The following is a 229,452-nucleotide window of genomic DNA, read 5'->3' as shown; positions in this document are numbered from 1 at the left end:
CCGCAGGAATCCAGGACGCCCCCGCCGACAACACGCCCACCGAGGCCGTCGCCGCGACCGCAGCCCCCACCGACGACGACGCCTTCACACCGGTCGCCCCGGCTCCGGCCGCAGCACCCGACACGGTCGCCGCTGCACCGATGGAGCGCACGCCGGATCTGACCAAGGTCGCCCGGTCCCGACCGCGTCGACTCGCCGGACGGACCCGCAAACAATCGCTGAGCCGCAACGCCACCATGACCGGGCGCATCCTGGTCTCGGTCGCCTGCATCATGGCGCTGGTCGGCACCGGATTCGTGTGGGGCTATCTGAAGTCGTGGAACGGTAACTGGCGCAACATCATCGCCGTCGACCCGAACGACGGCAACATCCGCGACAAGAACGCCCAGTACGGCGACGAGAACTACCTGATCGTCGGCACCGACACCCGCAGCGGCCAGAACGGCGACGTCGGCGCCGGCACCACCGCCGACGCCGAGGGCGCCCGCTCGGACACCGTGATCCTGGTGAACATCCCGGCCGACCGCAGCCGCGTCGTGGCCGTCTCGTTCCCGCGTGACCTGCAGGTCGATCAGCCCGAATGCCAGCAGTGGGACAACGACAACGGCACCTACGGCGATCCGTTGCCCGCACAGACCGAGGTCAAGCTGAACAGCGTCTACGCCCTCGGCGGGCCGCAATGCCTGGTGCGTGTGATCACCCAGATGAGCGGTCTGAACATCAACCACTTCATCGCGATGGACTTCTACGGCTTCGAGAAGGTCGTCAACGCCGTCGGCGGTGTCGAGGTGTGCTCCACGCAGCCGCTCTACGACTACGAACTCGGTCAGATCCTGCGCAAGCCCGGCAAGCAGAAACTGACCGGCCGACGCGCACTGAACTACGTGCGGGCACGAACCGTGTCCACCGAGGGCAACGGTGACTACGGCCGCATCAAACGCCAGCAGCTGTTCATGTCGTCGCTGCTGCGATCGACACTGTCGGGCAATGTGCTGACCAATCCGAGCAAACTCAACTCGATCGTCAACACGTTCATCGACTACAGCTACGTCGACAACGTCAACACCGAGTCGTTGCTGAAGCTCGCCGAGTCGATGCAGGGCATCGAGGCCGGACGGGTCTCATTCATCACGATCCCGACGACCGGCACCGCCACCGACGGCAGCAACAACGAGCTACCCAACACCGAGGCCATCGACGCGATCTTCAACGCGATCATCGATGACCGACCACTGCCCGGCGAGCAGGCCGAACGGACGTCCAGCTCGAGCTCGTCGACGTCGACAACGACCACCACGGCCGCACCCACGAATGTGTCGGCCACCGCCCAGAACCCGGGCAACGTCGAGGTCCGGGTGCTCAACGGCACCGGACGCGACGGAATCGCCAGCGAGGTCTCCGATCAGCTCTACGCGCAGGGTTTCAACGTGCAGGGCGTGGCCGACGCGTCGGAGAACCGCACCGACACCGTGATCCGCTACGGCACCGGTTCCCAGGACTCCGCGGCGACCCTGGCCGAGATGTTCCCGGGTGCCTCGATCCAACTCGATCGCACCGTCCGCTCCGGTGTCGAGGTGATCCTGGGATCGGAGTTCGACGGTACGGTCGGCACCGTGCCGTCGGTGGGCACCACGCTGTCGGTGTCATCGTTGCCGCCGGCCGCCAACACCGGCGACCTGCCCAACGATCTGGCGATCACCAACGCCGGCGACACCACGTGCTCCTGAGGCGTTCACTGGGAGTTCACCGCCCAGAAGAGGGCCTGGGCACCCCGGACCCAGTAGCCTTGATACATGCGTACCGCCTACCAGGAACAACTGCGCGTTCTGAACGCCATTCTGGGTGAGATGTGCGACCTCGCCGGCTCGGCGATGGAACGTGCCACCCAGTCCCTTCTTCAGGCCGATCTCTCGATCGCCGAAGACGTCATCAGTGAAGACGAGCGGATGAGTGAGCTCACCGCGCAGGCGGAGGAGCAGGCCTTCGCGTTGCTGGCGCTGCAGAATCCGGTCGCAGGTGATCTGCGCGGTATCGTCAGCGCCCTGCAGATCGTCTCCGACGCCGACCGTATGTGCGCCCTGGCGCTGCACGTCGCCAAGGTGGCCCGCCGTCGCCATCCCGCCAAGGCCCTCCCCGAAGAGGTCGCCGGGTACTTCGCCGAGATGGGTCGGCTGGCGGTGATCCTCGCGCACAACGCCCGTGAGGCGCTGGAAACCCTGGATCCGCAGGCCGCCGCGCGCCTCGAAGAGGACGACGACGCGATGGACGATCTGCACCGTCACCTGTTCACGGTGATGATGGATCGCGAATGGAATCACGGCGTCGCCGCCGCCGTCGACATCACCCTGCTGGGTCGTTACTATGAGCGCTTCGCCGACCACGCCGTCCTCATCGGCCGGCGGGTGGTCTTCCAGGCGACCGGCAAGACCCTCGAGGACCTCGAGGTCTGATCCTCGCCGGGTTCCGACCGCTGATCGGCGTCGACGTCTCGTGCGTCGGCGCCGATCGCCGTCTGCGCCCACTACCGTCTGCGCCCACCGTGACCCAGACATCGTGACCCCGACCACTCATACGCCGCGTGGGGTACATCGTCTCAGAATGTGCGACGCACATCGGCGAGCGATTAGGGTAACTGCCCATGGGCCTGCGCTACCCCGCCGAACCGGACTTCAACGCCGTGTCCGACGACGATGACACCGGACACCATCACCTCGGTGCCCGACAGCTCGTCATCTATGGGGGCGTGATCGCGTCGCTGCTCGCACTGCTGGTGATCCTCTACCTCAACATGTGAGAAATCCCCGACCGCCGTGGGCGATCGGGGATTTCTGTGTCGTAGGGGCGCCGAAGGTGGGCGGTCCGGCCTATCCGAAACGGCCCGAGATGTAGTCCTCGGTCTCCCGCTTGGTGGGGTTGGAGAACATCGTCTCGGTGTCGTTGATCTCCACGAGCTGACCGGGCTTGCCGACGCCGTCGAGGTTGAAGAACGCGGTCTGGTCACTCACGCGGGCGGCCTGCTGCATGTTGTGGGTGACGATGACGATGGTGTAGTCCTTCTTGAGTTCACCCATCAGGTCTTCGATGGCCAGCGTCGAGATCGGGTCGAGCGCCGAGCACGGCTCGTCCATCAGCAACACGTCCGGCGACACCGCGATGGCGCGGGCGATGCACAGACGCTGCTGCTGACCACCGGACAGGCCGCCACCGGGCTTGTCGAGACGATCCTTGACCTCATCCCACAGGTTGGCACCCTTGAGGCTGCGTTCGCACACCTCGTTCAGTTCGGACTTGTTGCGGATGCCCTGCAGTTTCAGACCCGCCACCACGTTGTCGCGAATCGACATCGTGGGGAACGGATTCGGGCGCTGGAACACCATGCCGATGGTGGTGCGCACCGCAGTCGGATTGACCTCTTTGGCGTAGATGTCCTCGCCGTCGAGGAGCACACCGCCGACCGCGTAGGCGCCGGGAATCTCCTCGTGCATGCGGTTGAGGGTGCGCAGCACGGTGGACTTGCCGCAGCCGGACGGTCCGATGAATGCGGTGATGCTGCGCGGCGGCACCGACAGCGTCACGTCCTTCACGGCATGGAACTTGCCGTAGTAGATGTTCAGATCTTTGATGTCGAGGCGCTTGGCCATGGCACTACCTTTGGGAAGTCTGGGTGAACTGGTGGATGAGACCCGGTGGGTGCGCGCCGGGCGGCGCGCACCGCGGGTCTATTTGGTCTTGGGCGCCAGGTACTTCGCCAGCAACGCGGCGATGACGTTGAGAACGGCGATGATGATGATCAGCGTCAGTGCCGCGCCCCAGTAGTAGAAAGACGACGCCGGCTGGCTGGCCGACCACATGTCCTTGATGAACAGCGGCAGCGAATTCATGCCGCCCTCAAAGGGATTGGTCTTCACCAGCGAGCTGGCCGGCCCGGCGAGGATGAGCACCGGGGCGGTCTCACCCATGATGCGGGCGATCGCGAGGAAGATACCCGAGAGCATTCCCGACAGCGCCGTCGGAATAACTACGCGCACAATGGTTTTCCACTTGGAAATACCGAGGGCGTAGGACGCCTCGCGCAACTCGTCGGGGACGAGTTTGAGCATCTCCTCGGTGGATCGCACCACGATCGGGATCATCAGCAGGATCAGCGCCAGGCTCACCATGAAGGCGCTCTGCCCCATAGACAGTCCGATGACGAACACCGTGAAGATGAACAGCGTCGCGACGATCGACGGCACACCGGCGAGGATGTCGACCATGAAGCTGACCGGTTTGACGAGCTTCGACGTCGGGTACTCGACCAGCATGATGGCCGTGAGGACGGCGATGGGCACCGAGATGATGGCCGCGATCAACGCCTGGATGATCGACCCCACGATCGCCGGTGCCACACCGGCGCCGTACTGGGTGGTGGTGTCGATGCCGTAGGCGTCGCCGAACCACCAGTTGGGATCGGTGATCGCCTGTGCACCCTGCGAGATGACGGTCCACAGCAACCACACCAGCGGGATCACCCCGAGCGCGAAGCAGGCGATGAAGGCGATCTTGGCCGCGTTGTTCTTCGCCTTGCGGCTCAGCGAGACCTCACGGAATGCGCTGGGAGCCTGCTTGACGGGACCCCCACCGGAGGCCGCTTCGTCGGCTGTGATGGTCATCCGTTCACCTTTCCGCCGGCGACCGCACGGGCGACCGCGTTGACCACGAACGTGAGGACGAAGAGCACCAGGCCGGCGGCGATGTAGGCGCTCTGGGTGTCGCGGCTGCCGACGAATTCGCCGACGTCGCGGGCGATCTTCGAGGCGAAGGTGTCACCACCCTCGAACAGCGACCACTTGAGGCGTCCGACCGCCGCGCTCAAGATGATCATCACCGCGATCGTCTCGCCGAGCGCACGCCCGAGGGCCAGCATCGCGGCGGCGATCATGCCGGACCGGCCGTACGGGAACGAGGTCATCCGGATGACCTCCCACTTGGTGGCGCCGAGCGCCAGGGCCGCTTCCTTCTGGCCACTCGGCGTCTGCCGCAACACCTCTCGGGTGATGGAGGTGATGATCGGCAGCATCATGATGGCCAGGACGATGCCGGCGGTGAAGATGGTGCCGCCACCGGCGATCGACGTGCTACCGGTCCCGAACAGGAAGAACCAGCCGAGGCTGCTGTTCAGCCATTCGGCGAACGGTGCGATGAACGGCGCCAGGATGTAGATACCCCAGAGACCGAAGATGATCGAGGGCACCGCGGCCAGCAGGTCGATGACCGCGCCGAGCGGACGGGAGATCTGCCGCGGCGCGTACTCGACGAGGAAGACCGCGATGCCGATCGCGATCGGGGTGGCGATGACGAGCGCGAAGAACGACGTCAGGACGGTGGCGCGGAACAGTTCCCACACACCGAATCTGACGGTGCCGTCGTCGAAGTTGCTCTGGGCGACATTCCATTCCGAGGAGAACAGGAACGTCGTGGTGTTCGCGGTGATCGACGGGATCGCGTCGATCACGAGCGTGATGCCGATTCCCGCGATCAGCACGATCACGAAGAAACCGGTCCCACGCGCGAGGTAGGAGAAGACGCGGTCGCCGACCGCGCCCCGGTGGCTCTTCAGGCCGGGGTGGAGCTGTTCCTGCAGTTCCTGCTCTTGCTCGGGCGGTAACTGGTTGGGCTCGTCCGGCGTGGAGCCGGACTCCGACGGTTTGCCCGCCGAAGTCCGGCCCAGTCCGGTGGTGTCATCCACAGACATAACTCTTATCTCGCATCGTGGTGGTTGTTACTGCTACTGGATCGCGTTGATCGATGCCTGCAGCTTCTGCTGGAACTCGGTCGGCAGCGGGATGTAGCCGGCGTTGACCAGTTCCTGTCCCTGGTTCTGCGGCGCGGCGGCCACCGACAGGAAGGTCTTCACACCCTGACCGACGGAGGCGTCAGAGTACTTGGAGCACACGATCGAGTATGTTGCCAGAACGATCGGGTAGGCACCGGCCTGAGTGGGCTTGTAGAAGGACGAGGTGTCGATCACCATGTTGTGGTTGTCCGGACCGTTGGCCAGGGTCGCCGACTCGATGGTCTTGCCACCGGTCTCCGCGGTCAGGGCCACACCGGTGGGATCCTGGTCGGTGATGATCTTGGCCATCGACAGCTGGTTCGACTGTGCGTAGGCCCATTCCACGTAGGCGATCGAACCGGGGGTCGGCTTCACGGCCGAACCCACGCCCGGGTTGCCCTGCTTGCCCTCACCGACACCGCCGTTGAAGGTCTTGCCGGTACCCTTGGTCCAGCCGCCGGCCGCGGTCAGGTACTTCTGGAAGTTGTCGGTGGTGCCCGAGGAGTCGGCGCGGTAGATCACATTGATCGGGGTCGACGGGAGGGTGACGCCGGGGTTGTCGGCGGCGATCGCCGGATCGTTCCAGGCCTTGGCCTCACCGCTGAAGATCTTCGACAGGGTCGCACCCGACAGGGCCAGGTTGTCGACGCCCTCGACGTTGTAGGCGACCGCGATCGGACCGAACACGAGCGGCAGCTGCCAGGCCTCGGAGCTGCAGCGCTGGGCCGCGGCCGAGATCTCGTCACCCTTCAGCGGGGAGTCGGAACCGCCGAAGTCGGTGAGGCCCTGGTTGAAGTCGGAGACGCCCTGGCCCGAGCCGCCGCCGCCGTAGGAGAGTTCGTACCCCGGGCACGTCTTGGCGAACGAGGTCGAGAAGATCTTCATGGCGTTGGCCTGGGCGGTGGAGCCGCTGGCCTTCAGCGACTGCTTGCCCTGGCACTGGATGTCGGCCACGGCCGAGGCCGGCGCGGCACTCGTGTCGTCCTTGTCGGCGTTGCTGCTACACGCACCGAGGACGAGGGCGGAGCTGGCCGCCATCGCGGCGACGACTGCACCCGTACGACTCAATTTCACTTTCAGGTTCCTCCAGCATCAGAACACGACAACCCCCCGCGGGGCGCCCGGTCGGGACAACCCTAGGGTCCGCCGATGGACGGCCCGCGCACCGAAGGTGAACGGAAGATGAATTGGACATCCCCGACACCTGGATCCGGGTAGATGGCCGTCGGGACCGTCGCCGCCGCGGCCCGGCGAGAACGGGTGGCGGGCGGCCGTCGAGCTTCACTTAGGTAAGCCTTGGTAAAGTCTTTCTGATTCTCATGGGCAGACCACGTTCCGACACCGACCGCGCGGCCATCCGCGCGTCGCCGATCGACCGGCACCACAGCCGTCGCCGATCGGCCCTGGTGTTCGGTCCGGTGGCGACGCCCGCGGTGCCCGACGCGGCCGATCGTCTCGCGGCGCTGGCCGCCCGCGGCGCGTGGTCCCGGATCGGCCTGCGACCTTCTCCGGAGTCGAGCAGGTGGCCCTTGGACCCCGCGGCCGAGGGTCACGTCGTGCGTACCGCGGTCGATCCCGGCGACGATCCGTTGCGCCTGCTCGACGAGGTGCGCACCCGCGGTGACGAACCGTTGCGGGTCGCGATCGGCGGCGATCACGTGGCCATCGACTTCGATCACGGGCTGGGCGATGCCCGACTCATGCACACCGTCGTCGATGTCGCTCTGGGCGTTGCCGATCCCACCGACGATCGACTGTGGCATCGCTATCGCCACCGGCTCCCTCCCCTCGCCGTGGCCTCGGCGCGGATCGCCGCCGATCCGAGACGTCTCGTCGCGCTCGCCCGGCTGACCCGCCGACCCGATCGCACACCGCCCAGACCGCTCTCGTCATCGACGAGAACTGTTGTGCAGCCGGATGTTTCCGTGTCGCGACGCCCCCGCGCCCACGCCCTGCGCATCCCGTCGGACACCATCGCCGCGGTGCGGTCCGCACGGGACGAGCACCGCCCGGGGGTCACCCTGTATGCGCTGACCACCGCCGCCCTCGTCGACGTCCTCGACACCGCCGGGTTGGCACTCGATCCCGTCGTCACCGCACCGTTCGACGCCCGCGCCTACCTGCCGGAGGACCGGTCGACCCTGGCGAACTTCTCCGCGGGGCTCGCCTTCGAGGTTGCCCCCGGCACCGATCCGACTCGGCTGCATCACGAGCTCACCGAGGCCGCCCGGATCGGTCGTCCGGTGGCCAATCTCGTTGCCACCGAGGCGAAGACGCGGCTCGCGGCGATGTTTCCGAGCCACCGTCCCGCAGCCCCGACATCCCCGTCGTCGGTGCACCTGCTGCACTCGAGCGTCGGTCACATCCCCGGCTCGGAGGATCGGTGGCGGTGGCTCGACGACGAGCGCGCGCAGGTGCTCGCGGTCGCCGATCCACCGACGCCGTATGGAATCACCGTGACCACCGCCATGGTGGGTGGTGGGATGTCGGTCGCGACAGCATATTTCGACGCGGTCGTGCCCGGCGACGCTGTCGACACGGCGATGAACCTTCTTCCCCTGCGCATGCTCGAGCTGGCGTCGATGACCTGAGCACCGCGTCATCTCAACACTTTTCGCCCAAAACTCACGCCGACCGCGTGCCACGCCAGGAGGTTTCCACGCCATGTCCGCACCATCTCAACGCTGCCAGGTGGCCATCATCGGCGCCGGACCCGCGGGGCTCGCACTCGGTCAGATGCTCGCCCCCCAGGGCATCGACGCCGTGGTTCTCGAGGCTCGTTCCGAGGAGTACGTTCGCGCCCGCGTCCGGGCCGGCGTCATCGAGAACACCACCGTCGACATCCTCACCGAACTCGGTGTGGCCGATCGGCTGCATCGGGAGGCGCTGGTGCACAACGGATTCTATCTGCGTTTCGACCGCACCACCCATCGTCTCGACTTCCACCGCTTCGACGGCCGACATGCCTACGTCTACGGGCAGGCCGAGATCGTGGCCGACCTCATCGACGCCCGCACGGCGGCGGGATTACCTCTGGTGTTCGAGGCGCAGGATGTGCAGATCGACGGAATCGATTCTGCAACAAGCGAGATCACCTATGTCGTCGACGGCGAACCGCAACGCCTCGTCGCCGACATCGTCGCCGGCTGCGACGGCTTCCACGGCGTCACCCGCACCTACCTTCCCGCAGACCGTTCGCACCCTGGAACGGGTGTATCCGTTCGCCTGGCTCGGCATCCTGGCCCGCACCACGCCGGTGACCGAGGAGGGGATGTACTGTGCGCATCCCGACGGACTGTCGGTGCACAGCATGCGCGGCACTCACATCACGCGGCAGTACCTCCAGGTTCCGGCCGACACCGACCTCGCCGACTGGCCCGACGACCGCATCTGGTCGGAGCTGAAGCGGCGCAGCGCTTCCGACGATCATCCGGAACTCGAGACCGGCGAGATCTTCGATCGCAGCCTGGCACCGCTGCGCAGCGTCGTCACCGAACGCATGCAGACCGGGTCGCTGTTCCTGCTCGGCGATGCCGCCCACATCGTGCCGCCGACCGGGGCGAAGGGACTCAATCTCGCGGTGTCGGATGCGTGCGTTCTCTCCCACGCCCTCGGACTGTTCTACCGCACCGGCGATCGGTCCGGGCTGGAGGCCTATACCGACACCGCGCTGCCACGAATCTGGCAGGCACAGAACTTCTCCTGGACACTGACCTCGATTCTGCACCGCTTCACCGACGACCCCTTCGACTGGGAGTTGCGTCGGGCGCGACTGCAGCGGTGGGCCGAGTCCGACGCCGAACAGCACGGCCTCGGTGAGGTGTATCTGGGCCTGCCGTTCCCTACTCCGTGGCGGGCCGCGTAGCGAACTGCGCGACGCCGAGCGGCATCTCGGCCAGATCGACGCCGAAGTCGCGGAGACACACGTGCCGCGCCGCGGCCGGATCGAGAATCGACTCAGTGCGGTGCTCACCATTGGTGATGATCAGCCGGAAGCGCCCGGGCACGTCGGTGTCGGTGAGTGTCCGGCGTCCGTCGCCGTCGGGCAGTGTGCAGATCAGTGAGCGGGTGAACCGCGAGCGTGGAGAGGTACTGTGCCACCACGCCATCGCCTCGAAATCGGCGAGGGGACGAGGGTGCGACTCGAGAACGTAAGCAGCAGAACCGACGTCGACGCGGCGGTCGCGCTCCGATGCGAGGTCGACCGGGCGGCAGACGCGCTCGCCACCGAAGCCCACGTCGACCAGCAGGGTAGCGCCGTCGACGGTGACGACGACGGCCATATGCCCCAGGGGCGGACCCGGTTGCCCACCGGCGTCCACGCGCGCGCCGATCACCCGCGCCTGCAGGCCCAGCGCCCGCAAGGCCATGGCCAAAAGCCCGTTCAGCTCGTAGCAGATCCCGCCGCGCCGGCCGTCGACGAGTCGTGCCACGATCGCCGACTCCTCGGACTCGACGGGAATACCGCGGTGGATGTCGAGATTCTCGAAGGGGACTCGTGCGTGTTGCGCGGCGGCCACCTGCGCAACCAACTCAGCACCGCGCGAGGTGGGGGCGTCGATTCCGATCCGGTCGAGATACGCGGGCAGCGAGAACACCGCGCGAGTTGTCTCGGGTCGCGTTACATCCACCTCAACAGGGTAGGCTACCCTCACTAACCATGGGTCCTGAGGTCTTCTGGTACATCAATCCGACCGACGGCGACGTGCCGTGGGAACCGTCGCTGCGCGTCGAGCCGACCCTCGAGGTGATTCGGCACCAGGCCCAGACCCTGGACCGCCTGGGCTTTTCCGGCGCACTCACCACCGCCCGCGAACCGATCGCGCTGGTGCCCGGCACCGACAACCTGCGATTCCTCATCCCGGTGTACCCGGGCGTCAAGCCGCCGGCGCAACTCGCCGAGGAGGCCCAGGTCTTCGACCAGTACTCGGGCGGGCGACTGATCTTCAACCAGGTCAACGGCGCCGACCCGGTGCTCGCGCGGTACGGGCGCCGCGAGTCCAAGGCGGAGCGGTATCGGCTGTCGGCGGAGTACTGGCGGCAGGTCAAACGGCTCTACGCCGACGAGACCGAGGCCTACGACGGCGAGTTCTTCTCCTACGGCCCGCGGTACAAACCGGCCATCCCCGGTCCGCGGCAGCCCGGCGGCATCGAGGTGTGGGGCACGGGCGCCTCCCCGGAGGGCATTTGGCACGCCGCGGAGGTGCTCGACGTCTACCTGTCGTTCATGGCTCCCCCGTCGGAGTTGACGGGACTGTTCGACCGGGTCCGGGCCGCCGCATCCGAGCGTGGCCGCACGCTGCGGTTCGGCGTGCTCGCCAGCGTCATCGTCCGGGAGACCGACGACGAGGCGTGGGAACGGTTCGAATCCCAGTTGAGCAGGACCCGACCCGAAACCGTCCTGGCCACCGCCGACCGCAACCTGCGCAGCTTCGGCTTCCCCGGGCTCGGCGAGATCTCCAGCGACGACCCACAGGTGCAGGGCCGCATTGACGCCCTGCGCGCCGGACGCATCCCCGGCCGAGAGCTCCTGGAGTACGCACCGAATATGGCTGCCGGTCTGACCACCTGGACCGCCGCCGAACCACCATTCGACATCGCGGGCAAGGGCACCGGAACCTACTTCGTCGGCAGCGCCGGGAACGTCGCGGCCACCATGAATTCACTCGCCGAACAAGCAGGGATCGACATCTGGATTCTGTCCGGCTGGCCGCTGGCCGCCGAGGCCGAGATCGCCGCCGACCTCCTGCTCCCGCTGTTGAGAAACCCGGCGACCACCGCGGTGGCCTGAGCGTCCCCGCCTGCCGGCCGAGCCACCCATTCGCCGGTCGAAGCGCGAGGAGCCCCCAGGGCGACGAGCCTCGAGACCACCGCAACCCGACAACCCAACCAGCCCAACACCTCCCAGCCCCACCCCACCAGGCCTCGACACGACCTCCGTTTCGACGGAGCTCAACGCGGCGGCTAACGCTCCGGTCGGCTCGACCAACAAAGTAACCTCACCGGCGCTTCGGCTCGACCAACGAAAAGCCCACCTCGATCAACGAAAAACGCTGCGAACCTGCGCAACCCGCCGATCGAGCCCTACCGCACCGTCGCCACCACACCGCGGTGATCGGAGCCCACCAAGGTCACCGTGTGCATGGACGTGGGTTGCAGACCGCCGCGCGTCAGCACGTGATCGATGGTCAGTAGCGGCGGAATCGCCTTGTCCGCCGGGTAGGTCGGCACAAAACCGGCACCCACCACCTCGGCGGCGTCGAGCAGATCCGGCGACGTGTCGGGTCCGTATCCGGCGAGCATCCTACGGAACGGCCGATGATCCCAGGTGGAGTTCATGTCAGCACCGACGATCGTCGGAAGTGCCTCGGCCGCAAGGATGTCGGATAGTCGACTCATCTCGAGATCCCATCGCCACGCGGCCTCCGGCCAGGGCGGCAGCGGATGCAGCGCGTACACCGCAGTGCGGCCGTGGCCGGGAAGGTCGGTTTCCGCGCGCACATTCCCGAGGCGGAAACCGTCGAGTACGCGCCCGTCGACGAGTGGATACTTCGAGAAGATCCCGACACCCCGGCCGTCGGGCAACGCATGGGTGAACGAATACGGCAGCGCCACAGCGAGATCCGACACTTCGATGCGATTCAACGCACCCTCGGTGAGTTCGACGATGGTCAGGAGGTCGACGTCCTCGGCCCGTACCGTCGAGGCCAGCGACACGATGTCGGCCTGACCGAGGTAGATATTCGCCTGCATGACAACCAGATCGGAGTCCGCCGCGGACGACGCTCCCACATAGAGCGGCGCCTGCGTCACCACGCCGGCCGCCACCACGAGCGCCGCAATGCCCGCGACGATCCACCGCCGCGCAAGCAGCAGCACGACGAGTCCGACGACGCCGACGACCACCAACACCGGAGTGAAGGCGGCGACGCGGCTCGCCGTCGAACTGACGAACCCGGAGTAGTGCGCGAACACTCCTGCCGCGCAGGCGAATACCGCCGACATCCCCACGACGGTGGCCGCAGCTCGCACCAACCTCCGACCCCGCGGTCCCGGTGTCCCCCGACCCGGCGGCGCGCCACCGACGCCCACGACCGGTCAGCCATAGGCGACGTCGATGGCGTGCCGCCCGAATCCCAGCCGCTCATAGGTACGTAAGGCCGCGGTGTTGTCGCCCTCGACGTAGAGCATCACGTCGTCGATGCCCCGGTCGGCGAAGTAGTGCAGTCCGGCCAGCGTCAGCAACCGGCCCAGCCCACGACCCTGCGCGGCCGGATCGACACCGACGATGTACACCTCGCCGAGTGTCGGGCTCTGCGTCTTGGTCCAGTGAAATCCCAGAAGGGTGTCGGGAGCGGCGGTGTCGAACGCCAGGAACAGGCCGGCCGGGTCGAACCAGTCGGCCTGCACCCGCTCGGTGATCTGTTCGGGCGCCCAGCCGCCCTGTTCCGGATGCCAGGCGAAGGCGGCGTTGTTGACCCGCAGGATCTCCGGGTCGTCGGCCGGCCCGGCGTAGGTGCGCAGCTCGATATCGGCAGGCACGACGAGCGGATCAAGTCTCGAGGCGCCCGAGACATCCGGCCCGCTCACTCCGTACCCGGCGCCGCCGGTACGCAACAGTTGCAGCAGCTCACGGCGTCGGGAAAGACCCATGGCCTCGGCCAGCGCCTGCGCGCCGGGAAGATCGCCGTGGGCCCACGCCCGGGGTGCTCCGTCGGCATCGAGTTCGCGTGCCGCGGCGAACGCCACCTCGAGTAGCGCCCGACCGTGTCCCCGACGCCGGAGCTCCGGATCGATGACCGCCTCGATCATCGCGGGCTCGTCGTCGCGTCCGGGCGTGATGTTCGCGTACCCGGCCGCCGACACGACGTGGCGCACGCCGGGGGTGCCGTCGATCGCGTGCACAGCCTGTTCGGACAGCGGCGCCACCCCGTCGACCTCCGCTGCGGCGGCCACCAGACGACGCGCATGCGCCGCGACCTGCGGGGACACCACCTCGCTGACGGTCGGCTCATCCGGAATCGTCGTATCGCCGAACGGTGATGTCACTGGTGGTCAGCCTCCCGTGGCACTGATTTCCTCGTCTGCGGGTTCAACGGGTTCGTCCTCGAGCAGGTCCGGACCGAGGTCGTCGTCGAGGTCGTCGACCGTGGTGTCCGGGCCGCCGGCGCGTCCACGGCTGGGCCGCACCGCCTTGTAGCCGACGTTGCGGACGGTACCGATGAGCGATTCGTGGTCGCTGCCGAGCTTGGCCCGAAGCCGCCGCACGTGGACGTCGACGGTGCGGGTGCCGCCGAAGAAGTCATAACCCCACACCTCCTGCAACAGTTGCGCCCGGGTGAAGACCCGGCCCGCGTTCTGCGCGAGGTACTTCAGGAGTTCGAATTCCTTGTAGGTCAGATCCAGTGGCCGCCCACGCAGCCGCGCGGTGTAGGTGCCCTCATCGATCACCAGCTCACCCAGCGTCACCTTGCCCGACGCCTCTTCGGCGGTCACCCCGCGGGTGCGCATGACCAGCAATCGCAGTCGCGCGTCGAGTTCGGCCGGTCCGGTTGCCGGCAACAGGAACTCGTCGAGCCCCCAGTCGGCATTCACCGCCACCAGCCCACCCTCGGTCAGCACGGCCGCCACCGGCACCGCCGAACCGGTGCTGCCCAGCAGCCGGCACAGGCCCCGGGCCGCGGCCAGATCCGTCCTGGCATCCACGATGGCAACGTCGGCGTTGCTCGCCTCCATCAACGACGACACCTCTGTCGGAGCAACCCGTACCGTGTGCGCGAGCAGCGCCAACGACGGCAGAACCGACTCCGGATTGGGATCGGCGGTCAACAGTAGGAGATCCACGCAATACTCCGATCTTCCTCAGTCGCGCCCGAAGCACCTCTCGTCCCCGCGGCGAGTGACCCCGGGGGCATTCTCCCCCGTTCGGCCACCTCGACACTGAGGCGAACGATCGGTCGCGCCGACGGCTCGGCATGTTTACTCCGCCTTACCAACATGTGCGCGACAGGTGACAGAATAGCCGCAATGTCGCGCTCTGCTGTTAACAAGGCCGACGCGGACGCCGTGAACTCGGACGATTCGCCCGCCGGGACGCCGGCTCGTCGGCTGCGGCGCACCGTGATCGTCGCCGTCATCGTGGCGCTGGTGATCGTCGTCGGCGCCTTCGTCACCGACACCGTGGCCGCGAGCCGCGCCGAGCATCGGCTGTCGACGTCGCTGGCCACCGCACCGGGCATCGAGTACCGCCCCGAGGTCACCCTCGGCGGGTTCCCGTTCCTACGCCACGCCACCGACGGCGAGTTCACCGGCATCGTCATCACCGCACGCGGAGTACCCGTGTCCGGGTGCACGTATCCGCAGGCACCGGACTGTTTCGCCGAACTCGGCGCCACCCTCGGCCCGGTCACCGTCGACGACGGCTTCGACATCGGCCCGACCGAGGTGATGCGGACGTCGTCGGTGACCGCGTATTCGCTGCTGAACTCGGTGAACCTGGGCCGGATGCTGGGCATCCTCGACCTGAGCGTCAACACCCCCGCGACCCCCGACCGCGTCGGCGGGGGCGGTCCGCAGTTCGGGAATCTGGAACGCAGCACGGGCGTCGTGCTCACCGGCACGGTCGCGCTGCCGCCGTCGTCGGCACCCGAGCCCGGCGGCGTACCCGACCCGACGCGGGCCCCGTCGGCGTCGGAGTACCCCGGTGCGCACACCAGGGTCAGCGTCACCGTCGACCTGTCGGTCGTCGACGGCAGACTCCATCTGCAGGCCACCGGCTTCTACACCGGCCCCGAGGAACACGTGGTGTCCGCGGAACTGTCCGGCGATGGGGCACAACAGATGCGTGACGCCGTGCTCGACAGATTCACCCGGACCCTGCCGCCGCTGCCGATGCCGTGGGATCTGCCCGCCACCGGCGCGCACAGCGCCGGCAGCGACATCATGCTCACCGCCGAGTCCGGCCCCCGTGACCTGCGGCCCGACCGGTTCTGATCACCGCGACCGCAGACCACCGACGCGATTGCGGTGCGGCCGGGGCGCTGTTGTACCCTCGTGGGCATGCAACAGCGCCGTGAGTTCTTGCTCACCCGCCGCCGGGCGATCGACTTCTGTCGCGTCGCCGACTGTTGCTGTCGCTGTACACGGTGATCGTGGCGCATCGCGCCGGCACGCTCACCTATCGATGACGGTCGGCACGGCGCACATTCTGTGAGCTCTGGGCGACCAACGCGCATCGAGCGTTGTGACCGTCATCGTCCGCCGAAGTCTTCGGCAATCCGACGCCGACGCCTTCATCTTCATTTCCCCTATCCCACACCCATGTATCCGGGAGGAAAATCCATGGCACGTTCCGACGTCCTGGTCAGCGCCGATTGGGCTGAGCAGAACCTGCACACCGACAAGGTCGTCTTCGTCGAGGTCGACGAGGACACCAGCGCCTACGACGGCGGCCACATCGAGGGCGCGGTCAAGATCGACTGGAAGACCGATCTGCAGGATCCGGTCCGTCGTGACTTCGTCGACCGCGAGCAGTTCTCCAAGCTGCTCTCCGAGCGCGGTATCGCGGGCGACGACACCGTCGTGCTCTACGGCGGCAACAACAACTGGTTCGCCGCCTACGCCTACTGGTACTTCAAGCTCTACGGCCACCAGGACGTGAAGCTGCTCGACGGAGGCCGCAAGAAGTGGGAACTCGACGGCCGTCCGCTGTCGACCGACGCCGTGAGCCGTCCGGTCACCGAGTACAAGGCCGCCGACCCGGACAACACCATCCGCGCCTTCCGCGACGAGGTCGTCGAGGCCATCGACGTGAAGAACCTGGTCGACGTCCGTAGCCCCGACGAGTTCTCCGGCAAGATCCTGGCGCCGGCCCACCTCCCGCAGGAGCAGAGCCAGCGTCCCGGCCACATCCCCGGCGCCATCAACGTGCCGTGGAGCAAGGCCGCCAACGAAGACGGCACCTTCAAGTCCGACGAGGACCTCGCCACGCTGTACGCCGAGGCCGGCCTCGACGGCGAGAAGGAGACCATCGCCTACTGCCGCATCGGCGAGCGTTCCAGCCACACCTGGTTCGTGCTGCAGGAGCTGCTGGGCCACAAGAATGTGAAGAACTACGACGGCAGCTGGACCGAATACGGTTCGCTGGTCGGCGTTCCGGTTGAACTGGGAGAAGGAAAGTAAGTATGTGTGCTGCACCCAAACAGGGACAGAAGCTGCCCGCGGGCGTCGACGTCGAGAAGGAGACCGTCCTGACCGGACAGGTCACCGACGGCTCCGGTAGCCCGGTGGCCGGCGCCTTCGTGCGGTTGCTGGATTCGACCGGCGAGTTCACCGCCGAGGTCGTCGCCAGCCCCACCGGCGATTTCCGTTTCTTCGCCGCCCCCGGCACCTGGACGCTGCGTGCGCTCAGCTCGGTCGGCAACGGTGACGTCACCGTGAGCCCGGAGGGCCCGGGCGTGCACAGCCACGACATCACCGTCGCCAAGTAAGGCTGTCCCGCAAGACAATCGAGGCCCGGTCACCCTGGTGGTGACCGGGCCTCCGTCGTTTCCGGGGGCCGTCGTCACCCGCCCCGCCGCCCGAGGAGAAAGTGGGGGAAGAGATCTCTTCCCCCACTTTCTGCTGTTTCCGGCAGAACTTTCTGGGGGAACATCGCGCACCCGGGGGAGGAAGATTCCTCCCCCACTTCTGGTGTCCCCCATTCGTGCGGCACCCGTTGGTCCGATCGGACGATTCTTGCGCCCGCCCCCACGTCCGCGGCCGCCAATTCCCCTTGCGCCCGTGTTAGCTTCACCTTCCATACGTGAAGAATCCGGCCGTTCGCCGGCACTGGAAGGTTATCGGTTCGATGGTACAACTCTGGCCGAATTCTGTTCGCACACACAATGATCCGACATCCGACCGGATCACCGGCCGACTCGCGACCCGCGCCCTGCGTCGAGTCGCGGCCGTCCTGGCCCTGGTATTCGCCGCGGCCGCAACACAGATCGCGCCGCCCGCGCACGCCGCACCACCGACCTTCGCGCAGTTCGCGAGCCGCGACGTCCTCGTCGGCACCTTCTTCTCCAGTGACGCCGACCTGACCGACACCATGTATTACTCCACCGATGGCAAGAAGTTCACGTACCTGTCGACGCCGTACCGTCGCGGTCAGAACCCGATGAGCGACCCGTCGATCATCTATCACAACGGCTACTTCTGGATGCTGTCGAACTGGCCGCGCAAGGACGGCCGCTTCTGGCCGATGATCGGGGTGTCGCGGGATGGCAAGAACTGGGCGAGACCCGAAGGGCGACAGTTAATCAACGGCCTCTACGCCGGCATTCCGCTGACCTCGGCGCCCGGCGGCCGCGACATCGTCGCACCGGATTGGTACCGCGCCGCCGACGGCAGCATCTACATCGTGTTCACCGCCGGATACTTCGGGCACTTCCGCGGCCAGGTCGGCGCCGACCGCATGACGCCGTATGTGGTGCGCGTCAACCAACTCGACGTCAACGCCGCCGGCCGCGGCCGTGGCGTTCCGCTTGGGAAGAACATCGTCTTCAACGCCGGGCCGGCCAATCGCATCGCCCTCAATCCGGGCGCCAAGGACCGGATCGACGGCTCGTTCTTCGAGCGCGGCGGCACCAAGTACCTGACGATCAAACGCGACGGCACCTGTAACGAGGTGTGGCGTTCGGGATCGTTCACCGGGCCGTGGCATCGCGACGTGGCGTGCGCGGCGAATGTGCAGGAGGGGCCGAGCATGACTCGCCTCGGCGGCACCTACTACCTCTACACCGACAAGATCTACGGTGGTCGCGCGATCTACTACTCGACGGCGCCGTCGCCGAGTGGGCCGTGGTCGAATCCGACGCCCATCACCACCGCGGGCGGCCCGGGCCGCACCCGGCACGGCACCGTCATCCGCCTCGACGACCGCAACGCCAAGTGCGCGGTCTACCGGATGGCGTACGGCCCCGGCTGCACGTTGACGACCGGCGTTCCCGGCATCGGTGGGCTGTTCGGCAGCTGACGGGTCGGCCGACGACGACATCGGACCGAGGAGAAAGTGGGGGAAGAGATCTCTTCCCCCACTTTCTGCTGTTTCCGGCAGAACTTTCTGGGGGAAGATCGCGCACCCGGGGGAGGAAGATTCCTCCCCCACTTCCGCACACACCCGACGCCACCCGCCGCGCACAAACCCGGCGAGTGATCCACGTTGCACTCGGTCGGTCCGAGGACGGTGCGCAACACCGCGAGAGGTAGACTCCGACCCGTGGTCCTCTTCTTCGAAATCCTCCTGGGTCTGGCCTCGCTGCTGATCGTCTGGTTCGCGCTGTACGTCATCTACCGCCTGGTCAACGACGAGTCGTGACCCTCCCTCCCGAGGAGTCACAGCCCGACGGCACCGGCGCCGACGCGCCTCGCCGGTCGGGTGACGAGGCGATCAGTCAGGCCGAGGCGCGGGCCGTCGAATCCGGCAGCCGCGAGCGCAACGTCCCCACCTGGGATGACCTGCCCCTGCCGATCGACACCTCCAACCTCCGCGCGGGCCCCGATCTGCATCCGGGTCTGCTCGGACTGCTGCCGCTGGTCGGCGTCTGGCGTGGGGAGGGCGAGGCCCGCAACCCGCACACCGGCGACGAGTACCACTTCTCACAGCAGATCGTCGTCAGCCACGACGGGCAGAACTTCCTCAACTGGGAATCACGCTCGTGGGTCATCGACGAGGACGCCCACTACGTGCGCCCCGACCTCCGGGAGACCGGTTACTGGCGGATCGGCGACGACGACACCATCGAACTCCTCCTGGCCCACGCCGAGGGCTGGGTCGAGGTCTTCTACGGTCAACCGCTCAATCAGACGTCGTGGAATCTGACCACCGACGTCGTCATCAAGTCGGCGACCGGACCGCATGCCGGCGGTGCACGCCGACTCTACGGTCTCGTCCCCGACGGTGACCTCGCCTACGTCGAGGAGCGCGTCGACGCCGACGGCGACTTCGTCCCGCGCCTGTCCGCCAAGTTGCGACGTCACGTCGGATAACCACCGACGATGGTCCGCGACCACACCGGCGCACCGCGATCCCTGCCCGTCTATCTGGCATTGATGTGGCTGCCGGTGCTCGCCGATCTCGTCTTCGGCGAGACCTCACCGACCCTGTTCGCATCGGTCGTGGCAGCGGTCGTCCTCGCCGGTGGCGCCCTGTCACCGCAGACCCGGCGGCTGATGGCCGTCGTCCTCGCCGCCCTGCGGGTGCGGCTGCAACGGATACCGGCACCCCTCGACGCCAATCAACCCCGACGACGTCGGGGCACCACCATCCCTCGGGAGCTGATTCTTGTTCTGCGCGTAGGCGATCCACGCGCACCGACGCTCGCGGCCTGATCCCCCGCCACCGTCGAACACCATCTAAAGGATCTTCCCCATGCTCTCCATTCGCGGAGCGCGCCGTTCACACGGCGCGCAAACCCTGTTCACCGACCTCGATCTCGACCTACCCGCCGGCCACTGCGCGGCGATCATCGGCCCAACGGGTGCGGCAAATCCACCCTGTTGCGCTGCGTCATCGACGACGACCGGCTCGACGCCGGCACCATCGACATCGCCGGGATGCGCCCCGACGAACGGTCGCCCCGCTTCCGGGAACTCGTGTCCGCCGACACCGGTGAACAGGCGGCGTTCTTCGACGTCACCCTCACCGAACATCTCGAACTGCTGGCCCGCGCACATCGCCTCGAGGATGCCGACGTCGAGAACGCCCTCGCCGACGCCGGACTCGCCGACCTCGCCGATCGCTTTCCACACACGCTCTCCTCGGGTCAGCAGCAACGCTTCGCGCTGGCCGCGGCGCTGTTACGACCGGCGTCGCTGCTCGTCCTCGACGAACCGGAACGTGCACTCGACCTCGCCGGACAGGAGTGGGTGGCCGAGCGGATCGTCGAGGCGAAGAACGACGGGAAGGCCGTTCTGGTGGCCACCCACAGCCCGACCCTGGTGCAGCGGTGCGCCGACGACGTGGTGGACCTCGGCCGATGAGGATTCCCGACCTGCGCCTGGGGTGGATGCGCCGGTATGACTTCTCCTGGTTCGAGCTCATCTTCTGTCTGGCCGTACTCGGCGGTTTCGCGAGCTGGCTCCTGACCCCGGCACGAGTGTCCCACGTCGCGACCCTGACCGGCGTCGCAGCGACCCACCCGACCATCACCCTGTGCGTCATCGTCGCGGCGATCGCGGTGGGTGCCTACCGCTGGACGGTGGTGTGGGGTCCGGTCCGGGTCGAGGGTGCGATGGTGCGCTGGCATTTATCGGGGCCGGGGCCCCGCGGGCCCGAACTGGCCGGCCGGCTGGGCGGCATCGTCATCACCGTCGTCGCCGGATGTACCGCGGCGGGAGCGCTGCTCGGGCTGCTCGCACCCGATTCCCTGGTCACCGTGGTCGGCGTCGCGGCCGGACTCGGGCTCGTCGCGGCCATCGGCGCGTACGGCACCCAGGTCGTCGCCGACCGGCGCCACGGTTGCGCACCTCCCCCGATCTGGCAGTGGTCGCCGAATCGGTTGCACCGCAGCACGATCGCACCGGCCGACGGCTACGCCGGTGCGCTCGGACTGGCCGCGAGCATGATGGACTTCACCTGGATCACCGACGCCCGGATCGTGCGGTGGCAACGGGGTGCGACGTCGACGAGGACCCGGCGCCTGCACCGAAACCCCTATGTTGCTTTGGCGCAGATCGACTTTCGACGACTGCGACGTCACCCCGACGGCGTGCTGCGCGCGCTGATCTGCATCGCGGTGCTGGTCGTTGCGCCCCAGGTGGTGAGCATCGCGCACGCCGCGACCGCCGTCATCGCGGTGCTCATCTTCTGCGCGGGCAACGCGGTGGCAACAGGTCTGCGCAACGCCTCCGAGAGTGTCGCGACCCGGCGCGCACTGGCGCTGGATGACCGTGGAATCACACTGGCGCACATGGCCGTTCCCGGATCGGCGATACTCATCGCCGCCGCCGCGGCCGCCGTTGCCTGGTCACTGACACCGGCCTCGGCGGTGATCTGCTTCGTGGGATGCGGAGTCGCCGTCCTGCGGCGGGGCACCCGACCACCGCTGCCGTACGACGCGCCGGTGGTCACCGAGTCGGTGGTCACCGGCGCGGCGACGCAGCCGCTGCTGATCGCCGCCCAGGCGCGCGGGATGGTTGCGCTGATCGTCACGGCCGTCGCCGCATCGGTGGTGTGACTCCCTCCCGCAGCATGGGCGGCGGTCATTCGGCCAGACGACCCGGCCCACTGGCCGGGTCGGCACCGGCTGGGTAAGGTGTCGCCGATGACCGAATCGGGGAGTCACCACGCCAATCCGTACGCGCCGCCGTAGCCGCAGGCCGGGCAGTACCCGGCGAATCCTGCCCATCCCTACCCCGCCTACGGCGCCCCCGGTCCCTATCCGGGCCAACCGCCCTACGGACCGCCCGCCACCAAGCCACCACTACGGCATGTGGCACTGACCCGTTCGTTGGCCGGCGCATCGATCGTCGTCTACCTCATGATCGCGGTGTTCGGCTTCCTGACCTTCGCCACGGTGACCCGCAACGGTGAATCCGAGGGGTCGACGTTCAACGGGTGGGCGCACTGGACATCGCAGGGTGAGGGCCTCCCGCTCACCGACGGCTCCCATGCGGTCATCTTTCCGGGAGTCCTGTTGCCCCTACTGATCCTGTTCCCGACGGCGCTGTCGTCGATTCTGATCATGTGCAACGTCGGACGACGCCCCTTCGCGGCGGTCACCATCCTGTTCGGGGTGATCGCCACCGCGGTGGCCACCCTCGCCGTGGTCAACCCGTCGGTGGTCGTGGGGACATTCGACGACAGTTCGGCGACCTTCATCGACGCCAATTACAGCTTCTCCCCCGGACCGTCGGCGATCCTGAACGTGGTGATCGGCATCGTGATCGTGATGCTGGCGATCGGCGTGATCGCCTTCGGGGGTAAGGCCCGCACCTGAGGGATGACGGTGCACATCCGGAAGGATGTTCGGCGACCGGCCCGTCGAGATCAGCGCCCGCCCACCAGGTGGATCACATCGACGACGACGGGTCGTCCGTGCCGCCGCGCCGCCTGCACATAGTGGATGCCCGGGCCCGGCGGCAGCGGGATCGACTCACCCGGATGGGCGACCACCAGGTCGTAGGCCCCGCCGAGTCCGGTCATCAGCACCGCGATGCGCCGGTCGCCACGATTGTGCACCACAGTGAGCCCGCCGGTGTGCGTGCACTCGACGCCGGCATCGGCGGCCTGCACCGGCTCGCCGACATCCCACTCCCCTGTCGCGGTCCCGTCCACGGCCGGCGATGTCCGGGGCGTCCAGAACTCGTCGACCCCGTGGATCACCGACCAGTCCACGTCACCCGGGGATGGCGAGTGCAGCAGGACGCACGGCTCGTCGTCGTCGATGATCTGCCCGACCAGCACCGGCCGGCCGTCGCGACGCTCACCCTGCAGGATGTGGAATTCGACGTCGGGCAACGCGGCGGAGGAACCGCTGGGCAGCATCGTGAATCGGGTGCCGGTGGTGCCGGCGAATCCCGGGGTCGAGAGCACCGCGAGATTGCGGCAGCCGCGGTTGTGCACGGTGAGGTGGGAGTCGCGGTTCGCGGGTTCGGCCACCGAGTAGCTCAATCCGCCGGCGTGGCCGGTGAGCCAGGTGCCGGCGCCGTCGTCGGTCCATTCACCGTCGCCGGGGGTGAGGAACCGCGACGTGGTGGTGCGTCGAGGCGGCTCCGTCAGCATCGTGGTCATGACCGGCCTCCTGTGTCGAGCGAAGAATGTGTGCATTCAGTGCACCGCGCCCCGGTCGGCGTGCACATGAGTAGCCGACTACCCGAAATGTCGGATCCACTTCCCCCGAACATGAAACGGCCCCCGCACCGCCCGAGTCGTCGGGTACCTCGAGCAGGACCTGCTCGGGTGCGGGGGCCGGGTGACCACCTGGTATTCGCCAGTGCGAGTGCGTGATCTGACGATCACATCAGCGGATATCAGATGGGACTCCGCGCTAGCGGATGGTCACCTCACATGTCCGTAAATCACTCAACGTCGGACCACCTCCTTCCTTGTGTACCGACGAACCTACGCCGGGTCTGCCGACGCGGCAACGCATTTACTCACACCGGCGCCGGATGCGCCGCGAAGAACCGCCAGATGGTGGCGGTGGCGTCGAGGGCATCGGACGGCGGGTCGGTGCCCAGGGTGCGTTCGAGTACCGGAGCGCCCGGCGCGCCCGGCCACTGATGACCGGCCCCGGCCACGCTGATCAGTTCGACGGCCCGCCCCGACGGACAGGCGGCGGTCTCGCGGGTCACCGGTCCCTCGACGGTCGACGTCGGCGCGGCACATCCGTCGATGCGGCGCCACGTCGCGCTGACCTCGGGTACCGGCGGACCGTCGACCCGCGCGGTCCCGTCGAGATTGAACGCCTCACCCGGCCCACCGGTGTACGGGACCCGACCGTCGGCGGTGCCATGGATCTGGAGCACCGATGTCGGTGCGGCCGAGCCGCATCCGGTCAGCAGGGTTCCGGCCACCGGCGCCACCGCCGCGAAGAGCGTTGTCTGACAGGCCAATCGGAGGGCCATCATCGCGCCATTGGACATTCCGGTGACGTAGATCCGGCGTGGATCGATCGGGCCGCGTCGGGTGATGTCGGCGACCACCGCACCGATGAAGGCGACATCGTCGACGTTGCGGGATTGTGCAGGCCCGCAGCAGCTTCCGGCGTTCCACGATCGGGCGACGCCGTCCGGGTAGGCGACGATGAACCCACCGCGATCGGCCTGGGCATCCCAACTGTAGCTGCGTTGTGCCTGTGCCGCGCTTCCGTAGCCGCCGTGCAACATGATCACCAACGGCATCGCCTGCCCGGTGGTGCCCGGTCGGTGGATGCGGTAATCGCGGGCGAGGCCACCGACGCTCAGCGACTGCGCAGAGTCGCCGATGGGGATCTCGTTCGACGGCGCCCCGGAGGCGTCGCCCGGACGGACCGCACACCCGGCGACGATCACCACCACCACGAGCAGCGACGCGACGATCCCCGCGGTTGCCGCTGCCGCCCGTGTGCGCACGCCCATGGGTACGAGTGTGGCCGACATCGACACAATTGACAAGCTTATTGACAAAATGCGGTTCGGTCCCCGGGGACGCCCCCGACGTTTGGCACACTCGGGCCATGCCCCCACCCGCCGCCGGTGTGACGCCCACGGTTCCGGCGCTCGTCCAGATCCTGTCCACATCCGCCGGCCCGCGGCTGACGCGGGCGTTCGCCGACGCCGGACTCGACAACCTCCGTCCGGGGCAGGCGCTGGCCCTGACCGCACTCGTCGGCGGTCCGGTACACGCCAGTGACATCGCCGGACGCCTCGGGATCAGCCGTCAGGCGGTGGCTCAGGCGGTCGCCGCCCTGGATCGGCATGGTTATCTGACCCGCAGTACCGACCCGGCCGACGCCCGCGCCAAACTCGTCACGCTGACCGACCGCGGATGGGCGGCACTGCGCGTGATGCGGTCGAGTGCACTGGCCCTCGAACAGCAGTGGCGTTCCCTACTCGGCGACGAACGCCTCGCCGACTTCGCCGACACCCTGACGACGCTGATCTCGCACAGCGGCCGCAGCGGATCCGACGGCAGCGGGTCAGACGGCAGCGAGATCCAGGACCAGTGAGGACGACGCCGCGGCGCGCTCCGGCAACTGATGGGTGATCACCACGACGGTGCGCCCGGGACCGAACATGCCCGAGGTGGGGTCGAGAATGCGGTCGAGGAGACGCTGCGCGTCGGTGGCATCGAGGTGTTCGGTGGGTTCGTCGAGGACGACGATCGGCGCACGGTGGATCAACGCCCGGGCCAGCAGCAGGCGCCGTCGCTGTCCTCCCGAGATCGACTCGGCCCCACCGGTCAGCATGGTGTCCAGCCCCTCCGGCAGCTCGGCGACCCAGTCGTCGAGGCCGACCTCGTCGAGTGCGGCGTGCATCTCCTCGACGGTGACATCGCCGCGCGCGACCCGCAGGTTCTCGGCCACCGACGTCGAGAACAGATGCGCCTCCTCGGCGAAATAGCATGTCGCCGAACGCACCTCGATCCCCTGCCCGGAGGCCTCGCGCGCGTCGACGTGGCCGCCCTGCGGCGCCAGGAGTCCGGTCATCGTCAGCGCCAACGTCGACTTGCCGATGCCACTCGGGCCGACGACGGCCATCCGCGATCCCGGGGTCAGCGTCACGGTGAGCCCGGCGTCGGGACCGAGCAGGGCCTCCGGCGACCAGCCCCAGCGCAGATCCTGCAGGTGCAGCGTCGCGGGTCCGTCGTGTACGGGCACGTCATCGATCTCCGAGTCGGCACCCGACGTACCCGACCGGGCGCCGTCGACGAGCGCCATCACCCGCGCGGCGCTCTGCCGGCTGCGTTCGAGCTGGATGCCGGCCTCGGTCAGGGGTGCCGTCGATTCGAATGCCGACAGCGGCAGCAGGATCAGCACGCCGAGCACCATCGGGGTCAGTTGCCCGGTGACGCTCGAGACGTCGGCGAACGATCCGGACACTCCGGACGCCAGCCCGATGCCGATGAGGCATGCGGCGAGCAGAGATGCCCCCAGCGACAGTGGGGTTGCGGCCGCGGCCGCGGCCTCGATCCGTTCGCCACGATCGGTGGCGACGATCGCGTCGGCGTCGGCGGCAGCCCCCGCCGCGAGCACCGCATCCCGGCGCCGTGCGACCACCAGTTCCGGTGCGTGCCACAGCGCGGTCGTCACCGCCTGTGCGGACCGGCCGGTGGCGTCGGCGCCGTCGGCGATCGCCCGAGTCGATCCGCGGGCGGCCAGCCATGGGGCGATCACCCCGGAGACGATCAGCGCGATCGCCAGGATCAGTGCCGCCCAGCCCGACACCATCGCCATGATCGCGACCGCCGCGACCGACGTGGTCAGACCCACCCCGATCGGGACCAGTCCGCGGATCAGCGCGTTGCCGATCTCGTCGACATCATCGCCGGTGCGGGTCAGCAGTTCCCCACGACGCAGGGTCACCGAGTAGGCCGGCGAGCCGGACGCCAACGCCACGTACAGGCGTTCGCGCGCCGTGGCCATCGCCCCCAGCGCCAGGTCGTGGGTTGCCAGCCGCTCGAGATAACGGAACAGGCCGCGCGAGATACCGAGGGCGCGGACCGCGGTGATGGCCAGCGACAGATAGAGCACCGGCGGCATCTGCCAGGCCCGGGTGATCAGCCACGCCGACAACGCCGCCAGCCCGAGGGCCGAGAGGGCGCCGGCGACCCCGAGCAGGACCGACCACAGCACCGGGCGCCACCGCAGACCGAGGAAACCCAGCGCCCGGATCAGCGGATCACCGCGCCATCCGGTCGGCGACGGTGTGGCGACGGGCTGCAGGGTTGACTCAACCGACACCGATGGCCTCCGGGAAGTCGATGACGGCCCCGGCGAACTCCCGGGCCACCGGGCGGTGGGCCACGACGATGACGGTGTCGCCGGCCGCCGCCCGGGCGGCCAACGCCGCCAGGACCCCACGTTCGGCGTCGGCATCCAGATGGGCGGTCGGCTCGTCGAGGATGAGCAGCGGTGAGGGTGAGGCCAGGACGCGGGTGAGGGCGAGCCGTTGACGCTGTCCGGCCGACAGACCCGTGCCCCCGGCACCCAGGACCGTCCGGTCGCCGTCCGGCAGCGACGCCACCACCGCATCGAATCCCGTTGTGGCGGAGGCATGTCGGAGCGCCACCGGATCGAGCGCACCGAACATCGCCAGGTTGTCGGCGACGGTGCCGGGAACCACCACCGGTTGTTGCGGCAGCCACGCCACCTGCTCGTGGAACGCGGTGGGTTCGAGTTCGGCCACGGGTACCGAACCGATCAGCACCGAGCCCTCGTCCGGCGACAGCAAACCGAGGATCACCGCGATCGTCGTGGTCTTCCCGGAGCCGTTGGGCCCCGAGAACACCGTCAGCGCACCGGGTTCGGCGGTCGCCGTCAGCTCGTAGGGTGCCCAGCCGTCCCGGCCGTGCACACCCACGTCGAGCAACCGGATCGGCGCGCCGGCCACGGTGACCGTGCGGGTGCGCGTCGAAGTGGTTGTCGCCGTTCCCGATTCGATGAGGTCGGCGACCTCTCCGGCGGCGGCGACCCCGTCGGCCGAGTTGTGGAACTGTGCGCCGACCTGCCGCAGCGGCAGATACGCCTCCGGTGCCAGGATCAGCGCCAGCACACCGGCATACAGGCTCATGTCGCCGTACACCAGACGCAATCCGATCCCGACCGCGACCAACGCCACACACAGGGTGGCGAGCAGTTCGAGCACCCCGCCGGAGAGGAAGGCGATCCGCAGCGACGACATGGTGCTGCGCCGATGCGACCGACCGAGTTCGGCGACCTGCCGGGCCGGGGTGCGGGCACGGCCGAGGGCCCGCAGCGTCGGCAACCCGGTGATCAGGTCGAGCAGCTGCGCCGACAACCGGCTCATCGTCGCGAGCTTGCGCTCGGTACGGTCCCGCGTCATCACCCCGATCAGGATCATGAACAGCGGGATCAGCGGCAGCGTCACCAGGATGATCACCGCAGACGGCCAGTCGACCACGGCGATGACCGCGACGACGGTCGGGGTCACCAGCACCGTGACGATCAGCGCGGGCAGATAGGCCGACAGATACGGCCGCAACGCGTCGAGTCCGCGGAGCAACACGGTGGTGGCATGTTCCCTGCGCTGCAACAGCTCTCGCGGCGACACCCGGTCCGGGTCGGTGAGCACCCCGAGCGCGCGGGCGCGCAGCTCGGCGATCGCGGTCGCCGACGCCCGGTGCGCATACCGGTCATGGGCGAACGAGGTGATCACCCGCACCACCAGCGCCGCGACGAGCACCCACAGGTGCACCGCCTGCGCCCCGAGCGACCGCGCCGACGGGTCGGTGACGAGTTCGGCGAGGATCGACGCCGTCATCGCCGCGGTGACGATGACACTGATCACCGTGATCGCGGCCAGAACCGCGGTGACCACCACATAGACGCGGGTGGCGGGCGAATACCGCAGCAGGCGCGGGTCCAGCGGTGGCCGGGCCCGGCGCCGTGCCGCGGCCGGCTCGGCTACCGACACAACGTCACTGCCACGCCTTCAACGAGGGCAACCCGATCGGATCCGGGATCTCGTCGACGCTGATCCGCTTCCGGAACACCCAGTACGTCCAGGCCTGGTAGGCGATGACGATCGGCGTCATGATGAGCGCCGCGATGGTCATCACGGTCAGGGTGTAGTGGCTCGACGCGGTGTTGGCGATGGTCAGGCTGTAGTCCGCGTTGGTGCTCGACGGCAGGACATCCGGGAACAGCACCGAGAACAGCGTGGCCACGGTCCCGGCGATCGCGATCGATGTGGCCAGGAAGGCGATGCCCTCCCGATTGACCTGGGTGGCAGCGACCATCACCAGTGCGGCCACCGCGGCGATGAGGACCGGAATCCAGGTCCAGCCGTTGCCGTAGGCGAACTGCGTCCACAGCAGGAAGGCCGCGGCGACGACGAGCGTCGGAATGGCCAGTGTCTTCGCGTATTTCATCGCGTCCTGTTGCAGCACACCACCGGTCTTGAGGCCGAGGAAGACCGCACCGTGGGTGAGGAAGGCCAGCAGTGTGGTGACCCCACCGAGCAGGGCGTACGGGTTGAGGAGATTGAAGAATCCTCCGGTGTACTGCGCGTCGGCGTCGATCGGCAGACCACGGATCACGTTGGCGAAGGCCACACCCCACAGGAGCGCGGGAATCCAGGAACCGAGACCGATGCCGACGTCACACCAGGTGCGCCACTTGGGGTCGTTGATCTTGCCGCGCCACTCGATGGCGACGACGCGGGTGATCAACCCGATCAGGATCAGGAACAGCGGGAGGTAGAACGCGGTGAACATCGTTGCGTACCAACCACCGAACGCCGCGAACAGTGCGCCGCCGGCGGTGAGCAGCCACACCTCGTTGCCGTCCCACACGGGACCGATGGTGTTGAGCAGGGCGCGTCGGCGCTTGTCCGGGTCGGCGACGTCGGACTCGGGCGACACCTTGTCGTCGCCGCCGGTGTGGCTCGACCCGAGGAAGGGCATGAGCATGCCGACACCGAAGTCGAATCCCTCGAGGACGAAGTACCCGATGAACAGGACCGCGACGAGGATGAACCAGAGGTTTTCCAGAGACATCTACTTCACCCTTTCAGTACGCGAACGAGAGTTGTTTGGGTTCATCGGAATCGGAGTCGTCGGTCTCGACCTCCGGTGCGACGTTGTCGTGCGCGCCCGGCCCCTCGATGGCGTAGCGGCGTTGCAGCATGAACCACACCACACCGAGTCCGCCGTAGATGAGGGTGAACCCGATCATGGTGACCCACAGGATCGGCGGCGTGTGATTGGAGACGCCGTCCTGCACGAGCATGCTGATGTTGGTGGGGTCGAGATCGTCGACCCAGTTGGGGGCGACCACCCACGGCTGACGACCCATCTCGGTGAAGATCCAGCCGGAGGCATTGGCCAGGAACGGCGTCGGGATCAACCAGAGCGCGAGTATGCCGAACCGTCTGGATTCGACCACCCGCTTTTTCCGCGTGAACCACAGGCCGCCCAGTGCGATGATGACCGATCCGAGCGCCCAGGTGATCATCGCGCGGAAGGCCCAGTAGGTGACGAACAGGTTCGGCGCGAAGTTCTGCCCCGGCATGTTCATCTTCTGCTGGTACTCCTGCTGGAGCTGATTGACGCCCTCGACCTCACTGGTGAAGCTGTGATCGGCCAGGAACGACAACATCTTCGGGATCTCGATGAGGTGATCGATGGAGCTGCAGTTGTTCTGCCGTCCCACGGCCAGCACGGAGAACCCGGCACCGTCCTCGGTGTTGCACAACGATTCCGCCGCGGCCATCTTCATCGGTTGCTGCTTGAACATGATCTGCGCCTGCAGATCTCCGGTGACGAAGAGCAGCAGACCCGACACGATCGTCACCCATAGCGCGAACCGGGTCACCGGCCGCCACAGGTCGCGGGCGTCACGCTCGAGATCCTCCGGCGTCGCGTCGATCTGACTGGGCGAGGTGGTCTTGGGCATCCCCGAGGTGTCACCGGTCTCGATGGCGTGGCGAAGCTTCTTGGCGCGCCACATGTTCCGGCTCATCCACCAGATACCGATGCCCGCGACGAAGGTGCCCGCGGTGAGCCAGGCACCGGTGATCACGTGTGGGAACGCGACCAGCGTCGTGTTGTTGGTGATGACCGCCCAGAAGTTGTTCATCGCCGGACGCTCGCGCGCCTCATCCCACGCCACCCCGACCGGGTGCTGCATGAACGAGTTGGCGGCGATGATGAAGTACGCCGATGCGGTCACACCGACCGCGGCCAGCCAGATGGTGGCCAGATGCACCCGCCGCGGCAGGCGCGACCAGCCGAAGATCCACAGGCCCAGGAACGTCGACTCCAGGAAGAAGGCGATCAAACCCTCGAGGGCCAGCGGCGCTCCGAAGACGTCGGCGACGAATCGGCTGTATTCGCTCCAGTTCATGCCGAACTGGAACTCCTGCACGATGCCGGTCGCCACACCCAGTGCGAAGTTGATCAGGAACAGCTTGCCGAAGAACTTTGTGGCCCGTAGCCACTGTTCGTTCCCGGTCTTGTGCCACACCGTCTGCATGATCGCGACCATCGGCGCGAGGCCGATGGTCAGCGGAACGAAGATGAAGTGGTAGACGGTGGTGATACCGAATTGCCACCGGGACAAATCCAGAGCGTTCAACGTCGCCTCGAATCGCGTAGCCGCGCTCGGGCTGCGAGACACGGACTGGAACGAAAGCCGAGTACTACCGGTAGTAGTACTCGTGGTTGTGACGCTACGCCTGGCCACACCCGTCGACAACCGACCAAGGTCCCGTCACCGAACATTCAGTTGTGGGCTGGGTCTCGTTTATGTTAGGGATCACCGGCCGCGAACGTTGCGAAATGTCCGATCCCGTGAATCAACCCTATTCTCGATCAACCGAAATCGCTCGGTCGACCAGATCGACGAATTTCTTCGCGTCCTCCGGCACCGACAGCGGGTGCCCGTTGAGTTTGGTGACCCGGGCGGCGAGGGTCACACTGCTGATCAGCCAGACCGAATCGGCCTCAATGAGGTCCGCCGGGCGGAGGACCCGGGTCTCGGTGCGCCAGCCCTCCTCGGCCGCGAGCGCGAACGTCGCGACCTGCGTGGTTCCCGGCAGGATGCCGATCTCGGCCGGCGGGGTGACCAGTGTCTCTCCGATCACCGCGACGACCGTCGACCGAGGACCCTCGAGGACCGCACCCTCGCTGCTGACGTAGATGACGTCGTCGTAGCCGAGTTCGGCTGCGTGCCGCAGCGCCCCCATGTTGGTGGCGTAGCTGAGGGTCTTGGCCCCCAGGAGTTGCCACGGCGCCGTCGCGGCCAGATCGATCGAATACCCGCGTTCGAGGGTGATCACCGAGACACCGTGCTCGCGCACCGCGGTCGCGCGTTCGGCGACCGGACCGACGGTCAGATACGCCGTCGGCTCCGGCTTGGGCCCGGCGCTCTCCCGCCCCCGCGAATACACCAGGCGCACAAGCCCCTCGGTGCCCGAACCGCGACGCTCCGACCAGGTCCGGGCGGCCACGTCGATCGCAGTGCGCCACGCGTCGACGTCGGGCTCCGGCAGATCGAGCATGGCCGCGCTGCGGGCCAGCCGCTGCAGATGCAGTCCGACGGCGCGGGCGCGGCCGCCACGGATCAGCAGGGTCTCGAAGATCCCGTCCCCGCGCACGGCGGCGAGGTCATCGGCGTAGAGGAACGGGGCGTCGGGATCAAGGACCGTTCCGTCGAGGGCAACCAGAAGCGACTGCGACATGCCGAACAGCTTAGGGCGCGGGGCCGCGCAGCCGAGGACGACGGTCGGCGCACCGTCGGCGGGTAGACTCGACGCGTGACCCGCTCACCCATCCTGACCAGGTATTCCGGCGACGGCGCAGTGGGCGCACCCGATGATTCATCGTCGGTCGCCTGGCATTACGGCGACCCGCTCGGCGAACAGCGCGCGGCCATCAGCGGGGCGATCATCGTCGACCGCAGCGACCGCACGGTCATCGAACTGCCCGGCCCGGAACGCCTGACGTGGCTCAACACCATCTGTTCTCAGCGTCTCGACGATCTCGGCGACCGGCGATCCGCCGAAGCACTGTCGCTCGACGCCAACGGACGCGTCGAGGACCACTTCGTCATCACCGACGTCGACGAGGTGACCTGGATCGACACCGAACCCGCACGCGGTGAGGCCCTGCTGACGTTCCTCACCCGGATGGTGTTCTGGGCCAAGGTCTCCCCCGCGGCCCGCCCCGACATGAAAGTGCTGACCCTCATCGGTCCCGGCGCGTTCACCGGCCCGATCGCCGAGCTTCTCGAGATCGACCCGGATGCGGCGCCGTATCAGGTGGGCGATCTGCCCGAGTCCCATCACGAGGACGAACCACTCGGCTTCTGGCGGATCATGCCACCGCTGTCCGAAGGGCCGCATTCGACCACGATGCTGCCCGTCGTCGACCTCGTCGTGCCGGAATTCCTGCTGCCGACATGGTGGGACGAACTCGTCGAGGCGGGCGCACGGATGGCCGGGAGCTGGGCGTACGACGCGCTGCGCGTCGCCGGGGCCCGCCCCCGGCTCGGCGTCGACACCGACGACCGCACCATCCCCCATGAGACCGGCTGGATCGGCGGCCCCGAGCAGGCGGGAGCGGTGCACCTGGACAAGGGCTGCTACCGCGGGCAGGAGACGGTGGCCCGGGTGCACAACCTCGGCAAGTCACCGCGGCAACTGGTGCTGCTGCATCTGGACGGCAGCTCGGATCATCGGCCCTCACCTGGCGAGGCGATCACCGCGGGCGGTCGGACCGTCGGGCGTCTCGGTACCGTCGTCGACCACTTCGATCTGGGTCCCATCGCCCTGGGATTGGTCAAACGGAGCATCGGCGCCAACGTCGATCTCACCGTGGGCGATGAGAACCCCGTCGCGGCACGCATCGATCCGGATTCGATCGCCTCCGACGATCACGTTCAGGCCGGTCGCGCGGCCGTGGACCGGCTCCGCGGCCGGGCGTGACCGGCGGCCGGGGGTGACGGGCATGAGTGATCACGGCGTCGTGCTGGCGGTGTGTTCCGTGGTGGCCGACATCGACCTCGGCAAGGCCGGCGTCAGCGCCATCGACAAGCGACCCCAGCAGGGCCGGATCGTGGTCGGCGAACTGGGCCTGACCACCGACCACGTCTGCGACCGCAAACATCACGGCGGGCTGGATCAGGCTGTGTACGCCTACGACGATGCCGAGGCCGCCCGGTGGGCCGACGAACTCGACCGTGATCTGCCTTACGGCTGGTTCGGGGAGAACCTGCGCACCACCGGCATCGCGGTGACCGACGCGATCGTCGGCGAACGCTGGGCGATCGGCGACGACGACGTCGTCCTGGAGACCACGATCCCCCGGATCCCGTGCCGCACCTTCGCCGCATGGGCCGAGGAGGACCGGTGGGTCAAACGCTTCATGCAACGCGGCGACAGCGGCTCCTACCTGCGGGTTGTCCACCGCGGGACCATCGGCGCGGGCGATGCCGTCACCGTCGTGCATCGACCGGACCACGGTGTGCGGGTGCGCGACCTGCTGACCGGCACCGACGCCGACGCACTGGAACGTCTCCTCGCCCAACCGGACCTGGCCCCCAAGGTCGCGCGGGAGGCCTCGCGGCACCTCGCCCGGTCCTGACGAGGGTGCCGAACCGCTGCTCGGCGTGGCGTGACCGGGGCAGTCCGCGTAATCGGAGAACGCGCGCTAAACTGGTCCCCACGACATACTCAACTACCTAGAGAACGGGGCCGCCACACGTTTGGCCGCCCCGTCATTGTGCGAGGGGGTCCCATATGGGCCGCGGCCGGGCTAAAGCAAAGCAGACGAAAGTTGCTCGTCAGCTGAAGTACTCCACTCCGAACACCGACTTCGAGAGCTTGCAGCGCGAGCTCTCGGGGACAACGGCGGACTCACCAGACCGCCCGGATCCGGTGGACGAGTGGGCCGAAGAAGACGAGTGGCGCCGCGCCTGAGCGCGCGGATTCCTCCTTCGTAGTTCTTATCTGACGTCACTGCCCAGACGTCGACTCGGTGACGTCCACCAGCCACCGATCTCACGAACCCCACCGTCGGGACCTTCTCCAGGAGAATTCCGCCGGTGGGTTTCGTTGTCCCTCGGCCCCGTCGAGTGGGCGCCCTTTCCCGTTGACTGGGCGCACATCTCCATCGAGTGGGCGCGATATCGCGTCGAGTGGGCGCCATATCCCGTCGAGTGGGCGCCATATCCCGTCGAGTGGGCGCCATATCCCGTCGAGTGGGCGTCCCTGCGCGTCAACACGGTCAGAACCGCGGGTGATCTCCCCGAAGCGTCGCAGCGCCGTGCGATTCGGAACTGCGCTTGATGGTGCCGAGCACCCAGTTGTCGACGTGGCGTGCGGTCAGCACCGCCTGCGCGCGATCGGTGTCCTCCGGGGCCACCACGGCGACCATGCCGACACCCATGTTGAAGGTGCGTTCCATCTCCAACTGCTCGACCCGACCGCGCTGGGCGATCATCGCGAAAATCGGTGCGGGACTCCAGGTATTGCGCTCGAGTTCGGCGACCAGACCCGCCGGGATGACGCGTGCCAGGTTCTCGGCGAGGCCACCACCGGTGATGTGGGCGAAGGTGCGCACGTCGGCCTCGGCGGCCAGCGCGAGGCAATCGCGGGCATAGATGCGGGTGGGTTCGAGCAGTTCCTCACCGAGCGTGCGGCCGAACTCCTCGACGTGCCCACCGAGATCCATGTGGCCGTAGTCCAGCAGGACCTTGCGGGCCAGTGAATAGCCGTTGGAATGCAAGCCGGACGACCCCATCGCGATCACCACGTCGCCGGCGCGGACCTTGTCCGGCGAGAGCACCTGATCGGCCTCGACGACGCCGACCGCGGTGGCCGACAGGTCGTAATGATCATCACGCATCAGTCCGGGGTGTTCGGCCGTCTCACCACCGAGCAACGCACATCCGGCGATGACGCAGCCGTCGGCGATGCCGCCCACGATCTCGGCGACGGTCTCGGGGACGACCTTGCCGATGGCGATGTAATCCTGCAGGAACAGCGGTTCGGCACCACAGACGACGAGGTCGTCGACACACATGGCGACGAGATCCTGACCGACGGTGTCATGCTTGCCGACCGCCTGTGCCACAGCGAGTTTGGTGCCGACGCCATCGCTGGCCGCGGCGAGTACCGGCTCACGGTAGTTGCCCTTGAGGGCGAAGAGTCCGGAAAAACCACCGAGGCCACCGAGGACCTCGGGCCGGGTCGCGCGCTTGGCGTGCGACCCGATCAGTTCGACGGCCCGTTCACCGGCGTCGATGTCGACCCCGGCCGCCGCGTAGGACAGTCCCTCGGAAGAGTTCGTATTCTCGGCAGCCGAATCAGCGTCACTCACGGATGACACGGTACCCGAGCACCTCAGGGACGCATCACGGCACTGACGTTGTCATTGGACGCGACCAGCGGATCCGTCCTGACATCGCCGGCGGCGTTGGCGAGCATCTGCTCGAGGACCGCCTTGCCCATCGAGGTCTCCTTGGGCAGTTCGATCGGATAGTTCCCGTCGAAGCAGGCCGCACACAGCGCAGATGCCGGCTGATGGGTGGCCGCGATCATCTCGTCGGTGCTGATGTACCCCAGTGAATCCGCGCCGATCGCCTGCCGCACACCGTCGACCATGTGCTCCTCGGACTCCATGCCGTTGGCGATGAGTTCGGCCGGCGACGCGAAGTCGATGCCGTAGAAGCAGGGCCAGCGCACCGGACTCGACGCGATCCGGACATGTACCTCGGCGGCACCGGCTTCGCGCAGCATCCGGATCAGTGCCCGCTGGGTGTTGCCACGAACGATCGAATCATCCACGACGACAAGCTTTTTGCCGCGGATGACCTCTTTGAGCGGGTTCAGCTTGAGCCGGATACCCAGTTGGCGGATCGTCTGCGACGGCTGGATGAAGGTGCGCCCGACGTAGGCGTTCTTCATCAGGCCCTGACCGTAGGGAATGCCCGATTCCTGCGCGAACCCGACGGCGGCCGGGGTGCCCGACTCGGGCACCGGGATCACCAGATCGCCCTCGGCCGGGTGCTCACGCGCCAGCCGACGGCCGATGTCGACGCGCGCGGAGTGCACGGACCGGCCGTGGATGACGCTGTCGGGGCGGGCGAGGTAGACGTATTCGAAGACACAGCCGCGCGGCGTCGCATCGGCGAATCGGGTGCTGCGCACCCCGTCGGCGTCGATGGCGAGGAGTTCACCGGGTTCGATGTCGCGGACGAAGGAGGCGCCGACGATGTCGAGGGCCGCGGTCTCCGAGGCGACGACCCACCCGCGGTCGAGGCGACCGAGTGACAGCGGCCGCACACCGTGCGGGTCACGCGCCGCGTACAGCGTGTGCTCGTCCATGAAGGTGAGGCAGAACGCACCGCGCAGCGTCGGCAGCAGTTCCATCGCCGCCTGCTCGAGGCTGCTGTCGGCGGCGCCGTGGGCCAGCAGCGCTCCGACGATGTCGGAGTCGGAGGTGGCCGCGGTGCTCTTGATGCCCAGTTCGCGGGCCCGGCTGGCGAGCTCGGCGGTGTTCACCAGGTTGCCGTTGTGGCCCAGCGCCACACCGGTCCCGGCGTCGGTGGTGCGGAAGATCGGCTGTGAGTTCTCCCACGTCGTCGATCCGGTGGTCGAGTACCGGCAGTGGCCGATCGCGACGTGGCCGACCATCGAGCCCAGCGTCTGCTCGTCGAAGACCTGACTGACCAGGCCGAGGTCCTTGAAGACCAGCACCTGCGAGCCGTCGCCGACGGCGATACCGGCGGCTTCCTGACCTCGGTGTTGGAGCGCATAGAGCCCGTAGTAGGAGAGCTTGGCGACGTCCTCACCGGGGGCCCAGACACCGAAAACGCCGCACTCCTCGCGCGGCTCGTTCTCCGGTTCGTCGACCGGTGCACCCGCTGCGCAGGCGTGCGGCGTGGGCGCCAGCAGATTTCTGCCGGCTATGGACTGCTCGGTCATCGACGAACTCCCTGGGGATGGGCGGGTCTACTCATCGGTCGGCATGCACGCGTCACGATGGACGACCACTGGACGATCCAACGCGACATCGGGCTGGGAGACCCTCACGAGTCTACCGGCCGGTAGACCCCGATTTCCAACCGTGCAGCGCCGCGTCGCCCGGCAGTATTCCCGGCTCGGATGCTCCCCGCTCGGATGCTCCAGGCTCAGATCCTCCCGGCTCAGATGCTCGAGGTGCGATGCCTCACAACCTCACCGCCGCCGATTCGCTCGACCACCGACAGCCCGGCCCCAGGACCGAACTGCACAGGACCGAACTGATCGACGGCTCGGCGCAGGCGGTCCGGTGAGAATGCCGAACCCCGAATCCGTACCCGATAGGGCAGGTCGGTGAGCACCTCGTCGGCCCGGATCGGCATCGGTCCCGTGGTGAGCACCGTGCCGGGATGCAGACTCAACCCGATCTCCACCACGTCCGATCGTTCATCCCGGGTGTAGACGACGGCCGCGACCGCCGACCATCGCACGGTGTGCCAGCGCATCGTGATCGCCTTGTCCGTCATCGCGAACAGCGTGCACATGTTGAGGGGGATCCAGATCCCGGCCATCACCGGGAGGGCGAGCACGGTGCCGGTGGCCCGCAGCGAGTCCGACTCCAGCGGGCCGACCGCCATCAGCACCGCATACAGCAACAGATAACCCGCAACCGCGGCCACCACCAGCCAGATCGCGCTGCTCCGCAAGGCGACGCGGTAACGCACCCGCGACATCGCCGCACGGGCGACGACCGCGAGCAGCCCACAGACGACCACCAGGACGACCAGGGCCAGCTGCGCCACCGGGGAGTTCGTCTTCGGATCCGCCACGAACAGGGCGGCGATGATCGCCCAGATCCCGGTGAACATCGCGCAGAACAGTGCGACCTTGGCCCACCGTTGAGCTGCAAGGTGGGCGGGCCGTCGAGCGGCGGGGGTCGTCACTCCTACTGGGCGCTGCTGGTACGACATCTCGTGACTGTGACACGTCCGCGCGTCGGAGTTCACATCCCGGTCATTCGGCCGACCGCGCGGCGGGTCACGGCTGCATCGGGATGAGCGGCAGCCACCCGGCCACCTCGGCGGCCCGACTTCCCGACGCACTCACCGCACCGGAGTCGACGAGGTCGTCGAAGGCGGCGTCACCGATCACCAGCAGCAGCCATGATCGCGGATCGGTCTCGACGACGTTGGGTGGGGTGCCGCGGGTATGCCGGGGTCCGGCGATGCATTGCACCGCGACGAACGGCGGCACCCGGACCTCGACGGAGTTTCCCGGCGCGATGTCCTCCAGGGTCCGCGCGGTGAGCCGGACGGCTGCGGCCAGATCGGCGCGTGCCGGGGTGGGCAGCGTCGTGTCGCGTAGCCACGGCGTCACGGCCACCACCGCGGCTCGCGCCGCGACGGGATCGATGGGTTTACGAGCGGGCACGCCTGACATGATGCCCCCTGCGCGTGGCGACGCCCGATTCGTCCCCGCCACGCCGCTCGCTCCGGCAGGATATTTGCCATGGGGACCGACGTCACCGCCCAACATTTCACCGGCGCGGATCGCGTGCGTTTCCGACGGCAGGTCAGCCGCGGGACCGAGGCGATCGCGCGCATGCTGTCCGACGGTCTGTTCACCGACCACGGGCAGCCACCGGAGCCGCTGCTGGGCATGGAGGTGGAACTCAATCTCGTCGACGACGAGATGAATCCGGCGATGGCCAATGCGGAGGTCCTCGACGCCATCGCCGACGAGGACTACCAGACCGAACTCGGCCAGTTCAATATCGAGATCAACGTCTCGCCACGGCCGTTCACCCACGACGACACCCTGTCGTTGGAGCAGGGACTGCGCAGTTCGCTCAATCGGGCCGAACAACAGGCGGCCCAGGTTTCCAGCCATCTGGTGATGGTCGGCATGCTGCCCACATTGCACACCGAACACTTTGCCCACCAATGGATTTCGGCGAACCCCCGGTATGATCTGCTCAATCAGCAGATCTTCGCCGCCCGCGGCGAGGACATCGAACTCGACATCACCGGCATCCCCGTCGCCGATCATCACAGCAGCGAACGCCTGCACCTGACCACCGATTCGATCCTGCCGGAGGCGGCGTGTACCTCGCTGCAGCTCCACTTACGGGTCGCGCCAGAGGATTTCGCCGCCCACTGGAACGCCGCGCAGGCGGTCGCCGGGGTTCAGGTCGCACTCGCCGGCAACTCGCCGTTCCTCGCCGGGACCGCCCTGTGGCACGAGAGCCGCATCCCGGTCTTCGAGCAGGCCACCGACACCCGGCCGTTGGAGCTGAAGAATCAAGGCGTCCGCCCGCGGGTCTGGTTCGGCGAGCGCTGGATCAACACGATCTTCGACCTGTTCGAGGAGAACACCCGCTACTTCCCGGCGCTGCTGCCGGTCTCCACCGATGTCGACCCGCTCGCCGAACTCGACGCCGGCCGTATTCCCACGCTCGACGAACTGCGGCTGCACAACGGCACCGTCTACCGCTGGAACCGTCCCGTCTACGACGTCGTCGACGGTCAGGCGCATCTGCGCGTCGAGAACCGGGTGCTGCCGGCCGGCCCCACCGTCGTCGACACGATGGCGAATGCGGCGTTCTATTACGGCGTGGTGCGTGGCCTCGTCGAGGCCGACCGGCCGTTGTGGTCACAGATGTCGTTCAATGCGGCCGCGGAGAACCTGCATTCCGGCGCGCGCGCCGGACTCGATTCCCAGCTCTATTGGCCCGACGTGGGATGGGTTCGCCCCGCCGAGCTGACGCTGCGCAGGCTCCTCCCCCTCGCCGACGACGGGTTACGTGCGTTCGGCGTCTCCGGTCGCGCGCGCAACCGCTACCTGTCGGTGATCGAGGGCCGGTGCCTCACCGGCCAGACCGGGTCGGTGTGGCAGCGGCGCGCGGTGGCCGCCCGCGAGGATGCCGGCGAGAGCCGTTTCGACGCGCTACGCGGAATGCTGCGTGACTATGTCGCGCTCATGCACGAGGGCGAACCGGTGCATTCGTGGTCTGACTGATCACCGCATCGTTCGGGTTGGCGGGTCGCACCCGGTGACGGCCGTGCCCCTGCGCCACCACCCGGCGCTCGACGTGCATCGACGCGGCGGTGTAGACACGGCGACCGTCTCGATGACTCACCCAGGCGCTCAACGCAATCGGAGTATCGAGCGGCACCGGACGAATGTAGTCGACGTCGATTCCGCAGCGGTCGGCGACCAGCCCGAGTGGCATCAGCGCGGCGGTCACGAGTTCGTCGAGCAGGGACAGGACAGCACCGGCCGAAGCGAACCCGGCGGACGCCGCGGGAGAGTCGTGGAGCGCAACCCAGCCCCGCAGACCGCCGGGCACACGATCCATCGCAATGCCCGATGCCGTCCGGATGGCCGGTTGCGTAGCGCCCGCCGGCACGTCACCACGATGACGGTTCCCCGGTACCACCGGACACCGGAAGTCGAGGGTCTGCGCGACACCTTCTCGCACCGTGTGCGGCTGCTCGAGCACGCGATCGATCATGCCCTCACCTCTCCAGGGAATAGCGGCGCCACCGAGAATACGATGATTGCATTCCGCGTATTGGCGAAATGGCTTTTCCCGCCGGTCGAAATGGCATCGCGAAATCGGATTCCGGAAATCGCCCCGAGAATCCCGACCGTGTCATGTCAGGTCTCAGACGCCCGGCACCGCCGTCAGCCACACCGATTCGGTACGCCAGCACACGAAGGCCAGCAGCGCCAGGACCACCGCCCGCACCAGCGACGCACTCCGCGGCCCGAGATGTCCGGTGGCCGGCACCGCCACGGCGGCCAACCCGAGCGCGGTGGCGGCGTATCCGGCGAACACCCCCGGCCGCGCGGGAAGCTGATTACCGATGAGCCACAGGAACATTCCGCCGGCGATCCACGCCGTCACGGCCACCGCGACGATGGTGGTCACCGTGGGGCGCCACCGCAGGTGCGCAACGCCGGTGACGCCGAGGACCGACGCGACCGCGGCCAGTGCGCATGCGGCCGTGATGATCAGCGCCACCGAGGGATTCATCGCTGCGTGATGACCACTCAGACGCCGACCGGCTCGGCTGCGGAGCCGGCACCCGGGGTCTCCGGGCGATCGGTGCCCGCCGACCTGCGCGCGCGGGCGGCTAGCCGTCGACGACGGTTGGTGCGGTTGCGGATCTGCCAGGTGCTCAGGCCGGTCAGCAGCAACAGCAGCGGGGTGAGTCCGAAGCCGAACCACAGTGCGCGCCACCATCCGTTGACCGCATGCCCGTAATGCAGCATGGGTTGCGCCCACTGGTCGGCGATCCGGTTGGACAGACTCCGGGGCGCTCCGGAGAACTCCTTGATGATGGTCGGGTCGTGCCCGTCGATGCCGAGTTCGCGGTTGCCGTGGTAGGTCGGGTTGGCGGCCCACAGATCGGTGTCACCCGCGAGGACATCGATGGAGTAGTACTCGGCACCGTCGGAGGGCATTCCCACCCAGGTCGCATGCGATCCCGGATAGTGGGCCTGGGCGGCGGCGAGCGCGGTGTCGAGCGAGATGAGCGGGCCGGTGGCCTCCGAGGTCGGCATGTCGTAGGCGTCGTCGGCCGGTGCCACCCCACCGGTCGCCGAGTACCAGACCTTGCCGACGCCGGGGATCTCGAAGTTCATGCCGGTGAGTCCCCAGATCAGCAGTGGGATGGCGGCGACGATACCGATCACATTGTGCAGATCCGTGTCGCGGGCGAACCGGCCCTTCCCGATTCGGACACGGAATCCGTTGCGCCACTTGCGTAATCCGGGATACCAGATGACGATGCCGGAGATCGCGAGGAACACCAGCAAGAGACCCATGGCGCCCAGGATCACCGCACCCCAGGTCATGTCGGCGGTGAACCAGCCCCACTCGGCGATCACCGACGGCTGGGCGAGCCACGCGACGTACCCGGGATACCCCTCGCAGGTCAGCCCGCAGTCGTGGAGATTGACCATGAATCCCCAGAAACCGCCGTCGATGTCGCCGTGCCCGTTGACCTTTCCGGTGCCGGCGTCGACGAACCAGGTACCCGCACCCGCGTCGTCACCGGTCAGGAAGTACACGCCGCCCTTGGACGAGATGTAGGCGGCGTCGAAATCCGGGTCGGCGGCGTGCACGGCCGCGATGGCCTCGGTGAAACCCACCTCGTGGCCGGTGTCGGTGGTGGCGAACAGTTCCGAGTTGGCGGCGCGGACGAGTTCGGGCTGGTACACCAGGATGGCCCCGCTCGTACACACGATCACCAGCAGCAACCCCAGCACGATCGACGTCCACCGGTGCGTCACGATCAAAGCGCGGCGAACGGGCTTTCGCTTCACTCGACGCCGCACACGCTGCCGACGATTGGTCACTGCGGGCGACTCGACTAGCTGCTCCGTGGCCATGGCGCCTGAGGCTAGCATAACCAAACCACCGAAGCGACGAGCTTCGGTTATGTCCGATTAGACCGAAATGCGTTGTGGAGCAGGAGAATAGTGCTCCCCCACCTCACCTACCGGCAGGTGCCGAGGTGCGCGTCACCAGGCCGGCACCGGTGATCAGTGGCAGATCGAGTGCGGTGATCAACCCGGGCTCGGCGTCCACCACCGCCGCGACCGCATTGACCAGTCGCTGCGCGGTCACGATCATCCCGGAGACGTTGTGATCGCCGAACTCACCGTGATGGGTGAACTCGACCTCCATCGCGGGTTCCCCCGCGATCAGGATGCGGTACGCCCCATCGCCTTTGGCCGGGGTCGGCCAGTCCGGACACTGATCGGGATGGGTGCGTGTGTAATGCTCGAGAACGATCCGATCGATCCCATCGACCTGGCCGACCACCTCGAAATGCAGTGCGGCCATGGACCCTTCCGGAATCTCCACCGACACCGTCGAGTAGTCGCGATCGGCGGCAACGCGTTCGACGCGCTCGACGAGCGGTTCGTCGAGGTGCACGCCCAGACCGGCGGCGAGTTGTCGTACGACACTCCCCCACGCCATCGAGAGGACACCGGGTGCCAGCAGCAGCGGGGTGGAGTCCATCGGCTGTCCGAAGCCGAAGATGTCGCGCATCACCACCGGCTGGTAGTACGTCGAATAGTCGGCGATCTCCAGACACCGGACCTCGTCGATCCGCTGCGACAGACTCGTCATCGCCAGCGGCAGAGCATCATTGGCGAATCCGGGGTCGATGCCGTTCACGTGCAGACTGGCGCCACCGGCGCGCGCCGCGGACTCGATGTTCTCGACCATCTCCGGCGGGAGAATGCCGTGCGGGAACTGCAGGACCACCGGACCCGACGAGACGACGTTGATGCCGGCACGGACGAACTCGGTGAGGTCCCCGATCGCCTCGACCACCCGGTCGTCGGTCATGGCGGTGTGCACGATCGCGTCGGGTTGCAACGCGAGTAACGCGGCCCGGTCGTCGGTGGCGATCACGCCGAGCTCACGACCGAGACCGGCGAGGTCACCGGCGTCACGACCCACCTTCGCCGGATCGGACACCCACACCCCCACCAACTCGAGATCCGGATGCGCGTCGATGCCCGCGATCGCATGCCGTCCGACGGTTCCCGTCGACCACTCCACCACTCGCAATGCCATGAGAGTCAAACTAGAACACGTTGCAGTTCTGTGCCGGGCTTTCGTCGAGCCGGTGGGCGTAGAGTGCTCAAGCGATGTCCGCGTCAGCACCCATCGCCCTGCGCCGAGATGGCCACACCACCCGCCTGAAATGGCATCGTGCGCGTCGGCGGGCCAGTGATCCGCCCTTCACCGCGCGCCGGATCGTCGAGGGAATGCGGGCCGGGGCGAGCGTGGAGATCGACCTGGTGCTGAACGCGGACCGCGGCTGCACCGTCCTGCACGACCGCTTCTTGAACACCGCCACCACCGGAACCGGCGCCATCGCCGACACCCCCGCGACCACCCTGCGCACTCTCTGTCTCCGCGACAACGACGCAGGGGTCCTCGAGGACCAGCACGTGCTACTGCTCGATGACCTGGCCGGTCTGCTCACCGACATGCACCCCGATGCGATGCTGCAGTTGGACTTCAAGGAGTCCGCGGCCGATCTCGATGACGTCGCGGTGGCGGCCTTCGCCGAGGCCGTCACGCCGTTCGCCGGCAACGCGCTGCTGTCGTGTGGCGACGCCGAGGCCGTGCGCATCCTCACCGACGCGGTCCCGGCACTACACGTCGGCTACGACCCGTGCCACCACGGCGCGGTCGACCGCGTCCTGCGGTGGCGCACCTATCGACGGTTCGTCGACGCCGCGATCGAGGCGTCACCCCGCGCGGAGGTGATCTACCTCGATCGCCGACTCGTCTTCACCTGTGCGGACCGGGGATTCGACCTGATCGCCGCGTTCCACGCCCGCGACCGCGAGATCGACGTGTACACCTTCGGCCGAGCCGACGATCCCGACATCGACCGGGCCATCGAGTTACGCGCGGATCAGATCACCACCGATGACGCCGACGGCGTCATCGCGGCGCGGCGTTGAGCCACTTCGTCGTCGGCGGGATCAGCGCGAGCACGATGGTGACGATCGGGAAGATCAGAATGAAGAGCCCGACGATGCCCGCTCCCGCCGCATAGCCGGCGCCGTAGGCACCCCCGGCACCGATCCCGGCGCCCACGGTGACGATGACGTTGAGCATCTGGAACGCGACCACAAGTCCCGCGCCGATCACCACCAGCAACCGCCCGATCTTCTTCTGACGCAGGAGCAGGACGCCGCCGGTGAGCAGCAATGCCAGCACGGCGAGGTAGATGATGATGCCGATCGCCAACAACACAATGGTGGCATCCGTTTGGTAGTAGTCATCGGAGGCAAATACCCCGATGACAGTGACGAGTGACACCAGCATGTGCAGCGCGCCCAAGAACGCCAGCACCGACGCCGCGATTGCCGTTCCGCGGGACACCGGCTGGACGTAGGGATCACCGAACGGATTCTGCGGATACGCACCCGGGTAGGCCGCCGGCTGCTGCTGTCCCCACGCCGGTTGTTGACCGTACCCGGGCTGGCCGTAGGCGGGCTGGCCGTAGGCAGGTTGCTGACCATAGGGCGAGGCCGGCGGCTGCTGGCCGTATGCGCCCGGCGCGGGTGGTTGCTGCCCGTATCCCGGATACGACTGGGCACCCGGATAGGACTGGGCGCCCGGCTGACCGTAGGTGGTCGGCTGATCCCAGGGTGATTGCGCTCCCGAATCGCTTCCCGACGGAGGTGTTGTCATCTGTTGTGCCTCTCAGCGATGTCGTCAGGACTGTAGCCATCACGACAGTGCAGCCCCGGTTCATGTCGTCTCATCGAATCACACGGATCGGACAGCGTCACACTCCGCGCAACCACCGCCCCGTCGACGGCACCAGCGCCAAAGCGATCGTGGCGATGGGAAAGATCAGGAAGATCACGGGGAGTAGCAGCACGAAGACCACCGACTGGCCCGGCCACCCGATATCCGCCAGCAACGAGACGTCATGGACGAGGGAGCCGACTGTGACCAGGAGAACCACCGTGGCACCCGCGACAACCAGCCACCGTCCGATCGACCGGCGTGCCAGCAACAACGCGGCCCCGACCGCAATGATCACAAAAGTCAGGGCGGACAGCCCCACCGACAGCCACGGGCCCGCGTAGTGAATGGCAAGACTCCGAGCGAACGTCAGCGGGTAGATCTCAATCCCCCGAATCGGGAAGCCGGCAACGATCCCCGCAATCAGCAGACGAAGACAACCGAGAAACGCCAAGATCGCCGCACCGACCGCCGTGACCTTCGACGGCGACACCACCGGTGGTTGTCCGAACGGGTTCGGCGAGTACGGCGTCATCGGCGGTTGGCCCCACGCCGACGACTGCCCGAACTGACCCGACGCCGGGTATCCCCCGACGTACGGATGACCGCCCTCCGGATGTGGTCCACTCACGATTCCGTCCCCCTACGCATCGCTTCAGATTCGACCGAGCTTCCCGCTCACTCGTTTCCTTCCCGCGTAACGATATCGGTGCGCGGGAAGTAAATGAGTGCGCGGGAAGGGAACGTCGTCAGCCGAACAGCCCCGGCAGCGTGCCCTCGTAGACCTGGCGCAGTTCGTCGAGGGTGACCTCGAAGTGGTCCTGCACGCTCACCGCGTCGCTGCCCTGGTCGACGACGCCGATGCGGGTCCACGGCATGCCGCGGGCGTCGAGCATCGCCGAGAATCGCGACTCCTCGGTGCGCGGTACGGCGACGATGACACGTCCGGTCGACTCGGAGAACAGCCACACGAACGGATCCGCACCTTCGGGAAGCAGGATGCGGCAACCGGTTTCGCCGGCCAACGACGATTCGACGACGGCCTGGATGAGACCACCCTCGCTGAGGTCGTGGGCGGCGGAGATCAAGCCGTCACGCGAAGCCGCGGTGAGAATCGCCGACAGCAGCTTCTCGTGGTCGAGATCCACCGACGGCGCGGTTCCGCCGAGGTGATCGTGGGCGACCTGCGCCCAGATCGACCCGTCGAACTCGTCGCGCGTCGCACCGAGCAGGATCAGCGTCTCCCCCGGCTCTGTGCCGAATCCGGTCGGGATGCGGCGGGTGACATCGTCGATGACACCGAGCACGCCGACCACCGGGGTCGGCAGGATCGCGGTGGAACCGGTCTGGTTGTAGAAGCTGACGTTGCCTCCGGTCACCGGGATGCCGAGCTGCGCACAGCCGTCGGCGAGGCCACGGACGGCCTGCTGGAACTGCCACATCACGGCCGGGTCCTCCGGCGATCCGAAGTTGAGGCAGTTGGTGACGGCCTTGGGGCTCGCGCCCGACGCCGACACGTTGCGGTACGCCTCGGCCAGTGCCAGCTGCGCTCCGCGGTACGGGTCGAGGAAGGTGTAGCGGCCCGACGCGTCGGTGGCCAACGCGATTCCGCGGCCGGTCTTCTCGTCGATGCGGATGACCCCGGAGTCGGCGTTCTCGGCCAGCACGGTGTTGCCGCGGACGTAGCGGTCGTACTGCTCGGTGATGAACTTGCGGCTGCACAACGCCGGCGAGGCGAGCATCTGCAGCAGGGTTGCGCGCAGTTCGTCGTCGGTGGACGGCCGGGCCAGCGACGCCGTCGACGACGCCGTCACCTCGTCCTGCCAGTCCGGGCGGGCGACGGGACGCTCGTACACCGGACCCTCGTGGGCGACGGTGCGCGGCGGCACGTCCACCACGGTGTCGCCGTGCCAGGTGATGACGAGGTTGTCGCCGTCGGTGACCTCACCGATGACGGTGGCGAGCACATCCCACTTGCGGCACACCGCGAGGAAGGCGTCGACGTTCTCGGGGGTGACGACCGCGCACATGCGTTCCTGCGACTCGCTGGAGAGCACCTCGGCGGGGGTCATGCCGACCGCCCGCATCGGCACCTTCTCCAGCTCGATGTGCATGCCGCCGTCACCGGCGGACGCCAATTCCGATGTGGCACATGACAATCCGGCGCCGCCGAGATCCTGGATGCCCACCACGAGTCCGGCGTGGTAGAGCTCCAGGCAGCATTCGATGAGCACCTTCTCGGTGAACGGGTCGCCCACCTGCACGCTCGGCAGCTTCTTGCGGGAAGGTCGGCGCACCGCGGGATCATCGGACCCGCTCGCTTCGCTCCCGGCGTCCGCGTCGAAGGTCTCCGACGCCAGCACCGACACGCCGCCGATGCCGTCGAGGCCGGTACGCGCACCGAACAGGATGATCTTGTTGCCGGTGCCCGACGCGAACGCCAACTGCAGGTCCTCGGTGCGCAGAACGCCCGCGCACAGCGCGTTCACCAAAGGATTGCCCGCATAACTCGCGTCGAAGACGGTCTCGCCGCCGACGTTGGGCAGGCCGAGCGAGTTTCCGTAACCGCCGACACCGCGGACCACGCCGTCGAGGACGCGACGGGTGTCGGGGGCGTCGGCCGGGCCGAAACGTAGCTGATCCATCACCGCGATCGGACGGGCACCCATCGCCATGATGTCGCGGACGATGCCGCCGACACCGGTCGCCGCACCCTGATAGGGCTCGACATAACTCGGATGATTGTGCGATTCGACCTTGAAGGTGACCGCCCAACCGTCGCCGACGTCGACGACGCCCGCGTTCTCACCGATGCCGGCCAGCATCCCGGCCTTCATCTCGTCGGTGGTGGTCTCGCCGAAGTAGCGCAGATGCACCTTCGACGACTTGTAGCTGCAGTGCTCCGACCACATCACCGAGTACATGGCCAGTTCGGCGTCGGTGGGGCGACGGCCGAGGATCTCGCGGATGCGCTCGTATTCGTCGTCCTTGAGGCCGAGCTCACGGAACGGCTGGGGCAGATCGGGGCTCTCGGAGGCGGTCGAAACGGTGTCCACGGGATGCGGCGCGGCGCCGGTCTGATCACTCACCAGGCCATTCTAGACAGTGCGCCAAACCGGCGCCGTTCACCGATAAGCTGTCCCGACACTGCGCGAGCAGACACGGGTGGGGGGATCGCATGGTCGACGTCGGCAGGGCACGGCAATTGTTCGAACTCGGCGTTCTGTCGCTGGGCATTCGGGTCGAGGGCACCGAGCCCGTCGACAATCCCGACCAGGCGGCCAAGGCGTTCGCGCGGGCCAGCGAATGGGATCCCCGGATGGCCGACGCGTGGATCGGTCGGCTGGCCTGTACCACCGGCACCCACAGCGACACCGCCGACGAGACACTGCTGGCCATCTACCGCCACCGCGACGCCATCGGCGTCGAGCAGCGGCGTCTGGGGCTGCCGCCCGGCACGCTCGTCGGCCGCTGGTACACCGGCATGTTCATCGACTATCCGCTCGTCGACGCCGCCCACGCCGCGTGCGCCTACGCCGCCACCCTGATCCGGGGCCGCGACCTGGCCGGGGCGTCCGACGTCCTCGACGCGATACCCGCCACCGCCCCGATCGTCGAGTTCATGCGCGGGGTGCTGCACTTCTCGGCGCAACGCTGGCCGGATGTGCTCACGGCGGTGTCGGGCGCCGAACGGTGGACCGATGAGTACCTGCGCACCGCCGCCGACTACATGGCCGGAAGCGCCTGCGTCCAACTGGGCATGTTCGGTGAGGGCGCACGCCGCCTCCAGCACGCCATCGAGGGGCCGATCCCCGCGTGCGCGACGCGCGCGCTCTATGCGCTCGGGCTCGCACTGCGGGAAACCGGCCAGGAGGACAAGGCCCGGTCGATGTTCGAGCAGGCCGTCGCCCGCGATCCCGGCTTCACCGCCGCGGCCACCGCGATGCGCAGTCCCGGCATCCGCGTCACCGTCACCACCGCCGACGAGATCGACGCCCGCAGCGATCGATGGGACCCGGCCTCCGCGCAGCAGTCAATCGCGCCCGATGACGAACATGGCAGCGCTGGTGAGGATCTCGTGGCCGATGCGCAACGCGAACTCGACGCCCAGATCGGCCTGGCCACGGTCAAGGAACAGGTCGCCAAGCTGAAATCGGCTGCGACACTGGCAAAGGTGCGTGCCGACCGCGGCCTGTCCACCTCCGCCCGAAGCCTGCACCTGGCGTTCACCGGACCTCCGGGCACCGGCAAGACCACCGTCGCCCGGGTGATCGCGAAACTGTATTGCGGACTGGGATTCATCGCCACCGACAAGGTCGTCGAGGCCACCCGTCGCGACCTCGTCGGCGAACATCTCGGCAGCACCGCCATCAAGACGTCGGCGCTCATCGACTCCGCGATGGACGGCGTGTTGTTCATCGACGAGGCGTATACCCTGATCCAGCAAGGACTTTCCGGCGGCGATGCGTTCGGTCGCGAGGCCGTCGACACCCTGCTGGCCCGGATGGAGGACGATCGCGATCGCCTGGTCGTGATCATCGCCGGGTATGACTCCGAGATCGACCGGTTCCTCGCCGCCAACGACGGCCTCGCCTCGCGGTTCGGCCGGCGCGTCCGCTTCGAGTCCTACACCCCCGCCGAGCTCGCGCAGATCGGCGAGTACCTGGCCGCACGTCGCGACTCGGTCCTCACCGCGGACGCCATGGCCGAGCTCGAGCTCGCTTGTACTCCCCTTTATCACGATGTGCAACAAAATCATTCGGGATTCCACCGGGCGACCGACCTGGCCGGTAATGGGCGCTTCATCCGCAATATCATCGAGGCCGCCGAGGAAGAACGTGAGTTTCGCCTGTCCGCGTCGGGCGATCTCGAGAATCTATCCCAAGATGATCTGATGCGTATCGAGACAACGGATCTCCGTGCGGCCATCGCATCGGTTCTCTCGGGTCTGCTACCCACGAGGAGTCAGGTGTGAAGCTTGCCCAACGAGTCTCGCCGGCGGTGGCCGCGGCGGTCATCATCGTCGCCGGGTTCGCCGCGTGCACCGTCGACGGCGATCCGGTCGCCGACCCCGACGCCACCAGCATCACCACCACCGACACGACGACCACCACCGACACGACGACCACCACCGATGATTGGGACGAAACAACGACGGAGACAACATCGTCCAGTTCAGAAGCGCCCATCAGTGACGTACCCGCACCGGCGAACGCGACGACGATGACCTGCCGGGAATTTGTCACACTGGATCGTTCGACGCAGGTCGCCGTGCTGCGAGCCAACGGTGCCACCGCCGACCCGTCCCGGCTCGGGGTCGTCGTCGACCTGATGTCGGCAAGCTGTCCGGCATTTCCCGACACCACGATCGCCGACATTCTCGCCGGCAACCTCCCGACGAACTGATCCCTCCCGCCGCATGCCCCCAGAAGTGGGGGCATGTGCCGACCCCCGGCCGCCCCTACCATCGAACTCGGGTCCGGGGAGGGAACCGATCAAGGGGTGGATGACACGGTGACGATGTCACGACAGTGGACCGGTGGGCGTCCTACGACGGATGGGCCGCGGATCATCCCGACCGGATGCGGCCCCTTCGGCGTGGCGATCGGTGCCGATGGCCGTGCGTACGTCACCGATCATCGTGACCACGCGGTCTCCGTGGTGGACACCACGTCCGGGAGCGTGTCGGCCACCATCTCGGTCGGCACCAATCCGACGGTCATCGCCATTGCCGGCAACTCGGGCTATGTGACCAACGCCGGTTCGGGCACCGTCTCCGTCATCGACATCGGATCGGCGAGGGTCGCCGACACCATCGTGCTCGGCGCTCATCCGCATTCGGTGACGGCCAGTCCCGGCGGCGAGGCAGTGGCGGTGAGCACCGACGCCGGCACCGTCATGGTCGTCGACACCGCGTCGGCAACGGTCCTTTCCACGATCGCCGTCGGCGCCAACCCGCGCGGCATGGCGATCGGCCACGACGGACACGCCTACATCGCCAACGCCGACTCGAACAGCGTCTCGGTGATCGACATCATGTCCGGCACCACCGATGACACCATTTCCGTTGGTGCGCACCCGTACTCGGTGGCGATCACCCCCGATGGCCGCACCGTCTTGGTCACCAATGCCGACTCTCGAACGGTCTCGGTCATCGACACGCGTCGGCACGTCGTGGTCGAGACCATCTTCGTCGACGTCGCTCCGTACTTCGTGGCAATCGCACCCGACGGTGCCACGGCCGTCGTCACCGATCCGAGCGCGGACACCGTCACGATCATCGACGTGGAATCGATGCGAGTGGACGACGCCGTGCGTGTCGGTGCCGGACCCACCGGTGTGACCATCGGATCGACGGGCGTCGCGCATGTCACCAACTACTGCGGGAACTCGCTGTCGTTGATCGACCTTGCCACCAGCCCGCGTCAGGTCAACCCTGTTGCCCGGGAAGGGTATCGGTGATCGGCGTGTTCTGGCCCGCCGCCACCCACCACTGCCCATCGCGTTCGGCGAGGACGTACATCGCCATTTCGGAGAACCCGCCGTCGACGGCGTGGCGTCCGATCTGGGCGATCACCACACCGGGGGCGGGAGCGAGCACCTGAGCCACCTCGAATCGTGACGACGGGGCGACGCGCGCGGGCATCATCGTCCGATGAATCCTGTTCAGATTCGCGAAACCTTGCAGCACCTGACCTTTGGGGGTTCCCCAGAGGATGTCGTCGGCGAACATGGCGTCGTAGGTGTCGGCCTCGGCGTCATCGAGTCCGCGCTGCAGATGGTCGAGCAACGCGTCGACCGCGTCGTCGATGCCCGCCTGCCCGTGATGCAGCGACGGTCGTGTCAGAGAACTGCGCGATGAGGTCATGAATCCCGACGGTAGAACCTCAACCGCGCTTGAGGTCAAGGCGGCAGCGACGGACTCGGGACGGGTATGCCCCCCAAAGAGGGGGCTTTCCGGACTCTCAGCCACATCTTAGGTTCACACCAAGGGCCGGCGACCACGCCGCCACGACGAGAGGATCGGCGATGACCCGCCATCGTGTCACCGGACGTGCACAGCGAACCCGCCGAGCCGCCGCCGGGGTCGGCATCGGAGCCGCCCTGCTCTTCGGCACACCCGCCCTGATCGACCTCGGAGCCGTCGTCTATGCCGACACCGATACCGGCACAACGCAACCCGACTCGACGGGATCGGCCGAGACCGGCACGTCCTCGGATGCCGCGAGCATCCCGGAGCCGACGAACAGCTCCGAACCAGCCACTGGCGCGGAGCCGGCACCTGCCGCCGAGGACTCCGTACCTGCCACCGAGTCCGCACCGACGACCGACTCCGCACCCGTCACGCCGTCCGCTCCCGAAACCCCTGAGGCCACTGAACCGACCCCGGAAACCTCAGCCGCCGAGGCCGACTCGTCAACAGCATCGTCGTCGGCCGCGATCATTCCGCCCGAGGCAACCCCATCGATCGAGACACCACCCGAACCGTCGGACACATCGCCGACAGTGCCGACAATGCCCGGCACCGACAGCGACGCCGACAACCCTGCCGCCGAAAGTGCTACCGAAACACCGACTCCCGCAGTCGCCGAACGCACCGCCGTGGCATTCGCGGCCACCTCGGCCGCCGACGTCACCGCAGTCACCGACACCGCACCCGTTGTCGCCACCGGCCCGGCGCCCTACACCGTCGACGAGGGCGGCAACCGCGTCGTCAACACCCCCACCGCCGTCGTCGCCGCCGTCCTCGGTCTGTTCGGCTGGAACCCCCTGGCCACCGGAGAGCCGAACACCCCCGCACCCACACCGACCCTCGGATTCCTCTGGGCCGCATGGCAGTCGGTCAACCGACGCTACCTCAACTCCCACCCCGCACTCGCACCCACCGGGCAGACCACCACCGACGGCATCACGACCGGCAGCCTCGGCGCCACCGACCCCGACGGCGACACCCTCACCTACACCCTGACCACCGCACCCACCCGCGGCACCGTCACCATCCACCCCGACGGCACCTACACCTACATCCCCGACGCGGTCTACACCCACGACCTCGCAGCCGACCCCACCCTGCCGGTCACCGACACCTTCACCATCACCGCCACCGACGGTGCCGATCAGCACTTGTTCTCCGCCACAACGCAATCCGGTTCCGTTGCCACCGTTACCGTGCACATCGGCGCGACCAACACCGCACCAACCACGACGGTCGAGGTCACGGGGATCTCCACCGGCAGCAACATCATCCTCCCGACCGGCGCCCACACCGTGGTGATGAACTCCGACGGCACCCGCGCCTACGTCACGACACCGACGACCAACAGTCTGCAGATCATCGACACCGCGACCGGCCAGGTCCTGATGACCGTGCCGGTGGGCACAACCCCGCAGAGCGTCATCCTCGCACCCGACGGCCTCACCGCCTACGCGGTCAACCAGGACTCGGACTCGGTGTCCGTGATCGACACGTCGAGCGGCACCCTCACCTCGGCCATCCCGGTCGGCGACGGCCCACTCGACATCGCATTGTCCGCCGACGGATCGTATGCCTATGTGACGAACCAGGGTTCGGGAACCGTCTCGGTCATCGACACCTCTGCGGCGACGGTGACCGACACAATCGTCGTCGGCGGGGCGCCCCGCCAGATTGCGGTGAGCGCCGACGGTTCGCGCGCCTACATCACGTCGTATGGGTCTTCTCGGATCACCGTGGTCGACACACTCACCAAGACGATCATCGGCACCACCGCCGTCGGCCCCCACCCGACCGATGTCGCCCTGAGCAGCGACGGATCGACCCTGTATGTGACCTCGAACAACGGGTACCTGACCACCATCGACACCGCCACGATGGGAATCGTCGACGCCAACGAACTGGGTGGATACTTACTGGGCGTCACCCTCAACCAGGATGGGTCGCGCGCCTTCGTGACCGACTACACCGGCGGCAAGGTCATCGTCGTCGACACCGCAACCGGGACCGTCGTCGGCGATCTCTTCACCTCGGCGAGACCGGTCACCTCCGCAGTCAGCCCGGATGGATCATCGGTGTACGTCGCCAACAGCGCCTCGAACGCGCTGTCGGTCCTCCGCCAGAATGTCGCCGGCACCGTTACCGGCTCCGATGCGGACGGCGACTCCCTCACCTACGCAATTACCACCGCCCCGACGCATGGCACCGCCACCGTCGACCCCGCCACCGGCGCCTGGACCTACACCAGCAACGACCCCCTCGCGATCACCGACGACACCTTCACCGTCACCGTCACCGACGGTCACGGCGGCACCACACCGCAGATCGTCACCATCAGCAACGACGCACCGGACGTCACCACCCACAGCGAAACCCAAGGCGCATCAACCACATACACACTCGCCGCCACCGACCCCGAAGGCGACACCACCACGACGACACTGACCACCGCACCCGCCCACGGCACCGTCACCCGCAACGGCGACACCTGGACCTACACCCCTAACACTGCCTACGCGCACGCCCTCGCCGCCGACCCCACCCTGCCGGGCACCGACACCTTTGTGCTGACCACCGCTGACGGACGCGGCGGCAGCACCGCCACCACCCTCACGCCGACCATTGCCGCGGTCAACAACGCACCGGTCGTCGCGGTCAGTTCGGGAGCCGCGTCCACGATGGACACCATCGCCGTCGGTAACAACCCCTTCGCGGTGGCCATCACCCCCGACGGCAGCACGGCCTACGTCACCAACTATTCCGCTGGCACGATCTCGGTCATCGACACTGCCACCGGCCAGGTCACCGACACCATCCCCGTAGGCGGCAATCCCGATGATGTGGTGATCAGCCCCGACGGCACCACCGCCTACGTCACCGACCCTCTCTCTGATGCCGTGATCGTCATCGACACCCGCACCAACCAGGTCATCCACACCCTCCCCGCCGGCACCTCGCCGGGCAGTGTCGTGATCAGCCCAGACGGCACCACCGCCTACGTCACCGACCGTCTCTCCGGCACCGTCACCGTCATCGACACCCGCACCAACGAGATCATCCACACCTTCCCCGCCGGCAGCTTGCCGAGCGATGCAGCGATCAGCCCCGACGGCACCACCATCTTCGTCACCAACACCTACTCGAACACCGTCACTGCCATCGACACCACCACCAACCAGATCACACAAACGATTCCGGTCAGCGAGAATCCGTACGCGATAACGATCAGCCCCAACGGCACCACCGCCTACGTCACCGGCCCCAACAAGGTCACCGTGATCGACACCACCACTGGCCACGTCACCGCCACCATCCCCGTAAGCGGCTACCCCCGCGAGATTGCGATCAGCCCCGACGGCGCCACCGCATACGTCACCAACTACTACTCGAACACCGTCACCGTCATCGACACCACCACCAACCAGATCACCGACACCATCGCCGTCGGTGACGGTCCATTGGCAGTGACGATCAGCCCCGACGGCACCACCGTCTACGTCATCAATCCCGGCTCGAACACGATCACCTTTGTCCACAATCAGTTCACCGGAACGATCGATGCGACCGACGCCGACCGCGACACCCTCACCTACGCGATCACCACCGCCCCGACGCATGGCACCGCCACCGTCGACCCCGCCACCGGCGCCTGGACCTACACCAGCAACGACCCCCTCGCGATCACCGACGACACGTTCACCGTCACCGTCTCCGACGGCCACGGTGGCACCACGCAGCAGGTGATCACCATCGGCGATACCCCCGCCGCCGGCGACGAGGTCTGAGCCTGACGAATTGACGGCAGTGCACCACTCTGGCAATGTCCGGTCAAGACCTCATCGCGGATGTTGACAGGAGTACGTCATCATTTCACTCGACGCGCAGATCACCGACGTGACCCACGACCCGCAGGCGCAACCGTTCGCCGCGTTGGAATCCCAGCTCCGTGACGCACAGCTCTTCGTGCGACTGACCCCGGAATCGGCGACATCCGGTCGGATCGCCCTCATGACCTCCGCTGCCGGTGGCATCGAGAACCTGGTGCAGGCCTACACGAGCAGGGTCCGTCCCGGATATGTCTACGGAGAAATGGATTGGCAGGCCATCGTCGACATGGTCGACAACGCCCCGGTCCTGGCCGGAATCCACATCATCAACGACCGGGATGACTGGGTGATCATCCGTCGCTCCGACCTCGGGCTGGTATAGCCAACACGATCTCAGCCTGCCGACGTCACCGCAATGATCTTGTCCCGCAACTCCGGTCGGCAGATGACGAGATCCGGAAGGTAGGTGTCGTCACGGTTGTACACCAGCGGCGACCCATCGATCCGTCCGCACCACAGGCCTTTTGCCTCTGCGACGGCGACGGGCGCCGCCGAATCCCACTCGTATTGACCGCCGGCGTGCACGTAGGCGTCGGCCTCACCGCGCACGACGGCCATCGCCTTGGCGCCGGCCGAACCCATCTGCAGTACCGTGCCGCCGATCGCGTCGGCGACGGGTTGCGAAAAGGCCGGTGGCCGTGAGCCACTCACCACCACACGGGGCCGCTCACCTCTGGGCGACGACGCCAACCCGTCGGTCGGTTCGATCACCGAGTCGTCGTCGACGTAGGTGATTCCCAACGCCGGCAGTGCCACCGCGCCGGCGATCAGCGTGCCACCGCCCTCGGCCGACCACAACGCCACGTGCACTGCCCAGTCGGTACGCCCGGGCACCCCATATTCGCGGGTGCCGTCGACGGGATCGACGATCCACACCCGATCGGCGTGCAGCCGCGACTTGTCGTCGGCGGATTCCTCCGACAGCACCGCGTCGTCGGGACGTCGATTGGCCAACTGCGCCATCAGGAACTCGTTGGAGCGCATGTCGCCCTCCTTGCCGAGTTGTTTGCCCGCCAGTCCGCCGACGCGGATCTGCAGCAGCAGTTCGCCTGCCGCGGTGGCGAGGTCACCCGCGAGTGCGCGGTCGTCCATCACATCTCCTCCAGATCGGTTTCAGAGTCCCAGGTTGCGCAGCACCGCGTCGGCGGCCTCGGCCGGGGCACCGTCGTCGGGGGTGACGACGATGTCGGCGTGTTCGGGCCGCTCATACGGTGAGTCGATTCCGGTGAACTGACTGATCTCACCGCGTCGCGCCTTCGCATACAACCCTTTCGGGTCGCGTCGTTCGCATTCTTCCAGCGCGGTGTCGACGAAGACCTCGAAGAACGGCAGGCCACGTTCGGTGTGGATCTCGCGGGCCCGGGTGCGTTCGTCGGTGAACGGCGAGATCAGCGAGACGATGGCCACCGCCCCGGAGTCGGCGAACAGTGCCGCCACCTCCGCGGTACGGCGAATGTTCTCGCGTCGGTCGTCGTCGCCGAACCCGAGGTCGGAGTTGAGCCCGTGCCGCAGATTGTCGCCGTCCATCAGGTACGCGGGGCGTCCCTCGGCGACGAAGCGTCGCTCGAGTTCGGACGCGAGAGACGACTTGCCCGAACCGGACAGGCCGGTCAGCCAGATCGTCGCACCGGCGTGCGGTCGGTGCTCGCGGGTGACCTTGGTGGTCTGCCAGACGATGTGACTGTCGTGGCTCACCGGTGCGGTGATCATGCCCGCGCCGACGGTCTTGTTGTTCGCGGTGTCGATGAGGATGAAGCTGCCGGTCTCCCGGTTGCGCCGGTACGAATCGAACATCACCGGCTGCTGCGTGCGCAGGGTGAGACGAGCGATCTCGTTGAGCCGCAGCGATGTTGCCGACTCATCGCGGTGCAGGGTGTTGACGTCGAGCCGGTAGGTCAGTCCGGTGATCTCCACGCGCGTCGAGCGGGTGCCGATCTGCATCTCGAACCGGCTGTGCTCACCCAGGGTGGTGTCGTCGGCGAACCAGCACACCATCGCGTCGATGTCGCGGCCGACGTACGGCCGGTTGTTGGGACGCGCCAACATGTCCCCGCGGACGATGTCGATCTCGTCGGCGAGCTCGATCGAACACGCCATGGACGCGAAGGCCTCGTCGACCTTGGTGCCGCCGGGTCCCCAGATATCGGTGATGGTGGTGGTGAAACCTCCTGGCAGCACCACGATCTCGTCGCCGCGCGCGAAGACGCCACCGGCGACCGTCCCCGCGTAGGCGCGGTGGTCGGCACCGTCGGCACGCTGCGGACGGATCACATACTGCACCGGCATCCGCGCGTCGATGAGGTTGCGGTCCGACGCGATGTGCACATTCTCCAAGTGCGACAGCAGTGTTCGGCCCCCATACCAGTCCATCTCCGACGACGGATCCACCACGTTGTCGCCGCGCAGCGCCGAAATCGGGATGAAGGTCAGATCACCGACGTTCAGCTTCGCGGCGAAATCGACGAAATCCGAACAGATCTCGTTGAACCGATCACGTGACCAGTCGACGAGATCCATCTTGTTCACGCAGATCGTCAGGTGCGGGATGCCGAGCAACGACGACAGGAAGGCGTGCCGGCGGGTCTGCTCCAGCACCCCCTTGCGGGCGTCGATCAGGATGATCGCGAGGTCCGCGGTCGAGGCGCCGGTCACCATGTTGCGGGTGTACTGCACGTGCCCGGGAGTGTCGGCGATGATGAATTTCCTTCGCGGAGTTGAGAAGTACCGGTAGGCGACGTCGATGGTGATGCCCTGTTCCCGCTCGGCACGCAGGCCGTCGGTGAGCAAGGCGAGGTTCGCGTACTCGTCGCCACGTTCGGCGCTGGTGCGTTCGATGGACTCCAGCTGGTCAGTGAAGATCGATTTGGCGTCGTAGAGCAGCCGGCCGATCAGCGTGGACTTGCCGTCGTCGACCGAGCCCGCGGTGGCCAGACGCAGGAGTTCGCCTGAGGCGCCGATGATCTCAACGCCGCCGGTGGGCGCATCCGTACTCATCAGAAGTAGCCTTCCTTCTTGCGATCCTCCATGCCGGCCTCGGAGATCCGGTCGTCGGCGCGGGTGGCACCGCGTTCGGTGACCCGGGTGGCGGCCACCTCGTCGATCACCTTGGCCACGGTGTCGGCGTCGGAGAGCACACATCCGGTGCACGTCGCGTCACCGACCGTGCGGAACCGGACGCGTTCGGTGTTGGCCTGTTCGCCCGGCAACCGTTCGAGAAAACGGGTGTCCGCCAACAGCATTCCGTCACGCGGGATCACCTGCCGGTCGTGCGCGTAGTAGATCGAGGGCAGCTCGATGTGCTGTTCGGCGATGTACTGCCAGATGTCGAGTTCGGTCCAGTTGCTCAGCGGGAAGACCCGGATGTGTTCGCCCTTGTGGTGGCGTCCGTTGTACAGGTGCCACAGCTCCGGACGCTGGGCTCGCGGGTCCCAGGCGCCGAACTCGTCACGGAAACTGAAGACCCGTTCCTTGGCGCGCGCCTTCTCCTCGTCACGGCGCGCGCCGCCGAACACGGCATCGAAGCGGTTCTCCGCGATCCCCCGCAACAGAGCCGTGGTCTGCAATCGGTTGCGGCTGGCACCCGGTCCGGTCTGCTCCACCACCCGCCCGGAGTCGATGTCGTCCTGCACCGAACTGACGATCAACCGCACGCCGGTCTGCTCGACCACCTGGTCTCGATACTCGATGACCTCGTCGAAGTTGTGTCCGGTGTCGACGTGCATCAGTGGGAACGGGATGGGCGCCGGCCAGAAGGCCCGGCGCGCGAGGTGGAACATCACCACCGAGTCCTTGCCGCCGGAGAAGAGCAGCACCGGCCGCTCGAACGTGGCCGCCACCTCGCGGAAGATGTACACCGACTCCGCCTCGAGGGCATCGAGGTGACTCAGTTCGTAATGAATCCGGCCCGCTGACGCCGACGACCCTGCCACTCCAGACTCCCTTGACACATCGAATATTCGACACCCAGTATTGACTATGTGACGGACACGCTAGGCGAGCGACGTTCCGACGGTCAACCGCCGGACCGCAGGTCCCCATCGCCACCCACCGGACGCACCGTCGAGATCGTGACGGTGATCGCGGACGACGGCCCACTGACCCTCGCCGACATTGTCCGCCGAACCGGGCACTCGCGTGCGACAGCACACGCGGTCGTCAGCGAATTGGCAGCCCGCGGCTGGGTGAACCGATCGGGCGACGGCCACTTCACCGTCGGCCCCGCCCTCGGAGACCTCGCGATGTCGATCGCGCACGCCGATCCCGTGAGCCGGTTCGCACGGCCGGTTCTCGAAGACCTCGCCGCGGAGCTGGCCATGGATTGCTTCGTCGCCCGCCGCACCGGCGGCGAGGTGACCATCGTCGAGAGCGTCTCCACCACCGCGCCATCCCGGCATCACGAGTGGCCTGCCACGGGTGCGACGATGCCGCTGCGCCCACCCGTCTGCCGCGAGTTCGTCGCCTGGGAGACCCCCGAGGCACGCGCCGCCTGGATCGCCCGCGCCCCCGCCGCCCTCCGGACGCGGCTCGGCCTGGCCCTCGACGCGGTCCGCGCCCGGGGCGTCGCCATCGAGCGGATGACCGACGAGCACGTCACGCTGCTGACCGCACTCGATTCCCTCGACTCGACCGATCTACCTGCCGGAATGCGTCGTCAGATGGGCGAGATCCTGTCGCACCTCACCGCGATCGACTACCTGTCCGACGAGCTACTCGATGGCGCGGACGCGACGATCTCCGCGGTGACCGTGGGCGCCCCGGTCACCGACGCGGCCGGTTCGGTGATCGCGTCGGTCGTCGTCTGCCCCTCGGGGAACCTGACACCGCCCGAACTCCAGCGCGTCGTCGACGCGGCACAGGCCGCGGCCGGTCGATTGTCGGCACCCCGGGGTTGACCGCGGCTCGCGCATCGAACTACCAACCAAGCACTTGCTAGGTTACGCTCGTGGACATGAGCGATGCCGTCATCCCCGCGCCGTTGAGCCCGAACGATCTCGGACCGGACACCTCCCCCGTCGCCTACGAAACGGGAGGGCCCGACGACGCCGTCGCGTATGTGACGCTCAACCGGCCGGAGTACCGCAACGCGCAGAACTCGGTGATGACGTACTCGCTCGACGCGGCGTTCCGTAAGGCCGTCGACGACCCGTCGGTCAAGGTCATCGTGCTGCGGGCCAACGGCAAGCACTTCTCGGCCGGTCACGACATCGGCACCCCCGAACGCGACTTCGACACGTTCTACGAGAACGCGGCGGTCCTGCATTGGGACCACACCGACAAGACCGGGGCCGATCAGCGCCTGGCCCGGGAGATGGAGGTGTACATGGGGATGTGCCGCCGGTGGCGTGACATCCCCAAACCGATGATCGCCCAGGTGCACGGTGCCTGCATCGCCGGTGGCCTGATGCTCGCCTGGGTCTGCGATTTCATCGTCGCCTCCGACGATGCGTTCTTCTCCGATCCGGTGGCCCGCATGGGTATTCCCGGCGTCGAGTACTTCGCCCACGCATACGTCCTCGGCGCGCGTCGCGCCAAGGAGATCCTGTTCACCGGTGAACGGTTCACCGCCACCCAGGCCGCCGACTGGGGCATGGTGAATCACGTCGTCGAGCGGGATGGCCTGGCCGGCAAGGTGAACGGCATCGCCGAGAGGATCGTCGAGATGCCGATGCAGGGCCTGTTCCTGTCGAAGAAGGCCGTCAACATCTGCGAGGACCAGATGGGCATGCGCAATGCGATGGACTCGGTCTTCGGCTGGCATCACTTCGCCCATTCCGCGAATGCCGAGTCCTCCGGCGGGGATTCGCTGGGCGGCATGGACGCCAAGTCGATGAAGACCGCCGCCTCCCCCAACGGCAGCGGAGCCTGACATGGATTTCCTCTTCGACGACGCCGCCGACGCCTTTCGCGCCGAGGTGCGCGCCTGGCTGACCGATCACGTTCCCGCACAGCCCCTTCCGTCGATGGACACCGCCGAGGGTTTCGAGGCGCATCGGCAGTGGGAGGCGACGATGGCCGCCGACCGGATGTCGGTGGTCAGCTGGCCGGAGGAGTTCGGTGGCCGTGACGAACCGCTGCTGCACTGGCTGATCTTCGAGGAGGAGTACTACCGCTCCGGGGCGCCGGGCCGGGTCAGCCAGAACGGCATCTTCCTGTTGGCGCCCACCCTCTTCGAGCATGCGCATCCGGACCAGTTGGCGCGGATCATGCCGCGGATGGCCCGCGCCGACGACATCTGGGGACAGGCGTGGAGTGAGCCGGAGGCCGGGAGCGACCTGGCTTCGCTCCGGTCGACCGCCACCCGCACCGACGGCGGATGGTTGCTCAACGGGCAGAAGACGTGGAGTTCCCGATCGAGCTTCGCCGACTGGGCGTTCGGCCTGTTCCGCAGCGACAAGGCCGCGCAACGCCATAAAGGGTTGACCTACTTCATGTTCGATCTGCGCAGCCCCGGCGTCACGGTTCGTCCGATCGCGCAGCTCGACGGCGAACCCGGATTCGCCGAACTCTTCCTCGAGGATGTCTTCGTCCCCGACGACCCCGGCGCACCAGCCGAGTCCGGGGTGATCGGCGAGGTCGACAACGGATGGCGGGTGGCGATGAGCACCGCCGCCAACGAACGCGGCCTGTCGCTGCGGTCGCCGGGGAGATTCCTGGCCACCACCGACCGCCTGGTCGAGCTGTGGAAGACCCACCGCGACGAGGTCCCGTCCACCGCGGCCACCGACAAGGCGGTCGCCGACGCCTGGATCGGTTCCCGCGCATACGAACTCTCGACGTATCAGACGGTCAGTCGTCTCGCCGCCGGCGGGCAGCTCGGCATGGAGTCGTCGATCAACAAGGTGTTCTGGTCGCAGTGGGACATCGCCGCGCACGAGACCGCACTCGACCTGCAGGGCCCACTCGCCGAGGTCGACGACCCGTGGATCGACGGCTACCTGTTCTCCCTATCGGGTCCGATCTACGCCGGCACCAACGAGATTCAGCGCAATGTGATCGCGGAGCGGCTTCTCGGCCTACCGCGGGGAGATCGGTGAGACATGGACTTCCTGTTGTCCGACATCCATGACGACCTCGCGTCGAGCATCGACGGCCTGCTGACCAAGGCCGACAGTCCCGCGGTCGCGCGGGCCTGGGCCGCCGGGGATCGCGAACCGGCGAGGGCGGCATTCGGCCACCTCGCCGACGCCGGGGTGTTCGGCCTGATGATCGACGAGGGCAGCGGGGGTGCTGGTGCCGGCGCCGTCGAAATGGTCGTCGCTGCAGAGCAATTGGGACGTCACGCCGTCCCCGGCCCCCTGGCCGAAACCCTCGCCGTCGTCCCGACGTTGCTCGCCGGGATCGACGACGTCGAGATGCTCTCCGGGATCGCCGAAGGCCGCCTGGTGACCGTGGCGGCCGCACCGTGGGCGCCGATGGCCGCCGACGCGGACGCCGCACACACGATCTATCTGCTGGCCGACGCGACGTTCTCGACCGCCAAGACCGTCAGCACCCATCGGTCCGTGGACCCGGCGCGCACGGTCTCCGAAGTCCGCGCCCGCGACACCATCCAGAGCGGGGTGGCAGGCGCACGGGCAGTCGATCTCGGCGCGCTCGCCACCGCCGCCCAGCTACTCGGTCTGGGGCAGCGCATGCTGGCCATCGCATCGGAGTATGCGTTGGCCCGCAAGCAATTCGGCCGCACCATCGGTTCCTTCCAGGCGGTCAAACATCACCTGGCCGACGTGGCGATCGCCGTGGAGATGGCCCGGCCGCTGGTCTACGGCGCCGCCGTGGGCATCGACGGTGGCGCACCCGAGCACACCGACGTCTCCCGCGACGTCTCGGCCGCCAAGGTGGCCGCCTCCGACGCCGCATACCTCGCCTCGCGCAACGCATTACAGGTGCTCGGTGCGATCGGCTACACCGTCGAACACGATCTCTCGATCTGCCTGACCAAGACCCGCGCCCTCGTCGGCGCGTGGGGTACGCCGGCACAACACCGGTCCCGCATCCTGGAGACGCTATGAGCACCACCGTCGACCAACCCGCTGTCAACAATCCTGCTGGAGCGGAGCCGATCTCCGCCGAGGATCGTGAGGCGCTACGCGAGTCGGTCGCCTCCCTGCTCGCGCAGCGCTCCGATTCCGCGGCGGTGCGACGGGCGATGACGCGGACACCGCGAATCGACCAGACACTCTGGCAGACACTGAGTTCCGAGATCGGTGTGGCCGCCCTACCGATCGCGGAGAACGTCGGTGGCGCCGGTGCCACCTTCGTCGAGACCGGTATCGTCCTCGAGGAACTCGGTGCGACACTGGCGATGGTCCCGGTGTTCACCGCGGCGCTGGCCACCGCCGTCCTACACGCCACCGGCGATGATGATGCGGCACAACGACTGCTGCCCGGGATCGCCTCCGGCGAGCAGATCGTCGCCACCTGCTGGGCCGGGCCGTCCGGCTGGTCGGGATCGCCGGGCGTGCGCGCCGAGGCCGGATTGCTTTCGGGCACCGCCCACTACGTCATCGACGGTGAGTGCGCCGATCACTTCCTGGTATTGGCCTCCACCGACTCGGGTATCACCGTCCACGACGTCGACGCGCACGCCGAGGGCGTCACCGTCGCCGCCTTGCCGACCGTCGACCCCACCCGGCCGCTGGCGTCGGTCACATTCGACGAGGTGCCGGCGACCACGATTTCGGCCGGCTCGGGCACCGTCGACCGGGTACGTGCGGCCGCGCGGGCATTGCTGTCCGCCGAGCAGGTCGGCGGCGCCGCGCGGGCGCTTGCGATGACCGTCGACTACAGCCGGGAACGATCCCAGTTCGGTCGGGTCATCGGGTCCTTCCAGGCCCTCAAGCATCGGATGGCCGACATGTACATGCTGGTGGAGACGGCTCTGTCGATGTCGCGGGCGGCGATCGACGCGGTGGCCGCCGACGCTCCGGACGCCCCCGATCTGGCCGCCGCCGCACATGTCTACTGTTCGGAGGCGTTCTCGTCGGTGACCGGTGAGGCGATCCAACTGCACGGCGGCATCGGCATCACCTGGGAGCACGACATCGGCCTGTACTTCAAACGCGCCCACGGTAGTTCGCAATTGTTCGGGCGGCCCCACGAGGTGGTGGGCGAGTTGGTGGCCGAGCTGCGTCGCTGAGCGGGATGATCGGACGACGTCACCCAGACGATCACGCAAGCCCGAGCCCGAGAACACTACCGCCGCGCGTGCGCCACCCGCGTCGTCACCGCGTTCGCGGGTCCGGCGAGGAACAACAGCAGCAATGACCACAGGCCCACGTTCGGAACGAGTGCGGTGACCGCGAATGCCACCGTCAGCATCACGATCGTCCCGAGGTCCGGTGGCGCCGAACGCCACGCATCTCCCTCCGGTGAGGTCTCCATCAACCGCGGGTGCCGTCGACCCCACAGCGACATCGCGATGAGGGTGGCGATCGACACCCACAGCACCACGATGTACATGAGATTCGCACCCTTCAGCTCATGTCCGCTGATCAGCGCCGTCGCGAAGGGCAACACCACGATGGTGAACATCCACACGAAGTGCAGGTCGAAGATCACCCGGTCATAGGCCCGGAAGTACTCCATCATCCGGTGGTGGTTGCGCCACAGTACCCAGATCACCGCGAAACTGATGAGGAATCCGACCACCTCGTCGGAGTGGTCGCGGTACACCTGCCCGACCGTCTCCCCCGCGGTGAGATCGCCGACGACGTCGACCAGTGGGAGGATCAGCAGCGTCAACGCGATCGCGACGACGGCGTCGGTGAACGCGATCAGGCGACGGAAACCCTCCTCGGTCCGTCGCTCCGGAGATTCGGCCATGTGCTCACCGTAGGCGCCCGACGCCTGTTCCTCACGCCGTGTCCGACCCGGCGCGGCGGGACAGGAACTCACGTGTGTGTGCGTCAGCGGGATGAAAGGTCTCGACGGTGAGCTCGGAGATGGTGACATCACGTGCGGAGGTCAGCGCCGCGGCGGTCGAGAAGAAGCGCAGTTCCCCATCGCGGTGCGTCAGGCGCAGCGGCAGGACCACCGCGTCGTCGGCAACCCCGGGTTGCGCATCGGCGTCACCGGTGCCGCCGTAGGTCGACAGTTCGCCGACGAGGCCGTCGAGGGCCGGGTCACCGGTCCGGTCGGCACGACGCCGGACCTGCCCGATCAGATGCGCGCGCACCTCGGCGAGATTGACGATCCGGGGTGCCATCCCTTGCGGATGCAGCGCCAGGCGAATCACATTGACCGGGGCCGCGAGCAGATCGGCGGCGCACCCGTCGAGCAGCACACCGATGGCACCATTGGCCTCCACCATGTTCCAGTGTCTGTCGAGGATCACGGCGGGCGCGGGTTCGACGGCTCGCACCATCTGCGAGAGCTGCCCGCGGACCGCGGCCAGTGCGTCATCGTCGAGGTCGTGATGTGAATATAGCGGCGCGTGTCCGGCGGCCACGAGTATCCGATTGCGTTCGCGCAGTGGGATATCGAGATGATCACTCAGGTGCACCACCATCGCGGTGCTCGGCGTCGAACGCCCGGTCTCGAGGAAACTCAGGTGCCGCGCGCTGACACCTGTCAGCGTCGACAGCGCCAGTTGTGACAGCCCGCTGCGATGTCGCCAGTCGCGCAGTATCTCTCCGGGCCGACCAGAGGTGTTCATGACCTCCAAGGTAATTGACCGCACGCGGCTCCGAGGGGTGCAATGGGCATGGCGAGAGGAGGCCCGATGGACACACCGTCACCGCCGTGGGAACCCGACGTCGCGGTCCCGCGCTGGCTCCGGATCACGATGCGTTCCGACCGGGCGTGGTCGTCGTGGTACATCGTGGCGAGTCTGTTCTTCGCGCCGATCCTGCTCTGGCTGGACACGTGGCCGGTGTTGCGCACCGTCGCGGTGATGGTGATCGCGCTGGCCGGTCTGTGGCTGGGCCTTCTCGGCATCGCGATGGCCACCGGCCTGGCCATCGTGCTGCACTCGGGTGCAGAGTTGCCGGAACACTACTGGCGCACCGTGTTCCACGATCTTCCGCCGACGGGTCAGTCGGCGAATGCCGCCGCCACCGACTCCTCGTCGAGTCCGTAATCGGCGAGCCGATAGGTGTGCCGGGGTGCCCGCGCACCCGAGCGGCTCTCCTCGTCGAGGGCGACCATCGCCGCACGCGCCGGCTCGGAGAAGTCGGCGCCCACCGCGTCATACACCTGTTCCACGACACCGAACGGATCTGATCGCAGGTCGGCGAAGTCGATGTCGAGGAACTGGCCTGGGTCGTATCGCTCGCGCGCGGAGGAGAATTCGCGCAGTCCCCGCGACCACAGTTCCAACTGTGACTGACCGATCCGGTCGCCGACGAAGGTCGTCGACCATCCCGGGGTGGCGTGTTCGGCGAGGCTGCACATGGACGCGATGATGGTCTCGGGTGCGCGGTGGGTCTGGATCACCAACGCGTCGGGGTAGGTGGCCATCAGCGCATCGAGGGCGAAGAGATGGCTCGGATTCTTGAGTACCCACCGCTTGTCGCGATCGTTGCTGCCGATCAGCTGCAGGTTGCGCTTGTGTCGCGCGTACGCGGGTGTCCAGTCCTGACCGGCCAGCCAGCGTGAGTAGCTCGGCAGGTAGGCCAGCGACTCATAGGAGATCGACATGATGCTCTGCCGCAACAGTTGCCAGCATTCCTCGACCTCGCCGGCGTCCATGTAGTGCAGTCCGAGGAACTCGGGGTTCTCGACGTGGTGTTGTGCGAAACCGGCGTTGATCTTTTCGTACACCGGGTTGTCGGCCCAGGTGTCGCGTGGCGGTCGGGGCTGGGGGAACTCGCACAGCCACATCTCGAGGCCCTGATGCGCGGGGTCGGCGGTGAGCAGACGATGCAGCGCGGTCGTTCCGGTGCGCGGCAGGCCGGTGACGAAGATCGGGCGGGTGATCTCGACGCCGGCATGGCCCGGATTCGCCTTCCACGACGCCTCGCTGAGCAGGCGCGCCACCAGCGCACCTTTGAGGAAGAACCGGAACATCTTGCTGCCCAGTTCGGTCAGCCCGGCCTCCTCGGCATAGGAGTCGAGCAGGATCTGTAGTGGTTCGCTGTAGGCGCCGTCACCGAAGTCGTCGAGACCCGTTGCCCGGATGGCCGATTCGTGGAGATCGTCGACGGTGCCGACCGAGGTCAGGGTCGATCTAGTCATGGTATTCCCCGCAGTTGACGTCGAGGGTGTGGCCGGTGATGGCGGCAGCCATCGGCGAGGCGAGAAAGACGACGGCGTCGGCGATCTCGTCGGGTTCGGGGAGCCGCTTGAGGTCGGATTTCGCGGCGGTCTGCTCGTACACCTGTTCCGGGGTGATGCCGTACTTGGTGGCGATCTCGCCGAAGTACCACTTGAGCTGATCGTCCCAGATGTAGCCGGGCGCGACGGAGTTGACGCGAATCCCCTTCTCACCGAGTTCGGTGGCGAGGGTCTGCGACATCGCGAGCATCGCCGACTTCGCGAGTTTGTAACTGCCGTAACGCGGTTCGGAGTGCCGGATCACCATCGAGTTGATGTTCACGACGGCGCCCGACCGCTTGGCGAGGGAGCCGGTGAACGCCTTGATCACCCGGAGGGTACCCAGCACCGTCAGGTCGAGACTCGCGGTGATCTGGTCGAAGTCGGTGCGCGACAAGGGTTTCATCGACGGCAGGGCGAACGCGTTGTTGACCAGCACGTCGACGCCACCGAACTCGTCGGTGACCGCGCCGGCGAGCGAGGTCACGGCGTCCTCGTCGGTGATGTCGGTGGGGACCACGAGGCTCGGGCCGTCGATCTCGGCGGCGACCTCCTTGAGCCGGGATTCGGTGCGGGCCGCGAGCACCACCGTCGCTCCGGCCGCGGCCGCGCGCAGGCAGATCGATCGGCCCAGTCCGGGACCCACGCCGGACACCACGACGACCTTGCCGGCGAGCAGTCCGGTGGCCGGCGTGGTGACGGTCATGCGAGCATCCTTTCGGCGAACTGCCGTTGCCGCTGTGCGATTCGCTCCGACCATCCGTGGTCGTCGATGCGGTTCTGTTCGAGGTGGGGCAGGTGATAGTCGAGGTCGCCGATGTCGATGACCTGTGCGCTCGGGCCGAGTTCGGGCGTGATCGGCGTGTCGGTGCGTTGCCACCGGAACTGCAGGATGCCGCGGCGTCGTCCGGTGGTCTCGATCCAGTTGGTGACGCCGGGGTTGCGGTGGGACACCACCATCCGGATCATCCCGTCCGGATCGACCTGTCCCTGAGCGGAATTGAGGCTGGTCTGGTGGTGGACGTAATCCAGCGAGATGTACCAGAGACTCCCGAGCTGGAATCCCTGATACGGCGCAACGGATTTCGGGACGGTGATCACCATCGCCTCGTCGTCGGCGAGCCGATAGTGACCGACCGAGGAGAACTGGGTGGCCAGACCGCCCGGGGTGAGCCGCGGTGGGGTGAAGGTGTTCACCGGTTCGTCGAGGTAGAACCACTTCGGGAAGTTGAACCAGGTGTTGACGCGTGCGGTCAGCATCTTCGCGGCCGTGCGATATCGGCGGACCACGCGGTCGAGGTCGGGTTCGGCGGGTGCCGTCCCGGCGGTGTCGACGCGTTCGATCGCGATCTCCCCCTTGCGGGCCGACCAATCCGAGTACACCTCGCGCACCGACAGTGTCGTCGCACCCTCGGGCAGCACGAACCGGCCCGGCCCCGGTTCGGAGCCGGCCGGCGCGAAGGTGATGTCGAAGTGGCCGTCGTCGTCGATACTCAGGCGCCGATCGTCGAAGGCGTCGTCGCCGCCGGGGACAGCGTCAGGGGTGTAATCCCCGCGCAGCACTTGGAAACTCAGGTCGGCGGTGGTGCCGCGCCGACCCCACACGCGGTAGGTTCCGGTGTCCTCGATGTCGGCGTGCCGGTAGAGGGTGTCCGGGTTGTCCAGGCCCATCTTGGTGTAGGGCCCGGTCGAGGTGACGAACACCGGGTGGGTCAGGTTGCGGGTCCGCACCAGGTGCAGGATCGCCGAGATGCTGCCGGCGAGATAGTCGTAGCCTTCGGCGAGATCATGCTCGTCGACGATGAATTCCGCCGAGGCGATCAACTTCTCGGCCTCGGCGATGGCATCGGTGAAAGGTCGGGTGACGTCGGCGGGGATCGCGACGGCCGGTGACTGCGCGGGGGCGCTCATAGCCAGGTGTCTCCTCCGGTCCAGGTGAGGAAGTTCTCCAACTCGGCCTGGGCCGGTGTCACCCGCGGATGCTCGGTGGACAGGTAACCACCGCGGTAGAACAGCAACGGCTTGTCCTGCAACACATCTCCCAACGTCTGGGCGCGGCCGATGACGATGTGATGATCGCCGCCGTCGGCGACGGTCTCGATGGTGCACTCCACCCAGGTGAGGCAGTGCCGGATCACCGGAAGCCCGGACGGCGACGGATCCCAGGTGACGCCGGCGAATTTGTCGTCGCGGGGCGCACCGAAGTTCGCGCTGACGTCCTGCTGCCGGTTGGAGAGCACGTTGACGCAGAACGCGCCCCGCTCCTCGATCACGCTCCAGGTACGAGAGGTCTTCTGCGGACAGAACAGCACCAGCGGCGGGTCGAGCGACAGCGCCGCGAACGACTGGCAGGCGAAACCGGTGGGCTGATCGTCGGCGGTCAACGTCGTGATGACGGTGACGCCGGTGCAGAACTGGCCCATCGCCGTGCGGAACTGGCGGGAGTCGAAGTCGGCGGAACCGTACGGTGTCGCGCTCATCGCCGAACGCTCAGTCCCGGAATCCGACCGTGAAATCGTGGCCCCAGAGGCTGACCGCGGTCGACTCCCGGGCGATCCAGTCACCGTCGTCGACCTGTCGTCCCTCACAACCGAATTCGACATCGAATCCTCCCGGGGTCTTCATGTAGAACGACAGCATGAGGTCGTTGACGTGCCGGCCGAGGGTGGCCGACATCTTGACCTTGCGGCGCAGTGCACGGTCGAGACAGAGACCGACGTCGTCGGAATTCTCCACCTCCACCATGAGGTGCACGATGCCGGTCGAGTTGGGGATGGGCAGGAAGGCCAGCGAGTGGTGGCGCGGGTTGCAGCCGAGGAAGCGCAGCCAGGGCACCTCGTCGCCCTCCTCGCGGCCGACCACCTGCGGGGGCAGGCGCATCGAATCGCGCAGGGAGAAGCCGAGCACGTCGCGATAGAACTCGAGTGCCGCCTTGTCGTCGTCGCAGGTGAGGACGACGTGACCGAGTCCCTGATCGCCGGTGACGAATCGATGTCCGTACGGGCTGACGATGCGTCGATGCTGCAGCGCCACACCGTGAAAGGCCTCGATGGTGTTGCCGGCCGGATCGGTGAAGACGATCATCTCCACGACCTGCCGGTCGAGGAGTTCCTCGTCCTTGGCCTCACGGAAGACCACTCCGGCATCCGACAGCCGATCCCGGACATCCTGCAGGGCAGCGGCATTGGCGCATTCCCAGCCCGACGACGAGAGTCGGTCGTGCTCACCGGGCACGATCACCAGACGTGCCGGGAAGTCATCCATCCGGAGATAGAGTGCACCCTCGGTGGGACCGGCGCCCTCGACCATGCCGAGCACCTTGAGCCCGTAGTCGCGCCAGGCGCCCATGTCGGTCGCCTCGATGCGCATGTAGCCCAGCGATCGGATGGGACTCTCGGTCATCTTCTGTGTCTCCTCGGAAATGTCAGGTGATCGATGCGGCGCGGATGCCCCTCACACCATGGTGTCGCCGACCGGAATCCCGAACTCGCCATTGCCGAATGCGACGTACGCGCGTTCCGGATCGTTGGCGGCGTGCACCCGCCCGGCGTGCGCGTCCCGCCAGAACCGCTGAATCGGCGAATCGATGTTGAGCGCACCCGCGCCGGAGTTCTCGAAGAGGCTGTCGACGGCGGCGATGGCCCGTCCGGTGGCCCGCACCTGGTCACGGCGGGCGGCCAGGCGCAACTCCATCGGGATCTCCTCACCGGCGAGGATGAGGTCGTATTCGGCCTGCAGGTTGCCGGACAGCTGGCGCCACGCGGCGTCGATGTCACTGGCCGCACCGGCGATACGCACCTTGGCGAACGGATCGTCCTTGGACTTCTCACCGGCGTAGGCGGCGCGCACCCGCTTGCCCTGATGCTCCACGTGAGAGTGATACGCGCCGTACGCCATTCCGACGATGGGCGTGGAGATCGTGCTCGGATGGATGGTTCCCCAGGGCATCTTGTAGACCGGCGCGGTGTTGCGTTCGAGTCCGGGACTGCGGTACTCGGCCATGGTGCGCATGCTCAGGACCCGGTGGGTCGGCACGAAGGCGTCCTTGACCTCCAGGGTGTTGGAGCCGGTCCCCTTGAGCCCGACCACATTCCACACGTCCTTGATGGTGTAGTCCGAGCGCGGCAGCAGGAAGCTGACGAAGTCGACGGGTTTGCCGCGCTTGATCACCGGGCCACCGACGAAGGTCCAGTCGGCGATCTCACAGCCCGAGGAGAAGGCCCAGTTGCCGTTCACCTTGTAGCCGCCGTCGACCACCTCGCCCATCCCCATCGGGGCATACGACGACGAGATCCGCACCGAGGTGTCCGAACCCCAGACGTCCTCCTGGGCCTGCTGGTCGAAGAGCGCCAGATGCCAGTTGTGGATGCCGATGATGCCGGAGACCCAGCCGGTGGAACCGCACGCGGTGGACAACCGCCGCACCGCCTCGTAAAAGGTGACCGGATCGACCTGATAGCCGCCCCACTGCTCGGGTTGCATGAGTTTGAAAAAGCCCGCACCTTCGAGGCTGGAGACGGTCTCGTCGGGAATCCGTCGCAGATCCTCGGTCTGTTGCGCACGCTGCTCGATCTCCGGCAGCAGTGCGTTGATCTTCTCCAGGACCTGCTCGGCCGCCTCGCTGCGCTGGTCAGACCCGCTCGATTGTGCTGGCATCTCGCCCATTCCTGTCCTCGTCGTCCCTGTTCTCGCCGTCGCCGCCGTCGCCGAAACCCCGGCCGTTGGACGGCTCCTGCTCTCAACTTCTTCCGAGACTAGAACACGTTCTCATTTATGTCGAGTACTGGGCCTTTGGCCTCATGTCCTGCCCATATCGAGTCCGCTAGCCTCGAACCCGTCACCATTTTTGTAACATGTTCTAGTATTGGCCGTGGGGCGATTCGCCAGAGCTTTTCGCCGATCGATACGCCACCGCCACGACGATGGGAGAGCGCCGCATGACCGCGACAGCCGACACCGGCAGCAGTGTCACCAGGAGCACGGTCACCGGGAGCACGGACACCGGAATCCGGGAGATCGACACCGGGACCCCACCGACGCGTTTCGCACGGGGCTGGCACTGCCTCGGGCTGGTCGACGAATTCCGCGACGGCAAGCCCCACCCGGTGCAGGTCTTCGGCACCAAGCTCGTCGTCTGGGCCGACACCACCGGCGACATCCAGGTGCTCGACGCCTACTGCCGGCACATGGGCGGCGACCTGAGCCAGGGCACCGTCAAGGGTGACAACGTCGCCTGCCCCTTCCACGGCTGGTTGTGGAAGGGCAACGGACGATGCGGCGGCGTGCCGTACGCCAAGCGCAACCCGAAGCTCGCCAAGACGCGTGCGTGGCCGACGATGATCCGCAACGGTCAGGTGTTCGTCTACAACGATCCGGAGGGCAACCCACCGCCGGAGGACTGCATCATCCCGGAGCTCTCGGAGGTCGACTCCGACGAGTGGACCACCTGGACGTGGAATCGGCTCGTCATCGACGGCTCCAACTGCCGCGAGATCATCGACAACGTCGTCGACATGGCGCACTTCTTCTACGTGCATTACGCACTGCCGGACTACTTCAAGAACGTCTTCGAGGGCGAGACCGCCGCGCAGTACATGAACAGCCACGGCCGTCCCGACGTCGACTTCGGCAGCGGCTACGCCGAGAGCCGTCTCGAGTCGGTGGCCGCGTACTACGGCCCCTCCTACATGCTCAACCCGATGGTGCAGTACTACGGCGACTTCAAGATCGAGACGATCCTGACCAACTGCCACTACCCGATCGACGCCAACTCGTTCGTCCTGATGTACGGGGTGATGGCCAAGATCCCGGAGGGACTCAACAAGGAGCAGGCCGCCAAGATGGCCGCGAAGATCTCCGCGGGTATCGAGGTCGGATTCCTCCAGGACGTCGAGATCTGGAAGAACAAGACCCGCATCGACAATCCCCTCCTCGTCGAGGAGGACGGACCGGTGTACCAACTGCGGCGCTGGTACGAGCAGTTCTACGTCGACACGACCGACGTCGTCGACGAGATGACGCAGCGTTTCGAGTACGAGATCGACACCACCAAGGCCGTCGAGAGCTGGAACGTCGAGGTGGCCGAGAATCTGCGACGTCGGCAGGAAGAGGACGAGCAAGGCAGCCGAACAGGCTGCGGACGCCGCCGAGAGCCCGGTGTGATCCGGTGACGCGCGCGGTCGAGGAGAACACCTCGGGTTGGGCCAAGGCACCCGATTTCAGTGCCGACCCGGCCGACCTCGCACGCGTTCACGACGCGACCGCGCGCGACCGCGCCCACTATCTGCGCGGGGGCATGACCGAGATCGAATGTCGGTCATGCCACGCGTGCGTGATGGTGAAGAAGACCAGTCCGCATCACACCAGTGTGCAGTGGAACTCCGCGGCCGCCGCACGCTGCAACGAGTTGGCGACGATTCGGGAGTCCGGCGGCAATCCGGCGATGATCCGGACCTGTCCCCGCCTGTCGGCGAGTATCGATCACGGGGTGGCCGAGGGGATCATCCCGTCAGAGTCGCCGGAGTCCGATCCCGACGGGTACTGGTGAGAGCCTCTCCTTGATTTGTGGCGACTACTCTCGCACACCGCTTGTCCCACAGAGTAACTCGACGGCGTGAATCAATCTGCGCAACGATCTGCTCCGTGGCCCCGCCTGCTGCAGGTCGATGAGCGACGAGAATCGAGCTTGGTGAAGCGTCTCTCGATAACTCTCCGTCATCATGTCGCGCAGTCTGCCCTTCGCGTCGCGTGGCGACTCGGGGTCACCGAGGTATTCAGCGTCATCCCGCACGCTACTGTGCGACCTGAGCGAATCCATCGACGCCAGGAACCATGACTCATATTCCTGAATCGCGACCACGACCTCGACTCGTGCGTTCACCCCAGTGGAACTCGCGGCGCGCAAGCGATCTGCGATATCAACGCAGGTCATGTTCTTGTCGTCGCCATCGCGGAGCACGAGAACCCCGCCAACGGGACCTACCCGGGTGCTTTGAAAGGAGATCGCCCGAGCGAGTTCATCTGGCTTCATCATCTTTCCGGCGTCCAGCCGAAACGGCTTCGCGATCCTGGGGTAGACGCCTCGCTCTTGGGCGATCTTCCGGATGAGGATCGGCAGCGCGTCCTCTTCACCCTTGCCCTCGACTATCGGCGCTATCACCACAGCGGGTTCAGGCACCGAGCGCTCCTTCGTCCGGGAGCAGTTGATCTATCCGCAAGAGTTCGCCCGGGGTATAAAGCGATTCCCGAATCGCCTTCGCACCTGCAGGATCGAGACCGCTGACGATGGTTTCGCCGCCAACCGAACGAACCGCGAGTAATTCGCTCTCCTGAAACCCTCCTCGGTCCAGGAGATCTGCACTGTGGCTGGTTGCGAGCACTTGTCGGCGTTCACTTGCATCCCGCAGGGCGTCCATGAGAATGCTCGCAGCGGCGGGGTGGAGGGCACTCTCCGGTTCCTCGACACCGATCGGACTCAGCGTGTGTCCCGAACTCGCAAACAGAGCGGTCAACACCGCCAGAGCGCGCAAGGTTCCATCGGACACCGACTGGGCAGGAAATCTCCATGGGTGTTTCGCCCCTGGCACGTCCTGCGAGAATGTCACGGTTTCCCATTGCCCCAGCGGTTCTCGATCCACACTCCGCATCCCCGGCACGATCAGCCGGACATACTCCTCGATTCGATTCTTCACGGCCTTGTCGGCAGTGCTCCGATCGAGACGGTGTAGGACGCTGGCAAGGTTCGCACCGTCGCGGTGAAGAAACTCGCCGGCGTCAGGTGCCTGCGGCAGACGGATCGCGTCCGGGTTGGGGTTGTAGACGTTGATCCCACGGAATCCATCAAACACCGGTAGGAATTGGGGAAGTCCCGCGGCGGACACCAGATACAGTCGTTGACTACTCGAGGGAGGCATCACCGGCAGACTCTGCTCGACGAGCTTGCCATCGAGAACCTTGAAGAATTCTCGCGCACCCCCGTCGACAGCGATGTGGCACGCCTCGGAGGAGATGCGAAACCCACCTCCCTTCTCGGCCGCCACTCTGAATCCGTACTTTCCGGAATATTGGGCAGAATCGCGAGGGTCGCTCAGGTCGCCGGAATCACCTTCGAAACTGAGCTCGATGGAGAAATGCGTCGGATGCCCTGTCGAACGACGGCGAACCTCGGCCACTCCTCCCCGATTTCTCAGCGCCTGATCCAAGGAGGTCTCGAGAGACTCGGACACCAGTCGTAGCGAGTCGAGGAAGTTGCTCTTTCCCGACCCATTGGGTCCCACCAGAATGAGTAGCTTGCCGAGCGTCACATCCGCGGTGGCAATGCTCCGGTACTGGCGCAACGCCACGCGAGTGATCGCGAACGTGTTGCTCATGACCGCACTCCTTCAGGTGTCACGGGTGAACGCCTATCCACGGCGCACCAAGACAGTGGTGTCCCCGGTCTCTCGGCAGGGACCACGTCCACGATAAGCCACACCGGGTCGGACACAACTCCGCGACGTACGTCGCGTCGCCGTCATCGAACGGCCCGCCTCTCACACCGACAGCAACACCTTGGTGGCGCGACGTTCGTCCATCGCCCGGTAGGCCTCCGCGGCGTCGGCCAACGGCACGGTGAGGTCGAACACCTTGCCCGGGTTGATGGTTCGGTCCCAGATCTTCTCGATCAGTTCGGGCAGGAACCGACGCACCGGTGCCGGGCCACCGAGCAGGTGCACTTCGGCGAAGAAGACCTCGAGTCCTGGCAGTTCGACGCCGTGCGACACCCCGACGTAGCCGACGTGACCGCCGGGCCGGGTGGATCGGATCGCCTGCATCATCGATTCCTGAGTGCCCACCGCCTCGATGACCGAATGCGCGCCCAGACCGTCGGTGAGTTCCTTGATGCGGGCGACGCCGTCGTCGCCGCGTTCCTCGACGATGTCGGTCGCCCCGAACTCGCGGGCCAGCGCCTGCCGATCGGCGTGCCGACTCATGGCGATGATGCGCTGCGCACCAAGCTGTTTGGCGGCCATCACCGCGCACAGCCCGACCGCGCCGTCGCCGACGACGGCCACCGTCTTACCCGGTCCGGCGTCGGCGGCGACGGCACCGAACCACCCCGTCCCCAACACATCCGAGGCGGCCAACAACGACGGGATGAGGTCGGGATCGGGCTGCCCCGGGGTGGCGACGAGCGTGCCGTCGGCCAGTGGCACGCGGGCGTACTCGGCCTGGGTGCCGATGGCGCCCATGGGTTTGGCGTGCACACACCGGGATTGGTAGCCGTCGACGCAGATCTCGCAGGTGTTGTCGGAGGCGAAGAACGATCCGACGACGAAGTCGCCGACGTTGATCGTGGTGACCGCGTCGCCGATCTCGGTGACGGTGCCGACGTACTCGTGGCCCATCGGGGCGCGCTTGGTGACGTCCTCGATCCCCCGATACGGCCACAGATCCGAACCGCACACACAGGAAGCGGCGAGTTTGATGACGGCGTCGGTGGGTTCGACGATGGTCGGGTCGTCACGCTCCTCGACGCGGATGTCGCCGGGGGCATAGATCATGACTCCACGCATGCGGTGGGTCTCCTCTCGATGTGGACGTCTCGTCCTTCCACAGTGGCACGAGTTCGGCGTCGCGCACTACTGCGCAGGTGAGACGCCCTGACGCCACCGCAGCAGCGCCGCGATGACCGCACCGATCGCGGTGATCACCCCGACGACGAGGGTCGTGATCAGACCCCACCCCGGGCTCAGGATCGGGCCGGGTAGGTCGACCGCGTCGATGACGTTGGCGTCGAACAGCTTTCGGGCCGGATCGGCGACCACGACACCCGCCCAGACCGCCGTCGCCACCCCAGCGGCGACGATGATCCCGGCAGCGACCGCCACGGCGATTCGATTGGCACGGAACGGCTTCCACCAACAGAGGGTCGCGGCGAGGAAGATGACCACACCCAGGATGAGGGTGATCAGTCCCGGCCGGTGGGTCTGATCGGCGAAGAAGGCCTGGGCGTCGGCGGAATCGGCGGCAGTGGCGTCGACCCCACCGAGCCCGGTGATCCGCAACCCGATGCCCTCGTCGGAGAATCCCCAGGTGGCCTGGCTGCAGCCGACGATCACCACTCCGGCGATCACCAACGCGGGCCACAGAAACGGGCGGACTCTGTCGACGACGCTGTTCACCGCTCCAGCGTGCCACGAGCCGGTGCCGCCAGCAGCGACCCGTCGACGACGCCGGCCACGGTTCGCGCCGCCACCACCAGCCACGCCACCACCAGCGCCCCGAACGAGATCAGGGCCGCGACCGTGAACCCCACCCAGCCGTCGACCAGCGCCAGTGCCGCTGAACCGGTGACGAAGGTGCCCACCGGGAAGATGAACGACCACCAGGTCAGCGCGAACGGAAGGCCGCGTCGAGCGGTGTGGGCGGTGATGGCGGCGGACAGGACGATCCAGACCACGGCCAGAATCCACACCGGGATGGCGTAACCGAGGGCGAGGTCGTGCACCACCCGCGCGGTCGGGGCGTCGAGTACGCCGGCGGAGTTGTGTGAGAGCAGGCACGCCGCGGTGACGGACTGCCCGAGGGGACCGAGCACGATCCACCACGTCGGCACCAGCGCGGCGGGGCCGACGCCGTTCGTGAACAGGCGACGGCCGATCGCGGCGATGATCGGCGCACTCAGGGCGAGCGACAGCGTGAATGCGGCCACCCCGACGACGAGAAGGGTCTCGCGCGCACGTGTGCCGGTGACGGCCCCGGCGAGCACCGCGGCCGCCGACGCCGACACCATCGGCGGCACCACCGACATCAGCCATCCGCCGAAGGCGTCGCCGCGCCCGTCGCGTCGCAGATGACGCAGCGGGATGACGATCGCGGTGACGACTCCCCCGACGGTGCCGACGGTGAAACACACGAGATCGACGGCGAGCGCGGCGTCGTGGCCGATCAGCGACGTACCGGCGACGAGCGTCGAGGTCCCCACGGTCAGCGTCGCCATCGGCACCGCCCCATAGAAGTGGACGATCACCGGGTGGGTGTGATGGCCCCGCGCGGCCGCCGGGTGGGCCAGCCAGTGGACCGCGGTGGCCGCGACCACGGAGGTGAAGATCACGCAGGCCAGGAGCCAGAACACGATCGATACCGCCCCGAACACCGCCGCCCGATCGACCAGCGCATGGGCGGCCACCGAGATGATCCCGGTGCCCATGACCGCCGCGAACCAATTGGGCGGAACATGCGCGAAGCGGGCGGGTGCAACGATCGCGGTTCTGGTCACGGTGGTGGTCATGTCATTCACTGTCGCGGTCGCGATCGTCGCCCAGTAGAGAGCAATCTCCTGCAGGGGATACAACGACCGGTTGTACCCTGACGGGGTGTTGAGCTCCCGCATGCCCGATCTGGTGTCCCTGGAAACGCTGCTCGCGGTCGTCACCACCGGCAGCCTCAATGCCGCGGCGACCGAACTGGGGATCTCACAGCAGGCGACGTCGGCGCGGATGCGTGCCCTCGAGGCGACGCTGGGGGTCTCGTTGCTCGACCGTTCACCGACCGGCACCGTCCCCACCGAGGCGGGCACCCTGGTCGCCGAGTGGGCCGATCGACTGCTGACCCTGGCGGGCGAGTTCGACGCCGGCCTCGCCGCGCTGCGCCGGGAGCGTCGCGACCAGTTGCGGATCGCGGCAAGCCTGACGATCGCCGAACACCTCCTGCCCCGATGGCTGGTGACGTTCGCCGCGTCCGCCGACACCACACCCAAGGTCTCGTTCACCGCCACCAACTCCGAGCACGCGTGCGAACTGGTGCGCGGCGGCGACGTCGAACTCGGCTTCGTCGAAGGTCCGACCGTGGCCACCGGTGTACACAGCCGGGATGTGGCCGTCGACCGGCTGGTGCTGGTCGTCCCGCCGGATCATCGGTGGGCGCGACGGGAATCGGTGACCGCCGCCGAACTCGCCGCCACCCCACTGGTCACCCGTGAATCCGGTTCCGGCACAAGGAGGGTGCTGGAGACACGCCAGCGCACGGCGTTGGGTGACGACGTCGCGATCGCGGCACCGGTGCTCGAGTTGTCGACGACGGCGGCGGTGCGTTCGGCGGTGATCGCCGGCGCCGGGCCCGCGGTGCTCAGCGACCTGTCGGTGCGCGACGACATCACCGGCGACGGCGCGGGGCGGCGACTCGTCGTCGTCGACGTCGACGGTCTGGATCTGACCCGCATCCTGCGGGCGGTGTGGATCGGCGGCCGGGAACCGAGGGCCGGCGCGGCCCGCGACTTCCTCACGCACGTCACGAGATCGGTCGGTCCTCTCCACGGCCGATGAGTTTCGGGAAGACTGACGGTCTGTACTGCCGACACCATCGTCAGCACCGAAGGAGACACGTCATGGCCGAGTATTCCGCCCCGGTGGGCGCCCCGATCTGGTTCGACCTGATGAGCAGCGACCCCGACAAGGCCGCCGAGTTCTACGGGCAGATCTTCGGCTGGGAGGCCGAGGAGGCCCGCGAGGAGTTCGGCGGATACCGCAATTTCCGCCGGGGCGGCGCCCGGGTCGCCGGTTTGAGCCCGTATATGGAGGAGGCCGGCGGACCGGCCAACGTGTGGTCGTTCTACCTGCACACCGAGGATCCCGACGCGACCGCGAAGAATGTCGAGGCCGCCGGCGGTTCGATCATGTTCCCGCCGATGGCGGTCGGCGACGAGGGCACCATGATGGTGGCCGTCGACTCCGCCGGCGCCGTCGTCGGCTTCTGGAAGCCCAACCAGCACCCCGGTTTCACCGAGTGGGGTGTGCACGGAGCGCCGTACTGGTTCGAACTGGCGTCGAACGATTACCCCAAGTCGATCGCCTTCTACAGCGAGGTGGTCGGCGCGCGCGCCGACACCGTCATCGACAACACCGGCATGGAGAATCCGCCGAGTGGCCCACTTCGCTACTCGCAGTTGTTCTTCGGCGAGAGCGCCTACGGCGGGATCATGGACGCGAACGGGATGTTCGGAGACGCACCGTCGTTCTGGCAGATCTACATCTGCGTCGACGACGTCGCCGCGACGGTGGCGCTGACCGAGAAGCTCGGCGGGGAGGTGGTGATGCCGGGTGAGGACACCCCGTACGGCACCCTGGCCGTGATCAAGGATCCGCTGGGTGCGTTGATCTGCCTGGGGCATCCGCCGGCCGGGATGTAGGGCGTATTCGCGCGGGTCGTCTCGGCTCGCGCGGGTCCAGTTCATCGGCGCGGTCTTTGCAATGACCGCGCGAGTGAGCAGGAGCCGCGTGAACAGCGAGGACCCGCGCGAACCTACACCCCCGCGTTCGCGTCGGCCTTCTTCTTGAGTTCCAGCGCGATGTCGATGAGCTGATCCTCTTGCCCACCAACGAGTTTGCGGTTTCCGGCCTCGATGAGGATGTCGGCGGCGGAGACGCCGTAGCGTTCGGCGTGGTTCTCGGCGTGCTTGAGGAAGCTGGAGTAACAACCGGCGTAACCCATCATCATCGACGGGCGGTCGACGAGGCATTCCGACGGCATCACCGGGCGGACGACGTCCTGGGCGGCGTCGGCGATCTTCATGAAGTCGATGCCGGTGGTGATGCCGAGTTTGTCGCAGACGCCGACGAAGGCCTCGGTGGGGGTGTTGCCCGCACCGGCGCCGAAGCGGCGGATGGAACCGTCGATCTGCTGGGCACCCGCGCGGACCGCGTTGATCGAATTGGCCACGGCGATATCGAGATTCTCGTGTCCGTGGAAGCCGATCTGGGCGTCGTCGCCGAGTTCGGCACGCACCGCCGCGACGCGGTCGGTGACGTCTTCGAGGACCAGCGCTCCGGCCGAGTCGACGACGTAGACGCATTGGCATCCGGCATCGGCCATGATGCGGGCCTGCTTGGCGATGACCTCCGGCGGCTGACTGTGACTCATCATCAGGAAGCCGACGGTTTCCAGGCCGAGGTCGCGGGCCAGGCCGAAGTGCTGGATGGAGACGTCGGCCTCGGTGCAGTGGGTGGCGATGCGGCAGATCTGACCGCCGTTGTCCTGCGCGGCGCGGATGTCGTCCTTGGTGCCGAGCCCGGGCAGCATCAGGAAGGCGATCTTGGCGCGTTTGGCGGTGTCCGCTGCGGCCGCAATCAGTTGCTGCTCCGGGGTTTTGGAGAACCCGTAGTTGAACGACGAGCCACCGAGCCCGTCGCCGTGGGTCACCTCGATGACCGGCACACCCGCGTCGTCGAGGGCGCCGACGATCGCGCGGACCTCCTCCTCGGTGAACTGATGCCGCTTGTGATGGCTGCCGTCGCGCAACGACGAGTCGGTGATGCGGATGTCGAGGGTGTCGGAGTACTTGCGGGCGTTCGCCATCAGCTCCGGATGCGTGGTGGTCATGCCGAGACTCCCAACTTGGTCTTCGCGATCTCCTCGCCGACCTTGGTGGCGGCGGCGGTCATGATGTCGAGGTTGCCGGCGTACGGCGGCAGGAAGTCTCCGGCACCCTCGACCTCGACGAAGATCGAGACGCGGGCGTGACCACCGTTGATGATGCTGGGCGGGTCGAACTGCGGGTCCTGCAGCAGCCGGTAGCCCGGCACGTACTGCTGGATCTCCTTCTCCCGCTTGTGGATCGACTCGGCGACGGCATCCGTGTCGGCGTCGGCGGGGATGGCGCAGAAGATGGTGTCGCGCATGATCATCGGCGGATCGGCCGGGTTGAGGATGATGATGGCCTTGCCGCGGTCGGCGCCGCCGATGGTCTCGATACCCTTCGACGTGGTGCGGGTGAACTCGTCGATGTTGGCGCGCGTACCCGGTCCGGCCGACACCGACGCGACGGATGCAACGATCTCCGCATAGGGCACGGGCACAACCGAACTCACCGCGTGCACCATCGGTATGGTGGCCTGCCCACCGCAGGTGATCATGTTGGTGTTGGGGGCGTCGAGGTGTTCGCGCAGATTCGCCGGCGGCACCACCGCGGGACCGACGGCGGCCGGGGTGAGGTCGACGGCGGTGATGCCGGCCGCCTCGTACTTCGGCGCGTACTCACGGTGCACATACGCCGAGGTGGCCTCGAAGATCAGGTCGGGTTTGTCCGACGAGCCGAGGAGTTCGTCGGCGCCGCCGCTCATGGTGATGAGGCCGCGGTCGGCGGCACGTTTCATCCCTTCGGAGTCGGCGTCGATGCCGACCATCCATCGCGGTTCGATCACCTCGGATCGCTCCAGTTTGTACATCAGGTCGGTGCCGATGTTGCCCGACCCGACGATCGCTGCGGTCAGCTTCGCCACGGGGTGATCTCCTCTTGTCTCACGTGAAATCCAATGTCACCGAGCCGAGCCCGGCGAATTCGGCGACGACGTGGTCGCCCGGTCCGACGTCGAAGGCGCGCGTCGCGGTGCCCGGCAGGATCAGGTCGCCCTTGCGTAGTCGCACCCCGAAACTCTCCACCTTGCGGGCGAGCCAGCTCACCGCATTCAGCGGATGACCCAGTACCGCAGACGAATTGCCCTTCGCGACGATCTCGCCGTTGCGATGCAGCACGGCGTCGATGTCGCCGGTGTCGATCTCGCTGATCGACACACGCTGCTCCCCCAGAATCCACCCGCACGACGACGCGTTGTCGGCGATGGTGTCACACAAGGTGATCTTCCAGTCCTTGATCCGCGAGTCGATCAGTTCGATCGACGGCACCACCCATTCGACCGCATCGATGACGTCGTCGTTGGTGCAGCCGGCGCCCGGCAGGTCCTTGCCGAGGAGGAATCCGACCTCGACCTCCACACGCGGGAAGCACAGCGTCGACGCGTCGATCGGGGTGGATTCGAAGTACTGCATCTCATCGAGCAGGTGCCCGTAGTCGGGTTCGTCGACGTTCATCATCTTCTGCATCGCCTCCGACGCCAGCCCCACCTTGTGGCCGGCGACCGTCGCACCCGCGTCGAGGCGCTTGCGGATGTTGATCAGCTGGATCTCGTAGGCGTCGACGACGTCGAGGTCGGGGTGGGTGTCGGTGGGCCGGTCGATGGCGGTCGCGGTCTTTTCGGCGTTCCAGAGATCAGCCGCGATCTGCTCGCGGACGTGCTGGTCAACGGCCATGTGGCGAACTCCTGGGTCGAGTGAACGTGTTCTAGTTTAGAACATGTTCCACCGATGCGGAACGGCTCGACCCACTGGCGCAGGAAATCTGCAACGTGTTCTAATTTGTGGATAGAACACGTTGCACCGCGGCGCACGAAGGGACATCCATGACCGACACGGCCAAGACAGACCCAGAGACCTACGACGTCATCGTCGTCGGCGCCGGCGCGGCCGGATTGTCCGCGGCCATCACCGCCGCCGCGCAGGGCCTGCGGACCGTCATCATCGAGAAGTCGGCCTACTGGGGCGGGTCGACGTCCCGGTCGGGCGGAGGTGTCTGGATTCCGAACAACTCCGTGCTCAAGCGCGACGGCGTGGACGACACCACGGCCAAGGCACGCGAGTACGTGCACGCCATCATCGGTGAGCACGCCCCTGCGGAGAAGATCGACGCCTACATCGATCGCGGCCCCGAGGCGCTGGACTTCCTGATGGCGCACGCGCCGTTGGACCTCGAGTGGGTCAAGAACTACTCCGACTACTACCCGGAGGCGCCGGGCGGACGGATCGGCGGACGCAGCGTCGAACCCCGGCCCTTCGACGCCCGTGCGCTCGGTGACGATCTGAAGACGCTGCATCCGCAGTACACCAAGGCTCCACTGAACATGGTTGTGCTGCAGTCTGATTACCGCTGGCTCAACACCGGCCTGCGGCATTGGCGGGGCCCGGTGCGGATGGCCAAGGTCGGCAGCCGGTTCTTCTGGGCCCGCTCGCGCGGCAAGAAGCTCATCGCGATGGGCGCCGCGCTGGCCGCCGAGTTGCTTCTCGGCGTCCGCAAGGCCGGTGTGCCACTGCGTCTCTCGACCGGCCTGGTCGATCTGGTGACGGAGAACGACCGGGTGGTCGGGGTGATCGCCGAGCACGAGGGCTCCCGGGTCGAACTGCGCGCCGAGCGGGGCGTGATCCTGGCGTGCGGCGGTTTCGAGCACAACGCCGAGATGCGCAGGAAGTACCAGCGCGATCCGATCGGGTCCGAGTGGACCACCGGTGCGCCGACCAACACCGGCGACGGCATCAACGCCGGTCTCAAGATCGGCGCGGCGGTGTCGCTGATGGACGACTCTTGGTGGGGCCCAACCATTCCCCTGCCCCGCGGGCCGTGGTTCGCGCTCTCCGAGCGCGCGGTACCCGGCACCTTCATGGTCAACGAACGCGGACAACGCTTCATGAACGAGTCACTGCCCTACGTCGAGGCCGTCCACCACATGTACGGCGGCGAGTTCGGTCAGGGCGACGGCGCAGGCGAGAACGTCCCGGCGTGGCTGGTCTTCGACCAGAAATGCCGCAACCGCTACCTGTTCGCCGGAGTCAACGCACGACAACCGCTGCCCAAGAAGTGGTTCACCTCCGGGGTGGTCGTCAAGGCCGACTCCATCGAGGCACTCGCCGAGCAGATGGGTGTGCCCGCCGACTCGTTGCGCGCCACCACCGACCGCTTCAACGGATTCGCCCGCCGCGGCGTCGACGAGGACTTCGGCCGCGGCACAAGCGGATACGACCACTACTACGGAGACATCACCAACAAACCCAACCCCAGCCTCGGAGCGGTCGAGAAGGGGCCGTTCTACGCGGTCAAGATGGTCCCCGGCGACCTCGGCACCAAGGGCGGCATCGACACCGACGCGAACGGCCGGGCGCTACGCGCCGACGGCTCGGTGATCGACGGCCTGTACGCCGCGGGCAACACCAGCGCACCGGTGATGGGCCACACCTACGCCGGTCCCGGCGCCACCATCGGACCGGCCATGGTCTTCGGATACCTCGCCGCACTCGATTGCGCTGGAAAGTAAGGAGATACGATGCCCATCGATCTGTCCGTCGCCCTGGGCGCCGAACTGCCCGAGACCAGCTTCTCGTGGTCGGCCTCCGACATCGCCCTCTATCACCTGGCCGTCGGTGCCGCCGCCGACCCGATGGACACCGCCGGGCTGGCCTACGTCGACGACGTCGCCCCCAAGGTGCTGCCGACGTTCGCCACCGTCGCGGCGTCGTTTCACGCCATCGAGGCACCGAAGGTCAGGTTCCCGGGCATCGACATCGATCTGGCGAAGGTGGTGCACGGAAGTCAGCAGGTGATCGCGCACCGCCCGATCCCCGCCGACGGCAAGGCCACCACCCGGGCGCGGATCGCCGAGATCCAGGACAAGGGATCGGCGGCGGTGATCATCACCGAGAAGGTCACCACCGACTCCGACGGCAACGACCTGTGGACCGAGCGGTCGTCGATCTTCGCCAAGGGCGAGGGCGGCTTCGGTGGCGATCGCGGGACGTCGACGAAACTCACCTACCCCGACCGCGAACCCGATCACCGGCTGACCGCGCCGACGTTGCCCAATCAGGCACTGCTGTACCGGTTGTGCGGCGACCGCAATCCGTTGCACTCGGATCCGGCGTTCGCCGCCCGGGCGGGCTTCCCGCGGCCGATCCTGCACGGATTGTGTACCTACGGGACGGTGTGCCGGACCGTCGTCGACGCCCTCCTCGACGGCGACGTCACCGCGGTGAGCGACTATTCGGCCACCTTCGCCGGGGTCGTCTTCCCCGGCGAGACGCTCGACATCGCGGTCTGGGAGGACTCCGGCCGCTTGCTGATCTCCGCATCGGTCGCCGACCGCGACGGCGCTCCAGCATTGGGCAACGTGGCATTGGGAAACGTGGCATTGGGCAACGTGGCCATCACGTCGGCGAAACCCGCTTCACCGGCCTGATGTGGGGCGATCGGCGGTCCGATGACGGGGCCTGTCCACCTTCGATATCGCACTGACCATACGGACGACGCCGGGCGTCTATTCTGCTCAAGGAAGACCCGTCCCATCCTTGAGGAGAATTGATGAGCGATTCGCTGCAGTCCTTGCTCGACACCAACCGATCGGCCGCCGTCGACGACCTGGTGGGGGTGATCGACTCGCAGGTTTCGGCTCAGAAGGGCATCGGTGGGGCTGCCGTCAAGGCCGCGTACGCCGCCGCACAGAAGGTCAAGCCCGGGATCGTGCGCAAGGCCACCGATCTGATGCTGCCGGACTTCGTCAACGCGCTGACGCCGTTCTGGGATTCGAAGCCCGCCGGAACGGCATTCGGCGATCACCTCGCCGCCAACGCCGACGCCGCGACTGAAGCACTGCTCGCCGTCACCGATGATCAGGTCGAGTCGGCCAAGGCGCCGCTGGTCAAGGCGTACAAGTCGCTGCGGGGCAAGGCGAAGGGATACGTCAGCGACGCCCTACCCGCGGTGGGTGCCGCGGTGGAACGCAACGTCGCATGATCGACGGTCGCGCCGCGTCGACTCGCAACGCGGGTCGGCGGCGCGGCCATGCCGCGCCGTCGCAGTCAGCGCTGTCGCGGACAGGACTGTCGCGATCAGCGCCCGCGCGGTCAGGCTGCGGTCGTCACGATGAGGACGAGCATGCAGACGACCGCGACCAGCGCCGCGAGCATCGCGAGAACGCGCCACACGTGCAGGCGCGGGGTATCGGCGGATCGGGAAGTGTTGACCGGTGCGGCCATGATGTCCCACTTTCAGTTGGCCGGGGCCGGTACCGAGGTGTGGTCACGATCCCCGTGTGTGTGACTTCAGTGATTAATGTGTCACACGTTGCATTTGATGTCGCGTCTTCGGGCCAGCGTGTCGCGTGCGTCACACAGCTGAGCCCCGGAAAATCCACAGGAAGGGCGTGACGATGCGCCGATTCACCTCCATCGATCTGCGATCGGCATGGCTCATCCTGATCTCATGCGCGGCCGTCAGCATGGTCGTGGCCGCCATGGCCGCCCTCAACACGGCCCTCGCCGACATCGCCATCGACATCAACGCCGACACCGGACAGATGACGTGGATCGCCGACGGATACACCCTGGCTCTGGCCGCGCTCCTGCTGCCCGCCGGCGCCATCGGCGACCGCCTGGGCCGGCGCGAATTGCTGATCGCGGGTCTGATCGTGTTCGCGATCGGTTCCCTCGCGGCCATCTGGACCACCGATCCGACCCAACTGATCATCACCCGATGTGTGGCCGGTGCCGGCGCCGCGTTCATCATGCCGACGACGTTGTCGTTGATCACCTCGGGCGTGCCGGAGGACAAACGCAGCATCGGCATCAGCATCTGGGCCGCCGTCGCCGGCGCCGGCGCCATCGCCGGATTCCTGGTGTCCGGGGTCCTGCTGAAGTTCTTCTCGTGGCATTCGATCTTCATCACGTTCGCGGCGTCGGCGGTGCTCACCGCGCTGGTGTGCCTGACGATCGGCACCTCCAAGGACTCCGAGCCGAAACCGTTCGACTATCTGGGCACGCTGGTCTCGATCCTGGCGGTCACCGGCATCGTGTTCGGATTGCTCGAGGCACCCCATCGTGGCTGGGATGACGCGCTCGTCCTGATCACGTTGATCGGCGGCATCGTCCTCGTCGCAGTGTTCTGCCTCATCGAGCTGCGCGGGTCACGCCAGCTCCTCGACGTCCGGCTGTTCACCAACCGCGCCTTCGGTTCCGGCGCATTGTCGGTGGCATTGCAATTCTTCGCCTCCTTCGGCGCGTTCTACCTTCTGCTGCAACGACTGCAGCTGGTGTTCGGCTACACCCCGCTCCAGTCGGCCTTCGCCCTGATGCCCATGGTGGCCGGAGTGAGCATCTTCGCACTCATCGGCAATTGGCTTGCGGTGCGCTATCATTCGCTGCGCTTCGTCTTGGCCGGCGGAATTCTGATCTCCGGGCTCGGCTTCATCCTCATCGGCACCATCGACTACGACACGTACTGGGTGCTGGCGGCGATGCTGTTCTGCACCTCCGTGGGTATCGGCCTGGCGACCGCACCGTCGACGACGGCCATCATGTCCAACACCCCGCTGGACAATCAGGGCGTGGGTTCGGCGGTGAACGACACCGCTCGCGAGATCGGCGCCGCCATCGGCATCGCCATCTCGGGAAGCCTGCTGGCGGCGGGCTATTCGGATCGCATCGGGTCGACCGCAGCACTGGCGCGTGATCAGCTCACCGCCGCCGGACAGCCACAGGCCGCCGCCGAAGCCGGCGAACGGATCTCCCGGTCACTCGCCGAGGCCACCGAGGTCGCCTCCAGACTGCCCGGAGAACTCGGTGCCCGGATCCTGCAGGGCGCGAAAGACGCGTTCATCGAACCGATGAACATGGCGTGTCTGGTGTTGGGGATCGTGCTGGTGGTCGGTGGCGTGGCGCTGGGATTCCTCGCCCCGCGTCGTGTGGTCGCACTCCATCACGACGGTCAACCCGAGTCCGGGGTCAACGAATTCGGCTGGTCCGGTGAGTCCGACGACGACCCTGTTTCGAACGACAACGCAGCGAGCGGGCCGACCGCGAACGAGCCTGCTGCCGACGGCCGCGACTCGAATGACCCCGTGGCGTCCGAGTCCGATTCCGTCTGATTCAACTAGGCTCTCGTCGTGCTCGATTCCCAGAGTGTCCTGGGCACCATCCTGGCTGCCTGCTGCCTGTTCGGTGTGGTCGGCGTTGCCGTATCGGCGCGCCGGATGAGTCCGGCCGTGGTGGCGGTCCCCGCCGCCGTCGTGCTGGTCGTGCTGGGTGTGGTCTCGTGGTCGCAAGCCGGGGACGAACTCTCGTTCATCGGACCCACCATCGGCTTCCTCGCGGCCATGTTCGTCGTCGCCGAGGTGTGCGCCCAGGAAGGCGTATTCGCCTGGATCGGTTCGGTTCTCGCGCGGGTCAGTCGAGGGTCACCGCAACGTCTGCTCGGACTGGTGTTCGTCGCCGCGGCAGTGACCACCGCGGTGCTGTCCATCGATACCACCATCGTGCTGCTGACACCGGTCGCCGTCGCCACCGCGCGTCGCATCGGGGCGAAGGTCGCACCGGCGGGCGCGGCCACGGCACACCTGGCCAACAGCGCGTCGACGCTGCTTCCGGTGTCGAATCTGACCAACCTGCTGGCCTTTTCGGCAACGGGCCTCGGATTCCTCACCTTCGCCGGATTGATGGTCGGTCCGTGGGTCGTGGCCATCGTCGTCGAATACGTGCTATTCCGTTGGTTTTTCGCGAGTGAGTTGCGGTCGGTGCGCGACGAGGCGACTTCGGATGGCCCCGCTCCGACCGCCCCCGCGGTGAGCCGCCCGGCACCTGTGCTGACCCTGGTGTTGCTCGGCCTGCTTCTCGTCGGATTCGTGGTGGCCGAACCGCTGGGTGTGCCGCTGTCGGTCGTCGCCGCGATCGGAGCGGTGGTGATGCTCATCGCTCCCCTGCGACGTGCTCCGCTGCCGACGGTCATCCGCGCCGGGCGCGCACTGAACGTGCCGTTCCTGGCGTTCGTCGCCGCGTTGGGCATCATCATCCTGCCGATACGGCTTGGCCCCGTGGGCGATTGGGTCACCACACTCATCCCGTCCGGCGAGGGGCTCCTCGCTCTGCTGGCCGTCGCGGCGCTGGCGGCGGTGGTGGCCAATCTGCTCAACAATCTGCCCGCCACACTCCTGCTCATCCCGCTCGTCGCGCACGAGCCGGGACTGGCGCTCGCCATGCTGCTCGGGGTCAACATCGGCCCGAATCTCGCCTACTTCGGCTCCCTGGCCAATCTGCTGTGGCGAGATGTGATGCGGCGCAACACCACTCCTCCGCCGACGCGGCGCTACCTCCTGCTGGGGGCGCTCACCGTCCCACCCACCCTGATCGCCGCCGTCGTCGCCCTATGGGTGGGGCTTCAGGTCGGCTGATCGGGGCTTGATCCGGGCTTGATCCTCCAGGCGTGCTCTGCGTTGACAGCGCTCTCGATTCCGTTGACAGCGCTCTCCAGTTCACTGACAGCGCTTGCCATCCCGTTGACAGCGCTCAGGTTCGTCGGCGCAGTAGTTGTCAACGTGGGTACTTTCCAGCGCACGCTGCGGAGGTCTCGACTCGCCGCTCGCCCTGGGGGCTCGCGACGGCTCGACCAACGGGTTGGCGAGCGCCGTCAACGTGGGCGAAGGCGCCGTCAACGGGTGACAGAGCGCTGTCAGCGTGGACACTTTCCAGCGCATCCTGCGGAGGTCTCGACTCGCCGCTCGCCCTGGGGGGGCTCGCGACGGCTCGACCAGCAACGAAAGAGCGCTGCGAACGTTCCCGGGTCAGGCCGGGGCCGGCTCCGCACCCGCGGTGGCCGCGGCGTTCTTCGCCCACCGGTAGTCGGCCTTGCCTGCGGGCGTGCGCTTGACCTCGTCGACGAAGACGACGGTGCGCGGAACCTTGTAGCCGGCAAGCGATTCGCGGCAATGTGCCTGTATCTCTTCGAGGCTCGGTTCGGTGGCGCCGTCGGCGACGCGGGCCACCGCGGCCACGCGCTGCCCGTAGCGTTCGTCGGGCACCGGGACCACCAGTGCGTCGCCGATGGCCGGATGCGCGTGGAGTACCGCCTCGACCTCCTCCGCGTACACCTTCTCGCCGCCGGTGTTGATGCATTGGGAACCGCGGCCCAGGAAGACGATGGAACCATCGGCCTCGACGGTGCCCATGTCACCGAGGATCGAGATCCGCCGACCGTCGGGCAGGGTCGGGAAGGTTCGGGCGCTCTTCTCCTCGTCCTTGTAGTACCCGAGTGGCACATTGCCGATACGCGCGATGTACCCGACATCGCCCGAGCCAGGCTCGATCTGACGATGCCGCTCGTCGACCACCATCATCTTGTCGGTCGGCGGCACCCGGAGATTCCCGTTGTCGTCCATCAGGATCTCGCCGTCATTGCCCGATTCGGAGGCACCGAAGTTGTCGCGCAGGATGAGATCCGGCTTGATGGCGGCGAACCGCTCCCGATTGTGATGTGACCAGATGGCGCCGCCGGAGGTCACCGAGAACAGGGTCGAGTAGTCGACCTCGTCCTTGCGGCGTTCCATCTCCTCCGCGAGCGGCATACCCATCGCGTCACCGACGATGAGGATGATCTGGATTCCCTCGTCCTCGATGCCCTGCACGATCGCCGCCGGGTCGAAGTCGCGCATCAAGACCAGCCGCCCACCCAGGGTGAGGAAGGTGAACAGCGAGTACGACGCCGCGCCGTGCATGAGCGGCGCGGCGATGTTGAAGGCGATCGACCCGAATTCCTGGACAGCAGTTCCCAGTTCGGCGAGATCCTTGCGAGCCTCACCGTACGGGTTGCCGCCGGAGATCGGCTTGCGGAAGAAGTCGTCGTGACGCCACATGACACCCTTCGGATAGCCGGTGGTGCCGCCGGTGTAGAGCAGATACAGTTCGTCGCCGGTACGCGGCTCGAAATCGCGTTCCTCGGAGGCGTTCTCCTCGTCGGCGAAGGACACCACCGCAACCTCGCGGCCGTCGGGAAGCGCGGCGGCCGCCTCGGCCAGCTCCGTCTCGATCGGTCCGATCACGAAAACGGTGCGCACCAAGGGCAGGTCGCCGAGCAGCGCCGCGACGCTACGCTGATGTTCGGGGAGTTCGACGATGATCCCCCGTGAGTCCGAATTGTCGAAGATGTAGCGCAACTCGGTGTTGGTGTAGCGGTAGTTGACGTTGACCGGCACCGCTCGGATCTTGAGCAGTCCCAGCAGGCTCGTCACGTGCTCCACACTGTTCTTGAGGAACAGTGCCACCTGATCATTCGCCTCGATTCCGTTGTCCCGCAGCAGATGCGCGACTCTCGTGGCGAGTCGGTCGAGTTCGGCGTAGCTGATCTGCCGTCCGTCGTAGCTCAGTGCGATGCGGTCGGGCACCGAGTCGGCGACGGTCTCGAACACGTCGGCCAGGTTGAACTTGTGGGGCGCGTCCTGCGTGGTCACTGTCGAACTCCTTTGGGCTGATGATTGTCCGTACCCGAATGTCATTGCGCGGCAAGCACCAGGCCGCTGGTGGGGACTCCCGTCCCGGCGGTGACGATGACGCGTTGCGCATCGCTCACCTGGTTGACCGAGGTCCCGCGGATCTGGCGCACGCCCTCGGCGATGCCGTTCATCCCGTGGATGTAGGCCTCGCCGAGTTGCCCGCCGTGTGTGTTCAACGGCAGACGACCGCCGACCTCGAGCGCACCGGGTTCGGCGACGAAGTCCTTCGCCTCTCCCCGACCACAGAATCCCAGCTCCTCCAACTGCATCAGCGTGTAGGGGGTGAAGTGATCGTAGAGAATCCCGACGTCCATGTCGTCCGGCCGCAGCCCGGACTGCTTCCACAGTTGCCGACCCACCAGGCCCATCTCGGGCAGCGCGGCGAGGTCATCACGGTAATAGCTGGTCATGATGAACTGGTCGTCGGCACTTCCGGCGGCCGCACCCACGATCACCGCCGGCGGATGCGGCAGGTCCTTCGCACGCTCGGCCGAGGCCACGACGATGGCGACGCCACCGTCGGACTCCTGACAGCAGTCGAGCAGATGGAGCGGCTCGGCGATGTAGCGCGATTTCTGGTGATCTTGCAGGGTGATCGGCTTACCGAAGAAGAAGGCGTTCGGATTGACCGCCGCATGCTTGCGGTCGGCAACGGCCACCCGGCCGAAATCCTCACTGGTGGCGCCGTAGTCGTGCATATACCGCTGCGCCACCATCGCGACGAAGGCCGCCGGAGTCGACAGTCCGTGCGGGTAGGAGAAGGCGTTGTCGGTACCCGACGAGTTCTCCTGGTTCGCGACGGCCGAATTCACCTGTCCGAAACGTAGTCCCGACCGTTCGTTGAATGCCCGGTAGGCGACGACGACGTCGGCGACGCCGGTGGCCACCGCCATCGCGGCCTGCTGGACGGTGGCGCACGCCGCACCGCCGCCGTAGTGGATGCGCGAGAAGTACGTCATCTCACGGATTCCCACCGCACGCGCCACCGCGATCTCGGCGTTGGTGTCCATCGTGAACGACACGAGACCGTCGACGTCTGCCGGGGTGAGGCCGGCGTCGGCGATCGCCGCGGAGACCGCTTCGGCGGCCAGTCGCAGTTCACTGCGCCCGGAGTCCTTGGAGAACTCGGTGGCCCCGATACCGACGATCGCGGCCGCCCCGGAGAGGGTTCCCATCAGTTCTCCCCCGCCCTGTTGCCGCCGACCGCGTGACCGAGTCCGACGACCACCGTCGAGATCACATGCTTGCCCAGCGAATTCGTTCCCACCACCGACACCGTGACCTCATCCCCGTCACGCGCGGTCACCTCGCCGGTGAACGTCACCGAATCGTAGGCGTACCACGGCACACCGAGTTTCAGTCTGATCGAACGCACGCGCGCCGACGGTCCGGCCCAGTCGGTGACGAACCTCTCCACGAGGCCGGTGTCGGTGAGGATGTTGACGAATATGTCCTTCGAGCCCTTGGCCTGCGCCAGATCCCGATCGTGATGCACATCCTGGAAGTCACGCGTGGCCAACGCCGTCGCCACCACGAATGTCGGTGTCGCCTCAATGGTCAACGCGGGCAACGTCTGACCGACCTCGACGGTTGGTACCGCCTCGAGGGTCATGCGCTCACCTCCTTCTGACGCGGCTGCCAGGCATACAGCGTCCACGCCGGTGTACCGGCATCGTCGTCGGCCGGGAAGTCGAGATAGGTTGCCTCGACCGGCATTCCGATGTGCACCTGCTCCGGGTCCACACCACGGAGCTCACCGAGCATCCGCACACCCTCCTCGAGTTCGACGAGGGCGACCACGAACGGCAGCCCCCGTCCGGGCACCTTGGGGGCACGGTGCACGACGTAGCTGAAGACGGTGCCGCGGCCACTCGCGACCACGTAGTCGGTGGCCGGCACGATGCCGTCGGCGCCACGGGGCTTCCACGTCGCCGGTATCGGCGGGTGACGCAACGTACCGTCCTCGACGGCCTGGATGCGCAACTCGTGGGCGGCGATGCCCTCCCAGAAGAAGGCGGTGTCCCGGGAAACACCGGGCCGCAACATCGTCGATGGATCGAGGTCATCGAACGAGGCGCCGGCCGGCGGCTCGGCGGGCGGCGCGGTGGCTCCCGCGCCGGGCGGCCGGAACTTCAGGATCCGGAAATCCATCTCGGCGACCACCTCGTCGCCCACCGACCAGGTGTTGCGGGTGGTGAAGAACCACCCCTCGCCCAGCGCGGTGTTCTTGGGACCGACGACGTCGACGAGTTCGGCGGAGATCGCGACCTGCTCACCGACCTCGACGTAGCGGTGATAGGTGGTGTCGCAGTTGGTGGCGACGACGGAGGTGTAGCCGGCCTCGTCGAAGAGTTCGGTGGCGCGGCCGAGCGGATCGTCGGCGGCCCGCGAACCGTGGAGGCCGCGCATCGTCCACACCTGCGCCATCGCCGGCGGGGCGACCACTCCCGGATGGCCGGCGGCCCGCGCGGAGGCGGCGTCGGTGTAGATGGGGTTGGTGTCGCCGATCGCCTCGACCCAGTTGTTGATCATCGGCTGATTCACCGGGTCCCGGCCCGCCACCGGCGCGCTGGGGCCGTCGCCCTTGATCTGCCGGGCGGCCGACTCGATGGCGTCGATCAGCGTCTGCGATCCGGTCATCGTTTGGCCCTCGGCAATCCGAGTCCGGCGGTGCCGATCATGTCACGCATCACCTCGTTGACGCCTCCCCCGAAGGTGATGACCACGTTGCGTTTCTGCTGCACGTCGAGCCAATCGACCAACTCGGCGGTCTGCGGATCGGTGAAATCGCCGTAGCGGCCGATGATCTCGTCGATCATCCGCCCCACCTTCTGAAGTCGTTCGGTGGCGAAGACCTTGGTGGCCGCGGCGTCGGCCATGGAGATGGCTTCGCCGGTGGAGGCCACCTGCCAGTTGAGCAACTCGTTGATACGCGCGTAGGCGTCGATCTCCGCGAGCGCGCGACGCACGTCGGGATGTTTGGCGATCACCGTGCCGTCCGGTCCGGGACGTGCAGCCCAGGCACGCACCCGCGCCGCGAGGCCGTCGATGCGGCCGGCCGGACCCAGCATCACCCGTTCGTGATTGAGCTGAGTGGTGATCAGCTTCCAGCCGTCCCCCTCCTCACCGACCCGCATCGACAGTGGCACACGCACATCGCTGTAGTAGGTGGCGTTCACGTGGTGCGCGCCGTCGGCGGTGATGATCGGCGTCCAGGAGTATCCGGGGTCACGGGTGTCGACGATGAGGATCGAGATGCCCTTGTGTTTGGGGGCGTGCCGATCGGTGCGCACCGCGAGCCAGATGAAATCCGCGTCGTGTCCGCCGGTGGTGAAGATCTTCTGCCCGTTGACGATGTACTCATCGCCCTCGCGGACGGCGCTCGTGGTCAGCGAGGCGAGGTCGGTGCCCGCGTCGGGTTCGGTGTAGCCGATCGCGAAATGCACCTCGCCGGAAAGGATCTTGGGCAGGAACCGATCCTTCTGCTCCGCCGTGCCGTGGGCCTGAAGCGTCGGGCCGACGGTCTGCAAGGTCACCGCCGGGAGCGGGACATCGGCGCGGACGGCCTCATTGGTGAAGATCTGTTGTTCGATCTCACCGAATCCCTTGCCGCCGAACTCCTTCGGCCAGCCGACGCCGAGCCAACCGTCGGCGCCCATCTGCCGCACGATCTTGCGGTAGGTCCGACCATGCCGTTCGGTGAGCATCGTCGTCGCATCCTCGGGGCCGATGAGGTCGGCGAAGTACTCGCGTACCTGCGCCTTCAACGCCCGCTGATCCGGCGTGAGATCGATGAACATCAGTGCGCTCCTACCGATTCCGACAGCCCGGCCAGCTCGTCGAGACGAGCGTCGGTGCCGCCGACGAGCCGGGCGAGATCCTTGGCGATCGAAAAGTAGCGGTGCAGCGGGTAGGTGACGTCGACACCGATACCGCCGTGCAGGTGGGTCATGGTGCGCAGCGTCGCCGGCACCTCTGCGGCCATCCAGTACGTTCCAATACCCAGATCATGCTCGGCGTCCAGCCCTTCGGACAGTCGCCACGCCGCCGCCGTCGCCGCCAGAGACAGGGCCCGGCCGACGACGTAGATGTCGGCGAGTTGCTGGCCCACCGCCTGGAACAGCGCGATCGGTTTGCCGAACTGTTCACGTTCGGTCACGTGTCGCGCGGTGAGCGTGGTCGCCCCGGCCACCAGTCCATCGGCGTAGGTACACAAGGACATCCGGTAGAGGTCGCGCAGGACGCCGAGGTCGGCGGTGAGTACGTCGGCATCGGCGACGGGAACATCGTCGAATCGGATCGTGTACTCACCCCAACCGCTCGACGACGGGGTGCGCCGCATGCTGATTCCCGGCGCATCCGATCGCACGGCGAGAACCCCGATATCGGTGCCGACGAGCAGCGCGGTCGAGCCCTCGGCATGCAGCACACCGGATTTCACGCCGACGAGGCGACCGTCACGAACGGTGGTCTGCGGGGTGGAGGTGAGCGCGTCACCCGGTTCCCCCAGCGCGACCGCATGCCAGGCACCCTCGGCCAGCGTCCCGGCCCACCGCCGTCGCAGGCCGTCGGCGGTTCCGGGGTCGACGGCCCGCAACACGAGCGCCGAGGTCACCGAGCCGAGAACGGGCACGACGGCCGCCGCCGCGCCGAGCCGGCGGAGCAGCGGGGCCACCGCGGTGACCCCGAGATCGTCGCCACCCAGTGATTCGGGGAGTGCGAGCGCGTTGAGTCCGGCATCGGCCATCTCGGCCCACAGCGCGTCGTCGAGCCCACCGACGCCGTCCTGGTCACCAGCGCGCAGTCCACGCCCGAACTTCGTCTCCCAGCGGGTCTCGTGCCGGGAGAGTACGTCGTCGGCGACGTCACCGACCGCGACCGCTTCCGCGTCGAGGGCAAAGTCCACCCCGGTGCCTCCTGTTCAAAAAGTAGAACCTGTTCTAGTTGTATCAGACGGGAGCGTCAGGAGCGGGGTAGTCCGAGAATCCGCTCAGCGGCCGCGGTCCGCAGGATCTGGGTGGTTCCGCCGGCGATCGACAGGCACCGGTTCTGCAACAACAGCTCCGACGCGTCAGTCGCCGCGACGGCGTCGACACCGAGCAGGTCGACGGCGAGTTCCGGCACCGACTGACGATGGGCGACGCCGATCAGCTTGCGCACACTCGACAGCGCCCCCGGGTCGTGTCCGGCCAGGCGTCGCGTGACCGCCCGGGCATCGAGGACGCGGCCGATGTGGGCGTCGGCGACGAGTCGTCCCAGCCCGGACATCTCGGCGTCGGTCAGCGGCCGGGACATCTGCGCGATCTGCCGGAGCAGCGCATCCATCTCCTTGCCCAGACCCGACCCGCCCATCGCGACACGCTCATTCGCCAGGGTCGTGCGGGCCAACCGCCATCCGCCGTTGACCTCACCGACCACACAGTCGTCGGGCACGAACACATCGTCGAGGAAGACCTCGTTGAAGTTGGCCCGTCCGGTGAGTTCGCGCAGCGGCCGGATGTCGATGCCGGCGGCGGCCATATCCACCAGAAAGTAGGTGATGCCCTTGTGTTTCGGCGCGTCGGCGTCGGTGCGGGCCAGACAGATCCCCCACTGCGCGTTGTGGGCCTGCGAGGTCCAGATCTTCTGCCCGGACAACCGCCAGCCCCCGTCGACCCGGGTCGCCCGGGTACGCAGCGCGGCCAGGTCGGAACCGGCCTCGGGTTCACTGAACAGCTGGCACCACACGATGTCCCCGTGCAGCGTCGGCGCCACGAACCGCTCGCGCTGCGCGTCGGTGCCGTGTTCGAGGATCGTCGGAATGGCCCACGCCCCGATGACCAGATCCGGCCGGATCACCGCGGCGCGGTCGAACTCGGCGTCGATGAGCAGCTGCAACGCCGGGTCGGCACCGATCCCGTGTGGGGCGGGCCAGTGCGGCATGAGGTAGCCGGCATCGGCCAGCAACCGGCGTTGCCCGGATTCGTCTGTCGCCGCGACCTTTTCGGCCACGTCACGAACCTCGTCACGACGGTGCTCGACCGCCGACAGATCGATCTCGAAGTCGCGTCGGTCACCCCGCAGGCCCCGCCGGGCGAGCTCGGCGCGGGCCGGGTGCCCCTGTCCCAGCAGGGCGCGGGCGACCATCGCCGAGCGCAGGTACAGGTGGGCGTCGTGTTCGAAGGTGAAGCCGATGCCACCGAGGATCTGGATGCAGTCCTTGGTCACCGCGACGGGCAGGTCGGCGACGAGGATCTCGGCGGCGAGTCTGCTCAACTCGAGTTGCTCGCGGGCCCGCTCGCCGGCTGCATCGTCGGGTGCGGCCGCCATGGCGTCGTCGACGGCGCGCGCGAGATCCCACGCCGCCGCTTCGACTTGCTCTGTGCGACACAGCATGTCGGCGCAGATGTGTTTGACGGCCTGGAAGGACCCGATCGGCGCACCGAATTGAGTGCGCACCGTGGCGTAGTCGACCGCGGTCGTCAGGGCCCACCGGCACACGCCGCTCTGGTATGCGGTGCGAGCCGCACTCAGCACGCCGGCGATCACCGGGCCGCCGCCGCAGTCGATCAGGTCGTCGGGGCCGACGCCACCGATGCGCACGCGGGCGGTCGGGGCGGCACCGTCGACCGGCGTCTCGACGTCCACCACCCGCTTCCCGACACCGGGTGGGATGACCCACCAGGAACCGGGCATCGTCCCCGTCACCGCCGGAAGCAGGATTGCGGCGCCGTCGACGTAGCCGGGCACCACGCCGAGGTCGACTTCGCCATCGCCGACCGTGAACGCCTCGATGTGCGCTCGCGCCGGAACGACGCCCGGCGTCGCGCCCGCGATCACGGATTCGAGCAGCGCGGCTGCGCGGGGATCGTCGGCGCGGGTCAGCGCGAGCGCGGTCGCGACGGTCTCGGCGATCGGACAGGGTACCAGCGACCGGCCGCAGCGTTCGACCATCGCGGCGACGTCGGCGCAGGACGCGCCCAAGCCGCCGTGCGATTCTGGGACAATGGCCGACACGACACCGAAGTCGGCGAGTTGGGCGAATAGCTCGCCCACCTGATCGTCGGGTTTGTCCAGGTGCGCACGGGCGATATCGGTGGTGCCGACCTTCGCGGCCCAGGCCGCGATGGCCTCGCAGACGGCGATCTGTTCGGGGGACGTGGCGAGTGTCACGGGAATCCTCTGTGCCGATTAGGTGACCAAGAACTAGAACCTGTTCTAATATGCCATGAGTACTGTACGCGCGGTAGCCATCCCGCCATCAGTCCGCCGACCACCGACGTGAGGAAGCCCGAGAGCACATGGCCGCATCTGACAATGCCGTGACGGTTCCGGAATCCGGCACCGCAGACACGGGTTCCCCCACCGAGAGCGGATCGGCCGCCCAGCGAGACCGGCGTCGCCGCATCCTCGACGCCACCCTGGCATTGGCATCCAAGGGCGGCTACGATGCGGTGCAGATGCGGACGGTCGCGGAGAAGGCCGACGTCGCCGTCGGCACCCTCTACCGCTACTTCCCGTCCAAGGTGCACCTGCTGGTGACGTCGTTGGCACGCGAGTTGGCCCGCGTCGAATCGCGCGTCGACCGGTCACAGTTGCGCGGCGACAACGCCATCGAGCGTCTCCGCCACGTGCTGGACATGATCACCTTCGCGATGCAACGCGACCCGCTGCTCACCGAGGCGATGACGCGGGCATTCATGTTCGCCGACGCGTCGGCGACCGCCGAAGTCGACCAGGTCGCCTCGATCATCGATCGACTCCTCGCCAACGCGATCGTCGACGAGGGCGAACCGACCGAGGAAGATCTCGCGATCGCCCGCGTGCTCGCCGATGTGTGGATGTCGAATCTCGTGCAGTGGCTGACCCGACGCGCGTCGGCGACCGACGTCACCAACCGGCTCGAACTGACCGTCCGCCTGCTCCTGAAGGATCGGGTGAGTGCCTCGTGAAAACGCGGCTGACCTGCCCCTGCGGCGACATGCTGCGCGGCGCGGACGAAGACGAACTGGTCGAGATCGTGCGTAAGCATCTGGCGGAGAACCATCCCGGGCACGAATACTCGCGCAACGAGATCCTGTTCATGGCGTACTGATCTGCGGCGTACTGATACTTGCGGCGCCTGGCCGGCCCAATCGCGACCGGGTGCGCGGCCTATTTCGCCAGATCTGCGGCGATCATCGGCCAGGTGTCGTGCAGATCCTGCTCCCAGTAGGCCCAGGAGTGCGTGCCGACGGGCCGCAATGACACCCGGTTGACGACGCCGAGCTCGTTCATCCGCTGCGCCATCTGCACGGTGCACTGGTTGACCGCGGCCTCGATGACCCCACCCAGCAGAATCTGATTGCCCAGGGTGACCGGGTTTCCGTCGATCAGGGGTGCGTTCAGCTGATCGTTCGGCCCGGGCAGACCCGATCCGCTGGTCATGTAGACCTTGGTGCCCTTGAGCTTGCCGGCGTTGATGTAGGGATCGTTGGCCACCCAGCCGGGTCCGCCGGGGGTGCCCCACATGTTGTTGATGTTGCCGCGGCCGCGGTCGCCGACGACCATCCGGATGTAGGTCATGCCCAGCGGGTCGCTGGTTCGGGCGCAACCGCTGTAGGCCGCGACGGACCGGTACAGGTGCGGGGCGGCGATCGCGAGGTTGAGCACCGACGTACCGGCCATCGAGATGCCGGCGATGGAGTTCTCCCCGGTGGTGTCGAATTCCCTGTCGATCAGCGGGGGCAGTTCCTTGGTCAGGAAGGTCGTCCACTTGTTGCGACCGAGTACCGGGTCGTCCTGCTGCCAGTCGGTGTAGTAGGAGAAGGCGCCACCGATCGGCGTGACGACGTTGACATGCTTGTCGGCGAAGAACTGCGTGTAGCTGGTCTTCGCCGCCCAGGTGGCCGAATCCTCGCCACCGCCGGCGCCGTTGAGGAGATAGAGCGTGGGTGCGGGCTTGCTGGTGTCCTTGGGGCGCAGAATCGTGACCGGGATCAGCTTGTTCATCGACGCCGAGTAGACGATCGCGGTGACCTGCTGAGCGGAGTCGTGCACCAGCGTCTCGATCTTGGAGACGTTCATCGGCGCCGGGTTCGACGGGTTGGTGGGTGACGTACCCGTGGGGTCTGCCGCAGCGACGCCAAGTCCCGTGCCCGTCGCAATCACCATCGCGGTCACCGACGCCACAAGCGTACGAGTGATTCCCTTACGCACCATCAACCCCTTTAGTCACAACAGCCCCAATCCCGGCAAGTTTATCCGGCATGGGTCAGGTCTCGGAAATCGAGACTGCCGTTGTTAGCCAGTTGTGACGATAACCGAGACCGTCTCGCCTCACCGTGCGCGTTCCGTCAACCACTCATGCGCAGACGTGCAAGTAATAGCTCTCGCCGATTCGCAGACTTGTGGCAGCAGTCACATCGCGTTCGCCGAACGGGCGGGCTCACGACAGAAATGGAGAGGTCATGACGGCATTGGACACGACCATCGTCGACAGCGCACTACCCGACGGGGTGCACACCGAGATCCTCATCGGCGGCGCCTGGCGACCGGGCCGAGACGGCGCCACCTTCACCGACCTCAACCCGGCGACCGGCCTGCCACTGGTCGAGGTCGCCGCCGGATCTGCCGAGGACATCGATGACGCGGTGCGTGCCGCCCGGGCTCAGCTCAGCGGCGACTGGGCCGCCGCGCCAGGAGCGGCTCGCGGTGCGATCCTCCATCGCGTCGCCGATCTCATCGAGCGCGACGGCGACCTCCTCGCCCGCCTCGAGGCCCTCGACATCGGCAAGCCGATCGGCCAACCGTCCATGCTGGACATCCCCAACGCCGCCGGCACCTTCCGTCACTTCGCCGGGTGGGCCGACAAGATCACCGGTCAGTCGATCCCGACCGCCGGATACTTCGGACGGCCCACGCACTCCTACACGGTGCGTGAACCGGTCGGTGTGATCGGCGCGATCATCCCGTGGAACACACCGCTCATGATCGCGGCCTGGAAACTCGCACCGGCACTGGCCGCGGGCAACACCCTGGTGGTCAAGCCACCGGAGGACGCACCGCTGTCGATCCTGCATCTGGCATCGCTGTTGATCGAGGCCGGGTTGCCCGACGGTGTGGTCAATGTGGTGCCCGGTCTCGGTGAGGTGGCCGGCGAGGCGCTCGTCGCCCACCCGGACGTCGACAAGATCAGCTTCACCGGCAGCCCTCGCGTCGGACGCCACATCCTGAAGGTGGCGGCCGACACCTTCAAACGCACGACCCTCGAACTCGGTGGCAAGTCACCGCAGATCATCCTGGCCGACGCCGACGTCGAAGCTGCGATCAACGGCGCTGCGATGGGCCTGTTCTTCAACCAGGGCGAGGTGTGCGCCGCCGGAACCCGTGTGCTGGTACACCGTTCGCACTACGACCAGGTGGTCGAGGGTCTCGCGGCCGCCGCCGCTGCTCAGGTGCTCGGCGATCCGTTGGACCCGGCCACCACGATGGGCGCCCTCGTCAACGCCAAGCAACGCGATACGGTGCTCGACTACATCGAGGCCGGGCGCACCGACGGAGCACGACTGGTCGCCGGTGGAGAGCGCGGTGGAGTCGAGGGATTCTTCGTGCAGCCCACCATCTTTGCCGACGCCACCAACGACATGCGTATCGCCCGCGAGGAGATCTTCGGCCCCGTGGGCACGGTGATCCCATTCGACGATGCCGACGAAGCCATCCGCATCGCCAACGACACCGCCTACGGCCTGGCGGCCAGCATCTGGACATCAGATGTGGCCCAGGCCCACTCGCTCGCCGGGCAGGTGCGCGCCGGGGCGGTGTGGGTCAACGGTTGGGCCGCAATCGATCCGGCACTCCCGTGGGGCGGCATGAAGACCAGCGGCGTCGGCCGCGAACTCGGGTGGGCGGGCATCGTCGCCAACACCGAGGAGAAGGTCGTCACCGTCGTCCTGTGAAAGCACAACTCTCCAACCCGTCAACCATCACCAGAAGAGGAAGTCACTCATGAAGACTCAGGCAGCGGTCCTGTGGGAACCCGGTCAGGACTGGAAGATCGAGGAACTAGAACTCGACGCCCCAAAGTACGGCGAAGTGAAAGTGGAACTCGCCGCGTCGGGAATGTGTCACTCCGACGAGCATGTACGCGACGGCAGCGTGCCTGTCGGCATGTACCCCTACATCGGTGGACATGAAGGTGCCGGCGTGGTCACCGAGATCGGGCCGGGCGTCAAGTCCGTCGAGGTCGGCGACCACGTGGCACTGGGCTTCATCCCGGCGTGCGGTCGGTGTCCGTCGTGCGCCAAGGGCATGTCAAGCATCTGCGATCTCGGCGCCAATCTCCTTGCCGGGGTGCAGCTCTCCGACGGAACCGCACGCCACCACGTCAACGGTCAGGACGCGGGCCTCATGTGTCTGCTGGGCACTTTCGCCCCGGTGACGGTGGTCAACGAGGCATCGTGTGTGAAGCTCACCAAGGACATCCCCCTCGATAAGGCCGCCCTCGTCGGCTGCGGCGTCACCACCGGATGGGGCTCGTCGGTGTACGCCGCCGGCGTCTCGGCGGGTGAGACCGTTGTCGTGCTCGGTATGGGTGGAGTGGGTTGCGGTGCAGTACAGGGGGCTTCGCTCGCCGGCGCTCGGCATGTGGTTCTCGTCGATCCCTCCGAGTTCAAGCGTGAACAGGCGAAGATCTTCGGCGCCACGCACGCGGTGGCCACGATCGACGAAGCACTGACGCTCTTGCAGAACATCACCTGGGGACAACTCGCCGACAAGGTCCTCATCACCGTCGACGTGGCGCGCGGCGACCTGGTCGGCCCAGCCATGAGTCTGGTCGCCAAGGGCGGTGTGTGCGTGCAGGTCTCGGTCGGTGACCTCACCGCCACCGACGTCACCATGAGCCTGTTCGACCTGACCGCCATGCGAAAGACCCTCAAGGGCGCCTGGTTCGGCAACGCCAACATCCGCTTCGACATCCCCCACCTGCTGCGGCTGTATATGGAGGGTCAGCTCAAACTCGACGAGATGATCACCCGCACCTACACTCTCGACCAGGTCAACGACGGATACGCGGCAATGCGCAGGGCCGAGAACGTTCGTGGCGTGATCATGTACTGATCCGGCGAGGCGAGTGTCCTCGACCTCGACCCGTCGCCCGTCGGATAGGCCCGCACCTTCATCACTCGGGCCCGGCTCGACCGCACCGCCGGCGAGCCGGGCCCTTGATCCGCTGGTCGAGTCGCCCACCTCGCCGGTCGAGTCTCTACCCGTCGGTCGAACCGTGGCGAACCCCCCGGGCGAGCCGCGAGTCGAGACCTCGCAAGGAAAGTCTGGAACTCCCCACCACCACAACGTTTCTGTGGCAGTGCGGCCCGGTCAGTACCGGTGGGCGGGGCTGGTTCAGGAGGTGTCGAGCCGGTGGTGGAGCCGGGCGGCCAGGACACGTTCGATTCGGCTGTTGCGTGGGTTCATGCCGATGGCGGCCAGTTCCTCGAGCTCACGTTCGACGTCGACGCGGCTGGCACGGATGCCGCCGAGACGGATGAGGCGCTCGCGTGCCCGTCCTTCGGTGGCCGTGTCACTGACGTTGATACGGGTGCGTGAGGCACGTTCCAGCCCGGCAGCAGTGGCAGGGTCGTCGGGATCGTCGGTGATCGGAACACCGTCGCCATCGAAGATGACCAGGTCGATCTTCCCGGTGTTGGTGACACCAGGGTTGTCGGGGTGCTCGTCGCCGGTGGCGTCGGGCCCGTCTCGCTGGTCGGATGGTCGGGGCTCAACCGGATCGGATTGGTCTGCGCCTGAGTCGTATTCGTCGACGGCTGGGCCGGGCTGATTGCAGATGTCGGCATCGTGGTCGTCGTCCTGGTCGATGCGGTCTGCGTTGTCGATCGTCGAGGAGTCGGCGGTCGGAGCCTGATGGTCACTCGAAACACCACGGTCGGAAGGGGTTTCGGCCTTGACGGTCGGTGCCGCGTCCTCGTGTGCGTAGTCGCTGTCAACGTCGGACTCGGCCGGTACATCGTCGTCGATGGTGGCGTCCGCATCGACCGACTCGGCCTGACCACCTGCGTCAGCGTCAGCGTCAGCGGCGTCGGCTTCGACGTCAGCAGTTTCGGCATCGACTACTTCGACATCAACCACGTCGGTGGCGTCGGGTTCGGTTGCGCCGGCACCACGATCGGTGGCGGTGCCGCTGGTGTCATCGCTGTGGTCGCCGTGGATCTGTTCGCGGATCTGGTCGAGCTTCTGCTCGTACAGGGCGGTGATGTCGGGATGGTCGTTGACGATCTTCGGGTTTGCCGGCATGCCGGGTGCGGCGTTGAGTTGCCACCAGCAGCGTCCCGCGAGGGGGCCGTTCTCGTAGATGCCGGTGGTGTACTGGCCGGGGTTGGGGCCGACCATCCGGTTGTGCGGCCCGCACGCGGGGGCGAGGTCGGTGATGTCGGTTTTCCCGCCGTTGGCCCAGTCTTCTTTGGCGTGATGCATTTCCGAGTGGGAGGCGGGTTGCCCGCAGCCGGGGAACGAGCACACCTCGCCACCGGTGCGGGAGAACGACGCGATCCGCTGCTCGGTCGACGCCAACCGTCGGGACCGCCCCAGATACAACGGGAGGTCGATGGCGTCGGAGAACACCGCCAGGAACTGCTGCAGATCGTTGGGATCCTTGATGTCCCCCAACGCACTCAGAAGATCGGGAATCGGAATGGTCGAACCAGAGGCGGTGGTGGCATACCCGGCGCCGGCGAGGAGATCTTGCAGGAAGGTTTTGATGATCAACGCGACCGGCAAACCCCGATGCGTCTTGCCGAGCACGCCTTCTTTCATCGCCGACACCAACAGGACGTGCATGGCATCATGATTGCGTTGCGCTTGGGAACGGTCGTCACGTTTGACCGCCGCCGCGAGTTGGTCGGGGTCGGCGTCGCCGATGGCGCCGGTCGGAGATTCCGCATCTCCAAGATTGTTCATTCCCGGTTTGGCCCAGGCGTCGAGCATGGTGTCCCACAGGGCGCGGGTGATGGGGGGTAGGTGCCCGTTGAGTTTGGCCATTCCATCGACTCGGGACTGGTTGATCCACAGGTTGCGGCGCTGTTGGCGTTCTTTCTCCTCGACCAACTGCCCGTCGGGGTCGAGGTGCGCCAGGATCCGGGCACCCATCTTGGTGATGTCGGACGGGATGTGTTCGGTGGCTTTCTCACCGAGGGTGGCTTCGGCCGCGGCTTTCTTGTCGTGCGGGACGGCGTTCGGGATGTTGTCCAACGCTTCCAACGCCGCCGACAGGTGGGTGTGACCGATCAGGCCCTTCTCATAGGCGGCCGACAGGGTGGGGTATTTCGGTTCCTCGGGTTGTCCGGTCAGTCCGTGGAATCGGGCGGTGGCCTTCATATGAGCGATGCGCATGGTGGGTTGCGCGATCCGCAGATCGAAGTTCAGAAAATTTGACAGGCTGACTTTGCCGACCTTGCGGTGCACACCACGATCCGAGATTTCCAGGATCGCCCGGTCACCTTGGAAGTGAGTCCGCATGGCGATCTGTTCGGAGAGTTTCGCTGCCTCGATGACTTCGGTGTCGGAGCAGGCGGTCATCGGGGTGGTGGCCAGTTCGTCGAGCAACGCGGTGATCTGGTGCATCAGCGCCAGTGGTCGCGACACGAGATTGTCGGTGGTGTCTGTCATGCTGATGTCACCTCCCCCGAGAAGGCCGTTGTGGCGTGTGTGTTCTATTCTAGCCTTTCCCTACATCGCTCGCAAGTATTTTCTATTCACAGGGTGTGGATGGGTGAATGTGTCTGGGGTGGTGTGGTTCCCGGCGTCGGCTTGCGAGGTCTCGACACGGGCTCCGCTAGCGCTCCGCCCGGCTCGACCAACGAAATAGGGGTCTCGGTCTGCAGGACAGAGGCGAGGCGCGAGCGGCGAGATAGAGGCACGGTCTGCAGGATAGAGGCGCGATCGGCGGGATAGAGGGCTTCGCCAGCGAGATGAGGGTGTGCGACCAGCGGGAGTGAGGGGTCTCGACTGGCGGAATCATGGTGCGCGACTGCAGGATGGGTGCGCGACCGGCGTGACGGGGTTTCTCGACCGGCGAGATGAGGGTCTCGACCAGCGGACAGGTCAGTGGACCGACAAGTGGCCGTCGCGGTACTGGCGCGGACTCATCCCGTAGGCACTCTTGAACAACCGAGAGAAGTGCGCGGCATCAACGAGACCGTTTGCTGCACAGATCGATCCGACGCTGCGATGCGCTTGCGCGGGATCGGCGAGGTCTCGCCGGCACCGGTCGAGACGACGCTGCCGGATGAAGCCGGCGACACTGTGTCCGTCGTGTTCGAACAGCTTCTGCAAGTAGCGCAGTGACACATGGTGGTGCGCCGCGACGGCCGACGGCGTCAGATCTGCGTCGCAGAGGTGGCCGTCGATATACGAGCGCGCCGACAGCAGGATCGTTTCGCCCGCACCCAATGACTCATCCGGCGCACAGGCCCGCAGCGCCGCGCTCACCAAATCGGCCACGGCATCGGTCACCAGGGTTTGCCCCACTGTTCCGGAGTCGTCGGGTGACGACGCCCGCAGGGCTATCAGCATCGGGTGCAGTAGCGCACCGACTCCCGACGTGGTCGGAATCGCCCGGGCTGTGGCGTCACGCAACTCTGAATCGCTGATACGCAAAGAATCTCGCGGTAGCACCGCCACCAGCATGTCGAAGGAGCCGGCGAGGGCGAGATCATAACGCTCGCTGGTGTCGTAGACGGCCAGGTCACCGGGACCCAGCGCGGCCTGACGTTCATACTGGGTCACCGTCGACGTGCCCGACATCTGTAACGCGACCTTGATCACGCCCGGATCGGAACGCCGAATGGTGCTAGGAGATCGACGAACATGCGCCGACGATCCCAGCACCTCCGACAATTGCAGGTCACCGAGTGAGCGACTGTTCAGCCCACCCTCGAACGATCCGAATCCGGGAGTGAGTGGCGTCGCATCGAGAGGGACGAACGCCTGCGAGATCGCCTCGCGCCATCCTTCGAAATCCAGCGGCCGGTCGCACATCGTCATCGGGTCACACCACTCTCGTCAAGCCTTCGGCCGGTTGTCCACCAATCGCTTTGCCTTGCCCGTCGACCGCTGAAGGGTACCCGGTTCGGCAATGGCCACATCCACGGTAACGCCGATCCGATCCTTGATGAGCTTCTTCAGCGAATGCGCAGCAGGTTCACGGTGATCGGCGGAGACATCGGGACGATACTCGACATGCACCGTCAGGGTATCCATCCGGCCGGGCCGGTCGAGCACGCACTGGAACTGCGGGGCCAGCGGCGGCAACGTCAGGATGAGTTCCTCGATCTGGGTGGGAAACAGGTTGACCCCACGCAGGATGATCATGTCATCGGTGCGTCCGGTCACCTTCTCCATTCGACGCATCGTGCGTGCGGTCCCTGGCAAGAGGCGTGTCAGGTCCCTGGTGCGATACCGAATGATGGGCATCGCCTCTTTGGTCAGCGAGGTGAAGACCAGCTCTCCCTCCTCACCGTCGGGCAGTACCTCGCCGGTGAGTGGGTCGATGATCTCGGGATAGAAGTGATCTTCCCAGATGTGTAGTCCGTCTTTGGTTTCCACGCACTCTTGCGCCACCCCGGGGCCCATGACCTCGGACAGGCCGTAGATATCGACGGCATCCATGTTCAGCTGCGCGTTCGGTGCGCATCTGCTCGGTCCAGGGTTCGGCACCGAACACGCCGGTGCGCAGCGACGTCTGCGCAGGATCGATACCCTTGGCGATCATCGCGTCGACGATCGTCAGCATGTACGACGGGGTGACCATGATGGCGTCCGGGGCGAAGTCCTCGATCAGCTGGATTTGCCGCTCGGTCATGCCACCCGACATGGGGATGACGGTGCAGCCCAGCCGCTCTGCGCCGTAGTGGGCGCCCAGGCCACCGGTGAACAGTCCGTATCCGTAGGCTACGTGCACCTTGTCCGACGGCCGCACACCCGCTGCGGCGAGGCTGCGCGCCACCAGATCTGCCCAGTTGTCGAGGTCATTGGTGGTGTAACCGACGACGGTGGGTCGACCGGTGGTTCCCGACGACGCGTGAATCCGCGACACCTGATCCTGGGGCACCGCGAACATGCCGAACGGATAGTTCTCCCGAAGATCTGTCTTCGCGGTGAATGGGAACAAGGCGAGATCGCCGAGTGACTTGAGGTCAGACGGGTGAACGCCCTTCTCGTCGAACGCCTTTCGATAGTGCGGCACGTTGTCGTAGGCGTGCTGCAACGACCACTTCAAACGGGTCAACTGCAGATCGGCGATCCGGTCGCGGCTCGCGTGTTCGATGTCGAGGGTATCCGGTCCGCCGGCGGGACTGCTCAGGGTGCTGGTCATGGTGGACTCCATGCTTCTGTGGTGGGCTGGGGTTCTAGGCGTCGAAATCGACGGTGACGTCGTCGGATAGCGGATAGGACTGGCAGGTCAGGACGAAGCCGGCGGCCACTTCGGACTCGTCGAGTGCATAGTTGCGCCGCATGTCGACCTCGCCGCAGGTGACCTTGGCACGGCACGTCCCGCACACTCCGCCCTTGCAGGCGAACGGCAGATCCGAACGCAGGTCCTCGCCGGCGTCGAGGATCGTCTCGTCGCGCGGCAGAGTGCCCGCCACCGACCTGCCGTCAAGGACCAGGGTGACCTCGCTGGTCGGGCCTGACGCGCCACGTTCACGATGACGATCCATCGGTGGTGGAGTGGCCTCCACGTAGAAGAGTTCTTGGTGGATACGGTCTTTCGCGATCTCCTGCGAACGGAGAACCTCCTCTGCCGTCTCCACCATGCCCAGCGGGCCGCACAGCCAGAAGTGGTCGATGTCGGCGGTGGGCACCACCGTTGTCAGGATCTCCTCGAGCCGTCCGCGATCGAGCCTGCCGGTGAGCAGCTCGGACTCGCGGGGGTCCCGGGACAGCACGTGGATGATGTCGAATCGCGGACCGTGAGCGTCCTTCAGGTCGGCGATCTCCTCGGCGAACATCACCGACCGTGTCTTGCGGTTGGCGTAGATGAGGGTGACCTCGGCGTCGGGGTTGGCCAGCATGGACGCCGCGATCGACAGCATCGGAGTGATACCAGAGCCCGCCGCGATCAGCAGATGTCTGCCACCCGAATCCGGGTCGGCATGAAAGGAACCGGTCGGCGGAGCGACCTCGATGCGATCGCCGGGGCGAACATCATTCACCAACCAGCTTGAGAACAGTCCACCGTTGACCTCGCGCACCCCGACACGTGGCGCCGTACCCGCCGGGGCACAGATCGAGTAGCTTCGGCGGTGCTCCACACCGTCGACGGTGCGGCGCAACGTCAACGACTGACCCGGACGAAACACGTACTCGTCGTGCAGTTCCGGCGGCACGGCGAAGCGGACGGCGACGGCATCATCGCACAGCGACTCGATATCGGCGACGGTCAGGGCGTGAAATCCCCTACTGCGCGCGGGGACGGTCATCGGGACGGCCGTGGTCGTGCTGGTCGTCATGTCAGATCTCCTTGACGTGGTCGAACGGCTCGGCGCAGGCCAGACATTGGTAGTGCGCCTTGCACAGGGTGGCACCGAACTCCGAGATCAGCTGTGTGCGAGCGGAACCGCATTGCGGGCAGGCGACGGCGCGCGGACGGGCGGTCAAAGTCAGCGGGATGGGTCCCGCCGACCGGCGCGGCGCCGCAGCCGGGGGTGAGTATCCGGCCGCGACGAGCTTCTCTCGACCCGCCGACGAGATCCAGTCGGTGGTCCACGGCGGGGTGAGACTGGTGCGGATGTCGACGTCGCCGAATCCGTGACGCGTCAACGCAGAGGTGATGTCGTCACGGATGGTGGCCATCGCGGGGCAGCCGGAGTACGTGGGCGTGATGGTGACCGTGACCCTACCGGTCGCGTCGATCTCGACGTCACGAATGATGCCGAGATCGTCGAGGGTGACCATGGGCATCTCCGGATCGAGCACGTCGGCGACGATCGCTCGCGGTGATTGTGTTGCGACGGCGGTCATCTCACCACACCCCTTCCGGATGTCGCCGTGCCACGCTCTGCATCTCGGCGAGGATGTAGCCCATCTGCTCGGTGTGCAGCCCGTCGCGGCCGGCCCGTCCGCCGACCCGACCGATTCGGCCCACCTCGGGTGTCTGCACCTCCGCGGCGCGCAACACCTGTCCGATGACCTCGTCGAATTCACCTCGCACGGTGGCGGGATCGACGCCGACACCGGCCGCGGCGAGAGCGATCTCCTCGGCGGTGGGGACGAAGAGCTCGTCGACGTAGGGCCTGATCTGGGCCAGGGCGCCGACCAGTCGTCGTTTGGATTCGTTAGTGCCACAACCGAGTGTGACGATCCAACGAGCCGCGTAGTCGCGATGGTAGGTCAGTTCCTTGACGCCCTTGTCGGCCACCGCGGCCAGGACGGGGTCACGGGAGGTCCGCAACCGATCCACAATGGCGAGCCGCCAGGTGGCGAAGACCAGGAGCCGGACCATCGAGACCGCGAAGTCGCCGTTGTCGACCTCGGTGAGGTGTACGTTGCGGAAGTCTTGCTCGTCCCGGAAGAACGCGAGAGCATCCTCGTCCGGAACCGGTGTGGTGTCCGAAATGTGAGGCACCACCGTGGGATTGGCGGCAGCCGCACGGGCCAGCAGCAGCCGCGCGGCGCCGAGCAGATCGAGACCGATGTTGGCCAGCGCCACTTCCTCTTCGAGTTCGGGTGCATGCGTGCACCATTGGGCGAGGCGGTGCGCACTGATCAGCGCATCGTCGCCCAGCATCAGGCAGTAGGTCGCGAGCGCATGGCGGTCGACGTCGTCGGGGACCGTGGTGTCGACACCGGCGAGCGGGTCGTCGAAGCTGGTGCCGAAGGCCCATTGTCCGTGCGAGTCCTCGTCGACGAGTCCCTGATAGGCGTTGTCGTGGTCTGTCATGTTTCTGTCCGTCTCCTCGCCGTCACTCACATGTGGGGGACGTTGTCGGGGATCTCGTAGAACGTGGGATGGCGGTATACCTTGTCGCCGCTGGGGGCGAAGAACGGGTCCTTCTCCGACGGGCTGGTGGCAACGATGTCGCTCGAGCGCACCACCCAGATGCTGACTCCCTCGTTGCGACGGGTGTACACGTCCCGGGCATGCCGCAAGGCCATCTCGTCGTCGGCAGCGTGCAGAGAGCCGACGTGGACGTGGTTGAGTCCGCGCTTGCCGCGCACGAACACCTCGTACAGCGGCCATTGCGCCTTGATCTGGCTCATCGGTGATTCTCCTGTTCTCGCACGGCGAAGGCGGTGGCGGCGTCGCGGACCCACGCTCCATCCTCGTGGGCGTTGCGGCGCACCGCGATGCGTTGGGAATTGGTGGCGCCGTTACCCTTGACGACCTCGGCGAACTCGCTCCAATCGGGTTCGCCGAAGTCGTAGTGTCCGCGATCGGGATTCCATGCGAGGTCGGGGTCGGGGAAGGTGACGCCGAGTGCTTGCGCCTGCGGCACACTCATGTCCACGAACTTCTGTCGCAGGTCATCATTGGTGTTGCGTTTGATGCCCCAGGCCATCGATTGTTCGGTGTTGGGCGATTGGTCGTCGGGCGGTCCGAACATCATCAGCGCCGGCCACCAGAACCGGTCGACCGATTCCTGGACCATGGCGCGTTGGTCCTCGGTGCCCGACATCATGGTGGTGAGCAGTTCGTAACCCTGCCGCTGATGGAACGACTCCTCCTTGCATACCCGGATCATCGCCCGGGCGTACGGCCCGAAGGAGCTGCGGCACAGCGGAACCTGGTTGCAGATGGCGGCTCCGTCGACAAGCCAGCCGATGGTGCCGACGTCGGCGTAGGTCACCGTGGGGTAGTTGAAGATCGACGAGTACTTCTGCTTGCCGGAGATGAGCTTCTCCGTGAGGTCGTCACGATCGGCACCGAGCGTCTCCGCGGCGGAGTACAGGTAGAGACCGTGACCGGCCTCGTCCTGCACCTTGGCCATCAGAATCGCCTTGCGCCGCAACGAGGGTGCGCGGGTCAACCAGTTACCCTCGGGCTGCATGCCGATGATCTCGGAGTGTGCGTGCTGGGCGATCTGGCGGATCAGCGTCTTGCGGTAGCCGTCGGGCATCCAGTCGCGTGGTTCGATGCGCGCCTCGTCGGCGATCGTCGCGTCGAACCACTCCTGCAGGTCGGTGGTGTCGATGGTGGGGCTGCTCATCTCACTTGCCTTGTCGTCGGGGGCTGTGTCGCCGTGCGCCGTGCGTGTCTCAAACCGCTTAGCGGCCGGCGAAGCGCGGCTTGTTCTTGTTCAGGAATGCCTGCAAGGCGGCCGCGTGGTCGGCGGTGGCCCCGAGGTGTCGTTGGGCGTCGAGTTCGCGGTCCAGTGCCGCATCGAGGCCGTCGGCGGAGGCGCCGACGAGTGTCTTGATCCGGCGGTACGCCTCGGTGGGTCCGGTCGCGAGACGCAACGCCAGTTTGTCCACTGCCGTGTCGAATTCGGCGTCGTCGACGACGCGGTGCACGAGTCCCCAGTCGGCGGCCTGTACGGCATCGACGCGGTCGCCGAGCATCAGCAGTCCCATCGCCCGGCTCGCACCGAGCATCGACACGAGGTGATGCGACAGCCCGGAGTCGCTGGCCAGCCCGATGCCGGCGAAGGCGGTCGCGAAGGTCGCGTTCTGCGAGGCGATCCGGATGTCGGCGGTCAGCGCTATGCCGAGTCCGGCGCCGACACACGCTCCGCGGATGGCCGCGACGACGGGGACGTCGATGGCCGCCAACGCGCGAATCACCGGGTTGTAGTGTTCGGCGACGGTGTCCATCGCGTGTTCGGGTGATTTCTTCAGTTCGGCGACGTGATCGCCGAGATCCTGTCCGACGCAGAAGTTCTTGCCGTCGGCCGTGAGCAGCACCGCACGGACGCTGCGGTCGCCGGCGACCTTGTCGATCGCCTGGAGCAGTGCGACCTTGGTGTCGACGTCGAGCGCATTGTGGGCTTTCGCGCGGGCCAGGGTGATGGTGGCGAGCCCGTCGGCGATCTCGAGGGTGGTGGTCATCTTCTCTCAGCCTTTCCAGTCGTAGAATCCGCGGCCGCTCTTGCGTCCGAGTTCGCCGCGAGCAACCTTGTCGCGCAGCAACTGTGGCGGTTCGAAACGCGGACCCAAAGTCGCGGTGAGGTGTTCGGCGACGGCCAGGCGTACGTCGAGACCCACCAGGTCGGTGGAGCGCAGCGGGCCCATCGGATGTCGATAGCCCAGTTCCATGGCCCGATCGATGGATTCGGCGTCGGCGACGCCCTCCTCCAGCATGCGGATGGCCTCCAGGCCCAGGTGCACGCCGAGACGGCTGGTGGCGAAGCCGGGTGAGTCGTTGACGACGATCGCGGTCTTGCGCAGCGCCTGCGCCCACCCGACGACTGCGTCGACGGTCGCGGTGGCGGTCTGCGGCGCGCGCACGATCTCGACCAGTTCCGAGACGGGCACCGGGTTGAAGAAGTGCATGCCAACGAACCGGGTCGGATCGGGCAGTGCCGCACCGAGTTCGGTGATCGACAGTGAGCTGGTGTTGGATGCGATGATCGTGTCGGCGTCGAGCGTCTTCGCAAGTTGGGTGAAAACATCGAGTTTGAGCGCGGTGTTCTCCGGCACCGCCTCGACGACGAGGTCGAGATCGGCGGGGAGTTTGTCCGGTGCTCCGACGGTGCTCACCTGCGCGAGCACGGCGTCGGCTTGTTGGCCGTCCAGCTTGCCGCGTTCGGCGGCGCGTCGAAGTCCGGTATCGACACGCTGATACGCGGCCTGTTGATCGACGGTCTCGGCGATGGTGACCGTGGCCCCGCGTTCGGCGAAGACCTGCGCGATGCCGGCACCCATGCGACCACCGCCGACGACGCCCACGCGAGCCGGAACCTGATTGCTGCTCATGACTTCCTCTCCAGAAATGCACTCATCCGCTGGGCCTTGTCGGCGCTCTCGAAGAGCACGGCCTGCACGATGTCGTCGGCCCACGGGTGATGTCCCGGGGCGTCGATGACCTTTTTCGACAGCCGCAGCGCCAACGCCGATTGCGTGACCACACGATCGACGACGGCGTGGGCGGCGACGAGCGGGTCGTTGGAGATGTCCATCACCAGGCCGTGACGCAGGGCCGTGCCGGCATCGAGTCGCGCTCCGCCGAGCAGAACCTGCTTGGCGACCGAGGTACCCACCAGCTGCGGCAGCCGGTAGCTCGCGCCGGCTGCGGCGAGAATGCCCAGTGCGGGTTCCGGGTTGCCGAACACCGCGTCCGGCGCTGCAATCCGGATGTCACACGCGTAGGTGAGCTCCGCTCCCCCGCCGAGCGCATAGCCACGCACCGCGGCGACCGTCGGCAGCGGCAGGGCCGCCACCCGGTCGAAGAGGGTCCGGTTGATGCCGGCAAGGGCATCGTCGCGGGTGCGCCGCGCGAGTTGGGCGATGTCGGCGCCGCCGGCGAAGGTGCCACCCGCTCCGGTGAGGATGACCGGCTTCGGTGCCTGTTCGACGGCGGCGCACACCCGGTGCAGTTCCGCGATCATCTCGCCGGTGATGGCGTTGCGCTGGTCCGGGCGGTTCAGCGTCACCACATAGCGATCACCGCCGTCGACGATCAGGACGTGCGCCAGGTCGTCGAGCTCCGGCACCGCTGTGCCCTCGGCAACACCACTGGACATCTCCGAGCCTCCTCACACTGTGGACTCTTCTAGTAATAACCGACTGTTTGGTCGGCTGGCAACCCCTGAGTCGAAATACCTACCGACTCTCGCATCGGCGTTTGCCATGATGAGCATGTGACTGATGAACAGGTGACCACGGTGAAGCCCGCGAAACCCGCGAAACGCACCGGCCGCCCGGGCCGCCCCGGCTACGACCTCGACTCGCTGCTCGCCGTAGCGGTCAAGGTCTTCAATGAGAAGGGTTACGACGGCACCAGCATGGATGTGCTCGCCGACCGGCTGGGCATCAGCAAGTCCTCGATCTATCACCACGTGTCGGGCAAGCAGGAACTCCTCGAGCTGGCCCTCGGGCGTGCTCTCAATGCCCTGTTCGCGGCGACCACCGAGACGGGCGCCACCGAGGGAAGGTCCATCGAGCGCCTCGAATACCTGGTCAGACGGAGTGTGGAGATCCTGGCTGCGGAGCTTCCCTACGTGACCCTGCTGCTGCGGGTACGCGGAAACAGTGCCGTGGAGAGACGTGCACTTGCCCGTCGGCGGGAGTTCGACGAGTTCGTCGGCAACCTGGTGATCGCGGCCGCGGAGGAGGGCGACGTCTCCCCCGAGGTCGACCCGGCATTGGTCGCGCGATTGCTCTTCGGCACCGTCAATTCTCTGATCGAGTGGTACCGCCCCCGCGTCGGCATCAGTGCCGACGATCTCGCCGACGCCGTCGTCGCGATGACCTTTGACGGATTGCGTCGTCCCCGCACCTGACGCGACCTCCCTCTTGACATGGGACCTTGGTCCCAGCGATGGTAATTACCGACCGAATGGACGGTAGAGGGAGTTGACTGTGAGCCGGATGTTGGACAGCTACGCACAGGGACGGTGGTACACCGCACCAGACGAGGGCACCGCGTTGCCCGACGCGGTTGACGGATCGGAGGTCGCGCGGATCAGCTCGACCGGCCTGGATCTGGCCGGGATGGTGGACTACGCACGAACCGTCGGCGGGCCGGCGCTGGCGGCACTGACCTTTCACGAACGCGCCGCGCTGCTCAAGCAGCTCGCGCTGACCCTGATGGCCGGGAAGGACGAGTTCTACGAACTCTCCCGGCGAACCGGAGCCACCGATCGCGACTCGGCCGTCGACATCGACGGCGGATTCGGCACGGTCCTCAGCTATGCGAGCAAGGCGCGTCGCGAACTCCCCAACGACACCGTGTATCTCGACGGAGCCGTGGAACCGCTGGGCAAGAAGGGTACCTTCGCCGGGCAGCATATTTACACCTCTCGGCGCGGAGTTGCGGTGCAGATCAACGCCTTCAACTTCCCGGTCTGGGGATTCCTGGAGAAACTGGCGCCCGCATTCATCGCCGGCGTGCCGTCGATCATCAAGCCGGCCAGCGCCACCGCATACCTCACCGAACTCGTGTTCCGTCGGATCGTCGAAAGCGGAATCCTTCCCGAGGGATCGGTGCAGTTGCTCTGCGGGAGCGCACGCGATCTGCTCGATCATCTCGACGGCCAGGATTCGGTGGCATTCACCGGGTCCGCCGACACCGCGGCCCTGCTGCGCGCGCATCCGACGGTCGTCTCGTCGGGCCTGCACTTCACCGCCGAGGCCGACTCGCTCAACGCCTCGATTCTCGGCACCGACATCGGTGTCGACGATCCCGAATTCGAGCTCTACATCAAGCAACTCGTCACCGAGATGACCGTGAAGGCCGGCCAGAAGTGCACCGCGATCCGCCGCGCCCTGGTTCCCGAAGCACTCGTCGACGCGGTGATCGAGGCGGCATCTGCGCGCCTCACTGAGGTCCGCGTCGGCAATCCGAGCAATCCCGACGTCCGGATGGGCGCGCTGGCGGGCATCGAACAACGCGACGAGGTACTCAAGGCCGTTCGCGGACTGACGAAATCCGCCGACATCGTCTTCGGCGATCCCGATCATGTCGACGTGATCGACGCAGATCCCGGCAAGGGCGCCTTCCTGTCACCACTGTTGTTGCGGGCCAACGATTCCACTGCACCCGAACCACACGACATCGAGGCCTTCGGGCCGGTGGCCACCGTCATCGGGTATCGCGACTGTCCCGACGCCGTGGCGTTGGCGGCGCGCGGGCAGGGCAGTCTGGTGGCGTCGCTGGTCACCACGGATTCCGACCTCGCCGGCGAGGTGGTCCGAGGACTGGCCCCGTTCCACGGGCGCGTGCTGGTGCTCAACTCCGAGGATGCCGCCGAATCCACCGGTCACGGTTCGCCGTTGCCGGTCCTCGTTCATGGTGGTCCCGGGCGTGCCGGTGGTGGTGAGGAACTCGGCGGTATCCGCGGAGTGCTCCACCATATGCAGCGCACCGCCGTTCAGGGGACGCCGAATGTGCTGACCGCCGTGGGGCGTCGCTGGGTCAGCGGTGCCGATCGCCGGGAAAGTGACGTGCATCCTTTCCGGAAGGACCTGTCACAGTTGCAGATCGGCGACACCATCGTCGGCGGTCCACGCACCGTCACGCGCGCCGACATCGACCACTTCGCCGAGTTCACCGGCGACACATTCTACGCCCACACCGATCCGGTTGCGGCCGCGGCCAATCCCCTGTTCGGCGGGATCGTCGCCCACGGGTACCTGGTGGTATCTCTGGCGGCCGGACTGTTCGTCGACCCGGCTCCGGGTCCAGTCCTGGCGAACTTCGGGGTCGACGGTCTGCGGTTTCTCACGCCGGTGAAGGCCGACGACAGCCTGACCGTCACCTTGACCGCCAAACAGATCACGCCACGCCAGAGCGCCGATTACGGTGAGGTGCGCTGGGATGCCGTCGTCACCAACGCCGACGGCGCCCCGGTGGCGACCTATGACGTACTCACCCTGGTCGCCAAGGGCCAGGACTGAGCCGATTCAAAGCCGAATTGAGGAGCACACCATGACCATTCGCGTTGCCGTCTGCTACGGCGAGCCCACCGACCCCGCCGCCTTCGACGAGTACTACGAACGGGTGCACATCCCGCTGGCCAATGCGATTCCGGGCCTGACCGACTACACCTACGCCAAGTCGTCATCGCTGGACGGTTCGCCGGCACCGTACTACTCGGTGGCGAGCCTCTACTTCGCCGACGCGGAGTCACTCAAGGCCGGGCTGACCTCGCCGGAGATGGGAGCGGCCGCCGCCGACGTCCCCAACTTCGCCACCGGCGGCGTCACCATGTTCACGCATGAGGAAACCTCGGTCCGTCCATGACAGCGACACCCGCATCCTCGATTGACGATCACCCGATCGCCCGCCGGATGTGGGCCGAGGACAACGCATCCCGCGCGCTCGGCATCGAGTTGATCGAACTCGATGCCGGGCGGGCCCGGACCTCCATGCGGGTCGGGGCGCAGATGGTCAATGGCCACGGCATCACCCACGGTGGCTACGCCTTCATCATCGCCGACACCACCTTCGCCCTGGCGTGCAACAGCGGCGCCGATGCGGCAGTGGCCGCACGCTGCGACATCCGATTTCTCCGGCCCACTCGCGAGGGTGACGTCCTCGTGGCCGAGGCCCACGAGGTGCAGAGCTTCGGCCGCAACGGCATCTATGACGTCACCGTCACCTGCGATGGTGACGTGGTCGCGGAGTTCCGCGGTGACAGTCGGACGATTCCGGCGCGGCGGGACTGAGCGGGCGCGACGCCGCACCTCGCCTTACATCGACCTAACCGATGCATTAGCTCAATTAAATGCGCTGTACAGAACCAATCGCCCCCTGAATCATTGACGACAACACACGTGATGATCAGCGGACTTTTTTGGAGGGTTACGGTGACAAACGAACAGGTCGAGGTGCTGATCGTCGGCGCAGGTCAGGCCGGTATCGCGATGAGCGAGCACCTGAGCGCACAGGGAATCGAGCACTTGGTGCTCGAGAAGGATCGCGTCGCCGAACGGTGGCGCTCCTGGCGCTGGGACTCCCTCGTCGCCAACGGCCCCGCCTGGCATGACCGCTTCCCGGGCATGACCTTCGACGGTGACCCCGATGCGTTCGTCGGCAAGGAGGGCGTCGCCGATTATCTCGCCGCCTACGCGTCGATGATCGACGCGCCGATCCGCACCGGCGTCGAGGTGACCTCGGTACGCAAGCTCGACGACGCTGCCGGATTCCGGGTGACCACCACCGACGAGACGATCGACGCACGCTACGTCGTCTCGGCCACCGGCGCCTTCCAGAAGCCGGTCATCCCACCGTTGGTTCCCGCGAACTCCGGACTGCACCAGATTCATTCGAGTTCGTATCACAATCCGCAGCAGCTGCCCGACGGCGCCGTCCTCGTCGTCGGAGCCGGTTCGTCGGGAGTGCAGATCGCCGACGAACTGCGGGCGTCGGGACGTTCGGTGTACCTCGCCGTCGGCCCGCACGACCGGCCCCCGCGCAGTTATCGTGGCCGCGACTTCTGTTGGTGGCTGGGTGTTCTCGGCAAGTGGGATGCCGCAGCTCCCCCGGCCGGAGCCGAACACGTGACGATCGCGGTCAGTGGCGCGCACGGCGGACACACCGTCGACTTCCGTGGCCTCGCCGCCGACGGCATCACCTTGCTCGGTCGTGCCGAAGGGGTGACCGATGGCGTGATGACCTTCGCCGACGACCTGCGCACCAACATCGAGGCCGGTGACGCCAACTACCTGTCGATGCTCGACGAGGCCGACGCGTACGTCGCCCGCAACGGCCTCGACCTGCCGGAGGAACCCGAAGCACGGGTGATCGGCCCGGAACCGGCATGCGTCACCGATCCCATCCGGTCACTGGACCTTGCCGCACAGGGCATCACGTCGATCGTGTGGGCCACGGGATTCGCCTATGACTACGGCTGGCTCCAGGTGGACGCGCTCGACGAGAACGGGCGCCCCCGCCATCAGCGTGGCATCTCCAGCGAACCCGGCGTGTACTTCCTCGGACTGCCGTGGCTGTCGCGCCGCGGGTCCAGCTTCATCTGGGGTGTGTGGCACGACGCCAAGTATCTCGCCGACCAGATCGCCATCCAGCGTGGCTATCTCGCCTACCGCGCGCCGGTCGCCGAGCCGACCCCGGTCGGATAGTCCACCGACCCCACCACACCGAGAGGACATCACACCATGACCGCCACCCCACTGACCCCCACCCACACCCGCATCCGGCCGTTCAACACCCGCGACACCTATCCCGAGCAGAACCTCGACAACGACCTGTGCCAGGCCGTCGTCGCCGGTGGCGTCGTGTATCTGCGCGGTCAGATCGGTCAGGATCTCGACACCCGCGAATCGGTGGGCATCGGCGACGTCGAAGCCCAGACCGAGAAGGCCATGAGCAACATCGCCATGCTCCTCGACGAGGCCGGAAGCTCGTTGCGCGACATCGTGAAGGTGACCGTCTACCTCACCGACATCCGCTACCGCGAAACCGTGTATCGGGTGATGGGACGCTGGCTGGCCGGCGTGTTCCCGGTGTCGACCGGTCTCGTCGTCGAGGCCCTCGCGCGCCCCGAGTGGCTGGTCGAGATCGATGCCACCGCCGTACTGAGCGATTCGGGAGACGCCCGATGACCCTGTCACTGATCGCCCGTGACCCGGCGACCGGAGCCTTCGGCATCGTCATCTGCTCCTCGAGTCCGGCGGTCGCGGCTCGTTGTGCGCACGTACGCCCAGGCGTCGGTGTGGTGGCCTCGCAGAACATCACCAATCCGGCGTTGGGTACCGCGGTACTCGACGGCCTGGCGGCCGGTTCGGATGCCAGCACCGCACTGAAAGCCGCTCTGGCGCAGGAGGACTTCCCCGATCACCGGCAGGTGACCGTGGTCGACGCGCGGGGTGTCGGCGGGGCCCACTCGGGTGCGCTCAGCCTCGGCGTCCACCATCACCCCGTCGGCGATCAGGCCGTGGCCGCAGGCAATCTCCTCGCCGACGTGTCGGTGATCGACGCCCTGCTGACCGGCTACACCGACAGCGGCTCCACCGACTTCGAACGACGTCTCCTCGACGGTCTGGGCGCCGCAATCGAGGCCGGCGGTGAGGCCGGCCCGGTTCACTCGGCGGGTCTGCTCGTCACCGGCGACGTGGCGTGGCCGGTCACCGACCTGCGGGTGGACTTCGCCGACGACCCGTACGCCGACCTCGAGGCACTGTGGCGCCTGTGGCAGCCACAGAAGGACGACTACCGGGTGCGCGGCGTCGACCCGACCCGCGCCCCGTCGTATGGCGTTGCGGGGGATCTGTGACCTCGCCCGACACCGTCGTCTCGGCTCAGGTGACCGCCGATCATGACGTCCTCACCGCCCTGTCCCGCGACCTCTACGACGATCCCGAAATCGCCTGGGAGGAAGAGCGTTCCGCGCGCCGGGTGGCCGATCGGCTGGCCGACGCCGGATTCTCGGTCACCGAACGATTCTGTGACCTGGACACCGCCTTCGCCGCCACCGTCGGCAGCGGAGATCTACATATCGCCCTGTGCGCCGAATACGATGCGCTGCCCGGTCTCGGCCACGCCTGCGGCCACAACCTGATCTCGGCGATCACCGTCGGCGCGGCACGTGCGCTGACGCCGGTCGTCGACGACCTGGGCATCACGCTCAGCGTCATCGGCACCCCGGCCGAGGAGGGCGGCGGCGGCAAGATCGAGATGCTCGAACGCGGCGGATTCGACGGCCAGCACGCCGCGGCGATGGTTCATCCCGGTCCCGTCGACGTCGCCCGCGCGCGACCATTCGCGGTGTCGCACAGCCACATCGAGTATCACGGCAAGGCCGCCCACGCCGCCGCCTACCCCGAACGTGGCGTCAACGCCGCCGACGCCTTCACCATCGCCCAGGTGGCCATCGGATTGCTCCGTCAGCAGTTACCGTCGTCGGTACGTGTGCACGGCATGATGACCCGTGGCGGTGAGGCGCCCAACGCCATCGCCGAACGCACCGAGGGCCGGTGGTATGTGCGCGCCGAGACGCTCGCCGAGCTGGCCGAGGTGGAACCCCGCGTCATGCGGTGCTTCGAGGCGGGCGCACTCGCCTCCGGCGCACAGCTGACCGTCACCCCGGAATCCAAGCCCTATGCCGAATTCCGCACCGACGACGAGCTTCTCGGCTGCTACGAGCGGCGCGCACTGGCTCTTGGACGACGCTTCGAGTCGGGGGCGGATTCGATGATGGCGCGGGCGTCCACCGACATGGGCAACGTGTCGCAGGTACTGCCGGCGATTCACCCCTACATCGGCATCGATTCCATGCCTGCGGTGAACCATCAGATCGAATTCGCTTCCGCCACACTCACTTCCGCGGCCGAAGTCGCCATCGTCCAGGGCGCCATCGCGCTGGCCGGCACGGTGATCGACGCGGCGACCGTGTCGTCGATCCGGAAGCGACTCACTCACCAGGAGCCCTGATGATCTCGTCCGACCGTGGTGCCGTGCGTATCGAGCACGATCTGCTCGGTGACCACGACGTCCCCGCCGACGTCTACTACGGCGTGCACACCTGCCGAGCGCTCGACAACTTCCCCATCAGCGGCGTGCCGATCGCGCGGTACGGCGATCTGGTGATCGCGCTCGCCTCGGTGAAACAGGCTGCCGCCGAGACCAATCGCGACCTCGGATTGCTCGACCCCGGTATCGCCGACGCGATCATCGCGGCCTGCAACGAGATCCGCGAGGGCGCACTGCATGAGCAGTTCGTCGTCGACCAGATTCAGGGCGGGGCGGGAACGTCGACGAACATGAACGCCAACGAGGTGATCGCCAATCGGGCGCTGGAGATCCTCGGATACTCGCGCGGTCGCTACGACATCGTCCATCCGCTCGAACACGTGAATCTCGGACAGAGCACCAACGACGTGTACCCGACGGCGGTGAAGGTCGCCCTCGCCCGCGCGGCGCACACCCTGGAGCACTCGTTGCGCGAGTTGGCTTCTCGATGCCGATCCAAGGCCGACGAGTTCGCCGACGTCCTCAAACTGGGTCGCACCCAGCTGCAGGACGCGGTGCCGATGACGCTCGGTCAGGAGTTCGGCGCGTACGCGGTGACCATCGCCGAGGACGCCGACCGGATGAGCGAGGCGACTCTGCTCATCGCCGAGATCAACCTCGGTGGCACCGCGATCGGCACCGGCCTCAACACCGACCCCGATTACGCGGCACGCGCCTGCGAACGCCTTGCGGCGATCACCGGCCTGCCGTTGTCCACGGCCGACGACCTCGTGGAGGCGACCTCGGATGTCGGGGCCTTCGTGCAGCTGTCCGGCGTCACCAAGCGCGCCGCGGTGAAACTCTCCAAGATCTGTAACGACCTGCGGCTGTTGAGTTCCGGACCACGGTCGGGGTTAGGTGAGATCACCCTGCCGGCGGTGCAAGCCGGATCGTCCATCATGCCCGGCAAGGTCAACCCGGTGATCCCGGAGGTGGTCAACCAGGTGGCGTTCGAGGTGATGGGCAATGACCTCACGGTGAGCGTCGCGGCCGAGGCCGGCCAGTTGCAGCTCAACGCCTTTGAGCCGATCATCGTGCGCGCGCTGCTCTCCTCGCTGACTCATCTGGCCGCTGCGGTCGACGTGCTCGGCACGCGGTGCATCGCCGGGATCACACCGAACGTCGATCGGATGCGTGAGGCCGTCTACGGTTCCGCCAGCCTGGCCACCGCACTGAACCCCCTTCTGGGCTACGAGACCGCCACCGCCCTGGTCGCCGAGGCGATGTCGACCGGCGCATCGATCCCCGATCTCGTGCGGCGGGGGGCACTCGTCGACGAGGCCGTGCTCGAGCGGATTCTGAGCCCGGTTCATCTGCGTCGGACCGGCCAACAGTCGCCCTCGCCGGTCGAGTAGCCCTCGACGGGGGCCAGGACGAAGAAGGTCACCCCGGCGACGGGAGGGTCGCGCCCAATCGCGGACACGACAGTGCCGCAACAAGATAGCCACGCAGCAGGGAGCGCGCCCGGGGTGCGTCGAGGTTCTCGTTGCGGCCGACGAGGTGGATGCCCACTCCGTCCTCGAGTGCGACGGCGGTGGCCGCGATGTCGGCGGCGTCGCCGTTGATCACGAAATCCCCGGTGCGCACACCGTCGGCGATGACGTCGCGGTACAGCGACGCCTCGAGTTCGAACAGGCGCGCCATGAGCTCCGCATGACGTGTCACCCGGGCACTGTGCAGATGCAGTTCGTAGAGCGCCGGCCACATCGGGTCGTCAGGGTCGCAGATCCCCAGATCCACGAGCGCACCGAGTCGGTCGAGCGGATCGTCGTGCTGCGCCATCACGTCTCGGCGCCCCCGATAGAACCGCTCGACGGCGGTCTCGTGTACCGCCAGCAACAGGTCGTCGAGTTCGGGGTAGTAGTAGGCGACCGATCCGGGCGACAACTGCGCGGCGGCGGCGATGTCCTTGATCCGCAATCCGATCAGGCCGCGCTCGGCGATGGCAGCCGTTGCCGCGGTGATGATTTCAGCGCGACGGGCATCTTGCCGGCGGGGACGGGCCATGCCTGCCGATCCTGCCCTGCACCGCACCTCGATGCAAGCGTGCACTTGCATCGGTTCCGCCGATGTCGCGGATCGAATCTTCGGATGACGAGATGTCGGTTACAGGTGGGCGAACCGGCAGGTCTCGCGATACCGTCGAATCATTCTTTGCGATTGAGCGCAAAGAATGCCCATCCCAGCGACCCGCTGATCGGCACAGCCCAGCCCACGGAGCGTTCCCCATGCGTGACCCCCGCTATGACATCCTCTTCGAACCGGTCAAGATCGGGCCGGTGACCGCCCGCAACCGTTTCTTCCAGGTCCCCCACTGCAACGGAATGGGATACCGCGACCCGTCGGGGGAGGCCGCGATGCGCCGCGTCAAGGCCGAAGGCGGGTGGGCGGTGGTCTGCACCGAGCAGGTGGAGATCCATCCCACCTCCGACATCGGGCCGTTCATCGAACTGCGACTCTGGGACGACCAGGACATGCCGGCGATCGCGCGCATCGCCGACCAGATCCACGAGGGTGGCGCGCTGGCCGGAATCGAACTGGCGCACAACGGCCTCAACAGCCCGAACCTCATCAGCCGCGAAACCCCGCTCGGCCCACAGCATCTGCCCGTCGTGTCGTGGAACCTCGACCCGGTCCAGGCCCGCGCGATGACCAAGGCCGACATCGTCGACCTGCGCAAGTGGCATGCCGATTCGGTTCATCGCTCGCTGGCCGCCGGATATGACATCGTCTACGTCTACGCCGGCCACGCCATCGGCGGCCTGCACCACTTCCTGTCACGGCGGTACAACAACCGCACCGACGAGTACGGCGGCAGCCTGGAAAACCGTATCCGGCTGATCCGCGAGATCCTCGAGGACACCCGCGAGATCGCCGACGGCAAGGCCGCCGTCGCCTGCCGCATCTCCGTCGACGAACTCCTCGGCGACGAGGGCATCACCCGCGCCGAGATGGAGGACGTCTTCGGCATCATCGGCGAGCACCCCGATCTCTGGGATCTGGTGCTGGGCAGTTGGGAAGATGACTCGGTGACATCGCGTTTCGGCCCCGAGGCCGAGCAGGAGCCGTACGTCACCGGCCTCAAACAACTCACCACCAAACCGGTGGTCGGTGTCGGCCGCTTCACCTCCCCCGACACCATGGTGCGCCAGGTCAAGGCCGGCGTCCTCGACCTCATCGGTGCCGCGCGCCCATCGATCGCCGACCCGTTCATGCCCAACAAGATCGAACGCGGAGACCTCGAGGACATCCGCGAATGCATCGGATGCAACATCTGCGTCTCCGGCGACTTCACCATGTCCCCCATCCGCTGCACCCAGAACCCGACGATGGGCGAGGAGTTCCGCCGCGGCTGGCATCCCGAACACATCGCGCCGAAGGCCTCCGACTCGTCGGTGCTCGTCGTGGGTGCCGGACCCGCCGGCCTGGAAGCCGCTCGCGCCCTGGGCAACCGGGGATACTCGGTCACCCTGACCGAGGCCGGTCGAGTCCTCGGCGGGCGCCTCGCACGGGAGTCGAAGCTGCCCGGGCTCTCCGCATGGATCCGGGTGATCGACTACCGGCTACAACAGATCGAGAAACTCGACACCGTCGACATCTACCGCGAATCGCCGATGACGGAACAGGACATCCTCGAGTACGGCTTCGACCACGTGCTCGTGGCGACCGGCGCCTCCTGGCGTCGGGACGGTGTCGGCCGCTGGCACACGCACGGCATCGAGATCGAGGCCGGCACAGATGTTCTCACGCCCGACGACATCACTTCCGGGCTGCGCCCACAGGGCAACCGGGTGGTCCTCTTCGACGACGATCACTACTACCTCGGTGCGGTCATCGCCGAGATGCTCGCCAAGGAAGGATACGACGTCACCCTGGTGACGCCGGTACCGCAGGTGTCGCAGTGGACCACCAACACCATGGAATCCCACCGCATCCGGGCACGCATCATCGAGGCCGGTGTGGCCGTGCGCACCGACACCGCCGTCACCGCCATCCGCGACGGTGGCGTCGACACGGCGTGCCGGTTCACCGGCCGCGCCGGGCAGATCGAGGCCGACTCCGTCGTCCTGGTCACCGCGCGCCTGCCGCACGACGAGCTCTACACGGGTTTGCATGCGCGCGAGGACGAGTGGGCCGACGCCGGCATCCGCAGTGTGCGTGGGGCCGGTGACGCATGGGCACCCTCGACGATCGCCGCGGCCGTCTGGTCGGGACACCGCTACGCCGAGGAACTCGACACGCCCCCGTCCGGTGCGCCGGTCCCGTTCCGACGCGAGGTGACCCAGTTGTCGATCGAGCCGGTGTTCCGCACCCCGGTTTCGGTGTCCTGACCCGCGCGCCATAACCCCACCGCCGCAACCCACACCACCACAATTACACCGCCGCAGCCGAATACTCCGGAGTCGCCATGTACGCCCAGCACATCTTCACCAATGCAGCCGTCTGGCAGACCGGCGATGGCGCATCCGGCGCCGACACCGTCGCCGTGGCCGACGGGGCGATCATCTCCGTCGGCGGCGGCGTGGATCGCGCTCTCGTCGGCCCTCGGACGCAGGTGCACGACCTGGCGGGTGCGAGCCTGCTGCCCGGCTTCATCGACGCCCACGTGCATCCGGTGGCCGGGGGGCTGGCCGCGCTGCGCTGTGACCTGTCGGAGTTGCCGCATGATCGTCGGCGTTACCTCGACGCCATCGGGGCCTATGCCCGCAGCCATCCGGATGAACCGGTCATCAGCGGAAGCGGTTGGTATGGTGACGCTTTCCCCGGTGGACTGCCCACCCGCGGCGATCTCGACGAGGTCGTCGCCGACCGGCCGGTGGTGTTGTCGAGTCATGACGGTCACGGCGTGTGGGTCAACTCGGAGACGTTGCGGCGCACACGCATCGACGCCTCGACCCCCGATCCCAGCGGCGGGCGCATCGAACGCGACCCGACCGGCCGGCCGACCGGGGTGCTGTTCGAGCGGGCCGGCGACCCCGCGAACGCCCTCATTCCGGCCTACGACGACGAGTTCCTCCGTCGTGCGTTGCTGACCGCGCAGTGCCGGCTGCATGCGGTGGGCGTCACCGGCTGGCAGGATGCGGGCGTGGACATCCCGGCATTCGGACTGTCGGACACGCTCGCCACCTATATCGCCGCCGATGCCGCCGGAGAGTTGACCGCGCGGGTGTGCGGCGCACTGTGGTGGGCCGCGGAGAAGGGTCTCGGGCAGCTCGACACGCTGCTCCAGCGACGAGAACAGGCGCACGGCACTCGCTTTCACGTCGACACCGTCAAGGTGATGCAGGACGGGATCTGCGAGAACTGCACCGCCGCGATGCTCGCACCGTACACCCACCTGCCTGCCGGGGCCGCGCCGGAGGGTCTGTCGTTCATCGATCCGGCGGAGCTCGACGAGGTGTGTGCACTGCTCGCGCGCAACGACTTCCACATCCACATGCATGCGGTCGGCGATCGTGCGGTGCGGGAATGTCTCGATGCGCTGGGCATCGCCGTTCTTTCCCGCCCGGGGTTCCCCGCCCGCCACCAGATCGCCCATCTCGACGTCGTCGACCCCGCAGACATCCCACGCTTCGCCCAGCTCGGCGTCATCGCCAACATCCAGGCGCTCTGGGCACGGCGGGACACCGAGATCGTCGAACGCAAACTCCCCTTGCTGGGCCCCGACCGGCAGCGGTGGCATTTTCCGTTCGGATCGATCCTCGCAGCGGGCGGCGCGTTGGCGATGGGCAGCGACTGGCCGGTCACCGATCCGAATCCCTTGTGGGCCATCCATACCGCGGCCCATCGGACGGGTTCGCTGGCCGACCCGCACGCCATCGGCGACGACGCCCGAACCGTCCCACTCGTCGCCGAGGAAGCCATCGGGCTGCGGGCGGCCGTCGACGCCTACACGATCGGCGCGGCACGCGCGATGCATGCCGACGACGCGACCGGGTCCATCGAGGTCGGCAAGGATGCCGACCTCGTCGTCCTCGACGGTGACATCCGTGAGGCGCGTGACATCGGTGAGATGACGGTGCGGATGACGATGGTCGGCGGTGCGGTGGTGCACGACGCCTGAGGTTTGTGTCCCGCGATTATCGGCACGTCAGTGCAGCCGTTCGAGGTCAGCGAAACGGTCGAATCCCCAATCAAAGGTCAGGATGCGAGTTATCCCGTTGGCGCGCATCGCGGCAACGTGTAGAGCGTCGGAGCACCAGCTCCGCCGAGGACAAGCGGTATGGCGGCGTCGATGTCCTCACGGCGGATCGAGAAGACATCATCGACAAGTTCGTCGAGCGCGTTGCATGCCGGTTCGATTGCGTCGAGTCGCTCAATCGCGGCGTATCGGCGCAGCAGTTCTTGATAGACCTCGGCGTCAGTGACAAGCCTGGTCTCGTCGAGAATCAACTGATCGAGAATGTCGCGGGCCCGATCCCGATGTGGGTGATCGGCGCCGACGAGATACGTCGGGATGTTGGCATCCAGAAAGACACTCACGCCAGGTAGCCGCGTTCGGTCTCGTCAAGCAACTGTTCGATATCCCCGGTCGGGAACTCATGGGTGAGTGCCTTCCTCAGCGCTGCCAGCTTTCGTGCCTGCGTCTGACGTGGTTGTTGTGCACGCGCTTCTCGCAGGGCAGCGCGCACCCACTGCGACACAGTCTCGCCCTGCCGCTGAGCGAACGCCTCGATCTCGGCATACTCGTCGTCGTCCATCACGACCTGTAGACGTTTAGTCACTCAGTGAGTATGACTCGCTCAGGGCTGATCATGCCGGTCTCGGGCACGTGCGGAGCCTACCCACGGTCCATTGCTTCGGCGACTCGCGCGGGCCCAGTCAGCTCACGCGACACCCCCACGTCCACGCCCTCGTTGCACTGAGCGCGCCAGCACGCAGGCACCGCGTCGAGCAGAACCACCCGCGCCAATCCCCCCGATCCGATCGACGTCGTCGACGAGGCGACTCCCAGAGATACGACGGTGGCCCGGCCCCTCCAGCGGAGAAGCCGGGCCACCGTCGTGATCGCGTCTCAGCCGACAGTTTCGGTGATCCGCGGCTCGTCGGTCACCACCGGTTCTGCTGCGGCAGAAACACTCCCCCGTCCGCGGAGATAGCCGGCGACCGCGATCAGGGCGAGCAGCGCCAGGGTGCCGAGGGTGAACACCTCGAACCTCATGCGGCCGACTCCCCACGTCTCGAGGAAGTCGTAGTCGATGCCGACGAGGTTCTCCAGCGTTCCGGGGAAGACCGCCACCCACACGCCCAGCGCGGCCCAGAACGTCGTCACGGCGACGGCCACGGTGATGCCCACGCGCCCACCGGGAATCGAGTAGGAGCGGCCTCGCGCAGGATGGGTGAACCGCAGGCGAAGCGCCGCCGGGAACACGAAAAGGTATGCGACGAGGGAGGTGGAGATGGTGATCGTGAGCACGACGGCGAACGTCGCGGCACTGTCGCCGCGGGAGAACAGCACACCGGCGACCATGAACACCAGCGCGATGACACCGGTGAACACGTTGACGCGCACCGGAGAATCCCGCTTCTCGTCGAACTTCGCGAAGTAGGGGAAGAAGCCACCGTCGGCCGCCGCGACGGCCAGCGCACGGTTCGCGGCCAGCGCCCAGGTGGCACCGGTGACGCCGAGGCCGACGATGAAGGCCAGCACCGCGAGCTTCACCAGAAGGCCCGCAGCCGGCCCGCAGCCGGGCCGTAGACGCCGAAGACGGTGTCGACGGCGGCCATGAATCCGCCGATGCCGGTGATCTCGTCTGCCGGGAGCACCAGGAGCAGGGCCAGCACCGGCAACGCGTAGACCAGGATTCCGACGAAGCCGCTGACCGCAATGCCGCGGGGAACGTCACGCTGCGGGTTGGTCATCTCACCGCCGGCCTGACTCGGCACCTCGAAACCGACCAACGAGAACAGCAGCAGCGGAACAAGTCCCAGGAAACCGGTCATCGTGGGCGACCAGCTCACCGCGCCGATGCCGTGGAACCCGTGCTGGAGACCGAAGATGACGGTGGTGATCAGGAAGACCGCGGCGAGACCGAGTTTCAGGTAGGTACCGATCCGGAAGACCACCCGGGCCCGCCGCATCGACAGCAGTGTGACACCCACCGAGGCGCAGACGAACACGACCTTGAACGCATAGTCGCCGACGGTGCCCTCGCCCACCGGGCGAATGAAGCTGCTCCACGCCTCGGTACTGATGAACGCGAGCGAACCGCCGATCCACAGCGGGTTGATCGACCAGTACATGATGGTGGCGATCGAGCCGGGCAGTCGGCCGAAGGCACGTTTGACCCACTCGTAGAGGCCACCCTCGTCGGGGAAGGCACTGCCCAGTTCGGCGGTCACCAGGCCGTAGGGAACCATCCACAACACGGCCAGCACGAGCAGCCAGGTGAAGGTCTCCCCACCGAAGGACGAGATCTCACCGACCATGTCCAGGCTGATGAGTGCCGACAGGATCATGATCGGAACGTCGAGACGGCGCAGCGAATGCCGCAGATGCAGATCCGGCCCGTCCTGGGCCACTGGATGAGTTCCCATGAGTCAACTCCTGCTCGACGAGGGGAATGAAGACGTGTGCTACCAGCCTGAATGCCGAGGTTTCATCTGTACAGTCTTTGTTTCCGTGGTTTAGTATCGGAAGAGTCGAATCAACGAGGTGAGACATGGCGGACTACACGCTGCGGCAACTCGAGTACTTCGTGGCGGTCGCCGAAGCCGGCAGCATCACGAAAGCGGCCACCGCCGTACACCTTTCGCAATCGGCGATGTCGACGGCACTCACCGACCTGGAGGGCTCCCTGGGAGTCCAGTTGTTGGTACGCCACCACGCGAAAGGCATCACGCTGACACCGTCGGGCCGCGAGTTGCTGGTCGCGAGCAGGCAACTGCTGGCGTCGGCCGCCGACCTGCGGTCGATCGCCCACGGCATGGGCGGCTCCCTGACCGGGTCCTTGTCGATCGGCTGCTTCGAGGTGATGGCGCCCTATCTGCTGCCCGAATTACTCAGTACCGCAGCGGAAAAGCTGCCGCGGCTGCAGTTGCAGACCACCGAGGTCGACCTCGCGGATCTCGCCGAGGGCGTCGCCGATGGCACCTTCGAACTCGGGATCGGTTACGACCTCGTCGACGATCCCCGGCTGAAGCGGTGGCCACTGCGGACCGTGCCACCCTACGTCCTCGTGTCCGGTTCACACAGGCTCGCGAAGCGGAAATCGGTACGGCTGCACGAACTCGCGGACGAACCCATGGCCCTACTCGACCTACCGCACAGTCGCGACTATTTCGGCCGGGTCTTCCGGGAATGCGGGGTCGAACCCAACGTCCGGTATCGATCCACCACCGTCGAGACCTGCCGCGCACTGGTGGGACGAGGACTGGCCTACACCGTGCTCAACCTGCAGTCGGCGGTCCCCATGGCGCTCGACGGACACGCGGTCGCGTCGATCCCCATCGCCGACGACGCCCCAGCCCTGACCATGGTGCTGCTCAACGCGATCGCCGCGCGGCCGACCAGGCGGGCCGGGGTGGTCGCCGAACTCTGCCGCGACCTGTTCGGGACATAGCTCTGCGCTCGATACAGCCCAGGCTCGTTACAGCTCAGTGCCCGCTACGACGATCAGCGGCGATGAGTTCCGCTGCCCGCTCCGCGATACTCATGATGGTGCCGACCGGATTGACCGACGTCAGCGTCGGCATCACCGAGGCATCGACGACGCGTAAACCGTTGACGCCCCGCACGTTCAGTCGGCTGTCGAGAACCGCGAGTGGATCGTCGTCGGCTCCCATCCGGCAGGTGCCCGACACGTGATAGACGGTCTGATGGGTCGCGCGCAGGGCCTCCGACAGTGCCTCGTCATCGTCGACATCGGGTCCGGGAAAGACCTCCCGCACAACCCAATCCGACATCGGAGCGGTGGCCGCGATACGTCGCGCGGCGCGAACTCCGGCCAGCAGTGCGGCCTCGTCGGCCCCATCGGGGTCGGTGAAGTAGCGGTAGTCGATGGCCGGCGGTGTCGCCGGATCGGTGTCGGTGATCCACACGCGCCCACGACTGTGGGGTTTGGCCACGTTGGGGGTGATGGAGATGATCTTCTCCGGCAGTTCGGTGCCGTAGGTGACGGCATGGTCGGCGACGGCCTCAACCGGGAAGTGCATCAACATATCCGGCCGTGCCGGGCTGTCGTCGGACAGGCGGAGCGCGGCGCCCGCATCCCAGCCGGTGGCGCAGGTCGTCGGCACATCGCGATCGGTCTCCCACACGATCAGCCCTTCGGCGTGATCCATCAGGTTCTCCCCCACCCCGGGCAGATCGACCCGGATCGGCACACCCGCCGCCGCGAGAACCTCGGCGGGGCCGATGCCCGAGCGCTGCAGGAGTGCGGGCGACCCGATGGCGCCCGCGCAGACGATGACCTCGCGGTCGGCATGGATGTCGGCGGATTCGCCCCCGGCGTCGACGGTACGGACACCGGTCGCGCGGTGGCCGGCGAAGAGCATCGTCGTGACCGAATGGTTCTGCACCACAGTCAGATTGGGACTTTGCGCAATCACGTCATGCAGATAGTGCACCGACGTCGACGACCGGAGATTACTCTCCGGCGTGTAGCCGATCTCGAAGAATCCCGCGCCCTCACCGGTTTTCGCGAAGTCGATGTCGCTGTTCCAGGCCGTCCGGGCCGGCAGATCCAGCGCCTCCCGCGCCGCGGCCACCACGTCGGCGACATACGGATTCCGGTCCGCCGGCGCCACCTTGGTGATGGGTGTGACGAGCCGGTCGAAACACCGGCCGAGCGTCTCCACATCCCACCCGGCGACCCCGTAGTCGGCCCATTCGTCGACATCGGCGGCGAGTGGCCGCCAGGTGATCATCGTGTTCGCCGTCGAGCATCCACCCAGGATGTGCATGCGCGACTGACGAATTCCGGAGTTCCCGCGTTCTTGCGGCACGCTGCGGTAATCCATGTCGTACTCGCTGCCGATCATCTCGGCCCAGCGGCGGATCGACCGCGCCCGCGGTTCGTGCTCGTCGCTGGGCCCCGCTTCGATGACCGTTACGGTGACGTCGGGGTCCTCGCTGAGCCGGGCGGCGACGATGCATCCCGCGGTGCCGCCGCCGACCACGACGTAATCGCTTCTCATGCAGCGGGTTCCGTCATCAGTACGGTCGGGGAGGCGACCGCGGCGGACTGCCGCAGCCGCATCAGGCCGTAGTAGAGCGGGCAGATCACCGCGAGCCCCACCAGCCACGAGATGTCTACGCCACCGAGCGATTCCGCGATCGGACCGACCCACAGCGTGGTCGAGAGGAACGGGATCTGCAGGGCGATGCCGAGCACGTAGCAGGCGATCGCCGTCCAGTTGAAGCGGCCGTACACGCCGCCGTCGCGGGCGAACAGCGAGGGAATGTCGTAGACGCCGTGCCGCAGGAAGTAGTAGTCGACCAGGTTGACCGCGGTCCACGGGATCAACACGCACAGCAGCAGGGACAGGAAGTTGGCGTAGTTGGCGAGGAAGTCGTCGGCGCTGACGAGGGCGGGCACCATCGCGATGGCGAAGAGCACCACGGCGATCACCGCGCGACTGGCGGCCTGTGGCCGCCATCGTGGCAGGATGTTCTGTCCGACGGTGATCGTCGACAGCGCACCGCAATACAGGTTCATCCCGTTGGTCAGGCTGATACCGACCGCGAAGACCGCGAACAGTCCCGTCGAGATCCCGTGGGTGAGCGTGGACATGCCGTCGAGGGTGTCGGCGGCGGGTAGCGCCGCGCCGACCAGGACGCCGAGCAGCATCGGCAACACGGAGCCGAGGACGCATCCCGCGTAGGTGGCCCAGAACGCGGTGGTGACGCCGGTGTCCTTGGGGAGGTAGCGGGTGTAGTCGGAGACGTAAGGCGCATAGGCGATCTGCCACAGGGCCGCGGCGGAGAACGTCGCCATGAAACCGGCCCAACCGAAATCACCGCTGTGCCAAGTACCCTCGGGCAGGCCGTTGACGCCGACCATCCAGACGAATGCCACCAGCAGTGCAAGGCCGGCCACCACCGAGAGGACGGCGGCCATGGAGTGGATCAGTTTGTAGCCGATGACGGTCACCGCGACGCTGATGCCGCCGATGATCAGGATCGCCCAGTTCGTCGGCAGTCCGGTGACCTCGGCGAAGGCCTGGCCGCCGAGGACCGCGTTGGAGGCGAAGAATCCCAGGTACATGAAGACGACGAGTACGACGACGAGGAGGCTGCCCAGCGACCCGAACTGCGCGCGGGTCTGCAGCATCTGCGGCACGCCCATCTGCGGTCCCTGCGCCGCGTGCAGTGCCATGACGACGCCACCGACGAGGTTGCCGAGGACGACGGCCAGCGCGCCGGCCCAGAAGGGCAGACCGAACACCGTGGTCGCGAGTGCGCCGGTGATGATGGTCAGCAGCATGATGTTGGAGCCGAACCAGACGGTGAAGATGTCGCGGGCGCGGCCGTGTCGCTCGTCGTGCGGGATGTGGTCGATGGTGCGGCGCTCGAGTGCCGGCGCGGCACCTCCCGGCGCGGACTCGGGTGTGGTCGTCATGAATGCGACTCCTCGTTGCCGTCGTGGTCTGTGGGATGTGCGCCACGTCGTCGGGGCGTTCAGGCCAGTATTCGACAGCGCGCATCCCAGGGAAAACAGAATCTTCCGACCTTCTGGATCAGCAAATCAGATGCAACTGTCATCGGCTGCACCGATGTAGATCATCAGATAATTCGGCTCGACAGGATCTGTTGCTTCATGGCCGAGTCGGTCACCATGGGTGCATGTCTGCACTCACGATCGATTGGCACGCCCGCGCGGCCGGCCTCAAACTGCCGACCGACGCCGTCATCGACGGTCGTCCGGTTCCCGCGGTCTCGGAAGACACCTTCGATGTCATCAACCCGGCCACCGGGGATGTCCTCGTCGCTGTCGCCGCCGGTGCGGAGGCCGACATCGACGCCGCGGTGGACGCCGCACGGCGGGCCTTCGACGACGGCCGCTGGTCGCGTCGCTCCGCCGCCGACCGTGGCGCGATCCTCATCCGCTTCGCGGATCTGCTCGTCGAGCACGCCGACGAACTCGCGCTCCTGGTGACCCTGGAGATGGGCAAGGCCATCCGCGACTCGATCGACGTCGAGGTGCCCGGCGCGGCCGCGGTGTTCCGCTACTACGGCGAGGTCATCGACAAGATCCCCGGTGAGCTCCCACCCACCGCCGACGGCAGTGTGGCCATGGTCCGACGCGTACCCCTGGGCGTGGTGGGTGCGGTGGTTCCGTGGAACTTCCCCCTCGACATCGCCGCGTGGAAGCTCGCGCCGGCGCTGGCAGCCGGTAATTCGGTCGTCCTCAAACCCGCCGAGGAGTCACCGCTGTCGGCGCTGCGGATGGCCGAGATCGCCCTCGAGGCGGGCATCCCGAGCGGCGTCCTCAACGTCGTACCCGGTCTCGGGGCCACTGCCGGACGTGCCCTGGGCCTGCACCCCGACGTCGATTGCCTGACGTTCACCGGGTCGGCCGAGGTCGGCAAGAAGTTCTTGGCCTACAGCGCCGAATCCAACATGAAGCAGGTGTGGCTCGAGTGCGGCGGCAAGAGCCCCAACATCGTCTTCGCCGACTGCGGCGACCTCGAATCCGCTGCGGAGATGGCGTGTTTCGGGATCTTCGGCAACCAGGGTGAGGTGTGTTCGGCCAACAGTCGACTCCTCGTGCAGCGGGAGATCGCCGACGAGTTCGCCGCGACCCTCGTGGCGAAGGCCGCGGCGTATCGGCCCGGCGATCCGCTGGATCCGTCCTCGACCACCGGCGCGATGGTGTCGCGCAAGCAGCTCGACCTTGTCCTCCGCTATGTCGAACGGGCACGATCGGAAGGTCGGATCATTCTCGGCGGCAACCGAATCGGAGACGCCGGGTTCTTCATGGAGCCCACCGTCGCCACCGACCTGCCGGCGGACTCGACGGTCATCACCGAGGAGATCTTCGGCCCGCTGCTCGCGATCATCCCGTTCGACACCGAGGAGCAGGCCATCGCCATGGCCAATGACACCGACTACGGTCTCGCAGCATCGGTGTGGACCGCCGATCTCGATCGGGCCTTGCGTGTTTCGGATGCCCTGCACGCCGGAACGGTGTCGGTCAACACCGTCGACGCCCTGTCTCCGGGGACCCCGTTCGGCGGCTTCAAGGGATCGGGATTCGGGTCCGACCTCTCCGTGCACGCCATCGACAAGTTCACCGGACTCAAGACGACCTGGATCGCGCGGCGGTAGGTCGGTCGGGCATCTGAGATGCGCGGCGGGTGACGCCCATCAGGCGCGTGCCGGTTCGTTGCTCTGCGCACCCGCGATCGCCGATTCCACCAGATTGCCCTTGTCCAGGGCGCGTCCATCACCGAGCGCGGTAAGCCACTCGTCGGTCGACGCGACGGCGGCAAAGTTGGAGTGGAACAACACCATCAGCGTCGTGTGCAACTGTTCGGCAGAGACCGATCCGGCACCGTTGGCCAGGTGCACCGCACCGGTGGCATCGGACAGGATCTCCGCGCTCAATCCGCGCACCTCGGCCTCGGCGGCGGTGGCGAGGTCACAGTTGTTCGTCATATAGCCGACGATGGTGATGGTGTCGACGTCACGGTCGGCGAGCCACTGCGCCACCTCGGTGCCACCGAAGACGGTCCCGAACTGTTTGGTGGCGACCAACCAGTCGTCGCCGACGCGCCGCGCCACCTCGGGATGAAGCTTCCATCCCTCCGATCCCTCGGCATAGACCGGGAAGTCGGCGGGCAACGTGTGCTGCAGCGCCACCACCGGCAGCCCCGCCGCAACGGCCGCGTCGATCGCCCGCGCGATGTTGGCCAGCGACTCGTCCCGCGGCGGGTACTGGATCTGCATCGGTCCGTCGAAGTAGTCGTTCTGCACATCGACGATGACAAGGGCGCGCTTCGGTGCGGTCATGGGACATCCTCTTCCGGTGTTCGGCGAGAACGGATTTCCTCACCGTGCACTGCAGTCTGCTGCGGTATCGTCGGGCGCAGAAGTGGCACGAATGCCACAGTGCGATGGAAACGCGCCACCCGTGGGCGCGACGCGCGCAGCGCCGAAAGGAGCCGACGGATGCACGTCGCGATCTTCGTCTTCGACGGTGTGAGTCTGTTCCACGTCGCCGCCCCGCAGATGGTGTTCGGCGAGGCCGCCGTAATCGCCGACGACCCGGCGGCGTGGTCGGTCACGTTGTTCTCGACCGGCACCGGGAGCGTCGAGGTGGCCGGCGGAACACGGCTGTCCGGCATCGCCGGGCCCACCACCGCCGACGACGCCGACGTCGTGATCATTCCGTCGTGGCCGGAGTCCACACCCGAGATCGGCGAGGATCTGCGTGAGATCCTCGTGCGCGCGCATGCACGCGGCGCGGTGGTCGCCGGGCTGTGCCTGGGCGCCATCGCGGTCGCCGACGCCGGCTTGCTGGAAGGCCGTGCGGCCGTGACACATTGGCTGGGCACCGACACCCTGCTCGGCCGCGGCCGTTGCGGCTCGGTCGACGACTCCGTGCTTTACATCGACCACGGCGACGTGATCACCTCGGCCGGTACCGTCTCGGCGGTCGACGCCTGCCTGCATCTGCTGCGCCGCCGCAGCGGAGTGGACCTGGCCAACCGGGTGACCCGTCGCATGGTGGTGGCACCGCATCGCGACGGCGGTCAGGCGCAGTACATCGAGAACCCGGTCACCGCAGTCGATTCCGAGGCATCCATGAGCACGGTCATGCAGTGGGCGGTCGGGCGGCTCAACCACAACCTCTCTGTCGCGGTGCTGGCCGACCACGCCGGCATGAGCCGGCGAAGCCTCATCCGCCATTTCCGGAGCGAGACCGGCACCACGCCGGCACGATGGGTGACCCGGCAACGGCTTGACCGCGCCCGGCAACTCCTCGAGACCACCGACCTCGATCTGCGAATGATCGCCCACACCTGCGGCTTCGGCAGCGAGGTGACGCTCCGCCAGAATTTCACCGCGCAGTTCGGGGTACCGCCGTCACGTTTCCGCAGCCAGTTCCGATGAGGATCAGTCCACGAGATCCTCATAGCGGTACTCGGTGGCGATCTGCACCGAATCCCGGTGTGCGACACTCTCCCGCTGCTGGAGTTCGACGCGGCGGATCTTGCCCGAGATCGTCTTGGGGAGTTCGAAGAACTCCACCCGCCGCACCTTCAGGTACGGGGCGAGGTGATCGCGGGAGTACTCGAGGATCGCGCGCGCGGTCTCGGCGGTGGGCTCCCAGCCCTGCGCCAGAGTCACATAGGCTTTCGGGATCGCGAGCCGGGTGTCGTCGGGTTGGGGTACGACGGCGGCCTCGACCACGGCCGGATGTTCGATGAGCACGCTTTCGAGTTCGAAGGGTGACACCTTGTAGTCCGAGGACTTGAACACATCGTCGGTGCGGCCGACGTATGTGATGTAGCCATCGGAATCCCGTTGCGCCACATCACCGGTGTGGTAGTAACCGCCGGCCATCACGGCCTCGTTGCGCTCCGGATCGCCGAGGTATCCGGTCATCAGATTCTTCGGATGCTGCGACAGGTCCAGGCAGATCTCGCCCTCGTCGGCGAGTTCGCCGGTCAGCGGATCCACCAGCACCACCGGCACTCCCGGCATCGGGCGGCCCATCGATCCCGACTTCACCGGCTGCCCCGGCGTGTTGCCGACCTGCAGCGTCGTCTCCGTCTGCCCGAAGCCGTCCCGGATCGTCAGTCCCCACGAGTCTTCGACCTGACGGATCACGTCGGGGTTCAACGGTTCACCCGCGCCGAGCAGTTCGCGCAACGCGTCCGGACGTTCGCCGAGGTCGGCCTGGATCAGCATGCGCCACACCGTGGGTGGTGCGCAGAAGGTACTCACCTTCGCGCGGCGGAGTTGATCCATCAGGGCCGCCGCGTCGAACCGGCCGTAGTTGTAGACGAAGATGGTGGATTCCGCGATCCACGGTGCGAAGAAACAGCTCCACGCATGCTTGGCCCACCCCGGTGAACTGATCGCGAGGTGAACGTCACCGGGGCGCAACCCGATCCACGCCATGGTGGTGAAATGCCCGACGGCGTAACTGGTTTGGGAGTGCTCGACCAGCTTCGGCCGGCTGGTGGTACCCGAGGTGAAGTAGATCAGCATCGGATCGTCGACGTCGGTGACCGCCTCGAACGGACCGGCCGACTCCGATTCTCCGGCGTCGGCGTACCCGACCCAGCCCGGTGCCGGCGATCCGACGACGATCCGGAGATAGTCGCCGTCGAGGTCGTCGAACTTCGGTGTGTCGGCGGCGTTGGCGATCACCGCACGCGCCTGCCCGCGGTCGATGCGGTCGCGCAGATCCTCCGGGCCGAGCGCCGCAGTCGTCGGCATGACGATCGCACCGAGTTTCAGCACGGCCAGCATCGCCTCCCACAACTCGACCTGATTGCCGAGCATCAGGATGACGCGATCCCCCTTGCCGATGCCCAGGCCCCGCAGCCAGGTGGCGACGCGATCGGAACGCTGCGCCATCTCGGCGAAGGTGACCGTCACCTCCGACCCGTCCTGCTCGGTGATCCACAGGGCGACGGAGTCGTTGTCGCGGGCGATGACGTCGAACCAGTCCGTCGCCCAGTTGAAGCGACCGGACAGTTCCGGCCACCGGAACTCGGCGACGGCCTTGTCGTAGTCGGAGATGAGACTGATCATCTGGTCGCGCCCGGCGCGGTAGAGGTCGGTGTTACTCGTCATGGACGACATGATCCACGTCACACGCCGGTCCCGACACCCCCCGAAGAGGGGTCGCTCGATGAGACACCATCGGGCCGCCGGGAGAGGTGGGTGGGTCGGCGCGGTCGTGTCGGTTCGATGGGCCATGCTCGAACGATGACGACACGACCTCCACGCGTCGAGGACCACCCGCGGACGACCACCTACGAGACAGGTGACGATGCCGCCCTCTCCCCCGACGCGTCCGTCGAGATGACGTCGTTCCGCGATCTGGACCTCACCGATCGGGACCTGATGGGTGTGGCCCTCACCGATTGTGAGGTGCGATCGGTGATCTTCGACGGCGCCGACCTGAGTGCATCGCGCATCGCCGACTCCGTGCTCACCCAGCTCCAGGTGGGGCGATTGTCGTTGCCGCGCAGCACTCTCCGCAATCTGCACATGTCGCGTTGCCGGTTCGGCGCGCTCGACATGTTCGACGCAAGGGTCCGCGGAATGGTCGTCGAGGGTTGCAAGGTCGACCTGCTGAACCTGCGCGGCGCCGACGTCCGGGATGTGCTCTTCCGGGACTGCACCGTCGGCGAGATCGACCTCGGCGACGCCGCCCTCTCCCGCCTGGCGTTCGAGGACTGCACCGTCGGGGCCATCGATGTGCACCGCGCGAAGCTCACCGATCTCGACCTGCGCGGGGCGCGGGTGGGCACGCTGCGGCACCTGGACGGACTGTCCGGGACCACCATCGACGGCGAACAGCTCATCGGATTCGCAGGACTGTTCGCCGCCCATCTGGGCGTCGAGGTCGACTGAGCGCCGCCTGTTCTATAGACTATTTTTTACAGTCGTCAGCGAGACCAGGAGGCATCACCATGTCGGACACCGTGCAGCGAACGCTTCGCGACCACGTCGCCGGTTGGCACCCCGCACCGATCGTCGAGACCGACATCCTCGATCCGGCCCAGGCGAGCCGACTCGCCGCCACCCTGGACACCGGCGAGACCTTCGGGCCGGAAGACGCACTCCCCATCCCGTGGCATTGGGTGTACTTCTCGGAGTGGCCGCCGACGGCGGACCTCGGAGCCGACGGACACCCCGCGGATGGCCACTTCCTCCCGCCGATCCCCGACCGGCGCCGCATGTTCGCCGGGTCGCGGATCACCTCCACCGGGCCGCTGCGTCTCGGCGTCTCGACCGAGAAGCGATCCTCGATCGCCGCGATCACCGAGAAGACCGGACGCACGGGCGACATGCTGTTTGTGACCGTGCGATCGGAGTACCGCCAGGACGGCGACGACGAACCGCGCCTCGTCGAAGAACAGAACCTGGTGTACCGCAGCGACTCCGGGCATTCGCGCCCGTTCGAGCGCCCGTCGTCGGAGTTGGGCGCGTCCACCGCACAGTGGTCGACGGAACCGACCCCGACCACCCCCACGCTGTTCCGCTACTCCGCGCTGACCTCCAACGCCCACCGCATCCACTATGACCGCCCGTATGTGACGGAGGTCGAGGGTTACCCCGACCTGGTGGTGCATGGTCCGCTGCTGGCCACCTACATGGCCGAACTGGTACGCAGCCGCCGAGGTGGAGAGTCCCTGCGCGACTTCGAGTTCCGGCTTCAACGCCCGCTCTTCATCGGTGACCGGTTCCGGGTGGAGGCCACCGACACCGGCGGTGACATCGCACTGCGCGTCGTCACCGGAGGCGACACGGTGCATGTGTCCGGACGAGGATCGTTCTGATGAGCAACCAGGTCAGCATCGCCGAAAAGATCCGCACCGCACGGACATTCCTCTTCGTTCCGGGCGATCGTCCGGAACGATTCGACAAGGCCGCCGCGGCCGGCGCCGACGTCGTGATCGTCGACCTCGAGGACGCGGTATCCCCCGCCGACAAACCGGCGGCCCGCGAGCACATCGCCGACTGGTTCGGCGCCGGGAATTCGGCATTGATTCGCATCAATGCCGCACAGACACCCTGGCACGACGACGATGTCGCTCTCGCACAACAGCTTCAGGCGTCCGTCGTCCTCGCCAAGGCGACCGACGTCGACGCGGTGGCCGCGGTCGGAGCGGCCACATCCGCATCGGTGATCGCCCTGATCGAGACCGCGCGCGGAATCGGCAACGCGGGCGCCCTCGCCGAGCTCGACGCGGTGGTCCGACTCGGCTTCGGCGCGATCGATTTCGCCGTCGACATCGGCGTCGACCCCAATGACCGTGAGGCGCTGTTGTTCGCGCGCTCCGGACTCGTGCTAGCCAGTGCCGCAGCGGGTATCGCCGCACCGATCGACGGTGTGACCACGGCCCTGCGCGAACCCGACGTCCTCGTCGACGACGTGCGGTACGCCGCGCGCATAGGCATGCCCGGCAAGCTGTGCATCCACCCCGCCCAGGTGGCGGCGGTGCACGACTGCCTTGCGCCTACCGACGACCAGATCGCCTGGGCACGTTCTATTCTCGAGGCGGCCGGGCTCGGCTCCGCAGCGGTCGCAGTGGACGGCCACATGGTGGATCCGCCCGTCGTGGCACGCGCAGAACGGATCCTGGCTTCGGTGAGTCGCTGACTTCATCAGCGCTCGCTCACGCTTCTCACCGGTTCGACCAACGGGTTACGGCTCGACCGGCGGGAGGAGGAACGACGACTGTCGATCACTTGCCCAGTGCGCCAATGTCATTGCGTACCAGCTGCAGCCTGCGGAGGCCTCGACACGGCTCGTCGTTTCGACGGAGCTCAACGCGGCGGCTTGCGCTCCTCACCGGCGGGAGAAGGAGGCTCGACCGGCGGGGTAGTGGCTCCACCCGCGGGGTCACGGCTCCACCGGCAGGGTCACGGCTCGATCGGCGGGACAACGGCCCGACCAACGGAAGGACGACTCGGCCGGCGGAAGAACCGGCCGCTACTCCTCGCGGCGATTGTCGGCGAGCAGCCGACCGGCCTTGCGGACGTGTTCGGCCATGGACTCGCGTACCGCCCCGGCGTCCCCGCGGCGCAATCCGTCGAGGATGGCGCGGTGATCATCGGCCGACGCCTGCGGCCATCCCTCGACCGAGGCGAAGAATCGTCGAGGTGCGTAGCTGAGAGACGACTTGATCATCCACGACAGCTTGGGAGAGTCGGCGGTGCGGTAGATCCGACGATGGAACTCGTGGTTGAGACGCTCCACCTCGTCGTTGTCGCCGCGGTCGGCCGCCGATTCCAGATCGGACTGGATCGCCTCGAGGGCGGTGAGCCCGGCGTCGTCGATGTTCGCGGAGGCCCGGGCGGCGAGTTCGCCGGCCAACAACGCCTGACCGGCGAACACATCCTCGATGTCGGCGCTACTCAGGGGCGCGACGACGAATCCGCGCCGCGGCTCGACCCGCAGCATCCCCTCCGTCTGCAGCGAGAGCAGACCCTCCCGCGCCGGGGTCGCCGACACCCCGAGTTCCTCGGCGACGTTCTCCGGCCGGATGAACTCGCCGGGTTGCAATTGCCCCGACACGATGAGTTCACGCACATATTCCGAGACCTCGTCGGATAGTCGGGGGCGACGACGGCGTGGCGATACCGCCGCGGAGGATGATCGGCCCGTCGGCCCCTGATCGGGCATAGTCTATAGACTATACACAGGCTCGTCCGAGGTTCCCCGCCGTCGACCGTGCCTACAGTGGAGCCGATGTCTGAGCGCCGCGCACCCGAGACCACCGCCGGGGTTTCCCCGCAGGCATCGGACTCGGGAGTGTTCTCCTCCCTGCGAATCCACAACTACCGCCTCTATTTCGGCGGGCAGGCCCTGTCGTTGGTCGGCACCTGGATGCAGGCCACCGCCCAGGCCTGGTTGGTCCTCACGCTCAGCGGGTCGTCGGCGGTCCTCGGCGTCATCGTCGCCCTGCAGGCCGTTCCGATCCTGGTGCTCGGACCGTATGCGGGGGTGGTCGCCGACCGGGTGGATCGACGGAAGCTGATGATCGCGCTCCAGTCGGTGATGGGTCTGCTGGCGGCCGTCCTCGCGGTCCTCACCCTCGGCGGCTGGGTGCAGGTGTGGCACGTCGGAGTGCTGGCGGTGCTGTTGGGGCTCAACAACGCCTTCGAGAATCCGGCCCGCCAGGCCTTCATCCACCAGATCGTCGGCGAATCCCTCATCCGCAATGCCGTCACCCTCAACTCGGTGATGGTCAACGCCGCCCGCGCGGTGGGCCCGGCGGTCGCCGGCGTCATGCTCGCCGCGGTCGGTGCCGGTTGGTGCTTCGCGGTGAACGCGGCCAGCTTCGTCGCCGTCGTGGTGTCGCTGATCGCGATGCGCACCGCCGACATCGCCCATGAGAAACCCATCAAGCGCGGTAAAGGTCAACTGCGCGAGGGACTTCGGTACGTATCCGGAAAGCCGCTGCTGTGGGTGCCACTGGCGATGATGGCCCTCGTCGGCACGCTGGCCTACGAGTTCCAGGTGTCGTTGCCCGCGGCCGCACGCGACTCGTTCGGCGGCGGACCGCAGGCCTTCGGATTCATGACCGCCGCGATGGGTGTCGGCGCGGTCGTCGGCGGCCTGCTCGTGGCCGCGCGGGGAACCACCGGATTGCGCACGTTGACCATCGCCGCGGCAGGCTTCGGGGTCACCATCGCCGTCACCGCCGCCGTCCCGCACCTGTGGATGGCGATCGTCGCGCTCTTCTTCGTCGGCTGGCTCAGTGTCTCGTTCATGTCGACCGGCAATGCCACGTTGCAGCTCAACTCGGAACCGCATATGCGCGGTCGGGTGATGGCGCTGTGGTCGGTCGCCTTCATGGGATCGACGCCCATCGGTGGGCCGATCATCGGGTGGATCAGCGAGGTCGCCGACCCGCGTACCGGCCTCGCGGTCGGCGCCGCGGCCTGCTTCGTGGCCGCGGTGATCGGCGTCGTCGCCCAACGTCGAACGGAGACCCCGACGCCCAGGATGGTGCGGACGACGTCGTGAGCGCCAGTCGCCGGCCGAACTCGCCCCGGGTCACGAGTGACGGGAGGGACGAGCCGTCGCAGTGGGATGCGTCACATCACGGCAGGGTCGTCGCGCGACGTGCGGCAGGCCGGAATCGCGGCGAGTCGGTCGGGCGCCGCGTCCCCGCCTTCCTGCATATTTGATGTCAGGATGGCAGGGAGACTGCTGATCGGGCGATCGACAGGGACAGCGCCGCGACGTCCCCCCACAGCGACGGTTGTGGAGTGCCCCGACGGCCGACCGACTTCGGTTCTCCCAGCAACACGGAGTAGCCTCACCCACTGCGCCGTGCGAAGAATTGTGGTCGTGCGAAGACTTGGATGGAGGGTCCCCGATCGTCACCGAACAGCCATCGACCGGCACCCCACCTGCCTCGTCGGACACCACGTCATCCAATGCTGCATCCTCTGACGCGGCCACACCGTCGGTATCGGTGACCAAGCCTGCAACGACCGGTGCTCCGGAGACCGAGGCTGCGGCAACTCCCGCCACCAAGCGCGACAAGCACCTCTACCAGATCGACCTCGTTCGTCTGGTGACCTTCGGCGGCGTGATCCTCGATCACGTCATGCTCACCGTCACCGCACCGACGAGCGTCGCGGCGGGCGCCGTCGAACTCTTCCTGCGCTACACCCGCTACGGATTCTTCACTCTCACCGGCTTCGTGCTGACCTATCAGTACCGCAAGCGTGAACTGCAGACGATCCCGTTCTGGCGACGCCGCTTCAAACTCATCGGCCTGCCCTTCCTGACGTGGAGTCTCTTCTACTGGTTCTACGTGCGATATCACTTCCACGGTGTGCAATCGATCGTCGACGCCTGGAACAGCGTCGACGCCGTCAAACAATCGGTGAAGAGCATCGGCTACGACCTCCTCACCGGCCACGCCGCCTACCACCTGTACTTCCTGTCGGTGAGCATGCAGATCTATCTGGTGTTCCCGGCGGTCCTCTGGGTCCTCAAGCGGACCTGGGGTTATCACCGATACCTCTTGGGCCTGAGCTTCGTCATCCAGATGACGATGATGTACCTGATGGTCCGGCCGCCGCTGTCGTTCCTCACCTGGGGGCTCCAGGGAGTCATCTGGCGTCACCTCGAGGTGCTGATCTTCCCGTATCAGTTCTTCATCTTCGCCGGCTGCGTGGCCGCCATGCACTACGAGGCCGTGCAGGCGTTCGTGAAGCGCTGGCGCATCCACATGATGGTGATCGGTGCCGTCGTGATCTTCGGGACCTGGCTGTACTACCTGTACACGGTCGACCAGGGCGAGAATCTGTTCCGCGCGACCAACGTGTTCATGCTGCACAACCTGTGGGCGTTCATCGCGATCATCGTGATCCTCTACAGTCTCGGCACCATCTGGCAGGAACGGCGCCACCCCGGTTCCATCCCCGACAAGCTGATGAAGACCGCCTCGGACCGGTCCTTCGGCATCTACCTCGCCCATGCGCTCGCGATCTACGCACTGATGCCACAGATCGCCGACCCCGACATGCCGGCTGTGCCCCGAGTGCTCATCGCATACGTCGCGACCGTGGCGCTGACCGTCTTCATGGTCGAGACCCTGCGTCGCAGCCCGATCAGCCTGATCACCACCGGCCGCAACCGCATCGACTGGCGCTCCCAGAACGCGACGCGGTCCGTTCTCGTCGGTGCGGCCGCGATCGTGCTGGGACTCATCCTGCGATTCGGCTTCGACATGTGGGCGGGCAACCTCGTCGCCCTCACCGGCGCCTTCCTGATCTTCTCGATGGGCCTGGTGTACTGGCGTCAGGTCCGCCACCGCGATCACGAGTTCGTCGAGCAAGCGGTCTGAGACCTGCGGGGCCGAAGGCTCGGGGCTGAGAGCTGTTGACAGCGCTCTCCCCCCACTGACAGCGCTCTCCCCACCACTGACAGCGCTCACTTGAGCGCTGTCAACGACCACGAGAGCGCTGTCAACGACCACGAGAGCGCTGTCAACGACCACGAGAGCGCTGTCAACGACCACGAGAGCGCTGTCAACGTCCTCGAGAGCGCTGTCAACGGTTCGGGGGCACCCACTCGACGCGAAACAGCGCCCACTCGACACGAAACAGCGCCCACTCAACCCGAAACAGCGCCCACTCGACGGGAAAGAGCGCCCACTCGACGCGAAACAGCGCCCACTCGACGGGGAACGGGAGAGCTCAGCGAACTGCGTTGACGATCATCGCGGCGACGGCGGCCTTACCTGCGGAATTCGGGTGGTAGGGCACGGGCGTCTCGAATCCCCGCAGCCACGGGTCCGTTGAGCAGACCGTGTGGTCGGCGCCGGCGGAAGACGCCGTGATGAGTTCGGCGCCCGAGATCTGGGCCGCGGCGGCGGTGACCATCGCCAGGCCGTCGAAGACGCGGATCGTGGCCTCGATCTCGCTCGGCGACAGGGGCAGCTTGGCGCAGGTGGGTCCGCCGAGCACGACGGCCGGCGGGTAGTCGACCAGCAGGATGCGGGCCTGCGGTGCGCGCTGGCGCACCGCGAAGACCGTGGCGATCATCTTCTGCTCGACGGCGGCGTACCGTTCCGGCCCGGGTTCGGCCGGGATCGGATGGCCGAGATTGCATGTGCGCGCCGCGACCTCTTTGGCAACCTCCGGCGCGACGTTGCGGCAACTCATCGCGATCAGCCGTTGGATGTAGCCGACGTCGTTGCCGCCGGTGGTGATGGTGACCAGCGAGGTCTCCGGGGTCACCGCGTCGATCTGCGGATTCGGGGTGAACCGCTGCGGACGGTCGAGGATGTTGTCCGACGTCGATCCCGAACATGTCGCGTCCACCAGGCTCATCCCGAGGGCGGTGGCGACCTGATTCGGATAGTTGTCGGGTGAACGCAGGCACCGATTGCTCAACGATTCGATGCCTCCGGGTCCGGCGGCGTACGAACTGCCCAGTGCCACATACTTCTGCGGGGCGGGCGCACTGACGTTCACCGGCGTCTCGGTCTCGTGCTGCGCCGCGGTACGCACCGATGGCGCCGCCTCGGTGTGCGACGCCAGCCCCGAACTCCCGGACAGCACGACGACGCCCGCGGCCACCAGGGCTCCGCAGGCCGTCGCGATACGACCGATCAAGGCTCGAGACATAACCGTCCAAGTCTCACACACGCGGCGCCCGAACCCACGACGCGACCCGTGTTGGGTTGACCACGCCGACAAGAACTTCTGGCGAACCGCCGACTCACCACCCGGTGGGTGTGTCGAAGATGTCGGGTAGGTCCGTCGCGACCGAGTCGGTGAACACCGGATCTCGCTTCTCGAGGAACGACATCACGCCCTCGTGGACGTCGGCCATGCGGCCGCGCGCGTAGATCGCCGTCGAATCGGCACGATGCGCGTCCCACGGACTCGGCGCACCGGCCATCCGCCACAGCAGTTGACGGGTCAGCGCCACCGACACCGGTGCGGACCCGGCCGTCATCGACCGAGCCACCGCGATCGCGGTGTCGACGACCTCCTCGGGTGCGACGACCTGCTGCACCAGCCCGGCGTCGAGCGCCTCGGCGGCACTGACCATCTGCGCCCCGAGCGTCCATTGCAGCGCGGTGGGAAGGCCCACGAGACGCGGCAGGAACCACGTCGAACAGGCCTCGGGGACGAGCCCGCGCTTGGCGAAGACGAATCCGAATCGGGCGTTCTCCGACGCGATCCGCGCGTCGGCGGGCAGCGTCATCGTCACACCCACGCCGGCCGACGGCCCGTTGACGGCCATCACGACCGGCTTGAGCGATTCGAAGATGCGTAGTGAGACGCGGCCCCCGTAGTCGCGGGGCACCTCTCCGGCGGCCTCCTCGGTGAGCTCGAATGTCGATGCGCCGGCTCCGAGATCGGCTCCGGCGCAGAACGCCCGGCCCGCGCCGGTGATGACCACGGCACGCACGGAATCGTCGGCATCGGTGTCATCGAGGGTGGCCATCAGCTGATCACCCATCTGGGAGGTGAAGGCGTTGAGCCGATCCGGCCGGTTGAGGGTGATGATCGTGATCTCGTCGTCGCGGGTCACGATGATCGGCGCCTCGGCGCCGGTTTCGCCGGACGTCGGGTCGCGATGGTCGGATTCGGTGGTCACGGTGCGCAGTCTCCTCGATCGGTTGCCGGTAGCCAGAGTAGTGAATGGCTCCGGGTGGTGGACCGGGTCGGGAAACGACGATGCCCGCCGCGTCCCCTTCGGGGAGCACGGCGGGCGTCGTGGTATTCGATTGGGCGCGATCAGCTCTCGCTGCTGCCCTCGCCTGCCTTGGTCAATTCGACCGGGGCGTCCGGCAATTCGCGGGGCTTCTCCGAGCCGGTGAAGGTGAACTTGGCGTCCTCGCCGTCGCCTTCGCCGTCCCAGCCTTCCACGTCGATGAGGACGATCTGGCCCGGCGTGATGTCACCGAACAGGATCTTCTCCGACAGCTGATCCTCGATCTCGCGCTGGATGGTCCGACGCAACGGACGGGCACCGAGCACCGGATCGAAGCCGCGCTTGGCCAGCAAGGACTTGGCCTTGTCGGTGACCTCGATGGCCATGTCCTTGTTGCGCAGCGCGGTCTCCACCCGGTTGAGCATGAGATCGACCATCTGGATGATCTCTTCCTGCGTCAACTGGTGGAAGACGACGATGTCGTCGATACGGTTGAGGAACTCCGGGCGGAAGTGCTTCTTCAGCTCGTCGTTGACCTTCATCTTCATGCGCTCGTAGTTCGACTTGGAGTCGTCGCCCTTGCTGAAGCCCAGACCGACGGCCTTGGAGATGTCGGAGGTTCCGAGGTTCGAGGTGAAGATCAGCACGGTGTTCTTGAAGTCGACCGTGCGACCCTGACCGTCGGTGAGGCGGCCGTCCTCAAGGACCTGCAACAAGGTGTTGTAGATCTCCGAGTGGGCCTTCTCGATCTCGTCGAACAGCACCACCGAGAACGGCTTGCGGCGCACCTTCTCGGTGAGCTGGCCGCCCTCTTCGTAGCCGACGTAGCCGGGAGGCGCGCCGAACAGACGCGACGCGGTGAACCGGTCGTGGAACTCACCCATGTCGATCTGGATGAGCGCGTCGTCGTCGCCGAACAGGAAGTTGGCCAGCGCCTTGGACAGCTCGGTCTTACCGACGCCGGACGGGCCGGCGAAGATGAACGAACCGGACGGGCGCTTCGGGTCCTTCAGGCCTGCGCGGGTGCGGCGGATCGCCTTGGAGACGGCCTTGACCGCATCCTCCTGGCCGATGATCCGCTTGTGCAGTTCCTCCTCCATGCGGAGTAGACGGGTGGTCTCCTCCTCGGTGAGCTTGAACACCGGGATACCGGTCCAGTTGCCCAGCACCTCGGCGATCTGCTCGTCGTCGACCTCGGCCACGACGTCCAGATCACCACTGCGCCACTGCTTTTCACGCTCGGCACGCTCGGCGACGAGCTGCTTCTCCTTGTCCCGCAGGCCGGCGGCCTTCTCGAAGTCCTGCGCGTCGATCGCGCTTTCCTTCTCCTTGCGGGCGTCCGCGATCCGCTCATCGAACTCACGCAGGTCCGGCGGTGCGGTCATCCGGCGGATGCGCATCCGGGCTCCGGCCTCGTCGATCAGGTCGATCGCCTTGTCCGGCAGGAAGCGGTCGTTGATGTAGCGGTCGGCCAGGGTGGCCGCGGCGACGAGCGCACCGTCGGTGATGGACACCCGGTGGTGGCTCTCGTAGCGATCGCGCAGACCCTTGAGGATCTCGATGGTGTGCTCCACCGACGGCTCGCCCACCTGCACCGGCTGGAAGCGGCGCTCAAGCGCGGCATCCTTCTCGATGTACTTGCGGTACTCGTCGAGGGTGGTGGCACCGATGGTCTGCAGCTCTCCGCGGGCCAGCTTCGGCTTCAGGATCGACGCGGCGTCGATCGCGCCCTCGGCGGCACCCGCGCCGACGAGCGTGTGCAGCTCGTCGATGAACAGGATGATGTCGCCGCGGGTGTTGATCTCCTTGAGCACCTTCTTGAGGCGTTCCTCGAAGTCACCGCGGTAGCGGCTGCCCGCGACCAGCGACCCGAGGTCGAGGGTGTAGAGCTGCTTGTCCTTGAGCGTCTCGGGCACCTGACCGTTGACGATGGCCTGGGCGAGACCCTCGACGACGGCGGTCTTGCCGACGCCGGGCTCACCGATGAGCACCGGGTTGTTCTTGGTGCGGCGGCTCAGCACCTGCATCACGCGCTCGATTTCCTTCTCGCGCCCGATGACGGGGTCGAGTTTGCCCTCCGACGCGGCCGCGGTCAGGTTTCGACCGAACTGGTCGAGGACCAGCGAGGTCGACGGGGTGCCACCCTGCTCGGTGGAGCGACCACCGGTACCGGCCTCCTGCGGCTCCTTGCCCTGGTAGCCGGAGAGCAGCTGGATGACCTGCTGACGCACCCGGTTGAGGTCGGCGCCGAGCTTGACCAGCACCTGCGCCGCCACGCCCTCACCCTCGCGGATGAGGCCGAGCAGGATGTGCTCGGTGCCGATGTAGTTGTGGCCGAGTTGCAGCGCCTCACGCAGCGACAACTCGAGGACCTTCTTGGCACGCGGCGTGAACGGGATGTGCCCCGACGGCGCCTGCTGGCCCTGACCGATGATCTCCTCGACCTGACTGCGCACACCCTCGAGGGAGATGCCGAGGGACTCGAGTGCCTTGGCGGCGACTCCCTCACCCTCGTGGATCAGGCCGAGCAGGATGTGCTCGGTGCCGATGTAGTTGTGGTTGAGCATCCGCGCCTCTTCTTGGGCGAGCACGACAACCCGCCGAGCGCGGTCGGTGAACCGTTCGAACATTGTTCTCCCTCATTTCGCTTTCGCCCCGGCCGTCGTGTTGTCCCGATGATCACCGAGCGTTCGGTGATCGAGATAGGCGACAACTGCGATGGTGTCGGGGTACACGACGACCAGCCTGCTTCCACTCTAGAGGTCGTGTGGTGTGCACCTGCAGTTAACGCCCGCCTGAAGTGATGTCGAAACGGGTGACGACGGGGGTTCGAGCTGTACAACCGCCCTGCATGGCAGGGTGTTCCGGCCTCGCTACGCCGAGAGCGAACGCGGGGCGATCAACCCTTTTCGGTCGTGAAGGAGTCGACGATCCGATCGAGGATCGCGGTCACCTGCGCGGTCGCGGTGGCCGAGTCCTCGGCTGCGGCCACGAACAACGCCGACTCGTCGAGCGCGCCGAGTGCTACATGCGCCATCGGCCGGGTGGGCCCTGGGATGATCTGTCCGGCCTCCATTGCCGCGGCGAGCAGGGATTCGACGAGGGCGAAGCCGAACTCCTCTCCGCGCGCCCGCCACGCCGCCCAACCGAGTACCGCCGGCGCATCGACAAGGCCGATCGTCTGGGCGGCCGGATCGTGAAAGTACTCCAGAAATGCACGAATGCCCGCTTTGAGGGCGGCCACCGGATCGGCGTCCACGAGTTCGGCCGCCGCATCGGCGCAGAAGCGGGCCACGTCCTGCTCCAGCTCATCGAAGACGGCCGTGAAGAGTCCCCTCTTGTCGTCGAACTGGTGATAGAGCGCTCCGCGAGTCACCCCGGCGCGCTCGACGATCGCCTGGGTTCCGACGCCCGCGTATCCGTCACGTCCGAAAAGCTCCCGTCCGGCACCGACCAGCGCCGCACGGGTGGCTGCAGTGCGCTCCGCCTGTGTTCTACGACCATTGACATTCATACTGTGTGTACGTAACTTCCATACGCAGTGTTCGTAACTTGTTCGGCAACACTACCGGGAGGTCCCGATGCCATCGGTCCATACGCTCGAACTCCCGTCGGGAGTCCTCGAGTACCGTGAGGCGGCGCCCACGGGTCACGCCACCACCCTGCCGCCCGTCGTCTTCGTGCACGGAGTGGTCGTCGACGGCCGGATGTGGGAGTCGGTGGCCGCACGTCTCGGCGCGGCAGGGTTCCACTGCTATATGCCCACGCTCCCGCTGGGCGCCCACCGCATTCCCTGGGGGGCGGACGCCGATCGTTCTCCGCGTGGCGCGGCAACGTTGGTTCGTGAATTCGTCGCCGAACTCGGCCTGTCCGAGGCCATCCTGGTCGGCTGCGACACCGGCGGCGCAATCTGCCAGTTCGCGCTCGACGCCGATCCCGGCTTCGTCCGACGGGTGGTCTTCACCAATTGCGATGCCTTCGAACAATTTCCACCACAGCCGTTCCGCATCATCTTCGGCCTTCTCACGCAGCGACCACTGCTGCGACCGCTCATCGCCGGGCCATTGCAGATCCGAGCACTGCGTCATAGCGCTCTCGGCGTGGGACTTCTGATCACCGACCCCGACCCCGCGTACACACGCTCGGTCTTCGATCCGCTGCGGACCGATCCGGCCATCCGCGATGACTTCGTCACGTTCCTGCGCGCCATCGATCGACGAGAACTCGCCGAGTTGACGCCTCGACTATCCCGGGTGACATGTCCCGTGTCGGTGGTGTGGGGCCTGTCCGACAAGGCATTTCGTCCTGCCCTCGGCCGACGGTTGGCAGCGGTGTTCGAGCAGGCCGAGTTCATCGAGGTCGCAAACTCCCGCACGTTCGTGGCGATGGATCAACCGGAGGCACTCGCCGAGGCGATCATCGCGATCAGCCGGAAGGTGGGTATCACGACCGAATGACAATTCCTGAACTCCGCTAACAATCCTCGGGTGACGTCGATGTGACCAGTACGGAATCAACTTCCGGGGTCGGGATCACGGTCGGGAACGAACGCCACCACATCGAGGAAGGCCGCATCATGATCGATCCATCACAAACCTCCCGCGCATCCACACGTCGTCGCCCACGCACTCTGCGGCGCCTGATGATCGCGTGCCTGTCGGTGACCGGCATCGTCGCCGGCACCCTCGGCGCCACGTCGATCGGCGCCGGCGACGCCGCGGCCGCACCCAACGGCAGCGGACACGGTATGTGCTTCGACATCAACTCCGCCCTGGCCCGCACCTCGGCCGCCAAGGTCGGCCGCGACGTCAACGGCGGAACCTTCGTCCCCTATCGGGCCAGCAACAATCCGATCTCCCGCGGCTGCAACCTCGACTGGATGCTGGTGAACGGCAACGGGATCGGCGATGCCACCTACCAGTCGCGGGTACTGCTGTTCGCCGGCGGACGATTCCTGGGGACCGTCGATCCGAAGCCCTTCGGTTACACCAGCATCTCCGGTTACTCGCCCTATCACGTCACCGTCCGCTACCGCTGGCTGCTTCCCCAGGACGCCTTCTGCTGCGCGAGCGGTGGACCGACCTACGTCACCGCCTTCCAAGTCGCCGGCCAGGTGTTCCGGATCGGGACGTTCCCGCCCAGTTAGTGCATGCGTCCGGCGCCACGAGATCGGGTAGGTTCCGCACATGATCGATCCCCACGCCTGGGCCGGGGCGCCGTTCACCTATCCCGAGGTCGGGGCGACGGCGTCCACCCCGCCCGCCGATGCACATGCGATCGTCGTCGAACGCGTCGTCGGGGCGGGCCGCACCGATTTCGCCACCTCCGCGGAATTCATCCTCGCCTACGGCATGCAGCGCGGCGCCGGACTGCGCGTGCACGCGAGCACCCCGGCCGCCGCCGTCGGCACGATCATGGTGATGTCGGCGCCGGCGTTCGGGCGCATCCGGATTCCGTGCCGGGTGGTCTACGTCCTCGACGAGCCCGATCGGGCCGGTTTCGCCTACGGCACCCTCGCGGGGCATCCCGAGAGCGGCGAGGAATTGTTCAGCGTCGAGCACCGCGCCGACGACTCCGTCGTTGCGGTGATCCGGGCCTTTTCCCGCCCGGGACGCTGGTACACCCGACTGGGCGGACCGCTGGTGAGAGCGGTGCAGGCCGCGACGACGCGTCGCTATCTCGCCGCGGTCGCCGACGCCGTCGGCGCGCACTGATCAGAAATACTTTCCCCGAGACCGTCGGATTTCCGCCTCCGCCGACGACGATAGAGATGTGAGCGGTCAACGCGGCGGTGCCCAAGCACTGCTGGAGTGCTACGACGAGGCACTGCCGGCGGTCTACGGGTACGTGCTGCGCCGCTGCTCGGACCGGGGCGTCGCCGAGGACGTGACGTCGGAGACCTTCCTGGCCGCGATGGACACCGTGCGCCGCGACACCGACCTGATGCCCACCGTGGCCTGGCTGATCGGGGTGGCACGCCACAAGCTGGCCGATCACTGGCGCCGCGCCCAACGCACTCCCGAGCCGGTCGATGGGATCCCGGAGACCGCCGCCGACGACTGGGACGCGCATCTCGATCGGATGATCGCCCATCACACACTCGCCCAGCTCTCCCCGATCCACCGCGCGGCGCTGACCCTGCGCTACGTCGACGACCTCCCGGTCGCCGAATGTGCCGCGCTGCTCGACCGCACGGTCGGCGCCACCGAGGCACTGCTCACCCGGGCCAAGCGAGCGTTTCGCGCGGCCTACCCCGAGGAGACGACCCACCCCGAGCAGACCCGGCCATCCCGGAAAGGAGGACGCGCATGAGCACCGACGGGACCGAATTCGGGTCGACGACAGATCCTTTCGTCGCACTGCGCGCGCCGACCGGACCGGAATGGACCGATCCGATCGCACCCGACCCCGACTTCGCCGCGCGCCTTCGTGATCTCCTCGAGCGCGGCGCCACCCTACCGACAGGAGTTCTCATGTCCACCACCACCGTCGATGACCTCACCGCGCCCACCGACTCCACCGCACCGGTCGTCGAACGGCCCGGCGCCCTCCCCTACCTCACCGTGCGCGATGCCCGCGCGGCCATCGGCTGGTACGTCGAACACCTCGGGGCACGGCTTCGCGGTGAGCCGATCCTGATGGACGACAACACCATCGGGCACGCCGAACTCGAGATCGGCGACGGCGTGCTCTATCTCGCCGAGGAGTTCCCCGACATGGGTTTGCGGGCACCGGGTCCCGGCCACGTGTCGGTGAGCCTGATGCTCCCGGTGCCCAGCGCCGACGCGGCCCTGCAGAACGCCCGCGGCGGGGGCGCGATCGTGACCCGGGAACCGTACGAGGCACACGGCACCCGATCGGCCACCATCATCGATCCCTTCGGTCATCGGTGGATGCTCACCGGCCCGGTGCTCGCGACCACCGTTGCACCCGAGCCGCTCCGGCCCGGCGATATCGCCTACCTGTCGCTACAGACCCCCGACGTCGAGAAGGCCGCGCGCTTCTACGGTGCGGTATTGGGCTGGGAATACGATCCGGCACATCGTCAGGTCACCAATCTCGGTCACCGGCTGGGCATTTCGGCCGCGAGCGACTACGGGGTGAACACCCTGTTCTGCGTGTACGCCGTCGACGACTTCGACGCCGCGCACGCGGCGATCGTCGCCGCCGGTGGTCGCGCCGGCGAGGTGTCGACGGCCGGCGACGGCGTGCAGGTCCTCGACGCCGTCGACGACCAGGGCGTCGCCTTCTCGGCGTACATCCCTCAGGCGAATGACCAACGCATGCACCAGCATCCGTCCGGTCATGGCGAGATGTCGTATCTCACGGTGCATACCCCCGACAGCGCTCGGCTGCGGTCGTTCTACGGCTCCGTGCTGGGCTGGTCGTTCACACCCGGGCGCATCGACGACGGCTGGGAGGTGGATGGCGCCCATCCGCAGATCGGCGTCGCCGGTGGCGCGGATTCGTCTGTCGCCGAACCGATGTGGAGTGTCTCCGACATCGACGCCGCGGTCGCACGGGTGCGCGATGCCGGCGGCCGAGTGCTGCGCGAACCCGATCGTCAGGCCTACGGGATCACCGCGCACTGCGTCGACGACCAGGGCGCGCGGTTCTACCTCGGTCAGCTCTTCTGACGCGACTCGTCGAACGCCTCGCGTGACCGCGCGACGCTTCCGACGCTGCCCTCGACGAGTTCGATCAACCCCAACAGTCGTGCCGCCACGTCGGCACCGAGTTCGGTCAGCGAATACTCCACCTTCGGCGGAATCGACTGCAGCACCGTTCGATTCACGAATCCGTCGCGCTCGAGGTGCTGCAGCGTCTGGGACAGCATCCGCTCGCTCACCCCGTCGACGCGGCGACGCAGGGCACTGAACCGCAGATCCCCCTCGCCGAGTGCGACCAGCGCGAGCAGCCCCCAGCGACTGGTGACGTTCTGCAGGATGTCGCGCGAGGCGCAGTCGCGGGCGAAAACATCGGCCATCAGAACCGGGTCCGGGCCCAGCCCATCGCCGACCGAGTCGATCCCGGGGTCGGTGGCGGCAGGCTCGGCGGACATGACAGTCATCGTATGCCCTGATCGACGCCTGTGCTAACTCCAGTGTTTGCACTGCACGAATAGTAAGTGCATGATGATCGGGAATCGTCAATCGAAGGAGCATCGTCATGACCAGCTACGCCGTGACCGGGGCCACCGGAGCCCTGGGTGGCCTCGCCGTGTCCGCACTCATCGACCGGGGCGTCGCACCCGCCGACATCCACGCCGTCGTGCGCGACCCCGACAAGGCGGCCGCGCTGCGTGATCTCGGCGTGGACGTGCGCGTCGCCGACTACTCCGACCCGGCCGCCCTGCGCGCCGCGCTCACCGGCGTCGACCGACTGCTCCTCGTGTCGGGATCGGAAATCGGATCACGAGTCCCCCAGCACCGCAACGTGATCGAAGCCGCCGCCGAGACCGGCGTGACCCTCGTCGCCTACACGAGCGTCGTGCGGGCCGACACCTCGCCGTTGACCCTGGCACAGGAGCATGCCGCGACGGAGAAGATCCTCGTCGAATCCGGCGTCGGGTATGTCCTGCTGCGCAACGGCTGGTACTGGGAGAACTACCTGCAGTCGGCGCCGGCCGCGATCGAATCGGGCGTGCTGTACGGCGCGGCCGGGACGGGCACCGTCGGCGGGGCGGCTCGTGCCGACTTCGCCGGTGCGGCCGCCGCCGCCCTCGTCGACGCGGCGGGCGCGGAGATCTATGAACTCACCGGCGACGAGCACCTCACCTACCCGGAGATCGCCGCGGCACTCGCACAGGTCAGCGGCCGGCCGGTCGCCTATCAGGACCTCCCCGAGGCCGACTACGCCGCCGGACTCGAGCAGGCCGGCATCCCGGCACAGTTCGCGGCGATCCTCGCGGACTCGGATGCGGGCGTGGCGCGCGGCGACCTCGATTCCGACTCGACCGCGTTGCACGATCTGCTCGGGCGGCCCACCACACCGCTGGTCGACGTCCTGCGTGCCGGGCTGGTCAGCGCCACCGCCTGAGCTCCGCCTGCCCGCCGCCTGGCCTCCCGACGCCGGCCGGTCGACGTGATTGACTGTTCGCCATGTCACTTCGCGCCGACCTGCGCCGTCTGGCCCACCGCCTCCCGTTCGGGATCGGGACCGTCGTCGCGATCCTGGCGGCCGCGATGGTGGCCTCGGTCGGCGCGGTCCTGGCGATGGGCACTCCCGACGACGCCGACACGGCGCACGACTACGGACAGTTGCGGTCGTATCCGCACACACCGGCCGTGGCGTGGACGATCACCGACCGGCGCCTGCCCGGCTACACCGCCGCCGTCGGACGGATCGAGGTCGCGGCCACCCATGGCGACGAGTGGCTGCTCAGCTACCCGTCGGGCATCGGGCGCAGTTACCTGCTCGTCGACCGCGGCGACGGCCACGCGCTGTGGCCGTCGCCAGTGCGGGCGGGCACCGGGAGTTGCGACATCACCGACGACGGTGTGGTGGGATGTGCCGTCAACGCGAGCAGCGACCTCGCCGAGGGCTTCTATCTCGTCGAGGACGACGGCACACCCACCGCGGTGCCGGGGGACGACGATTCGGCGAAGGTCGTCGCCGTCGGCCACAACTTCGCGCACATCGACGCGACCGGATATCAGATCACGATGCGCACGCCGTCGGGCCGCACGCTGTGGTCGCGCTCGTTCTCCGACAGCGCCACGCCGGAGGTCACCGCCAACGGCCTCCTGATGATCACCACCTCCGGCGGTGCGCGATTCATCGTCGACCGTGGCACCGGCGCCGACCTGCTGACGTGCTCGGGCTGCACGATCAACGTCTATCCCACCGGCATCACCGTCGACCACACCGACGCCGACACCCGCACCTTCGATTCCTATGCCGTCGACGACGGTCGGATCGATCCGACCCCCACCGCGCACAAGGACGGCTGGCACGTCATACCGGGGCCGTCGACCCTTCCGGTGCTGGCCCTGACCGGGCTCGCGCAGATGCAGGCGACCGACGGGCTCTATGTGATCGTCGACCCGGCCCGATCCGGCGCACTCTGGCAGGTGACCGATCCCGAACTCTCCAAGGCCAACACCCGCCCCTGCGGCCGCTACGTCGCGTTCGCGCTGAAGGATCGTTCGCGGTCGATTCATGCACTGTCCGACGGTTCGGCGGTCGGTTCGCTGCCGGCGCCGTCGTTCGAGGACCCCAACGGCAACCTCGACAATCTGCGGTGCGTCGGATCCAGCGGAGGCCTCTTGGTCTTCGCCAACGGCGCGCGGATCTCCGCGGTCGATCCGGCCACCGAGTCGACCGCGTGGTCGGTCGACGTGAACGGGGCCGTCGACAGCGTCGACGGTTTCATCGTGGCGCATGAGGGAAGCACGCTGCGGGTCTTCCAGCCCAGTTGAGCGATGCGTTGTGGCGGGTATCACATCGCTTCACTCGCGTCCGGGATGACCTGCATCGGCGTGGGTGACGCTCAGCCGACTCCCAGGATTTGATAACGACCAGATAACGGATTGGACACGCTGACGTGTAGCGTCGTCGGCGGTCCGCGACCGAACAGATGCTCGCGGGCCTCGATGTACCCGAGATGTTCTGAGGTCCGACCGTTGGGAAAGCACTCCAAGCCACGCTCGCCGCTCCTTCCGCGAGCGCGTAAACCGTTGATGGCCACCGCCTTGATCCCGGTCGTCGGCGCCTTTGCCGCCGCGGCCGCCGCAGCCACCGACGACGGCGGGCAGGCCGTCGCCCAACCCGCCGCGACGTCGACGCCCTCCGCGTCACACGCCGCGTCGTCGGCCTCCCCGGAGGCGGTCGGCGCACCCGTGCCCGCGGCGCACACCGCAATCACCGCGACACCCGCCGTCGCCACCCCGGCCGCGGCACCGTTGCCCGCCAGCGTGACCGACGGAGCGGTTCCGACGATCAACTTCGAGGCCTACCGCAAGGCCGCCGACACGATCGCCCGCACCGAGCCGGTGTGTGGCATCGACTGGAAGCTGATCGCCGGCATCGGCAAGGTCGAGTCGCACCACGCCAACAACGGCGACGCCGACGCGTCCGGCCGCCTGCGCACGCCGATCTTCGGCCCCACCCTCGACGGCTCGTTGGCCGGCAATCAGGTGATCACCGACACCGACGGAGGACGCCTCGACGGAGATGCCGTCCACGACCGGGCGGTCGGGCCGATGCAGTTCATCCCGGCGACGTGGCAGAAGTACGCGGCCGACGGCAACGGCGACGGCGTGGCCGACCCGCAGAACATCTTCGACGCGGCCCTCACGACCGCCCGCTATCTCTGCGACGGTGGCCTCGATCTGCGCAATGCCGCGGCCCAGACGACCGCGGTGCTGCGCTACAACAATTCGATGACCTACGTCTCCGACGTCCTGGGGTTCGCGCGCGGGTACTGACGCGGGCACGGTGTGTGATGACGCGGGACCGGCAACACGATGGGACCCACCACAGTTGACTTCCCCGACCCACTGGATAGAGTGACGTTACCCATCGGGGAATTCGACATCGTGAACTCCCCGTCCTCATTTGCGAACGGAGAGTTCATGAGGCGCATCCTGCGCATCGTCACCGTGGTTGTCGGTCTGCTCTTGGCCCTGACACCCGCATTCACGGCACACGCCGCACCGCTCGCACCCGTCGGTGGTGGTAGCGGCATCGTCATCGACTCGCGGTACGGCTGCACGATGACGACTGTGGGACACGATCGCGCCGGACGACTCATCGGCCTCACCGCCGGCCACTGCGGCGATGTCGGATCGCGAATCTCGTTGGAGAACAACCCCCGAGCCGGGGTCATCGGCCGCATCGTCCAGAAGAGCAAGCCAGGTGACTACGCGGTGATCCAGCTCGACACCAACCGCGTGTTCGGCACCCGGACCGCCGGCGGAGCCACCATCCGTTCCGTCGGAGCGTTCCCGCCTGCCGGCGCGTCGGTCTGTAAGACCGGACGCACCACCGGTTTCAGCTGCGGCCCGGTCCTGCAGACCTCCAGCACCGACAGCCTCAGCTACGTCTGCGCCAACCACGGCGACTCCGGTGGCCCGGTGCTGTCGGGCAACCGCGTCGTCGGCATGCTCAACGGGGGACTGATCGTCGGTATCCCCGGCACGCCGCTGCGAGGTGCCATCGGCTGCATCCATCCCGCCGTCCCGGTCTACACACCGATGGTCGCCACCAAGATGACCGCCATCATCGGCGACATGAACTACTACGGACGCTACGGAGCCGGTTTCCGTCCGATCTGAATGACGTTGACAGCGCCCTGAATAACGTTGACAGCGCCCTCTCGAATGCTCACCGCACTCGGGAGGGCGCTGTCAGCGTGAGGGAGAGCGCCGTCACCGGGCGACGGGCTGCCGGTCGGGGTTGCTAGTCGGCGCTCAGAAATGCTTGCAGGGCAGCCGAATACATCGGTACGTCGGCGGCGCCCATCATCTCCCGGGCACTGTGCATCGCCAACTGGGGCGCACCGACGTCGATGGTCATCAGACCGGTGCGGGTGGCGGTGATGGGGCCGATCGTCGAACCACAGGGCAGGTCGGCGCGATGGATGTAGCGCTGCATCGGCACCCCGGCGGTGTCGCAGGCGAGGGCGAAGATGGCCTCCCCCACCGCATCCGAGGCGTAGCGCAGATTCTGATTCACCTTGAGCACCGGACCGCCGTTGATCGCGATGCGGTGTGACGGTTCGTGCCGCTCCGGATGATTGGGGTGGGTGGCATGCGCCATGTCCCCGGACACGCAGACACTCGAGGCCATCGCCTGCAGGTAGTCGGCACGGGTTCCGCCGCGCGTCAACACGATTCGTTCGAGGGTCGTCGCCAGGAAGTCCGACGCGGCGCCCCGTTCGGACCCGCTGCCGACCTCTTCGTGATCGAACAACGCCAGCACCCGGGTGTGGATCGACGGCGCACCGTCGAGCAACGCGCGCAGCCCGGCGTAACAGGTCCCCTGATTGTCCAGGCGGGGCGCGCTGAGCAAGTCGCGATCGGCACCGATCAGTCCCGACGGCGCGATGTCGTGGGTCATCAGTTCCCAGCCGAGCAACGACTCCGGTTCGATACCGGCGTATTCGGCCACCCACTTCAGCACACTCGGCACGTCGTCGCCGATCCCCCAGATGCCGTCGACGTGACGCTGCGGATCCGGTGTGACACCCTTGCGGTCGGCGGAGAGGTGGATCGCCAACTGCGGCACCCGCACCACCGGTTCGGTCACGTGAACCAGCGTGTGCGCCACGGTGTTTCCCGATCGGTACGCCAGCCGCCCGGACAGCCCGAGGTCACGGTCCAGCCACGAGTTCAGCCACGCCCCGCCGTACGGTTCGAGCGCGATCATCGCGACGCCCGCACTCATCCGATCCGGGTGCTGCTTGAGTCGCAGGTTGGGGCTGTCGGTGTGGCCGCCGACGATGCGGAAGTCGTTGCCGTCACCGAGATCCCACGCGATGATCGAGCCACCGCGGATGACGTAGAACTTCCGATCCGGTGACGGGATCGACGCGTCCTGCTCGGTGAGCCACTCGTGTTCCTCGAACAACCGCCGAAAACCCGCCTCCTCCAACGTCTTCGCGACGGTGGCACAGACGTGGAAGGGTGACGGCGAGGCGTCGATGAACTCGCCGAGCCCGCCGGCGGTGGCCGAGGTGGACAGACTCATGCGCGGCGACTCATGCGGCCGAGAGCACCGCGTCGATGGCCGAGTAGAACATCCCCAGACCGTCGTCGCTCGGGCCGGTCAGGGCCTCGGTGGCGTGCTCGGGGTGCGGCATCAGCCCGACGATGCGGCCGTCGGGGCTGCTGATCCCGGCGATGTCGAGCGCGGAACCGTTGGGATTGCCGCCCGCGTAGGTGAAGACGATGAGGCCCTCCCCCTCGAGTTCCTCGAGTTTGCGTTGCGGGGCGACGTAGCGGCCCTCACCGGACTTCAGTGGGATGAGGATCTCCGCGCCCCGCTCGAACCGCGAACTCCAGGCGGTGGTGGTCGATTCCACCCGCAGCCACTGATCGCGGCAGATGAAGTGCAAGCCCTCATTGCGGGTCAGGGCGCCGGGCAGCAGACCGGCCTCGCACAGCACCTGGAATCCGTTGCAGATGCCGAGCACCGGCATGCCCTTGCCCGCGGCCTCGATGACCGAACCCATGACGGGCGCGAACTTCGCGATGGCGCCGGCGCGCAGGTAGTCGCCGTAGGAGAAGCCGCCCGGCACGATGACCGCGTCGACCCCCTTCAGGTCGGCGTCGCCGTGCCACAGGTCGACGGCCTCGGCGCCGGCGAGGCGGACCGCGCGGGCCGCGTCGACGTCATCGAGGGTGCCCGGGAAGGTGATGACCCCAATACGTGCGCTCATCTGCTCCCGACCTACTCCGAGACCCGGGAGACGCTGAAGTTCTCGATGACCGTGTTGGTCAGCAGTTCCTCGGCGATCCGCTCCAGGGTCACGTCGTCGACGCTGTCGTCGACCTCGAGTTCGAATCGCTTGCCCTGCCGGACGTCACCGATCCCGCTGAATCCCAGGCGCCCCAGTGCACCGACGATCGCCTGACCCTGCGGATCGAGGATCTCGGCCTTGGGCATCACGTCGACCACCACTCGTGCCATCGGCAATTGCTCCCATTCGGTATGTCCATGTGTCGCGTCGGAAAATGGACTTTGGCTGATCACGGGCTACCTTACCGGCATCACGGGCGCCCGCTCGCCCCGACCGGCGTCGGTCTACAGCGCCGCTTCGATGGCCTCGATCACCTCGGGGGCGGTCGGTTCGGTGCGCGGGCGGAACCGTGCGGTGACCTCACCGTCGGCGCCGACGACGAACTTCTCGAAGTTCCACTGGATGTCGCCGGCCTCGCCCTCGGCGTCGGTGGCCTGGGTCAGTTCGGCGTAGAGCGGATGGCGGTCGTCTCCGTTGACGTCGGTCTTTGCCAACAGCGGAAAGGTCACGCCGTAGTTCGTGGAGCAGAAGGTGGCGATCTCCTCCGGGCTGCCCGGCTCCTGTCCCATGAACTGGTTGCAGGGCACACCGACGACGGTGAGCCCGCGATCGGCGTACTTCTCGGCGATCTCTTCGAGACCCGTGTACTGCGGGGTGAGACCGCATTTGCTGGCGACGTTGACCACCAGCAGCGGGCCGTCGAAGTCCGACAGCGACAGCGCCGATCCGTCGAGGGCGGTGACCGGGATGTTCTTGACGTTGCTCATGCCATCCGAGCGTAGTCGCACTATGACCGAGCTCACCATTATTTGCGTTGGTGCGATAGTTGCGTCCCCGTTACTATTTCCCGGTGTCTTCCTCAGTCGATTCCGCGTGTGGCGCGCTCCGCGACTTCCTGGATCGATTGACCTGTCTCGGCAAGACGGCCGCCATGGATGATCTCGCCACCACCGACCTCACCCTCAGCCAGATCCGAACGCTGTTCGTGACCGGTGACGCCGAGGAACCGATGTCGGTGCACGAGATCGCCGATGCGATCGGTTTGTCGGTGGCCGCCACCGGCCGCACCGTCGACCGGCTGGTCAAGTCGGGATTCGTCGACCGCCGCGAAGATCCCGACGACCGTCGGGTCAAACGGGTCAGCCTCACCGCCGAGGGCCGCGCACTGATCGACAAGCAGTTGACCGTCCAGCAGGGCGTGCTCCGCACCTTCGTCGCCGGCTTGCCCTCCGAACACCAGGCCGCCCTGATCGCGGCACTCCGACCGATCGTCGACGCCGACGTCGACTACTTCGACCTCTCCCCCATCGACTCTTCCACTCGCAAGCAGAAAGTCACCTCATGACGACATCCTCCACCGGAGGTCATCTCCATTCCGGACCGCCGGACACCGGGCTCGACAAGCATGTGCTGAAGATCGCCGGCGTCGTCGTGCTCGGCGCCATCATGTCGATCCTCGACGTCACCGTGGTGTCGGTGGCGCAGAACACCTTCCAGGAAACCTTCGACACCGACGCCGCCGGCGCCGCCTGGACGATGACCGGCTACACCCTGGCGCTGGCCGCGGTGATCCCGCTGTCGAGCTGGGCCGCAGCACGTTTCGGCACCAAGAAGGTGTATCTGACGTCGCTGCTGCTGTTCCTGCTCGGCTCCGCCCTGTGCGCGGTCGCCTGGAACATCGGATCGCTGGTCGCCTTCCGCGTGGTCCAGGGTCTCGGCGGTGGTCTGCTGATGCCGATCGGCATGATGATCCTCACCAAGGCCGCCGGTCCCGAGCGGGTCGGTTCGGTGATGGCCGTCCTCGGTATCCCGATGCTGCTCGGCCCCATCGGTGGCCCCATCCTCGGTGGCCTGCTCATCGAGAAGGCCAGCTGGCACTGGGTGTTCCTGATCAACGTCCCGATCGGTCTGGTTGCCCTCGTCTATGCGTGGCTGGTGCTGCGTGATGACGAGGAGACCTCCCGCCCGAGTATCGACATCGTCGGATTGCTGTTGCTCTCACCGGGTCTGGCACTGTTCCTCTACGGCATCTCCTCGTCCACCGAGGCCGGCACGTTCATCGACGCCAAGGTCCTCACGATCACCATCATCGGTTTACTGCTGATCATCGGGTTCGTGTTCCACGCCCTGCGCTCCAAGAATCCGCTGCTGGACCTGCGTCTGTTCAAGAACAAGACCCTGGCCATCGCCGTCATCACGATGACGACGTTCATGATCGCCTTCTTCGGTGCGGCACTGCTCTATCCGCAGTACTTCATCGGTGTGCGCGGCGAGTCCACCCTGATGGCCGGACTGCTGCTGGCACCGCAGGGACTCGGCGCGATGATCACGATGCCGATCGCCGGTCGCCTCACCGACAAGATGGGCCCCGGCAAGTTCGTCCTCGCCGGTATCGTGCTGATCTTCTGCGGCATGGGCTATTTCGTCTTCCTCGGCCCCGACACCCCGTACTGGGCACTGTGCATCGCGCTGTTCGTGCAGGGTCTGGGCATGGGTATGACGATGATGCCGATCATGTCCGCCGCGCTGGCCACCCTGAACAACAAGCAGGTCCCGGACGGTTCGACCCTGATGAACGTCGTTCAGCAGTCGGCGTCGTCGATCGGTACCGCGGTGATCTCGGTGGTCTTGGCCACCCTGTTCAAGGCACATCCGGAGTCGCTCATCGCGATCAGCAGCAACGCCGCCCCGGACAAGTACGAGGCGGGTGTGCAGGCCGGGCAGTTGCCCCCGGAACCGCCGCAGCAGTGGTTCGAGTGGGCCGCGAATGCGTTCGGCACCACCTTCATCATCGCCACCGTCCTGGTCGCGGTGACCCTCATCCCGGCGTTCTTCCTGCCCCGCAAGAAGATCGCCTCCCCGCTGGTCGAAGAGGACATGGATCGTCCGGCACCGACGATGTTGCACTGACGCTCCGCGTCGGGTTGCACTGACGCTCCGCGTCGGGTTGCACTGACGCTCTGCGTCGCACGATGCCCCGCACCCGTTCTCGGGTGCGGGGCATCGCCCGCTTGTCGCGATGAGTTTCGGTAAAAGTCGTGGTAGATCTACCGCTCGGGGCCGGTCGGGCCCTCTTCTCCGATCTGGAGCAATCAGTGCGCCTCGAGCGCGTCACCACGGCCGTGTTCCGTGGCGGAATCGTGGCGCACACCATGGTTCCGGTGTCAGATGCCGCCGACTGACACCCGAACACCGCCGGACGCACATACAGATGGGATGAATAGCGGGACTCACGTCAATAATTGTCGCGAGTCCCCTGAGCCATCCCGGTTATATGAGGTCCTCTCCCACTCAGACCGTGTGACCGCACCGGTCTGCTGCAGGATCCACGCGATCTCGAAGGCCACTTCCTCCCACTGCTTGTACCGGCCGGACACGCCGCCGTGACCGGCCGACATCTCCGTCTTGAGCAGGATGAGATTGTCCGAGGTGCTCAGATCCTGTAGCCGGGCAACCCATTTGGCCGCCTCGGTGAACAGCACACGGGTGTCGTTGAGCGAGGTCTGCGCGAGAATCGGCGGATAGGACAGGGCGGTGATCAGATGCCGCCGACTGACACCCGAACACCGCCGGACGCACATACAGATGGGACGAATAGCGGGACTCACGTCAATAATTGTCGTGAGTCCCCTGAGCCATCCCGGTTATATGAGGTCCTCTCCCACTCAGACCGAGACCGCACCGGTCTGCTGCAGGATCCAGGCGATCTCGAAGGCGACTTCCTCCCACTGCTTGTACCGGCCGGACACGCCGCCGTGGCCGGCCGACATCTCCGTCTTGAGCAGGATGAGATTGTCCGATGTACTCAGATCCTGCAGCCGGGCAACCCATTTCGCTGCCTCGGTGAACAGCACACGGGTGTCGTTGAGCGAGGTCTGCGCGAGAATCGGCGGATAGGGCAGGGCGGTGACGTTCTCATACGGCGAGTACGACTTCATGTACTCGTAGACCACCGGGTCGTGCAGCGGGTCCCCCCACTCATCCCATTCGATGACCGTCAACGGCAGCGACGGATCGAGGATCGAGTTCAGCGCGTCGACGAACGGCACCGATGCGAGGATGCCGTTGAACAGTTCCGGCGCCAGATTGGCGACTGCCCCCATCAGCAGCCCGCCGGCCGAACCACCTTCGGCCACCATCTGTTTCGGGGTCGTCCAGCCACGTTCGACCAGATGCCGCCCGGAGTCCACGAAGTCGGTGAAGGTGTTCTTCTTGGTGAGGGTCTTGCCGGTCTCATACCAGTGGCGACCCATCTCGCCGCCACCACGGATATGGGCCAGGACGAAGACGACGCCACGGTCGAGCATCGACAATCGAGACACCGAGAAACCCGGATCGAAACTCGCCTCGTACGAACCGTATCCGTACAGCAGGAGCGGAGCCGGAGAGGCCCCGTCCTCGCCGGGCGCGGCGACATCCTTGCGTCGCACGATCGACAGCGGGATCCGGGTTCCGTCGGCGGCCGTGGCCCATTCCCGGGACTGCACATAGTCATCGACGTCGAAATCACCGAGCACCGGCTGCCGTTTGAGCAGCACGCGCTCGCCGGTGGTGACGTCGAGTTCGAACAACTCCGACGGTTCGATGAAGCTGCCGTAGCCGAAACGCAGCCGCGGCGTAGCCCATTCACGGTTACCGGCCAGGCCCAGGGAGAACAGTTCCTGGGCGACGGCGACCTCGATGAAGTCCTCGGCCACCGGAATGCCGTCGATGCGACGGAGGTCGGCGATCGACACCCGGGGCAGTGCATCCGCGCGGTAACTCAGCACCAGGTAGTCGCGGAAGGCGTCGATGTCCTCGATCCGGATGCCGCGTCGGTGCCCGATGAACTCGGTGCGCACCGACGGATCGTCGACCGGCGCGATGTCGATGGCGAAGTCCTCGCTCTTCTCACCGCCCCGTTCATCGTTGTGCACGATGAGGAAGTAGTCCTTACCACCGATCTCGGCGTGTTCGACGTTGTACTCGACACCGTCGACTCGTGGTGCGACGCTGCGGAATTCGCCGGTCGGATCGTCGGCGGCGAGGACGAAGCACTCGGAGGTGATCTTGGACCCGACGGCGATCATCAGGTACTTGTCACTGCGGGTGGTACCCATGCCGACCCAGTAGCGTTCGTCGGGTTCGTAGAACACCTTGACGTCGGGGGTGGAGGTCCCGATGTCGTGGCGCCACACCGTGTCCGGACGCCACGCGTCGTCGACGGTCTGATAGAAGACGTGGCGGGTGTCGGCCGACCAGACCGCGCCGCCGGCGGTGTCGGCGATGGTGTCGGGCAGCAACTCACCGGTGCGAAGATCCTTGAACCGCAGGGTGTATCGCTCGTCGCCGACGACGTCGGTGCTGTAGGCGAGCCAGTTGCCGTCGTGGCTGACGGTCAGGGCGCCCAACGAGAAAAAGTCGTATCCCTCGGCTTCGGCGTTCGCGTCGAGCAGTACCTCTTCGCCGGGCAGGGGCGCGTCGTCGGACACCTCCGGGGGTGTCCAGTCGTCGGCGTCGACGATCGGGCAACGGCAATGCGTCGCATATTGTTTGCCCTCGTGGGTGCGCCCGTAGTACCAGTATCCGCCGCGTCGCGACGGTACCGACATGTCGGTTTCCTTGGTGCGGGAACGGATCTCACCGAAGATGTCGGCTCGCAGTCCGGCCAGTTGTGCGGTGTGTTTCTCGGTGAACTCGTTCTGCGCCGCCAAGAAGGCGATCACCTCGAGATCGTCCTTGTCGCGCAACCACTCGTAGTTGTCGATCACGGTGTCGCCGTGGTGCGTGCGTTCCTGGGGAACCTTCTTCGCCGCCGGAGCGCCGTTGCGGCCGGTGCCGGTCGACGATGCTGCGTCGCTCACTGAACTCCTATCCTTGCGGCCAGTCGGCGAAGGACTTCTGCGAAATCCATTCGTAGGCCTCGATGTAGCGTGCCCGGGTGCGTGCCACCACGTCGTCGGGCAGTGCGGGTGGGGTGGTGTCGGAGGCGCGGTCCCAGCCGGATTCCGGTGAGGTCAGCCAGTTGCGGACGATCTGCTTGTCGAAGCTCGGCTGGACCTGGCCGGGGGTGTAGCCGGCCGCCTCCCAGTACCGCGACGAATCGGGGGTGAGCACCTCGTCGGCGAGGACGAGGGTGCCGTCGGCGTCCTGGCCGAACTCGAACTTGGTATCGGCGAGGATGATTCCGCGGTCGGTGGCGATCGCGGCACCCCGCGAGTAGATGTCGAGGGTGGCCGTGCGAAGCGCGGTGGCGAGGTCGTCCCCGACCGTCGCCGCCACCGCCTCGAAGCTGATGTTCTCGTCGTGATCGCCCTGCTCGGCCTTGGTGGCCGGGGTGAAGATCGGTTCGGGCAGCCGGTGGGCCTCGTCGAGCCCCTCGGGCAGCTCGACCCCGCACACCGAGCCGGTGGCCCGGTAGTCGATGAGTCCGGAGCCGGTGAGGTACCCGCGGGCCACGCATTCCACCGGGACCATCGGAAGTTTGCGCACCACCATGGAGCGGCCCACCGCACCCTCCGGGATGCGTTCGTCGGTGGGTCCGCCGGCGAGGTGGTTGGGCACCCCGAGGGCGTCGAACCAGAAGAAACTCATCGCGGTGAGGATGCGTCCCTTGTCGGGGATGGTCGGGGTCAGGATGTGGTCGTACGCCGAGATCCGGTCGCTGGCCACCATGAGCAGGGTGTCGTCGTCGATCTGGTAGATCTCGCGCACCTTGCCCGAGGCGATGTGGGTGTACGAGTCGAGTGCCGGCCGCATGGCTTCTCACCTTAGAGGTATGACAGGCTGACCCGCATGGCCGGGCCGCACGTCACCATCACCTACTGCACTCAATGCAACTGGCTGCTGCGCGCGAGCTGGATGGCGAGTGAACTGCTGAACACCTTCGGTGCCGACCTCGGCTCGGTGACCCTGGTACCCGGAACCGGCGGCATCTTCGTCATCGACGTCGACGGCACACAGCTCTGGGAACGGAAAACCGACGGCGGATTCCCCGACGCCGCCGAACTCAAACGCCGGCTGCGGGACGCCGCCCTGCCGGACTGGCGGTTGGGGCATTCGGAGGGGAGCAGTTCCGCACCGGAGGCCTGACATCCGACGCAGCGCTCCTCGACGCGGTGCCTGCGCACTCACGCTCCCGGTGCAATGACCGCGCGAAGGAACAGGTGCCGCGTGACGAAGCAGTGACCGCGGCGGCACCGTCGAGCAGCGCCACTCGCCCTACAGAATCGGCGCCGGGCTATAAGCCGCAGCCTCCGGATACTCTCCGATGATCTTCTCCGCGGCGGCGATCACGTCGGCCACCTGCCGGCCGGCCGCTCCGACGAAGGCTTCCTTGTCCTCGAGCAGGGCGTCGAGCTGCGCGCGGTCGAGCGGGATGCGGTCGTCGGCGGCGAGGCGATCGAGCAGGTCGGGTTCGCGACCCTCCTCACGCATCGCCAGGGCCACGGCGACGGCGTTCTCCTTGATCGCCTCGTGGGCGGCCTCGCGGCCGACCCCGGCGCGCACCGACGCCATCAGCACCTTGGTGGTGGCCAGGAACGGCAGGTAACGGTCGAGCTCGTTGGCGATCACGGCCGGATAGGCACCGAACTCGGCGAGGACGGTCAGGAAGGTCTCCATCAGGCCGTCGATGGCGAAGAAGGCGTCAGGCAGTGCGACGCGGCGCACCACCGAGCAGAAGACGTCCCCCTCGTTCCACTGGGCGCCGGCGAGTTCGGCGGCCATCGAGGCGTAGCCGCGCAGCACCACCTGCAGTCCGTTCACGCGTTCGCAGGAGCGGGTGTTCATCTTGTGCGGCATCGCCGACGACCCCACCTGCCCCGGCTGGAAACCCTCGGTGACCAGCTCGTGGCCGGCCATCAGGCGGATGGTGTGGGCGAACGACGACGGCCCGGCGGCCACCTGCACCAACGCGGAGACCACGTCGTGGTCGAGTGACCGCGGGTAGATCTGGCCGACCGAGGTCAACGACCGCGCAAATCCGAGGTGCCCGGCCACCCGCGATTCGAGGTCGGCGAGTTTGCCTGCGTCACCGTCGAGCAGGTCGAGCATGTCCTGGCTGGTGCCCATCGGCCCCTTGATGCCGCGCAACGGATAGCGGTCGATCAGCTCGGAGAGCCGGGTGAGCGCGATCATCAGTTCGTCGGCGGCCGACGCGAATCGCTTGCCCAGGGTGGTGGCCTGCGCGGCGACGTTGTGGCTGCGTCCGGCCATCACCACCGTCGAGTACTCCGCGGCCCGCTCGACGAGGCGTGCGAGCACCGCGACACCGTGGGCGTGCACGTACCGCAGGGACTGCAGGATCTGCAGCTGCTCGACGTTCTCGGTGAGGTCGCGGCTGGTCATCCCCTTGTGGATCTGCTCATGCCCGGCCAGGGCGTTGAACTCCTCGATGCGCGCCTTCACATCGTGGCGGGTGACGCGTTCGCGGTCGGCGATCGATGCGAGGTCGATGTCGTCGACGACCCGCTCGTAATCGGCGATGGCCGTCTCGGGTACGTCGATGCCGAGGTCGCGCTGGGCCCGCAGCACGGCGATCCAGAGGCGGCGTTCGGCCGCGATCTTGTTGGTCGCCGACCAGATCTCGACGAGATCGGCGGATGCGTAGCGGCTCGCGAGGACATTGCTGATGACGGGTTTCGGCACGTCAACAGTCTAGTGTCTGGTGTTTGGTATGTGGTTTCTGGTGTCGACGCCGCGATCAGCGGAAACCGCGAGCGCAGTGCTGCACTACAGGGCGAGCACGGCGGTGCTAAAGGGCGAAGCACGGCGGTACTAAAGGGCGAAGCACGGCGGTACTAAAGGGCGAAGCACGGCGGTACTAAAGGGCGAAGCACGCCCAGCCCGAGCCGTAGCCCTGATGCACGGGTGCGCTCACGACGGGACCCTTGACGCCGTTCTGCACCGCATAGAGCGTGCGCTTGCCCTGGTGCCGAGGAATCCAGTCGACGGTGGCCACGAGCTGGTGGGCCTGTGCCTTGCCGATGAACAGCGGCTTCTGTCCCTGGCCCTGCTCCCAGAAGTAGACCATTCCGGACGCGTTCACCGGGACGACGAGTTGATAGGTGCAGCCGGTGCCGTAGACGGCCGAGGAGAACGGGACACCCGCATCCACCTGCCCGGACGGGGCCGCCGCCGCCGATCCGGCGCCGATCAAACCGGCCGCGGCCACCGACGCCGCCGCCATCGCCGTCACGGCCCACCGTCGCATCCGATACGTCATACCTTCTCCCATGTCCTCCCCTGACCCGGCCACCGTGCCCGACGACAATCGTTGCTGCTCTTCATCTTCGAGGTGCCAGGATATCGACGACACCGCCGAGTGCCGCGCGTGCGGCCGCGAACGGCGATTCGGCACCGGAGCCCAACGTCCCGACGACCGCACCATCCTCCACCGCGATGAGCCATCGCACCTGCTCCGGCTCCGATCGCCGCCCGGACTTCTCGAGCACCTCGCCGTGCAACGCCGACACGTGTTGCCGACGCTCCTCGACGACCTCACGCAGTCGTGGGTAGCGCGCGGCAAGGGTGATCAACTCGTAGCGGGCCGCGAGTTCCTCGATCGGGGTGTCGACGCCGACGAACACCTCCGACAGCACCTCCGCGGTGGCGCCGACGCCGCGTCGGCGACGGGTCACCGCCGCACCCCGGGCGGCGATCGCCTCGTCGGCGTCCCGCGTCACCTGACGAGCGGCCTCGGCCATCAACTCCTCGAGAGAGGCGAAATAGTAGGTGGTCGATGCCAGCGGCATCTGGGCACGATCGGCCACGGCACGGTGCCGGACGGCGTCGAAACCGCCCTCGAGCAGCAGGGAACCGGCAGCCTCGATGAGTTGAGACCGTCGCCTCGTCCCCTTCGGTGTGGCTGCCGATGTCATGGCGACCATGCTGCCAGGGTGATCTGCGCCACTGCGCCCTTTTCGTGGATCCGCGCCTCGATCCGCGGCCCGCGCAACGTCCCGGACGCCGGTCGGTTGATCACCCGACAGCCGGTCCGCGGCGGGTCCACGCGCATTAGCGTGAGCGGCATGCATCTGGACGGTTTGCGCGCGGTGGCCGATTGCGGCGCCTGGTACGCGCGGCTTCGACGCGACATGTTCGACGCCTTCCTGGCACGCGAACTGAGCGAGTGCACCGCGACATTCACCGGCACGCGGGTCGTCTTCACCTCCGTCGACGACCCGCGGCGCCTCGTCGAGACGCACGCCTCGCTGGTGGCGACGCTGGCCTCCGACGCATCGAGGGCCCGCTGGGGCTGGGCCGTCGACGCGGGTCCGACCGACCTGTCCACCGCGGAGTTGCGCCGGGCCGCAGAACGACTCGGGCTCACCGCGATGTCGGTTCCGGAGATGCCCATCGGGCCGCCGCAGCACCCAACCGGCAACGTCCTCGACACCCTCGGCACGACGCTCGGCGCGGTGGCCGTGCAGCTCCTCGGACGTGGTCCCGACATGTGCGTCGTCCGTCCCGACGGCGGCCGCGACGTGGTCCTGCTGACCGACGTCGCTCTACCCGAACCCACCTTCGCCGACTTCGTCGCGGCCCTGCCGGATCTCCTCGCCGACGTCGAGGTCGGCGATCACCGGGTCGCGGTCCACGGACTCGCCGCACGTCGGGGATGGCACATCCGGTGGCAGACGCCGGGACCGGCCGAGGCCACCCACCGTTTCGACGTCACCGAACCGGGCGCGTCGATGTGCCTGGTCTCCGACGGTCGCGCGGTGACCCCGCTGTGGTTCGATCGCGCCGGTCGCGGGTTGACCGAAGCCGCAGAACTGTCCGCCTGATCGGCCCAGAGCTTCCCGCTCCGCCGCGTTCTCCCCTCGCATGTCCGAGGTACGGGCTTGGGCTTGCCGTTTTGATACCCCTAGGGGTATGTTGGCCACACCCATCCGATACCCCCATGGGTATGCTCGTGAGGAGAGAACGTGGCCACCAGCAAAGAGCTCGACGAATCACCACCGCCGACGGCACCCGAGCCGTCGGGGACGTCGACCCCGACGACATCATCACCCGGCCCGATGGCCCGGCTCGGTCTCTGGACCGCCACCCACCGCGGCTGGGTGTTCGCGGTGTGGGCGATCCTGGTGATCGGACTCGGTGCGGCCGCACCGAGTGTGTTCAGCTCGCTGGCCGGCGCCGGATGGCAGGCCAACGGGTCGGAATCGGTCGCGGTGCGCGATCTCGCCCAGGAGCACTTCGGCGGGAACTCCTCGGCCGCGGTCCAGGTGGTGATCCACTCCGACGACCAGCAGATCTCGAGCCCCGCGGTGCAGCAGGTCATCGCCGAGATCACCGAGGTCGCACACAGTGATTCGCGCTTCGCCGCGGTCGTCGCGCCGCAGCCGGGCATGACGATCAGCCAAGACGAGCACACCGGAGTGGTCATCATCGGCGCGAACGCCGACACCGACGCCATGGTCAAGGCGGTCGACGACCACAAGGAAGCACTGACGGCGTTGTCCGGCAACGGAATCGACGTCTACCCCACCGGGGCGTCGGCGCTGTGGAGTGACTTCAACAAGGCCAACCACGAGGCAATGATCAAGGCGGAGATGTTCTCCTGGCCGATCACCCTGGCGATCATGGTCGTCGCATTCGGTTCCCTGGTCGCAGCCGGACTTCCGTTGCTGCTCACCATCGCCGGGCTGGTCGCCTCGGCCGGCGGTCTGGTCCTGTTGAACACCGTCACACCGATCTCGGTGTGGGCCATGAACTTTGCCATGATGTTCGCCCTCGCCCTGGGAATCGACTACGCGCTGTTCATGGTGTCGCGGTTCCGTGCGGCGATGGTCTATCACGACACCCCGAAGCACGCGACCGCCGAGACGATGGACACCGCGGGTAAGGCGGTTCTGCTGTCGGGCCTGACGGTCCTGGTCAGCCTGTCGACGGTGCTACTGGTTCCCGCACCCGCGGTGCGCACGATGGCGGTCGGCATCATGCTGGCGGTGATCTTCGTCCTGGCCGCGACGATGACCCTGCTGCCCGCCGTGATGGCGGCCCTGGGCCCGAAGGTCAACGCTGGATCACTGCCGTGGGCCCGCAAGCAACAGCATCGCTCGCACCTGTTCGGCAAGTGGGGTGAACTGCTGCATCGTCATCCGTGGCCGTTCGCCGTCGTCTCGCTGGCCATCCTGATCCTGCTGGCGCTGCCGGTTCTGGGTCTCAAGGTCGCGATGCCGTCGATCAACGTCGTCCCCGAGGACGCCCCGGTGCGCCAGGGCTATGCGATCGTCGCCGAGAACATGGGTCCGGGAGCACCCGGCGCCCTGCAGATCGTCGTGCCGCAGGCCGATGCCGCGGCGACGGCCGCCGCGGCCGCGCAAACCAAGGGCATCGCCATGGTCACCCCGCCCCAGAACGCTACCGACGGTTCCGGATACGCGATGATGCAGGCCATTCCGTCGGTCGATCCGTCGGATGCTTCGATGAACGACATCCTGTCCCGGCTACGCGAGAACGTGCCGGCCGATGCCCTGGTCGGCGGTGCCCCCGCGGAGAACATCGATCTGCAGACAGCGCTGAACGACTGGTTCCCGGTGATCGTCGCGGTGATCCTGACCCTGGGCTTCCTGTTGCTGCTGATCGCACTGCGCGCGCCCGTCATCGCCCTGCTGGGCACCCTGGTCAGCCTGCTGTCGACGGCCGCGGCCTTCGGCGTCGCGAAGCTGATCTTCCAGGACGGCCACGGCGCGGGACTGCTCGGTTTCGAGCCCCAGGGCTTCCTGGACGGCTGGGGTCCGGTGTTCTTCTTCGCGATGATCTTCGCCATCGCCATGGACTACACCGTCTTCCTGCTGGCCACGGCCAAGGAGCACTACGAGAAGTCGGGTGATCCGCGGTCCGCCCAGATCGACGGTCTGGCCTACTCCGGACGCATCATCTTCGCCGCGGCGGCGGTCATGGTGGCGGTGTTCTTCACCTTCGCGTTGGCCGATCCGCTCCCACCGAAGGAGATGGGCATCATCCTGGGTGTGGCGGTGTTGCTCGACGCCACGCTGATCCGCCTGGTACTGCTGCCGGTGCTGCTCCGGATCACCGGACATGGCGCCTGGTGGACCCCGCGCTGGCTCAACCGCATCCTGCCCAACATCTCGTTCAGCCACTGATGCAGAGCGACCGGTAGTCATACCCCAAGGGGTATGATGGATGCAAGTCAGCACGACAGAAAGGTCAGCCAATGGTAGGCGACGACGAAGCAATCGCAGTGGTTCTCAACCGACTGCGCCGGGCACATGGGCAACTCGCCGGTGTGATCTCGATGATCGAAGACGGGCGGGACTGCAAGGACGTGGTCACCCAGCTCGCCGCGGTCTCCAAGGCACTCGACCGCGCCGGTTTCAAGATCGTCGCCACCGGCCTGCGCGAGTGCCTCACCGGTGACGACGCCACCGGTGAGCCCATGACCCAAGAACAGCTTGAGAAACTGTTCCTCGCCCTCGCCTGAGGCGAGCCCATCCAGAGAGTAGGAGTTCCGATGGATATCGCGATCGCCACCACCCTGCCCGACACCGGCTTCGCCGAGGCCGTCGCCCGCACCCGGGAAGCGTTGGCACAACAGGGTTTCGGTGTCCTCACCGAGATCGACGTGACCGCAACGATGAAGAACAAACTCGACGAGGACATCGAGAATTACCTGATTCTCGGTGCGTGCAATCCGCCGCTGGCCCATCGCGCCCTGGGCGCCGACCGGCAGATCGGGTTGCTGCTGCCCTGCAACGTCGTCGTCCGCGACGACACCACCAACCCGGGATCGGTCATCGTCGAGGCGATGAACCCGGATCTGATGGTGCAGTTGCGGGACGCACCCGGACTGCCCGAGGTGGCCGCCGACGCCGCGACCAAGCTGCGTGCGGCGATCGCAACCCTCGACGCCGGGGTTCCGGTGGCCGAAGGGAGCGCCTGACATGTGCTACCCGGTGCGATGTGCGGTTTGCGGCAAGATCACCTGGGACGGCTGCGGCGCACATGTCGACGACGTCCGCGCGACGGTCCCACCGGAGCAGTGGTGCGACGGCCGGCATCAATCCGCCGGAATCGGCGGATAACCACGCGGTCAACGATGTTCGTCGACGGCCGGGGAATCCATCCCCGGCCGTCGACGGCGTCCGGGGTCTGCACGACGTCAACCCGGCGGGAAGGAAGACAGCCAGTGCCTTCGGAGTTGCTGAGCTCTTGTCCCGTTGGGGAGATCCGATCGATCCACGTCCGGTTCCCCGGCGGTACCACGACGAATTCGGTGACCGTCTGCCGCAACTCATGCTCGACAGGTGGCGGGAGATCGGCTTCGCCGGAGTCGTCGACACCTGGCTGAGCGGAATCGAAGTACCCGAAAGTCATCGGGGCAACCATATTCCGCTGTTCCGCAACGCTTTTGGCAAGATCTTCGGCTTCACGCCCGAACTCGGCCCCACGATCACCATCGACCCACTGTCATCGACGATCGTTGCGGAATCACCGTCCCCGCTTCGGGGTCGACGGTGGCTCGACCTCGAACTCGCGCATCGGCGCGCTCGAGGTCCCGACAGTCTCCGCCGTGTGAGCAGGTCGACGCCGACGGTGCCCGGTCGGACGACTACAGCGAGATCCGGCCCTCCAGCGCGGCCAGGCCGATGTCGGTCCGGAAATGGGAACCGGGGAGCTTGATCCCGGCGACCCGATCGTAGGCCTGCGCCCGCGCCGCGGCCAGATCGGCGCCCACCCCGACCACCCCGAGCACACGACCGCCGGCGGAGACGACCTCTCCGTCGGCGTCTCGTTTGGTACCGGCGTGCAAAACTCCCTCGCCGTCGGCACCGGTGATCACGTCGCCGGTGCGCGGCGTCGACGGGTAGTTCTCGGCCGCGATCACCACGACCACCGCGGACCCGTCGGCCCATTCCAGCGGCGGCAGGTCGGCAAGCGTTCCGGAGGCGGTCGCCTTGAGCGCCTGTCCCAGCGGGGATTTCAGCAATGCCAGGACCGCCTGGGTTTCCGGATCGCCGAAACGACAGTTGAATTCGACCACGGCCGGGCCGTCGGCGCCGATCGCCAGGCCGGCATAGAGCAGCCCGCTGAACGGACAGCCTCGTCGCACCATCTCGGCGGCGACCGGCTCGACGACGTCGGTGACGATCTGCCGGGTGACCTCGTCGGGCAGCCACGGCAGCGGCGTATAGGCGCCCATGCCACCGGTGTTGGGTCCGGTGTCACCGTCGCCGACCCGCTTGTGGTCCTGCGCGGGGATCAGCGGGACCACGGTCTCCCCGTCGACGAGACAGAACAGGGAGACCTCGGGACCGTCGAGGAAACTCTCCAGCAGCACCGGGTGCCCACTCTCGAGACATTCGGCGGCATGATCGCGGGCGGCGGCGCGGTCGGCGGTGACCACCACGCCCTTCCCGGCTGCGAGGCCGTCGTCCTTGACCACCCAGGTCGGTCCGAAGCGGTCGAGGGCGGCGTCGAGGTGGGCCGGGTTGTCGACGGTCTCGGCGTGCGCCGTGCGCACCCCGGCAGCGGCCATGACGTCTTTCGCGAAGGCCTTGGAGCCCTCGATCCGGGCCGCCTCCCGGGACGGACCGAATGTAGCGAATCCGTTCTCCCGCAACGCGTCCGCGACGCCGAGCACCAGCGGAACCTCGGGGCCGATGACCACCAGGTCGGCGGCGATCGAGGTGGCCAATGCCACCACATCGTCGGACGAGGTGACATCGACGGTGTGGTTGGTGGCCACCGTCGCCGTACCGGCGTTACCCGGCGCGACATGCAGATCGGTGACCGACGGGTCGTCGGCGAGTCGCAGGAGCAGGGCATGTTCGCGGCCGCCCGAGCCGATCACGAGTACGCGCACGTCCATGACTCTAGCGGCCGGCGTCATTCGACGTCGACGCCGATGGCACGCAAGGTGCGGGCCCGACGCGGCACCCCGGCGATCTCGTCGATCACCGCGATCGACACCGGTGCGAGCGCGATCACCACCACCGCGGCGATCAGCGAGACGCCGGCCGCGGCCATCCACACCCCGGCGACGAGAAGGACCAGGACGCTGACCCCACCGACAACGGTGACCGGCTCGAAGGGCAGCAGGTAGTTGTACAGGGTCAGCATGCCGAGGCAGTAGATGCCCAGCGGCACCGCCACGCAGGCGACCACCGCACCCGGGGAGATGCTGGCCTCGTGCTCGCTCCACAGTGCGGCCACCTCCAATCCGGCTCCGGTGGCCGCCGCCGACATGAAGATGATCAGGTGGCCGTAGCCGAAGCCGAAGCTCTTGTCCCGATGGGCATGGAGGGCGTCGCCGATCGGAACGGTGAAGTAGATCCACCACATGCCGAAGGTCACGACCATCGCCGCGAGTCCGAACACCGCCGCCTCGACCGACCACCCCTGTTCCTCGACGACTGCCTGCAACACCGCGACGGTCGCGACGATCCCCTCACCGAGGGTGATGATCGTCAGCAGGGAGTAGCGCTCGGCAATGTGATGCGGATGCCACGGGGTTGGCTTGACGCGGGTCTCGGCGATCACCGGGCCCATCAGTTCGATGAGTGCACAGACCAGGATCGCCACGATGGTCGGCCACAGTGCGAGAGGGATGATCGCGACGATCACCCAGGCGATCTGTGCGGCGAGCACCGCGGTGGCGTAGGTGAAGCAGGTCTTCCGATACTCGGGACTCTGCAGGCCGGCACGTATCCACTGGGTGAGCAGTCCGACGCGCATCACCACGTAGCCGATGACCAGCACCCTGATGTCGACGTGCTCGTTGTGATCGATCGAGCTGAACACGGGGGCGACGCCCAGTGCCAGGATCGCCACGCCCACCATCTGGATGAGCACGACGCACCGGAAGAACCAGTCGTCGGTGTCGAAGGCCGAGGCGAACCAACTGAAGTTGATCCACGCCCAAATGCCCGCGAAGGTACACAGCACGTAGCCGAAAACCGCGGTGCGGTAGTGCCCTTCGGCGAGGTAGTGGGCCATCTGGGTGCCCGCGAGGGAGAAGATGACCACGAAGACGAGGTCGTAGAACAGTTCCAGACCGGTCGCGGCCCGCTCCTCCTGGAGCGGGTCGCGACCGGTCATGCGGGTGAGACGATGCCCGATTCGAAGTGCCACATCGGCACTTTAGCCAATCACTTCGGGGCGGTCAGGTCGTACAGCGTCACGTTGTCGATGCTCAACGAGGTGAAGTTCTGCTCCACCCATTCGGTGATCTGCGACGAGGTGCCCTCGGATCCGCCGCCCATCATGCCCCGACCGCTGGCGATGAAGTAGTGGATCTTCTTCTCCTCCACCAGTTTCTGGAACTGGGCGAGCGTCGGCGACGGATCGGTCCCGTTGAAGCCGCCGATCGGCATGACGGAGTACCCGGTCTCGAGTTGGTAGCCGGACGCGGTGTTGGACCCGACCGCAGCGGCCACCCAGGTGAACTGGTCGGCGTTGCGCTGCAAGGTCGCGACCATCTCGGCGCTGGGCTTCGAGCCCATCAGGAGGCCGCCGGCCGGGCCGTTCATGCCGCCCATACCGGTGTAGCCGCCGCCCTGGCCCGTTGCACCGGGCATCTGACCGCCGGGCATCTGGCCGCCGGGCATCTGACCCTGGCCGAGCCCGCCGGGTGTCTGACCCTGGCCGCCCTGGCCACCCTGACCACCGGGCGTGCCGGGCATCTGACCCCCGTTCTGTTGACCACCGTTCTGTTGGCCCCCGTTCTGCCGGTTACCGCCACGTCCGGGGCCGCCGAAGCCGCCCGGGCCGCCGCCTTGGACGGTCGGCCCGGCCGAGATGATCGACCCTTGTTTGGCGGTGGTGATGGTGTCGACGGTGTAGGCCAGCGGTCCGGCGAGCGCGGCGATGAGTGACAGCGACACCGCGACCGCACCGAGGTAGGCGCGATGCGCGATGAGCATGACCGCACCGCCGACGAGACCGAGGAACAGCACGATCCACCGCAGCCACGGAACGAAGTCCGACGAGCGGTCGAGCAGGACGAATCCCCAGATGGCGGCGAACCAGACCGCCGCCGCGAGCAGAATTCGCACCCAGAGGGTGTCGCGGGCGCGCCAGGCCACGGCACCGCCACCGGCGAGCACGGCGGCGACCGCCGGCGCCAGTGCCGCGGTGTAGTAGCTGTGGAAGATACCGGCCATGAAGCTGAAGACGGCCATCGTCACGATCAGCCACAGGCCCCAGACCGACAGGTAGGCGCGGCGCATGTCGGTACGCGCGGCGCGACCGATGATCACCAATGCCCCGATGCCGAGTATCAACGCACTCGGGATCAGCCAGGCGATCTGTCCGCCCTGGGCCGGTTCGAACATCCGCAGAATGCCTGTCTCGCCCCACATTCCGCCGCCCGGACCGCCCCGGCCACCCGGACCACCGGGGAAATACCCACCGGGACCGCCCATTCCGCCCATTCCGTCGGCGTAGGCACCGTACCCGCGGTTACCGCCACCGGGCATGACACTGCCGCGTTCGTTTCCGTTGAGCCGGCCGAAACCGTTGTATCCCAACGTGAGTTCCAGGATCGAGTTGTTCTGCGAGCCACCGATCCACGGGCGCGACGATGCCGGCCACAACTCGACCGTGAGAATCCACCAGCCGGCGGACACGATCATCGCGGCGAGGGCGGCCAACAGATGCCACACCCGCTTGAGCCAGCCGCCCGGCCCGAATGCCAGATACGTCAGCGCCAGCGGCGGCACGATCAGCATCACCTGCAATTGCTTTGTGAGAAAACCGAATCCGACGAAGACGCCGGTCAGGATCATCCAGCGCAGGCGGCCGTCCTCACAGGCCCGCAGGCATGCCCAGACCGCCGCCACCATCAGCAGGACCAGCAGGGCCTCGGGATTGTTGAAGCGGAACATCATCGCCGCCACCGGCGTCAACGCCAGTACGACACCGGCGAGGATGCCCGCCCAGTGCCCGAGATAGCGTCGGGTCATCCAGTAGAGCAACGCGACCGCCGCCACACCCATCAGGGCGTTGGGCACCAGCATCGCCCAGCTGTTGAGGCCGAAGATCCGTACGGAGATACCCGGAATCCACAGCGACGCAGGCGGTTTGTCGACGGTGATGGAGTTCGCCATGTCCGACGAGCCGAAGAACCAGGCCTTCCACGACTGCGAGCCGGCCTGGATGGCGGCGGCGTAGAACGAGTTGGCCCAGCCGTTGATCGACAGGTTCCAGAGATTGATCAGCGCGGTGCCGACGATCAATGCGCCCAGTGACAACCACTTCCACAGGGCGGGCGGATCGGCCGGCACCGAAACAGGGCCACGGCCCCGGGAGGAATTCTCCGGGGCCGCGGCATCTTCGGTGACGTCTGCCGATTCGATTGTGTCGGTGGAATTGTCGGGCTCTTCGGGTGAATCGGGGTGACTCATCATCTCTCTCACTGGGCCGGTTGCGGCGTGTGGCGGTGCATGTGTGATCGGAAGACCCACCGTAGCCCGACGAAACGGGTGGCGGTGGCAACGAGATTCGCGATCACCAGGACGAGCAGTTCGATGTGTTTGCCGGCGTCGGGCGCGAAGTAGTGCAATGCGACGAGCGAGAGCGACGTGACCGCCCATCCGAACAGGAAGACGCCGAAGCCGAAGAACTGGTGCTTGACCGCATCCTCGCGTCCACGGACGCCGAAGCTGAACCGGCGGTTGGCCGCGGTGTTGGCGATGGCCGTCACCGCGAGTGCGACGAAGTTCGACACCTGTGCGCCCAGAAATGAATGCAGGAGCAGGTAGAGGACGGCGTAGGCGACGGTGGAGGCGACACCGACGACGCAGAACCGGGCGAGCTGACCGACCATGCCGTGCGGGACCCCGTCGAGGGCGGGGCCGGGGGCACGTTCGCGACCGATGGTGGCGCGCAGTTCGGCGATCGGCAGCCGACCGGTGCTCAGCGCATAGCCGACACGCGCGCATCCCTTGAGATCCTCGACTGCGGTGGAGACGATGTCGACGGTGCTGTTCGGGTCGTCGACCCAGTCGACGGGAACCTCCGCGATGCGCAGTCCGATCCGTTCGGCGAGTACGAGCAACTCGGTGTCGAAGAACCAGCCGGTGTCCTCGACGTAGGGCAGCACCTGCCGGCCGATGTCGGTGCGCATGGCCTTGAATCCGCACTGGGCGTCGGAGAACTTCGCCCGCATGGTGGTCCGCAGGATGAGGTTGTAGGAGCGGGAGATGAATTCCCGCTTGGGGCCGCGGACGACGCGGGAGTCCCTCGACAGCCGGGTGCCGATGGCGACGTCGGAGTGTCCGGAGATCAGCGGCGCGATCAGCGGCATCAACGCGTTGAGGTCGGTGGACAGGTCGACGTCGCAGTAAGCGACGATCTGTGCGTCGCTGCGGCTCCACACGGCCTTGAGTGCCCGGCCGCGGCCCTTCTCGTCGAGGTGCGCGACGCGGATGCCGTCGAGTTCGTCGGCGATATGGGATGCGATCGCGACGGTCGAGTCGGTGCTCGCGTTGTCGGCGACGGTGATCCGCGCGGCGAACGGCATGTTGACGCGGAGATGCTCGTGCAGACGATGCAGGCACTCGGCGATGTCGGCTTCCTCGTTGTACACGGGGACGACGATGTCGAGGACCGGAGCGGGTGCGGAGCTGTCGGCGACCACCGTGATCGGGGCGGCGGCCTGCGGAAGCGCTTCTGTGGTCATGGCTACAAGCTTGGTCTGGCCCGCTGGGGCCATTCTGCGCCGAAGCTGCCAGTCTCCTGTGAGCCGCCACCAGCTTCGAACGGCGCCCGAGATGCCCGATCCACGCAGGTCAGGGCGATGTCGGAGCATGACGATAGATTAGGCGCATGTCGGGAACCGCACTGTCTGATACCGCCGCTGCCATCGCGGATGCCGTGATCACCAGCCTCGCCGGTCCGGGCGCGCGCTTGCGGGACGACCAACTCGAGGCGATCACCGCGCTGACCACCCGGCCGGCGGCCCGGGTGCTGGTGGTGCAGGCGACCGGGTGGGGGAAGTCGGCGGTGTACTGGGTGGCGACCGCGATTCTGCGGCGGGATTCGGCGGGCGGGCCGACTCTGCCCGGCGCCGAGAGCGCAGCGAGCGGGCCGACTCTCATCGTTTCGCCGCTGTTGTCGTTGATGCGTGATCAGGTGGCGGCGGCGGGGCGGGCAGGGTTGACGGCGGCGACGCTGAACTCGTCGAATATCGACGAGTGGGATGAGATCGAGGCGTCGTTGCGGGCGGGTGAGATCGACGTGTTGCTGGTGTCGCCGGAGCGGCTGGCCAATCCCGGTTTCGGGCGGCGGGTGCTCGACGCGATGGCCGGGCGCCTGGGGTTGCTGGTGATCGACGAGGCTCATGCCATCTCCGATTGGGGGCACGATTTCCGGCCCGACTATCGGCGTGTGTCGGATGTGCTGCAGTCGCTGAATCCGGTGACGCCGGTGCTGGCCACCACGGCCACCGCCAACGAGCGGGTCACCGCGGATGTGGCCGCGCAGCTCGGCGGGCAGACGTTGGTGCTGCGCGGTTCCCTCGCGCGGAAGTCGTTGCACCTGAACGTGATCGACGGACTGTCACCGATTCAGCGGTACGGCTGGGTGGCGCAGTATCTGCCGGAGTTGCCGGGGTCGGGCATCGTGTACGTGCTCACCGTCGCCGACGCCGATCGCCTCGTCGGCGCCATCCGCGCGGTGCACGGTGACGATTACCCGGTCGCGGCCTACACCGGGCAACTCGAGGGCGATACCCGTCATCGTCTCGAAGATGCGTTGTTGCGCAACGAGATCAAGGCGCTGGTGGCCACCTCGGCGTTGGGGATGGGGTATGACAAACCCGATCTGGGGTTCGTCGTCCATGTGGGATCGCCGCCGTCGCCGGTGTCGTACTACCAGCAGGTGGGTCGTGCCGGGCGTGCGCTCGACGACGCAGTGGTGATGCTGCTCGCCTCGGCCACCGACGCGCGGATCTGGGAGCACTTCGCCACCTCGACGATTCCGGAGCCGACGCGGATGGCGGCGGTGTTGGACGCGTTGAACTCGTCGCCCGAACCGATGAGCGTGGTGGCGTTGGAAGCGCAGACCGGTCAGCGTCGTGGCCGGATCGAGTTGATGCTCAAGCAACTCGCGGTCGACGGCGCAACCGAACGTGGCCCGGACGGGTGGTCGGCGACGGGGCGGGAGTGGACCTTCGACGCCGCGCACTATGACGGTGTGCTGGCCGTCCGCCGCCGCGAGGCCGACATCATGCGGGACTACGTGGCGGGCCGGCGCTGCCTCATGCAGTTGCTCACCGAGTCACTCGACGATCCGGCGGCCGAGCCGTGTGGCCGGTGCTCGGTGTGCCTGGGTCATCTCACCGACCCGCTTGCCGCGGATGTCGACGACACCGTGATCCGGTCGATCACCGCCTCGCTGCGGCGGGCGGCCCAGGTGCTCGAGCCACGCAAGATGTGGCCGGCCAAGAACGACTTCGGTCGGCGCGGACGGATCGCGGCGGCTGTCGCGGCCGAGCCCGGGCGGGTACTGGCGCACGCCGACGCGCCCGAATGGACGGATCTGTTGGCCGCGGCCCGCGATCATGACGAGCAGGCGGTGGCCGATCTGGGCGATGCGGCGGTCGCCACGCTGGCGGCGTGGGGTCGCGAATCGGGTCTGCGCCCGGAGGTCATCTGCTCACTGCGCCTGGGCGGCACCTCCCTGGCCGAGGACGTCGCGGCGTACCTGTGCCGCGTCGGGAAGCGCGACGGCACGGCGTTGCCGGTTCGCCTGGGCGACCCGCCACCGCGCGATGCCCCCGGCACCGTCGAGGCGGGGTACTGGCATGACCATCTCGGGCCGGCGCCCGCCGAGGTGGCCGGCCGTTCGGTGTTGCTCGTCGTCGACGAGTCCCGCTCCGGTTGGGCGATCACCCTGGCGGCCGCGCTGCTCCGGGAGTCCGGCGCAACGGCGGTGTTGCCGTTGCTGATTCACCGGACCGTATAGCGCACCGCTGGCAGCGCTCGCCACCTCACTGACAGCGCTCGCCACCTCACTGACAGCGCTCGCCTCAGCGTTGACAGCGCTCGCCTCAGCGTTGACAGCGCTCTCGACGGTGCTGACAGCGCCACGCAGCGAGATCACCGAGCGCTGTCAGTGACCAACAGAGCGCTGTCAACGTGGCGCGGGTGACCGCCTCAGTCGTCGACGTATTCGGTATAGCCGGTGGCGCGCAGGGCCGCCCGGATCTTGTCGGCGTCGGCGTCGAGCTGTTCCGGGGTGATGTCCTTGCGGGCGTTGCCGAGATCGAAGGTGTCCATGCTCAACGCCGGAAACACGTGGATGTGCACGTGCGGTACCTCGAGGCCGGCGATCAGCAGACCCATGCGTGGTGCGTCGAAGGCCTCCCGAACGGCACGGCCGACCTTCTGCGCGACGTCGGCGAGGTGGGTGAAGGACGCGGTGTCCATCTGCTCCCAGTGATCGACCTCCTTGCGCGGCACCACCAGCACGTGGCCGGGGGTGACGGGCTCGATGGTCAGGAAGGCGACGGCCTGACCGTCACGCCAGACGAATCGACCGGGCAGTTCTCCGTTGATGATCTTCGTGAATACCGACGACATGCCCCACAGTCTAGGGCCGGACACCCCACCGACAGTGGTGTTGGGGCCGATGTTTGGGGCGTTCGTCTCACCACGACGACCGGAGTTCACCGACGTGTTGATCTTTTTGTTGTCGGAGGTCCGTGACATCCTGTGTGCTGTGAGTCGCCGAGCCTTCGATCCCGCCCGTGGCGCGCCCGCCGCTTCCGTCGACATCGTCGATGCGGCGCAGCGCTTCCCGCGGCTGCGTTACATGGGCTCGAAGTACCGGCTGCTCCCCCATCTCGAACGCGCCTTCGCCGAGATCGGCGGCGCGACGGCGGTCGATGCGTTCTCCGGCTCCGGAGTCGTCTCGTACCTGCTCAAGGCGCAGGGCTTTGCCGTGGCCAGCAACGATTTCCTGAACTTTCCGCACATCATCACCCGCGCGACGGTCGCCAACTCCTCGGTGCGGCTCGAACCCGATCTGATCGAGGAGATCTGCGGTCCCCCCGCCGACGACCGCGACTTCATCTCCTCGACGTTCGACGGCCTCTACTTCGACGCCGACGACCGCGCCTTCCTGGATTCGGCGTGGTCGCACATCGATCGGCTGCGCGGATATCGACGCGACCTGGCCATCGCGGCGCTGGTGCTCTCGGCGGCCCGCAAACAGCCACGCGGCGTGTTCACCTTCACCGATTCCACTCGCTACGCCGACGGCCGACGCGATCTGCGGATGTCGTTGCGGGATCATTTCCGTCTCCGATCGGCCGCCGAATACAACGCGACGGTGTTCAGCAACGGTCTGCGCCATCACAGTTCCTGCGGCGATGTCTTCGACTTCGACGCCACCGCGGCCCTCGGGGGCGCCCCGGATCTGGTGTATCTCGATCCGCCGTACGCCCCGCCCACCGACGACAACGACTACATCAAGCGGTATCACTTCCTCGAGGGTCTGTCGGCGTACTGGCAGGGCATGACCATCATGGAGAACACCAAGACCAAGAAATTGCCGAAGCGGTTCACCCCGTTCGCCTACAAGCGGACCATCGAGGACGCCCTGGTGCGGACGTTCGAGCATTTCCAGGACGCCGGTGCGATCGTGCTGTCCTATTCGTCGAACGCCCTGCCGGACGCCGATCGCATCACCGACCTGCTGGGCAAGGTGAAACCGTCGGTGGAGGTGATCGCGATCGACCACAAGTACAGTTTCGGCACGCACGCCGCCGCCACCCGCCGCGACGTCAACGAGTACCTCTTCATCGGACGCGACTGACCCCGATGGCCGGCGCACCGGATTTCGACGAGTACCTGAAGACGTTGGGACGCTTGACGTCTCACGTGGATCCGACGGCGTCGACGCCGGAGGCCGAGCACATCGCGGCGGCCACGGCCGGTCTCGGCGAACTCCTCGACACCGATATCGCCGGCCTCGCCGCGTGGGTCCGGGAGAATCCCGGCGATGTCCCGGTCCTGGGTCTGGCGATCGGGCTGTCGCAGGAGAAGCTGAAGAATGTGCTGCGCGACCGGTTCGACACGTCCGGCTGGCATGGCCTGGCGCGGAGCCGTCCGGTCGAACTGGTGACCTGGCTCGACGAGGAGTTCGATCTCGTCCGCATGCTGGCGGCGCAGATGCACCGGACCTATTCCTTCGCCGACATCCTCGTCGCCCGCGCGGGTACCCGCCTGACGGCCACCCGGGCCGGGGCGTCGGGCCGCCGCATCGAAGACGAGATCGAGGACATCGCCCGCGATCTCGGCCTCGACTACACGACGCGATCCCGGTTCTCCGGCCGCAACGGACGCACCGCGCCGGCCGATCTCATCGTCGGCGCTCCGTCGAGTCCCGACATCGTGGTCGCGGCAAAGGGTTTCGATTCCACCGGGTCGAAGCTGACCGATGCGGTCCGCGAGATCGAGGAGATGGCCGAGGTGCGTCTGCCACGCCAACTCGTGTTGGCGGTGATCGACGGGATCGGCTGGAAGTCACGTCAGGCCGATCTCCGTCGTATCCATCAACTCTGGGCGGACCGTCAGATCGACGGGATGTACACGCTGGTCACCCTCGACCGCTTCCGGGACGACCTCACCGACTTCGCCCGGCTGCGGCAGTTGATCTGAGCAACCGCCACCTCAGTCGGCCAGGCGTGGCAGCCGCACCCAGAAGCAGGCACCCGAGCCGGGCGTTGAGTCCACGCCGACGCGACCTCCGTGCGCACCGACGAGTGCGGCGACGATGGACAACCCCAAACCGCTGCCGCCGCTGCCCTCGCCACGTGAGCGTGAGCTGTCGCCGCGGTAGAAGCGTTCGAAGACGCGGGCACGTTCGTCGGAGGTCAGGCCCTGGCCCGTGTCGGCGACGGTGACCACCACATCGCCGTTGCCGGTGGGGGACTCGTCGACGCCGACTCCGACGGTGATCGATGCATCGTCGGCGGTGTGCATCACCGCGTTGTTGACGAGATTGCGGATCACCTGCACGAGTCGGGCCGAATCACCCAGCACCACAGGCGGTTCGGCCGATGGGATGACCTGCAACCGGATGTCGCGATCCGGCGCGGCGGCCCGCGAGGCCTGCACGGTGTCGGCCGCAAGCATCAGCATGTCCACCGGTTCGGAGAGCAGCGGACGTTGCGCGTCGAGCCGGGCGAGCATCAAGAGGTCCTCGACGAGGAGGGTCATCCGGCCCGCCTCGTCGTCGATGCGGCGCATCGCGTCGCCCGCGTCGGACACCGCGCCCTGCCGGTACAGCTCGGCGAAACCCTTGATCGAGGTGAGCGGGGTCCGCAGCTCGTGGCTGGCGTCGGCGACGAATCGTCGCATCTTCTCCTCGGACTGCCGGGCCTGCTGTTCGGACGCGGCGGTGGTGGCGAACGCGTGCTGGATCTGCCCGAGCATCGTGTTGAGCGAGGCCGAGAGACTGCCCACCTCGGTGTTCGGCGGTCCGGGGGCCACCCGCATGTTGAGGTTGCCGGCGGCGATCGCGTGGGCGGTCTCCTCCACCCGGCGCAGCGGTCGCAGACTGGATCGCACCAGCAGATAGCTCAGCACGCCGAGCAGCGCGACGACCGCCGCCCCGATGCCGAACTGTAGCCACATGAGTCGCGACAAGGTCTTGTTGACGTCGGTCAGGGGTGTCGCGACGATCGCCACCCCGTCCGGTCCGGTGGTCTTGACGACGCGCCATTGTGGCCCGTCACCGACGGAGTCGACGGTCGTCGGCGCCACGTCGGACGCCGTCAGGCCCGAGACATCGGGTTCGGCACTGAAGTCGCTCGCGTTCGAGATCACCAGACCCGAGTTGAGCGTCGTCATCACGAAGTAGGGCGAGGGAGGTCGGCGCGGGCCGATCGGAGGTCCCTGCGAGGAACCCATCTCGGGGTTGCGGGGTTTGGCCCACCCCTCCGTCGCCGACACCAGCCCCTGGTCGGTGCGCGACATGAGATCCGAGCGCATCGCCGAGGTGACGGCGATTCCGGACACCAGCAGTCCCACGGCCACCAGGATGAGGGTCAGTCCGACGAGCGAGATCCGCAGCGGCACACCACGGAGGCGTTTCACGCCGGTGACCGGCGGGGCCGACGCCGCCGCGCTCGATGCGGATGCCGTACCGGCCCGCAGGTGCGACGTTGGGCCTCGTGCACCGGAGTGCACCGCGGCGCTCGGGCCAGCGGTCACCGCGGCTCCCGCATGACGTATCCGACGCCGCGCAGCGTGTGGATCAGTGGTGTGACGCCGTAGTCGAGTTTGCGTCGCAGGTACGAGACATAGGATTCGACGACGTTGACCTCACCGCCGAAGTCGTAGTTCCAGACGTGGTCGAGGATGCGCGGCTTGGACAGGACCGTGCCGGCGTTGACCATGAAGTAGCGCAGCAGGGTGAACTCGGTCGGCGACAGCGAGATCAGCTTGCCGGCCTTCCACACCTCGTGCGTCTCGTCGTCGAGTTCGAGATCGGCGAAGGTGACCCGCGAGGTCTCCTTGGCCCGCTCGTCGAACCCGCTGCGCCGCAACAGAACCTGCAGACGCGCCACGACCTCTTCGAGACTGAACGGTTTGGTGACGTAGTCGTCGCCGCCGATGGTGAGGCCGTTGATCTTGTCCTCGACCGAGTCCTTGGCCGACAGGTACAGCGCCGGTGCGGCGATACCGTCGGCGCGGAGTCGGCGCAGGAGGCCGAATCCGTCCATTCCCGGCATCATCACGTCGAGGACGAGGACGTCGGGTTTGAAGTTGCGGCATCGGTCGATCGCCTCCGGGCCACCCGCCGCGGTCTCGACCTCGTACCCCTGGAACTTCAGCGACACCGACAACAACTCACGAATATTCGCCTCGTCGTCGACGACGAGGACTTTCGCTCCCTGGCCAGATTCATTCACGCCTATCACCTCACACCCCCAGTCTGCCATGAGCCTGGACTGTGACTGGGAGCTTTCTGTGAGGTCTGACCTGCGGTGATGGGTACGTCTGGGTGCCGGCCGTCAGCTCGCCGTGAGGGCGGCGTCGAGCGCCGCCAGGGACTTCTCCAGGAATTCCGGTCCGAACGGCGGCATGCCACCGATCTCGGCGCGCACCGGTTCCGGGGTCCTCGACCAGTCGTAGATGAGGGTGACCCGGGTGCCGCCGGCCTCCGGTTGGAGTCGGTAGCGCCACTCCCATCCACCGGGGCGGTGACGACCGGCGTCGTCGATCTCGCCCGGCAGCCAGGCAATCTCGGAGTCTGGCACGATGCCGCTGACGCGGTTGTGGACGACGTAGTGCCCGTCGGCCTTGTCGAGGTACATGTTCATCCCGAAGATCTGCCCGACCTCGGTGAGTGGGGCGGTGTCGATGGCGTCGCGAACCCAATCCGACGGTTCGGTGTCCTGATGTCTCGTCGGTTCGCGCAGCAACGCGAAGACGTCCTCGGGTGCGGCGTCGACGAACCGCGAGACGATCATGGCCTCGGCTGCATCGGAGGTGCTCATCAGGAGTCCTCTCCGTAGAAGTGCGCGATGTCGGTCGAGTCCGCCCAGCCCGAGTAGGTGGGTCGTTGCGGCCACCCGTCCGGCGAGTCCTGCCATTCCTCTTGCCTGCCCCACGGCAGCACGTCGAGCAGCGCGAAGCTGTGACCGAGTTGTTCGGTGCCGCGGCCGTTGGTGTGCCAGGTGCGGTAGACCCGGTCGCCGTCGCGGAGGAACACGTTGATCGCGAATCCCTCGCCGGGTGCGGCGTCGACCCCGGACCCGAAGGTGGTGCCGGCTGCGGAGAACCAGTCCATCCGGTTGCCGACGCGACGCCGGTAGGCCAGCGCCTCGTCGATCGGGCCGTTGGTCACGATGACGAATCGGGCGTCGTAGTTGTCGAGGAACTCCAGGCGGGTGAACTGCGAGGTGTATCCGGTGCAGCCGGGGCACTGGAACTCCGCGCCGTCGTTCCACATGTGGTGGTAGGTGATCAGCTGGGATCGGCCGTCGAAGATCTCGGCCAGGCTGATCGGGCCGTCGGCGCCGGTCAGTGTGTGGTTGGTGACCTCTACCATCGGCATGCGCCGTCGCTGGGCGGCGATCGCGTCGAGTTCGCGAGTGGCCGCCTTCTCCCGGCGGCGCAGGTCGTCGAGGGCCGCTCGCCAGGCGGCGTCGTCGACCACCGGCGGCATCGCCTGCGGGTCTTTCGGCGTGGACAACTGGTCGGTCATGGCGGACTCCTCACCGTCGATGCGCGGTGGCCGCGAGCGTGGCACCCGAGGCCCCTGTACAGAGACCGACCGAGCCGGACCGCCGAACTCATCGCTGATCTCGCAATCCGCGGACGAATGGGGCCGGGTAGCCGGGCCGGATCTGGGCGCCACCGAGCCACGCGGTCAGTTCGTTCGCCCGATCGTCGACGGCGCGACGAGCGCCGGCGGGCAGCTTCTCAAAGAGATGCACCCGAATGCTCGTGTCGTCGTCGCGGTACCAGCCACCGACGATGCGACCGTCCCACCACACGGTCTGACCGCCGTTGCCGTTGCGATCGAAGATGTGCTCGCCGTGTGGCCCGAGGTAGAAGTCGCGGATCTTGTGGCCCATCGTGGTGGAATCCAGTTCCGGAAGCAGGACGGCCTGGGGTTCGAGATCGTCGTCATCGGGCGACACGACGTCATCGGCGAGGACGTACCCCACCGAGCCGTCGTCGAGTTCGACCTCGGCGATGTCGAGTTGCGCCAACGCCTGCCGCACCGCAGCCTTGGTCGAACCCAGCCACCACACCAGATCGGTTTCGGTGCCGGGGCCGAAGGACGCGAGCCACCGACGGACCATCGCTGCATACGCGGTCGCGGGATCGGGCGGATCGAGTGACTCGCCGAGCCAATCCCGCATCGATGACCACGACGGCCTCGACATATGCCATCCCGCCGAATTGGGTCCTCGCACAATGTCTGCTGCCGCACTCATCATGTTGATGATGCGCGGCAACATCGGGTTCGCGCCGCCGTACGACTTTCCGGGGCTCACGATGACCGTCCGGTTGAACTCGGGCAGGCGCTCGCGGATCTGCGACGAGGTGAGGGTGACCCCGTCGACGAGTTCGGCGGCGACCGCTGCGCGCGCCGCGTCGATCCATCCGTCGGGATCGGTGCACCACTCACTGCGGCGAAGATCGCGGAGCATGTTGGTGCGTTCGGATGCTGTCACCCGAGGACCCACGGCACCCACCGCCTCCCGCAGGAGGTCGCGAGGAAACACGAAAAGCGTTCGGCGCATGGCCAACTGCTTGACCAGGCTCCGATCGACGTAGAGCGCGTCGTCCATCGATGCGGGCGTGAATCCGTCGATGCGCGCCCACGCGGCGAGGTAGACGGTCGACGGTGTGGTGGAATGCAGGCCGACCATCGATTCGGCGGCCTCGATCACCGAGTGCGCCCGGGTTTCGGATGCGAGTCGATGTCGGCGCAGCAACCGGTTTCGGCGGGCGCGGTCGGTCACCCGGGGACGTGTCATGATCACCCGTGCGGCGGCGCGGCGACCGCCTCGATCTCGACGAGCTGGCCGTCATACGGAAGTACGGTGACACCCATCATCATCGCGGGAGGAACGGTCTCGAACTCGGCGGCCACCGCCTCCCACGCGACATAGAGATCGGCCTGAAGTCGTTCCGCCACATAGATGGTCAGCTTGGCGACATCGGCAAACGTGGCGCCCTGCTCACCGAGCACGGCCGCGAGGTTCGCCAGACAGATCCGCGTCTGCCCCACCACGTCACCGGATGCGCCGACCGCACCGTTCTCATCGAGCGGACTGATACCCGCGGTGAAGATGAGCGACCCCGGCGACACCGTCGCGCTGTAGGGAAACCCACCGTCGTGCAGAATTGATGACCCATTGAGCCGTACTCGAGACATGCCGCCACTGTAGCCGCCCGCACCGACAATCCGGACCCGTTCCCATGTCGCCACTGACAGCGCTCGCCTCTTCGCTGACGGCGCTCTCGATATCGGTGACAGCGCTCTGGATCACGCTGACAGCGCTCTCCTCATCACTGACAGCGCTCTGTATTACGTTGACAGCGCTTTCGATTCCGTTGACAGCGCTTTCGATTCCGTTGACAGCAACCCAGTTTCGGTCGCGGCGACCTCACCCCACCGGTCGAGCCGACCCCATCCCGCCGGTCGAGCCGACCCCATCCCGCCGGTCGAGCCGGACGGAGCGATAGCGAAGTCCGAGTCGAGACCACGCAACCCAACGCTGGAATCTTCACCACCACAACACCTCCCGCGAAATCGACGCCCCATACCACACCCCACCGACAGAAAAATCCGGTCGACGACGAGTTATCCACAGACCAAACATTATGCACAGCAACAGGATTCACGAAACTGACCCTTGCCACGAACGGATATCCGGCGTACTGTGGTGAACATGACACCGGGGGAACTTGACACCACCATCGACTTCTTATCCGAACTCGACTACACCAACCGCAGCCTCACCCGCGACAACGCAAAGCACGCACTGCACGCCATCCTGCTCATCCGCAATCTCGTCGACCATCATGCGAGTGTGCTTGTCGGACTCTGCGATCACCTCAAGGTCGCAGAGAACGAGGGCCGCAAACTTCAAGAGCTACTACACGAATGGGGTGTCGCCCCGGCCTCGGCGTCTCGCATGATCCGACTGGGCACCACACCCGACATCGAGCGAGTGCACCGCCACACCGCGCTGGGCACGCTCTCGGCCGAACACGCCGACGCCATTGTCCGAGGATTGGCGCACATCGAGAAACGATCCGGCGAGCCCGTCACCACCGAAGAACGCGACGCCCACAGCATTGCCCTCCTCGGGCACGCCACCGCCGGGTTCACACCCGCCGAAATCCGCGACTACGCCAAAAGCCGAGGAAATCAGCAGGCCGATGACACCGACGGTTTACCCGCCGCTGAGGACCGTTCGATCAACACCCTGGACTTCCACGATTCCGATGATGGACGCCTCACGGTCACCGGCGATCTGCACGCCGTACTCGGGGAGAAGTTGAGGACGGCGATCGAAGTGTTGTCGGCGCCACGACCCCAACCCGACGGATCCCGCGATCCGCGTTCCGCGGGTCAGATGCGTGCCGACGCATTGGAGATCATCCTCGACACCGCCGCCCACGCAGCCCGAGGCGAGCACTGCGACGACGGACCACGCATGCCCACCGAGTTGGTCAACCTCACCATCCCCACCGGCACACCATCGTTGGCGTCGTTGCAGTTCATGGGATCGGTCACCGAAGCCACCGCCCGCAAACTGTGCTGCGACGCCACCGTCGGCGTCATGATCGTCAGCAAAGACGAGGTACCACTATCGCTCGGGCGCACCATCCGCTTGTTCAACCGGGCCCAACGACGCGCCCTGGCGCACCGGGATAAGGGGTGCATCAAGTGTGGAGCACCGCCCTCGCGGACCCAGGCGCACCATATCGTCCACTGGGTTGACGGCGGCGAAACATGTGTGGAGAACGGCGCTTTGCTCTGTTCGGCCTGTCATGACGATGTCCACCATAACGGATGGGACGTCGTCATGGGAGCCGATCACCACCCGTGGTTGATTCCACCGGAAAGTGTTGACCCGCAACGCAGGTGGCTGCGGTCGTATCACCGCCGGACCATGACGTTGGATGGATTGCCGGGTGCGGCATGATGATTCGGTTCCAGCCTTGGCTTGCGGGGCCTCCTTGCGTTGAGCTCCGTCGAAACGACACGGCTCGACCGACGGGCAAGGGCTCGACCAACGGGGTAAGACCCTCGCCCACAGATAGATAACAGACCAACCAACCCGCACCCGGCTCCGGCCGGGACCGCATCGGTACCTTGACAAGTCCACAGTGAAATATGAATGCCGGGAACAGGTATCGCAGCTCGACGGCCCTCGGGTGAGGGTGCGCAGCATGCGATACCCGTTCCTCAGTCATTCAAGCGCGCACTCATCCAGTCGATGGTCTGCATTCCGAAAAGGTCTGTGCCCCAGCGGTACATGTTGGTGAGGAATGTCAGCATGCTGCAGTCGGTGGGCTGATAGTCGACGCGGGTGCCGCCACGGCGGTACGTCGCGGCCAGGGCGCGGGCGTCGGCGGCGGGAACCAGCGACATGAACGAATCGTCGCGGGCGCACGATGCGATCAGCACGGGCGCCTTGGGTGCCCTGGTGCCCAACTGATTGTCGCGATAGACATGCTGGAACTCCGGGATGTCGGCGGGATTCCGGCCGTTGAACAAGACCGACAACGGCAGGAAGGGGGTGCCGAAATATGCCGGCGTCTGGCACTGCGTGCGGAACACGTCGGCGAGGGCTTTGCCTGCCGGGCTGAGCTTCTCGTCGATCCGCATCTCCGGATATCGCGGTTCCAGACCCAGCAGCGTCGCGAAGGCGAACCCGGAACCGATGGAACCGTCCGACGCGCGGATGAAGTTGCGCTGATTGACGGCCATCCCCTCGAGGATGGACCCGCGGATATTCAGTTCGGGTGCATACCGATCCGCGTTCTCGGCGGCGAAGGCCGCACCGACACCGCCGCCGGCGACGCCGAACAACGCGATCGGCGCAGACGCCGACAGCCCCGCCGGAGAGGTAGCGATCGCGGCGCGCAATCCGTCGAGAAGCGTGTTGCCACCGAACTTTCCGGCGAAGACGCCATGCGGATCGGGATCGGCGTTGTTGCCGACGTCGCTGATGAGAACGGCGTAGCCCTTGCCGAACATCTGGGCCAACGGTCCGAGCGCCGACCACGACGCCCCGTCGAGCGGATCACGACCGGTCCACATCGTCGATGGATGGCAATAGGCTCCGACGCTGTCATTGGCGAACTGGTAACCGACGATCGGCCGATCGGCATTGTCGCGACCGTCGCGCGGGACCATCAGAATGCCGGTACTGATGTCGGCCTCGTCGTGCAATCCACGGGTGACGTACATCAGCGCGTAGGCGTCGAGATTCCCCGGCCGGAACCCGGTGAACTGGACGTCGACCTTCTTTGCCTTCAGTAGCGTCCCGGGGCGTTCGTCACCACGCAGGCGTGGCTCGACATAGAACGGGTCGTCGGACACCAGCGGCGTGAAGATCTCCTGCGGACTGGCCAGACGACCCGAGGTGAAGGTGCCGATCACATACCCGTTGAACACCTCGGCGAGCTGTGGAGTTCGGTTCGGCGGACCGGCGTGGGCCACACCGGCGACAGAGGTCACGGCCGCAGCGGCGACGGCACACAGGACGACGACGACGGCCAGCGCGGACCGCAGCACACTACGCACAGGTTCTCCCGGTTTCGGAATCATTCGCGTCGGACGAAACACACTCAGACCGGTCCCCGACTCCTGACCGTGCGGTAAGGAGAACCGAATGAGACGGAACATTAGCGACGTCTCAGCGTGTGGGGCAACTTCTCCAGACGTGACTCACGTCACCGCGGGCTCCCGCCGCGGTCATCGGAACGCGAGGGCCTCATCTCCCCACGCCGCCGCGATCCGGTCGTCGAGTCCGTCGACGGGTCGGTCCTGCGAGGAGATCACCATCGAGGTACGCCGATCCGGCGAGAAGGCAGACCAGTCGGTCCCACCCCGATGGCCGGGCACGCCATCACGCACGAAGGAACCCCACCGATCCAGCATGCGCTCGGCGACCTTCTCGCCCGTCGACCGCCCGCCGAGTTTGTAGGTGATGTCCCGCGAGCCGGTGGGCAGGTTGCCCCACATGTAGTTGAGCTCGGTTCCGTGGGTGGCACCGAGGCGGAGCACCTTGTACATCCTCGGGGCCCAATCGAACCGATACAGATACACCGGAACCCGAGCCGAATGCGCGTGGGCCACCCAGATCGCCGGCATCCGGAACGCGAGATCACGGGCGATCGCCAGGCCCGCGGCCTTCGGATGTCGCGGATACACGCCGAGGATGCGCCGCTCGTCCGGAATCGGCAGGTTCGGCTGCTCGATCGCGATGCGCTCGAACATCTTCCGGATCTGCGACAGGTCGATGGGCATCAGCGGTGACTTCATGTACCGGAACACCGCCGACTCGTCGCGGTTGCTGCCGATCAGAAGAGGCACCTGCATCGCCTCACCGGCCCGATAGACGTCCAGCGGATGCCGCGGGACCAGGTCACCGTCGACCACCGGCGCGAACGCCAACACTCCCGGATCATTCTGCGGTACTTGGGAAAACGCGAGCATCCCCGCCGTCACCACCGCCGACGACGACGCGGTGGCCAACGACCCCGACACCGCCCGGTCGATCCGGTGCGCGACGTCGACCATCCGCTGGGTGTCGAATACCGTTGTCGCCGGCGAACTCTGCGCGATGGCCCGATGGAACAGACCACGCGCCGCCGGGACGGTGAGCATCGTGGTGACGATGCCGCCGCCCGCGGACTCCCCCGCCAGCGTGACCTGGGCCGGATCGCCACCGAATCCGGCGATGTTGTCGCGCACCCACGTCAACGCGGCAAGCACGTCGGAGAGCGCGGCGTTGGGTTCGGCTCCGTCGATCACCGAACTCAGGTCGGTGAATCCGAAGGCGCCGATGCGGTAATTGATGGTGACGACGACGATCCCGGCGTCGGCCGCCATCCGCGCCCCGTCATAGAGCGGTTGACTCCCCGATCCGTACACATAGGCACCGCCGTGCACCCACACCATCACCGGACGCGGCGAATCCGACGGCGCCACCGGAGCCCAGACGTTCAGGAACAGGCAGTCCTCGTCCATCACCGGGTCGTCACCGAACACGATCACCGGATGTCGTTGCTGCGGGCACACCGCACCGAATCGGTCCGCATCGAGCAGCTCGGTATGGGCGTCGACGGGCCGCGCCCGACGCCACCGGTTCTCCCCGACCGGCGGTGCGGCATAACGCATTCCGCGCCACACATCGACCGCACCCGCGCGGACACCCCGGTAGGGCCCCGACGTCGTCTCGACGATCAACCGTGGATCGGACGCCACCGACATCGCCCGATCACGCGTCGCGTTCGATCGGACACGACATGCACCGCGGGCCACCGCGACCCCGGCCGAGCTCGGAACTCGACAGTCCGATCACCTGAATCCCGTTGTCGCCGAGGAACTTGTTGGTGGTGACGTTGCGTTCGTACCCGATCACCACGCCCGGACTGACGGCGACGAAGTTGTTGCCGTCGTCCCACTGGGCGCGCGCCGCCTCGAGCCGGTCGATCGGCGCCTTGAGGACGCGCAGACGGTCCACCCCGAGGGCCTCGGCGACGGCGGCGAACAACTCGGTGTTCTCCGTCACGGTGAAGTGTCCCTGGTCACCATGCGGGGTGAGCGTGTAGGACCGCAGCGTCTCGGGCAGATACGGGTAGACGCTGAACGCGTCCCGATCGATCTGCGTCATCGCGGTGTCCAGATGCATGAACGCCCGCTCCATCGGCAGTTCGACGACGAGCACCCGATCGACCGTGCCCGCCTTGAACAGGCTCTCGGCGAGCACCTCGATGCCCTGCGGCGCGGTGCGTTCGCTCATCCCGATCATCACCGTGCGGTTGCCGATCACCAGGATGTCACCACCCTCGATCGTCGCCGGCGTGTAGCGCATCGGGTCGTTGCCGTTGTAGAACGCGAACTCCTCCGCGGTGAACATCGGATGGAAGTTGTAGATCAGCCGCGAGTTGATCGTCTCGCGCTGCCGCGCCGGCTTGGCCATCGGATTGAGATTGACACCCTCATAGATCCACGCCGAATTGTCGCGCTGGAACAGATGATTGGGCAACGGGGCGAGCAGGAAGTCGTCGTCGTGCAGGCTGTCGAGCAGCAGACTGGACACACCCTTCAGGTAGGGCGCGGCCTCACGCTTGAGGATTCCACCGATGAGCAGTTCGGCGAGTTGCGCCGGCTCCCGCTCGTCGAGCAGGCGTTGCAGGGGGCCGTCGAGTTCGGTACCGAACTGGGTCTCGGTGACCAACTCCGCCTTGAGTTCGTCCCGGGCGCCGTCCTGGGCCAGCGCGGTGGCGAGCAGATCCTGGTACAGGTACACGGTGACGCCCAGATCACGCAGGATCTGCTGGAACTGTTCGTGTTCCTCTTGCGCTTTCTCCGCCCACATCACATCGTCGAAGAGCAGACTCTTGACGTTGGCCGGGGTCAATCGGAGCAGTTCGATCCCGGGCTTGTGCAAGATGACCTGCTTGAGCTGACCGACCTCGGAGTCGACATGGAAAGCCATGAGAGAACTCTAATCGCGCGCACAGCTGCACGCGGGACGATGTGAAACATCGCCGCCGGGCAGGCCGCACAGCGGTGCGACGACAACGTCGCACAACATGATCGGCCCGTCCGGCATGATCACCGAACGGGCCGAATCCGAGCCCCCTGTCGGGATTGAACCGACGACCGCTCGCTTACAAGGCGAGTGCTCTACCACTGAGCTAAGGAGGCATTGCTTGCGCGAGTATATCCGCCGCGCCGCCCGACGCCTCATCGGCACCAGCCAGGCCACGATCGACACGATCGAGCCCGGCAGCATCATGGTCGCGCCGCGTCGGCCGATCGACCGGTTCGATGTCGCGGCCATCACCGAGGTGCTCGATCTGGCCACCAAGATCGGTGCGGTGCTGCTCGATTCGGGCACCGGCGCGATCGACACCGCCACCCAGATCCGCTTCGTCGCCGGCGTCTACGGGCTCGACGACGTCGACGTCGACGTCACCTACAACACCATCGTGGTCAGTGCCCGGCGCGGCGCGACGTTGCCACCGATCACCACCATGCAGACGGTGCAGTACCGCTCGCTGGACTTCACCCGGCTCGCCCAGGTCGACCGGCTGATCCGACGCATCCGGGATTCGGCGATCGCCCCGTCGACGGCGCACCGGATGGTCGACGCCATCATCGCCGCACCCCACCCGTACCCGTACAAGGTGGCGACCTTCGCGTGGGGACTGATGGCGGCCGGGATCTCGGTCCTGCTCGGTGGTGGGCCCCTGGTGGCGCTGCTGGCGTTCGTGACCACCGGTGTCACCGTCACCATCAATCGGCTGCTGAACCGCATCGGGACACCGGTGTTCTTCCAGCAGGTCGCGGGCGGGTTCATCGCCGTGGTGCCGGCCGCCCTCGTCTTCGAGGGCGGGGAACGCATCGGGATCGAGATCCTGCCCTCGCAGGTGATCGCCGCGGGCATCGTGGTGCTGCTGTCGGGGTTGTCGTTGGTGGGGTCGGTGCAGGACGCCATCACCGGTGCGCCGATCACCGGGGTCGCGCGCTTTTTCGAACTGCTGCTGATGACCGGCGGCATCATCGCCGGGGTCGGCATGGCCCTGCGGATGCTGGAGACCACCGGTCTCTACCTGCCGACGATCACCACATCCACCCAGTTCGCCGCCGTCGACGTCCCGGTGCGGGTCGCGGCCGGCGCGGTGGCCGCCCTCGCCTTCGCCTGGGCCAGCTATGCCGAGCGCCGCGCCCTGCCCGTCGCGTTCGTCGCCGGGATGATCGGCGTCGGCGTGGTGGCGGGCTCCTCCTTCATCCCGGTCGGTGACGTCATCGGGTCCGGGATGGCCGCGGTCTGCGTCGGCATGCTCGGCGGTCTGCTCGCGCGGCGTGCCGTCACCCCGCCCCTGGTGGTGGCCGTCGCCGGTATCACGCCACTGTTGCCCGGCCTGGCCGTCTACCGGGGTCTGTACGGCATTCTCAACGATCAGACCCTGGAAGGTCTGACCTGGGCGACGAGCGCGTTGGGCGTCGGATGCGCCCTCGCCGCGGGGGTCACCCTCGGCGAGTTCATCGCCCGCACCCTGCGCCGCCCACGGATCGCCGCCCCCGCCTGGGCGCGTCCGGCGCGGTGGCGACGCGGCGGCAACCGCAACGTGTGGTGACGCCCCGTCGTCGCGCTTCGCCAAACGGGTAATATGGGCAAGGTTGTCGCGTACGCCACACGGCCATGAGGAAGAACACGGCGTGACGCCCACAGACGAACGAGTACGAGACCGCGTCCGCCCCGCGAACCGGGGCCCGACCAAAGGGACATGATGGCTGCAGCCAAGACCACCGACATCGCCGACGAAGAGCTGGAGCCGGTGGCCGACGAGACAGCCAGTTCCGCCCGCCGCGTCGTCGCCGCCTACGCGACCGACGCCGACGAGTGCCGGATGCTGCTGTCGATGCTGGGAATCGCACCGGGCGAGAACGCCTGAGTCGTGACCTCCACCGACGCGGGGCCGAACAGCACATCGTCGAACACCGGTCACCCGGACTCTCCCGCGGACGGGGCGGAGTTCGTGGTGGTGGCCAATCGGCTGCCCGTCGACAAGGAGGTCGGCCCGGACGGTGAGGTGCGCTGGAAGCGCAGCCCCGGCGGTCTGGTCACCGCGCTCGAGCCGATCCTGCGCTCACACACCGGCGCCTGGGTCGGTTGGTCCGGGATCGCCGACTCCGACAACAATCCGGAGGTCGAGGGCATCGGCATCCAGGCGGTGCCCCTGTCCACACAGGAGATCGCCGAATACTACGAGGGATTCTCCAACGCCACTCTGTGGCCGCTGTATCACGATGTGATCGTCAAGCCGGAGTATCACCGCGAATGGTGGAACACCTACGTCGAGGTGAACCGGCGTTTCGCCGAGGCCGCGTCCCGGGCCGCCGCGCATGGGGCGATCGTCTGGGTGCAGGACTATCAGCTGCAACTGGTGCCGAAGATGCTGCGGATGCTGCGTCCCGATCTGCGCATCGGTTTCTTCCTGCACATCCCGTTCCCGCCGGTCGAGTTGTTCATGCAGATGCCGTGGCGCACCGAGATCGTCGAAGGCCTCCTCGGTGCCGACCTCATCGGTTTCCATCTGCCCGGCGGGGCGCAGAACTTCCTCTATCTGGCGCGTCGACTGGCCGGGCAGGCCACCAGCAAGGGCACCGTGGGTGTCCGGTCCCGGTTCGGGGTCGTGCAGGTGGGATTCCGCACGGTGCGGGTCGGTGCCTTCCCGATCTCCATCGATTCCAGCGAACTCGACACGATGGCCCGCTCCCGGGAGATCCGCAAACGGGCCGCCGAGATCCGCAAGGAACTCGGCAATCCCAAGACCATCCTGCTCGGCGTCGACCGCCTCGACTACACCAAGGGCATCGACGTCCGGTTGCGGGCGTTGTCGGAGTTGTTGGCGGAGAAGCGCATCGACGCGGCCGACACCGTCATGGTGCAGCTGGCCACGCCGAGCCGGGAACGGGTCGAGAGTTACATCCAGATGCGGGCCGGCATCGAACAACTCGTCGGCAACATCAACGGGACCTACGGCAGCGTCGGCCATCCGGTCGTCGAGTATCTGCATCGGCCGGTGCCACGCGAGGATCTGATCGCGTTCTTCGTCGCCGCCGACGTGATGTTGGTGACGCCGCTGCGCGACGGGATGAACCTGGTGGCCAAGGAGTACGTGGCCTGCCGCAGCGATCTGGGCGGTGCGCTGGTGCTGAGTGAATTCACCGGTGCCGCAGCCGAATTGCGGTCGGCGTATCAGGCCAACCCGTATGACCTGGACGGCGTCAAGGACGCCATCGAAGCCGCCGTCGTCCAGACCCCGCAGGAGGGTCGACGGCGGATGCGGGCCCTGCGTCGGCAGGTCCTCACCCATGACGTGGCCAAGTGGGCGGAGAGTTTCCTCGGCACTCTGGCAGCCACCGCGGAGACCACGTCGTCGGCCAATCGTGGTGTGCAACTGGTGAATCCGGACGACTCGGAGTCCTTCGCGTCCGAACATTCCGCGTCCGAGCACACCGGGTCCGACCAGTCCGAGTCCGAACGGTGAGCGCCACCGACCTCCCCGCCGAGGTCCACCGAGCCCTGGAAAATGCGGCCACTGCTGAGCGACTGCTCCTGGCATCCGACTACGACGGGTGCATCGCGCCGATCGTGTCACGCCCGCAGGACGCCGTTCCGCTGCCCGAATCCATCGACGCACTGCGTGCCGCGAGTGTGCTCGAGCGGACCTGGGTGGCCGTCATCTCCGGACGCGCACTCTCGGACCTCGCGGCACGCTCGGGCCTCGGCGTCGACGCCGACATCACCCTGATCGGCAGTCACGGCAGCGAGTTCGACACCGGGTTCGAGCAGCCCGTCACCGCCGGACAACACGCCCTGCTCGACCGGATCGTCGACGAATTCACTTCCATTGCAGCGCAATTCGACGGTGTGACGGTGGAGACCAAGCCGATCAGCACGGCGCTGCACGTGCGCAACGCCGCCCCCGATGATGCGGCGGCCGCCCTGGACGCCGCGCGCCGCGGACCCGCGTCATGGCCCGGCGTCGAGGCCACCGAGGGCAAGGCCGTGATCGAACTGGCCGTCATCAAGACGAGCAAGGGCCTGGCGCTGGACTTCCTGCGCGAACGCACCGGAGCCGACGTGGTGATCTATCTCGGCGACGACGTGACCGACGAGAAGGCCTTCGCACATCTTCGGCACGGACAGGATGTGAGCATCAAGGTCGGCGGAGGCGACACCGCCGCCGAATACCGCATCGGCGACCCACACGACGTCGCCGCGGTACTCGCCCTCGTCGCGGAACGTCGCCGCACAGCCGTCGCCGGCTGAGTTCGGGAGACCGGCGGCCCAGACCCGGCGCCCGGGCTCAGGACTCCGACGCGGTCACCGTCGCGGTGGTCACCAACGGATCTGTGACGGGATGGCGTTTGGCCGTCTCGCGGATCACCCGGTGCACGAACCCGAGTTTGCGCACCACCGGCCGCGGGATGTCGAACGGATACAGCGGCCGCCGCCCCATCGCCTGATTCACCCGATTGAACATGGTGGACAACCACTTCCAGTCGTAGAGCAGTTTCTCGATGGGCTGATCAGCGTAGGACTCGAGTGGCACGATGTCGCGGTCCATCGAGAACCGCACCTGATCGCTCTCGAGCATCAGCCCCGATTCACGGGCGGTGTGGATGGTGCCGGTGATGTGCAGGTAGTGCGCGAAGCACTCGGCGAAGTCCTCCCACGGATGCATGGTGGCGTATTCGGAGATGTAGGAGTCCCGCCAATTGTCGGGCGGGCCTTCTCGGTAGTGCCGTTCCAGCGCATCGGCGTAACTCTGCCGTTCGTCACCGAAGATCTCGCGGCACTTGTCGAGGTACAGGTCGGCGCCGTCCCCGGTCTCGACGAGAACGTTCTCGTAGTAGTGGCCGGACTCGTGACGGAAGTGCCCCAGCATCGTGCGGTACTGCTCACCGAGTTGCACGCGCAGCCGTTCCCGGTAGGCATCGAGGGTTTCGGCGAGATCGATGGTGATGACCCCGTTGGCGTGGCCGATGAGCACCTGGTGTCCCTCCGACAGGCTGGACAGCAGGTCAAAGGCCAAGCCGCCCTTGCTCCGCCAGTACGGTTCGACCGGCAACCCCAGATCGACGAGCTGGAAGACGAGCATCCGCAGGTCGAAGGTGGTGGATGCGAGTTTCTCGCAGGCGATGGTGTCACTGGGGTCGGGGCGACGGCGCACCAACGAATCCGGGAAGCACAGACCGCGCAGGCCGGCGTTCTCCTCCGACACCTCCGACAACGTCATCCAGTTGCAGCCGTTGCGTTCCCAGTTCGAGCATCGCTCCCAGCGTTGACCGTCGATGTCGACGCCCTCCTCGGAGGCCACGACCAGGGTCCGGCTGGGCAGATGCACACCGACGTTGGTGCCGCATTGCGGGCAGTACTGATTGGCGAATCCCGACAGGGCGTTGCAGATCGGACACGTCAGCGCATGCACGACGATCAGCCTATGCGGATACGTTCCGATCCATCGTCGATGGGTAGATCTCCGCGGACCACGGCGGTCACCTGATAGGAGTCGAGGTTGATCGAGCCACTGTGATTGTCGAGGAAGGCGGTGTCGGCGGCGTCGCGTCCGGTCGAGATGCGCACCAGACCCTGGCGGGGTGCGAGGCGGGTGGCGTCGACGACGACCCATTCGCCGTCGATCAACGCCTCGGCGACCGCGTGGAAGTCCATCGGATCGCAGCCCGGTGCATACACCGCCACCAAGCGTGCCGGGATGTTCAGCGCCCGCAGCAACGCCACCACCAGATGTGCGTAGTCGCGGCAGACGCCGGCACCCGCGAGCAGGGTGTCGACGGCACCGTCGATCGGATCGCTGGCACCGGGGATGTAGTCGAGACGATCCTCCACGTAGGCGGTCACCTGGTTGAGGAGTTCACCGTCGGGCAGCGAGGCGTCGAACTGTCCGGCGGCGAAGCCGAAGAACTTGTCGGCCTCGGCATATCGGCTGGGGCGCAGGTAGATCGACCGGTCGGTGATCTGCACGGCCACCGGGTCGGCCGGGGTCAGCACCGAGGCCCGGTAGTCGACCTGCACCAGACCGGACTCCACCGAGAGACGGTGGATGCGGCCACCGTAGGTGTCGAGTAGTTCCTCGACGTCGACCGGCGCGCCGTCGACGGTCACCTCCAGTGACTCGTCGACGCTCAGTCCCGGCATGTGGGCGACGGCGATCTGCATCTCGAGTTCGGTGGGGGCGGTGACGGAAATGGACATCGAGGCGGCCACGTCGCGTGGCGGGATTGTCATGACCACACGGTAAGGCAGAACGTGTCCGGCTGCGCGGGCGGCCGTCAGTGCACCGACATCGCGGCGACCGGATCGGCGTAGATGACGCTGAGTGCCACCACGATTGCCGCACTCTCCTGCACCGACAACCCGAACCGGGACGGGGTGAGCTCCAGCGGCCAGCCGATGGCCGACGCCGCGTCGAAGGCCGCCTGCACCGGCGCGAGCCCCTGCGGGTGCGCGCCGAATGCCGCGCCGGCGACGACCACCGAGTCGGGGTTGACGGCGTCGCGGAACTGCGCCACCACCTCGCCGAGGATGCGGGCCCGCTCGTCGACGATGCGCGAGGAATCCTCGCGGAGCCCGAGCCGTACCGCGGCTCGTCGGCCGACCTCGACGCCGACGACGTCCTGGAATCGCGCGGGTCCACCGCACAGGACCGGGGCCGACACCGGCACACCGGCGACCGATCCGGCGCCGCGGCTCGGTACCACCACCCGGCCGTCGACGGTCACCGCCATGCCGGTGGTTTCCCGCGCGTAGAAGAACAGTCCCAGATCCCCACCGCTGTGCGGCGAACTCAGCAGTAGTTCGGCCGCCGCCATCGCCTGGACGTGCTCGCACACCGACACCGGGACGCCGAGGGCGTCGGCGAGGCGCGCACCGATGCCGACCCGGCGCCAGCCGAGCAACGGATGATCGACGACGCCGGTCGCGGTGTCGACGTGACCGCCGATCGCCACCCCACCCCACAGCAGGCGACGACCCGAAAACCGTTCGGCGAGTTCGGCCACCTGTGCGCACAACACACTCGCGGCGGCGTCCGGATCGTCGTGCGGGGTGCGGACCGCGTGACTGTAGAGGGTGCGTCCACCGAGGTCGGCGATCGCCAGCAGGGTTCGTCGCGCACCGATGTGCATCCCGGCCACGCAGAGGCGGTCGCGATCGAGCGTCAGCGGATACTTGGGCCGGCCGATCCCGCCGTGGTGCACGAGATCACGGCGTTCGACGACGAAGCCGAGGTCGGTCAGGGCACTCACCTGCCGGTTGATGGTCGCCGGTGACAGTCCGCTCACCTGCGCCAGGGCGTCGCGCATGATCGGCGCACCCACCCGGACGGCCTGCAAAACCGTTGCCGCGGGCGAGGTCCCGACCGCCAGGGTCGCCGGGATCACCGTCTGCATGACAGATCAATCTAGGGCATGCCCGAACCGAAAGGGGTGCCATCGGCGCCGAGTCGTAAGCTGGCGACCATGAGCGAGTCCACACATCCCACCTCCGACAGCCGCGTCGCCGTGGTCACCGGAGCCAGCTCCGGTATCGGTGCGGCCACCGCCCGCGCCCTGGCCGCACAGGGCTACCACGTCGTCCTCGGTGCCCGCCGCGTCGACCGCGTGCAGGCCCTCGCGGCCGAGATCGGGGGAACCGGAAGGCAACTCGACGTCACCGACGAGGAGTCGGTGGCACGGTTCGTCGACGGGTTGGATGCCGTGCACGTCCTGGTCAACAATGCCGGCGGCGCCAAGGGACTCGACCCGGTGGCCTCCGCCGACCTCGACGACTGGCGCTGGATGTGGGAGACGAACGTCCTGGGAACCCTGCGCGTCACCAAGGCGCTGCTGCCGGCCCTGGAGGCGTCCGGTGACGGACTGATCGTCACCATCACCTCCATCGCCGCGATCGAGGCCTACGACAACGGGGCGGGCTACACCTCGGCCAAGCATGCGCAGGGTGTCCTGCACCGGACCCTGCGGTTCGAGTTGCTCGGCAAGCCGATCCGGCTCACCGAGATCCTGCCCGGCATGGTCGAGACCGATTTCTCGCTGGTGCGTTTCGACGGTGATCAGGAACGCGCCGACGCCGTCTATCAGGGGCTGACCCCGCTGGTCGCCGACGACGTCGCCGAGGTGATCGGCTTCGTCGCGTCACGTCCGCCGCATGTGAACCTCGACCAGATCGTGCTCAAGCCCCGCGATCAGGCCTCCGCGCGCCGCAACGTCAAGACCGGATAGCGCGTTCAGGGTGGTGCGTCAGTTGGGTGCGCTCACCGACGACGGCGCCCCCTCCGGGGTGGCCGGCACCGACGAGGACCGCGGGGTGCCCTTGATCGCCGACATCGACTTCCAGGTCGGCCAGTCGAAGATCCAGTCGAAGATGTCGCCGTCGGCCTCCGAGAGGTCGATGCGGGTGCCGGTCACCTCGACCGGATCACCGTAGATCGCGGTGTTGAAGTACTGCTGCGCGTTCTCCAGCGACAGGTTGATGCAGCCATTGGTGACGTTCGACGAGCCTTGCACGCCAACGGTTTCCGGGTTCGCGTGGATGAACTCGCCGTTGTTCGAGATCCGGACCGCATACCGTTCACGGACGTTGAAGTACCCCGCGGCCGGGTTGGACATGTAGAAGTCCTCGTGCTTCTCGCTGACCACGTGGATGCCCGAGCGGGTGACGTTGCGGTCGAGATCGCCCTCGCCGTAACTGCACGGCAGCGTCATCAGGGTGGACCCGTCGCGAACCACCACGATCTGATGCGACGACGCCTCGGCCTTGACGATCTGCGACCGCCCGATGACGTAGTCGCTGGTGACGTCGGCGGCACCGTAGGAACCGTCGCCGTGATCGAGGCCGTAGAGCTTGGCCGTCATGTGCACCTTGGTGCCGGGTGCGAAGTACTCCTTCGACCGCCAGTGCACGCGAGACCCGTTGTCCTCGCCGAGCCACGCCCAGGAACCCTCGGTCTCCGGGGTGGTGGTCACCGTCAGCGCCCGCTCGACGGCCTCCTTGTCGGTGACGGTGCCGTCGAACTTCAGGATCAGCGGCGCGGCGATCCCGACCTCCTGGCCGTCGGCGATGTTGACCACCAGGTTCAGCTGGGTCTGCGGGGCGAGGGTGGTGAACGATCCCTCGACCGGCACCGACAGGCGATCCTGGCCGACGGCGCTGCCCTCCCACGTGTAGGTGGTGTCGTAACCGAGTGGTTCGTTGACGGTGAAGGTGGTGCGGTCCTCCGACAACGTTCCCGCCACCGACTTGCCCCGCGGATTGAGCAGTTTCACGTCCGGATTGAGCGTCCCGCCGGACGCCTTCACCTCGAACGTCGCCGTGGGGTTGGGGGCATCCGGATCGTCGAGGGCGGGCGTGTAGGTGACCTTGACCGTCGGCTCCCGCGATTCCTGCGCGGCCGGGGTGTCGGTGGATCGCCCACACGCGGCGGCGACGAGTCCGGCGGTGGCCAGACCGGCCGCGGCGAGAACGGTGCGGCGGTTGGGAATCGGGTACGTAGTCATGACCGAACCAGCGTACCGAGCCGACCTGAGGAAACGCTCCCTGCCAGCTGTGATCGCAGTCAGGTGAGCGACGCCGCGGACGCCGGCGACCCCCGCAGGTGCGCGCGTTCTCCGTCGTGGTCGAAGATCGACAGGATCTCGGCCGGACCGTCCTGCGGCGCGAAGGAATGCGGCACGGTGCACGCGAACTCGGCGGCGTGACCTGCGGGAATGATGATCGTCCGTTCGGCCAGGCGCAGCCGGACCGTTCCCGAGAGGACGGTGAACCACTCGTGGCCGGGGTGCACCCGCAACTGCCGGGCATGCTTTTCCACCGCCGGATCCATCCGCATCTTGGCCACCACGACCCCGGCCGGCGTCGCATCCCGTGACAGAGGCCACACGGTGATCCCGTCGGTGGTGTGGGGTTCGGGGCGGATGACGACGTCGGTGTCGTCGACCGGCTCGACCAGTACGTCCAGTGAGGTGCCCAACGCGCGGGCGATCGGCACCAGCTGATCCAGCGCGACACGACGATGTCCGGTCTCGATGCGGCTGAGCGTGGACGGGCTCAGGTGGCATCGGTGCGCCAGCGAGTCGAGGGTCCAGCCCTTGGCGACGCGCATCGCGCGGATGCGTTGCCGCACGACGGTGTCGATGTCGGGGTCGATGTCGTCGAGCTCGGCCCCGTCGAACTCGGCCTCACCCAGTTCTTGCGTCATGGGCAAGAGTGTATGCCGGATCGACAAGTCGCCGCTAGCGTGGCAGCCATGGGGACACATCACCACGGACACCATGCACAGAGTCACGGGCACGGGCACGGGCACGGGCACGGGCACGGGCAGCACGATCACACCGACCACGACATGGGCGAGCTCCTGGAACTCGACGCGGCCGTCGTCGGGTCCTATCTCGCCGATGCGACCGCTCTGATCAGCACGGCCCTGCGGCGCACTCCCGAGGTCATCGTCGACCTGGGCGCGGGCACGGGCGTCGGTACCCGCGCACTGGCCGCCGCGTTCCCCGGCGCCGAGATCGTCGCCGTCGACGCCTCGCCCGAGATGGCCGCCCGCCTCGGCGCCAACTCACCCGACGCGCGGGTCGTGATCGCCGACCTCGACGACGGCTGGCCCGCCGACATCGGTGATGCCGACGTCCTCTGGGCGTCGGCGTCGCTGCACCACGTCGCCGATCCCGCCGCACTGCTGCGCGCGGCCCGCGACCGCCTGCGTCCGGGTGGCGTCCTCGCGGTGATCGAGATGCCGCATCAGCCGCGGTTCCTGCCCGAGCCACCCGACGGTGCCGGCGTCGAGACCCGGATGGAGGCGATCATGGCCGGACGCGGCTACAACTCGTTCCCCGACTGGACCGACACCATCGTCGACGCCGGATTCGCGATGGCCGGCACCCACACGATCACCATCGACATCCCCGAGACCACCGACCGGACCCGGGCCTACGCCCGCGCCTGGTTCACCCGGGTGCGTTCGGGACTCGCCGACGACCTCGCCGCCGAGGATCTCGCCACCGTCGACGATCTGCTCGGCGAGGGCCCGACCTCGCTCGCGACCCGCTCCGATCTGCACATCCGCACCGGGCGACTCGTCTGGATCGCCCGCACATCTCACGACACACCCCACGACCACACCCCCCAGAACGAGGAGCCCTCATGACCACACCCGACACCACCATCCCCACCCACGTCGACGCCCTCATCGTCGGCGGTGGTGCGGCCGGGCTGGCCGCAGCCGTCGCCCTGGCCCGATCGCTGCGCTCGGTGCTCGTCGTCGACGCCGGCCATCCCCGCAACGCACCGGCCGACGGCGCGCACAACCTCCTGGGACGCGAGGGTATCTCGCCGCTCGACCTCCTTCGGCTCGGCCGGGACGAGGCCCGCGGGTACGGCGCCCACATCGTCGAGGGCACCGTCACCTCGGTGACCCGATCGTCGGTCGACGGCGACGTGGGCTTCGTCGCCCGGACCGCGGCCGGCGACGAGATCACCGCACGACGGCTGCTGCTGGCCGGCGGCCTCGTCGACGAACTCCCCGACATCCCCGGCATGGCCGAACGGTGGGGACGCGACGTGCTGCACTGCCCGTACTGCCACGGCTACGAGGTGCGCGGGGCACGCATCGGCATTCTCGGCACAGGTCCCATGGCGATGCATCAGACGCTGCTGTTCTCACAGCTCAGCGACCACATCACGGTGATCGATCAGGGTATGCCGACGCCGAGTGCCGACGAACGCGCACAACTGGCGGCACTCGGCATCGAGGTCGTCGCCGGTCCCGTCGTCCGGCTGGACTCGACCGACGGCAGGCTGCGGGGCGCCGTCCTCGGCGACGGCCGCGAGATCGGCCTCGACGCGCTCGTCGTCGGTCCCCGGATGGTCGCGCGCGACGGCCTCTACGAATCGCTCGGCGGGACGTTGCAGGAGAACCCGATGGGCACGGTCATCCCGACGGAGTTCGGTGGCCGCACCCCCGTCGACGGCGTGTTCGCGGCGGGCAATGCCGCCGACCTGGTCGCGCAGGTCGGCGCGTCGGCCGCGGCCGGGGTGCAGGCCGGAGCGTTGATCAACGCCGACCTCATCCAGGCCGATGTCCGACGACGCGTGCTCGCGACGGCCGGGTGAGGTACTCGGCGGGGTGAGTGACCCCGCCGGTGACCTACTCGGGGAATCCCTCGAGCACCGCACGACTCCCCGACAGGCCCAGACGGGTCGCCCCGGCGGCGATCAGCTCGGCGGCGAAGCGTGCGTCCCGGATACCACCGGAGGCCTTGACCCCGACACTGCCCGGGACCGCGGCACGCATGATCTCCACGGCCCGCACGCTCGCGCCGCCGGCGGGATGGAAGCCGGTGGAGGTCTTCACGAAACTGGCCCCGGCCGCCACGGACCGTCGGCACACCTCGATGAGGGTGTCCTCCCCGGCGAGTTCGAGCAGGGCCGCCGATTCCACGATCACCTTGAGGACGGTGTCGGCGCCGACCGCCTCACGCACGGTGAGCACATCGGCGAACACCTCGTCGAACTCACCGGCCAGCGCGGACCCCACGTCGATGACCATGTCCACCTCGTCGGCACCGGAATCGACGGCCAGCCGGGCCTCGGCCGCCTTGACCAGCGAATGGTGTTTGCCGGACGGGAAGCCGGCGACGACGCAGCTACGCTGCGCACCGGTGTCGATGGGCAGCATCGACGGCGACAGGCAGACCGCGTAGACGCCGAGGTCGGCGGCCTCGGCGACGGTCGCCCGCGCGTCGGCCCGGGTGGCCTCGGGCTTGAGCAGGGTGTGATCGACGAGGGCGGCGACGTCGGCACGGCGGAGGTCGGTGATGGTCACGATGTCGAGCTTGGCACACTTGAGGATCGTGACCACCGCTGTGCCCGCCCCGACCGTGTCCGCCACCACCGACCGCCGCTACGTCCTGACCCTGGGATGCCAGGATCAGACCGGGATCGTCGCGCGGATCTCGACATTCCTCGCCGAGATCGGCGGCTGGATCACCGAGGCGGCCTATCACTCCGACGAGGACTCCGGCTGGTTCTTCACCCGGCAGGCGGTGCGGGCCGACTCGGTGTCGCTGCCACTCGACGAGGTCCGCTCCCGGTTCGCCGAGGTGGCCGCCGAGTGGGGCCCGCAGACCGAGTGGAAGCTCACCGACACCGGCGAACGCAAGTCGGTGGTCCTGTTGGTCAGCAAGGAGAGCCACTGCCTGACCGATCTGCTCGGTCGCGCCGACCGCGGTGAGCTGCCGGCGACGGTGTCGGCGGTCGTGGGTAATCATCCGGACCTGCAGGAGCTCACCGAACGTTTCGGGGTGAAGTTCCACCATGTGCCGTTCGCCGGTCCCGACGGCCGCTCCAGCGCCCGCTCCAAGCGCGCGGCGTTCGATCAGGTGGAGGCGATCGTCGACGGCTACGCCCCCGACGCCGTCGTGCTGGCCCGGTTCATGCAGATCCTGCCGCCGGAACTGTGCGAGGCGTGGGCCGGACGCGCGATCAACATCCACCACAGCTTCCTACCGAGCTTCATCGGCGCCCGCCCCTACCATCAGGCGTTCGCCCGTGGCGTCAAACTGATCGGCGCCACCTGCCATTACGTGACCGCCGACCTCGACGCCGGGCCGATCATCGAACAGGACGTCACCCGCATCGACCATTCCGACGCGGTCATCGACATGGTGCGGCAAGGCCGTGATATCGAAACCCTGGTTCTCGCACGGGGATTGCGCTGGCATCTGGAGGATCGGGTTCTGGTGCACGGCCGAAAGACCGTGGTGTTCAACTGATCTCGGCGTCGGGCAGCCGATCGCGGCGCCGTCAGAAGCCGCCGAAGTCGCCACCGCCACCGAAGTCGCCGAAGCCACCGCCACCGAAATCGCCCCCACCGAAATCACCACCGCCGAAGTCTCCTCCCCCGGCGTCCCCGCCACCGTCGCCGTAGTCGCCGCCACCGTCGCCGTAATCACCGCCACCGTCGGTACCGGGGTCACTGCCGTCACCGGCACCGCTTTCGAAGGCCGCGGCGTTGTAGCCGACGCCGGCCATGCCGGAGAACAACGACGAGAACAGCAACATCGATCCGACACCCCACGCACCGGCGACGAGTGCGGGTTTCCACCACGGTTCCGAATACCACCCGGCCGGCACCGGACGGCCCGCGACCCGGCCGCCCGGGTAGTAGTTGGGGGTCGCCGACGACGGCTTCGGCGAGGCCTCCACGGTGCGGCCCTCGAATTCGATGGCGCGGTCCTCGGTGACCGCGCCGGCGCTGCGCTGGCCGTCGAGTTCGGGGATCGCCGGACCGGGATCCATCCCCATCGAGGTGCGCGCGGCACGGATGTAGTACAGGCCCTCGATCGCGGTCTGTTTGGCCAGCCGGGCCTGCGCGGGACTGGCCGCCTGATCGATCTGAGAGCCGGCCGCGGTGAGCCGCTCGGAGGCGTCGGCGAGGGCCTGCTTGGACGCGGGCGAATCACCGACGAGCATGTACACCTGACCACCGAGACGTTCGATGGCCTGCCGGGCGTCGGCCTTGGCGTCGTCGAGGGTGCGGGCGGTGTTGGCACCGGACCGCTGTTGGAACAGCACCACCACCCCCACCACGAGCAGGATGACGATGGCGATGAGCAGTAGCTGTCCCACGGGAGCCTCCGGGAGGGGTTCGAGAATCGGACATCTCCCAGCGTACCGACGCGGTCGGACACAACTTGCGGCGTCAGGTCAGCGAGCAGCCCTCCGGCTGGTCACCCGAGCTGGTGGTGGCGCCGGTGAGGTCGACGTCGGTCCCGGAGACGGCGAAGTCGACGCCCTGGTCGGTTACCTTCAGCGACTGCACCTGGATCTCCTTGGTGAAGTCACCGAACAGGCTGTCGCCGAAGCCGTCGACGAACTGTTGCGCGAAGTCGGCGGGGATGCCGAAGACGAAGGCGTTGGCCTGCTCGACCTGGAAGCGCACCTGTCCCTGGTCGACGACGGGTTTGATGGTCAGGCTGACCGGCACCGGGAAGATGGCGACCTGCACGGTCGCATCGACCTTGACGGTCCCGTCGGCGGAGTTGCCGACCACCGAGGTGACCTCGGCGCCGCTGGGCAGGAGCGCATTCTGATCACCGGTGCCGTTACCGCCACCACCCATGCCACCACCGCCCATGCCGCCACTGCTCGGTGACTGCTGGGCGCTCAGATCGATGACCCGCTGGAACGGCACATATCCGGTGCCCGACAGCGACGAGATCTTCAGGGCGTCGCCGTCCTGGCTGAGGCCGTCGGCGCGCGCATGCAACCGGATTCCGGTGGAGCCGTCGTCGGCGGTGTCGACCTGCACGTACGGGAAGTCGTTCGAGAACTTCTGCAGCAGAATGGGTTTCTTGCTCAACGACACACTGGTCGGCTGGCCGGTCAGCGAACCGAACTGGCTCTGGAGGCAGTCGGTCACGCGGCTGCGCAGGAACAGTTCGGTGCCGACCAACGCGATCACGACGACGAGGATCACCCCGACCGCGCCGAGGGCGATGAACTTGCCCTTCCCACCGCGGCGCGGGGATGTCGTCACCACACCGGTGGACTGCGGCCCGGCACCGGTCTCCGGTCCGACCGGGTTCTCACCGGTCGGGAACCGTGAGGTCCCCGTCGGCGCCTGCCATCCGGCCGCCGGCGGCGGTGTCACCGGTGAGGTCGTGGCCGCCGAGACGTCGGAGTAGGCCCGGGCGTGCTGCGACGTCGACGCCGGTTCCCATTGTTCGGTGGCCGGTGACGCGGCGTCACCGGTGGGGCGATCGACCTTCTTCGTCGAATCCGGGTCCTGCGGGGTCCGTTCGGTGCCCGGACCCTCGGTCTCGTCGGCCATGCATTCCGTCCTAGCGTTTCTCGGCTGCGGGTGGTCCCCAGTCGGTTCTCGTTCGATCCGTGTCGCTCAGATGCTCGATGCCGGCGATGCAGTGGTGTGAAAAGTCCGCCGATTCGCGAGCACCGCGAGCTGTTCGCGGGCTGTGGTGACGACATCCAGATCGATGTCGTGTACCCCGATGTGACGCTCCCCCCGATATGACGCGACCACGCTACCGAAGGGATCTGAGATTTGGCTATGTCCGGTCCCGGTCGGCGCCTTGGCCTTCCGGGCCGCCTCGTCCACCGGTTCCGCCTGCCCGACGGCGACCACGTATGACGTCGAATCCAGTGCCCGCGCGGTCGCCAGCGTGCGCCACTGATCGATCTTCCCCGGCCCGGCGCCCCAGGACGCCGGCACCACGATGACCTGCGCACCCGCGGCGGCCAGCGTGGTGAACAGCTCGGGGAACCGGATGTCGTAGCAGGTCGCCAGGCCGACGGTGACCCCGTCGACGTCGATGCTCACGGCGGTGTCGCCGGGAGCGACGGTGTCGGATTCGGTGAATCCGAACGCGTCGTAGAGGTGGATCTTGTCGTAGCCGGTGCGGGTGCCGTCCGGGCCTGCGGCGATGAGTGTGTTGGCCACCCGGCCGTCGTCGGCGGGGGTGAACATGCCGGCCACGATGGTGAGGCCGTGTTCACGGGCGAGGTCGGCGATGCCGGTGGCCCACGGCCCGTCCAGTGGCTGCGCCACCGGTCCGAGCGGGACACCGAATCGGCACATCATCGCCTCGGGGAACACCACGAGTCTTGCGCCGTCGGCGGCGGCCTCCCGGGTCGCGTCGGCGACAGCGCGGAGATTGTCGGCCGGGTCGGTTCCGGAGTTGATCTGGGCCATCGCGATGCGCATGCGGCCAACCTACCCGTGTGGTGCGACACACTCCCAGGGCACCGTCAACCGATTGTCGACGACGCGGCGCCTGCTGATCGCGACGTCGACACCGGCCGCCCGCATCGACCGCAACGTCTGCGCCCATCGGGCCCGCGGCCCGAACACCGTCTGCCCGGCGGCGTTGTCCCAGCAGCGGTCGGCCAGGGTGAGCAGATCGTGGATGCGTTCACCGGGCACGTTGCGGTGGATGAGCGCCTTCGGGAGCCGTTCGGCGAGATCGGAGGGCCGTTCGGAGTGCCGCGGCGACCAGCACAGGGTCAGGCTGCGCGGACCGTCGGCGTCCAGCAACACCCAGGTACAGCGACGGCCGATCTCGTCGCAGGTACCCTCCACGATGAGCCCGCCCGGTGCGAGCCGGGCCTGCATCCGCGCCCAGGCCGGGGCGACCTCGGCCTCGTCGTATTGCCGCAGCACGTTGAAGGCACGCACCAGACGTGGTCGCAGGCCCGCGAGTTCGAAGCCACCGACGGCAAACCGCACGCCGTCACGCGGGGCGACGACGCGGTCCGGATCGATTTCCAGTCCGACCATCTCCAGGTCGGGTGCGACGGGCCGCAAACGGTGAGCCATCTCCACGCAGGTGTCGGGACGGGCACCGTAGCCCAGGTCGATCACCAGGGGCCGCGGCGCCGCGGTCAGCGCGCCGATGACCGCCGGGTCGTGCGCCATCCACCGATCCACCCGGCGCAGCCGGTTGATGTTGGTGGTGCCGCGGGTGATGCGGCCGGCGGGCTTTCCCGACGCGGGGTCTCGGTCAGAGATTCTTGTCGATCCAGTCCTTGGCGTATTCCGCCTCGGCGCGGAACAGGTCGACCAGGTTGACCAACATCAGCTGCTCGAGTTTGCCGTTGATGAACGGGATGAAGACCTTCACCTCGGAGGTCTTGCGGATCGTGCAGCCGGTGTCGGTGGGGAACAGTTCCTGCCATCCGGTCAGGCTGCCCGGGCCGGCCGGGATGGAGGCGGTGTAGTCGCCCTTGGTGTTGTCCGGGTCGAACGGACCGAAGGTCTCCTCGCGGGTGATCACCATGTCCTTCATCAGGACGGTCTGGGCGATCGCGGGGAGCTGGTCGCGGCCGATGTGCTGCTTGAGCACCACCTTCATGCCGGTTTCATCAGCGCGGAAATCCTCCACCTCGCAGTGCGGGGAGATCATCTGGAAACCCGCCATCATGTCATCCCAGTACCTGCGGGTCATCTGCGCTTCGTAGAGCTTCTCCGCGGGATGGGTGTAGCGAGCGGAGTAGCTGAGACGTCGTGCCATAACGGTCAGGTTACGTCAGCGGTGAGCGGCCTCCCAAGTCACCGTCTTCTCCCGCTCGTTGTCGAGGAGTTCCACCAACTGCTCGATGATGGCGGTTTCGATCTTGCCGCCGACGAACGGGATGCCCACCTTGGCACTGCCGGTGTAGTCGACGTTCGCCGGATCACCGGTGGTGGTGAAAGCACCCTCGACGTGGGCCGGGGCGCCGGTCACCGACGCGCTCATGGTGCCGGTGAGGACGTTTCCGTCGTAGCCGAAGGTCATGGTGCGCGGGATCTCCAGATCACCGGGACGGACCTTGGTGACCACCGACGGCAACCGGTCCTCGGGCACACCCTGCTGCAGTTCGACGTGGACGTCGGTGCCGTCGATCCGGAACGAGATCAGCTTGCCGTGGCTGGAGTTGGTGGCCTCGAGCAGGCCGTGCCAGTACTGCTCGTCGGAGACGAGTTCCCAGTACCGGGCGGTGGAGAAGGGAAAGGACACCGAGTGCTTGAGCGAGCTCGCCATGGCAGAGAGATTACTCGACGGGGCAGATCACTCGACGGGGCAGATCACTGACGGGCAGACTGCTTGACTGGGCCGCGGGTTACGGTAAGGCCGTGACCGAGACACCGCTGCAGCGCAGCGTCCCGCTGGCCCAGTTGACCACGTTGCGGGTCGGCGGTCCGGCGCGAGCACTGATCCGCTGCACCGATACCCGTTCGGTCGTCGAGGAGATCCTGGGTGTCGACGCCGAGTCCGAGCCCGCCCTGGTGATCGGCGGCGGTTCGAATCTGGTGATCGGCGACGACGGCTTCGACGGCACCGCGATCCGCATCGAGAGTTCCGGCATCGACTTCGGCACCGGCCGCGAATCGGGCCGCGCGCACGTGACCGCCGACGCCGGGGTCGTCTGGGACGATCTGGTGGCGGCCACCGTCGACGAGGGCTTCGGCGGGCTCGAATGCCTGTCGGGTATCCCCGGATCCACCGGCGCGACACCGGTCCAGAACGTCGGCGCCTACGGGGTGGAGGTCGCCGACATCCTGCGCAGCGTCCACGTCCTCGATCGTCGCTCGGGCACCCTGCGCTGGGTCTCGCCCAACGAACTCGGTCTCGCCTACCGCACGTCGCGGCTCAAGCACCGCGACGACATGATCGTCGTCGCGGTGTCGTTCTGGCTCGACGACGCCGGGCAGAGCCGGCCGCTGCGGTACCGGGAACTCGCCGAGACCATGGGCGTGGAGCGCGATTCGACCGCCGACGCCGCCGCGGTCCGCGACGCCGTGCTGTCGCTGCGCCGGGGCAAGGGCATGGTGGCAGACCCCGACGATCACGACACCTGGAGTGCCGGTTCATTTTTCACCAACCCGATCATCTCGGCCGACGCCGCCGCCGCGGTACTCGAGCGCATCCACGCGCGCGTGGGCCGCGACATCTCGGTGCCGTCGTATCCGGCCGAGGACGGCGTGAAACTGTCCGCCGGGTGGCTGATCGAACGCGCCGGCTACGCCAAGGGATATCCGGGCCCGGGATCTCCGGTCCGGTTGAGCACCAAACACACTCTGGCACTGACCAATCGGGGTGACGCGACCGCCGAACAGATCCTCGATCTGGCCCGCGACGTCCGCGACGGCGTCGCCGGGGCCTTCGGCGTCACCCTCGCACCGGAACCGGTGTTGGTCAACTGCGTGCTGTAACCGGTTGCCGCAGAATCGTTTTCCGACGATCCTCCGGCGTCTTACGGAAGTCGCTCAGATAGATCTCGTGGTGGCGGCCGGTCATGGTCAACCCGTTGTCGCCGATGAAGCGGTCGTGCATCTCGGCGAGGACGGGCCCCTCGTCGTCGAAGGATCCGACGTGCAGTGTCTGGACGCAGCGTCCCTCCGACAGGGACTCGACACGCAGGTCAGCGATCCGGGGAGCCGTACCTTTGGCACGTACCGCCGCGATGGCGTCGTCGATCAGATCGGCGGTGACCCAGTCGGGCACCATGATCATCAACGTCCAGGACCACCGCGATTTGTCCCAGGCCCGGGTGAACGACGCCATGTCGTCGGCCCACCACAACCCCTCGAGTGGTGGCACGACGTAGTCGCGGCCGAGACTGCGTTTGCTCGCGAACTTGCAGGCATAGGCCACCGGGTACAGCGTCTCGATGGCCTCCGCGAACGCCGGCGTCGTGTTGGGATCGCCGTGACCGTCGACCATCAGATAGGCCATGTCGGGAATGTCGACGATCCGGAACCGCCCGCGTCGCGCCCGGTAGCAGTCCAGATCCTTCTTCGGGTCGGCCGTGCCGCGCGGTGACGACGCGGCGGCCGGGCCGGTCATCGTCAGCGCTGCCCGACGGGCACCGACAACGTCTGTGCCGCTTGCCGTTCCAGGATCTCGTCGACGCGGCCCGCCGCCTCGATCGGCGACATGTGCCCGACACCGGGCAGCACCACATGCTCGCGCAGATGACCGTGCCCACGCAGGATCTCCGCGATCTGCTCGGCATGCGCCGGCGGGGTGAGTCGGTCCTCGTCGCCGACGATGACGGTGGTCGGCACCGTCAGCGCCGCCAGTCCGGCGCGCACGTCGAGTCGTCCCATCGCCGATCCCCAGCCGGCCCGTGCACGCGGCGGGCAGGCGGCGATCATCGTGTCGACGAATTCGACGTGGGAGGCGCGAGCCGCCGACCCGAGGGCGACGTAATGCGCGAATCGGCCCGAGTACGCCGTGTGCGGCAGCGGCACCGGTGCCGAGGTGAAGGCGCGGTTGATGGCCGGAACGAAGGGGCGGGTGTACCGGGGCAGGCCGGTCGGCAGGAGCAACGTCGAGTTGACGACGTTGTGGGCGGCGGTGGAGGCCAGGACCGCCGACGTCGCGATGGTGGGAACCTTCTCCGGGAACTGCGCGGCCCACGACATGATGGTCATCCCACCCATGCTGTGCCCGACGAGCATGGCGCGACGGCCCGGCGGGACGACCGCGGCCAGCACGGCGTCGAGGTCGCGGCCGAGCATGTCGATGGTCGGGCGGGCCCGCCCCAGTTCACTGCGACCGTGTCCACGCTGGTCGTAGACGACCACCGTGTGGGTGCCGGCGAGGTGATTGATCTGGGCGTTCCAGAAGGCGGTGTTGCACGTCCATCCGTGGACGGCGACGACGACGTCGCCGGTGTCCTCGCCGCGGGGACCGTGGATCTCCACATGCAGTCGGGTGCCGTCGACGGTGGTGACCATCCGGCGTTCCGGTTCGGTCGAGGGCGCCACCAGCAGGTCGTCCGGCCCGTCGTCGACGGCCAACTCGGCACGCAGCACGTCGCGGGCCAGGGCGCCCACGATGGTCCCCACGCCGACGGCGGCCCCGGCCGCCACGGCTGCTCCGGTTCCGGCCAACCATTGACGTCGACTCATGTCCGCTCCACTCCTTCGCCGCGTGATCGCGGCGTCGTCCGGTGTGGTGGTGGGTACGGTTACGCCCCCGTCTCGGGGATGGTCCCGGACTCCGATGTGGGGCGATCCGACCGCTCCACCACAGCATCATTCGATGTAACACTACTTGTTGTCACATCGATTTCGCCATCGTCACCGGTGACGGCGGCGTCGGCAACGTCGAAGTAGGTCGAGGCCTCACCGAGTGCACGGGTGATCTCCTCGTCGAGGGCCTTGCGGAAGGTGGTCTCGACGATCTCGTGCGCCATCGGCCGCACGGTCTGGATCAGGTCGGCGACACCGCTGATCTTCGACTCGTCGAGGTCCGGCAGGTTCTCGTTGAGGTACTTGTCGGTGATGATCGAGACGAAACTCTTCGCCGCGTCCTCGAGGTCGTTCTGCACCCGGACGAACCGGTCGAGCAGCACGTCGATGTCGATACCGCTCTTCACCAGCACCTCGGCCCCCTCGAGGACCTCGGGGTTCTTGATGGCGTAGTGCGCACCGTCCTTCACCAGCAGTCCGAGTTTCTGGCTCAGTGCGATCGACTTCTCGCTGGCGTTGAGCGACTTGCGCAGTTCGGTGAAGGTGATGGTGGCGGCCCGCTTGAAGGTGCGAAAGCGCCCACCCTTGGTGGGTGCGCCGCGCAGCACGTGTTCGACCTTCATCCCGTAATGCGCGGCGTGCAGCAGTTCGCTGATGGTGGCGAAGGTGTAACCGCGTTCGAGCATGCGCGAGATCAGGTTCAGCCGGACCAGATGGTCCTCGGAGTACCAGCCGGTGCGACCGCGGATCACCGGCGGCGGCAACAGACCACGGTCCTGATACACCCGGATGTTGCGGACGCTGACCCCCGATGCCTCCGCCAGGTCATTGATCCGATACTCAGCCACGGTGGCCAGTGTATTCCGCGCCCGACCGCGAACCGACGAGCCACACCACGCCGCACATCCCGCGATGCCCGATCATCACGCGGACAGGAGCGTCACCCCGGTCGCGATCAACAGGCCGACCTTGACGACCTCGGCGGCGACATACACCAGGTGCGCATGACTGCGAGGCCCGTCGACGACGACCTCGCCCGCCAGCACCGCATCCGACCGGCGATTGAGGGCGGGCCGGATCGCGAGGACCTGCACGCCGAGGAGAACCACCGCCGCCACCGCGAGAATGCCCGCCGCGTCGGCCACCAACCCGGCGGACACCACCGCGACGACGAGCACGACGGCCCACACCATCTCGAATGCGTTGAGCGCGCGGAACACCAGCCGCCCGATGCCCAGGCCGAGGGGAATGGTGATGCCGGGAGCCCGGAACTTCAACGGGGCCTCGACGAAGGAGATGGCCACGACCATGCCGAGCCACACGAAGGTGACGGCGACGGCCACCGCCTGCGCGGAACTCACCGCGAACCACCGCGGACCAGTTCGGGACCGAAGGTCTCGTAATGAATGTGGTCCTCGGTGACCCCGCGGGCCAGGAGTTCGTCGCGCATCGAGGAGAGGAATCCGGCCGATCCGCACAGCATCGCCTCGACACCGGCAGGTACGTCGATGTCCTCCAGCGACATCGGACCCGATCGCACGCTGTCGGAGATCAGATGATCGACACCCTCCCGGTACCACTGGATCAGGCGCGCGGACTCCAGGGAATCGACGAGGTCGGCCAATCGACCCCGATGGGGTTGCGCCGACCGCGATCGATCGGCGTGCATGACCGTCACCGGCCGGGTCGAACCGGTTCCGGCCAGCGCGGACAGCAGTCCAATCACCGGCGTACACCCGATACCCGACGATGCCAGGATCAGTGGCGAATCCCCTTCGGGCAGAACGAGATCACCGAAGGGTGTCGACATCCGCAGCGAGTCACCCTCGAAGACGTTCTCGTGCAGGTATCCCGACACCTCGCCGGCGAGCTTCACACTGAACTGCCACTCGCACCGCTCGTCGGCGGGTCCGATCAGGCTGTACTGACGGATCTGGTGGGCACCGTCGGCCAGCGGCACCTGGATCGAAACATATTGCCCTGGAACAAAACCGGGAAGTCGAGCACCGGCCGGGTCGGCGACGGTGAAGGACACCACATCGGGAGCGGTCTGGGTCCGGCGGGTGACGGCGAGGTCATGCCAGACCTGCCCATCGACGACACCGGCGGCAGCGTAGAGTTCCGCTTCCTGACCGATCAGGAGATCGGCCATCTCCCAATACAATTCATCCCAGGCAGCCGCGACCTCCGTGGTCACCGCCGAGCCCAGGACGTCGACGATCGCCGCGAAGAGATGTTCGTGGACAACCGCGTACTGGTCCCGGGTGACCCCGAGCGAGGCATGCTTGTGGGCGATCCGGTCGAGGATGAACCGCTGCCGCGGCAGATCCTCGTCGAGTTGTAGTTGCGCGAACGCGGCGATCGATCCGGCCAGCGCCATCGGCTGCTCCCCCGTCGCCTGATGGGTTCGGTTGAACAGATCGTCGAGCAGGTTCGGATGCGCGGCGAACAGCCGCCGGTAGAAGTTCGGGGTGATCTCGCCGAGGGCCCCCGACACCGCGGGCAGCGTCGCGGCAATGACCTCTCGTGATGTCCGACTGAGCATGGTGAACTCTCCTTCTGTTGCGGCGGGCACCCCCATGGGCCGCCGATCGATATGCGGATATGGCGTCACTGCGCGGTGCGGTCACCGCCGGCCTCGGACCGGTCACCGATGGTGAGACGCAGAAGGACGGCACCGGCGGGATCGGCGACGAGATCACCGATCGTGTGCGCATCCAGGGATTCGAAGAAGGCCCGACGGGCGTGGGCGAGCGCACCACGGAGGGCACACCCGTGCCGGAGTGGACACGGGGTGGGACCCTCGCAGTCGATCACCTCGCCGTCGCCCTCGAGTCGCGACGCCAGCCATCCGACGCGGGCGGTTCGCCCAAGGTCGGTGATCACCAGACCCCCAGTGCGGCCGCGGCGCGCATGCACCACGCCGAGTTCCGACAGTCGCACGACGACCTTGGCGACGTGCGTGTACGGCACCGCGAGCGACGTCGCCAACTCCTTCGAGGTGACCGACTCGTCAGGACGGGCCGCCAGACGCATGACGACGCGGAGGCCGATGTCGGTGAACCGCGTCAACTGCATGACACCCAGACAACCATAATTTGCATCTGGGATGCATATTATTTTGAGTGACCCCTGTCACGAGCGGCAGATGGGCACGCCGACACGACCAGCGGCCGAAATGACATCGCCGGAAATGACGGCCGGAAATGACACTGCCCGTGTCGTCGCGGTGACGGACACGGGCAGTGCGGGTGAGTTCGAAGCGTTCGGCGACGGGGTCGGGGAACGTCAGTTCAGCTTGCGGAACCAGGACTTGTTCTGGATGGCGTCGACTCGTTTGCGCACGTCGACGAGGTAGACCAGGGTCGCGACGATCGCGGCGATGGCCAGGATGCCCATGATCCCGGAGGCGAAGAAGCCGAAGAACACGAGCACGATGGCCGAGGCGGCGAGGATCGACACCCAGATGACCTTCGATTGCCGGTCGACCGCGGTGAAGGCGTCTGGACGCTGGACCGCCGCATGGATCAGGGCGACCACCGCAGCGAGTGCGGCGGCAATGCTGATGACCAGGATGAGGATCATTTGTCCCGTGGCCATCGCCGAGAAGAAGTTCATGATGTCCGAGTCTACGGGGCAGACGCGCGAACGCGGAGGTAGGCGACGCGCCGCGCGCTCCTAGGCTGATATGTAGGTACCTCTTGTCAAGGGGCGTGTCGGGTTTCCGGCATTGGTTGATGCCGGGGAGAGGGTTGGTCACCCGCCGCTGCGACTGTGGTGGTCGTTGCTCACGACGGTCGTGTCGGACTGATATGCGCGGGTTGGTACCGCTGAACGGTGTTCGGCACGGGAACGCTACCGACTGGTCTAGGGACGTGGGTCACAGCGACCTTGCGGTGAAAGTTGCTGTCGCACATAGCTAGTTCGTGGATTCGTTCCCTGCTCACCACCGCGCCGCGACGGGTGACCAAGTCTATCGGGTGCTACTGGTCGAGCACCGCCAGCGACCAGCACCAGCCGGC

At 67.1% G+C, this 229,452-nt stretch carries 215 protein-coding genes, 1 tRNA gene and 3 pseudogenes (1 of these 219 only partly in view); 94 read left to right on the top strand and 125 right to left on the bottom strand.

Features of this window, described 5'->3' with window-relative positions:
• The 3 genes from ABLE92_RS10945 to ABLE92_RS10935 all read left to right on the top strand — a co-directional run.
• Positions 1–1,727: the 3' portion of an LCP family protein gene (locus ABLE92_RS10945; RefSeq protein WP_348804783.1), read on the top strand. Its footprint begins 643 nt before the window's first position; 1,727 of the gene's 2,370 nt are visible here — the last part of the coding sequence; the start codon falls outside the window, past its left edge; it ends in the stop codon at positions 1,725–1,727.
• Between the two features lie 66 nt (positions 1,728–1,793).
• Positions 1,794–2,450, top strand: a complete 657-nt coding sequence (phoU, locus tag ABLE92_RS10940; RefSeq protein WP_348804782.1) for a phosphate signaling complex protein PhoU — start codon at positions 1,794–1,796, stop codon at positions 2,448–2,450.
• Between the two features lie 188 nt (positions 2,451–2,638).
• Positions 2,639–2,794 (top strand): hypothetical protein, encoded by a 156-nt coding sequence (locus ABLE92_RS10935; protein ID WP_348804781.1) that lies wholly within the window; start codon positions 2,639–2,641, stop codon positions 2,792–2,794.
• Positions 2,795–2,864: 70 nt separating this feature from the next.
• On the opposite strand, the gene pstB is transcribed toward ABLE92_RS10935, so the two are convergent.
• From pstB to pstS, 4 genes are all read right to left on the bottom strand, one after another.
• Entirely contained in the window at positions 2,865–3,641 is a 777-nt protein-coding gene (pstB, locus tag ABLE92_RS10930; RefSeq protein ID WP_348804780.1) for a phosphate ABC transporter ATP-binding protein PstB, read from the bottom strand.
• 78 nt (positions 3,642–3,719) lie between these two features.
• Positions 3,720–4,652: a phosphate ABC transporter permease PstA gene (gene pstA / locus ABLE92_RS10925; RefSeq protein ID WP_348804779.1), complete on the bottom strand. Its 933-nt coding sequence runs from the start codon at positions 4,650–4,652 to the stop codon at positions 3,720–3,722.
• On the bottom strand, positions 4,649–5,734 hold the full coding sequence (pstC, locus tag ABLE92_RS10920) for a phosphate ABC transporter permease subunit PstC (RefSeq protein ID WP_348804778.1): 1,086 nt from the start codon (positions 5,732–5,734) through the stop codon (positions 4,649–4,651). The genes pstA and pstC overlap by 4 nt, the downstream gene beginning before the upstream one ends.
• A 33-nt stretch (positions 5,735–5,767) precedes the next feature.
• Complete coding sequence (pstS, locus tag ABLE92_RS10915; protein WP_348804777.1) at positions 5,768–6,889, bottom strand: phosphate ABC transporter substrate-binding protein PstS; 1,122 nt, start codon at positions 6,887–6,889, stop codon at positions 5,768–5,770.
• Between the two features lie 245 nt (positions 6,890–7,134).
• Between pstS and ABLE92_RS10910 the strand changes: the two genes are divergently transcribed.
• Complete coding sequence (locus ABLE92_RS10910) at positions 7,135–8,406, top strand: hypothetical protein (RefSeq protein WP_348804776.1); 1,272 nt, start codon at positions 7,135–7,137, stop codon at positions 8,404–8,406.
• 73 nt (positions 8,407–8,479) lie between these two features.
• Positions 8,480–9,680, top strand: a pseudogene (locus ABLE92_RS10905) (4-hydroxybenzoate 3-monooxygenase).
• Here the strand turns inward: ABLE92_RS10905 and ABLE92_RS10900 are convergent.
• On the bottom strand, positions 9,658–10,446 hold the full coding sequence (locus tag ABLE92_RS10900; protein ID WP_348804775.1) for an arylamine N-acetyltransferase family protein: 789 nt from the start codon (positions 10,444–10,446) through the stop codon (positions 9,658–9,660). The pseudogene ABLE92_RS10905 and the gene ABLE92_RS10900 overlap by 23 nt on opposite strands.
• A gap of 29 nt (positions 10,447–10,475) precedes the next feature.
• On the opposite strand from ABLE92_RS10900, the gene ABLE92_RS10895 reads away from it, so the two are divergent.
• On the top strand, positions 10,476–11,606 hold the full coding sequence (locus tag ABLE92_RS10895) for an LLM class flavin-dependent oxidoreductase (protein WP_348804774.1): 1,131 nt from the start codon (positions 10,476–10,478) through the stop codon (positions 11,604–11,606).
• Positions 11,607–11,899: 293 nt separating this feature from the next.
• Here the strand turns inward: ABLE92_RS10895 and ABLE92_RS10890 are convergent, their stop codons facing one another.
• From ABLE92_RS10890 to ABLE92_RS10880, 3 genes are all read right to left on the bottom strand, one after another.
• A complete protein-coding gene (locus ABLE92_RS10890) occupies positions 11,900–12,820 on the bottom strand; it encodes an endonuclease/exonuclease/phosphatase family protein (protein WP_348804773.1) in 921 nt (306 codons plus the stop codon).
• Positions 12,821–12,913: 93 nt separating this feature from the next.
• Positions 12,914–13,864 (bottom strand): mycothiol synthase, encoded by a 951-nt coding sequence (mshD, locus tag ABLE92_RS10885; protein ID WP_348804772.1) that lies wholly within the window; start codon positions 13,862–13,864, stop codon positions 12,914–12,916.
• Between the two features lie 6 nt (positions 13,865–13,870).
• Complete coding sequence (locus tag ABLE92_RS10880; protein WP_348804771.1) at positions 13,871–14,659, bottom strand: winged helix-turn-helix transcriptional regulator; 789 nt, start codon at positions 14,657–14,659, stop codon at positions 13,871–13,873.
• A 183-nt stretch (positions 14,660–14,842) separates the two neighbouring features.
• Between ABLE92_RS10880 and ABLE92_RS10875 the strand changes: the two genes are divergently transcribed.
• The 9 genes from ABLE92_RS10875 (at position 14,843) to ABLE92_RS10835 (ending at position 22,797) form a co-directional block, all read left to right on the top strand.
• Positions 14,843–15,808, top strand: a complete 966-nt coding sequence (locus ABLE92_RS10875) for an LmeA family phospholipid-binding protein (protein ID WP_348804770.1) — start codon at positions 14,843–14,845, stop codon at positions 15,806–15,808.
• Between the two features lie 348 nt (positions 15,809–16,156).
• Entirely contained in the window at positions 16,157–16,996 is an 840-nt protein-coding gene (locus ABLE92_RS10870; protein ID WP_348804769.1) for a sulfurtransferase, read from the top strand.
• A gap of 2 nt (positions 16,997–16,998) precedes the next feature.
• Positions 16,999–17,304 carry a DUF1416 domain-containing protein gene (locus ABLE92_RS10865; protein WP_348804768.1) on the top strand — a complete coding sequence of 102 codons (306 nt, stop codon included), beginning with the start codon at positions 16,999–17,001 and terminating at the stop codon, positions 17,302–17,304.
• Positions 17,305–17,663: 359 nt separating this feature from the next.
• Positions 17,664–18,833, top strand: coding sequence for a hypothetical protein (locus ABLE92_RS10860; protein ID WP_348804767.1), 1,170 nt, complete (start codon positions 17,664–17,666; stop codon positions 18,831–18,833).
• Positions 18,834–19,171: 338 nt separating this feature from the next.
• Complete coding sequence (locus ABLE92_RS10855; protein WP_348804766.1) at positions 19,172–19,846, top strand: heme-binding beta-barrel domain-containing protein; 675 nt, start codon at positions 19,172–19,174, stop codon at positions 19,844–19,846.
• Positions 19,847–19,855: 9 nt separating this feature from the next.
• The gene (locus ABLE92_RS10850) at positions 19,856–20,188 is read left to right on the top strand and encodes a hypothetical protein (RefSeq protein WP_348804765.1); all 333 of its coding nucleotides are present in this window, start codon (positions 19,856–19,858) and stop codon (positions 20,186–20,188) included.
• A 168-nt stretch (positions 20,189–20,356) separates the two neighbouring features.
• Positions 20,357–20,839, top strand: a complete 483-nt coding sequence (locus ABLE92_RS10845) for an ABC transporter ATP-binding protein (RefSeq protein WP_348804764.1) — start codon at positions 20,357–20,359, stop codon at positions 20,837–20,839.
• Positions 20,836–22,035 carry a DUF6297 family protein gene (locus ABLE92_RS10840; protein ID WP_348804763.1) on the top strand — a complete coding sequence of 400 codons (1,200 nt, stop codon included), beginning with the start codon at positions 20,836–20,838 and terminating at the stop codon, positions 22,033–22,035. Before ABLE92_RS10845 ends, ABLE92_RS10840 begins: the two co-directional genes overlap by 4 nt.
• Before the next feature lie 255 nt (positions 22,036–22,290).
• Positions 22,291–22,797 carry a hypothetical protein gene (locus tag ABLE92_RS10835; protein ID WP_348804762.1) on the top strand — a complete coding sequence of 169 codons (507 nt, stop codon included), beginning with the start codon at positions 22,291–22,293 and terminating at the stop codon, positions 22,795–22,797.
• Between the two features lie 50 nt (positions 22,798–22,847).
• On the opposite strand, the gene ABLE92_RS10830 is transcribed toward ABLE92_RS10835, so the two are convergent.
• Together ABLE92_RS10830 and ABLE92_RS10825 are read right to left on the bottom strand one after the other, a co-directional pair.
• Positions 22,848–23,591 carry a hypothetical protein gene (locus ABLE92_RS10830; RefSeq protein WP_348804761.1) on the bottom strand — a complete coding sequence of 248 codons (744 nt, stop codon included), beginning with the start codon at positions 23,589–23,591 and terminating at the stop codon, positions 22,848–22,850.
• 365 nt (positions 23,592–23,956) lie between these two features.
• Positions 23,957–24,919, bottom strand: coding sequence for a CE1 family esterase (locus tag ABLE92_RS10825; RefSeq protein WP_348804760.1), 963 nt, complete (start codon positions 24,917–24,919; stop codon positions 23,957–23,959).
• A gap of 98 nt (positions 24,920–25,017) precedes the next feature.
• Here ABLE92_RS10825 and ABLE92_RS10820 point away from each other — a divergent pair, with 98 nt between their 5' ends.
• Positions 25,018–25,509, top strand: coding sequence for a MarR family winged helix-turn-helix transcriptional regulator (locus ABLE92_RS10820; RefSeq protein WP_348804759.1), 492 nt, complete (start codon positions 25,018–25,020; stop codon positions 25,507–25,509).
• On the opposite strand, the gene cydC is transcribed toward ABLE92_RS10820, so the two are convergent.
• The 5 genes from cydC to ABLE92_RS10795 all read right to left on the bottom strand — a co-directional run bounded on the left by cydC (position 25,480) and on the right by ABLE92_RS10795 (position 32,704).
• Complete coding sequence (gene cydC / locus ABLE92_RS10815; protein WP_348804886.1) at positions 25,480–27,177, bottom strand: thiol reductant ABC exporter subunit CydC; 1,698 nt, start codon at positions 27,175–27,177, stop codon at positions 25,480–25,482. The genes ABLE92_RS10820 and cydC overlap by 30 nt on opposite strands.
• A gap of 55 nt (positions 27,178–27,232) precedes the next feature.
• Positions 27,233–28,936, bottom strand: coding sequence for a thiol reductant ABC exporter subunit CydD (gene cydD, locus ABLE92_RS10810; RefSeq protein ID WP_348804758.1), 1,704 nt, complete (start codon positions 28,934–28,936; stop codon positions 27,233–27,235).
• Positions 28,937–28,940: 4 nt separating this feature from the next.
• The gene (gene cydB / locus ABLE92_RS10805) at positions 28,941–30,020 is read right to left on the bottom strand and encodes a cytochrome d ubiquinol oxidase subunit II (protein ID WP_348804757.1); all 1,080 of its coding nucleotides are present in this window, start codon (positions 30,018–30,020) and stop codon (positions 28,941–28,943) included.
• Positions 30,021–30,033: 13 nt separating this feature from the next.
• Positions 30,034–31,599 (bottom strand): cytochrome ubiquinol oxidase subunit I, encoded by a 1,566-nt coding sequence (locus tag ABLE92_RS10800; RefSeq protein WP_348804756.1) that lies wholly within the window; start codon positions 31,597–31,599, stop codon positions 30,034–30,036.
• A gap of 226 nt (positions 31,600–31,825) precedes the next feature.
• Positions 31,826–32,704 carry an aminodeoxychorismate lyase gene (locus tag ABLE92_RS10795; RefSeq protein ID WP_348804755.1) on the bottom strand — a complete coding sequence of 293 codons (879 nt, stop codon included), beginning with the start codon at positions 32,702–32,704 and terminating at the stop codon, positions 31,826–31,828.
• Positions 32,705–32,779: 75 nt separating this feature from the next.
• Between ABLE92_RS10795 and ygfZ the strand changes: the two genes are divergently transcribed.
• The 3 genes from ygfZ to ABLE92_RS10780 all read left to right on the top strand — a co-directional run bounded on the left by ygfZ (position 32,780) and on the right by ABLE92_RS10780 (position 34,942).
• Complete coding sequence (gene ygfZ / locus ABLE92_RS10790; protein WP_348804754.1) at positions 32,780–33,949, top strand: CAF17-like 4Fe-4S cluster assembly/insertion protein YgfZ; 1,170 nt, start codon at positions 32,780–32,782, stop codon at positions 33,947–33,949.
• Positions 33,950–33,971: 22 nt separating this feature from the next.
• On the top strand, positions 33,972–34,607 hold the full coding sequence (locus tag ABLE92_RS10785; protein ID WP_348804753.1) for an MOSC domain-containing protein: 636 nt from the start codon (positions 33,972–33,974) through the stop codon (positions 34,605–34,607).
• A gap of 155 nt (positions 34,608–34,762) precedes the next feature.
• Positions 34,763–34,942 (top strand): DUF3073 domain-containing protein, encoded by a 180-nt coding sequence (locus ABLE92_RS10780; RefSeq protein ID WP_348804752.1) that lies wholly within the window; start codon positions 34,763–34,765, stop codon positions 34,940–34,942.
• Positions 34,943–35,249: 307 nt separating this feature from the next.
• Here the strand turns inward: ABLE92_RS10780 and purM are convergent, their stop codons facing one another.
• The 4 genes from purM to ABLE92_RS10760 all read right to left on the bottom strand — a co-directional run bounded on the left by purM (position 35,250) and on the right by ABLE92_RS10760 (position 39,418).
• The gene (gene purM / locus ABLE92_RS10775) at positions 35,250–36,344 is read right to left on the bottom strand and encodes a phosphoribosylformylglycinamidine cyclo-ligase (protein WP_348804751.1); all 1,095 of its coding nucleotides are present in this window, start codon (positions 36,342–36,344) and stop codon (positions 35,250–35,252) included.
• A 23-nt stretch (positions 36,345–36,367) separates the two neighbouring features.
• Positions 36,368–37,951 carry an amidophosphoribosyltransferase gene (gene purF, locus ABLE92_RS10770; protein ID WP_348804750.1) on the bottom strand — a complete coding sequence of 528 codons (1,584 nt, stop codon included), beginning with the start codon at positions 37,949–37,951 and terminating at the stop codon, positions 36,368–36,370.
• 221 nt (positions 37,952–38,172) lie between these two features.
• A complete protein-coding gene (locus tag ABLE92_RS10765) occupies positions 38,173–38,958 on the bottom strand; it encodes a hypothetical protein (RefSeq protein WP_348804749.1) in 786 nt (261 codons plus the stop codon).
• A 67-nt stretch (positions 38,959–39,025) separates the two neighbouring features.
• The gene (locus ABLE92_RS10760) at positions 39,026–39,418 is read right to left on the bottom strand and encodes a sterol carrier family protein (protein ID WP_348804748.1); all 393 of its coding nucleotides are present in this window, start codon (positions 39,416–39,418) and stop codon (positions 39,026–39,028) included.
• Between the two features lie 78 nt (positions 39,419–39,496).
• Here ABLE92_RS10760 and ABLE92_RS10755 point away from each other — a divergent pair, with 78 nt between their 5' ends.
• On the top strand, positions 39,497–41,005 hold the full coding sequence (locus ABLE92_RS10755) for a glutamate-cysteine ligase family protein (RefSeq protein WP_348804747.1): 1,509 nt from the start codon (positions 39,497–39,499) through the stop codon (positions 41,003–41,005).
• On the opposite strand, the gene ABLE92_RS10750 is transcribed toward ABLE92_RS10755, so the two are convergent.
• From ABLE92_RS10750 to ABLE92_RS10735, 4 genes are all read right to left on the bottom strand, one after another.
• The gene (locus ABLE92_RS10750; protein ID WP_348804746.1) at positions 40,965–41,501 is read right to left on the bottom strand and encodes a hotdog domain-containing protein; all 537 of its coding nucleotides are present in this window, start codon (positions 41,499–41,501) and stop codon (positions 40,965–40,967) included. The two genes, ABLE92_RS10755 and ABLE92_RS10750, sit on opposite strands and share 41 nt — an antisense overlap.
• Positions 41,502–41,654: 153 nt before the next feature.
• Entirely contained in the window at positions 41,655–42,026 is a 372-nt protein-coding gene (locus ABLE92_RS10745) for a hypothetical protein (RefSeq protein ID WP_348804745.1), read from the bottom strand.
• A gap of 17 nt (positions 42,027–42,043) precedes the next feature.
• On the bottom strand, positions 42,044–43,288 hold the full coding sequence (locus tag ABLE92_RS10740) for a PepSY-associated TM helix domain-containing protein (protein ID WP_348804744.1): 1,245 nt from the start codon (positions 43,286–43,288) through the stop codon (positions 42,044–42,046).
• 202 nt (positions 43,289–43,490) lie between these two features.
• Positions 43,491–44,588 (bottom strand): NAD(P)H-dependent amine dehydrogenase family protein, encoded by a 1,098-nt coding sequence (locus ABLE92_RS10735; RefSeq protein ID WP_348804743.1) that lies wholly within the window; start codon positions 44,586–44,588, stop codon positions 43,491–43,493.
• A 74-nt stretch (positions 44,589–44,662) separates the two neighbouring features.
• Here ABLE92_RS10735 and ABLE92_RS10730 point away from each other — a divergent pair, with 74 nt between their 5' ends.
• Positions 44,663–45,490, top strand: a complete 828-nt coding sequence (locus ABLE92_RS10730; protein ID WP_348804742.1) for a glycerophosphodiester phosphodiesterase — start codon at positions 44,663–44,665, stop codon at positions 45,488–45,490.
• Here the strand turns inward: ABLE92_RS10730 and ABLE92_RS10725 are convergent.
• The 3 genes from ABLE92_RS10725 to purL all read right to left on the bottom strand — a co-directional run bounded on the left by ABLE92_RS10725 (position 45,471) and on the right by purL (position 49,375).
• Positions 45,471–46,226 carry a hypothetical protein gene (locus ABLE92_RS10725; protein WP_348804741.1) on the bottom strand — a complete coding sequence of 252 codons (756 nt, stop codon included), beginning with the start codon at positions 46,224–46,226 and terminating at the stop codon, positions 45,471–45,473. The two genes, ABLE92_RS10730 and ABLE92_RS10725, sit on opposite strands and share 20 nt — an antisense overlap.
• A 97-nt stretch (positions 46,227–46,323) precedes the next feature.
• On the bottom strand, positions 46,324–46,917 hold the full coding sequence (locus ABLE92_RS10720) for a hypothetical protein (protein WP_348804740.1): 594 nt from the start codon (positions 46,915–46,917) through the stop codon (positions 46,324–46,326).
• Between the two features lie 118 nt (positions 46,918–47,035).
• On the bottom strand, positions 47,036–49,375 hold the full coding sequence (purL, locus tag ABLE92_RS10715; protein WP_348804739.1) for a phosphoribosylformylglycinamidine synthase subunit PurL: 2,340 nt from the start codon (positions 49,373–49,375) through the stop codon (positions 47,036–47,038).
• Positions 49,376–49,464: 89 nt separating this feature from the next.
• Here purL and eccA point away from each other — a divergent pair, with 89 nt between their 5' ends.
• From eccA to ABLE92_RS10700, 3 genes are all read left to right on the top strand, one after another.
• On the top strand, positions 49,465–51,261 hold the full coding sequence (eccA, locus tag ABLE92_RS10710; RefSeq protein WP_348804738.1) for a type VII secretion AAA-ATPase EccA: 1,797 nt from the start codon (positions 49,465–49,467) through the stop codon (positions 51,259–51,261).
• Positions 51,258–51,692: a hypothetical protein gene (locus ABLE92_RS10705; RefSeq protein ID WP_348804737.1), complete on the top strand. Its 435-nt coding sequence runs from the start codon at positions 51,258–51,260 to the stop codon at positions 51,690–51,692. The genes eccA and ABLE92_RS10705 overlap by 4 nt, the downstream gene beginning before the upstream one ends.
• A 114-nt stretch (positions 51,693–51,806) precedes the next feature.
• Entirely contained in the window at positions 51,807–52,748 is a 942-nt protein-coding gene (locus ABLE92_RS10700; RefSeq protein ID WP_348804885.1) for a YVTN family beta-propeller repeat protein, read from the top strand.
• Here the strand turns inward: ABLE92_RS10700 and ABLE92_RS10695 are convergent.
• A complete protein-coding gene (locus tag ABLE92_RS10695; protein ID WP_348804736.1) occupies positions 52,717–53,154 on the bottom strand; it encodes an SgcJ/EcaC family oxidoreductase in 438 nt (145 codons plus the stop codon). The two genes, ABLE92_RS10700 and ABLE92_RS10695, sit on opposite strands and share 32 nt — an antisense overlap.
• A gap of 161 nt (positions 53,155–53,315) precedes the next feature.
• Here ABLE92_RS10695 and ABLE92_RS10690 point away from each other — a divergent pair, with 161 nt between their 5' ends.
• Both ABLE92_RS10690 and ABLE92_RS10685 read left to right on the top strand, forming a co-directional pair.
• On the top strand, positions 53,316–57,044 hold the full coding sequence (locus ABLE92_RS10690; protein ID WP_348804735.1) for a cadherin-like domain-containing protein: 3,729 nt from the start codon (positions 53,316–53,318) through the stop codon (positions 57,042–57,044).
• Between the two features lie 109 nt (positions 57,045–57,153).
• A complete protein-coding gene (locus tag ABLE92_RS10685) occupies positions 57,154–57,468 on the top strand; it encodes a hypothetical protein (RefSeq protein ID WP_348804734.1) in 315 nt (104 codons plus the stop codon).
• Positions 57,469–57,479: 11 nt separating this feature from the next.
• On the opposite strand, the gene ABLE92_RS10680 is transcribed toward ABLE92_RS10685, so the two are convergent.
• From ABLE92_RS10680 to cysD, 3 genes are read right to left on the bottom strand one after another with little or no spacing between them, the layout of a single operon-like run.
• On the bottom strand, positions 57,480–58,238 hold the full coding sequence (locus tag ABLE92_RS10680; RefSeq protein ID WP_348804733.1) for a 3'(2'),5'-bisphosphate nucleotidase CysQ: 759 nt from the start codon (positions 58,236–58,238) through the stop codon (positions 57,480–57,482).
• Positions 58,239–58,259: 21 nt separating this feature from the next.
• On the bottom strand, positions 58,260–60,140 hold the full coding sequence (gene cysC / locus ABLE92_RS10675) for an adenylyl-sulfate kinase (RefSeq protein WP_348804732.1): 1,881 nt from the start codon (positions 60,138–60,140) through the stop codon (positions 58,260–58,262).
• Positions 60,140–61,075 carry a sulfate adenylyltransferase subunit CysD gene (cysD, locus tag ABLE92_RS10670; RefSeq protein ID WP_348804731.1) on the bottom strand — a complete coding sequence of 312 codons (936 nt, stop codon included), beginning with the start codon at positions 61,073–61,075 and terminating at the stop codon, positions 60,140–60,142. The genes cysC and cysD overlap by 1 nt, the downstream gene beginning before the upstream one ends.
• 135 nt (positions 61,076–61,210) lie before the next feature.
• Between cysD and ABLE92_RS10665 the strand changes: the two genes are divergently transcribed.
• From ABLE92_RS10665 to ABLE92_RS10645, 5 genes are read left to right on the top strand one after another with little or no spacing between them, the layout of a single operon-like run.
• Positions 61,211–62,038, top strand: coding sequence for an IclR family transcriptional regulator (locus ABLE92_RS10665; protein ID WP_425476185.1), 828 nt, complete (start codon positions 61,211–61,213; stop codon positions 62,036–62,038).
• A 56-nt stretch (positions 62,039–62,094) separates the two neighbouring features.
• Positions 62,095–63,012 (top strand): enoyl-CoA hydratase, encoded by a 918-nt coding sequence (locus ABLE92_RS10660; protein WP_348804729.1) that lies wholly within the window; start codon positions 62,095–62,097, stop codon positions 63,010–63,012.
• A 1-nt stretch (position 63,013) separates the two neighbouring features.
• Positions 63,014–64,180 (top strand): acyl-CoA dehydrogenase family protein, encoded by a 1,167-nt coding sequence (locus ABLE92_RS10655; protein WP_348804728.1) that lies wholly within the window; start codon positions 63,014–63,016, stop codon positions 64,178–64,180.
• Positions 64,181–64,183: 3 nt separating this feature from the next.
• Positions 64,184–65,155: an acyl-CoA dehydrogenase family protein gene (locus tag ABLE92_RS10650; protein WP_348804727.1), complete on the top strand. Its 972-nt coding sequence runs from the start codon at positions 64,184–64,186 to the stop codon at positions 65,153–65,155.
• A complete protein-coding gene (locus tag ABLE92_RS10645; protein ID WP_348804726.1) occupies positions 65,152–66,282 on the top strand; it encodes an acyl-CoA dehydrogenase family protein in 1,131 nt (376 codons plus the stop codon). Before ABLE92_RS10650 ends, ABLE92_RS10645 begins: the two co-directional genes overlap by 4 nt.
• Before the next feature lie 56 nt (positions 66,283–66,338).
• Here ABLE92_RS10645 and ABLE92_RS10640 read toward each other — a convergent pair whose 3' ends face one another.
• Both ABLE92_RS10640 and ABLE92_RS10635 read right to left on the bottom strand, forming a co-directional pair.
• The gene (locus ABLE92_RS10640) at positions 66,339–66,968 is read right to left on the bottom strand and encodes a TMEM175 family protein (RefSeq protein ID WP_348804725.1); all 630 of its coding nucleotides are present in this window, start codon (positions 66,966–66,968) and stop codon (positions 66,339–66,341) included.
• Positions 66,969–66,999: 31 nt separating this feature from the next.
• On the bottom strand, positions 67,000–67,800 hold the full coding sequence (locus ABLE92_RS10635) for a helix-turn-helix domain-containing protein (RefSeq protein ID WP_348804724.1): 801 nt from the start codon (positions 67,798–67,800) through the stop codon (positions 67,000–67,002).
• A 66-nt stretch (positions 67,801–67,866) separates the two neighbouring features.
• On the opposite strand from ABLE92_RS10635, the gene ABLE92_RS10630 reads away from it, so the two are divergent.
• On the top strand, positions 67,867–68,223 hold the full coding sequence (locus ABLE92_RS10630; RefSeq protein WP_348804723.1) for a hypothetical protein: 357 nt from the start codon (positions 67,867–67,869) through the stop codon (positions 68,221–68,223).
• Here the strand turns inward: ABLE92_RS10630 and ABLE92_RS10625 are convergent.
• From ABLE92_RS10625 to hsaA, 6 genes are read right to left on the bottom strand one after another with little or no spacing between them, the layout of a single operon-like run.
• Positions 68,178–69,320, bottom strand: a complete 1,143-nt coding sequence (locus ABLE92_RS10625; RefSeq protein WP_348804722.1) for a sulfotransferase family protein — start codon at positions 69,318–69,320, stop codon at positions 68,178–68,180. The two genes, ABLE92_RS10630 and ABLE92_RS10625, sit on opposite strands and share 46 nt — an antisense overlap.
• Positions 69,313–70,104, bottom strand: coding sequence for an SDR family oxidoreductase (locus ABLE92_RS10620; RefSeq protein ID WP_348804721.1), 792 nt, complete (start codon positions 70,102–70,104; stop codon positions 69,313–69,315). Before ABLE92_RS10620 ends, ABLE92_RS10625 begins: the two co-directional genes overlap by 8 nt.
• On the bottom strand, positions 70,101–71,309 hold the full coding sequence (locus ABLE92_RS10615; RefSeq protein WP_348804720.1) for a hypothetical protein: 1,209 nt from the start codon (positions 71,307–71,309) through the stop codon (positions 70,101–70,103). The genes ABLE92_RS10620 and ABLE92_RS10615 overlap by 4 nt, the downstream gene beginning before the upstream one ends.
• Positions 71,306–71,878 carry a 3-hydroxy-9,10-secoandrosta-1,3,5(10)-triene-9,17-dione monooxygenase reductase subunit gene (hsaB, locus tag ABLE92_RS10610; RefSeq protein WP_348804719.1) on the bottom strand — a complete coding sequence of 191 codons (573 nt, stop codon included), beginning with the start codon at positions 71,876–71,878 and terminating at the stop codon, positions 71,306–71,308. The genes ABLE92_RS10615 and hsaB overlap by 4 nt, the downstream gene beginning before the upstream one ends.
• Positions 71,879–71,888: 10 nt before the next feature.
• A complete protein-coding gene (gene hsaC / locus ABLE92_RS10605) occupies positions 71,889–72,800 on the bottom strand; it encodes an iron-dependent extradiol dioxygenase HsaC (RefSeq protein WP_348804718.1) in 912 nt (303 codons plus the stop codon).
• Positions 72,801–72,851: 51 nt separating this feature from the next.
• Positions 72,852–74,063 (bottom strand): 3-hydroxy-9,10-secoandrosta-1,3,5(10)-triene-9,17-dione monooxygenase oxygenase subunit, encoded by a 1,212-nt coding sequence (hsaA, locus tag ABLE92_RS10600; RefSeq protein ID WP_348804717.1) that lies wholly within the window; start codon positions 74,061–74,063, stop codon positions 72,852–72,854.
• A 272-nt stretch (positions 74,064–74,335) separates the two neighbouring features.
• Here hsaA and ABLE92_RS10595 point away from each other — a divergent pair, with 272 nt between their 5' ends.
• Positions 74,336–75,568: a 3-ketosteroid-9-alpha-monooxygenase, oxygenase component gene (locus ABLE92_RS10595; protein WP_348804716.1), complete on the top strand. Its 1,233-nt coding sequence runs from the start codon at positions 74,336–74,338 to the stop codon at positions 75,566–75,568.
• A complete protein-coding gene (locus ABLE92_RS10590) occupies positions 75,565–75,945 on the top strand; it encodes a hypothetical protein (protein ID WP_348804715.1) in 381 nt (126 codons plus the stop codon). Before ABLE92_RS10595 ends, ABLE92_RS10590 begins: the two co-directional genes overlap by 4 nt.
• A gap of 24 nt (positions 75,946–75,969) precedes the next feature.
• Here the strand turns inward: ABLE92_RS10590 and ABLE92_RS10585 are convergent, their stop codons facing one another.
• The 5 genes from ABLE92_RS10585 to ABLE92_RS10565 all read right to left on the bottom strand — a co-directional run bounded on the left by ABLE92_RS10585 (position 75,970) and on the right by ABLE92_RS10565 (position 80,670).
• Positions 75,970–76,575 carry a DUF4276 family protein gene (locus ABLE92_RS10585; RefSeq protein WP_348804714.1) on the bottom strand — a complete coding sequence of 202 codons (606 nt, stop codon included), beginning with the start codon at positions 76,573–76,575 and terminating at the stop codon, positions 75,970–75,972.
• Complete coding sequence (locus tag ABLE92_RS10580) at positions 76,568–77,767, bottom strand: AAA family ATPase (RefSeq protein ID WP_348804713.1); 1,200 nt, start codon at positions 77,765–77,767, stop codon at positions 76,568–76,570. Before ABLE92_RS10580 ends, ABLE92_RS10585 begins: the two co-directional genes overlap by 8 nt.
• A gap of 162 nt (positions 77,768–77,929) precedes the next feature.
• A complete protein-coding gene (locus ABLE92_RS10575; protein ID WP_348804712.1) occupies positions 77,930–78,952 on the bottom strand; it encodes a zinc-dependent alcohol dehydrogenase family protein in 1,023 nt (340 codons plus the stop codon).
• A 66-nt stretch (positions 78,953–79,018) separates the two neighbouring features.
• Positions 79,019–79,561, bottom strand: a complete 543-nt coding sequence (locus ABLE92_RS10570) for a hypothetical protein (RefSeq protein WP_348804711.1) — start codon at positions 79,559–79,561, stop codon at positions 79,019–79,021.
• Positions 79,558–80,670 (bottom strand): TDT family transporter, encoded by a 1,113-nt coding sequence (locus ABLE92_RS10565; protein ID WP_348804710.1) that lies wholly within the window; start codon positions 80,668–80,670, stop codon positions 79,558–79,560. Before ABLE92_RS10565 ends, ABLE92_RS10570 begins: the two co-directional genes overlap by 4 nt.
• Positions 80,671–80,770: 100 nt before the next feature.
• On the opposite strand from ABLE92_RS10565, the gene ABLE92_RS10560 reads away from it, so the two are divergent.
• Both ABLE92_RS10560 and ABLE92_RS10555 read left to right on the top strand, forming a co-directional pair.
• Entirely contained in the window at positions 80,771–81,703 is a 933-nt protein-coding gene (locus ABLE92_RS10560) for a LysR family transcriptional regulator (RefSeq protein ID WP_348804884.1), read from the top strand.
• 62 nt (positions 81,704–81,765) lie between these two features.
• The gene (locus ABLE92_RS10555; RefSeq protein WP_348804709.1) at positions 81,766–82,566 is read left to right on the top strand and encodes a VOC family protein; all 801 of its coding nucleotides are present in this window, start codon (positions 81,766–81,768) and stop codon (positions 82,564–82,566) included.
• A 113-nt stretch (positions 82,567–82,679) separates the two neighbouring features.
• Here the strand turns inward: ABLE92_RS10555 and dmpG are convergent, their stop codons facing one another.
• The 3 genes from dmpG to ABLE92_RS10540 are packed head-to-tail and all read right to left on the bottom strand — an operon-like array spanning position 82,680 to position 85,463.
• The gene (gene dmpG / locus ABLE92_RS10550) at positions 82,680–83,756 is read right to left on the bottom strand and encodes a 4-hydroxy-2-oxovalerate aldolase (protein WP_348804708.1); all 1,077 of its coding nucleotides are present in this window, start codon (positions 83,754–83,756) and stop codon (positions 82,680–82,682) included.
• Positions 83,753–84,655 (bottom strand): acetaldehyde dehydrogenase (acetylating), encoded by a 903-nt coding sequence (locus tag ABLE92_RS10545; RefSeq protein WP_348804707.1) that lies wholly within the window; start codon positions 84,653–84,655, stop codon positions 83,753–83,755. Before ABLE92_RS10545 ends, dmpG begins: the two co-directional genes overlap by 4 nt.
• Before the next feature lie 19 nt (positions 84,656–84,674).
• The gene (locus tag ABLE92_RS10540; protein ID WP_348804706.1) at positions 84,675–85,463 is read right to left on the bottom strand and encodes a 2-keto-4-pentenoate hydratase; all 789 of its coding nucleotides are present in this window, start codon (positions 85,461–85,463) and stop codon (positions 84,675–84,677) included.
• Positions 85,464–85,612: 149 nt separating this feature from the next.
• Here ABLE92_RS10540 and kstD point away from each other — a divergent pair, with 149 nt between their 5' ends.
• The 3 genes from kstD (at position 85,613) to ABLE92_RS10525 (ending at position 88,767) form a co-directional block, all read left to right on the top strand.
• Positions 85,613–87,295, top strand: a complete 1,683-nt coding sequence (gene kstD, locus ABLE92_RS10535) for a 3-oxosteroid 1-dehydrogenase (RefSeq protein ID WP_348804705.1) — start codon at positions 85,613–85,615, stop codon at positions 87,293–87,295.
• Between the two features lie 9 nt (positions 87,296–87,304).
• A complete protein-coding gene (chsH3, locus tag ABLE92_RS10530; protein WP_348804704.1) occupies positions 87,305–88,213 on the top strand; it encodes an enoyl-CoA hydratase ChsH3 in 909 nt (302 codons plus the stop codon).
• 122 nt (positions 88,214–88,335) lie between these two features.
• The gene (locus ABLE92_RS10525; RefSeq protein WP_348804703.1) at positions 88,336–88,767 is read left to right on the top strand and encodes a DUF6918 family protein; all 432 of its coding nucleotides are present in this window, start codon (positions 88,336–88,338) and stop codon (positions 88,765–88,767) included.
• A gap of 110 nt (positions 88,768–88,877) precedes the next feature.
• On the opposite strand, the gene ABLE92_RS10520 is transcribed toward ABLE92_RS10525, so the two are convergent.
• Complete coding sequence (locus tag ABLE92_RS10520; protein WP_348804702.1) at positions 88,878–89,009, bottom strand: hypothetical protein; 132 nt, start codon at positions 89,007–89,009, stop codon at positions 88,878–88,880.
• 173 nt (positions 89,010–89,182) lie between these two features.
• On the opposite strand from ABLE92_RS10520, the gene ABLE92_RS10515 reads away from it, so the two are divergent.
• Both ABLE92_RS10515 and ABLE92_RS10510 read left to right on the top strand, forming a co-directional pair.
• Positions 89,183–90,895 (top strand): MFS transporter, encoded by a 1,713-nt coding sequence (locus tag ABLE92_RS10515; protein WP_348804883.1) that lies wholly within the window; start codon positions 89,183–89,185, stop codon positions 90,893–90,895.
• 18 nt (positions 90,896–90,913) lie between these two features.
• The gene (locus ABLE92_RS10510) at positions 90,914–92,194 is read left to right on the top strand and encodes an ArsB/NhaD family transporter (RefSeq protein ID WP_348804701.1); all 1,281 of its coding nucleotides are present in this window, start codon (positions 90,914–90,916) and stop codon (positions 92,192–92,194) included.
• 390 nt (positions 92,195–92,584) lie between these two features.
• On the opposite strand, the gene ABLE92_RS10505 is transcribed toward ABLE92_RS10510, so the two are convergent.
• The 7 genes from ABLE92_RS10505 to ABLE92_RS10475 are packed head-to-tail and all read right to left on the bottom strand — an operon-like array spanning position 92,585 to position 101,440.
• Entirely contained in the window at positions 92,585–94,246 is a 1,662-nt protein-coding gene (locus ABLE92_RS10505; protein WP_348804700.1) for an AMP-binding protein, read from the bottom strand.
• Between the two features lie 41 nt (positions 94,247–94,287).
• On the bottom strand, positions 94,288–95,463 hold the full coding sequence (locus tag ABLE92_RS10500; protein ID WP_348804699.1) for a lipid-transfer protein: 1,176 nt from the start codon (positions 95,461–95,463) through the stop codon (positions 94,288–94,290).
• On the bottom strand, positions 95,463–95,900 hold the full coding sequence (locus ABLE92_RS10495) for a MaoC family dehydratase (RefSeq protein WP_348804698.1): 438 nt from the start codon (positions 95,898–95,900) through the stop codon (positions 95,463–95,465). The genes ABLE92_RS10500 and ABLE92_RS10495 overlap by 1 nt, the downstream gene beginning before the upstream one ends.
• Positions 95,897–96,928, bottom strand: a complete 1,032-nt coding sequence (locus ABLE92_RS10490) for a bifunctional MaoC family dehydratase N-terminal/OB-fold nucleic acid binding domain-containing protein (RefSeq protein ID WP_348804697.1) — start codon at positions 96,926–96,928, stop codon at positions 95,897–95,899. The genes ABLE92_RS10495 and ABLE92_RS10490 overlap by 4 nt, the downstream gene beginning before the upstream one ends.
• A complete protein-coding gene (locus ABLE92_RS10485) occupies positions 96,925–98,088 on the bottom strand; it encodes an acyl-CoA dehydrogenase family protein (protein ID WP_348804696.1) in 1,164 nt (387 codons plus the stop codon). Before ABLE92_RS10485 ends, ABLE92_RS10490 begins: the two co-directional genes overlap by 4 nt.
• Positions 98,088–99,194, bottom strand: coding sequence for an acyl-CoA dehydrogenase family protein (locus ABLE92_RS10480; protein ID WP_348804695.1), 1,107 nt, complete (start codon positions 99,192–99,194; stop codon positions 98,088–98,090). Before ABLE92_RS10480 ends, ABLE92_RS10485 begins: the two co-directional genes overlap by 1 nt.
• 56 nt (positions 99,195–99,250) lie before the next feature.
• Positions 99,251–101,440 carry an acyl-CoA dehydrogenase family protein gene (locus tag ABLE92_RS10475; protein ID WP_348804694.1) on the bottom strand — a complete coding sequence of 730 codons (2,190 nt, stop codon included), beginning with the start codon at positions 101,438–101,440 and terminating at the stop codon, positions 99,251–99,253.
• A 128-nt stretch (positions 101,441–101,568) separates the two neighbouring features.
• On the opposite strand from ABLE92_RS10475, the gene kstR reads away from it, so the two are divergent.
• Both kstR and ABLE92_RS10465 read left to right on the top strand, forming a co-directional pair.
• A complete protein-coding gene (gene kstR, locus ABLE92_RS10470) occupies positions 101,569–102,219 on the top strand; it encodes a cholesterol catabolism transcriptional regulator KstR (protein ID WP_348804693.1) in 651 nt (216 codons plus the stop codon).
• Complete coding sequence (locus ABLE92_RS10465) at positions 102,216–102,362, top strand: DUF1059 domain-containing protein (protein ID WP_348804692.1); 147 nt, start codon at positions 102,216–102,218, stop codon at positions 102,360–102,362. Before kstR ends, ABLE92_RS10465 begins: the two co-directional genes overlap by 4 nt.
• Positions 102,363–102,421: 59 nt before the next feature.
• Here the strand turns inward: ABLE92_RS10465 and ABLE92_RS10460 are convergent, their stop codons facing one another.
• Positions 102,422–103,420, bottom strand: a complete 999-nt coding sequence (locus ABLE92_RS10460; RefSeq protein ID WP_348804882.1) for an alpha/beta hydrolase — start codon at positions 103,418–103,420, stop codon at positions 102,422–102,424.
• Between the two features lie 296 nt (positions 103,421–103,716).
• Between ABLE92_RS10460 and styD the strand changes: the two genes are divergently transcribed.
• Positions 103,717–105,204, top strand: a complete 1,488-nt coding sequence (gene styD / locus ABLE92_RS10455) for a phenylacetaldehyde dehydrogenase StyD (RefSeq protein WP_348804691.1) — start codon at positions 103,717–103,719, stop codon at positions 105,202–105,204.
• Positions 105,205–105,253: 49 nt separating this feature from the next.
• Positions 105,254–106,366: an NDMA-dependent alcohol dehydrogenase gene (locus tag ABLE92_RS10450; RefSeq protein WP_348804690.1), complete on the top strand. Its 1,113-nt coding sequence runs from the start codon at positions 105,254–105,256 to the stop codon at positions 106,364–106,366.
• Between the two features lie 282 nt (positions 106,367–106,648).
• Here the strand turns inward: ABLE92_RS10450 and ABLE92_RS10445 are convergent, their stop codons facing one another.
• From ABLE92_RS10445 to ABLE92_RS10395, 11 genes and pseudogenes are all read right to left on the bottom strand, one after another.
• The gene (locus tag ABLE92_RS10445; protein ID WP_348804689.1) at positions 106,649–108,928 is read right to left on the bottom strand and encodes an HNH endonuclease signature motif containing protein; all 2,280 of its coding nucleotides are present in this window, start codon (positions 108,926–108,928) and stop codon (positions 106,649–106,651) included.
• 435 nt (positions 108,929–109,363) lie between these two features.
• Entirely contained in the window at positions 109,364–110,305 is a 942-nt protein-coding gene (locus tag ABLE92_RS10440; RefSeq protein WP_348804688.1) for an AraC-like ligand-binding domain-containing protein, read from the bottom strand.
• An 18-nt stretch (positions 110,306–110,323) separates the two neighbouring features.
• Positions 110,324–111,635, bottom strand: a pseudogene (paaK, locus tag ABLE92_RS10435) (phenylacetate--CoA ligase PaaK).
• A gap of 34 nt (positions 111,636–111,669) precedes the next feature.
• The gene (gene paaE, locus ABLE92_RS10430) at positions 111,670–112,773 is read right to left on the bottom strand and encodes a 1,2-phenylacetyl-CoA epoxidase subunit PaaE (RefSeq protein ID WP_348804687.1); all 1,104 of its coding nucleotides are present in this window, start codon (positions 112,771–112,773) and stop codon (positions 111,670–111,672) included.
• A gap of 1 nt (position 112,774) precedes the next feature.
• A complete protein-coding gene (gene paaD / locus ABLE92_RS10425; protein ID WP_348804686.1) occupies positions 112,775–113,284 on the bottom strand; it encodes a 1,2-phenylacetyl-CoA epoxidase subunit PaaD in 510 nt (169 codons plus the stop codon).
• A gap of 1 nt (position 113,285) precedes the next feature.
• Positions 113,286–114,203: a 1,2-phenylacetyl-CoA epoxidase subunit PaaC gene (paaC, locus tag ABLE92_RS10420; RefSeq protein WP_348804685.1), complete on the bottom strand. Its 918-nt coding sequence runs from the start codon at positions 114,201–114,203 to the stop codon at positions 113,286–113,288.
• Positions 114,204–114,229: 26 nt separating this feature from the next.
• A complete protein-coding gene (gene paaB / locus ABLE92_RS10415; RefSeq protein WP_348804684.1) occupies positions 114,230–114,523 on the bottom strand; it encodes a 1,2-phenylacetyl-CoA epoxidase subunit PaaB in 294 nt (97 codons plus the stop codon).
• Positions 114,520–115,470: a 1,2-phenylacetyl-CoA epoxidase subunit PaaA gene (paaA, locus tag ABLE92_RS10410; RefSeq protein ID WP_348804683.1), complete on the bottom strand. Its 951-nt coding sequence runs from the start codon at positions 115,468–115,470 to the stop codon at positions 114,520–114,522. Before paaA ends, paaB begins: the two co-directional genes overlap by 4 nt.
• Before the next feature lie 58 nt (positions 115,471–115,528).
• Complete coding sequence (locus ABLE92_RS10405; RefSeq protein ID WP_348804682.1) at positions 115,529–116,308, bottom strand: enoyl-CoA hydratase/isomerase family protein; 780 nt, start codon at positions 116,306–116,308, stop codon at positions 115,529–115,531.
• A gap of 6 nt (positions 116,309–116,314) precedes the next feature.
• Positions 116,315–117,175: a 3-hydroxyacyl-CoA dehydrogenase family protein gene (locus tag ABLE92_RS10400; protein WP_348804681.1), complete on the bottom strand. Its 861-nt coding sequence runs from the start codon at positions 117,173–117,175 to the stop codon at positions 116,315–116,317.
• The gene (locus ABLE92_RS10395) at positions 117,172–117,942 is read right to left on the bottom strand and encodes an enoyl-CoA hydratase/isomerase family protein (RefSeq protein ID WP_348804680.1); all 771 of its coding nucleotides are present in this window, start codon (positions 117,940–117,942) and stop codon (positions 117,172–117,174) included. Before ABLE92_RS10395 ends, ABLE92_RS10400 begins: the two co-directional genes overlap by 4 nt.
• A gap of 141 nt (positions 117,943–118,083) precedes the next feature.
• On the opposite strand from ABLE92_RS10395, the gene ABLE92_RS10390 reads away from it, so the two are divergent.
• The 9 genes from ABLE92_RS10390 (at position 118,084) to ABLE92_RS10350 (ending at position 126,745) form a co-directional block, all read left to right on the top strand.
• On the top strand, positions 118,084–118,701 hold the full coding sequence (locus tag ABLE92_RS10390) for a TetR/AcrR family transcriptional regulator (RefSeq protein WP_348804881.1): 618 nt from the start codon (positions 118,084–118,086) through the stop codon (positions 118,699–118,701).
• A gap of 79 nt (positions 118,702–118,780) precedes the next feature.
• Positions 118,781–120,817: a phenylacetic acid degradation bifunctional protein PaaZ gene (paaZ, locus tag ABLE92_RS10385; RefSeq protein WP_348804679.1), complete on the top strand. Its 2,037-nt coding sequence runs from the start codon at positions 118,781–118,783 to the stop codon at positions 120,815–120,817.
• A 31-nt stretch (positions 120,818–120,848) separates the two neighbouring features.
• Positions 120,849–121,163, top strand: a complete 315-nt coding sequence (locus tag ABLE92_RS10380) for an EthD family reductase (RefSeq protein WP_348804678.1) — start codon at positions 120,849–120,851, stop codon at positions 121,161–121,163.
• On the top strand, positions 121,160–121,588 hold the full coding sequence (gene paaI, locus ABLE92_RS10375; protein ID WP_348804677.1) for a hydroxyphenylacetyl-CoA thioesterase PaaI: 429 nt from the start codon (positions 121,160–121,162) through the stop codon (positions 121,586–121,588). Before ABLE92_RS10380 ends, paaI begins: the two co-directional genes overlap by 4 nt.
• A gap of 141 nt (positions 121,589–121,729) precedes the next feature.
• Positions 121,730–123,001 carry a flavin-containing monooxygenase gene (locus ABLE92_RS10370; RefSeq protein WP_348804676.1) on the top strand — a complete coding sequence of 424 codons (1,272 nt, stop codon included), beginning with the start codon at positions 121,730–121,732 and terminating at the stop codon, positions 122,999–123,001.
• 36 nt (positions 123,002–123,037) lie between these two features.
• The gene (locus ABLE92_RS10365; protein ID WP_348804675.1) at positions 123,038–123,484 is read left to right on the top strand and encodes a RidA family protein; all 447 of its coding nucleotides are present in this window, start codon (positions 123,038–123,040) and stop codon (positions 123,482–123,484) included.
• Positions 123,481–124,155: a DUF1028 domain-containing protein gene (locus ABLE92_RS10360; RefSeq protein WP_348804674.1), complete on the top strand. Its 675-nt coding sequence runs from the start codon at positions 123,481–123,483 to the stop codon at positions 124,153–124,155. Before ABLE92_RS10365 ends, ABLE92_RS10360 begins: the two co-directional genes overlap by 4 nt.
• Positions 124,152–125,312, top strand: coding sequence for a M20 family metallopeptidase (locus ABLE92_RS10355; protein WP_348804673.1), 1,161 nt, complete (start codon positions 124,152–124,154; stop codon positions 125,310–125,312). The genes ABLE92_RS10360 and ABLE92_RS10355 overlap by 4 nt, the downstream gene beginning before the upstream one ends.
• Positions 125,312–126,745 carry an aspartate ammonia-lyase gene (locus ABLE92_RS10350; protein ID WP_348804672.1) on the top strand — a complete coding sequence of 478 codons (1,434 nt, stop codon included), beginning with the start codon at positions 125,312–125,314 and terminating at the stop codon, positions 126,743–126,745. Before ABLE92_RS10355 ends, ABLE92_RS10350 begins: the two co-directional genes overlap by 1 nt.
• A 28-nt stretch (positions 126,746–126,773) precedes the next feature.
• On the opposite strand, the gene ABLE92_RS10345 is transcribed toward ABLE92_RS10350, so the two are convergent.
• Positions 126,774–127,397 (bottom strand): TetR/AcrR family transcriptional regulator, encoded by a 624-nt coding sequence (locus ABLE92_RS10345; protein WP_348804671.1) that lies wholly within the window; start codon positions 127,395–127,397, stop codon positions 126,774–126,776.
• Positions 127,398–127,618: 221 nt separating this feature from the next.
• Between ABLE92_RS10345 and ABLE92_RS10340 the strand changes: the two genes are divergently transcribed.
• A complete protein-coding gene (locus ABLE92_RS10340) occupies positions 127,619–129,721 on the top strand; it encodes an oxidoreductase (protein ID WP_348804670.1) in 2,103 nt (700 codons plus the stop codon).
• Positions 129,722–129,798: 77 nt separating this feature from the next.
• Entirely contained in the window at positions 129,799–131,454 is a 1,656-nt protein-coding gene (locus ABLE92_RS10335; protein WP_348804669.1) for an amidohydrolase, read from the top strand.
• An 89-nt stretch (positions 131,455–131,543) separates the two neighbouring features.
• On the opposite strand, the gene ABLE92_RS10330 is transcribed toward ABLE92_RS10335, so the two are convergent.
• From ABLE92_RS10330 to ABLE92_RS10315, 4 genes are all read right to left on the bottom strand, one after another.
• Positions 131,544–131,873, bottom strand: a complete 330-nt coding sequence (locus ABLE92_RS10330; RefSeq protein WP_348804668.1) for a type II toxin-antitoxin system VapC family toxin — start codon at positions 131,871–131,873, stop codon at positions 131,544–131,546.
• The gene (locus tag ABLE92_RS10325) at positions 131,870–132,115 is read right to left on the bottom strand and encodes a plasmid mobilization protein (RefSeq protein WP_425476182.1); all 246 of its coding nucleotides are present in this window, start codon (positions 132,113–132,115) and stop codon (positions 131,870–131,872) included. Before ABLE92_RS10325 ends, ABLE92_RS10330 begins: the two co-directional genes overlap by 4 nt.
• 290 nt (positions 132,116–132,405) lie before the next feature.
• Positions 132,406–133,053: an APC family permease gene (locus tag ABLE92_RS10320; RefSeq protein WP_348804666.1), complete on the bottom strand. Its 648-nt coding sequence runs from the start codon at positions 133,051–133,053 to the stop codon at positions 132,406–132,408.
• Positions 133,050–133,928 (bottom strand): APC family permease, encoded by an 879-nt coding sequence (locus ABLE92_RS10315; protein ID WP_348804665.1) that lies wholly within the window; start codon positions 133,926–133,928, stop codon positions 133,050–133,052. The genes ABLE92_RS10320 and ABLE92_RS10315 overlap by 4 nt, the downstream gene beginning before the upstream one ends.
• Before the next feature lie 125 nt (positions 133,929–134,053).
• Here ABLE92_RS10315 and ABLE92_RS10310 point away from each other — a divergent pair, with 125 nt between their 5' ends.
• Complete coding sequence (locus tag ABLE92_RS10310) at positions 134,054–134,953, top strand: LysR family transcriptional regulator (RefSeq protein ID WP_348804664.1); 900 nt, start codon at positions 134,054–134,056, stop codon at positions 134,951–134,953.
• Positions 134,954–134,987: 34 nt separating this feature from the next.
• On the opposite strand, the gene ABLE92_RS10305 is transcribed toward ABLE92_RS10310, so the two are convergent.
• Together ABLE92_RS10305 and ABLE92_RS10300 are read right to left on the bottom strand one after the other, a co-directional pair.
• Positions 134,988–136,529, bottom strand: a complete 1,542-nt coding sequence (locus ABLE92_RS10305) for a GMC family oxidoreductase (RefSeq protein ID WP_348804663.1) — start codon at positions 136,527–136,529, stop codon at positions 134,988–134,990.
• On the bottom strand, positions 136,526–137,953 hold the full coding sequence (locus ABLE92_RS10300) for a purine-cytosine permease family protein (RefSeq protein WP_348804662.1): 1,428 nt from the start codon (positions 137,951–137,953) through the stop codon (positions 136,526–136,528). Before ABLE92_RS10300 ends, ABLE92_RS10305 begins: the two co-directional genes overlap by 4 nt.
• Before the next feature lie 224 nt (positions 137,954–138,177).
• Here ABLE92_RS10300 and ABLE92_RS10295 point away from each other — a divergent pair, with 224 nt between their 5' ends.
• On the top strand, positions 138,178–139,662 hold the full coding sequence (locus ABLE92_RS10295) for an aldehyde dehydrogenase family protein (protein ID WP_348804661.1): 1,485 nt from the start codon (positions 138,178–138,180) through the stop codon (positions 139,660–139,662).
• A 39-nt stretch (positions 139,663–139,701) separates the two neighbouring features.
• Here ABLE92_RS10295 and ABLE92_RS10290 read toward each other — a convergent pair whose 3' ends face one another.
• Entirely contained in the window at positions 139,702–140,346 is a 645-nt protein-coding gene (locus ABLE92_RS10290; protein ID WP_348804660.1) for an isochorismatase family protein, read from the bottom strand.
• A gap of 159 nt (positions 140,347–140,505) precedes the next feature.
• On the opposite strand from ABLE92_RS10290, the gene ABLE92_RS10285 reads away from it, so the two are divergent.
• Positions 140,506–141,450 carry a GlxA family transcriptional regulator gene (locus tag ABLE92_RS10285; protein ID WP_348804659.1) on the top strand — a complete coding sequence of 315 codons (945 nt, stop codon included), beginning with the start codon at positions 140,506–140,508 and terminating at the stop codon, positions 141,448–141,450.
• A 3-nt stretch (positions 141,451–141,453) separates the two neighbouring features.
• Here ABLE92_RS10285 and ABLE92_RS10280 read toward each other — a convergent pair whose 3' ends face one another.
• Entirely contained in the window at positions 141,454–143,145 is a 1,692-nt protein-coding gene (locus ABLE92_RS10280; protein WP_348804658.1) for an AMP-binding protein, read from the bottom strand.
• Positions 143,146–143,280: 135 nt separating this feature from the next.
• Between ABLE92_RS10280 and ABLE92_RS10275 the strand changes: the two genes are divergently transcribed.
• Genes ABLE92_RS10275 through ABLE92_RS10265 form a run of 3 tightly spaced genes read left to right on the top strand, consistent with a single transcriptional unit; the run spans position 143,281 to position 145,684 of the window.
• Positions 143,281–143,931 carry a pentapeptide repeat-containing protein gene (locus tag ABLE92_RS10275; RefSeq protein ID WP_348804657.1) on the top strand — a complete coding sequence of 217 codons (651 nt, stop codon included), beginning with the start codon at positions 143,281–143,283 and terminating at the stop codon, positions 143,929–143,931.
• 59 nt (positions 143,932–143,990) lie between these two features.
• Positions 143,991–144,860 (top strand): HTD2 family dehydratase, encoded by an 870-nt coding sequence (locus ABLE92_RS10270; RefSeq protein ID WP_348804656.1) that lies wholly within the window; start codon positions 143,991–143,993, stop codon positions 144,858–144,860.
• Positions 144,860–145,684, top strand: coding sequence for an HpcH/HpaI aldolase/citrate lyase family protein (locus tag ABLE92_RS10265; protein WP_348804655.1), 825 nt, complete (start codon positions 144,860–144,862; stop codon positions 145,682–145,684). The genes ABLE92_RS10270 and ABLE92_RS10265 overlap by 1 nt, the downstream gene beginning before the upstream one ends.
• Before the next feature lie 333 nt (positions 145,685–146,017).
• Here ABLE92_RS10265 and ABLE92_RS10260 read toward each other — a convergent pair whose 3' ends face one another.
• On the bottom strand, positions 146,018–146,710 hold the full coding sequence (locus tag ABLE92_RS10260) for a GntR family transcriptional regulator (protein WP_348804654.1): 693 nt from the start codon (positions 146,708–146,710) through the stop codon (positions 146,018–146,020).
• 66 nt (positions 146,711–146,776) lie between these two features.
• Here ABLE92_RS10260 and ABLE92_RS10255 point away from each other — a divergent pair, with 66 nt between their 5' ends.
• Together ABLE92_RS10255 and ABLE92_RS10250 are read left to right on the top strand one after the other, a co-directional pair.
• Complete coding sequence (locus tag ABLE92_RS10255) at positions 146,777–148,057, top strand: MFS transporter (protein ID WP_348804653.1); 1,281 nt, start codon at positions 146,777–146,779, stop codon at positions 148,055–148,057.
• 454 nt (positions 148,058–148,511) lie between these two features.
• Entirely contained in the window at positions 148,512–149,894 is a 1,383-nt protein-coding gene (locus tag ABLE92_RS10250) for an acyltransferase (RefSeq protein ID WP_348804652.1), read from the top strand.
• A 352-nt stretch (positions 149,895–150,246) separates the two neighbouring features.
• On the opposite strand, the gene ABLE92_RS10245 is transcribed toward ABLE92_RS10250, so the two are convergent.
• From ABLE92_RS10245 to ABLE92_RS10230, 4 genes are all read right to left on the bottom strand, one after another.
• A complete protein-coding gene (locus ABLE92_RS10245) occupies positions 150,247–151,179 on the bottom strand; it encodes an SGNH/GDSL hydrolase family protein (protein WP_348804651.1) in 933 nt (310 codons plus the stop codon).
• A gap of 94 nt (positions 151,180–151,273) precedes the next feature.
• A complete protein-coding gene (locus ABLE92_RS10240) occupies positions 151,274–152,161 on the bottom strand; it encodes an enoyl-CoA hydratase-related protein (protein ID WP_348804650.1) in 888 nt (295 codons plus the stop codon).
• Between the two features lie 140 nt (positions 152,162–152,301).
• Complete coding sequence (locus tag ABLE92_RS10235; protein ID WP_348804649.1) at positions 152,302–154,848, bottom strand: ATP-dependent Clp protease ATP-binding subunit; 2,547 nt, start codon at positions 154,846–154,848, stop codon at positions 152,302–152,304.
• A gap of 269 nt (positions 154,849–155,117) precedes the next feature.
• Complete coding sequence (locus ABLE92_RS10230; protein WP_348804648.1) at positions 155,118–155,732, bottom strand: TetR/AcrR family transcriptional regulator; 615 nt, start codon at positions 155,730–155,732, stop codon at positions 155,118–155,120.
• Positions 155,733–155,799: 67 nt separating this feature from the next.
• Between ABLE92_RS10230 and ABLE92_RS10225 the strand changes: the two genes are divergently transcribed.
• The 5 genes from ABLE92_RS10225 (at position 155,800) to ABLE92_RS10205 (ending at position 159,855) form a co-directional block, all read left to right on the top strand.
• Positions 155,800–156,675 carry an alpha/beta fold hydrolase gene (locus ABLE92_RS10225; protein WP_348804647.1) on the top strand — a complete coding sequence of 292 codons (876 nt, stop codon included), beginning with the start codon at positions 155,800–155,802 and terminating at the stop codon, positions 156,673–156,675.
• A 119-nt stretch (positions 156,676–156,794) separates the two neighbouring features.
• Positions 156,795–157,364: an LppP/LprE family lipoprotein gene (locus tag ABLE92_RS10220; RefSeq protein ID WP_348804646.1), complete on the top strand. Its 570-nt coding sequence runs from the start codon at positions 156,795–156,797 to the stop codon at positions 157,362–157,364.
• Positions 157,365–157,404: 40 nt separating this feature from the next.
• Positions 157,405–157,932, top strand: coding sequence for a DUF1990 domain-containing protein (locus ABLE92_RS10215; protein WP_348804645.1), 528 nt, complete (start codon positions 157,405–157,407; stop codon positions 157,930–157,932).
• A 58-nt stretch (positions 157,933–157,990) separates the two neighbouring features.
• On the top strand, positions 157,991–158,530 hold the full coding sequence (locus tag ABLE92_RS10210) for an RNA polymerase sigma factor (protein WP_348804644.1): 540 nt from the start codon (positions 157,991–157,993) through the stop codon (positions 158,528–158,530).
• Positions 158,527–159,855 (top strand): VOC family protein, encoded by a 1,329-nt coding sequence (locus ABLE92_RS10205; RefSeq protein WP_348804643.1) that lies wholly within the window; start codon positions 158,527–158,529, stop codon positions 159,853–159,855. The genes ABLE92_RS10210 and ABLE92_RS10205 overlap by 4 nt, the downstream gene beginning before the upstream one ends.
• On the opposite strand, the gene ABLE92_RS10200 is transcribed toward ABLE92_RS10205, so the two are convergent.
• The gene (locus tag ABLE92_RS10200) at positions 159,843–160,205 is read right to left on the bottom strand and encodes a winged helix-turn-helix transcriptional regulator (protein ID WP_348804880.1); all 363 of its coding nucleotides are present in this window, start codon (positions 160,203–160,205) and stop codon (positions 159,843–159,845) included. The two genes, ABLE92_RS10205 and ABLE92_RS10200, sit on opposite strands and share 13 nt — an antisense overlap.
• Before the next feature lie 182 nt (positions 160,206–160,387).
• Here ABLE92_RS10200 and ABLE92_RS10195 point away from each other — a divergent pair, with 182 nt between their 5' ends.
• The 4 genes from ABLE92_RS10195 (at position 160,388) to ABLE92_RS10180 (ending at position 164,496) form a co-directional block, all read left to right on the top strand.
• A complete protein-coding gene (locus tag ABLE92_RS10195) occupies positions 160,388–161,257 on the top strand; it encodes an NAD(P)H-binding protein (RefSeq protein WP_348804642.1) in 870 nt (289 codons plus the stop codon).
• A 62-nt stretch (positions 161,258–161,319) separates the two neighbouring features.
• Complete coding sequence (locus tag ABLE92_RS10190; RefSeq protein WP_348804641.1) at positions 161,320–162,639, top strand: hypothetical protein; 1,320 nt, start codon at positions 161,320–161,322, stop codon at positions 162,637–162,639.
• 204 nt (positions 162,640–162,843) lie between these two features.
• Positions 162,844–163,647 (top strand): lytic transglycosylase domain-containing protein, encoded by an 804-nt coding sequence (locus ABLE92_RS10185; RefSeq protein ID WP_348804640.1) that lies wholly within the window; start codon positions 162,844–162,846, stop codon positions 163,645–163,647.
• Positions 163,648–163,794: 147 nt separating this feature from the next.
• Positions 163,795–164,496, top strand: a complete 702-nt coding sequence (locus ABLE92_RS10180; protein WP_348804639.1) for a S1 family peptidase — start codon at positions 163,795–163,797, stop codon at positions 164,494–164,496.
• Positions 164,497–164,620: 124 nt separating this feature from the next.
• On the opposite strand, the gene ABLE92_RS10175 is transcribed toward ABLE92_RS10180, so the two are convergent.
• The 4 genes from ABLE92_RS10175 to ABLE92_RS10160 form a co-directional block, all read right to left on the bottom strand.
• Positions 164,621–165,910, bottom strand: a complete 1,290-nt coding sequence (locus ABLE92_RS10175; RefSeq protein ID WP_348804638.1) for a M18 family aminopeptidase — start codon at positions 165,908–165,910, stop codon at positions 164,621–164,623.
• 10 nt (positions 165,911–165,920) lie between these two features.
• A complete protein-coding gene (purQ, locus tag ABLE92_RS10170; protein WP_348804637.1) occupies positions 165,921–166,601 on the bottom strand; it encodes a phosphoribosylformylglycinamidine synthase subunit PurQ in 681 nt (226 codons plus the stop codon).
• An 11-nt stretch (positions 166,602–166,612) separates the two neighbouring features.
• On the bottom strand, positions 166,613–166,852 hold the full coding sequence (purS, locus tag ABLE92_RS10165) for a phosphoribosylformylglycinamidine synthase subunit PurS (RefSeq protein ID WP_348804636.1): 240 nt from the start codon (positions 166,850–166,852) through the stop codon (positions 166,613–166,615).
• Positions 166,853–166,966: 114 nt separating this feature from the next.
• On the bottom strand, positions 166,967–167,449 hold the full coding sequence (locus tag ABLE92_RS10160) for a glutathione peroxidase (protein ID WP_348804635.1): 483 nt from the start codon (positions 167,447–167,449) through the stop codon (positions 166,967–166,969).
• 83 nt (positions 167,450–167,532) lie between these two features.
• On the opposite strand from ABLE92_RS10160, the gene ABLE92_RS10155 reads away from it, so the two are divergent.
• Together ABLE92_RS10155 and ABLE92_RS10150 are read left to right on the top strand one after the other, a co-directional pair.
• Positions 167,533–168,027, top strand: coding sequence for a MarR family winged helix-turn-helix transcriptional regulator (locus ABLE92_RS10155; RefSeq protein WP_348804634.1), 495 nt, complete (start codon positions 167,533–167,535; stop codon positions 168,025–168,027).
• Complete coding sequence (locus ABLE92_RS10150; protein WP_348804633.1) at positions 168,024–169,592, top strand: DHA2 family efflux MFS transporter permease subunit; 1,569 nt, start codon at positions 168,024–168,026, stop codon at positions 169,590–169,592. Before ABLE92_RS10155 ends, ABLE92_RS10150 begins: the two co-directional genes overlap by 4 nt.
• 320 nt (positions 169,593–169,912) lie before the next feature.
• On the opposite strand, the pseudogene ABLE92_RS10145 reads toward ABLE92_RS10150, so the two are convergent.
• The 3 genes and pseudogenes from ABLE92_RS10145 to ABLE92_RS10135 form a co-directional block, all read right to left on the bottom strand.
• Positions 169,913–170,221, bottom strand: a pseudogene (locus ABLE92_RS10145) (prolyl oligopeptidase family serine peptidase); the annotation flags it as partial.
• Between the two features lie 126 nt (positions 170,222–170,347).
• Positions 170,348–172,525, bottom strand: coding sequence for a S9 family peptidase (locus ABLE92_RS10140; RefSeq protein WP_348804632.1), 2,178 nt, complete (start codon positions 172,523–172,525; stop codon positions 170,348–170,350).
• A gap of 7 nt (positions 172,526–172,532) precedes the next feature.
• Positions 172,533–173,420, bottom strand: a complete 888-nt coding sequence (locus tag ABLE92_RS10135; RefSeq protein WP_348804631.1) for a phosphoribosylaminoimidazolesuccinocarboxamide synthase — start codon at positions 173,418–173,420, stop codon at positions 172,533–172,535.
• 36 nt (positions 173,421–173,456) lie between these two features.
• On the opposite strand from ABLE92_RS10135, the gene ABLE92_RS10130 reads away from it, so the two are divergent.
• Complete coding sequence (locus ABLE92_RS10130) at positions 173,457–173,753, top strand: Rdx family protein (protein ID WP_348804630.1); 297 nt, start codon at positions 173,457–173,459, stop codon at positions 173,751–173,753.
• 129 nt (positions 173,754–173,882) lie between these two features.
• Here ABLE92_RS10130 and purB read toward each other — a convergent pair whose 3' ends face one another.
• The 3 genes from purB to ABLE92_RS10115 all read right to left on the bottom strand — a co-directional run bounded on the left by purB (position 173,883) and on the right by ABLE92_RS10115 (position 176,551).
• On the bottom strand, positions 173,883–175,310 hold the full coding sequence (gene purB, locus ABLE92_RS10125; RefSeq protein ID WP_348804629.1) for an adenylosuccinate lyase: 1,428 nt from the start codon (positions 175,308–175,310) through the stop codon (positions 173,883–173,885).
• Between the two features lie 175 nt (positions 175,311–175,485).
• The gene (locus tag ABLE92_RS10120) at positions 175,486–175,887 is read right to left on the bottom strand and encodes a hypothetical protein (RefSeq protein WP_348804628.1); all 402 of its coding nucleotides are present in this window, start codon (positions 175,885–175,887) and stop codon (positions 175,486–175,488) included.
• A 61-nt stretch (positions 175,888–175,948) separates the two neighbouring features.
• Positions 175,949–176,551 carry a TetR/AcrR family transcriptional regulator gene (locus ABLE92_RS10115; protein WP_348804627.1) on the bottom strand — a complete coding sequence of 201 codons (603 nt, stop codon included), beginning with the start codon at positions 176,549–176,551 and terminating at the stop codon, positions 175,949–175,951.
• 141 nt (positions 176,552–176,692) lie between these two features.
• On the opposite strand from ABLE92_RS10115, the gene ABLE92_RS10110 reads away from it, so the two are divergent.
• From ABLE92_RS10110 to ABLE92_RS26145, 5 genes are all read left to right on the top strand, one after another.
• Positions 176,693–177,451 (top strand): DUF6882 domain-containing protein, encoded by a 759-nt coding sequence (locus ABLE92_RS10110; RefSeq protein WP_348804626.1) that lies wholly within the window; start codon positions 176,693–176,695, stop codon positions 177,449–177,451.
• A gap of 234 nt (positions 177,452–177,685) precedes the next feature.
• Positions 177,686–179,776: an MMPL family transporter gene (locus ABLE92_RS10105; RefSeq protein ID WP_348804879.1), complete on the top strand. Its 2,091-nt coding sequence runs from the start codon at positions 177,686–177,688 to the stop codon at positions 179,774–179,776.
• Between the two features lie 71 nt (positions 179,777–179,847).
• Positions 179,848–180,114 carry a metal-sensitive transcriptional regulator gene (locus ABLE92_RS10100; RefSeq protein WP_348804625.1) on the top strand — a complete coding sequence of 89 codons (267 nt, stop codon included), beginning with the start codon at positions 179,848–179,850 and terminating at the stop codon, positions 180,112–180,114.
• A 30-nt stretch (positions 180,115–180,144) separates the two neighbouring features.
• A complete protein-coding gene (locus ABLE92_RS10095; RefSeq protein ID WP_348804624.1) occupies positions 180,145–180,573 on the top strand; it encodes a DUF302 domain-containing protein in 429 nt (142 codons plus the stop codon).
• A gap of 1 nt (position 180,574) precedes the next feature.
• Entirely contained in the window at positions 180,575–180,715 is a 141-nt protein-coding gene (locus ABLE92_RS26145) for a DUF8730 family Cys-rich protein (protein ID WP_496560790.1), read from the top strand.
• 527 nt (positions 180,716–181,242) lie between these two features.
• Here ABLE92_RS26145 and purD read toward each other — a convergent pair.
• From purD to ABLE92_RS10075, 4 genes are read right to left on the bottom strand one after another with little or no spacing between them, the layout of a single operon-like run.
• Positions 181,243–182,496 (bottom strand): phosphoribosylamine--glycine ligase, encoded by a 1,254-nt coding sequence (gene purD, locus ABLE92_RS10090; RefSeq protein ID WP_348804623.1) that lies wholly within the window; start codon positions 182,494–182,496, stop codon positions 181,243–181,245.
• A 23-nt stretch (positions 182,497–182,519) separates the two neighbouring features.
• Positions 182,520–183,731, bottom strand: a complete 1,212-nt coding sequence (locus tag ABLE92_RS10085; protein ID WP_348804878.1) for a low temperature requirement protein A — start codon at positions 183,729–183,731, stop codon at positions 182,520–182,522.
• 50 nt (positions 183,732–183,781) lie between these two features.
• Positions 183,782–186,037, bottom strand: coding sequence for an ArnT family glycosyltransferase (locus tag ABLE92_RS10080; protein WP_496560791.1), 2,256 nt, complete (start codon positions 186,035–186,037; stop codon positions 183,782–183,784).
• A gap of 8 nt (positions 186,038–186,045) precedes the next feature.
• The gene (locus ABLE92_RS10075) at positions 186,046–187,314 is read right to left on the bottom strand and encodes a bifunctional glycosyltransferase family 2/GtrA family protein (RefSeq protein ID WP_348804621.1); all 1,269 of its coding nucleotides are present in this window, start codon (positions 187,312–187,314) and stop codon (positions 186,046–186,048) included.
• Positions 187,315–187,460: 146 nt separating this feature from the next.
• Here ABLE92_RS10075 and ABLE92_RS10070 point away from each other — a divergent pair, with 146 nt between their 5' ends.
• Positions 187,461–189,599: a RecQ family ATP-dependent DNA helicase gene (locus ABLE92_RS10070; protein WP_348804620.1), complete on the top strand. Its 2,139-nt coding sequence runs from the start codon at positions 187,461–187,463 to the stop codon at positions 189,597–189,599.
• Between the two features lie 191 nt (positions 189,600–189,790).
• Here the strand turns inward: ABLE92_RS10070 and ABLE92_RS10065 are convergent, their stop codons facing one another.
• Positions 189,791–190,216, bottom strand: coding sequence for an HIT family protein (locus ABLE92_RS10065; RefSeq protein ID WP_348804619.1), 426 nt, complete (start codon positions 190,214–190,216; stop codon positions 189,791–189,793).
• 232 nt (positions 190,217–190,448) lie between these two features.
• Here ABLE92_RS10065 and ABLE92_RS10060 point away from each other — a divergent pair, with 232 nt between their 5' ends.
• Positions 190,449–191,453, top strand: a complete 1,005-nt coding sequence (locus ABLE92_RS10060) for a DNA adenine methylase (RefSeq protein WP_348804877.1) — start codon at positions 190,449–190,451, stop codon at positions 191,451–191,453.
• A gap of 5 nt (positions 191,454–191,458) precedes the next feature.
• Positions 191,459–192,298: a hypothetical protein gene (locus tag ABLE92_RS10055; RefSeq protein ID WP_348804618.1), complete on the top strand. Its 840-nt coding sequence runs from the start codon at positions 191,459–191,461 to the stop codon at positions 192,296–192,298.
• Between the two features lie 12 nt (positions 192,299–192,310).
• Here the strand turns inward: ABLE92_RS10055 and ABLE92_RS10050 are convergent, their stop codons facing one another.
• The 6 genes from ABLE92_RS10050 to ABLE92_RS10025 all read right to left on the bottom strand — a co-directional run bounded on the left by ABLE92_RS10050 (position 192,311) and on the right by ABLE92_RS10025 (position 197,540).
• Entirely contained in the window at positions 192,311–193,738 is a 1,428-nt protein-coding gene (locus tag ABLE92_RS10050) for a sensor histidine kinase (RefSeq protein ID WP_348804876.1), read from the bottom strand.
• 113 nt (positions 193,739–193,851) lie between these two features.
• Positions 193,852–194,586, bottom strand: a complete 735-nt coding sequence (locus ABLE92_RS10045; protein WP_348804617.1) for a response regulator transcription factor — start codon at positions 194,584–194,586, stop codon at positions 193,852–193,854.
• Between the two features lie 72 nt (positions 194,587–194,658).
• Positions 194,659–195,144 carry an SRPBCC family protein gene (locus ABLE92_RS10040; RefSeq protein ID WP_348804616.1) on the bottom strand — a complete coding sequence of 162 codons (486 nt, stop codon included), beginning with the start codon at positions 195,142–195,144 and terminating at the stop codon, positions 194,659–194,661.
• Positions 195,144–195,854 (bottom strand): DUF899 domain-containing protein, encoded by a 711-nt coding sequence (locus tag ABLE92_RS10035; RefSeq protein WP_348804615.1) that lies wholly within the window; start codon positions 195,852–195,854, stop codon positions 195,144–195,146. The genes ABLE92_RS10040 and ABLE92_RS10035 overlap by 1 nt, the downstream gene beginning before the upstream one ends.
• 88 nt (positions 195,855–195,942) lie before the next feature.
• Positions 195,943–197,139: a winged helix DNA-binding domain-containing protein gene (locus tag ABLE92_RS10030; RefSeq protein WP_348804614.1), complete on the bottom strand. Its 1,197-nt coding sequence runs from the start codon at positions 197,137–197,139 to the stop codon at positions 195,943–195,945.
• A 2-nt stretch (positions 197,140–197,141) separates the two neighbouring features.
• Positions 197,142–197,540, bottom strand: coding sequence for a RidA family protein (locus ABLE92_RS10025; protein ID WP_348804613.1), 399 nt, complete (start codon positions 197,538–197,540; stop codon positions 197,142–197,144).
• 517 nt (positions 197,541–198,057) lie between these two features.
• Here ABLE92_RS10025 and ABLE92_RS10020 point away from each other — a divergent pair.
• A complete protein-coding gene (locus ABLE92_RS10020) occupies positions 198,058–199,320 on the top strand; it encodes an HNH endonuclease (protein ID WP_348804612.1) in 1,263 nt (420 codons plus the stop codon).
• Between the two features lie 263 nt (positions 199,321–199,583).
• On the opposite strand, the gene ABLE92_RS10015 is transcribed toward ABLE92_RS10020, so the two are convergent.
• The 4 genes from ABLE92_RS10015 to ABLE92_RS10000 all read right to left on the bottom strand — a co-directional run bounded on the left by ABLE92_RS10015 (position 199,584) and on the right by ABLE92_RS10000 (position 204,062).
• On the bottom strand, positions 199,584–200,951 hold the full coding sequence (locus tag ABLE92_RS10015) for a lipase family protein (RefSeq protein WP_425476275.1): 1,368 nt from the start codon (positions 200,949–200,951) through the stop codon (positions 199,584–199,586).
• 147 nt (positions 200,952–201,098) lie between these two features.
• On the bottom strand, positions 201,099–202,619 hold the full coding sequence (locus ABLE92_RS10010; RefSeq protein WP_348804610.1) for a carboxylesterase/lipase family protein: 1,521 nt from the start codon (positions 202,617–202,619) through the stop codon (positions 201,099–201,101).
• Between the two features lie 7 nt (positions 202,620–202,626).
• Positions 202,627–203,850: an arginine deiminase gene (locus tag ABLE92_RS10005; RefSeq protein ID WP_348804609.1), complete on the bottom strand. Its 1,224-nt coding sequence runs from the start codon at positions 203,848–203,850 to the stop codon at positions 202,627–202,629.
• 140 nt (positions 203,851–203,990) lie between these two features.
• Positions 203,991–204,062 (bottom strand) — tRNA-Thr (locus tag ABLE92_RS10000).
• 5 nt (positions 204,063–204,067) lie between these two features.
• Here ABLE92_RS10000 and ABLE92_RS09995 point away from each other — a divergent pair.
• The 4 genes from ABLE92_RS09995 (at position 204,068) to otsB (ending at position 208,200) form a co-directional block, all read left to right on the top strand.
• Complete coding sequence (locus ABLE92_RS09995; protein ID WP_348804608.1) at positions 204,068–205,498, top strand: threonine/serine exporter family protein; 1,431 nt, start codon at positions 204,068–204,070, stop codon at positions 205,496–205,498.
• A gap of 150 nt (positions 205,499–205,648) precedes the next feature.
• Positions 205,649–205,816 carry a hypothetical protein gene (locus ABLE92_RS09990; protein ID WP_014358961.1) on the top strand — a complete coding sequence of 56 codons (168 nt, stop codon included), beginning with the start codon at positions 205,649–205,651 and terminating at the stop codon, positions 205,814–205,816.
• Positions 205,817–205,819: 3 nt separating this feature from the next.
• Positions 205,820–207,415 (top strand): alpha,alpha-trehalose-phosphate synthase (UDP-forming), encoded by a 1,596-nt coding sequence (locus tag ABLE92_RS09985; RefSeq protein WP_496560789.1) that lies wholly within the window; start codon positions 205,820–205,822, stop codon positions 207,413–207,415.
• Complete coding sequence (gene otsB, locus ABLE92_RS09980; RefSeq protein ID WP_348804607.1) at positions 207,412–208,200, top strand: trehalose-phosphatase; 789 nt, start codon at positions 207,412–207,414, stop codon at positions 208,198–208,200. Before ABLE92_RS09985 ends, otsB begins: the two co-directional genes overlap by 4 nt.
• Positions 208,201–208,237: 37 nt before the next feature.
• Here the strand turns inward: otsB and ABLE92_RS09975 are convergent, their stop codons facing one another.
• From ABLE92_RS09975 to ABLE92_RS09965, 3 genes are read right to left on the bottom strand one after another with little or no spacing between them, the layout of a single operon-like run.
• Entirely contained in the window at positions 208,238–209,362 is a 1,125-nt protein-coding gene (locus tag ABLE92_RS09975; RefSeq protein ID WP_348804606.1) for a zinc-binding metallopeptidase family protein, read from the bottom strand.
• A gap of 5 nt (positions 209,363–209,367) precedes the next feature.
• Positions 209,368–210,180 carry a transglutaminase-like domain-containing protein gene (locus tag ABLE92_RS09970; RefSeq protein ID WP_348804605.1) on the bottom strand — a complete coding sequence of 271 codons (813 nt, stop codon included), beginning with the start codon at positions 210,178–210,180 and terminating at the stop codon, positions 209,368–209,370.
• A 44-nt stretch (positions 210,181–210,224) separates the two neighbouring features.
• On the bottom strand, positions 210,225–211,343 hold the full coding sequence (locus ABLE92_RS09965; protein WP_348804604.1) for an ROK family transcriptional regulator: 1,119 nt from the start codon (positions 211,341–211,343) through the stop codon (positions 210,225–210,227).
• 69 nt (positions 211,344–211,412) lie between these two features.
• Between ABLE92_RS09965 and ABLE92_RS09960 the strand changes: the two genes are divergently transcribed.
• Positions 211,413–212,171, top strand: coding sequence for an SDR family NAD(P)-dependent oxidoreductase (locus ABLE92_RS09960; protein WP_348804603.1), 759 nt, complete (start codon positions 211,413–211,415; stop codon positions 212,169–212,171).
• Positions 212,172–212,189: 18 nt separating this feature from the next.
• Here the strand turns inward: ABLE92_RS09960 and ABLE92_RS09955 are convergent, their stop codons facing one another.
• Both ABLE92_RS09955 and ABLE92_RS09950 read right to left on the bottom strand, forming a co-directional pair.
• A complete protein-coding gene (locus tag ABLE92_RS09955; protein WP_348804602.1) occupies positions 212,190–213,446 on the bottom strand; it encodes a L,D-transpeptidase in 1,257 nt (418 codons plus the stop codon).
• Between the two features lie 59 nt (positions 213,447–213,505).
• Complete coding sequence (locus ABLE92_RS09950; protein WP_496560788.1) at positions 213,506–214,147, bottom strand: helix-turn-helix domain-containing protein; 642 nt, start codon at positions 214,145–214,147, stop codon at positions 213,506–213,508.
• A gap of 144 nt (positions 214,148–214,291) precedes the next feature.
• Between ABLE92_RS09950 and ABLE92_RS09945 the strand changes: the two genes are divergently transcribed.
• Positions 214,292–215,098 (top strand): class I SAM-dependent methyltransferase, encoded by an 807-nt coding sequence (locus ABLE92_RS09945; RefSeq protein ID WP_348804601.1) that lies wholly within the window; start codon positions 214,292–214,294, stop codon positions 215,096–215,098.
• Complete coding sequence (locus ABLE92_RS09940) at positions 215,095–216,063, top strand: NAD(P)/FAD-dependent oxidoreductase (RefSeq protein WP_348804600.1); 969 nt, start codon at positions 215,095–215,097, stop codon at positions 216,061–216,063. Before ABLE92_RS09945 ends, ABLE92_RS09940 begins: the two co-directional genes overlap by 4 nt.
• A gap of 34 nt (positions 216,064–216,097) precedes the next feature.
• On the opposite strand, the gene deoC is transcribed toward ABLE92_RS09940, so the two are convergent.
• A complete protein-coding gene (gene deoC / locus ABLE92_RS09935) occupies positions 216,098–216,775 on the bottom strand; it encodes a deoxyribose-phosphate aldolase (protein WP_348804599.1) in 678 nt (225 codons plus the stop codon).
• Positions 216,776–216,803: 28 nt separating this feature from the next.
• Between deoC and purU the strand changes: the two genes are divergently transcribed.
• Positions 216,804–217,724 carry a formyltetrahydrofolate deformylase gene (gene purU, locus ABLE92_RS09930; protein WP_348804598.1) on the top strand — a complete coding sequence of 307 codons (921 nt, stop codon included), beginning with the start codon at positions 216,804–216,806 and terminating at the stop codon, positions 217,722–217,724.
• A gap of 31 nt (positions 217,725–217,755) precedes the next feature.
• Here the strand turns inward: purU and ABLE92_RS09925 are convergent, their stop codons facing one another.
• The 6 genes from ABLE92_RS09925 to ABLE92_RS09900 form a co-directional block, all read right to left on the bottom strand.
• Positions 217,756–218,580, bottom strand: a complete 825-nt coding sequence (locus tag ABLE92_RS09925) for a DUF1542 domain-containing protein (protein WP_348804597.1) — start codon at positions 218,578–218,580, stop codon at positions 217,756–217,758.
• 73 nt (positions 218,581–218,653) lie between these two features.
• Entirely contained in the window at positions 218,654–219,784 is a 1,131-nt protein-coding gene (locus tag ABLE92_RS09920; protein ID WP_348804596.1) for an LmeA family phospholipid-binding protein, read from the bottom strand.
• A gap of 66 nt (positions 219,785–219,850) precedes the next feature.
• Complete coding sequence (locus ABLE92_RS09915) at positions 219,851–220,675, bottom strand: carbon-nitrogen hydrolase family protein (RefSeq protein ID WP_348804595.1); 825 nt, start codon at positions 220,673–220,675, stop codon at positions 219,851–219,853.
• Between the two features lie 9 nt (positions 220,676–220,684).
• Positions 220,685–221,437 carry a class I SAM-dependent methyltransferase gene (locus ABLE92_RS09910; RefSeq protein WP_348804873.1) on the bottom strand — a complete coding sequence of 251 codons (753 nt, stop codon included), beginning with the start codon at positions 221,435–221,437 and terminating at the stop codon, positions 220,685–220,687.
• A 34-nt stretch (positions 221,438–221,471) separates the two neighbouring features.
• Positions 221,472–221,981, bottom strand: a complete 510-nt coding sequence (locus tag ABLE92_RS09905) for a DUF2505 domain-containing protein (RefSeq protein WP_348804594.1) — start codon at positions 221,979–221,981, stop codon at positions 221,472–221,474.
• 15 nt (positions 221,982–221,996) lie between these two features.
• Entirely contained in the window at positions 221,997–222,491 is a 495-nt protein-coding gene (locus ABLE92_RS09900) for a DUF2505 domain-containing protein (protein WP_348804593.1), read from the bottom strand.
• A 92-nt stretch (positions 222,492–222,583) separates the two neighbouring features.
• Between ABLE92_RS09900 and ABLE92_RS09895 the strand changes: the two genes are divergently transcribed.
• Complete coding sequence (locus ABLE92_RS09895) at positions 222,584–223,663, top strand: UDP-N-acetylmuramate dehydrogenase (protein ID WP_348804592.1); 1,080 nt, start codon at positions 222,584–222,586, stop codon at positions 223,661–223,663.
• On the opposite strand, the gene ABLE92_RS09890 is transcribed toward ABLE92_RS09895, so the two are convergent.
• The 7 genes from ABLE92_RS09890 to ABLE92_RS09860 all read right to left on the bottom strand — a co-directional run bounded on the left by ABLE92_RS09890 (position 223,647) and on the right by ABLE92_RS09860 (position 229,048).
• Positions 223,647–224,297 carry a GyrI-like domain-containing protein gene (locus tag ABLE92_RS09890; protein WP_348804591.1) on the bottom strand — a complete coding sequence of 217 codons (651 nt, stop codon included), beginning with the start codon at positions 224,295–224,297 and terminating at the stop codon, positions 223,647–223,649. The genes ABLE92_RS09895 and ABLE92_RS09890 overlap by 17 nt on opposite strands.
• Before the next feature lie 2 nt (positions 224,298–224,299).
• Positions 224,300–225,367, bottom strand: coding sequence for an alpha/beta fold hydrolase (locus tag ABLE92_RS09885; protein WP_348804590.1), 1,068 nt, complete (start codon positions 225,365–225,367; stop codon positions 224,300–224,302).
• A 59-nt stretch (positions 225,368–225,426) separates the two neighbouring features.
• Positions 225,427–226,278, bottom strand: a complete 852-nt coding sequence (locus ABLE92_RS09880) for a MerR family transcriptional regulator (RefSeq protein ID WP_348804589.1) — start codon at positions 226,276–226,278, stop codon at positions 225,427–225,429.
• A 75-nt stretch (positions 226,279–226,353) separates the two neighbouring features.
• Complete coding sequence (locus ABLE92_RS09875) at positions 226,354–226,791, bottom strand: hypothetical protein (protein ID WP_348804588.1); 438 nt, start codon at positions 226,789–226,791, stop codon at positions 226,354–226,356.
• Complete coding sequence (locus ABLE92_RS09870; RefSeq protein WP_348804587.1) at positions 226,788–227,975, bottom strand: FAD-binding oxidoreductase; 1,188 nt, start codon at positions 227,973–227,975, stop codon at positions 226,788–226,790. Before ABLE92_RS09870 ends, ABLE92_RS09875 begins: the two co-directional genes overlap by 4 nt.
• A gap of 65 nt (positions 227,976–228,040) precedes the next feature.
• Complete coding sequence (locus ABLE92_RS09865; RefSeq protein WP_348804586.1) at positions 228,041–228,508, bottom strand: RrF2 family transcriptional regulator; 468 nt, start codon at positions 228,506–228,508, stop codon at positions 228,041–228,043.
• A 210-nt stretch (positions 228,509–228,718) separates the two neighbouring features.
• On the bottom strand, positions 228,719–229,048 hold the full coding sequence (locus tag ABLE92_RS09860; protein WP_348804585.1) for a DUF2516 family protein: 330 nt from the start codon (positions 229,046–229,048) through the stop codon (positions 228,719–228,721).
• Positions 229,049–229,452: the final 404 nt, after the last annotated feature.

Source organism: Gordonia oleivorans, from assembly GCF_040044975.1.
Classification (GTDB): domain Bacteria; phylum Actinomycetota; class Actinomycetes; order Mycobacteriales; family Mycobacteriaceae; genus Gordonia; species Gordonia oleivorans.
Note: the sequence above shows the minus strand (reverse complement) of the source record. Positions and strands in the feature narration are given on the sequence as shown.

What these genes read in the sequence shown, in the direction of transcription:
- ABLE92_RS10045 (WP_348804617.1), bottom strand. Translation starts at nt 194,586, where the DNA reads ATGGCAGACTGGGGGTGTGAGGTGATAGGCGTGAATGAATCTGGCCAG.
- ABLE92_RS09965 (WP_348804604.1), bottom strand. Translation starts at nt 211,343, where the DNA reads ATGCAGACGGTGATCCCGGCGACCCTGGCGGTCGGGACCTCGCCCGCG.
- ABLE92_RS10780 (WP_348804752.1), top strand. Translation starts at nt 34,763, where the DNA reads ATGGGCCGCGGCCGGGCTAAAGCAAAGCAGACGAAAGTTGCTCGTCAG.
- ABLE92_RS10235 (WP_348804649.1), bottom strand. Translation starts at nt 154,848, where the DNA reads ATGTTCGAACGGTTCACCGACCGCGCTCGGCGGGTTGTCGTGCTCGCC.
- ABLE92_RS10335 (WP_348804669.1), top strand. Translation starts at nt 129,799, where the DNA reads ATGTACGCCCAGCACATCTTCACCAATGCAGCCGTCTGGCAGACCGGC.
- ABLE92_RS10935 (WP_348804781.1), top strand. Translation starts at nt 2,639, where the DNA reads ATGGGCCTGCGCTACCCCGCCGAACCGGACTTCAACGCCGTGTCCGAC.
- ABLE92_RS10395 (WP_348804680.1), bottom strand. Translation starts at nt 117,942, where the DNA reads ATGTCCAGTGGTGTTGCCGAGGGCACAGCGGTGCCGGAGCTCGACGAC.
- ABLE92_RS10095 (WP_348804624.1), top strand. Translation starts at nt 180,145, where the DNA reads ATGGATATCGCGATCGCCACCACCCTGCCCGACACCGGCTTCGCCGAG.
- ABLE92_RS10565 (WP_348804710.1), bottom strand. Translation starts at nt 80,670, where the DNA reads ATGACCACCACCGTGACCAGAACCGCGATCGTTGCACCCGCCCGCTTC.
- ABLE92_RS10445 (WP_348804689.1), bottom strand. Translation starts at nt 108,928, where the DNA reads ATGACAGACACCACCGACAATCTCGTGTCGCGACCACTGGCGCTGATG.
- ABLE92_RS10305 (WP_348804663.1), bottom strand. Translation starts at nt 136,529, where the DNA reads ATGAGAAGCGATTACGTCGTGGTCGGCGGCGGCACCGCGGGATGCATC.
- ABLE92_RS10080 (WP_496560791.1), bottom strand. Translation starts at nt 186,037, where the DNA reads ATGAGTCACCCCGATTCACCCGAAGAGCCCGACAATTCCACCGACACA.
- pstA (WP_348804779.1), bottom strand. Translation starts at nt 4,652, where the DNA reads ATGACCATCACAGCCGACGAAGCGGCCTCCGGTGGGGGTCCCGTCAAG.
- ABLE92_RS10315 (WP_348804665.1), bottom strand. Translation starts at nt 133,928, where the DNA reads ATGGGAACTCATCCAGTGGCCCAGGACGGGCCGGATCTGCATCTGCGG.
- ABLE92_RS10765 (WP_348804749.1), bottom strand. Translation starts at nt 38,958, where the DNA reads ATGTCGTACCAGCAGCGCCCAGTAGGAGTGACGACCCCCGCCGCTCGA.
- dmpG (WP_348804708.1), bottom strand. Translation starts at nt 83,756, where the DNA reads ATGACCACCACGCATCCGGAGCTGATGGCGAACGCCCGCAAGTACTCC.
- ABLE92_RS10360 (WP_348804674.1), top strand. Translation starts at nt 123,481, where the DNA reads ATGACCCTGTCACTGATCGCCCGTGACCCGGCGACCGGAGCCTTCGGC.
- ABLE92_RS10580 (WP_348804713.1), bottom strand. Translation starts at nt 77,767, where the DNA reads ATGAGCAACACGTTCGCGATCACTCGCGTGGCGTTGCGCCAGTACCGG.
- ABLE92_RS10795 (WP_348804755.1), bottom strand. Translation starts at nt 32,704, where the DNA reads ATGTCGCAGTCGCTTCTGGTTGCCCTCGACGGAACGGTCCTTGATCCC.
- ABLE92_RS10285 (WP_348804659.1), top strand. Translation starts at nt 140,506, where the DNA reads ATGCACGTCGCGATCTTCGTCTTCGACGGTGTGAGTCTGTTCCACGTC.
- ABLE92_RS10440 (WP_348804688.1), bottom strand. Translation starts at nt 110,305, where the DNA reads ATGACGATGTGCGACCGGCCGCTGGATTTCGAAGGATGGCGCGAGGCG.
- ABLE92_RS09870 (WP_348804587.1), bottom strand. Translation starts at nt 227,975, where the DNA reads ATGCTCAGTCGGACATCACGAGAGGTCATTGCCGCGACGCTGCCCGCG.
- ABLE92_RS10695 (WP_348804736.1), bottom strand. Translation starts at nt 53,154, where the DNA reads ATGACCTCATCGCGCAGTTCTCTGACACGACCGTCGCTGCATCACGGG.
- ABLE92_RS10730 (WP_348804742.1), top strand. Translation starts at nt 44,663, where the DNA reads ATGTCCGCGTCAGCACCCATCGCCCTGCGCCGAGATGGCCACACCACC.
- ABLE92_RS10180 (WP_348804639.1), top strand. Translation starts at nt 163,795, where the DNA reads ATGAGGCGCATCCTGCGCATCGTCACCGTGGTTGTCGGTCTGCTCTTG.
- ABLE92_RS10830 (WP_348804761.1), bottom strand. Translation starts at nt 23,591, where the DNA reads ATGACCACGATGCTGACGGAGCCGCCTCGACGCACCACCACGTCGCGG.
- ABLE92_RS10630 (WP_348804723.1), top strand. Translation starts at nt 67,867, where the DNA reads ATGGACACACCGTCACCGCCGTGGGAACCCGACGTCGCGGTCCCGCGC.
- ABLE92_RS09885 (WP_348804590.1), bottom strand. Translation starts at nt 225,367, where the DNA reads ATGAGTCGACGTCAATGGTTGGCCGGAACCGGAGCAGCCGTGGCGGCC.
- ABLE92_RS09905 (WP_348804594.1), bottom strand. Translation starts at nt 221,981, where the DNA reads ATGGCACGACGTCTCAGCTACTCCGCTCGCTACACCCATCCCGCGGAG.
- ABLE92_RS10650 (WP_348804727.1), top strand. Translation starts at nt 64,184, where the DNA reads ATGGACTTCCTGTTGTCCGACATCCATGACGACCTCGCGTCGAGCATC.
- paaC (WP_348804685.1), bottom strand. Translation starts at nt 114,203, where the DNA reads ATGACAGACCACGACAACGCCTATCAGGGACTCGTCGACGAGGACTCG.
- ABLE92_RS10160 (WP_348804635.1), bottom strand. Translation starts at nt 167,449, where the DNA reads ATGAGCAACGTCAAGAACATCCCGGTCACCGCCCTCGACGGATCGGCG.
- ABLE92_RS10190 (WP_348804641.1), top strand. Translation starts at nt 161,320, where the DNA reads ATGTCACTTCGCGCCGACCTGCGCCGTCTGGCCCACCGCCTCCCGTTC.
- hsaA (WP_348804717.1), bottom strand. Translation starts at nt 74,063, where the DNA reads ATGGGCGAGATGCCAGCACAATCGAGCGGGTCTGACCAGCGCAGCGAG.
- ABLE92_RS10820 (WP_348804759.1), top strand. Translation starts at nt 25,018, where the DNA reads ATGCCCCCACCCGCCGCCGGTGTGACGCCCACGGTTCCGGCGCTCGTC.
- paaA (WP_348804683.1), bottom strand. Translation starts at nt 115,470, where the DNA reads ATGAGCAGCCCCACCATCGACACCACCGACCTGCAGGAGTGGTTCGAC.
- ABLE92_RS10520 (WP_348804702.1), bottom strand. Translation starts at nt 89,009, where the DNA reads ATGGCCGCACCGGTCAACACTTCCCGATCCGCCGATACCCCGCGCCTG.
- ABLE92_RS09970 (WP_348804605.1), bottom strand. Translation starts at nt 210,180, where the DNA reads ATGACAATCCCGCCACGCGACGTGGCCGCCTCGATGTCCATTTCCGTC.
- ABLE92_RS10660 (WP_348804729.1), top strand. Translation starts at nt 62,095, where the DNA reads ATGAGCGATGCCGTCATCCCCGCGCCGTTGAGCCCGAACGATCTCGGA.
- purQ (WP_348804637.1), bottom strand. Translation starts at nt 166,601, where the DNA reads ATGAGCGCACGTATTGGGGTCATCACCTTCCCGGGCACCCTCGATGAC.
- ABLE92_RS10230 (WP_348804648.1), bottom strand. Translation starts at nt 155,732, where the DNA reads ATGAATGTCAATGGTCGTAGAACACAGGCGGAGCGCACTGCAGCCACC.
- ABLE92_RS10120 (WP_348804628.1), bottom strand. Translation starts at nt 175,887, where the DNA reads ATGACGTATCGGATGCGACGGTGGGCCGTGACGGCGATGGCGGCGGCG.
- ABLE92_RS10635 (WP_348804724.1), bottom strand. Translation starts at nt 67,800, where the DNA reads ATGAACACCTCTGGTCGGCCCGGAGAGATACTGCGCGACTGGCGACAT.
- ABLE92_RS10870 (WP_348804769.1), top strand. Translation starts at nt 16,157, where the DNA reads ATGGCACGTTCCGACGTCCTGGTCAGCGCCGATTGGGCTGAGCAGAAC.
- ABLE92_RS10625 (WP_348804722.1), bottom strand. Translation starts at nt 69,320, where the DNA reads ATGACTAGATCGACCCTGACCTCGGTCGGCACCGTCGACGATCTCCAC.
- ABLE92_RS10275 (WP_348804657.1), top strand. Translation starts at nt 143,281, where the DNA reads ATGACGACACGACCTCCACGCGTCGAGGACCACCCGCGGACGACCACC.
- ABLE92_RS10015 (WP_425476275.1), bottom strand. Translation starts at nt 200,951, where the DNA reads ATGATTCCGAAACCGGGAGAACCTGTGCGTAGTGTGCTGCGGTCCGCG.
- ABLE92_RS10070 (WP_348804620.1), top strand. Translation starts at nt 187,461, where the DNA reads ATGTCGGGAACCGCACTGTCTGATACCGCCGCTGCCATCGCGGATGCC.
- ABLE92_RS10690 (WP_348804735.1), top strand. Translation starts at nt 53,316, where the DNA reads ATGACCCGCCATCGTGTCACCGGACGTGCACAGCGAACCCGCCGAGCC.
- kstD (WP_348804705.1), top strand. Translation starts at nt 85,613, where the DNA reads ATGACCGACACGGCCAAGACAGACCCAGAGACCTACGACGTCATCGTC.
- ABLE92_RS10035 (WP_348804615.1), bottom strand. Translation starts at nt 195,854, where the DNA reads ATGACCGACCAGTTGTCCACGCCGAAAGACCCGCAGGCGATGCCGCCG.
- ABLE92_RS10270 (WP_348804656.1), top strand. Translation starts at nt 143,991, where the DNA reads ATGTCGGACACCGTGCAGCGAACGCTTCGCGACCACGTCGCCGGTTGG.
- ABLE92_RS09890 (WP_348804591.1), bottom strand. Translation starts at nt 224,297, where the DNA reads ATGACCGGCCCGGCCGCCGCGTCGTCACCGCGCGGCACGGCCGACCCG.
- ABLE92_RS10010 (WP_348804610.1), bottom strand. Translation starts at nt 202,619, where the DNA reads ATGTCGGTGGCGTCCGATCCACGGTTGATCGTCGAGACGACGTCGGGG.
- pstC (WP_348804778.1), bottom strand. Translation starts at nt 5,734, where the DNA reads ATGTCTGTGGATGACACCACCGGACTGGGCCGGACTTCGGCGGGCAAA.
- paaD (WP_348804686.1), bottom strand. Translation starts at nt 113,284, where the DNA reads ATGACCGCCGTCGCAACACAATCACCGCGAGCGATCGTCGCCGACGTG.
- ABLE92_RS10655 (WP_348804728.1), top strand. Translation starts at nt 63,014, where the DNA reads ATGGATTTCCTCTTCGACGACGCCGCCGACGCCTTTCGCGCCGAGGTG.
- ABLE92_RS10825 (WP_348804760.1), bottom strand. Translation starts at nt 24,919, where the DNA reads ATGGGCGTGCGCACACGGGCGGCAGCGGCAACCGCGGGGATCGTCGCG.
- ABLE92_RS10110 (WP_348804626.1), top strand. Translation starts at nt 176,693, where the DNA reads ATGCATCTGGACGGTTTGCGCGCGGTGGCCGATTGCGGCGCCTGGTAC.
- ABLE92_RS10525 (WP_348804703.1), top strand. Translation starts at nt 88,336, where the DNA reads ATGAGCGATTCGCTGCAGTCCTTGCTCGACACCAACCGATCGGCCGCC.
- ABLE92_RS10645 (WP_348804726.1), top strand. Translation starts at nt 65,152, where the DNA reads ATGAGCACCACCGTCGACCAACCCGCTGTCAACAATCCTGCTGGAGCG.
- phoU (WP_348804782.1), top strand. Translation starts at nt 1,794, where the DNA reads ATGCGTACCGCCTACCAGGAACAACTGCGCGTTCTGAACGCCATTCTG.
- ABLE92_RS09900 (WP_348804593.1), bottom strand. Translation starts at nt 222,491, where the DNA reads ATGGCGAGCTCGCTCAAGCACTCGGTGTCCTTTCCCTTCTCCACCGCC.
- ABLE92_RS10450 (WP_348804690.1), top strand. Translation starts at nt 105,254, where the DNA reads ATGAAGACTCAGGCAGCGGTCCTGTGGGAACCCGGTCAGGACTGGAAG.
- ABLE92_RS10745 (WP_348804745.1), bottom strand. Translation starts at nt 42,026, where the DNA reads ATGAATCCCTCGGTGGCGCTGATCATCACGGCCGCATGCGCACTGGCC.
- ABLE92_RS10890 (WP_348804773.1), bottom strand. Translation starts at nt 12,820, where the DNA reads ATGTCGGCGGTATTCGCCTGCGCGGCAGGAGTGTTCGCGCACTACTCC.
- styD (WP_348804691.1), top strand. Translation starts at nt 103,717, where the DNA reads ATGACGGCATTGGACACGACCATCGTCGACAGCGCACTACCCGACGGG.
- ABLE92_RS10195 (WP_348804642.1), top strand. Translation starts at nt 160,388, where the DNA reads ATGACCAGCTACGCCGTGACCGGGGCCACCGGAGCCCTGGGTGGCCTC.
- ABLE92_RS10060 (WP_348804877.1), top strand. Translation starts at nt 190,449, where the DNA reads ATGGGCTCGAAGTACCGGCTGCTCCCCCATCTCGAACGCGCCTTCGCC.
- ABLE92_RS10085 (WP_348804878.1), bottom strand. Translation starts at nt 183,731, where the DNA reads ATGACCGGTCGCGACCCGCTCCAGGAGGAGCGGGCCGCGACCGGTCTG.
- ABLE92_RS09860 (WP_348804585.1), bottom strand. Translation starts at nt 229,048, where the DNA reads ATGAACTTCTTCTCGGCGATGGCCACGGGACAAATGATCCTCATCCTG.
- ABLE92_RS10215 (WP_348804645.1), top strand. Translation starts at nt 157,405, where the DNA reads ATGATCGATCCCCACGCCTGGGCCGGGGCGCCGTTCACCTATCCCGAG.
- ABLE92_RS10065 (WP_348804619.1), bottom strand. Translation starts at nt 190,216, where the DNA reads ATGTCGTCGGTATTCACGAAGATCATCAACGGAGAACTGCCCGGTCGA.
- ABLE92_RS10280 (WP_348804658.1), bottom strand. Translation starts at nt 143,145, where the DNA reads ATGACGAGTAACACCGACCTCTACCGCGCCGGGCGCGACCAGATGATC.
- ABLE92_RS10910 (WP_348804776.1), top strand. Translation starts at nt 7,135, where the DNA reads ATGGGCAGACCACGTTCCGACACCGACCGCGCGGCCATCCGCGCGTCG.
- ABLE92_RS10615 (WP_348804720.1), bottom strand. Translation starts at nt 71,309, where the DNA reads ATGAGCGCCCCCGCGCAGTCACCGGCCGTCGCGATCCCCGCCGACGTC.
- ABLE92_RS10560 (WP_348804884.1), top strand. Translation starts at nt 80,771, where the DNA reads ATGCCCGATCTGGTGTCCCTGGAAACGCTGCTCGCGGTCGTCACCACC.
- ABLE92_RS09945 (WP_348804601.1), top strand. Translation starts at nt 214,292, where the DNA reads ATGGGCGAGCTCCTGGAACTCGACGCGGCCGTCGTCGGGTCCTATCTC.
- ABLE92_RS10130 (WP_348804630.1), top strand. Translation starts at nt 173,457, where the DNA reads ATGGCCGGGCCGCACGTCACCATCACCTACTGCACTCAATGCAACTGG.
- ABLE92_RS10725 (WP_348804741.1), bottom strand. Translation starts at nt 46,226, where the DNA reads ATGACAACACCTCCGTCGGGAAGCGATTCGGGAGCGCAATCACCCTGG.
- ABLE92_RS10485 (WP_348804696.1), bottom strand. Translation starts at nt 98,088, where the DNA reads ATGTTCATCGATCTCACGCCGGATCAGCGGGCGTTGAAGGCGCAGGTA.
- ABLE92_RS10200 (WP_348804880.1), bottom strand. Translation starts at nt 160,205, where the DNA reads ATGGCCGATGTTTTCGCCCGCGACTGCGCCTCGCGCGACATCCTGCAG.
- ABLE92_RS10290 (WP_348804660.1), bottom strand. Translation starts at nt 140,346, where the DNA reads ATGACCGCACCGAAGCGCGCCCTTGTCATCGTCGATGTGCAGAACGAC.
- ABLE92_RS10680 (WP_348804733.1), bottom strand. Translation starts at nt 58,238, where the DNA reads ATGGACGACCGCGCACTCGCGGGTGACCTCGCCACCGCGGCAGGCGAA.
- ABLE92_RS10310 (WP_348804664.1), top strand. Translation starts at nt 134,054, where the DNA reads ATGGCGGACTACACGCTGCGGCAACTCGAGTACTTCGTGGCGGTCGCC.
- ABLE92_RS10755 (WP_348804747.1), top strand. Translation starts at nt 39,497, where the DNA reads ATGGGGACCGACGTCACCGCCCAACATTTCACCGGCGCGGATCGCGTG.
- ABLE92_RS10380 (WP_348804678.1), top strand. Translation starts at nt 120,849, where the DNA reads ATGACCATTCGCGTTGCCGTCTGCTACGGCGAGCCCACCGACCCCGCC.
- ABLE92_RS09915 (WP_348804595.1), bottom strand. Translation starts at nt 220,675, where the DNA reads ATGCGCATCGCGATGGCCCAGATCAACTCCGGAACCGACCCGGCCGAC.
- eccA (WP_348804738.1), top strand. Translation starts at nt 49,465, where the DNA reads ATGGTCGACGTCGGCAGGGCACGGCAATTGTTCGAACTCGGCGTTCTG.
- ABLE92_RS10350 (WP_348804672.1), top strand. Translation starts at nt 125,312, where the DNA reads ATGATCTCGTCCGACCGTGGTGCCGTGCGTATCGAGCACGATCTGCTC.
- ABLE92_RS10540 (WP_348804706.1), bottom strand. Translation starts at nt 85,463, where the DNA reads ATGGCCGTTGACCAGCACGTCCGCGAGCAGATCGCGGCTGATCTCTGG.
- ABLE92_RS10115 (WP_348804627.1), bottom strand. Translation starts at nt 176,551, where the DNA reads ATGGTCGCCATGACATCGGCAGCCACACCGAAGGGGACGAGGCGACGG.
- cysC (WP_348804732.1), bottom strand. Translation starts at nt 60,140, where the DNA reads ATGAGTACGGATGCGCCCACCGGCGGCGTTGAGATCATCGGCGCCTCA.
- paaE (WP_348804687.1), bottom strand. Translation starts at nt 112,773, where the DNA reads ATGACGACCAGCACGACCACGGCCGTCCCGATGACCGTCCCCGCGCGC.
- ABLE92_RS10205 (WP_348804643.1), top strand. Translation starts at nt 158,527, where the DNA reads ATGAGCACCGACGGGACCGAATTCGGGTCGACGACAGATCCTTTCGTC.
- ABLE92_RS10175 (WP_348804638.1), bottom strand. Translation starts at nt 165,910, where the DNA reads ATGAGTCTGTCCACCTCGGCCACCGCCGGCGGGCTCGGCGAGTTCATC.
- purS (WP_348804636.1), bottom strand. Translation starts at nt 166,852, where the DNA reads ATGGCACGAGTGGTGGTCGACGTGATGCCCAAGGCCGAGATCCTCGAT.
- ABLE92_RS10400 (WP_348804681.1), bottom strand. Translation starts at nt 117,175, where the DNA reads ATGAGCAGCAATCAGGTTCCGGCTCGCGTGGGCGTCGTCGGCGGTGGT.
- paaI (WP_348804677.1), top strand. Translation starts at nt 121,160, where the DNA reads ATGACAGCGACACCCGCATCCTCGATTGACGATCACCCGATCGCCCGC.
- paaB (WP_348804684.1), bottom strand. Translation starts at nt 114,523, where the DNA reads ATGAGCCAGATCAAGGCGCAATGGCCGCTGTACGAGGTGTTCGTGCGC.
- ABLE92_RS10005 (WP_348804609.1), bottom strand. Translation starts at nt 203,850, where the DNA reads ATGGCTTTCCATGTCGACTCCGAGGTCGGTCAGCTCAAGCAGGTCATC.
- ABLE92_RS10860 (WP_348804767.1), top strand. Translation starts at nt 17,664, where the DNA reads ATGGTACAACTCTGGCCGAATTCTGTTCGCACACACAATGATCCGACA.
- ABLE92_RS10075 (WP_348804621.1), bottom strand. Translation starts at nt 187,314, where the DNA reads ATGACCACAGAAGCGCTTCCGCAGGCCGCCGCCCCGATCACGGTGGTC.
- ABLE92_RS10595 (WP_348804716.1), top strand. Translation starts at nt 74,336, where the DNA reads ATGACCGCGACAGCCGACACCGGCAGCAGTGTCACCAGGAGCACGGTC.
- ABLE92_RS10020 (WP_348804612.1), top strand. Translation starts at nt 198,058, where the DNA reads ATGACACCGGGGGAACTTGACACCACCATCGACTTCTTATCCGAACTC.
- ABLE92_RS26145 (WP_496560790.1), top strand. Translation starts at nt 180,575, where the DNA reads ATGTGCTACCCGGTGCGATGTGCGGTTTGCGGCAAGATCACCTGGGAC.
- ABLE92_RS10575 (WP_348804712.1), bottom strand. Translation starts at nt 78,952, where the DNA reads ATGCGTGGAGTCATGATCTATGCCCCCGGCGACATCCGCGTCGAGGAG.
- ABLE92_RS10850 (WP_348804765.1), top strand. Translation starts at nt 19,856, where the DNA reads ATGGTCCGCGACCACACCGGCGCACCGCGATCCCTGCCCGTCTATCTG.
- ABLE92_RS10895 (WP_348804774.1), top strand. Translation starts at nt 10,476, where the DNA reads ATGGGTCCTGAGGTCTTCTGGTACATCAATCCGACCGACGGCGACGTG.
- ABLE92_RS09920 (WP_348804596.1), bottom strand. Translation starts at nt 219,784, where the DNA reads ATGGCCGACGAGACCGAGGGTCCGGGCACCGAACGGACCCCGCAGGAC.
- ABLE92_RS10700 (WP_348804885.1), top strand. Translation starts at nt 51,807, where the DNA reads ATGTCACGACAGTGGACCGGTGGGCGTCCTACGACGGATGGGCCGCGG.
- ABLE92_RS10100 (WP_348804625.1), top strand. Translation starts at nt 179,848, where the DNA reads ATGGTAGGCGACGACGAAGCAATCGCAGTGGTTCTCAACCGACTGCGC.
- ABLE92_RS10490 (WP_348804697.1), bottom strand. Translation starts at nt 96,928, where the DNA reads ATGACCGGATCGCAGACGCTGATCGACGCCATCGAGTCGGCCGCCCGG.
- ABLE92_RS09865 (WP_348804586.1), bottom strand. Translation starts at nt 228,508, where the DNA reads ATGCAGTTGACGCGGTTCACCGACATCGGCCTCCGCGTCGTCATGCGT.
- chsH3 (WP_348804704.1), top strand. Translation starts at nt 87,305, where the DNA reads ATGCCCATCGATCTGTCCGTCGCCCTGGGCGCCGAACTGCCCGAGACC.
- purF (WP_348804750.1), bottom strand. Translation starts at nt 37,951, where the DNA reads ATGACCGAGCAGTCCATAGCCGGCAGAAATCTGCTGGCGCCCACGCCG.
- ABLE92_RS10785 (WP_348804753.1), top strand. Translation starts at nt 33,972, where the DNA reads ATGAGTGATCACGGCGTCGTGCTGGCGGTGTGTTCCGTGGTGGCCGAC.
- ABLE92_RS10245 (WP_348804651.1), bottom strand. Translation starts at nt 151,179, where the DNA reads ATGTCTCGAGCCTTGATCGGTCGTATCGCGACGGCCTGCGGAGCCCTG.
- ABLE92_RS10040 (WP_348804616.1), bottom strand. Translation starts at nt 195,144, where the DNA reads ATGAGCACCTCCGATGCAGCCGAGGCCATGATCGTCTCGCGGTTCGTC.
- ABLE92_RS10515 (WP_348804883.1), top strand. Translation starts at nt 89,183, where the DNA reads ATGCGCCGATTCACCTCCATCGATCTGCGATCGGCATGGCTCATCCTG.
- ABLE92_RS10105 (WP_348804879.1), top strand. Translation starts at nt 177,686, where the DNA reads ATGGCCCGGCTCGGTCTCTGGACCGCCACCCACCGCGGCTGGGTGTTC.
- ABLE92_RS10345 (WP_348804671.1), bottom strand. Translation starts at nt 127,397, where the DNA reads ATGGCCCGTCCCCGCCGGCAAGATGCCCGTCGCGCTGAAATCATCACC.
- ABLE92_RS10300 (WP_348804662.1), bottom strand. Translation starts at nt 137,953, where the DNA reads ATGACGACCACACCCGAGTCCGCGCCGGGAGGTGCCGCGCCGGCACTC.
- ABLE92_RS10220 (WP_348804646.1), top strand. Translation starts at nt 156,795, where the DNA reads ATGATCGATCCATCACAAACCTCCCGCGCATCCACACGTCGTCGCCCA.
- ABLE92_RS10055 (WP_348804618.1), top strand. Translation starts at nt 191,459, where the DNA reads ATGGCCGGCGCACCGGATTTCGACGAGTACCTGAAGACGTTGGGACGC.
- ABLE92_RS09990 (WP_014358961.1), top strand. Translation starts at nt 205,649, where the DNA reads ATGATGGCTGCAGCCAAGACCACCGACATCGCCGACGAAGAGCTGGAG.
- cydB (WP_348804757.1), bottom strand. Translation starts at nt 30,020, where the DNA reads ATGTCTCTGGAAAACCTCTGGTTCATCCTCGTCGCGGTCCTGTTCATC.
- ABLE92_RS09950 (WP_496560788.1), bottom strand. Translation starts at nt 214,147, where the DNA reads ATGACGCAAGAACTGGGTGAGGCCGAGTTCGACGGGGCCGAGCTCGAC.
- ABLE92_RS10150 (WP_348804633.1), top strand. Translation starts at nt 168,024, where the DNA reads ATGACGACATCCTCCACCGGAGGTCATCTCCATTCCGGACCGCCGGAC.
- ABLE92_RS10295 (WP_348804661.1), top strand. Translation starts at nt 138,178, where the DNA reads ATGTCTGCACTCACGATCGATTGGCACGCCCGCGCGGCCGGCCTCAAA.
- hsaB (WP_348804719.1), bottom strand. Translation starts at nt 71,878, where the DNA reads ATGAGCGCGACACCGTACGGTTCCGCCGACTTCGACTCCCGCCAGTTC.
- ABLE92_RS10640 (WP_348804725.1), bottom strand. Translation starts at nt 66,968, where the DNA reads ATGGCCGAATCTCCGGAGCGACGGACCGAGGAGGGTTTCCGTCGCCTG.
- ABLE92_RS10555 (WP_348804709.1), top strand. Translation starts at nt 81,766, where the DNA reads ATGGCCGAGTATTCCGCCCCGGTGGGCGCCCCGATCTGGTTCGACCTG.
- ABLE92_RS09955 (WP_348804602.1), bottom strand. Translation starts at nt 213,446, where the DNA reads ATGACTACGTACCCGATTCCCAACCGCCGCACCGTTCTCGCCGCGGCC.
- ABLE92_RS10030 (WP_348804614.1), bottom strand. Translation starts at nt 197,139, where the DNA reads ATGACACGTCCCCGGGTGACCGACCGCGCCCGCCGAAACCGGTTGCTG.
- ABLE92_RS10460 (WP_348804882.1), bottom strand. Translation starts at nt 103,420, where the DNA reads ATGGTGATTGCGACGGGCACGGGACTTGGCGTCGCTGCGGCAGACCCC.
- ABLE92_RS10135 (WP_348804631.1), bottom strand. Translation starts at nt 173,420, where the DNA reads ATGCGGCCGGCACTCGACTCGTACACCCACATCGCCTCGGGCAAGGTG.
- ABLE92_RS10265 (WP_348804655.1), top strand. Translation starts at nt 144,860, where the DNA reads ATGAGCAACCAGGTCAGCATCGCCGAAAAGATCCGCACCGCACGGACA.
- kstR (WP_348804693.1), top strand. Translation starts at nt 101,569, where the DNA reads ATGGCCGCATCTGACAATGCCGTGACGGTTCCGGAATCCGGCACCGCA.
- ABLE92_RS10750 (WP_348804746.1), bottom strand. Translation starts at nt 41,501, where the DNA reads ATGATCGATCGCGTGCTCGAGCAGCCGCACACGGTGCGAGAAGGTGTC.
- pstB (WP_348804780.1), bottom strand. Translation starts at nt 3,641, where the DNA reads ATGGCCAAGCGCCTCGACATCAAAGATCTGAACATCTACTACGGCAAG.
- ABLE92_RS10840 (WP_348804763.1), top strand. Translation starts at nt 20,836, where the DNA reads ATGAGGATTCCCGACCTGCGCCTGGGGTGGATGCGCCGGTATGACTTC.
- ABLE92_RS10405 (WP_348804682.1), bottom strand. Translation starts at nt 116,308, where the DNA reads ATGACCACCACCCTCGAGATCGCCGACGGGCTCGCCACCATCACCCTG.
- ABLE92_RS10025 (WP_348804613.1), bottom strand. Translation starts at nt 197,540, where the DNA reads ATGTCTCGAGTACGGCTCAATGGGTCATCAATTCTGCACGACGGTGGG.
- ABLE92_RS10500 (WP_348804699.1), bottom strand. Translation starts at nt 95,463, where the DNA reads ATGGGAACCCTCTCCGGGGCGGCCGCGATCGTCGGTATCGGGGCCACC.
- ABLE92_RS10225 (WP_348804647.1), top strand. Translation starts at nt 155,800, where the DNA reads ATGCCATCGGTCCATACGCTCGAACTCCCGTCGGGAGTCCTCGAGTAC.
- ABLE92_RS09940 (WP_348804600.1), top strand. Translation starts at nt 215,095, where the DNA reads ATGACCACACCCGACACCACCATCCCCACCCACGTCGACGCCCTCATC.
- hsaC (WP_348804718.1), bottom strand. Translation starts at nt 72,800, where the DNA reads ATGACCGAGAGTCCCATCCGATCGCTGGGCTACATGCGCATCGAGGCG.
- ABLE92_RS10620 (WP_348804721.1), bottom strand. Translation starts at nt 70,104, where the DNA reads ATGACCGTCACCACGCCGGCCACCGGACTGCTCGCCGGCAAGGTCGTC.
- ABLE92_RS10255 (WP_348804653.1), top strand. Translation starts at nt 146,777, where the DNA reads ATGTCTGAGCGCCGCGCACCCGAGACCACCGCCGGGGTTTCCCCGCAG.
- ABLE92_RS10365 (WP_348804675.1), top strand. Translation starts at nt 123,038, where the DNA reads ATGACCGCCACCCCACTGACCCCCACCCACACCCGCATCCGGCCGTTC.
- ABLE92_RS10260 (WP_348804654.1), bottom strand. Translation starts at nt 146,710, where the DNA reads ATGCCCGATCAGGGGCCGACGGGCCGATCATCCTCCGCGGCGGTATCG.
- ABLE92_RS10735 (WP_348804743.1), bottom strand. Translation starts at nt 44,588, where the DNA reads ATGGCATTGCGAGTGGTGGAGTGGTCGACGGGAACCGTCGGACGGCAT.
- ABLE92_RS09960 (WP_348804603.1), top strand. Translation starts at nt 211,413, where the DNA reads ATGAGCGAGTCCACACATCCCACCTCCGACAGCCGCGTCGCCGTGGTC.
- ABLE92_RS10875 (WP_348804770.1), top strand. Translation starts at nt 14,843, where the DNA reads ATGTCGCGCTCTGCTGTTAACAAGGCCGACGCGGACGCCGTGAACTCG.
- ABLE92_RS10340 (WP_348804670.1), top strand. Translation starts at nt 127,619, where the DNA reads ATGCGTGACCCCCGCTATGACATCCTCTTCGAACCGGTCAAGATCGGG.
- ABLE92_RS10495 (WP_348804698.1), bottom strand. Translation starts at nt 95,900, where the DNA reads ATGACCCTCGAGGCGGTACCAACCGTCGAGGTCGGTCAGACGTTGCCC.
- ABLE92_RS10865 (WP_348804768.1), top strand. Translation starts at nt 16,999, where the DNA reads ATGTGTGCTGCACCCAAACAGGGACAGAAGCTGCCCGCGGGCGTCGAC.